Annotated in this window: 222 protein-coding genes, 4 tRNA genes and 1 pseudogene (2 of these 227 running past the window's edge); 126 read left to right on the top strand and 101 right to left on the bottom strand. The window is 62.8% G+C overall.

The window, feature by feature from the left end; all coding sequences use genetic code 11:
- Nucleotides 1-980, top strand: partial view of an ankyrin repeat domain-containing protein gene (locus HNQ39_RS21030; protein ID WP_184201454.1) — the 3' portion only. It extends 358 nt beyond the left edge of the window; the window shows 980 of its 1,338 coding nt (coding positions 359-1,338); the start codon falls outside the window, past its left edge; it ends in the stop codon at nt 978-980.
- A gap of 29 nt (nt 981-1,009) precedes the next feature.
- Here the strand turns inward: HNQ39_RS21030 and infC are convergent, their stop codons facing one another.
- The 6 genes from infC to HNQ39_RS21000 form a co-directional block, all read right to left on the bottom strand.
- Nucleotides 1,010-1,753, bottom strand: coding sequence for a translation initiation factor IF-3 (infC, locus tag HNQ39_RS21025; RefSeq protein WP_184201451.1), 744 nt, complete (start codon nt 1,751-1,753; stop codon nt 1,010-1,012).
- Nucleotides 1,754-1,897: 144 nt separating this feature from the next.
- Nucleotides 1,898-2,842: an ABC transporter ATP-binding protein gene (locus HNQ39_RS21020; RefSeq protein WP_184201448.1), complete on the bottom strand. Its 945-nt coding sequence runs from the start codon at nt 2,840-2,842 to the stop codon at nt 1,898-1,900.
- Nucleotides 2,842-3,810, bottom strand: a complete 969-nt coding sequence (locus HNQ39_RS21015) for an ABC transporter ATP-binding protein (protein WP_425503595.1) — start codon at nt 3,808-3,810, stop codon at nt 2,842-2,844. The genes HNQ39_RS21020 and HNQ39_RS21015 overlap by 1 nt, the downstream gene beginning before the upstream one ends.
- A gap of 4 nt (nt 3,811-3,814) precedes the next feature.
- Nucleotides 3,815-4,213 carry a DUF5658 family protein gene (locus tag HNQ39_RS21010; RefSeq protein WP_184201445.1) on the bottom strand — a complete coding sequence of 133 codons (399 nt, stop codon included), beginning with the start codon at nt 4,211-4,213 and terminating at the stop codon, nt 3,815-3,817.
- Nucleotides 4,214-4,232: 19 nt separating this feature from the next.
- Nucleotides 4,233-5,609, bottom strand: coding sequence for a PIG-L deacetylase family protein (locus tag HNQ39_RS21005; RefSeq protein ID WP_184201442.1), 1,377 nt, complete (start codon nt 5,607-5,609; stop codon nt 4,233-4,235).
- Nucleotides 5,610-5,655: 46 nt separating this feature from the next.
- Nucleotides 5,656-5,743 (bottom strand) — tRNA-Ser (locus HNQ39_RS21000).
- A 60-nt stretch (nt 5,744-5,803) separates the two neighbouring features.
- Here HNQ39_RS21000 and HNQ39_RS20995 point away from each other — a divergent pair.
- Complete coding sequence (locus tag HNQ39_RS20995; RefSeq protein ID WP_184201440.1) at nt 5,804-6,277, top strand: phosphatase PAP2 family protein; 474 nt, start codon at nt 5,804-5,806, stop codon at nt 6,275-6,277.
- On the opposite strand, the gene holA is transcribed toward HNQ39_RS20995, so the two are convergent.
- Genes holA through HNQ39_RS30670 form a run of 3 tightly spaced genes read right to left on the bottom strand, consistent with a single transcriptional unit; the run spans nt 6,274 to nt 10,684 of the window.
- Complete coding sequence (gene holA / locus HNQ39_RS20990; protein WP_184201437.1) at nt 6,274-7,377, bottom strand: DNA polymerase III subunit delta; 1,104 nt, start codon at nt 7,375-7,377, stop codon at nt 6,274-6,276. The genes HNQ39_RS20995 and holA overlap by 4 nt on opposite strands.
- Nucleotides 7,378-7,380: 3 nt before the next feature.
- Entirely contained in the window at nt 7,381-9,480 is a 2,100-nt protein-coding gene (locus HNQ39_RS20985; RefSeq protein WP_184201435.1) for a transglutaminase TgpA family protein, read from the bottom strand.
- A complete protein-coding gene (locus HNQ39_RS30670; protein ID WP_184201432.1) occupies nt 9,452-10,684 on the bottom strand; it encodes a DUF58 domain-containing protein in 1,233 nt (410 codons plus the stop codon). Before HNQ39_RS30670 ends, HNQ39_RS20985 begins: the two co-directional genes overlap by 29 nt.
- Before the next feature lie 88 nt (nt 10,685-10,772).
- Between HNQ39_RS30670 and HNQ39_RS20975 the strand changes: the two genes are divergently transcribed.
- Entirely contained in the window at nt 10,773-11,624 is an 852-nt protein-coding gene (locus HNQ39_RS20975; protein WP_184201429.1) for a cysteine peptidase family C39 domain-containing protein, read from the top strand.
- Here the strand turns inward: HNQ39_RS20975 and HNQ39_RS20970 are convergent.
- Nucleotides 11,621-13,174, bottom strand: a complete 1,554-nt coding sequence (locus HNQ39_RS20970; protein WP_184201426.1) for a HEAT repeat domain-containing protein — start codon at nt 13,172-13,174, stop codon at nt 11,621-11,623. The genes HNQ39_RS20975 and HNQ39_RS20970 overlap by 4 nt on opposite strands.
- A 57-nt stretch (nt 13,175-13,231) precedes the next feature.
- Between HNQ39_RS20970 and HNQ39_RS20965 the strand changes: the two genes are divergently transcribed.
- The 6 genes from HNQ39_RS20965 to HNQ39_RS20940 all read left to right on the top strand — a co-directional run bounded on the left by HNQ39_RS20965 (nt 13,232) and on the right by HNQ39_RS20940 (nt 19,723).
- Entirely contained in the window at nt 13,232-13,552 is a 321-nt protein-coding gene (locus HNQ39_RS20965) for a hypothetical protein (protein WP_184201422.1), read from the top strand.
- A 154-nt stretch (nt 13,553-13,706) separates the two neighbouring features.
- Entirely contained in the window at nt 13,707-14,027 is a 321-nt protein-coding gene (locus HNQ39_RS20960) for a hypothetical protein (protein WP_184201419.1), read from the top strand.
- 331 nt (nt 14,028-14,358) lie between these two features.
- Nucleotides 14,359-16,137: an L-fucose isomerase gene (locus HNQ39_RS20955; RefSeq protein ID WP_184201416.1), complete on the top strand. Its 1,779-nt coding sequence runs from the start codon at nt 14,359-14,361 to the stop codon at nt 16,135-16,137.
- 79 nt (nt 16,138-16,216) lie between these two features.
- Nucleotides 16,217-17,335: an ankyrin repeat domain-containing protein gene (locus tag HNQ39_RS20950; RefSeq protein WP_184201413.1), complete on the top strand. Its 1,119-nt coding sequence runs from the start codon at nt 16,217-16,219 to the stop codon at nt 17,333-17,335.
- A 177-nt stretch (nt 17,336-17,512) separates the two neighbouring features.
- Nucleotides 17,513-18,256, top strand: a complete 744-nt coding sequence (locus HNQ39_RS20945; protein ID WP_184201410.1) for a hypothetical protein — start codon at nt 17,513-17,515, stop codon at nt 18,254-18,256.
- Nucleotides 18,257-18,259: 3 nt separating this feature from the next.
- The gene (locus tag HNQ39_RS20940) at nt 18,260-19,723 is read left to right on the top strand and encodes an alpha-glucosidase/alpha-galactosidase (protein ID WP_221290196.1); all 1,464 of its coding nucleotides are present in this window, start codon (nt 18,260-18,262) and stop codon (nt 19,721-19,723) included.
- Here the strand turns inward: HNQ39_RS20940 and HNQ39_RS20935 are convergent.
- Nucleotides 19,720-21,327 carry a YifB family Mg chelatase-like AAA ATPase gene (locus tag HNQ39_RS20935; RefSeq protein WP_184201407.1) on the bottom strand — a complete coding sequence of 536 codons (1,608 nt, stop codon included), beginning with the start codon at nt 21,325-21,327 and terminating at the stop codon, nt 19,720-19,722. The two genes, HNQ39_RS20940 and HNQ39_RS20935, sit on opposite strands and share 4 nt — an antisense overlap.
- 48 nt (nt 21,328-21,375) lie before the next feature.
- On the opposite strand from HNQ39_RS20935, the gene HNQ39_RS20930 reads away from it, so the two are divergent.
- The 3 genes from HNQ39_RS20930 (at nt 21,376) to HNQ39_RS20920 (ending at nt 24,027) form a co-directional block, all read left to right on the top strand.
- The gene (locus tag HNQ39_RS20930) at nt 21,376-21,987 is read left to right on the top strand and encodes a hypothetical protein (protein ID WP_184201404.1); all 612 of its coding nucleotides are present in this window, start codon (nt 21,376-21,378) and stop codon (nt 21,985-21,987) included.
- Nucleotides 21,988-22,193: 206 nt separating this feature from the next.
- On the top strand, nt 22,194-22,694 hold the full coding sequence (locus HNQ39_RS20925) for an RNA polymerase sigma factor (RefSeq protein WP_184201401.1): 501 nt from the start codon (nt 22,194-22,196) through the stop codon (nt 22,692-22,694).
- Nucleotides 22,687-24,027 (top strand): hypothetical protein, encoded by a 1,341-nt coding sequence (locus HNQ39_RS20920; protein ID WP_184201398.1) that lies wholly within the window; start codon nt 22,687-22,689, stop codon nt 24,025-24,027. The genes HNQ39_RS20925 and HNQ39_RS20920 overlap by 8 nt, the downstream gene beginning before the upstream one ends.
- A 541-nt stretch (nt 24,028-24,568) precedes the next feature.
- Here the strand turns inward: HNQ39_RS20920 and HNQ39_RS20915 are convergent.
- Nucleotides 24,569-24,970 carry a hypothetical protein gene (locus HNQ39_RS20915; RefSeq protein WP_184201395.1) on the bottom strand — a complete coding sequence of 134 codons (402 nt, stop codon included), beginning with the start codon at nt 24,968-24,970 and terminating at the stop codon, nt 24,569-24,571.
- A 132-nt stretch (nt 24,971-25,102) separates the two neighbouring features.
- Here HNQ39_RS20915 and HNQ39_RS20910 point away from each other — a divergent pair, with 132 nt between their 5' ends.
- Complete coding sequence (locus tag HNQ39_RS20910) at nt 25,103-27,169, top strand: S9 family peptidase (RefSeq protein ID WP_184201392.1); 2,067 nt, start codon at nt 25,103-25,105, stop codon at nt 27,167-27,169.
- Here HNQ39_RS20910 and HNQ39_RS20905 read toward each other — a convergent pair.
- From HNQ39_RS20905 to HNQ39_RS20895, 3 genes are all read right to left on the bottom strand, one after another.
- The gene (locus tag HNQ39_RS20905) at nt 27,152-28,444 is read right to left on the bottom strand and encodes a glycosyltransferase family 4 protein (RefSeq protein WP_184201389.1); all 1,293 of its coding nucleotides are present in this window, start codon (nt 28,442-28,444) and stop codon (nt 27,152-27,154) included. The genes HNQ39_RS20910 and HNQ39_RS20905 overlap by 18 nt on opposite strands.
- A gap of 284 nt (nt 28,445-28,728) precedes the next feature.
- Nucleotides 28,729-29,763, bottom strand: coding sequence for an SDR family NAD(P)-dependent oxidoreductase (locus HNQ39_RS20900; protein ID WP_184201386.1), 1,035 nt, complete (start codon nt 29,761-29,763; stop codon nt 28,729-28,731).
- On the bottom strand, nt 29,760-30,845 hold the full coding sequence (locus tag HNQ39_RS20895; RefSeq protein WP_184201382.1) for a glycosyltransferase family 4 protein: 1,086 nt from the start codon (nt 30,843-30,845) through the stop codon (nt 29,760-29,762). Before HNQ39_RS20895 ends, HNQ39_RS20900 begins: the two co-directional genes overlap by 4 nt.
- A 131-nt stretch (nt 30,846-30,976) precedes the next feature.
- Here HNQ39_RS20895 and HNQ39_RS20890 point away from each other — a divergent pair, with 131 nt between their 5' ends.
- The 9 genes from HNQ39_RS20890 to HNQ39_RS20850 all read left to right on the top strand — a co-directional run bounded on the left by HNQ39_RS20890 (nt 30,977) and on the right by HNQ39_RS20850 (nt 38,845).
- Entirely contained in the window at nt 30,977-32,077 is a 1,101-nt protein-coding gene (locus tag HNQ39_RS20890) for a hypothetical protein (RefSeq protein WP_184201379.1), read from the top strand.
- Between the two features lie 95 nt (nt 32,078-32,172).
- Entirely contained in the window at nt 32,173-32,556 is a 384-nt protein-coding gene (locus HNQ39_RS20885; protein ID WP_184201376.1) for a VOC family protein, read from the top strand.
- Nucleotides 32,549-33,028: a DinB family protein gene (locus tag HNQ39_RS20880; protein WP_184201373.1), complete on the top strand. Its 480-nt coding sequence runs from the start codon at nt 32,549-32,551 to the stop codon at nt 33,026-33,028. Before HNQ39_RS20885 ends, HNQ39_RS20880 begins: the two co-directional genes overlap by 8 nt.
- A gap of 39 nt (nt 33,029-33,067) precedes the next feature.
- Nucleotides 33,068-34,072: an NAD-dependent epimerase/dehydratase family protein gene (locus HNQ39_RS20875; RefSeq protein ID WP_184201370.1), complete on the top strand. Its 1,005-nt coding sequence runs from the start codon at nt 33,068-33,070 to the stop codon at nt 34,070-34,072.
- Nucleotides 34,073-34,175: 103 nt separating this feature from the next.
- Nucleotides 34,176-35,165 (top strand): dihydrodipicolinate synthase family protein, encoded by a 990-nt coding sequence (locus tag HNQ39_RS20870; protein WP_221290192.1) that lies wholly within the window; start codon nt 34,176-34,178, stop codon nt 35,163-35,165.
- Between the two features lie 9 nt (nt 35,166-35,174).
- On the top strand, nt 35,175-36,002 hold the full coding sequence (locus HNQ39_RS20865; protein ID WP_184201364.1) for a hypothetical protein: 828 nt from the start codon (nt 35,175-35,177) through the stop codon (nt 36,000-36,002).
- Nucleotides 36,003-36,012: 10 nt separating this feature from the next.
- A complete protein-coding gene (locus HNQ39_RS20860; protein WP_221290189.1) occupies nt 36,013-37,221 on the top strand; it encodes a glycoside hydrolase family 88 protein in 1,209 nt (402 codons plus the stop codon).
- 21 nt (nt 37,222-37,242) lie between these two features.
- Nucleotides 37,243-37,899, top strand: a complete 657-nt coding sequence (locus HNQ39_RS20855) for a HEAT repeat domain-containing protein (RefSeq protein ID WP_246385968.1) — start codon at nt 37,243-37,245, stop codon at nt 37,897-37,899.
- 184 nt (nt 37,900-38,083) lie between these two features.
- A complete protein-coding gene (locus tag HNQ39_RS20850) occupies nt 38,084-38,845 on the top strand; it encodes a 3-ketoacyl-ACP reductase (protein ID WP_184201357.1) in 762 nt (253 codons plus the stop codon).
- Here the strand turns inward: HNQ39_RS20850 and HNQ39_RS20845 are convergent.
- On the bottom strand, nt 38,808-39,401 hold the full coding sequence (locus tag HNQ39_RS20845) for a DUF4291 domain-containing protein (protein ID WP_184201354.1): 594 nt from the start codon (nt 39,399-39,401) through the stop codon (nt 38,808-38,810). The two genes, HNQ39_RS20850 and HNQ39_RS20845, sit on opposite strands and share 38 nt — an antisense overlap.
- A gap of 101 nt (nt 39,402-39,502) precedes the next feature.
- Between HNQ39_RS20845 and HNQ39_RS20840 the strand changes: the two genes are divergently transcribed.
- Genes HNQ39_RS20840 through HNQ39_RS20830 form a run of 3 tightly spaced genes read left to right on the top strand, consistent with a single transcriptional unit; the run spans nt 39,503 to nt 42,918 of the window.
- Nucleotides 39,503-40,612 carry a serine/threonine-protein kinase gene (locus tag HNQ39_RS20840; protein ID WP_184201351.1) on the top strand — a complete coding sequence of 370 codons (1,110 nt, stop codon included), beginning with the start codon at nt 39,503-39,505 and terminating at the stop codon, nt 40,610-40,612.
- A gap of 35 nt (nt 40,613-40,647) precedes the next feature.
- A complete protein-coding gene (locus HNQ39_RS20835; RefSeq protein WP_184201348.1) occupies nt 40,648-41,607 on the top strand; it encodes a hypothetical protein in 960 nt (319 codons plus the stop codon).
- 18 nt (nt 41,608-41,625) lie between these two features.
- Nucleotides 41,626-42,918: an adenylosuccinate synthetase gene (locus HNQ39_RS20830; protein ID WP_343075983.1), complete on the top strand. Its 1,293-nt coding sequence runs from the start codon at nt 41,626-41,628 to the stop codon at nt 42,916-42,918.
- Here the strand turns inward: HNQ39_RS20830 and HNQ39_RS20825 are convergent.
- Nucleotides 42,881-43,519, bottom strand: a complete 639-nt coding sequence (locus tag HNQ39_RS20825) for a hypothetical protein (protein ID WP_184201343.1) — start codon at nt 43,517-43,519, stop codon at nt 42,881-42,883. The genes HNQ39_RS20830 and HNQ39_RS20825 overlap by 38 nt on opposite strands.
- Before the next feature lie 101 nt (nt 43,520-43,620).
- Here HNQ39_RS20825 and HNQ39_RS20820 point away from each other — a divergent pair, with 101 nt between their 5' ends.
- From HNQ39_RS20820 to HNQ39_RS20770, 11 genes are all read left to right on the top strand, one after another.
- A complete protein-coding gene (locus tag HNQ39_RS20820) occupies nt 43,621-44,706 on the top strand; it encodes a multiheme c-type cytochrome (protein WP_184201340.1) in 1,086 nt (361 codons plus the stop codon).
- A complete protein-coding gene (locus tag HNQ39_RS20815) occupies nt 44,703-45,824 on the top strand; it encodes a multiheme c-type cytochrome (protein WP_184201337.1) in 1,122 nt (373 codons plus the stop codon). Before HNQ39_RS20820 ends, HNQ39_RS20815 begins: the two co-directional genes overlap by 4 nt.
- Nucleotides 45,825-45,833: 9 nt before the next feature.
- Nucleotides 45,834-46,928 carry a multiheme c-type cytochrome gene (locus tag HNQ39_RS20810; RefSeq protein WP_184201334.1) on the top strand — a complete coding sequence of 365 codons (1,095 nt, stop codon included), beginning with the start codon at nt 45,834-45,836 and terminating at the stop codon, nt 46,926-46,928.
- Entirely contained in the window at nt 46,925-48,019 is a 1,095-nt protein-coding gene (locus HNQ39_RS20805) for a multiheme c-type cytochrome (RefSeq protein ID WP_184201331.1), read from the top strand. The genes HNQ39_RS20810 and HNQ39_RS20805 overlap by 4 nt, the downstream gene beginning before the upstream one ends.
- Nucleotides 48,020-48,038: 19 nt before the next feature.
- Nucleotides 48,039-49,130, top strand: a complete 1,092-nt coding sequence (locus tag HNQ39_RS20800) for a multiheme c-type cytochrome (RefSeq protein ID WP_184201328.1) — start codon at nt 48,039-48,041, stop codon at nt 49,128-49,130.
- Nucleotides 49,131-49,139: 9 nt separating this feature from the next.
- Nucleotides 49,140-50,159: a tRNA dihydrouridine synthase DusB gene (gene dusB / locus HNQ39_RS20795; RefSeq protein ID WP_184201325.1), complete on the top strand. Its 1,020-nt coding sequence runs from the start codon at nt 49,140-49,142 to the stop codon at nt 50,157-50,159.
- Nucleotides 50,160-50,232: 73 nt separating this feature from the next.
- Nucleotides 50,233-51,138 carry an ankyrin repeat domain-containing protein gene (locus tag HNQ39_RS20790; protein WP_184201322.1) on the top strand — a complete coding sequence of 302 codons (906 nt, stop codon included), beginning with the start codon at nt 50,233-50,235 and terminating at the stop codon, nt 51,136-51,138.
- A 21-nt stretch (nt 51,139-51,159) separates the two neighbouring features.
- Nucleotides 51,160-51,468 carry a hypothetical protein gene (locus tag HNQ39_RS20785; protein WP_184201319.1) on the top strand — a complete coding sequence of 103 codons (309 nt, stop codon included), beginning with the start codon at nt 51,160-51,162 and terminating at the stop codon, nt 51,466-51,468.
- A gap of 15 nt (nt 51,469-51,483) precedes the next feature.
- Nucleotides 51,484-52,317, top strand: coding sequence for a hypothetical protein (locus HNQ39_RS20780; protein WP_184201317.1), 834 nt, complete (start codon nt 51,484-51,486; stop codon nt 52,315-52,317).
- A gap of 11 nt (nt 52,318-52,328) precedes the next feature.
- Nucleotides 52,329-52,739 (top strand): DUF4288 domain-containing protein, encoded by a 411-nt coding sequence (locus HNQ39_RS20775; RefSeq protein WP_184201313.1) that lies wholly within the window; start codon nt 52,329-52,331, stop codon nt 52,737-52,739.
- Between the two features lie 21 nt (nt 52,740-52,760).
- Entirely contained in the window at nt 52,761-53,456 is a 696-nt protein-coding gene (locus HNQ39_RS20770; RefSeq protein WP_184201311.1) for a C1 family peptidase, read from the top strand.
- Here HNQ39_RS20770 and HNQ39_RS20765 read toward each other — a convergent pair.
- The 6 genes from HNQ39_RS20765 to HNQ39_RS20740 all read right to left on the bottom strand — a co-directional run bounded on the left by HNQ39_RS20765 (nt 53,447) and on the right by HNQ39_RS20740 (nt 59,535).
- Nucleotides 53,447-54,478, bottom strand: a complete 1,032-nt coding sequence (locus HNQ39_RS20765) for a glycerate kinase family protein (RefSeq protein WP_184201308.1) — start codon at nt 54,476-54,478, stop codon at nt 53,447-53,449. The two genes, HNQ39_RS20770 and HNQ39_RS20765, sit on opposite strands and share 10 nt — an antisense overlap.
- Nucleotides 54,475-55,878, bottom strand: a complete 1,404-nt coding sequence (locus HNQ39_RS20760) for a gluconokinase (RefSeq protein ID WP_184201305.1) — start codon at nt 55,876-55,878, stop codon at nt 54,475-54,477. The genes HNQ39_RS20765 and HNQ39_RS20760 overlap by 4 nt, the downstream gene beginning before the upstream one ends.
- Entirely contained in the window at nt 55,875-56,825 is a 951-nt protein-coding gene (locus HNQ39_RS20755) for an ornithine cyclodeaminase family protein (protein ID WP_184201302.1), read from the bottom strand. Before HNQ39_RS20755 ends, HNQ39_RS20760 begins: the two co-directional genes overlap by 4 nt.
- A 70-nt stretch (nt 56,826-56,895) precedes the next feature.
- A complete protein-coding gene (locus HNQ39_RS20750) occupies nt 56,896-57,669 on the bottom strand; it encodes an alpha/beta hydrolase (RefSeq protein ID WP_184201299.1) in 774 nt (257 codons plus the stop codon).
- Nucleotides 57,666-58,688 (bottom strand): serine hydrolase domain-containing protein, encoded by a 1,023-nt coding sequence (locus tag HNQ39_RS20745; protein WP_184201296.1) that lies wholly within the window; start codon nt 58,686-58,688, stop codon nt 57,666-57,668. The genes HNQ39_RS20750 and HNQ39_RS20745 overlap by 4 nt, the downstream gene beginning before the upstream one ends.
- A complete protein-coding gene (locus tag HNQ39_RS20740; protein WP_184201293.1) occupies nt 58,666-59,535 on the bottom strand; it encodes an SMP-30/gluconolactonase/LRE family protein in 870 nt (289 codons plus the stop codon). Before HNQ39_RS20740 ends, HNQ39_RS20745 begins: the two co-directional genes overlap by 23 nt.
- A 34-nt stretch (nt 59,536-59,569) precedes the next feature.
- On the opposite strand from HNQ39_RS20740, the pseudogene HNQ39_RS30865 reads away from it, so the two are divergent.
- Together HNQ39_RS30865 and HNQ39_RS20735 are read left to right on the top strand one after the other, a co-directional pair.
- A pseudogene (locus tag HNQ39_RS30865) lies at nt 59,570-59,728 on the top strand (nucleotidyltransferase domain-containing protein); the annotation flags it as partial.
- Entirely contained in the window at nt 59,729-60,187 is a 459-nt protein-coding gene (locus tag HNQ39_RS20735; RefSeq protein ID WP_221290185.1) for a hypothetical protein, read from the top strand.
- Nucleotides 60,188-60,276: 89 nt separating this feature from the next.
- On the opposite strand, the gene HNQ39_RS20730 is transcribed toward HNQ39_RS20735, so the two are convergent.
- Nucleotides 60,277-60,822, bottom strand: a complete 546-nt coding sequence (locus HNQ39_RS20730; RefSeq protein WP_184201286.1) for an ankyrin repeat domain-containing protein — start codon at nt 60,820-60,822, stop codon at nt 60,277-60,279.
- A gap of 738 nt (nt 60,823-61,560) precedes the next feature.
- Between HNQ39_RS20730 and HNQ39_RS20725 the strand changes: the two genes are divergently transcribed.
- The 11 genes from HNQ39_RS20725 (at nt 61,561) to HNQ39_RS20680 (ending at nt 70,400) form a co-directional block, all read left to right on the top strand.
- Nucleotides 61,561-62,880 (top strand): FAD-dependent thymidylate synthase, encoded by a 1,320-nt coding sequence (locus HNQ39_RS20725; protein WP_184201283.1) that lies wholly within the window; start codon nt 61,561-61,563, stop codon nt 62,878-62,880.
- Nucleotides 62,881-62,952: 72 nt separating this feature from the next.
- Nucleotides 62,953-63,546 carry a hypothetical protein gene (locus HNQ39_RS20720; protein WP_184201280.1) on the top strand — a complete coding sequence of 198 codons (594 nt, stop codon included), beginning with the start codon at nt 62,953-62,955 and terminating at the stop codon, nt 63,544-63,546.
- Nucleotides 63,547-63,554: 8 nt separating this feature from the next.
- Complete coding sequence (locus HNQ39_RS20715; RefSeq protein WP_184201277.1) at nt 63,555-64,166, top strand: polysaccharide deacetylase family protein; 612 nt, start codon at nt 63,555-63,557, stop codon at nt 64,164-64,166.
- 107 nt (nt 64,167-64,273) lie between these two features.
- Nucleotides 64,274-64,867, top strand: coding sequence for a PEP-CTERM sorting domain-containing protein (locus tag HNQ39_RS30940; RefSeq protein ID WP_484476952.1), 594 nt, complete (start codon nt 64,274-64,276; stop codon nt 64,865-64,867).
- Between the two features lie 349 nt (nt 64,868-65,216).
- A complete protein-coding gene (gene radA, locus HNQ39_RS20710) occupies nt 65,217-66,650 on the top strand; it encodes a DNA repair protein RadA (RefSeq protein ID WP_184201274.1) in 1,434 nt (477 codons plus the stop codon).
- Complete coding sequence (locus tag HNQ39_RS20705) at nt 66,647-67,159, top strand: hypothetical protein (protein ID WP_184201271.1); 513 nt, start codon at nt 66,647-66,649, stop codon at nt 67,157-67,159. Before radA ends, HNQ39_RS20705 begins: the two co-directional genes overlap by 4 nt.
- A gap of 27 nt (nt 67,160-67,186) precedes the next feature.
- Complete coding sequence (locus HNQ39_RS20700; protein WP_184201268.1) at nt 67,187-67,990, top strand: ABC transporter ATP-binding protein; 804 nt, start codon at nt 67,187-67,189, stop codon at nt 67,988-67,990.
- The gene (locus HNQ39_RS20695; protein WP_184201265.1) at nt 67,983-68,690 is read left to right on the top strand and encodes an ABC transporter ATP-binding protein; all 708 of its coding nucleotides are present in this window, start codon (nt 67,983-67,985) and stop codon (nt 68,688-68,690) included. The genes HNQ39_RS20700 and HNQ39_RS20695 overlap by 8 nt, the downstream gene beginning before the upstream one ends.
- Complete coding sequence (locus tag HNQ39_RS20690; protein ID WP_184201262.1) at nt 68,687-69,094, top strand: hypothetical protein; 408 nt, start codon at nt 68,687-68,689, stop codon at nt 69,092-69,094. Before HNQ39_RS20695 ends, HNQ39_RS20690 begins: the two co-directional genes overlap by 4 nt.
- A gap of 177 nt (nt 69,095-69,271) precedes the next feature.
- Nucleotides 69,272-70,156, top strand: coding sequence for a DUF1559 family PulG-like putative transporter (locus tag HNQ39_RS20685; protein ID WP_184201259.1), 885 nt, complete (start codon nt 69,272-69,274; stop codon nt 70,154-70,156).
- Between the two features lie 40 nt (nt 70,157-70,196).
- Nucleotides 70,197-70,400 carry a hypothetical protein gene (locus tag HNQ39_RS20680; RefSeq protein WP_184201256.1) on the top strand — a complete coding sequence of 68 codons (204 nt, stop codon included), beginning with the start codon at nt 70,197-70,199 and terminating at the stop codon, nt 70,398-70,400.
- A 65-nt stretch (nt 70,401-70,465) separates the two neighbouring features.
- Here the strand turns inward: HNQ39_RS20680 and HNQ39_RS20675 are convergent, their stop codons facing one another.
- Together HNQ39_RS20675 and HNQ39_RS20670 are read right to left on the bottom strand one after the other, a co-directional pair.
- Complete coding sequence (locus HNQ39_RS20675) at nt 70,466-73,045, bottom strand: adenylate/guanylate cyclase domain-containing protein (RefSeq protein ID WP_184201252.1); 2,580 nt, start codon at nt 73,043-73,045, stop codon at nt 70,466-70,468.
- 34 nt (nt 73,046-73,079) lie between these two features.
- Nucleotides 73,080-73,931 (bottom strand): PEP-CTERM sorting domain-containing protein, encoded by an 852-nt coding sequence (locus tag HNQ39_RS20670; RefSeq protein ID WP_184201249.1) that lies wholly within the window; start codon nt 73,929-73,931, stop codon nt 73,080-73,082.
- Between the two features lie 138 nt (nt 73,932-74,069).
- Between HNQ39_RS20670 and HNQ39_RS20665 the strand changes: the two genes are divergently transcribed.
- The gene (locus tag HNQ39_RS20665; RefSeq protein ID WP_184201246.1) at nt 74,070-74,657 is read left to right on the top strand and encodes a hypothetical protein; all 588 of its coding nucleotides are present in this window, start codon (nt 74,070-74,072) and stop codon (nt 74,655-74,657) included.
- On the opposite strand, the gene HNQ39_RS20660 is transcribed toward HNQ39_RS20665, so the two are convergent.
- The 4 genes from HNQ39_RS20660 to HNQ39_RS20645 form a co-directional block, all read right to left on the bottom strand.
- On the bottom strand, nt 74,635-76,032 hold the full coding sequence (locus HNQ39_RS20660; RefSeq protein WP_184201243.1) for a hypothetical protein: 1,398 nt from the start codon (nt 76,030-76,032) through the stop codon (nt 74,635-74,637). The two genes, HNQ39_RS20665 and HNQ39_RS20660, sit on opposite strands and share 23 nt — an antisense overlap.
- Before the next feature lie 89 nt (nt 76,033-76,121).
- Nucleotides 76,122-77,120: a GTP cyclohydrolase FolE2 gene (gene folE2 / locus HNQ39_RS20655; RefSeq protein ID WP_184201239.1), complete on the bottom strand. Its 999-nt coding sequence runs from the start codon at nt 77,118-77,120 to the stop codon at nt 76,122-76,124.
- A gap of 65 nt (nt 77,121-77,185) precedes the next feature.
- On the bottom strand, nt 77,186-78,022 hold the full coding sequence (locus HNQ39_RS30665; RefSeq protein ID WP_184201237.1) for a 6-carboxytetrahydropterin synthase: 837 nt from the start codon (nt 78,020-78,022) through the stop codon (nt 77,186-77,188).
- Between the two features lie 38 nt (nt 78,023-78,060).
- Nucleotides 78,061-78,858 carry a sugar phosphate isomerase/epimerase family protein gene (locus HNQ39_RS20645; RefSeq protein WP_184201234.1) on the bottom strand — a complete coding sequence of 266 codons (798 nt, stop codon included), beginning with the start codon at nt 78,856-78,858 and terminating at the stop codon, nt 78,061-78,063.
- Between the two features lie 27 nt (nt 78,859-78,885).
- Between HNQ39_RS20645 and HNQ39_RS20640 the strand changes: the two genes are divergently transcribed.
- Genes HNQ39_RS20640 through HNQ39_RS20630 form a run of 3 tightly spaced genes read left to right on the top strand, consistent with a single transcriptional unit; the run spans nt 78,886 to nt 81,042 of the window.
- On the top strand, nt 78,886-79,761 hold the full coding sequence (locus tag HNQ39_RS20640; protein WP_184201231.1) for a hypothetical protein: 876 nt from the start codon (nt 78,886-78,888) through the stop codon (nt 79,759-79,761).
- Entirely contained in the window at nt 79,658-80,299 is a 642-nt protein-coding gene (locus HNQ39_RS20635; protein ID WP_343075981.1) for an RNA polymerase sigma factor, read from the top strand. Before HNQ39_RS20640 ends, HNQ39_RS20635 begins: the two co-directional genes overlap by 104 nt.
- Nucleotides 80,296-81,042 (top strand): DsbA family protein, encoded by a 747-nt coding sequence (locus HNQ39_RS20630; RefSeq protein WP_184201225.1) that lies wholly within the window; start codon nt 80,296-80,298, stop codon nt 81,040-81,042. The genes HNQ39_RS20635 and HNQ39_RS20630 overlap by 4 nt, the downstream gene beginning before the upstream one ends.
- On the opposite strand, the gene HNQ39_RS20625 is transcribed toward HNQ39_RS20630, so the two are convergent.
- From HNQ39_RS20625 to HNQ39_RS20600, 6 genes are read right to left on the bottom strand one after another with little or no spacing between them, the layout of a single operon-like run.
- A complete protein-coding gene (locus HNQ39_RS20625; protein WP_184201222.1) occupies nt 81,025-82,146 on the bottom strand; it encodes a vWA domain-containing protein in 1,122 nt (373 codons plus the stop codon). The genes HNQ39_RS20630 and HNQ39_RS20625 overlap by 18 nt on opposite strands.
- 5 nt (nt 82,147-82,151) lie before the next feature.
- On the bottom strand, nt 82,152-83,165 hold the full coding sequence (locus HNQ39_RS20620; RefSeq protein WP_184201219.1) for an ATP-binding protein: 1,014 nt from the start codon (nt 83,163-83,165) through the stop codon (nt 82,152-82,154).
- Complete coding sequence (locus tag HNQ39_RS20615; protein ID WP_184201216.1) at nt 83,162-84,364, bottom strand: hypothetical protein; 1,203 nt, start codon at nt 84,362-84,364, stop codon at nt 83,162-83,164. Before HNQ39_RS20615 ends, HNQ39_RS20620 begins: the two co-directional genes overlap by 4 nt.
- Nucleotides 84,361-85,239 (bottom strand): hypothetical protein, encoded by an 879-nt coding sequence (locus HNQ39_RS20610; protein WP_184201213.1) that lies wholly within the window; start codon nt 85,237-85,239, stop codon nt 84,361-84,363. Before HNQ39_RS20610 ends, HNQ39_RS20615 begins: the two co-directional genes overlap by 4 nt.
- Nucleotides 85,236-86,396 carry a hypothetical protein gene (locus HNQ39_RS20605; protein WP_184201210.1) on the bottom strand — a complete coding sequence of 387 codons (1,161 nt, stop codon included), beginning with the start codon at nt 86,394-86,396 and terminating at the stop codon, nt 85,236-85,238. Before HNQ39_RS20605 ends, HNQ39_RS20610 begins: the two co-directional genes overlap by 4 nt.
- Nucleotides 86,383-86,859, bottom strand: coding sequence for a hypothetical protein (locus HNQ39_RS20600; protein ID WP_184201207.1), 477 nt, complete (start codon nt 86,857-86,859; stop codon nt 86,383-86,385). The genes HNQ39_RS20605 and HNQ39_RS20600 overlap by 14 nt, the downstream gene beginning before the upstream one ends.
- Nucleotides 86,860-86,916: 57 nt before the next feature.
- Between HNQ39_RS20600 and HNQ39_RS20595 the strand changes: the two genes are divergently transcribed.
- Nucleotides 86,917-87,675, top strand: coding sequence for a phytanoyl-CoA dioxygenase family protein (locus HNQ39_RS20595; RefSeq protein ID WP_184201204.1), 759 nt, complete (start codon nt 86,917-86,919; stop codon nt 87,673-87,675).
- Here the strand turns inward: HNQ39_RS20595 and HNQ39_RS20590 are convergent.
- The gene (locus HNQ39_RS20590) at nt 87,659-89,170 is read right to left on the bottom strand and encodes a tetratricopeptide repeat protein (protein ID WP_184201201.1); all 1,512 of its coding nucleotides are present in this window, start codon (nt 89,168-89,170) and stop codon (nt 87,659-87,661) included. The two genes, HNQ39_RS20595 and HNQ39_RS20590, sit on opposite strands and share 17 nt — an antisense overlap.
- Nucleotides 89,171-89,203: 33 nt before the next feature.
- Nucleotides 89,204-90,172: an aldo/keto reductase gene (locus tag HNQ39_RS20585; RefSeq protein WP_184201198.1), complete on the bottom strand. Its 969-nt coding sequence runs from the start codon at nt 90,170-90,172 to the stop codon at nt 89,204-89,206.
- A gap of 41 nt (nt 90,173-90,213) precedes the next feature.
- Between HNQ39_RS20585 and HNQ39_RS20580 the strand changes: the two genes are divergently transcribed.
- On the top strand, nt 90,214-90,780 hold the full coding sequence (locus HNQ39_RS20580; RefSeq protein WP_184201195.1) for a hypothetical protein: 567 nt from the start codon (nt 90,214-90,216) through the stop codon (nt 90,778-90,780).
- Here HNQ39_RS20580 and HNQ39_RS20575 read toward each other — a convergent pair.
- The gene (locus tag HNQ39_RS20575) at nt 90,777-93,053 is read right to left on the bottom strand and encodes a tetratricopeptide repeat protein (protein WP_184201192.1); all 2,277 of its coding nucleotides are present in this window, start codon (nt 93,051-93,053) and stop codon (nt 90,777-90,779) included. The two genes, HNQ39_RS20580 and HNQ39_RS20575, sit on opposite strands and share 4 nt — an antisense overlap.
- 79 nt (nt 93,054-93,132) lie before the next feature.
- On the opposite strand from HNQ39_RS20575, the gene HNQ39_RS20570 reads away from it, so the two are divergent.
- From HNQ39_RS20570 to HNQ39_RS20555, 4 genes are read left to right on the top strand one after another with little or no spacing between them, the layout of a single operon-like run.
- Entirely contained in the window at nt 93,133-94,962 is a 1,830-nt protein-coding gene (locus tag HNQ39_RS20570; RefSeq protein ID WP_184201188.1) for a thiol-activated cytolysin family protein, read from the top strand.
- Between the two features lies 1 nt (nt 94,963).
- The gene (locus HNQ39_RS20565) at nt 94,964-95,713 is read left to right on the top strand and encodes a hypothetical protein (protein WP_184201185.1); all 750 of its coding nucleotides are present in this window, start codon (nt 94,964-94,966) and stop codon (nt 95,711-95,713) included.
- Nucleotides 95,710-96,234, top strand: coding sequence for a fasciclin domain-containing protein (locus HNQ39_RS20560; RefSeq protein ID WP_184201182.1), 525 nt, complete (start codon nt 95,710-95,712; stop codon nt 96,232-96,234). The genes HNQ39_RS20565 and HNQ39_RS20560 overlap by 4 nt, the downstream gene beginning before the upstream one ends.
- 8 nt (nt 96,235-96,242) lie before the next feature.
- Nucleotides 96,243-97,262, top strand: coding sequence for a TolB family protein (locus HNQ39_RS20555; protein ID WP_184202681.1), 1,020 nt, complete (start codon nt 96,243-96,245; stop codon nt 97,260-97,262).
- Here the strand turns inward: HNQ39_RS20555 and HNQ39_RS20550 are convergent.
- Genes HNQ39_RS20550 through HNQ39_RS20535 form a run of 4 tightly spaced genes read right to left on the bottom strand, consistent with a single transcriptional unit; the run spans nt 97,259 to nt 101,304 of the window.
- Complete coding sequence (locus HNQ39_RS20550; RefSeq protein WP_184201178.1) at nt 97,259-98,029, bottom strand: polysaccharide deacetylase family protein; 771 nt, start codon at nt 98,027-98,029, stop codon at nt 97,259-97,261. The genes HNQ39_RS20555 and HNQ39_RS20550 overlap by 4 nt on opposite strands.
- Nucleotides 98,026-99,117, bottom strand: a complete 1,092-nt coding sequence (locus HNQ39_RS20545) for a glycosyltransferase (RefSeq protein ID WP_184201175.1) — start codon at nt 99,115-99,117, stop codon at nt 98,026-98,028. Before HNQ39_RS20545 ends, HNQ39_RS20550 begins: the two co-directional genes overlap by 4 nt.
- Nucleotides 99,117-100,205: an LptF/LptG family permease gene (locus HNQ39_RS20540; protein WP_184201172.1), complete on the bottom strand. Its 1,089-nt coding sequence runs from the start codon at nt 100,203-100,205 to the stop codon at nt 99,117-99,119. The genes HNQ39_RS20545 and HNQ39_RS20540 overlap by 1 nt, the downstream gene beginning before the upstream one ends.
- Nucleotides 100,206-100,215: 10 nt before the next feature.
- On the bottom strand, nt 100,216-101,304 hold the full coding sequence (locus HNQ39_RS20535) for an LptF/LptG family permease (RefSeq protein WP_184201169.1): 1,089 nt from the start codon (nt 101,302-101,304) through the stop codon (nt 100,216-100,218).
- A 128-nt stretch (nt 101,305-101,432) separates the two neighbouring features.
- Here HNQ39_RS20535 and HNQ39_RS20530 point away from each other — a divergent pair, with 128 nt between their 5' ends.
- From HNQ39_RS20530 to HNQ39_RS20515, 4 genes are read left to right on the top strand one after another with little or no spacing between them, the layout of a single operon-like run.
- Complete coding sequence (locus tag HNQ39_RS20530; RefSeq protein ID WP_184201166.1) at nt 101,433-102,260, top strand: zinc ribbon domain-containing protein; 828 nt, start codon at nt 101,433-101,435, stop codon at nt 102,258-102,260.
- Between the two features lie 3 nt (nt 102,261-102,263).
- Nucleotides 102,264-102,878, top strand: coding sequence for a nicotinate-nucleotide adenylyltransferase (nadD, locus tag HNQ39_RS20525; protein WP_184201163.1), 615 nt, complete (start codon nt 102,264-102,266; stop codon nt 102,876-102,878).
- Nucleotides 102,879-102,893: 15 nt separating this feature from the next.
- Nucleotides 102,894-103,406 (top strand): ribosome silencing factor, encoded by a 513-nt coding sequence (rsfS, locus tag HNQ39_RS20520; RefSeq protein WP_184201160.1) that lies wholly within the window; start codon nt 102,894-102,896, stop codon nt 103,404-103,406.
- Between the two features lie 9 nt (nt 103,407-103,415).
- Nucleotides 103,416-104,396, top strand: a complete 981-nt coding sequence (locus HNQ39_RS20515) for a zinc-ribbon domain-containing protein (protein WP_184201157.1) — start codon at nt 103,416-103,418, stop codon at nt 104,394-104,396.
- 6 nt (nt 104,397-104,402) lie between these two features.
- On the opposite strand, the gene HNQ39_RS20510 is transcribed toward HNQ39_RS20515, so the two are convergent.
- Nucleotides 104,403-105,497: a Gfo/Idh/MocA family protein gene (locus tag HNQ39_RS20510; RefSeq protein WP_184201154.1), complete on the bottom strand. Its 1,095-nt coding sequence runs from the start codon at nt 105,495-105,497 to the stop codon at nt 104,403-104,405.
- A gap of 116 nt (nt 105,498-105,613) precedes the next feature.
- Between HNQ39_RS20510 and HNQ39_RS20505 the strand changes: the two genes are divergently transcribed.
- Nucleotides 105,614-106,516 (top strand): hypothetical protein, encoded by a 903-nt coding sequence (locus HNQ39_RS20505; RefSeq protein ID WP_184201151.1) that lies wholly within the window; start codon nt 105,614-105,616, stop codon nt 106,514-106,516.
- A 170-nt stretch (nt 106,517-106,686) separates the two neighbouring features.
- On the opposite strand, the gene HNQ39_RS20500 is transcribed toward HNQ39_RS20505, so the two are convergent.
- Complete coding sequence (locus tag HNQ39_RS20500) at nt 106,687-107,169, bottom strand: hypothetical protein (RefSeq protein WP_184201148.1); 483 nt, start codon at nt 107,167-107,169, stop codon at nt 106,687-106,689.
- A gap of 138 nt (nt 107,170-107,307) precedes the next feature.
- Between HNQ39_RS20500 and HNQ39_RS20495 the strand changes: the two genes are divergently transcribed.
- From HNQ39_RS20495 to mutY, 3 genes are read left to right on the top strand one after another with little or no spacing between them, the layout of a single operon-like run.
- Complete coding sequence (locus HNQ39_RS20495; RefSeq protein WP_184201145.1) at nt 107,308-108,612, top strand: MFS transporter; 1,305 nt, start codon at nt 107,308-107,310, stop codon at nt 108,610-108,612.
- An 18-nt stretch (nt 108,613-108,630) separates the two neighbouring features.
- Nucleotides 108,631-108,891, top strand: coding sequence for a hypothetical protein (locus tag HNQ39_RS20490; RefSeq protein WP_184201143.1), 261 nt, complete (start codon nt 108,631-108,633; stop codon nt 108,889-108,891).
- On the top strand, nt 108,888-109,958 hold the full coding sequence (mutY, locus tag HNQ39_RS20485) for an A/G-specific adenine glycosylase (RefSeq protein ID WP_184202645.1): 1,071 nt from the start codon (nt 108,888-108,890) through the stop codon (nt 109,956-109,958). The genes HNQ39_RS20490 and mutY overlap by 4 nt, the downstream gene beginning before the upstream one ends.
- 3 nt (nt 109,959-109,961) lie before the next feature.
- Here the strand turns inward: mutY and HNQ39_RS20480 are convergent, their stop codons facing one another.
- Both HNQ39_RS20480 and HNQ39_RS20475 read right to left on the bottom strand, forming a co-directional pair.
- Nucleotides 109,962-111,740, bottom strand: coding sequence for an outer membrane protein assembly factor BamB family protein (locus HNQ39_RS20480; RefSeq protein WP_184201139.1), 1,779 nt, complete (start codon nt 111,738-111,740; stop codon nt 109,962-109,964).
- Nucleotides 111,741-111,779: 39 nt separating this feature from the next.
- Entirely contained in the window at nt 111,780-113,138 is a 1,359-nt protein-coding gene (locus HNQ39_RS20475) for a 3' terminal RNA ribose 2'-O-methyltransferase Hen1 (protein ID WP_184201136.1), read from the bottom strand.
- 104 nt (nt 113,139-113,242) lie between these two features.
- Here HNQ39_RS20475 and HNQ39_RS29680 point away from each other — a divergent pair, with 104 nt between their 5' ends.
- The 4 genes from HNQ39_RS29680 to HNQ39_RS20460 are packed head-to-tail and all read left to right on the top strand — an operon-like array spanning nt 113,243 to nt 116,449.
- On the top strand, nt 113,243-113,626 hold the full coding sequence (locus HNQ39_RS29680; protein ID WP_221290164.1) for a sigma-70 family RNA polymerase sigma factor: 384 nt from the start codon (nt 113,243-113,245) through the stop codon (nt 113,624-113,626).
- 42 nt (nt 113,627-113,668) lie between these two features.
- The gene (locus HNQ39_RS29675) at nt 113,669-114,016 is read left to right on the top strand and encodes a sigma-70 family RNA polymerase sigma factor (RefSeq protein ID WP_221290151.1); all 348 of its coding nucleotides are present in this window, start codon (nt 113,669-113,671) and stop codon (nt 114,014-114,016) included.
- The gene (locus HNQ39_RS20465; protein ID WP_184201133.1) at nt 114,013-115,605 is read left to right on the top strand and encodes a tetratricopeptide repeat protein; all 1,593 of its coding nucleotides are present in this window, start codon (nt 114,013-114,015) and stop codon (nt 115,603-115,605) included. The genes HNQ39_RS29675 and HNQ39_RS20465 overlap by 4 nt, the downstream gene beginning before the upstream one ends.
- A gap of 1 nt (nt 115,606) precedes the next feature.
- Nucleotides 115,607-116,449, top strand: coding sequence for an NAD(+)/NADH kinase (locus tag HNQ39_RS20460; protein ID WP_184201130.1), 843 nt, complete (start codon nt 115,607-115,609; stop codon nt 116,447-116,449).
- A gap of 4 nt (nt 116,450-116,453) precedes the next feature.
- Here HNQ39_RS20460 and HNQ39_RS20455 read toward each other — a convergent pair whose 3' ends face one another.
- Complete coding sequence (locus HNQ39_RS20455) at nt 116,454-117,584, bottom strand: conjugal transfer protein TraF (protein ID WP_184201127.1); 1,131 nt, start codon at nt 117,582-117,584, stop codon at nt 116,454-116,456.
- A gap of 98 nt (nt 117,585-117,682) precedes the next feature.
- On the opposite strand from HNQ39_RS20455, the gene HNQ39_RS20450 reads away from it, so the two are divergent.
- Complete coding sequence (locus tag HNQ39_RS20450) at nt 117,683-118,900, top strand: thermonuclease family protein (RefSeq protein ID WP_184201124.1); 1,218 nt, start codon at nt 117,683-117,685, stop codon at nt 118,898-118,900.
- Here HNQ39_RS20450 and HNQ39_RS20445 read toward each other — a convergent pair.
- Nucleotides 118,878-120,977, bottom strand: coding sequence for a NosD domain-containing protein (locus HNQ39_RS20445; protein WP_184201121.1), 2,100 nt, complete (start codon nt 120,975-120,977; stop codon nt 118,878-118,880). The genes HNQ39_RS20450 and HNQ39_RS20445 overlap by 23 nt on opposite strands.
- A gap of 2 nt (nt 120,978-120,979) precedes the next feature.
- Nucleotides 120,980-121,384, bottom strand: a complete 405-nt coding sequence (locus HNQ39_RS20440) for a hypothetical protein (RefSeq protein ID WP_184201118.1) — start codon at nt 121,382-121,384, stop codon at nt 120,980-120,982.
- Between the two features lie 118 nt (nt 121,385-121,502).
- Between HNQ39_RS20440 and HNQ39_RS20435 the strand changes: the two genes are divergently transcribed.
- A tRNA-OTHER gene (locus HNQ39_RS20435) sits at nt 121,503-121,624 on the top strand.
- 23 nt (nt 121,625-121,647) lie between these two features.
- Here HNQ39_RS20435 and HNQ39_RS20430 read toward each other — a convergent pair.
- Genes HNQ39_RS20430 through HNQ39_RS20420 form a run of 3 tightly spaced genes read right to left on the bottom strand, consistent with a single transcriptional unit; the run spans nt 121,648 to nt 123,302 of the window.
- Nucleotides 121,648-121,929: an acylphosphatase gene (locus HNQ39_RS20430; RefSeq protein ID WP_184201115.1), complete on the bottom strand. Its 282-nt coding sequence runs from the start codon at nt 121,927-121,929 to the stop codon at nt 121,648-121,650.
- A 2-nt stretch (nt 121,930-121,931) separates the two neighbouring features.
- Nucleotides 121,932-122,810: a TonB family protein gene (locus HNQ39_RS20425; protein WP_184201112.1), complete on the bottom strand. Its 879-nt coding sequence runs from the start codon at nt 122,808-122,810 to the stop codon at nt 121,932-121,934.
- A 9-nt stretch (nt 122,811-122,819) separates the two neighbouring features.
- Entirely contained in the window at nt 122,820-123,302 is a 483-nt protein-coding gene (locus HNQ39_RS20420; protein ID WP_184201108.1) for a peptidylprolyl isomerase, read from the bottom strand.
- A 75-nt stretch (nt 123,303-123,377) separates the two neighbouring features.
- Between HNQ39_RS20420 and HNQ39_RS20415 the strand changes: the two genes are divergently transcribed.
- Nucleotides 123,378-124,091: a fumarylacetoacetate hydrolase family protein gene (locus HNQ39_RS20415; protein WP_184201105.1), complete on the top strand. Its 714-nt coding sequence runs from the start codon at nt 123,378-123,380 to the stop codon at nt 124,089-124,091.
- 83 nt (nt 124,092-124,174) lie between these two features.
- On the opposite strand, the gene HNQ39_RS20410 is transcribed toward HNQ39_RS20415, so the two are convergent.
- On the bottom strand, nt 124,175-124,366 hold the full coding sequence (locus HNQ39_RS20410) for a hypothetical protein (protein WP_184201102.1): 192 nt from the start codon (nt 124,364-124,366) through the stop codon (nt 124,175-124,177).
- A 38-nt stretch (nt 124,367-124,404) separates the two neighbouring features.
- On the opposite strand from HNQ39_RS20410, the gene HNQ39_RS20405 reads away from it, so the two are divergent.
- The 9 genes from HNQ39_RS20405 to HNQ39_RS20365 all read left to right on the top strand — a co-directional run bounded on the left by HNQ39_RS20405 (nt 124,405) and on the right by HNQ39_RS20365 (nt 130,277).
- On the top strand, nt 124,405-124,896 hold the full coding sequence (locus HNQ39_RS20405) for a hypothetical protein (RefSeq protein WP_184201099.1): 492 nt from the start codon (nt 124,405-124,407) through the stop codon (nt 124,894-124,896).
- Nucleotides 124,897-125,015: 119 nt separating this feature from the next.
- A complete protein-coding gene (locus HNQ39_RS20400) occupies nt 125,016-125,648 on the top strand; it encodes a hypothetical protein (protein ID WP_184201096.1) in 633 nt (210 codons plus the stop codon).
- 49 nt (nt 125,649-125,697) lie between these two features.
- Entirely contained in the window at nt 125,698-126,447 is a 750-nt protein-coding gene (locus HNQ39_RS20395; protein ID WP_184201093.1) for a hypothetical protein, read from the top strand.
- Nucleotides 126,448-126,467: 20 nt separating this feature from the next.
- Nucleotides 126,468-126,920: an SRPBCC family protein gene (locus tag HNQ39_RS20390; protein ID WP_184201090.1), complete on the top strand. Its 453-nt coding sequence runs from the start codon at nt 126,468-126,470 to the stop codon at nt 126,918-126,920.
- Entirely contained in the window at nt 126,917-127,438 is a 522-nt protein-coding gene (locus HNQ39_RS20385; RefSeq protein ID WP_184201087.1) for a hypothetical protein, read from the top strand. The genes HNQ39_RS20390 and HNQ39_RS20385 overlap by 4 nt, the downstream gene beginning before the upstream one ends.
- A gap of 47 nt (nt 127,439-127,485) precedes the next feature.
- Nucleotides 127,486-128,649, top strand: coding sequence for a homogentisate 1,2-dioxygenase (locus HNQ39_RS20380; RefSeq protein ID WP_184201084.1), 1,164 nt, complete (start codon nt 127,486-127,488; stop codon nt 128,647-128,649).
- Between the two features lie 92 nt (nt 128,650-128,741).
- Entirely contained in the window at nt 128,742-128,900 is a 159-nt protein-coding gene (locus tag HNQ39_RS20375) for a hypothetical protein (protein ID WP_184201081.1), read from the top strand.
- A gap of 21 nt (nt 128,901-128,921) precedes the next feature.
- A complete protein-coding gene (locus HNQ39_RS20370) occupies nt 128,922-129,143 on the top strand; it encodes a hypothetical protein (protein WP_184201078.1) in 222 nt (73 codons plus the stop codon).
- A 21-nt stretch (nt 129,144-129,164) separates the two neighbouring features.
- On the top strand, nt 129,165-130,277 hold the full coding sequence (locus HNQ39_RS20365) for an acyltransferase family protein (protein ID WP_184201075.1): 1,113 nt from the start codon (nt 129,165-129,167) through the stop codon (nt 130,275-130,277).
- On the opposite strand, the gene HNQ39_RS20360 is transcribed toward HNQ39_RS20365, so the two are convergent.
- The gene (locus tag HNQ39_RS20360; RefSeq protein ID WP_184201072.1) at nt 130,266-130,988 is read right to left on the bottom strand and encodes a hypothetical protein; all 723 of its coding nucleotides are present in this window, start codon (nt 130,986-130,988) and stop codon (nt 130,266-130,268) included. The genes HNQ39_RS20365 and HNQ39_RS20360 overlap by 12 nt on opposite strands.
- A gap of 53 nt (nt 130,989-131,041) precedes the next feature.
- Here HNQ39_RS20360 and HNQ39_RS20355 point away from each other — a divergent pair, with 53 nt between their 5' ends.
- The 3 genes from HNQ39_RS20355 to HNQ39_RS20345 all read left to right on the top strand — a co-directional run bounded on the left by HNQ39_RS20355 (nt 131,042) and on the right by HNQ39_RS20345 (nt 134,641).
- Nucleotides 131,042-132,235: a M24 family metallopeptidase gene (locus tag HNQ39_RS20355; protein ID WP_184201070.1), complete on the top strand. Its 1,194-nt coding sequence runs from the start codon at nt 131,042-131,044 to the stop codon at nt 132,233-132,235.
- A 156-nt stretch (nt 132,236-132,391) separates the two neighbouring features.
- A complete protein-coding gene (locus tag HNQ39_RS20350; RefSeq protein WP_184201067.1) occupies nt 132,392-133,816 on the top strand; it encodes an asparagine synthase-related protein in 1,425 nt (474 codons plus the stop codon).
- A gap of 6 nt (nt 133,817-133,822) precedes the next feature.
- Nucleotides 133,823-134,641: a tetratricopeptide repeat protein gene (locus HNQ39_RS20345; RefSeq protein WP_184201064.1), complete on the top strand. Its 819-nt coding sequence runs from the start codon at nt 133,823-133,825 to the stop codon at nt 134,639-134,641.
- A gap of 107 nt (nt 134,642-134,748) precedes the next feature.
- On the opposite strand, the gene HNQ39_RS20340 is transcribed toward HNQ39_RS20345, so the two are convergent.
- The 3 genes from HNQ39_RS20340 to HNQ39_RS20330 all read right to left on the bottom strand — a co-directional run bounded on the left by HNQ39_RS20340 (nt 134,749) and on the right by HNQ39_RS20330 (nt 137,829).
- A complete protein-coding gene (locus tag HNQ39_RS20340) occupies nt 134,749-135,675 on the bottom strand; it encodes an ATP-grasp domain-containing protein (protein ID WP_184201061.1) in 927 nt (308 codons plus the stop codon).
- Nucleotides 135,676-135,769: 94 nt separating this feature from the next.
- Nucleotides 135,770-136,630: a DUF1559 family PulG-like putative transporter gene (locus HNQ39_RS20335; RefSeq protein ID WP_184201058.1), complete on the bottom strand. Its 861-nt coding sequence runs from the start codon at nt 136,628-136,630 to the stop codon at nt 135,770-135,772.
- Nucleotides 136,627-137,829 carry an outer membrane protein assembly factor BamB family protein gene (locus HNQ39_RS20330; protein ID WP_184201055.1) on the bottom strand — a complete coding sequence of 401 codons (1,203 nt, stop codon included), beginning with the start codon at nt 137,827-137,829 and terminating at the stop codon, nt 136,627-136,629. The genes HNQ39_RS20335 and HNQ39_RS20330 overlap by 4 nt, the downstream gene beginning before the upstream one ends.
- Before the next feature lie 173 nt (nt 137,830-138,002).
- Here HNQ39_RS20330 and HNQ39_RS20325 point away from each other — a divergent pair, with 173 nt between their 5' ends.
- Nucleotides 138,003-140,783: a hypothetical protein gene (locus tag HNQ39_RS20325; RefSeq protein WP_184201052.1), complete on the top strand. Its 2,781-nt coding sequence runs from the start codon at nt 138,003-138,005 to the stop codon at nt 140,781-140,783.
- On the opposite strand, the gene HNQ39_RS20320 is transcribed toward HNQ39_RS20325, so the two are convergent.
- Nucleotides 140,686-141,786 carry a hypothetical protein gene (locus HNQ39_RS20320; protein WP_184201048.1) on the bottom strand — a complete coding sequence of 367 codons (1,101 nt, stop codon included), beginning with the start codon at nt 141,784-141,786 and terminating at the stop codon, nt 140,686-140,688. The two genes, HNQ39_RS20325 and HNQ39_RS20320, sit on opposite strands and share 98 nt — an antisense overlap.
- Nucleotides 141,787-141,843: 57 nt before the next feature.
- Between HNQ39_RS20320 and HNQ39_RS20315 the strand changes: the two genes are divergently transcribed.
- Entirely contained in the window at nt 141,844-142,230 is a 387-nt protein-coding gene (locus HNQ39_RS20315) for a hypothetical protein (RefSeq protein WP_184201045.1), read from the top strand.
- A 48-nt stretch (nt 142,231-142,278) separates the two neighbouring features.
- Entirely contained in the window at nt 142,279-142,752 is a 474-nt protein-coding gene (locus HNQ39_RS20310) for a Dps family protein (RefSeq protein WP_184201042.1), read from the top strand.
- A gap of 5 nt (nt 142,753-142,757) precedes the next feature.
- Here the strand turns inward: HNQ39_RS20310 and HNQ39_RS20305 are convergent, their stop codons facing one another.
- Genes HNQ39_RS20305 through HNQ39_RS20295 form a run of 3 tightly spaced genes read right to left on the bottom strand, consistent with a single transcriptional unit; the run spans nt 142,758 to nt 145,583 of the window.
- Entirely contained in the window at nt 142,758-144,134 is a 1,377-nt protein-coding gene (locus tag HNQ39_RS20305; RefSeq protein WP_184201039.1) for a Sapep family Mn(2+)-dependent dipeptidase, read from the bottom strand.
- A gap of 56 nt (nt 144,135-144,190) precedes the next feature.
- The gene (locus HNQ39_RS20300) at nt 144,191-144,751 is read right to left on the bottom strand and encodes a hypothetical protein (protein WP_184201036.1); all 561 of its coding nucleotides are present in this window, start codon (nt 144,749-144,751) and stop codon (nt 144,191-144,193) included.
- A gap of 58 nt (nt 144,752-144,809) precedes the next feature.
- Nucleotides 144,810-145,583 carry a class II aldolase/adducin family protein gene (locus HNQ39_RS20295; RefSeq protein WP_184201033.1) on the bottom strand — a complete coding sequence of 258 codons (774 nt, stop codon included), beginning with the start codon at nt 145,581-145,583 and terminating at the stop codon, nt 144,810-144,812.
- A 129-nt stretch (nt 145,584-145,712) separates the two neighbouring features.
- On the opposite strand from HNQ39_RS20295, the gene HNQ39_RS20290 reads away from it, so the two are divergent.
- Genes HNQ39_RS20290 through HNQ39_RS20280 form a run of 3 tightly spaced genes read left to right on the top strand, consistent with a single transcriptional unit; the run spans nt 145,713 to nt 151,430 of the window.
- Nucleotides 145,713-146,669, top strand: a complete 957-nt coding sequence (locus HNQ39_RS20290) for an MBL fold metallo-hydrolase (RefSeq protein WP_184201030.1) — start codon at nt 145,713-145,715, stop codon at nt 146,667-146,669.
- A gap of 35 nt (nt 146,670-146,704) precedes the next feature.
- Entirely contained in the window at nt 146,705-148,504 is a 1,800-nt protein-coding gene (gene pepF / locus HNQ39_RS20285; protein ID WP_184201027.1) for an oligoendopeptidase F, read from the top strand.
- A gap of 25 nt (nt 148,505-148,529) precedes the next feature.
- Nucleotides 148,530-151,430 carry a penicillin-binding transpeptidase domain-containing protein gene (locus tag HNQ39_RS20280; protein ID WP_184201025.1) on the top strand — a complete coding sequence of 967 codons (2,901 nt, stop codon included), beginning with the start codon at nt 148,530-148,532 and terminating at the stop codon, nt 151,428-151,430.
- Nucleotides 151,431-151,439: 9 nt separating this feature from the next.
- Here HNQ39_RS20280 and HNQ39_RS20275 read toward each other — a convergent pair whose 3' ends face one another.
- Nucleotides 151,440-152,081 (bottom strand): hypothetical protein, encoded by a 642-nt coding sequence (locus tag HNQ39_RS20275; protein WP_184201023.1) that lies wholly within the window; start codon nt 152,079-152,081, stop codon nt 151,440-151,442.
- Nucleotides 152,082-152,202: 121 nt separating this feature from the next.
- On the opposite strand from HNQ39_RS20275, the gene HNQ39_RS20270 reads away from it, so the two are divergent.
- Together HNQ39_RS20270 and HNQ39_RS20265 are read left to right on the top strand one after the other, a co-directional pair.
- Nucleotides 152,203-153,198 (top strand): aldo/keto reductase, encoded by a 996-nt coding sequence (locus tag HNQ39_RS20270; RefSeq protein ID WP_184201020.1) that lies wholly within the window; start codon nt 152,203-152,205, stop codon nt 153,196-153,198.
- Nucleotides 153,199-153,243: 45 nt separating this feature from the next.
- Nucleotides 153,244-153,747 carry an endonuclease V gene (locus tag HNQ39_RS20265; protein ID WP_184201017.1) on the top strand — a complete coding sequence of 168 codons (504 nt, stop codon included), beginning with the start codon at nt 153,244-153,246 and terminating at the stop codon, nt 153,745-153,747.
- Here the strand turns inward: HNQ39_RS20265 and HNQ39_RS20260 are convergent.
- Nucleotides 153,744-154,163, bottom strand: coding sequence for a hypothetical protein (locus HNQ39_RS20260; RefSeq protein ID WP_184201014.1), 420 nt, complete (start codon nt 154,161-154,163; stop codon nt 153,744-153,746). The two genes, HNQ39_RS20265 and HNQ39_RS20260, sit on opposite strands and share 4 nt — an antisense overlap.
- 112 nt (nt 154,164-154,275) lie before the next feature.
- On the opposite strand from HNQ39_RS20260, the gene HNQ39_RS20255 reads away from it, so the two are divergent.
- Nucleotides 154,276-155,010, top strand: coding sequence for a coiled-coil domain-containing protein (locus HNQ39_RS20255; RefSeq protein WP_184201011.1), 735 nt, complete (start codon nt 154,276-154,278; stop codon nt 155,008-155,010).
- On the opposite strand, the gene HNQ39_RS20250 is transcribed toward HNQ39_RS20255, so the two are convergent.
- The 6 genes from HNQ39_RS20250 to HNQ39_RS20225 all read right to left on the bottom strand — a co-directional run bounded on the left by HNQ39_RS20250 (nt 154,967) and on the right by HNQ39_RS20225 (nt 159,034).
- The gene (locus tag HNQ39_RS20250; protein WP_184201008.1) at nt 154,967-156,007 is read right to left on the bottom strand and encodes a threonine aldolase family protein; all 1,041 of its coding nucleotides are present in this window, start codon (nt 156,005-156,007) and stop codon (nt 154,967-154,969) included. The two genes, HNQ39_RS20255 and HNQ39_RS20250, sit on opposite strands and share 44 nt — an antisense overlap.
- Nucleotides 156,004-156,438 carry a DnaJ family domain-containing protein gene (locus HNQ39_RS20245; protein ID WP_184201005.1) on the bottom strand — a complete coding sequence of 145 codons (435 nt, stop codon included), beginning with the start codon at nt 156,436-156,438 and terminating at the stop codon, nt 156,004-156,006. Before HNQ39_RS20245 ends, HNQ39_RS20250 begins: the two co-directional genes overlap by 4 nt.
- Before the next feature lie 104 nt (nt 156,439-156,542).
- Nucleotides 156,543-157,088, bottom strand: a complete 546-nt coding sequence (locus HNQ39_RS20240; protein ID WP_184201002.1) for a hypothetical protein — start codon at nt 157,086-157,088, stop codon at nt 156,543-156,545.
- Between the two features lie 11 nt (nt 157,089-157,099).
- A complete protein-coding gene (locus HNQ39_RS20235; RefSeq protein ID WP_184201000.1) occupies nt 157,100-157,702 on the bottom strand; it encodes an RBBP9/YdeN family alpha/beta hydrolase in 603 nt (200 codons plus the stop codon).
- On the bottom strand, nt 157,699-158,235 hold the full coding sequence (locus HNQ39_RS20230; protein ID WP_184200997.1) for a GNAT family N-acetyltransferase: 537 nt from the start codon (nt 158,233-158,235) through the stop codon (nt 157,699-157,701). Before HNQ39_RS20230 ends, HNQ39_RS20235 begins: the two co-directional genes overlap by 4 nt.
- Nucleotides 158,236-158,245: 10 nt before the next feature.
- A complete protein-coding gene (locus HNQ39_RS20225; protein ID WP_184200993.1) occupies nt 158,246-159,034 on the bottom strand; it encodes a helix-turn-helix transcriptional regulator in 789 nt (262 codons plus the stop codon).
- 117 nt (nt 159,035-159,151) lie between these two features.
- On the opposite strand from HNQ39_RS20225, the gene HNQ39_RS20220 reads away from it, so the two are divergent.
- The 6 genes from HNQ39_RS20220 to HNQ39_RS20195 all read left to right on the top strand — a co-directional run bounded on the left by HNQ39_RS20220 (nt 159,152) and on the right by HNQ39_RS20195 (nt 164,073).
- On the top strand, nt 159,152-159,856 hold the full coding sequence (locus HNQ39_RS20220) for a DUF1559 family PulG-like putative transporter (protein ID WP_184200989.1): 705 nt from the start codon (nt 159,152-159,154) through the stop codon (nt 159,854-159,856).
- Between the two features lie 71 nt (nt 159,857-159,927).
- Nucleotides 159,928-160,800, top strand: a complete 873-nt coding sequence (locus HNQ39_RS20215) for a phytanoyl-CoA dioxygenase family protein (protein WP_184200987.1) — start codon at nt 159,928-159,930, stop codon at nt 160,798-160,800.
- A 176-nt stretch (nt 160,801-160,976) separates the two neighbouring features.
- Entirely contained in the window at nt 160,977-162,092 is a 1,116-nt protein-coding gene (locus HNQ39_RS20210; protein WP_184200984.1) for an iron-containing alcohol dehydrogenase family protein, read from the top strand.
- A gap of 22 nt (nt 162,093-162,114) precedes the next feature.
- Entirely contained in the window at nt 162,115-162,846 is a 732-nt protein-coding gene (locus HNQ39_RS20205) for an SGNH/GDSL hydrolase family protein (RefSeq protein WP_343075979.1), read from the top strand.
- Nucleotides 162,847-162,858: 12 nt separating this feature from the next.
- Nucleotides 162,859-163,554, top strand: coding sequence for a Type 1 glutamine amidotransferase-like domain-containing protein (locus tag HNQ39_RS20200; RefSeq protein WP_184200978.1), 696 nt, complete (start codon nt 162,859-162,861; stop codon nt 163,552-163,554).
- A 15-nt stretch (nt 163,555-163,569) separates the two neighbouring features.
- Nucleotides 163,570-164,073, top strand: coding sequence for an NUDIX hydrolase (locus HNQ39_RS20195; protein ID WP_184200975.1), 504 nt, complete (start codon nt 163,570-163,572; stop codon nt 164,071-164,073).
- Here HNQ39_RS20195 and HNQ39_RS20190 read toward each other — a convergent pair.
- The 5 genes from HNQ39_RS20190 to HNQ39_RS20170 form a co-directional block, all read right to left on the bottom strand.
- Nucleotides 164,039-164,845: an alpha/beta fold hydrolase gene (locus HNQ39_RS20190; protein ID WP_184200972.1), complete on the bottom strand. Its 807-nt coding sequence runs from the start codon at nt 164,843-164,845 to the stop codon at nt 164,039-164,041. The two genes, HNQ39_RS20195 and HNQ39_RS20190, sit on opposite strands and share 35 nt — an antisense overlap.
- A 149-nt stretch (nt 164,846-164,994) precedes the next feature.
- Nucleotides 164,995-166,236, bottom strand: coding sequence for a tetratricopeptide repeat protein (locus HNQ39_RS20185; protein ID WP_184200968.1), 1,242 nt, complete (start codon nt 166,234-166,236; stop codon nt 164,995-164,997).
- A gap of 4 nt (nt 166,237-166,240) precedes the next feature.
- Nucleotides 166,241-167,449, bottom strand: coding sequence for a tetratricopeptide repeat protein (locus HNQ39_RS20180; RefSeq protein ID WP_184200965.1), 1,209 nt, complete (start codon nt 167,447-167,449; stop codon nt 166,241-166,243).
- Nucleotides 167,450-167,683 carry a hypothetical protein gene (locus HNQ39_RS20175; RefSeq protein WP_184200962.1) on the bottom strand — a complete coding sequence of 78 codons (234 nt, stop codon included), beginning with the start codon at nt 167,681-167,683 and terminating at the stop codon, nt 167,450-167,452.
- A 56-nt stretch (nt 167,684-167,739) separates the two neighbouring features.
- Nucleotides 167,740-168,600 (bottom strand): DUF1559 family PulG-like putative transporter, encoded by an 861-nt coding sequence (locus HNQ39_RS20170; RefSeq protein ID WP_184200959.1) that lies wholly within the window; start codon nt 168,598-168,600, stop codon nt 167,740-167,742.
- A 188-nt stretch (nt 168,601-168,788) separates the two neighbouring features.
- On the opposite strand from HNQ39_RS20170, the gene HNQ39_RS20165 reads away from it, so the two are divergent.
- Nucleotides 168,789-170,984, top strand: a complete 2,196-nt coding sequence (locus HNQ39_RS20165; RefSeq protein ID WP_184200956.1) for a DNA polymerase domain-containing protein — start codon at nt 168,789-168,791, stop codon at nt 170,982-170,984.
- A 7-nt stretch (nt 170,985-170,991) separates the two neighbouring features.
- Here the strand turns inward: HNQ39_RS20165 and HNQ39_RS20160 are convergent, their stop codons facing one another.
- From HNQ39_RS20160 to HNQ39_RS20150, 3 genes are read right to left on the bottom strand one after another with little or no spacing between them, the layout of a single operon-like run.
- Nucleotides 170,992-171,831, bottom strand: a complete 840-nt coding sequence (locus HNQ39_RS20160) for a hypothetical protein (RefSeq protein ID WP_184200953.1) — start codon at nt 171,829-171,831, stop codon at nt 170,992-170,994.
- Nucleotides 171,831-172,268: an SPOR domain-containing protein gene (locus HNQ39_RS20155; protein WP_184200950.1), complete on the bottom strand. Its 438-nt coding sequence runs from the start codon at nt 172,266-172,268 to the stop codon at nt 171,831-171,833. The genes HNQ39_RS20160 and HNQ39_RS20155 overlap by 1 nt, the downstream gene beginning before the upstream one ends.
- Entirely contained in the window at nt 172,250-172,927 is a 678-nt protein-coding gene (locus HNQ39_RS20150) for a hypothetical protein (RefSeq protein ID WP_184200947.1), read from the bottom strand. The genes HNQ39_RS20155 and HNQ39_RS20150 overlap by 19 nt, the downstream gene beginning before the upstream one ends.
- A 66-nt stretch (nt 172,928-172,993) precedes the next feature.
- Between HNQ39_RS20150 and HNQ39_RS20145 the strand changes: the two genes are divergently transcribed.
- The 3 genes from HNQ39_RS20145 (at nt 172,994) to HNQ39_RS20135 (ending at nt 175,046) form a co-directional block, all read left to right on the top strand.
- Nucleotides 172,994-173,557, top strand: coding sequence for a hypothetical protein (locus HNQ39_RS20145; protein ID WP_184200944.1), 564 nt, complete (start codon nt 172,994-172,996; stop codon nt 173,555-173,557).
- 353 nt (nt 173,558-173,910) lie between these two features.
- Nucleotides 173,911-174,309: a hypothetical protein gene (locus tag HNQ39_RS20140; protein ID WP_184200941.1), complete on the top strand. Its 399-nt coding sequence runs from the start codon at nt 173,911-173,913 to the stop codon at nt 174,307-174,309.
- A gap of 35 nt (nt 174,310-174,344) precedes the next feature.
- Nucleotides 174,345-175,046, top strand: a complete 702-nt coding sequence (locus HNQ39_RS20135; RefSeq protein ID WP_184200938.1) for a M50 family metallopeptidase — start codon at nt 174,345-174,347, stop codon at nt 175,044-175,046.
- Between the two features lie 8 nt (nt 175,047-175,054).
- Here the strand turns inward: HNQ39_RS20135 and HNQ39_RS20130 are convergent, their stop codons facing one another.
- Entirely contained in the window at nt 175,055-177,463 is a 2,409-nt protein-coding gene (locus HNQ39_RS20130) for a tetratricopeptide repeat protein (RefSeq protein ID WP_184200935.1), read from the bottom strand.
- A gap of 22 nt (nt 177,464-177,485) precedes the next feature.
- Nucleotides 177,486-177,875 (bottom strand): cytidine deaminase, encoded by a 390-nt coding sequence (gene cdd / locus HNQ39_RS20125; RefSeq protein WP_184200931.1) that lies wholly within the window; start codon nt 177,873-177,875, stop codon nt 177,486-177,488.
- Nucleotides 177,876-178,090: 215 nt separating this feature from the next.
- Here cdd and HNQ39_RS20120 point away from each other — a divergent pair, with 215 nt between their 5' ends.
- Complete coding sequence (locus HNQ39_RS20120; RefSeq protein WP_184200928.1) at nt 178,091-179,899, top strand: ABC-F family ATP-binding cassette domain-containing protein; 1,809 nt, start codon at nt 178,091-178,093, stop codon at nt 179,897-179,899.
- Here the strand turns inward: HNQ39_RS20120 and HNQ39_RS20115 are convergent.
- Genes HNQ39_RS20115 through HNQ39_RS20095 form a run of 5 tightly spaced genes read right to left on the bottom strand, consistent with a single transcriptional unit; the run spans nt 179,896 to nt 183,292 of the window.
- Nucleotides 179,896-180,297, bottom strand: a complete 402-nt coding sequence (locus tag HNQ39_RS20115) for a DUF6891 domain-containing protein (RefSeq protein WP_425503581.1) — start codon at nt 180,295-180,297, stop codon at nt 179,896-179,898. The two genes, HNQ39_RS20120 and HNQ39_RS20115, sit on opposite strands and share 4 nt — an antisense overlap.
- An 11-nt stretch (nt 180,298-180,308) precedes the next feature.
- Entirely contained in the window at nt 180,309-180,698 is a 390-nt protein-coding gene (locus tag HNQ39_RS20110; protein ID WP_184200922.1) for a VOC family protein, read from the bottom strand.
- A gap of 16 nt (nt 180,699-180,714) precedes the next feature.
- Nucleotides 180,715-180,900 carry a FeoB-associated Cys-rich membrane protein gene (locus tag HNQ39_RS20105; protein WP_184200919.1) on the bottom strand — a complete coding sequence of 62 codons (186 nt, stop codon included), beginning with the start codon at nt 180,898-180,900 and terminating at the stop codon, nt 180,715-180,717.
- A 2-nt stretch (nt 180,901-180,902) separates the two neighbouring features.
- Nucleotides 180,903-183,008, bottom strand: a complete 2,106-nt coding sequence (feoB, locus tag HNQ39_RS20100) for a ferrous iron transport protein B (protein ID WP_184200916.1) — start codon at nt 183,006-183,008, stop codon at nt 180,903-180,905.
- Nucleotides 183,005-183,292 (bottom strand): FeoA family protein, encoded by a 288-nt coding sequence (locus HNQ39_RS20095; RefSeq protein WP_184200913.1) that lies wholly within the window; start codon nt 183,290-183,292, stop codon nt 183,005-183,007. The genes feoB and HNQ39_RS20095 overlap by 4 nt, the downstream gene beginning before the upstream one ends.
- 181 nt (nt 183,293-183,473) lie before the next feature.
- On the opposite strand from HNQ39_RS20095, the gene HNQ39_RS20090 reads away from it, so the two are divergent.
- The 3 genes from HNQ39_RS20090 to HNQ39_RS30660 are packed head-to-tail and all read left to right on the top strand — an operon-like array spanning nt 183,474 to nt 185,251.
- A complete protein-coding gene (locus HNQ39_RS20090) occupies nt 183,474-184,145 on the top strand; it encodes an RNA polymerase sigma factor (RefSeq protein ID WP_184200910.1) in 672 nt (223 codons plus the stop codon).
- Nucleotides 184,146-184,177: 32 nt separating this feature from the next.
- Nucleotides 184,178-184,573: an anti-sigma factor family protein gene (locus HNQ39_RS20085; RefSeq protein ID WP_184200907.1), complete on the top strand. Its 396-nt coding sequence runs from the start codon at nt 184,178-184,180 to the stop codon at nt 184,571-184,573.
- Nucleotides 184,574-185,251: an NfeD family protein gene (locus tag HNQ39_RS30660; RefSeq protein WP_184200904.1), complete on the top strand. Its 678-nt coding sequence runs from the start codon at nt 184,574-184,576 to the stop codon at nt 185,249-185,251. It begins immediately after the preceding gene.
- Here HNQ39_RS30660 and surE read toward each other — a convergent pair.
- Nucleotides 185,248-186,015, bottom strand: coding sequence for a 5'/3'-nucleotidase SurE (surE, locus tag HNQ39_RS20075; RefSeq protein WP_221290148.1), 768 nt, complete (start codon nt 186,013-186,015; stop codon nt 185,248-185,250). The genes HNQ39_RS30660 and surE overlap by 4 nt on opposite strands.
- Before the next feature lie 84 nt (nt 186,016-186,099).
- On the opposite strand from surE, the gene HNQ39_RS20070 reads away from it, so the two are divergent.
- Entirely contained in the window at nt 186,100-186,675 is a 576-nt protein-coding gene (locus tag HNQ39_RS20070; RefSeq protein WP_184200901.1) for a GNAT family N-acetyltransferase, read from the top strand.
- On the opposite strand, the gene HNQ39_RS20065 is transcribed toward HNQ39_RS20070, so the two are convergent.
- On the bottom strand, nt 186,662-187,321 hold the full coding sequence (locus tag HNQ39_RS20065) for a glycoside hydrolase family 16 protein (RefSeq protein WP_184200898.1): 660 nt from the start codon (nt 187,319-187,321) through the stop codon (nt 186,662-186,664). The genes HNQ39_RS20070 and HNQ39_RS20065 overlap by 14 nt on opposite strands.
- A gap of 18 nt (nt 187,322-187,339) precedes the next feature.
- Here HNQ39_RS20065 and HNQ39_RS20060 point away from each other — a divergent pair, with 18 nt between their 5' ends.
- The 8 genes from HNQ39_RS20060 (at nt 187,340) to HNQ39_RS20025 (ending at nt 196,064) form a co-directional block, all read left to right on the top strand.
- Nucleotides 187,340-190,036: a DUF1553 domain-containing protein gene (locus HNQ39_RS20060; RefSeq protein WP_184200895.1), complete on the top strand. Its 2,697-nt coding sequence runs from the start codon at nt 187,340-187,342 to the stop codon at nt 190,034-190,036.
- 14 nt (nt 190,037-190,050) lie between these two features.
- Entirely contained in the window at nt 190,051-190,404 is a 354-nt protein-coding gene (locus HNQ39_RS20055) for a hypothetical protein (protein WP_184200892.1), read from the top strand.
- Complete coding sequence (locus tag HNQ39_RS20050) at nt 190,389-191,045, top strand: YkgJ family cysteine cluster protein (protein ID WP_184200889.1); 657 nt, start codon at nt 190,389-190,391, stop codon at nt 191,043-191,045. The genes HNQ39_RS20055 and HNQ39_RS20050 overlap by 16 nt, the downstream gene beginning before the upstream one ends.
- Before the next feature lie 7 nt (nt 191,046-191,052).
- On the top strand, nt 191,053-192,927 hold the full coding sequence (locus HNQ39_RS20045) for a protein kinase family protein (RefSeq protein WP_184200886.1): 1,875 nt from the start codon (nt 191,053-191,055) through the stop codon (nt 192,925-192,927).
- Between the two features lie 33 nt (nt 192,928-192,960).
- Nucleotides 192,961-195,012 carry a protein O-mannosyl-transferase family gene (locus HNQ39_RS20040; RefSeq protein WP_184200883.1) on the top strand — a complete coding sequence of 684 codons (2,052 nt, stop codon included), beginning with the start codon at nt 192,961-192,963 and terminating at the stop codon, nt 195,010-195,012.
- A 10-nt stretch (nt 195,013-195,022) separates the two neighbouring features.
- Nucleotides 195,023-195,850: a tyrosine-type recombinase/integrase gene (locus HNQ39_RS20035; RefSeq protein WP_221290145.1), complete on the top strand. Its 828-nt coding sequence runs from the start codon at nt 195,023-195,025 to the stop codon at nt 195,848-195,850.
- 40 nt (nt 195,851-195,890) lie between these two features.
- A tRNA-Pro gene (locus tag HNQ39_RS20030) sits at nt 195,891-195,964 on the top strand.
- Nucleotides 195,965-195,993: 29 nt separating this feature from the next.
- Nucleotides 195,994-196,064, top strand: a tRNA-Gly gene (locus HNQ39_RS20025).
- Between the two features lie 430 nt (nt 196,065-196,494).
- On the opposite strand, the gene HNQ39_RS20020 is transcribed toward HNQ39_RS20025, so the two are convergent.
- Both HNQ39_RS20020 and HNQ39_RS20015 read right to left on the bottom strand, forming a co-directional pair.
- Nucleotides 196,495-198,084 carry an amidohydrolase family protein gene (locus HNQ39_RS20020; RefSeq protein WP_184200877.1) on the bottom strand — a complete coding sequence of 530 codons (1,590 nt, stop codon included), beginning with the start codon at nt 198,082-198,084 and terminating at the stop codon, nt 196,495-196,497.
- Between the two features lie 5 nt (nt 198,085-198,089).
- A complete protein-coding gene (locus tag HNQ39_RS20015; RefSeq protein WP_184200874.1) occupies nt 198,090-199,217 on the bottom strand; it encodes an acyltransferase family protein in 1,128 nt (375 codons plus the stop codon).
- Between the two features lie 83 nt (nt 199,218-199,300).
- Here HNQ39_RS20015 and HNQ39_RS20010 point away from each other — a divergent pair, with 83 nt between their 5' ends.
- Nucleotides 199,301-200,290 carry a TlpA family protein disulfide reductase gene (locus tag HNQ39_RS20010; protein WP_184200871.1) on the top strand — a complete coding sequence of 330 codons (990 nt, stop codon included), beginning with the start codon at nt 199,301-199,303 and terminating at the stop codon, nt 200,288-200,290.
- A gap of 59 nt (nt 200,291-200,349) precedes the next feature.
- On the opposite strand, the gene HNQ39_RS20005 is transcribed toward HNQ39_RS20010, so the two are convergent.
- Nucleotides 200,350-200,712 (bottom strand): VOC family protein, encoded by a 363-nt coding sequence (locus tag HNQ39_RS20005; protein WP_184200867.1) that lies wholly within the window; start codon nt 200,710-200,712, stop codon nt 200,350-200,352.
- 137 nt (nt 200,713-200,849) lie between these two features.
- Between HNQ39_RS20005 and HNQ39_RS20000 the strand changes: the two genes are divergently transcribed.
- Nucleotides 200,850-202,427 carry an ankyrin repeat domain-containing protein gene (locus tag HNQ39_RS20000; protein ID WP_184200864.1) on the top strand — a complete coding sequence of 526 codons (1,578 nt, stop codon included), beginning with the start codon at nt 200,850-200,852 and terminating at the stop codon, nt 202,425-202,427.
- Nucleotides 202,428-202,450: 23 nt separating this feature from the next.
- A complete protein-coding gene (moeB, locus tag HNQ39_RS19995; protein ID WP_184200861.1) occupies nt 202,451-203,581 on the top strand; it encodes a molybdopterin-synthase adenylyltransferase MoeB in 1,131 nt (376 codons plus the stop codon).
- A gap of 3 nt (nt 203,582-203,584) precedes the next feature.
- On the opposite strand, the gene HNQ39_RS19990 is transcribed toward moeB, so the two are convergent.
- A complete protein-coding gene (locus HNQ39_RS19990; protein ID WP_184200858.1) occupies nt 203,585-204,313 on the bottom strand; it encodes an alpha/beta hydrolase-fold protein in 729 nt (242 codons plus the stop codon).
- Nucleotides 204,310-204,936: a GDSL-type esterase/lipase family protein gene (locus HNQ39_RS19985; protein WP_184200855.1), complete on the bottom strand. Its 627-nt coding sequence runs from the start codon at nt 204,934-204,936 to the stop codon at nt 204,310-204,312. The genes HNQ39_RS19990 and HNQ39_RS19985 overlap by 4 nt, the downstream gene beginning before the upstream one ends.
- 67 nt (nt 204,937-205,003) lie before the next feature.
- Between HNQ39_RS19985 and HNQ39_RS19980 the strand changes: the two genes are divergently transcribed.
- Nucleotides 205,004-206,221 carry a cytochrome c3 family protein gene (locus HNQ39_RS19980; RefSeq protein ID WP_184200852.1) on the top strand — a complete coding sequence of 406 codons (1,218 nt, stop codon included), beginning with the start codon at nt 205,004-205,006 and terminating at the stop codon, nt 206,219-206,221.
- On the top strand, nt 206,221-206,994 hold the full coding sequence (locus HNQ39_RS19975) for a carbon-nitrogen hydrolase family protein (protein ID WP_184200847.1): 774 nt from the start codon (nt 206,221-206,223) through the stop codon (nt 206,992-206,994). Before HNQ39_RS19980 ends, HNQ39_RS19975 begins: the two co-directional genes overlap by 1 nt.
- Before the next feature lie 48 nt (nt 206,995-207,042).
- Here the strand turns inward: HNQ39_RS19975 and HNQ39_RS19970 are convergent, their stop codons facing one another.
- The 9 genes from HNQ39_RS19970 to kdpF all read right to left on the bottom strand — a co-directional run bounded on the left by HNQ39_RS19970 (nt 207,043) and on the right by kdpF (nt 217,463).
- Nucleotides 207,043-208,962 (bottom strand): APC family permease, encoded by a 1,920-nt coding sequence (locus HNQ39_RS19970; RefSeq protein WP_184200844.1) that lies wholly within the window; start codon nt 208,960-208,962, stop codon nt 207,043-207,045.
- A 190-nt stretch (nt 208,963-209,152) separates the two neighbouring features.
- Nucleotides 209,153-209,527, bottom strand: a complete 375-nt coding sequence (locus HNQ39_RS19965) for a Na-translocating system protein MpsC family protein (protein ID WP_184200840.1) — start codon at nt 209,525-209,527, stop codon at nt 209,153-209,155.
- A 2-nt stretch (nt 209,528-209,529) separates the two neighbouring features.
- Nucleotides 209,530-210,642 carry a universal stress protein gene (locus HNQ39_RS19960; RefSeq protein WP_184200837.1) on the bottom strand — a complete coding sequence of 371 codons (1,113 nt, stop codon included), beginning with the start codon at nt 210,640-210,642 and terminating at the stop codon, nt 209,530-209,532.
- 3 nt (nt 210,643-210,645) lie between these two features.
- Nucleotides 210,646-211,410 carry a sigma-54-dependent transcriptional regulator gene (locus tag HNQ39_RS19955; RefSeq protein WP_184200834.1) on the bottom strand — a complete coding sequence of 255 codons (765 nt, stop codon included), beginning with the start codon at nt 211,408-211,410 and terminating at the stop codon, nt 210,646-210,648.
- 5 nt (nt 211,411-211,415) lie between these two features.
- On the bottom strand, nt 211,416-213,095 hold the full coding sequence (locus HNQ39_RS19950; protein WP_184200831.1) for a sensor histidine kinase: 1,680 nt from the start codon (nt 213,093-213,095) through the stop codon (nt 211,416-211,418).
- Nucleotides 213,096-213,098: 3 nt separating this feature from the next.
- Complete coding sequence (gene kdpC / locus HNQ39_RS19945; protein ID WP_184200828.1) at nt 213,099-213,671, bottom strand: potassium-transporting ATPase subunit KdpC; 573 nt, start codon at nt 213,669-213,671, stop codon at nt 213,099-213,101.
- Between the two features lie 4 nt (nt 213,672-213,675).
- Nucleotides 213,676-215,709 carry a potassium-transporting ATPase subunit KdpB gene (kdpB, locus tag HNQ39_RS19940; protein WP_184200825.1) on the bottom strand — a complete coding sequence of 678 codons (2,034 nt, stop codon included), beginning with the start codon at nt 215,707-215,709 and terminating at the stop codon, nt 213,676-213,678.
- 3 nt (nt 215,710-215,712) lie between these two features.
- The gene (kdpA, locus tag HNQ39_RS19935) at nt 215,713-217,377 is read right to left on the bottom strand and encodes a potassium-transporting ATPase subunit KdpA (RefSeq protein ID WP_184200822.1); all 1,665 of its coding nucleotides are present in this window, start codon (nt 217,375-217,377) and stop codon (nt 215,713-215,715) included.
- A complete protein-coding gene (kdpF, locus tag HNQ39_RS30860) occupies nt 217,377-217,463 on the bottom strand; it encodes a K(+)-transporting ATPase subunit F (protein ID WP_184202641.1) in 87 nt (28 codons plus the stop codon). The genes kdpA and kdpF overlap by 1 nt, the downstream gene beginning before the upstream one ends.
- Nucleotides 217,464-217,773: 310 nt before the next feature.
- On the opposite strand from kdpF, the gene HNQ39_RS19925 reads away from it, so the two are divergent.
- The 3 genes in view from HNQ39_RS19925 to HNQ39_RS19915 are tightly spaced (at most 35 nt apart) and all read left to right on the top strand, a layout consistent with a single transcriptional unit that may run on beyond the window.
- Nucleotides 217,774-220,893, top strand: coding sequence for a carbohydrate-binding protein (locus HNQ39_RS19925; protein ID WP_184200819.1), 3,120 nt, complete (start codon nt 217,774-217,776; stop codon nt 220,891-220,893).
- A gap of 4 nt (nt 220,894-220,897) precedes the next feature.
- Nucleotides 220,898-221,509 carry a Uma2 family endonuclease gene (locus tag HNQ39_RS19920; RefSeq protein ID WP_184200816.1) on the top strand — a complete coding sequence of 204 codons (612 nt, stop codon included), beginning with the start codon at nt 220,898-220,900 and terminating at the stop codon, nt 221,507-221,509.
- 35 nt (nt 221,510-221,544) lie between these two features.
- Nucleotides 221,545-222,292, top strand: the start of a protein-coding gene (locus HNQ39_RS19915) for a DUF1501 domain-containing protein (RefSeq protein ID WP_184200813.1). 1,082 nt of this gene lie beyond the right edge of the window; the window shows 748 of its 1,830 coding nt (coding positions 1-748); its start codon is at nt 221,545-221,547; its stop codon lies off the right edge, out of view.

Below are 222,292 nucleotides of genomic sequence, written 5' to 3'. Positions count from 1 at the left end.
GGCTGACTCCTTTGCACCAAGCCGTTCGCAATGGCCATGTGACCACCTGTCAGTTTCTGATGGAGAAGGGAGCCCGGCTCGATGCGGAGCGTGACAATGGCTACTCTCCGCTCCACACCGCCGCGGAGGCCAACCAAACCGAGACCGTCCTCTGGCTCCTCGCCTGTGGCGCAGATCCCACCCACCGTAGCAAAGACGGTAAGACACCACTCGCCGTGACGGGTAGTGACCGGGTGCGTGAGCTCCTCCAGCGCGCACTTATCACCCGTGCGGAGGTCGAGGCCAAGCTGAGTGCGCGCGAGCTTTCAATGCCCAACGCCGCACTGAGCGTGCGCCAGGAGCAGCTTGCCTACGAGAGTCATTTCGAGCGTGCCGCACTCGGCGGGGAGTGGGGCACGACCGCGCTTGGGGGGACCTGGCGAGATCTAGAGGTGGGAAAGACTCCCAAGGGCAACCGGCCGTTTCTGGGACCCTTTAGCAACCAGGAAGTCCGCCTGGCCGTGGGGGGGCTTCCTCCCCACAACACGCTTCGGCTCTCCTTCGAGCTCTTTGTCCTGGGGAGCTGGGATGGCAATGGGACCCCGCGCTATGGCCCGGATGTCTTCGATCTTTCGGTGCTCAACGGCCCGACTCTGCTCCACACGACCTTCTACAACCCGACGACCGAGCTCAAAGACGCGCCTTTGCAGGCCTACCCCGCCGACTATCCCCTCGGCAACAACAAGGGCTACACAGGGGCGAGCGAGCGTGCCTCCCTGGGGCTCTTTCCCGACGAGGGGGGGGCGTTTCGTGAGGCGGTCTACCGGCTGGCCTTTACCTTCACCCACCGCTCCGACTCGGTGTTGATTCGGTTCTCGGCGTCGGGGCTAGAAGGCCTTGACAACGAGAGCTGGGCGCTCTCCAACGTGCGGGTTACTGCGGTGACCGTGGGCACGGCCACGCCTGCGAAGCCGACCAAGCCCGTCAAGCCGAAAAAATAAAACGCCCCGGAGATTCCGGGGCGCTCTGGCTACTTGGCAGGAGCGTCGGTTGCGTCCTCTGCCTCGTCTTCGTCTTCATCGTCCTCATCGTCGTCGAGGTCATCGTCCTCGTCGTCCAGGAGATCGTCGTCCTCCTCGTCCTCGTCCTCCTCATCGGAGGGTTTGGTCGCGGCGGTCTCGCCGGGCTTGCCTTGGTGTGCCTGTGCCTTGGCGGCGTTGCGGCTCTCGAGGCGCTGGGCAGCGCGCTTCATCGCCTCTTTGGAGGGGGCCAGGATCATGATCATCTGGCGGCCTTCGATCAGCGGGTGGCGCTCCACCTGCCCGACACCGGCATCGGTTGCGGTCTTGGCGATCTTTGCCATGGCTTCCTGAGCAAACTCAGGGTGTGACATCCAGCGTGAGCGAAAGCGGAAGGTAATCTTGACCTTGTCGCCATCGCCGAGGAACTTGACACAGTTCCGAATCTTAATATCCAGATCGTGATCGTCGATGAAGCCCATCTTCGGAGAGATGGTAATGCCCTTCATGTCCGACTGACGCTGTTTCTGGCGGGCCTCACGCTCACGTTTGCCTTGCTCGTACTTGAACTTGCCGTAGTCCATGATGCGGCAAACGGGTGGGACAGCGGTCGGGGCGACCTCAATCAGGTCCATCCCTCGGCTGCGGGCGATATCCAGGGCTTCGCGCGGGGTCATGACCCCAAGCTGCTCGCCGTCCTCCCCCACCACTCGGATCTCTCGAACGCGGATGCGCTCATTGACGCGGGGGCCCATGTCCCGGTTGCGGTCGAAACCGCGGGCATCACGATGATGACTTATGCTAAACCTCCAGGTTGATTGACATTGTCGTGGTTAAGCCACGAAAAAGAGTCCCAAAGAAAAATGATCTGCTCATTGTATCTGCGCCGTTATACCCTGTCAAGAACTCCAGACCGGCAGCTCTCTTGCAAAGTGACAGGCAGCACCGGTTTCTGGGTCGAGGGCGGGGTCTTTTTCGGCGCAGAGGGGCTGGGCAAAGGGGCAGCGGGTGCGGAAACGACAGCCACTGGGGATATTGAGCGGCGAGGGCGGGTCGCCTTCGAGGGGGGCGCTCTCACGGCGCTTGGTCGGATCGGGGAGGGGGGCGGAGGCGAGCAGGGAGCGGGTGTAGGGGTGGCGCGGGTTGGTGTAGATCGCCTCGGCGGTCCCCAGCTCCACAATGCGCCCCAGATACATCACGGCGACTCGGTGAGCGATATGGCGGATCAGCGCAAGGTCGTGGCCGATAAAGATATAGGCGATTCCGCGCTCTTGCTGCAGGTCCATGAGCAGGTTCACCACTTGGGCGCGCACCGAGATATCCAGTGCGGAGACCGGCTCATCGAGGATAATCAGCTCCGGGTTGAGCGCGAGGGCGCGCGCGATCCCAATGCGCTGGCGCTGGCCACCCGAGAAGGCATGGGGGTAACGGCTGGCGATCCCCTCGGGGAGGCCCACGGACTTCAAGAGCGCCTCGACACGGGCTTTTTTATCGCCTTCGATCCCATGAATCTCCAGCGGCTCGCTCACGAGCTGGCCCACACTCAGCCGCGGCGAGAGGCTGGCATAGGGGTCCTGGAAGACCATCTGCACCCGACGGCGAAAGGCAAGCAGCTCCGGCCCACGCAGGCTCTGGACATCTTGACCGTCGAAGGTGACGGTTCCCCCCGTGATCGGCAAGAGCCGGAGCAGTGCGCGGCCCGTGGTGGACTTGCCACAGCCCGACTCCCCGACAATGCCGAGGGTCTCGCCCTTGGCTACGGAGAAGGAGACGCCATCGACCGCGCGGACGAGCTTCCCGCCACCTAGGGCAAACTGCACGGAGAGGTCACGGACGGTAAGCATCAGCGTCCCCCCTCTCCCACACGGTGGCAGCGCACCGCGTGGCCTGGCGAGAGGACAAGGGGTGCTTGCGGCTCCTGGCAACGCTCGACCGCCTGTCTGCAGCGCGGGCGAAAGGGGCAGCCACTGACCTCACTGGGGCGGCTGGGGGGCTGGCCAGGAATGAAGTTCAGGCGGTTTCCCGTCGCAAACTCGGGGAGGGACTCCATCAGAGCGCGGGTATAGGGGTGCTGTGGGCTGGCAAAGAGGGTTTGGACATCCGCCTGCTCCATCACCTGCCCGCCGTAGAGCACCGCTACCTGGTCACACACTTGGGCAACCACACCGAGATCGTGGGTGATAAAGAGAACCGCCATCCCCAGCTCTTTCTGGAGCTGTCGAATGAGGGTGAGGATCTGTGCCTGCACCGTGACATCCAGCGCGGTCGTGGGCTCGTCGGCGAGGAGTACATCGGGCTCCGATGCCAGGGCCATGGCGATCATCGCACGCTGGCGCATGCCGCCGGAGAGCTCGTGGGGGTACTGCGTGGCGCGGCGCTCGGCATCGGGGATCTGGACCCGGCGCAGGGCCTCGACCGCGGCGGCCTTGGCGGCAGCCTTGCTGACATTCTTGTGGAGCTGGACACTCTCGGCGATCTGATCCCCGACCGTGAAGACCGGGTTGAGGCTGGTCATGGGGTCCTGGAAGATCATCGCGATCCGTCCGCCCCGAATCTGGCGTAGCTCGCGCTCCGAGGCCGTGAGGAGATCCTTCCCCTCAAAGAGAATCCGACCGCCTGTGACGCGGCCCGGCTCTGGCACCAGGCGGAGCGCGGAGAGGGCGGTCATGGTCTTGCCAGAGCCCGACTCCCCGACAACTCCAAGGGTCTCGCCACGGCGGACTTCCAGCGATACGCCCCGCACGACAGGACCGGCGGGGAAGGAGACCTCAAGGTTCTCCAGGGCTAGGAGCGGTTCACTCACAGGGGGCAGTATATCAGAACTGAGCGAGGCGGAAGTAGGTCAGGATATAGACCGCGATAATAATTCGTAGCAGCCAGATGGTAAAGTTCTTCTTGCGCTTGGCGAGCGCGGGTGCCATGAGGACTGCCGGGATGCAGGAAGCGGACTTGACAACCACGAAGGTCAGGGGGTGGATATCGAAGGTCCAGGCCAGCAGATGGTTTGCCTCCGTGGCATAGCCCATCGTGACCCAGTAGAGGGTAGTAAACATATCCGCCATACAGATCAGCGCCAGGATGCTGGCCTCTTTCTCTGCGGCACGACGCATGACAAACTTACCCTGAAACCGAAGGCGCAGCGCTGCTCTTCGGTCCTGGAACGAGCCAAACGAGTTCACTTGAGTCACGGCGGGGATATCCTCTTGATTTTCCAATGTTAACGTACTCGATTATTTAAGGGCGGTGTAGCGCAAAGTACCGATACCCTGTTTGATCCACGATATTGCGCGCAGTCATTCCTGTCTCCGCGGAGATCCAGAGCGCTTCCTCAAGAGGCTGCGTCCCCGTCTCTAGCTCAGCCAGCGGGATGGAGCAGACAAGCTGACTGGACCCCGGCTGAGATAGATAGGGAGACCGCAAGGTTCGTGCCAGAAAGGTACCTTTTTCACTACGTAGGTGCAGAGCGTAGCGAACCCCAGGCGCGCTTGCCCCACGAAGGTTGAGCGTGACCTTGAGATTCTTCCCCACGAGCTGGGCATCCAGGCGGGTGAGATCGGTTGAGGGGTTAGCAAAACGGACAACATCATCGCCCTGGCCATCGCGGACACTTGCGGTGTGCATAGGGTCGATCCCTGCCTGGGTGAGCTGCCCAAAGATCTCACTGGTACGCAGAAACGAGTTGAGAAAGCGGTCACAGAGCTTGAGCTGAGAGTCGTACTCTTTTAAGGCGCGCTCCTTGGCCTTGAGGGCATCGTGGCTCAGGGTGACGGTCCGCCAGTGCGTGTCAGCGCTGGTAAAGCCGGCGGGGGGAACCAGGGGCAGGCTTGGGGAGTAGCCTTGGGGGAGGGGCCAGTCGCCCCGGTGGACAATGTAGTAGTGCATCAAAACCCGCTCGACCTTGCTCTTCTGGAGCGCGGCCTCGGTGAAGGTGGCGGCCAGGCTATGGTCCTGGTGGTCGTCGGCGGGATGTGTCACGAAGATATCCGTAGGGCGCGTCTTCTGGATTAGCTGGGTCAGGTCTGAGACCAGCGACTGCCCACAGTAGGCCTCTCCACGCACCGAGTCCTTCTGGGTAAACGGGGACTTGTAGGGCTTCTCGGGGGACCAGTTAGCCTCCCAGAGCGCACGGATACCACGGTCCGGGTAGCCCAGGAAGGTGACATCCTCCGGCCCCACGCCCAGGTGCTTCAGGGCAGCCAGTGCTTCTTTTTGCCGAAGATTACCCAGCTTCACGTAGTCTTTAGCCGCGGGCTGGAGGTTGCGGGTGACCAGAGCACAGGCTGCGGGAAAGGCATCGCCATTGGTGAGAAACACCACATGGACGGGGATGCCGTCGTGCCGTGCTTGGGCGATCACCCCACCAACACCCAGGGTCTCATCGTCGCAGTGGGGGGCGATCACCAGGAGGCGCTGCGCAGGGACAAGCGGCGGAAAGGCAGGCAGGGGCTCGGAGGTCATCGCCGAGGCGCTACGGTGGAGATTGGCGTAGAACAGGAGCGCAAACAGAGCACCCAGGAGGGGGGGGGAGACAAAGGCAACCAGGGTGTAGCGCTTCCAGCGCGGCCAGCGTTTAATGGTCTCTAGGAACTCGTTTCCGCTGATTTTTCGCAACGTTGCTCACGCCCTCCTAAAAGTAACCCTGGGGAAAGGAAAGAAACGGAGTGAGTGGGATTCGAACCCACGAGACCTTTGACAGCCTACACGATTTCCAATCGTGCTCCTTCGACCAACTCGGACACCACTCCAGAACAAGATCGATTCTACCGCCTTTTGTAGATTTTGCCAAGATGCCGGATACTGGAGCCATGCGAATCTTTCTCGCCGCCGGGATTGCGGCCCTGACATTGGCTCTCGCCCCTCGCGTGCAGGCTCAGACCGGGCTCCCGGACCGTCCGACGGCACGGTTTTTCTCGGGGAGTGGCAATGTCGCTTTTCTGGCGGGTGGCCTGCTTGCCAGCGACCGCCGCGAGGGGGTGCGGGCGCTGGTGACCAGCACGGTTGTCGTGACCGGGCTTAAGTACTCGACCCGCGAGCGTCGCCCGGATGGCTCAACCCACGATAGCTTTCCCAGTGGCCACGCCAGTGCCGCCTTCACGATTGCTGGGATGGCCGCCGCACGTGCGCACTCTGGCACGGAGGCCGCGCTCTGGTATCTCGGGGCGGGCCTGATCGCCGACAGCCGGGTGACTTTGAAGCGCCACTACCCCCACGATGTCGTGGTCGGGGGGCTCCTGGGGCTCTTGGTGGCGCGCAGTCCCGCTCTGCGGCTCCGCTTCTAGCAGAGCTCGATCACGAGGCGCTGGAGAACCGCTTGTGGGTTATCGCCGCCGGGGAGGGAGCCCTTTAGCGCAAGGTCCGCATTGAGGAGCTTCTCCAGGCGCTCCTCCAGCTCGGGGAGCGTGAAGTTGCGTGCCTGCCCGATATACTTGTCCGCCATCCACGCTGTCCGTGGGTTAGCCAAGATCGACGCAGCACCATCCGCAGGGAGCAGGGCGGCGACCTGTGGGCTCACGGGCTGGGCGTTGCGGCCCGCCATCTTTTTCTCGCCGAGGAACCGGAACTGCATCACGAGCCGGATCTGGCGCGCCAGGAGCACCAGCGTGCGGGGAGCGACCGAGTCTGGGCGGCTACTGCCCCGAAAGAGCGTGTTGACGTGCTGGAGCGCTTCTTTGGGCTTGCGCATCCCCACCGCATCGCAGAGCTTGAAGATCACATCGTCGGGGCCGCGCGAGAGAGTCGCCTCCACATCCGCAGCGGTGATCTTAGCGTTGGTGCCCGCATGGAGCGCCGCCTTCTCCAGCTCCGTCCCAATATGGCGTACATCGTCGGCGGGGAGCTGGGAGAGAAGCGCGAGCGCCTCGCTATCCAGGGTCTTGCCAAGGCGCCGCGCTTCCTGAATCAGGTGCCCCCGTAGGTCCTCCACCTTGGGCAGGGCGAAGTCGCGCACCTCGCCCAGCTTTTTCACCGCGTTGGCAAGCTCCGTGCTCACCGCCGAGCCGCGCTTGGTCTTGCCGTCCTCAATAATGGGGGAGCCGGTATGGAGCACTAGCAGGCCCTGAGGGGGGATGCGGTCCAGCCCTGCGGCGAGCCGTTTCTGCTCCTCGGTATCGAGCTGCTGGGTATCGCGGAGCAGCACGACCTTCTTGCCATTGCCAAACGGGACGGTTCCCACGGCTCCGAGGACTTGCTCCGCGCTGGCATGGGAGCCGTCTAGGGTCTCGGCATCGAAGTCTGCAAAGTCCGGGTCGGCCTGCTTGAGGTACTCGAGCGCCTCCGCTTGCTTGCGTTCAGCCTCCAGACCGGTGAGCAGGATGACGCGCGAGGGGCCATCGGGGCGCTCGCTCTCTCGGGCTTTGGGCTTGGCGGGTGTCCGTGCCATGGGCTAGTGTTTTCTCTCTTTCAAGGCGGCCTGGAGGGCCTGGAGCGCCTTCTCGGCAGCGGTGAGCTCGCTCTCACTGGGGAACTGCTTGGCAAAGAGCACCCGCTCACTCAGGCGTGCGAGGGGCTCGTAGTGCTCGTGGATGGCGGCTCCCAGGGTGGTGTGGACCAGCTCCAGGTGCTCAGCGACTGTCATCGTGCTCTTGCGGGGGGCACCGCTTCGGGTGAGCTCCCGCAGGGCCTTGCGGTAGACCGCCAGGAGCTGCTGCGTGGCGCGTGTCTCGGGCGAGATGGTCTTGCGCTCCGGGAGGACACCGCGGCGGCGCAGGAGCTCGGCGGCACCCACTCCCACCAGCCCCACCAGCGCGATCCCCGCGAGCGCGATGGGGCCGATGGGGAGCTTGCGTATCTGGCTCTTGGGCAGGGGCGGGGTCGCCACGGGTGTCGAGGTCGCCTCTGTCGTGAGGGCGGTGGCATCGAAGGGGACCCAGCCGTAGCCCACGAAGAACACCTCACACCAGGCGTGGCGGTTGCGCTCGCGCAGGTTGAAGGCATTGGGGTGGTCGGGGTCGATCTCGCCGGCATTGAAGCCCGTGACGATCCGAGCCGGAATCCCTGCGGCGCGGCAGAGCAAGGTCACGGCCGTGGCGTAGAGATCGCAGTAGCCGACCTTCGACTCATTGAGGAACCACTCCGCGGGGTTGCGGCCGGGGGGACAGGGCCGCGCCTCCAGCGAGTAGGTACAGCGGTCCGAGACAAAGCGCCGGATCGCCTCGGCACGGTCGTAGGGTTTCTTGGCCTTGCCGAGTGCCTCGCTCGCTAGCTCATCGAGCTTACCAGGGTCGGGCTCGGCGAGGTAGCGCTCTCGGATCGCGGTGGGGTAGTCCGTGGACGCGCTATTCAGGTCCTCAGGGGTGGCGGTGGAGACATCGGCCTCCAGCTCATAGGGAGTGGGCGGTGGTGCAAAGTCCAGCCGGTTGCCCGAGAGACCCACGGTGCCGTCCACGCGCCGCGCGAGCTGGGGCTGGTTCGTTTGCACGACGCGTGGCTCCGCGAGATGGATCATCGGGCGCAGGCCCGCCACGGGCTCGACCGTGGCCTTGACACGCTCCGTCTTCTTGCGCTCGCCTTCCAAGACCGCGCTGAGGTTAAAGGTGTTGCGCTCCGCGCTCTTGCGTGTGGGGGAGAGGATGCGCGGCACCTCCATGTCGTTGCCAAACGGGGTCCACTCATTGCCCACACAGACCGCAAAGGTGCGGGTGCGCCAGTACGACGGCTTAGGTGCCGTAACATGGTAGAGCAAGGTGTCGTCGTCGCTGACCGGTCCCAAGCCCACCACAAACTGCCGTGGATTGTCGAAGGCGAGGCGGAACTTTCCCGCCTGGGTGCGCCGGGGATCGGGCTTGACCTTGAGCCGCTCTAAGATATTGGAGAGCGACATATTGCGCCCAAGCATCTGAAGCGGGACAGCCACGACAATGCCCAGCCCGAAGGTCGCGAGCCAGAGCACGAGGGCGGTCCGTGCCTGGAACCATAGGAGCCGTCCCTGCATCGCCAGCTCTCGTCCCTTGGGGCCGGCCTGCGCCAAGGTGTGCTGGTGGATCATCAAAAAGAGCGCACAGAGCAAGTAGATCGCAAAGCTGATGATGGTCTGGATATTGATATTGAGGGTCGCCGAGAGCCCGATCATGGCGATCGACCAGACACAGGCAAAGAGGATCGCGGTATCTGTGAGCCAGAAAAAGGTTGCCACTGTCGCGGTGAAGGTGAGGGCCAGGATCATGCTCATGTCGCCGGACGCTAGCAGAAACTCCAGCGGGAGGGAGCGGCCAAAGCGGGCGACAATAAACTGGACCACGAAAAACAAGACGATCAGCCCGATGGCACCGGGAAGCAAGGCCTTGTCGGCTCCGTCCCGCTGGCGTGCACGGTGGGCGAGTGTCGCGCCGATCACGCTGAGGGCCATGAGGAAAAAGCTATAGCCGGAGCTGATGAGCGGGAGGGCAAGGGCGACAATCGCGGCGTTTTGCGCAACCAGAGCGACCAGCACCAGGGCAAGCGAAGCCTTGGCGGGATTAGTGTGTGTCGCGGAGGAGCTGCTCAAGGTGTTTACCTCCTTCTTCCCAGGGGGAGTGGTGTTTCTCGACAATCTTGAGGAGCCGGGAGGGAAAGCCCGGAGGAGGGGCGCTGGTGGCTCCAAAGCTGCTGGGGCTGAGATAGTAGACCTCGATCGTGTCGCCTAGCGCGAGACGGCTGGAGATCCAGGCGGAGAGCGCGGGGTCGAACTGGGCGGTGAGGATCGCGATTCGGCTCCCCGGCGCGAGGGTCTTGCTGCTTAGAAGCGCCGCCAGCGTCGTCTCCGAGGTCGCTTGGAGCCGGGCGAGGAGGTCGAAGAGCTGGAAGCGCGCCGCCTCAGGGGCGTTGCTGCGCGCCGCTAGGACCGTGCTTCCTTGCTGGGTGTGGAGTGCGACCCCACCGCCCCGTGCGACCGTCCTATCCGCCAGGGTCGCGGCGATCTTGACAGCATACTCCAGGGTAGACTCCCGGCCCGTCCCGACATGGGTGTCTCTCTGAAGGTCAATCGCAAGGACTAGGTCTTGCTCAAAGGCGCGCTCAAACTCCACCACCGCGAGGCGGCCCGTGCGCGCCGAGGTCCGCCAGTGCACCCGTCGGAGCGAGTCACCTGGGTGGTACTCCCGCACCCCGTGGAACTCCAGGCCCTCTCCCCGCTGCGCCTTGCCATCGCGCTCACGGATCCCAAAGCGTCCCTCGCCGCCGGACTGACCACGGCGCATCGGGATCGGGGTGGGGTGGACCACGATCTCCGTGGGTTGGGCGAGGTCTGCCGAGAAGGTGAACAGCCCCAGAGGGTCGGTGGTCTCGACACGGGCAGGGCCCAGAGAGTGGATTCCCCGTAGGAGCGGCTCGACCCGGTAGGTGAGTGTGCCTTGTGTCCCATCCCACTGCTCGGGCTTGCGGGAGGCGCTGGCTTCGAGGTGCCGTAGGGTTGCGGGGAGAACCTCGTCGATCTCCATCGCGGTTGCTGGGAAGTGCCCGCCCGCCTGAATCTCCAGGGTCACCGTGAACGACTTGCCTTCGACTGCGGTGGGGACATGGCGGCGCTGGGCGGTGTAGTGGACGGGGGAGAGCGCGACTAGCCCGTAGGCAATGGGCTGGATCAGGGCCGCCATGACCGCCATAAAGTAGAGGTACTGAACATCGAGCAGGAGCGCGACCGTGAACAAGAAGATAAAGGCAACCGTGATTACAAAGGCTTTGATACTACTCGTACTGGTCTTACGTCCCACAGTTCTCATTGTACCTGTATCGTGCTCCAATCCTCAAAGAGTTGGTAAAGACCGTAACGAAATCTTAGCCAAGCGCGTTTTAGGAAGAATGGAGAGTGCTCTGGCGGTGGGACTGGTGGCTGGCCTGTGCCTTGCGGCGCTACGACTCGGGCGCACCCCGTGGCTTCGTCGGCGTGCCACGCTCCTGGCCCCCCTCGCTCTGCTAGTTGCCGTGGGCCACAGTGTCTTTCTGAGCGACCGGCTCGTCTGGGCGGCATGGGTGCCTTGGAGCGGCGTGGTCTTTCTCGTGCTGGCCACGCCGCTCCCGCTGGTGCTTCTCTTTCTGACCCTGCTGTGGCCGCGGCTCACGGGGAGCGTGCCACAGCGCCTGCGCCTTGCCGCCCCCCTGCTGGCGCTCACGCTCTGGCTCTCCCTCGGGAGCTTCTGGGGGACACCGCCCGAGACCAGCGCTGCGCCCCCTCTGGCAGATGGGGTGGTGCGCCAGACCTCGGAGGTCTCGTGCTCGGCGGCGAGTGCAGCGACTCTGCTCCAGGTTGCCCAGCTCCCAGCCACCGAGACCGAGCTCGCCGCGCTCTGCCTGACCCGCCGTGCGGGGACACCGCTGCTGGGGGTGTACCGCGGCCTGCGCCACAAGGCCGCAGGGACACCATGGCGGGTTGGTGTCCTCTCTCACGCCCCTCTCGCCCAGCTCCGGGCTGCGACCCAGACAGGCCCCGTGCTGATCTCGGTCGGGCTGGACCGCTGGCAGCGCGGCTACGATCCCCGCTATGTCACGGAGTGGGGCTGGACTCCGGGCAAGCGCCACGCGGTTGTCGTCTTTGGCTTTCTTCCCGGCGGCAAACTCGATATCGGCGATCCGTCGGTGGGGCGGGAGACGTGGAGCGTAGAGTCGCTTGCGGTCCTCTGGAACGGCGAGGGGATTCAGCTCCTCCCCCGCTAGAGATCTGTGAGTTCCTCGTGGGGCAGCTCCCGTAGTATCTCCGCGATCTCCGCATCGATTTCCTCGGTTACCTCCTCCTCAACGGGCTCCCGTGGAGCAGGGAGGGTCAGGAGTGCACGCCAGAGCTCTCTCTGTAGTACCTCGTCAACCTCATCGAGCCAGCGCTCACAGAGGAGCTCGAGTACTGTATCGGGACTCTTGAAAAAGAGTCTCCGGGCATACTCGCGGATCAGATAGGGGGTTTTTTCTCGCCGTAGCGCCGCAAAACACGCCGCGACGGCCTCGGGGGTACGGAGCTGGTGGAGAGTGTCAAAGAGCGTGTCGCGGATTGCGGCGTGGGGCTCCGTGGTGAGCTGGGCATTGAGCCGCTCGAAAGACCACTTCTGATAGAACGTGCCCAGAGCCCGGACGAGATAAAACCAATAATCGATAGAAATGTTGTAGGCGTCGTCGAGCACGGGCGGGGTGCGAGGCCGGTCCGCACGTGCCTCGCGATCAAAGAGAGTGTAGAGCAGCTCCCTGACCTCTTCGTCTTGCCATGTCATCACGGCGGGGATGAGGTAGCGAAAGAGCTCGCGCCGTGTCTGCGTCGTAAGCTGGTCAAGGAGCACCTGGCGGCCCTCGGTGCCGCGCCCCGACAGCGTCTTGATGAACAGCTCGCAGAGCCCCACCCAAGGTTCGTCGTCGAGCCATGCCACGAGCTCCGCGGTCGGGATTGTCCGGAGAGAGTTGTCGAGCATCTGCCGGATCTGGGGGTAGGTGCCGGGAAAACGAGAGGCATTGATACTCTCGTAGAGCACGCGTAGTACGCGACGGTCTTTCCAGTGGTTGAGGGCATGGATAAGCTGGAAGCGAACCGCCTCCGTGGGCTCCTGGGGGAGGGCCTGGAGAAAAACCTCTTGGGTCGCTGCGGTACGCCGGGTGAGGAGCGCCTTGACGAGGCTGATGCGGACGTGCATGGAGGGTTCTTGGCGGAGTGCAGGGACAAAGAGGGCCAGCTCTGCATCTCCCCCCAAGCGGGCCAGGAGCCCGATGAGCTCCTGACGTACCAAGGGCTCCGTCTCGGTCTGCCAGAGCGCGTGCAGAGTGGGGAGCAGCTGTGCGCCCGCTCGTTGCCCCGCCTGGTAGAGCGCCAGGGCTCGCTTATGGCCGATGGTCTCGTGACGAAGCGTCTCAAGGAGGGTCTCGATGGCGGCGCTCTGCTCGGATGAGCCGGCGGTCTGGTTCTGCGCTGCAGCCTGCCTGACGAGAAGATCGTCGGCCCACTCCAAGAGCTTCTGGAGCTCCTGCTGGGCCTCGGGTGTTCCGAGCTGTGCAAGGGCCTGAGCCGCAGCAACCTGCACCAACCCCGACGCATCATCGGTGGAGAGCCGAGCGAGTGCGCTGTGTGAGACGCTCCCTCCCAGCTGGCCGAGCCGCGTTGCCAGCGCCGCCCGCACCCAGCCCTCTTTCTCATGGGGAAGCCAGGCCAAGAGCGCCCCTGCATCGTCCGTTTGGCGAACCAGCTCCCGCCGGTCTTGCCAGCGTGGTGTCGCTTTGAGTTGTTCCAAGAGTCCCACCGCAACCACCCCTTTCGTCGGTGCGTTTAGGATACCAGGAGAAGGTTAATGCGACGATCTGGTGCGATTGGGATTCCCAATGGGGATTTGTTTGTTTCTGCTTGTCTCATTGCGGTGAGCATGGCGTTTTGCACGCCGATTCTCTTTCACAAGGCGCTGTACAGCTTGCCACCGCTCCGGGGTGCGTTGACCTATGGCTGGCTCACCCTGCCTGCCGTTCTTGCCTACCTCCTAGAACGCCGGACCTGGCTCCCGCAGTGGCTACGCGATTGTGCGGGCTCCTTCCTGCTCCTTGCGGCGCTTCCCGCTACCGTTGCGTTCGTGATCGCTCTACGGAAACTATTTGCCCTTATCACCCCTCCAATGTAGCTCTTTTGCCTTAGAGAAAAAATTTCTTCGTGTGGATTGAATGTAAAGTCTCGTTGAGAGGATCAAAAGTGCCGTGGGGAGAACCTCTCCACACGCAGAGAGCAGGTTTCCAGACGATGAGAGCTTCTCTCAACCACTTGAGAGGATCAAAATAATGCCTGAAGAGCTTCAAACAAAACAACTACGCGACGATGCCGCGCGCATCATCACTGTCTGGCGCGGTAACCCCGACCTCAAGGTCAAGAACCTAACACTCGCCGAGCTAGAAGCCGACGATACCGCGCTTGCCGCCGACGAGGCCGAGCTAAGCGCCCTCCGCGACCAGCTCACCACCGTTCTCAACCGGCGCAACGACAGGCGCAAGACGCTTCGTAAGAAAGTGGTCGCTGGTCGGGCGGGGATCAAGGGCTACTTCGGCTCCGACTCCAGCGAGTACGAGCGCGCCGGAGGCACCCGAGACTCCGAGCGCAAGTAGCGCTCACGGACTGAACCCACCCGCCTCGAACCCACCCGTCTCTCCGTTCGTTCCTCACTCCGAGGCACCCTCCCTTGCCGCAAGGGAGGGTGGATGCGAGCAGTGCGAGTAGCCGGGTGGGTTCTAAGATATGACATTGAGCATCTGTGTTTTTATGTCTTCACGGACACCAGCTGGGATGAGATTCGAGCCGATGCGGATGCCTTCGTTTCGATTCTGGGAGGCGAGGAGAATCCCAAGACGGTGACACTCATTCCCTGGCCCAAATACGCCTGGTTTCCCAGTGACGAAGCGGATGCGCTCAGAGGAATCGAATAGGTACAATACTCCCATGAAGAAGAATGCACCGGTGAACCGCCTGAACGGTTCCCTTCCCAAAGTTGGGATTCGTCCCACCATCGACGGCCGCTACGGCGGGGTTCGTGAGAGCCTGGAAGACCAGACCATGGGCATGGCGCAGCGCACGGCGGAGCTAATTGTCGCCAATATCAAGCACGCGTGTGGCCTGCCCGTTGAGGTGGTGATCGCCGACACGTGTATCGGGGGGGCGGCGGAGGCGGCGGCGTGTGGTGAGAAGTTTGCGCGCGAGGGGGTTGGCGTCGTGCTGACCGTGACCCCGTGCTGGTGCTACGGCGCCGAGACCATGAGCCTGGATGCGAGCATTCCGACAGCGGTCTGGGGCTTCAATGGCACCGAGCGGCCCGGCGCGGTCTATCTTGCGGCGGTGCTGGCAGGGCACACGCAGAAGGGGATTCCGGCGTTTGGCATCTACGGCCACGAAGTCCAAGACAGCGACGACACGAGCATCCCCGCCGATGTCTCCGAGAAGATCCTGCGCTTTGTCAAGGCGGGCCTCGCGGTGGCGTCGATGAAGAACACCAGCTATCTCGCAATGGGCGGTGTCTCCATGGGGATCGCGGGCTCGATCGTGGACTGCGACTTCTTCGAGAGCTTCCTGGGAATGCGCCCTGAGTTTGTGGACATGACCGAGTTCGTGCGCCGCATCGACAAGGGGATCTTTGACCACGACGAGTTCGAGCGGGCGCTTGCCTGGGTGAAGACCCACTGCCCTGAGGGCGCGGACACCAACCCGCCCCACAAGCAGCGCACCCGCGAGCAGAAGGACGCGGACTGGGCGACCAGTATCAAGCTGGCGCTCATCACCCGCGACCTCATGGTGGGCAACCCGAAGCTGGCAGAGCTGGGCTATATCGAGGAGTCGCGGGGGCACAATGCCAGTGTCGGCGGGTTCCAGGGCCAGCGCCAGTGGACCGACCACTTCCCCAATGGGGACTTCCATGAAGCGATCCTTAACACGAGCTTCGACTGGAACGGCATCCGCCAGCCCTACATCGTCGCCACCGAGAACGATGCCATGAACGGCGCGTCGATGCTCTGGGGCCATCTCTTAACCCAGGGTGAGGCGCAGCTCTTCGCCGATGTGCGCACCTACTGGTCCCCCGACGCCGTCCAGCGCGTCTCCGGGCACACGCTCACGGGCAAGGCGGCAGGCGGGCTGCTGCACCTCATCAACTCCGGCCCGGCGGCGCTGGACTGGACCGGCCACGGCCTCAAGCCCTGGTACGAGATCGAGGACGACGAGGCCAAGCAGGCGCTGGCCGCAACTAAGTGGTGCGCATCGGTGGTGGAGTACTTCCCCGGCGGGGGCTGGAGCACGGACTTCACGACCCTGGGCGATATCCCCTGCACGATGTTCCGCCTGAACCTGGTGCGCGGCCTCGGCCCGGTGCTCCAGATCGCCGAAGGCTGGACGGTCTCCCTCCCCGACACGGTCCACGACATCCTCGATGCCCGCACGAACCCGACCTGGCCGACCACCTGGTTTGCCCCGAACCTGACCGGAGTCGGGCCGTTTGTGGATGTCTACTCCGTGATGAACGCCTGGGGGGCCAACCACGGCGCGATCTCCCGTGGGCATATCGGGGCCGATCTCATCACCCTGGCGTCGATGCTCCGTATCCCCGTGGACATGCACAATGTGTCGGATGCCAGCGTCTTCCGTCCCTCGTCGTGGACCCGCTTCGGTGCCCTAGAGCCCCAATCCGCCGACTACCGCGCCTGCGCCACCTACGGCCCGCTCTATCGGTAGGAGTAGGAACCGTAAAAAACGCCCCGTGCCCCGCACGGGGCGTTTCCGTTTTTGAGACAGCACGTGGAGTGCGTGGCGCATGGGGAGTACATTTCATAATTTCCACGTTCGCACCACCGAGGTCGCGTGGGTTCGCGGGGCGATAGAGGCGACCGCCAGTATCGCGTGGGTCTCGGCGGAACCCCAGAACGGCTGGGTCTCGGTCTATCCCTATCGCTGCGAGGCAAGAGTCATCGCCGAGCAGACACGGCTCCCCGTGCTGTATCTCAGCGAGTACGACGGTGACATTGCCCAGTACGAGCTCTTTGAGAACGGCCTGCTGGTCGATACGTTCGATTCCGCACCCGATTATTGGGTGGGCTCCGACAGCGGCTCTGATGATCCTATTCGCTACAAAACACTCGAAGAGCTGGCTGCCCTGGCGGGGAATCCCGATGCGCTTCTGCCGTACTGCCTCCCCGGAACCCGGCGCGAGGATATCGTCACCGCGCTGGGGAAGACAAAACGAGACTGCTGGATTGCCACAGGCGAGGCGACAGGCAAGCCCTTTGACGAGGAAGCATTTCTCGCCGGACAAAAGAAACGTGAGCCGCGCTTGGCGTATCTGTTTCAAAGGGTTGCAGAGCTAGAAGCGGAGTTTGCCACTCCCATTCCTCCAAGTCCCGTCCCACCGAAACCGTACCTCGATCAACTTGACTCCACCCTCATCCTCGGAGAACTGGAGGGACTTTTGGGGCTAAATGGGCGTTTGCTCTACAGTGGGACGGAGCGCCAGGTCTGGGAGGAGGGGTTTTCACTTGAGTTTATCGGGGAGAACTTGTTGACCCAAGCGGAGAAAAATAACTTCTTGCACCAGTCGATCCCCAATATGTGCGTGGTGCCTCACTTAGGGCGACCACTGGAGCGCCACCTCGATGCGAAGCTAGCGGCGATGCGACTGTGGCTGTCTCTGGGGGCAAGTCCCAATGAGGACGATGCGCGGGGTGACCCCTTTTCCATACCGCTCTTGATGGAGGCAGTACGCGGGAACTGTCCCGAGGCCGTCGAAATCCTCCTGGATGCGGGAGCCAGCCCCCATGTCTCCTACACCACTAAGGTTTACCAAAAGGGCTACGTGACTCTTACGCCCGTAGCCCTCGCCGAGCAAGTCGAACGCAAGGACGAGATTCTGGCGTTGCTTGCTCGGTTTGGTGCTTGAGGTAAAATTGCTTCAGATATTGCCTGTTGAGTTTGTCTTGGAAGGACCACCTGTTTCTTACCAGAGCCACAATCGGGAGAGACTTCGAGAGTGGCAAGAACGGGTTCAGGCAGCCGCTCGGGAAGTTTGGCAGGGGGAGCCGGTTTCCATTCCCGTACAGGTAACAATTGTGTGTTTTTGGGAGACGATCCTGTACGGCTTGATGGTGACAATCTGATGAAATCGGTGTTACTAATCAGCTACGACGACACTCTCGCCGAGCTGGCGCGGGAGCTTGCCGCTGAGGGGTTTTCCGTGCAGTGTCGCCCTTCCATCGCAGAGCTTCCTGCATTTATCGCCACTTCAACACGTATTGATTTGATTGCCCGACGTCCTGACAAATGCGTTGTTGTTGCACTGCGCACCCATGCCGAATTTTCGCGAGATCGTGAGCTTATTGAGCTTGCAAAAAGAATCGATGCCGAACAAGGATGGCAGCTTCAGCTTGTGGTCTACGATGCGGTAATGTCAGAAAAGTTCGAGAATCCTGAGCCGCCTCATTGGACAATCGAGGAGATTCAGAAGCGCTGGATGCAATTGAAACATCGACAGGGCCAGCCGTGCAGTGAGCAGGAAGTTGCCGACGTACTCCAGCTTGCGGAAGCTATTCTCTGCACCCTCGATCCGACACTGCGTGAAGGGAGTGCCTCGTGGCGATTGCGACAGTCATTTACAGACGGCTGGCTCTCCCAAGAACAGCTGGGGGTCATTTTGCGTGCCCTTGAGGAGCGACGTGGAATTCTCGATCTCACGAAGCTGCTCGGTTGGAGAGAGCTTCTCTCTGCACTGGAGCCGCTCGTACAAAGCGTTATCGCTGCCAATGCATCTACATCGCCAGTAGCTGCACTTGCAGGGAAACCTCTCGTTGCTGCCGAACCCTAGTTCATGGCTGAAGAGAAGAAGGCGGGCCACGCTGCCCACACGCAAGACGCGCAGGAGCGGGGCCTCCCCGGGACGATGCTGCGTCCGATTAAAGTGACAATGATGGGGGCGGGCTCCGGCTTCACCCCACGACTGACAAGCGATATCCTCAACATTCCCGGCAACCAGGGTGGGACGATTGCGCTGGTGGATACCGACGAGAGCCGGCTCAAGACCATGGTCGCCCTGCTGACCCGCTTGGTGCACGAGAAGGGGCTCGCGCAGAAGTGGATGATTATTGGCTCCACCAACCGCCGTGAGATGCTCCCTGGCTCGGACTACCTGACCAACTGTATCGAGGTGAGCGGCCTGGGCTGTGTCCGCCACGACAACGATATCCCCGCCAAGTACGGGGTCAACCAGTGCATCGGGGATACGATTGGACCGGGTGGGCTCTTCAAGTCCCTCCGGACGATCCCTGTCTGGCTGGACGTGCTGCGGGATGCCGAGGAGCTGTGCCCCGACGTGATCGTGCTCAACTACACCAACCCCATGAGCATGATGTGCCTTGCGGCCGCACGGGTCTCGACTCTGCCCATTGTCGGGCTGTGCCACTCGGTGCAGGGGACGAGCCACCTGCTGGCGGGCTACGCGGGAGTGCCCTACGCGGAGATGGACTGGGAGTGCGCGGGCATCAACCACCTGGCCTGGTTCACCCGGCTCAACCACCACGGCAAGAGCCTCTACGACACCGTGCTCTATGAGAAGTTCCGTCAGGAGCTGGAGCTGACGGTCGCGGAGGGCCTGCCCGACAACCCGGAGAACCTGGTCTATGGCCCCAAGGACCTGCCCAGCCACCATAAAGATGTCGTCCGAAAAGACATGTGTGTCCACTTTGGTGCCTTTATCACCGAGTCGTCGGGGCACCTCTCGGAGTACCTGCCCTACTACCGTAAGCGCAAGGACCTGCTCCATAAGTACTCGCGGTTCGGCTACGACGGTGGCACGAGCTTCTACGCCGACAACTGGCCGACCTGGCGCGCCAACGCCGACTCCGAGCGGGAGGCGATGGTCCGCGGCGAGAAACCCGTGGGCTGGGAGCGCTCCTGGGAGTACGCGAGCTGGATTATCGAGGCCCGTGAGAAAGACACCCCGTTTCGCATCCATGGCAATGTCCCCAACACCGGCGGGCTGATCGAGAACCTCCCACACGATGGCATTGTCGAGGTCTCGTGCATGGTCGACCGCAACGGGATCAACCCGACCCGCTACGGCAAGCTCCCCAGCCAGATGGCCGGCGTCTGCCAGATGAACATGGCCATGTACGAGCTCGGGGCGCAAGCGGCGATCGAGAAGAGCATTGAGAAAGCGATCCATGCGCTCTATCTCGACCCGCTCACCATGGCTTGCTGCTCACCCGCCGAGATTAAGGCCATGGCGCTGGAGATGTTCGAGGCCGAGAAGGACTTCCTCCCCGGCTTTCACTAGCGCCAGAACTTACGGTCCAGTGTCCGGTACTGCACCGCCTCGGCGATATGGGCAACCCCAATGGTCTCCGAGGCGGCAAGGTCGGCGATGGTGCGGGCAACTTTCAGGATGCGGTCGTAGGCGCGCGCCGACAGCTGCATCGCGGTAATCGCCGAGCTTAAAAGAGATTTTGCCTCAGGCTCCATCGTGCAGTGGCGCTGGAGCTGGCGCGAGGACATGTGGGCGTTGCAGAACGTGCTGGGGGAAGGTGACGCAGTGGCCAGCGGGACTTTTTCTCCCGGGAGCTCATGGCCGTCCAAGACCGTGTGAAGCTCACGCAGAAATCGTCGCCGCTGTAGCTCTCGTGCCCGCTCCACACGCCCCCGAATTGCAGTGGAGCTCTCGCCCGCGGGTGGGGCGGTGAGCTCGTCGTGGTGGAGGCGTGGGACTTCCAGGTGGATATCGATTCTGTCGAGCAGTGGTCCCGAGACCCGCGCGAGGTACTTGGCGACCGCCTGTTGAGAGCAGGAGCACGCCCGAACCGGATCGCCGTAGAAGCCACAAGGGCAGGGGTTCATGGCCGCCACCAGGGTGAAGCGCGCGGGGTAGGTCAGCGATGCGGCGGCCCGGGCGATGGTCACGTGGCCGTCTTCGAGTGGCTGGCGCATCACCTCAAGCACATCGCGGTTGAACTCGGGGAGCTCATCGAGAAAGAGAACCCCGAAGTGTGCCAGGGAGACCTCACCGGGACGAGGGATCGAGCCGCCCCCCGTGAGTCCCGCGTTGGAGATCGTGTGGTGCGGCGAGCGAAACGGGCGCTCCGTGACCAGGGCCGCGCCGCTGGCAAGGTGCCCCGAGACCGAGTAGAGCTTCGTGACCTCCAGCGCCTCCTCGACCGAGAGCGTCGGCAGGATGGTCGGGAGCCGTCGCGCCAGCATGGTCTTTCCCGCGCCCGGAGAGCCGATCAGCAGGAGATTGTGCCCGCCCGCCGCCGCGACCTCCAGCGCCCGCTTGACCTGCGCTTGGCCCTTGACATCGGAGAAGTCCACATCGCTGCTGCCCCGGTGCGCCAGGATCTTCTGCGGGTCCTCCCGCACGGGAACAAAGAACTCGGGCTCGTTGAGGATCTCCAGCACCTGGGCCAGCGATGTCACCCCATACACATCGACCTCGCCCACAATCGCAGCCTCACGGGTGTTGGCCTCGGGGACAATCAGCCGCCGCCGTCCGCTCTGCCGTGCCCAGAGCGCCAGGGGGAGAATCCCCGAGACCGGGCGCACCGCACCATCGAGGCCCAGCTCCCCGATAAAGACGGTCTCGGCAAGCTGCTCCGGGGCGAGCTGCTCGGTGGCGACTAGCAGGCCGACAGCGATAGGAAGGTCGAAGGCGGGCCCGGCTTTTCGGATATCGGCGGGGGCGAGGTTAACGATGATGCGTTTCTCGTAGGGGAAGCGCAGGCCGCTGTTGCGAATCGCCGCCCGGACGCGCTCTCGGCTCTCCTGCACCGCCGCATCGGGGAGCCCCACGATCGTAAAGCTCGGAACGGTCCCTGAGACATTGACCTCTGCCCGGACGCCGTAGGCGTCCACCCCAAAAATCGCTGCGGATTCTACCACTGCTAACATTTTCTCTGTCACCTTTTTGTCGGATTTGCGTCTGTAGAACGGGTGAACATGGCTGAATCTGACAAAACCGAGAAACTTTTTTTTGACGCTCCTACAAAGGGGCTGATTCTTCTAGCAGGCGGCTTCGCGGTGCTGGTAGTGGGGCTGAGTGTCCGGGCGTGGCTCTCGCTCCCCAAGTCTCCCCGGCGGGTCGCGGTAACAACTCGACCTCGCCCCACGCCAACCCCCATCCCCGAGGACGCCTTACTCCTCTTTGAGGACCGTGACCTTCGGCGGGTCAGCTGGCAGCTTAGCCACGCAAGTCCCGACTCCACCGAGCTCTTAGCGCCATCGGGGGCGATCTTTGAGCAGAAGCTCCTGAACCTGAGCGAGGGCCTCAGCCCCCGTACGATCTTGGAGCGCCTCGACGAGCGCCTCTCTGGCTGGGGGCAGGAGTACCAGCGGGTTCGGCTGGAGAGTGTCGAGCGCGGCGGGCTGAAGATGACCCGGCTGGAGTACGCGCTCAACCTGCCCGGAAAGCCCACCCAGCGCACGGTGGTGGTCGCGGGGCGGGTTCGTCTTAACGGAGAGAAACGGGTGGTGTCCTGGACCCTGGCGGCCCCGGAGCTCACCTTTGAGCGCGACCGGGATGTCCTCGACAGGGCAGGGATCAAGCTGTAGGGCAGGCCGGGGATTGAAATCCCCGGCAGCAAATTAGGAGCGTCCCGAGGACGCGCTGGGTGCCTAGCGCTTCCCGCGCCCACGGGGCGCTCCTTGCCTTCTGCCGGGGATTTCAATCCCCGGCCTGCGTGGTTTGATAGGGCGCGGAAATTATTTGGGTGTGTCTCCCAACAAAACCCGCCCCGTCTGCGACTCTAACAGTGAGAATGCGCACCAATAGCTCCCACCGTCGCCTCACCCACCTCTATGATACGCACAGCGAGCGGGTCTATCGCTTCTGCCTGCGCCTCTGCGGAGGCTGCCAGGAAGATGCGGAAGACCTCACGCAGGAGGTATTTCTCGCTGCACTGGAGAGCCTTCCCCGGTTTGCGGGGCGCTCGACCCACCAGACCTGGCTCTTCCGTATCGCCGTGTTTCGCTCCCGTGCCCTTCGCCAGCGCCGCGAGCGTCTTCCCCTTGCGCCACTCACCGACCTTCCGCTTGTCGGGAGTGAGTCTCAGATACTCGTTCGTCTGACACTTGCGAGCGCTCTCGTGTGTCTGAGTGAGGCGCAGCGTGAGGCGTTCTTGCTGGTCAAGGCGGAGGGGCTTACCCATAAAGAGGCGGCCAAGGTTCTACAGTTGCCTATCGGGACTGTCCAGAGCCAAGTCTATGAGGCGGTCGGAAAACTACGGACCATTCTCTCTGAGGAGGCTTTTCATGGATAATTCTGAGCTGGAGCAGCAGGCCCAGCAGCTCTACGCCGATGCAAAACCCGCCCCGGCACTCCGTGACCGCACGCTAAAGGCTCTGCCACCACCGAGTGGCCGACCACCCTATCGGCTCCTCTTGGCACTCGCTGGGACGGCGGCAGTTGTCGGGATCGTGGCGGGCATTGTCTTGGTGCCGCATCCTGCCTCGGCGCTGGCTCCTGTGGAAAAGGCTCTGCGAAGAGTCAATACCGCGTCATGGGACAGCACGCTACGGGCCTGGGACGAGAAAAAAGACACACAGAGGATGGTCTCGCACCATACCCTTCGGATCAATCCTCCCGCAATCCGCATCGAGACAACGGTAGATAGTGCAGGGGTGAACGAGGGAGTCTTTGTCTGGACCCCGGAGGGCTCTTGGTGCTACGACTCCAAGCAGGATGCCTATCTGATCTTCGAGGGCTCGACGAGTGCAGCCCCCGCCGAGGTCTTGCGTATGCGGAAGGCAAACCAAAAGAGAATCCTCGACCCGGTCACGAACACCCAAGGACTCACCTGGACCCGGCAACCGCGTGTCCGACAGGGCAGGCCGACCTTGCAGTTCTCCGCTCAGAGTCATCGAAGCATCTCGCTCTATACGGGCAAGGGGGGCACGGTTCGTCGTAACGACACGGTCTTTCTCTGGGCCGACCCGAAAACCCACTTGCTGATCCGTGAAGAGCGAGAGTACCACTGGTGGAAGACAGGGATGCTGCAGGTCTCCGCCAACTTTCGCTACGACCAGCCCATTCCGCCGGGGACCTTCGCGCCGCGTCCGCCCGCAGGAGCCCGCTGTTTTGTGAGCGCCGATCTTAGTAAGGCTCCCACTTCCCTTCCTGAGTCCGAGCTGCCCGCCCTGCGGGCAGCAATTGCCCGCATTGAGAGAGCCTGGGCACAGCGAGATTCCGCGGCGCTGGCGGCGGAGTTTGACTTTGCCTACCTGCCCACCCTCTACGCCAATCCTGGTAGCTCCTACTCCCTGCACCCGTTTGCGGAGCAGCAAAAGAGCTACTGGCAGAAGCGCCTGCAAGCGCTCTCCAAGAGGTTCCCCACGACCGATATCCAGCACTGGGAGCTTACCTCCGCCAAGCGAGTCGGGGCGCTCTCGACCTCTGCCGCGCCGCTACTCTACCGTCCCGTTGGGGAGCCGGAGTGGATCAAGGCCGAGGTCGAGGCACGTACCGCAGGCGGAATGCACGTCCATCGGCTCTTTTTCCGCACCCTCCCCGACGGGACGCCACGCCTCTTTTTTGTACAGCTCGCCGAGGTTCAGGAAGGTTTCCCCGACCCACCAGGGGTGTTTGGAAAATGACGCGTGCCGGGGGCTAAAGTCCCCGGCAGCAGGTTGGGAGCGTCCCGTGGGCGCGGAGAACTCAGCGTTTCGCGCGTCCTCGGGACGCTCCCTTAACCGTAGGCGGGTAATTTACTGCCCGACGCTTATTCCCATCCGCGAATGATCTTCTGACACATCATCCACGACAAGCTCAAAAGGTATGGGAGTTCGAAGCGCACCCGTCCAACCTTGCTCTCGTGCCTGACGCACATAGCCAGCGAGCTCACGAGGAGTGATGGAGTGGAGACGGTACTCAGGCGGAGGATCACAGTAGCCACAAGGGCAAAAATGGTATTCCTTTAAACCGGGCCAGAGGATCTTGAGGGGCTGGGAGCGCTTACGTTCGCCACGCCAGAGGGTATACGCCTGCTGGCACCAGTAGTGTTGCATCGGTGGATAAATCTCAGGCGTTACCAAGCCAACATAAAGCTCTCCGTCAAAGACAAACCGACGGAGGGGGAGTCGTGCTTTTGTCTTCTTGACAACCGGGCGACGGGGAATCTGGTGGCGTTTTGGGGTCTTATCGGGCATGATCGTCTACGACCCAGTCAAACGGGGCATGAGTGCGAAGCTCACCTGTCCAACCTGCCTGACGCGCTTGACGAACACAGACTACGAGCTCACGAGGAAGGATGTCACGGTGTGGGAGCGCAATTTCGGGCGGAATCTTATCCATATCGCAGAGCCAATAATCATAGCGTGGCATCGTCCAGATAATCCGTAGTGGCTGGTTGGCCTTATTGTCGCCTCGCCAGAGTAGAAAGGCTTGGTGGTAGCGATAGTTGCCCAGAGCAATTGCGGACACAACGCCAACATAGGGCTCGCCATCGAAGACAAAACGACGAAGAAACCGAGGGGTTCTTCGCACCTTCAACACGGGGCGGCGGGCGGACTTAAAGCGCTTCGGCGATCTATCAGGCATGGCTGATAACAGTATCGGCTGTGCGGCCCCAAGCGCTCAAGGGACGATACGCTGTGTTTTCCCGCGCCCCCGGGGCGCTCCCTAATCTGTGCCGGGGATTTCAATCCCCGAGCACCCCCGGTATAATATCCCATGCGAGCTTCTCTTCTCTTCGCCGCAGCCCTCGTGTGCGCGGCACCCGCCTTTGCTCAGACAAAGGTCTTCACCTTCGACGAGGCCCTCGGGGGGGCGGGGGTGAGCCTCTCGGCGACTCCGCAGGGGGCGGTGACCTGGGCGAGCGGGAGTGTCTACAAGCTCTCCAAAGACGGAGTGGACCGCTATATCGACGCCCGAACCGGCAAGGAAGTGCCAAAACCCAAGGACAGTACCGTGGAGGACACCTCTCGGGTAACAGTAGCAGGCCGGCGCGGGCGACGGGCCGTGGGGACAGGGCTGACCAGCCCCGATGGGCGCTACACGGCTTTTGTCAAGAACAACAACCTCTATGTCAAGGATAGCCAGGGCGGCGACGACAAGCAGCTCACCAAGGACGGCTCCGCGACCATCTTAAACGGCATCTTGGACTGGGTCTACGACGAAGAGGTCTACGGGCGGGGGAGTCGCTACGCCATTCGCTGGAGCCCCGATAGCAAGCATGTCGCCTTCCTGCGCCTCGATGAGTCCGGGGTGAAGAAGTACCGGATTCAGGACCACACCAAGCGCCAGCAAGACGCCACCGAGGACTGGGACTACCCGCTCCCCGGCGATCCCAACCCGACCGCAAAGCTAGGAATCGTCTCGGTGGACGGCGGCGAGCCGGTCTTTGTGGACACGCGCCCCTTTGTCGCTGAGGACCTGCTGATCGTCCGCTTTGCCTTCACCCCCGATGGCAAGCGCCTCTACTACCAGCTCCAGAACCGAATCCAGAGCCAGCTCGAGCTCCGTAGCGCCGATGCCCTCACCGGCAACGACTCCCGCACGCTGATCTCCGAGAAAAGCGCCCAGTGGATCGATGTCACCGACGATCCCACGTGGCTCGCCGATGGCACCTTCCTCTGGACCAGCGACCGCGATGGCTTCCGGCACCTCTACCGCTACAAGCAAGACGGGACGCTGGTCGCGCAGGTCACCAAGGGCGCGTATGACATGAAGGGAGTCACGCGACTCGATGAGGCCAAGGGGCTGGTGTACTTCCAAGGCAATGGGGTCGATGTCTCCGGGAGCCACCTCTACCGAGCGCCGCTCGATGGAAAGACCCCGCCGCAGTGCCTGACTCAGGGTATGGGGACCCACGCGGTCAGCTTCTCCCCAACCGAGGAGTTCTACTTCGATACCTACTCGACCGCCGAGAATCCCGGTATGGTGCGCCTCTGCGACGGCAAGACAGGGGCGGTTCTCAAGACGGTGATCAAGTACGACCCCCCGACCGCGGGTGCGCAGTACCGGCTCGGGACGGGCAAGTTTGTGACGATCAAGGCGCGCGATGGCTATGTCCTGGAGGGCACCCTGCTCCTGCCGCCCGGCTACGATCCCAAGAAGCGCTACCCGGTCTACATGCCGGTCTACGCCGGACCGAGTGCCCCAACGGCGCGCAATAGCTACGGAAGTGTCAATGGGAGTGTTCGCGACCAGTTCCTCGCCCAAAACGGGATCATTGTCTTCAAGTGCGACAACCGGACCGCCAACCCGCGCGGCACCGCGGCGCAGAAGTGCAGCTACAAGCAGTTTGGTGTACGCGAGCTGCAAGATATCGAGGACGCGCTGACCTACCTGGTGGACCAGGGCTATGCCGACAAGGACAGGCTCTCCATCGAGGGCTGGAGCTTTGGGGGCTTTATGACCGCCTACGCCCTAACCCACTCGAAGATGTTCAAGTGCGGGATCGCGGGCGCACCGCCCACCGACTGGGCTCTCTACGACACGATCTACACCGAGCGCTACATGTCCACCCCACAGCTCAACCCCGATGGCTACCGCGCCGCCTCGTGTCTGGAGGGCGCGGCCAACTGCCACGGAAAACTGCTGCTGGTGCACGGGATGATGGACGACAATGTCCACCTACAGAACTCGGTGCAGCTGATCTACCAGCTCCAGAAGGCCGGGAAGGACTTTGAGATGATGTACTATCCGTCGCCCACCAGCCGCCATGGGATTGGAGACTTTGCCCAGAGCCGCCACTCCCGCCGCCTGATGCTGAGCTTCCTACTGAAAAATCTGTAGCTCCCCCAGCGCAAACAGCACCACCACAACCGCTGCCCAGCCCGCATAGATAAGCTGTCGGGGTGGGGTAGCGGTTTTTTGTGCCGCCGCCTGCCAATGGTCAAGGACGCGCCGGTAGAGCTGCTCACTGGCACGGGCCGAGTGCGCGATGGTAAAGGTTTGTTGCGCATGGGCACGTCCCTTAGCGGCAAGCTCTGCGGCCTCAGCGGGGCTATCAAGAAGCCGCTGGAGGCTCTGGGCGAGTGCATCGACATCGCCGCAGGGAACCAGGAGCCCCGTCTGGCCGTGGGTGATAATCTCCCGAACCCCGCCGCCGTCGGTTGCGATCACCGGAAGCCCGGCCAGCATTCCCTCAACAACGACCTGTCCAAAGGGCTCCGGTGTCGTACTGGCATGGACCAGGATATCGAGCTGGAGTAGCTGCTGTGGGATATCGGGCTGGAAGCCCAAGAACGAGACATGGCTCTCAATCCCGAGCTCACCGACAAGGTGCTTCAGCCGCTCGAGCTCTTCGTCCTCCCCGAAAAGCGGGGCACCAATGATCCGAAAGTGTGCTTGTGTGCCGCGGCTCAGGAGCTGTGCTGCGGCGCGAATCAGAATCTCTTGCCCCTTCCACGACGCGATCCTCCCGACTAGTCCCACCTGTGGGCGCTCGTTTTGAGCACGTGGCTCTTGACAGCACGCGCAAAACTCGGGCGTGAAGCCACTATAGACGACCTCCGAGGGCTTCGTCGAGGGCAGCTGAAGGGTCTCCAGTGTCGCGTGGGAGTTGGCCACGACGCAGACGGGAAGCCACTGGGCAAACAGGCGAACTAGGGCCGTCGCCGGCTTCGGGAGATAGCTCGACTCGATCCGATCGCGGACATGCCAGATCACAGGGAGGCGTGCCTGCAGCCCTGCCAGTGCGCCGTAGAAGTCGGACTTCAGGGAGTTGGTATAGATTAGTTCGATCGAGTTTTGCCGGGCAAACGTGGCAACCGTCTGCGCATAGTGCCAGAACAGAGGGACATTGCCGAGTGCTTTTACCCAGCCTTTATAGGTTAGCTCGTCTTTCCGGACCTGATGAATCTTCTCCGTGAGTAAGACAACATGAGTCTCAATCCGCTGGGCACGAAGACGGGCGACCAGCGGTCCTTCTTCTGCCAAAACGACGACGGGCTCGACGAGTGATCGATCTAAGTTACTGATAAGCCGGAGTAGTGCGATCTCTCCGCCACTTAGTTGTGCTGTATGATCCAGATACAGGACACGTACGGGCTTTTTCTTGGTTTTCATAGCCTGTCCCATGATAACTTTTTATTTAGTTAGTTTAATTTAGTATGTATGATGCATTTTGATAGTGACATGGAACTGGATCTGATGGACGAGTATCTATACAGAATGTTTACTGGTGTGTAAAAATACACACTCTCAAAACTGTTTTTGAGGTCAAGATAGAGTGTTGTTCTATTTGCTGAGGCCTACTTTGGGGGCTTATATGAAGAGGGGAGACAAAAAAATAACAGTAGCTGAGACGACTCAGCTACTGTTACGGCGCGATAATTAAAGAGTGGGAGGCGCTATCCGAGCACTTTTTCCAGGAGGGCGCGGTTGGGGTGGGTCCAGCTCCAGAGCCGCCCGACACCTTCTTTCGGGCCGACCTTGGGGCTCCAGCCGAGCTCTTCACGGACTCGGGTGCAGTCGGCGATAAACACTTTTTGGTCGCCGGGGCGCCACTGTGCCTCGGCGGGGCGGATGGGATGGCCCGCGAGCTCTTCGAGGTAGCTCAGGAGCTCACGCAGGGACATCGTGTTGGCGAGGCCACCGCCCGCGTTGTAGACCTTCCCCGCGGCGACATCGATCTTGGCGATCGCGGCCTGGTAGAGGTCGATGAGATCGTCCACCCAGAGCACATCACGCACCTGCTTGCCATCGCCGTAGAGCGTGATGGGCTTGCCCAGGATAGTTGCGATCGTGAACCAGGCGACCCAGCCTTGGTCCTCGATCCCGAACTGGTGGGTGCCGTAGATACAGCTCTGGCGGAAGACCACGGTCTTGAGGCCGTAGATGCGGGCGTAGTCCCGGACATACTGGTCGCCGGTGCCCTTGGAGCAGCCGTAGGGGGAGTGGAAGTCTAGCGGGGTCTCCTCGACCATCCCCTCGGGGATATCGCGGTAGGCATAGCGGCCGTCTTTTTCGATAATGACGATCTGCTCCATCCCGCCGTAGACCTTGTTGGTCGACGAGTAGAGAAAGGCGGCGGTGGGGCAGTGCTGGCGGGTGGCCTCCAGGAGGTTGAAGGTCCCGAGCGCGTTGGCCTCAAAGTCCATGCGGGGGTTGGTCACCGAGGTTGTCACCGCGACTTGGCCGGCAAGGTGGAGCACCACGTCTGCGTCCGTGTGCGCGGCGAAGACCCGCATCATGTCGTTTTCATTGCGGATATCGCCAAAGACAAACGTGAACTTGCCCGGAAGCTGGCGAAGCTCATCGAGGTTCTCCGCGTTGCCGCGCCGGGAGAGGTTGTCGATTCCCACCACCTCGGCACCCTGTGCGAGAAACCGTCGCGCCGCATGGCCACCGATAAATCCGGCGACTCCTGTAATAATTACCTTCATCGTGTCACTTTCTCATACACCGCCTGTGTCTGGCTCCCGCAGCGCTCCCAGGTGAAGCGTGCGGCCTGCGCGACCGCTTGAACCCGCAGGGCTTCCAGGCGGGAAGTGTCCTTCAGGAGCGAGTCGACCGCAGCGGCCAGGGCAGCATGATCATGGGGGCCGACTGTCACCCCCGCACTCCCGACCACTTCCGGGAGCGAGGCGACATTACTGGTGACCGCGGGGGTCCCGCAGGCCATGGCTTCCAGAGGCGGCCAGCCAAATCCTTCCCAAATTGAAGGAAAAACAAACAAGTCCGCCGCGCGGTAGTGTGCCGCCAGCCGGGCATCGTCGTAGATCTTCCCCGCTTGGATCAGCCGCGAGCGCACTCCCAGGCTATCCACCAGCGCCTCTTCGTCGTCGTAGAACGGCGCTCCCACCCGGAGCAAGTAGGTATTGGGATCGAGGGCGTGCAGTAGCTTCACCAGCGCGGGATTGTTTTTATAGCGCCCCGTGGTTCCGACATGCATCAGCACCCGGGCATCGGCAGGAATCTTGTACTCCGCGAGCACCCCAGTGCGCTCCTGCTCCCGGGTCTGACCATTCGGCGGGGTGGCGGTGAAGCGCGGGTTGACCCCGTAGTAGACCACGTGGATCTTCTCGGCGGGGATCTTGGTGTACTCCAGCAGGTTCGCCTTGGTAGACTCCGAGATCGCCAGCACGGCGCGGGCGCGCTCGAGATTCGCGATTATCTTGGGGAAGTTACGGCGGGCGTTGGGGGTGACCGGGATATCGATCTTGCCCCGGCTGGCCAGAAGGGGGATGATGTCGTGGCAGGTGATCAGGGTGCGCTCGGGCGTGAGCGAGTCGATCAAGTGCGCGTGGCTATGGTCTAAGATGTGGAACAGATCGCCCTTTGCCTGCTTGGCGACAAGCGGATAGCGCACCAGCCGCCCCAGCCGCTCCGCAGTCTGCACCCCCAGGTTGCCCGGTAGTAGCTTGGCGATGGGCTCGACATGGTGACAGGTGAGGGACTCATACTGCCAGCCAGGGGTGTTGAGGTTGAGGAGGGCTTGTGTCAGCTCTTGCGCATAGCGCTTCATGCTGACCGAGTGGTATTCCACCAGATTGGGGACCAGAACGGCTTTCAAAGCAGGGGTAGGATACCAGATATTAACTTTTCCGGCAAGCAAGCCGGAATCGGAGTGCGGGGGAAATACGGTAAAGTAGCACCATGACTACACCGAGTACCCCCCGGCTCAATGCCCATGTCCACCTTCCCCCCAACTTCTCCGCCTTTGCCAGTGTCGCGCAGGCGGTGGCTCTTGCCGAGGCGGAGGGCCTCTCCGTGCTGGGTGCAAGCAACTACTACGACTGGAGTGTCTACGCCGAGTTTGCACGCCTGGCGGGCGAGAAGGGGATCACGCCCCTCTTTGGCCTGGAGGTGATCTGCCTCGTCCCGCAGCTGCAGGCGGCGGGCGTGAAGATCAACGACCCTGGCAACCCGGGCAAGTTCTATCTCTGTGGGAAGGGAATCACGCAGCTTGCGCCGCTCTCTTCCAAGGCAGAGGCGCTACTCTCGGTGATTCGCACCAGCGACTCGGAGCGCATGGCGGCGATGGTGGACCGACTGGCCGAGCTCTTGGAGGTCCCGCTAGACGCGACTCAGATTCGCGAGGCGATCGCGGCGCGGCACGGCTGCCCCGTGGAGACAGTCTTTCTCCAGGAGCGCCATGTCGCCCAGGCGTTTGAGGCGGCGCTCCAGGGCCGCGACGGTGCCTTGGACCAGAATGCGATCCGCTCGCAGCTCATGAAGGCAGGCAAGCCGGGCTATGTCCCCGAGACCTTTGTGGGCTTTGACCATGCCTACCAGCTCATCCTCGCGCTAGGGGGAATCCCGACCTACCCGACCCTCGCCGATGGAGCCAGCCCGATCTGTCCGTTTGAGGAGCTGGACTGCCTGATCCCGGAGCTTGTCGCCCGGGGGATCTATGCGGCGGAGCTCATTCCCACCCGCAACTCGCCCGAGGTGCTGCGCCGCTATGTCACAGCGCTCCGCGGCGCGGGGATTGTGGTCACGGCGGGGACCGAGCACAACACCCCCGAGCTCTCCCCGCTGGTTCCCACCTGCTTGAACGGGGTTCCCATCCCCGACGACCTAGAGGCGATCTTCCTCGAGGGAGTTGCGGTGATTGTCGCCCACCAGCACCGGAGCACGCAGGGCAAGCCCGGCTACGTCCTCGCCGATGGCATGCTGTGCCCTGGCTACGCCACCCCCGCCGAGCGGATCGCGGCGTTTGCGAGCGAGGGCCGGGCACTGCTGGGCCTCGGCTAAAACGAATCCTAAAAAATTCCATTGACAAATTTCGCGTCTTGTGTAAACTTGTGTTTGCTAGAGGCGATACACTACTGTCAAAGGAGGAAGAGACCATGTCTCGTGTGATTCATTTTGAGCTCCCGGCGGAGAACCCGGAGCGGGCGATGGCGTTTTACAGCCAGGTATTTGGCTGGCAGTTTCAGAAATGGGAAGGTCCGATGGACTACTGGCTGGTAACCACCGGCCCAGCGGAGGCATTTGGAATCAACGGAGGGCTAGCCGCCCAGCAGCCGGAGATGCCAAAGGCCCCGATTAATGTGATCGACGTGGTGGCAATCGACGATGCCATTGCGGCGGTCAAGGCGGCCGGGGGCACCATTACGATGGAGAAGCACGAGATCCCCGGTGTGGGCTGGCTGGCCTACTTCACCGACACGGAGGGGATTGTCTCGGGGCTGATGCAGCCGCTCCAAGGCCAGGAGGCCACCGGTGCTTGAGCACTATTCGACGGGGCTGGAGCTGGCCTATTTTGAGCTCGGGGAGGCGTTCAAGGGGCTCGCCGATGCCCATGTCTGGAAGCGGCCTGCAGAGGGGATTCTCTCGGTGGGGGAGCTGGCGGGGCATATCGCCAACGGGGAGGCCAGTCGGTTTGCCGGCGAGGGCGTGCTGACCAGCCCGCTGATCGACCCGCGCTTCTGGTACTACCCGCGCACCCTGGCGACACCGCCCTCGGAGGAGCAGCGCGCGCTGACCGCCGCGGAGGTCTACGCGGAGCTGGTTCGGGTTCATACGGAGGCAGTGGAGCACCTCAAGGCACGCAACCTGGACCTGGCGAGTGCGGCTCCCGAAAACTCGCCGGGACGAACCTACGCCGAGGTCCTTGGGTACATGGTCTTCCATGTGGCCTATCACACAGGGCAGATCTACACGGTCCGGCACCTCCTGGGCGAGGAGACCCCCGACAACTGAGCCAAGGAAAATGCCGCTGCGGTGGTGAATCGTGGCGGCATGACTATAGACGAACTTGAGGAGCGCCTGTCAGAGCCGACGCCGGCGGTGGTGGCGGCGCTGGATGCCCTCGACGGTGACTTTCTGATTCTTGGGGCGGCGGGGAAGATGGGGCCGACCCTGGCACGAATGGCCAAGCGTGCGGTGGGCAAGAAGCGCCGCGTGATCGCCGTGAGCCGCTTCTCCGACCCCGCCACACGCGCCGCGCTTGAGCTAGCTGAGGTGGAGACTATCGGCGCGGACCTGCTGGATGTCGATGCCCTGCTCGCGCTCCCCGATGTGGAGAACATTGTCTTCATGGCGGGGATGAAGTTCGGCGCAACCGGCAACGAGCCCCTGACCTGGGCGATGAATAGCTTCCTGCCCGGTCTGGTCTGCCAGCGCTTCACCACGAGCCGGATCGCCGCGTTCTCGACCGGCAATGTCTATCCCCTGACCCCGCTCCACCAGGGTGGCAGTGTCGAGGCCGACGCGCCGGGGCCGGTGGGGGAGTACGCCCAGAGTTGCCTGGGCCGCGAGCGGATTTTTGAGTACTTTGCCAATACCTACGAGACCCCGGTCTCCCTCCTACGCCTCAACTACGCGGTCGAGCTGCGCTACGGTGTCCTGTGCGATCTCGCCCGCAAGGTCTGGGAGGGGACTCCGATCTCCGTGGCGATGGCCGCCGTCAATGTGGTCTGGCAGGGCGATGCTAATGCGTGGGCGCTCCAGAGCCTCGCCCACGCATCATCGCCTGCGGCCATCTTCAACCTCGCTGGCCCGGAGCAGCTCTCCGTGCGCCGGCTTGCCACCCAGCTCGGGAAGCTCCTCGGGAAAGAGCCGCACTTCGAGGGAGAGGAAGCGCCGCTGGCCCTGCTCTCCAACGGCCAGAAAGCCCACCGCGTCTTTGGCTACCCGACCGTCCCTATCGAGCAGGTTCTCGAGTGGACCGCGGCGTGGATCAAGAACGGCGGCCCCACTCTAGGCAAGCCCACGAAATTCGAGGTGCGCGATGGAAAGTTTTGAGAACCCCCTAGCCCCCGCCGAGCGGGGGGACAAAGCAGAATCTAATTCCTTTTCTCCCCCCCGCCCGGCGGGGGCAGGGGGGGGAAGAAAGGCCGGGGAGCTCTTGCGTGGCCTCGCCATTCCCGCACAGCCGCTGGCGCTGACCGCAAACCGCAAGCTCGACGAGCGTCGGCAGCGGGCGCTGACACGCTACTACCTGGCGGCGGGAGCCGGGGGGCTTGCGGTCGGGGTGCATACGACGCAGTTCGCGATCCGAGACCCAAAGGTGGGGCTATTTGAGCCCGTCCTTGCCCTCGCCAAAGAAGAAATGGACCGGGCGGGGCGTGAAGTCACTCGGATCGGTGGGGTCTGTGGCGAGACCAAGCAAGCTGTCGCTGAGGCGAGCCTGCTCAAGTCGCTGGGCTACGATGCGGGGCTGCTCTCGCTGGCGGCGCTCAAAAACGCCGATGACGAGACGCTTCTCTCGCATTGCCGCGCGGTGGGGGAGGTCATCCCACTTGTCGGCTTCTATCTCCAGCCCGCGGTCGGCGGGCGCGTCTTGCCCTACGCCTTCTGGCGGCGCTTCTTTGAGATCGAGAGCGTGGTCGCCGTGAAGATCGCGCCCTTCAACCGCTACCAGACCCTCGATGTGGTGCGCGCCCTGGTGGCGACCGGCCGCGACGATGTCGCGCTTTACACGGGCAACGACGATGCGATTGTGGCGGACTTGGTGACGCCCTACTTCGGTCGCCGGATTGTCGGGGGGCTCCTCGGGCACTGGGCCTGCTGGACAAAAAATGCGGTCGCGCTTCTGAAAACCTGCCAAGCGGTCACGGATACTGTCCCCGCCGCCCTTCTCGAGACCGGGATCGCCGAGACCGATCGGAACGCCGCGATCTTCGATGCCGCCCACGGCTTCCACGGTTGCATCGCGGGGATTCACTATGTCTTGCAGCAGCAGGGCTTGCTGGAGGGCACCTGGTGCCTTGATGAAAACGAGGGGCTCTCGCCCGGTCAGCGCGAGGAAATAGACCGGGTCCGCGCCGCCTACCCGCACCTCGCCCAGCCCGACGATGACTTTATCGCGGAACACCTCGACACCTGGTTGCGGTAGAGTGTTGGTATGACGCTGGAAGAAGCACGTACGCTCCGCGAGGCCGCAGGGCAGCCGACCGAGTGGCCGCAAGGGATCACTCCACCGCTCTCGCGGCTGGCTCTGACCCGGATCGTGGTAACGGAGTGCCAGGAGCAGAGGCTGCGGGTAAGCGACTGGAATATCATCCTCTTTGATCCCAAAGTCGCCGAAGAAGACACGGACTACAGCTACGGTGACGGGATCGAGGCGGCGGTTAGTGGGATCTGGGAGCTACTCCAGCTCCATGAGCCGAGCCAGTTTCCCACGACGCTACGCCTGGGGCAGCTGATCGCACAGGTAGAGGAGACGTTTCTGGAGCACTGGCGCCTCATGGCGGCGGTCAGCATCACCGACGAGCAGGTGTTCGACATGCTCGGGCGGGCGGTGGGCCAGACGCTCACCGGCGATGAAGCTATCGCGGAGCTGATTCCCGAGGCCCAGCTGGCGGGGTTCTGGGAGAAGCTCCCGGAGCCGTGGGGCACGCTCTGGCCGGCGGTCGCGATGAAGACGGTCTGGTGGCCCCTCTCGGAGCGGACGTGGGCGGGGCTGGGAATCTGGGCCGTACTGACCTACGTACTCTGGAAGAATATCGATGTGACGATTGGCTCGCGGGTGATCCTCAGTGCCATCGTGGTCTGGCTGTGCTGGACATTTGTTGTCGAGCAGCCGGTCAAGCCGGTCTGGCCCGAAGAGCTGGCCACGGTACGCGATGTCGCCCACGCCATGCTCGCCGAGCACCGGGAGCTCCTCGCCCACTGGGAAATGCTGGAGCGTGACTGGGGAGTAAACCGGTTTTTGGAGGCGCAAATCGGGTAAACTGGGGAGCGTGAACGCAACCCTTGAGAGCGCCTTTGCCTTTGCACAGGCCCAGGTGAGAGCCCTGATCGCGGCGTATCCCGCCGACTACTACCCGATGTACACCGTCCATGGCAAGTTTGGCCAGGACACGAAGCGCTGGACGCACTGGTGCGACGGCTTCTACCCGGGCATGATGTTCCTCTTTGCCGAGGCCACGGGCGAGAGCTTCTGGCTCGACGAAGCCGTGAAGCGCAGCACGCCGCTAGAGCCGCGCCAGTACGACCGCGCGGTCCACGACCTGGGCTTTCTCTTCTTCTCCACGCACCTGCGCTGGCTGGAGCTCGGTGGCCCCGAGGCGCATATCAACGCGCTCCTCGACCAAGCCGGCAAGACCATGGCGATGCGCTTCATGGAGAAGGGCCAGTACCTGCGCAGCTTTGTCGAGCCCGCGAGCCTGTTTATCGACATCATGATGAATGTCGGGACGATCTTCCAGGCCGGCCTTCGCCTCTCCGACGAGCACCTCCTGGCTGTGGCGCACCGCCACTGCGAGACCACGCGCCGGACGATTGTCCGCGGCGATGGCTCGACTAGCCACGAGGCGCTCTTTGACCTGACCTCCGGCGAGTGCCTGCGCCAGAGCACCCACCAAGGCTGGCGCGGCGACTCCTGCTGGGCGCGTGGCCTGGCGTGGTCGCTCTACGGCTTCACCCGCACCTACCAGCAGACAGGCCGCGCGCTCTACCTGCAGACCGCCATGGCCAACGCGGACTACCTCCTGACTCAGCTCCCCGGCGGCGGTGTCACGACCTGGGACTTCGACGCCCCCAACCAGGACATAGACTCGTCGGGGAGCGCCATCGCCGCCTCGGGCCTTCTCGACCTCGCTGCCGTCTGCCCCGATCCCGTGAAGGGGGCCGCCTACCGCGCCTGGGCGATTCGTAGCCTGGAGCTCTGCTGCGAGCAGTATCTCGGGGATAAGACACCGGGCTTTGAGGGAATTCTCAACGGCTCGATCTACCACATCCACAAGAACATTGGTGTCCACGAAGCGTGTCTCTTCAGCGAGTACTTCTTTGTCGAGGCCCTCTGGAAAGCCATCCGGCCCAGCGCGAAACCCATACCCGCTGTCGTCACCCCGTACCCTGAGGACTCGCTCCCGGCGCAGTTCAAGACCTGGGTGGATGGCCCCACCGAGGAAGATGTCGCCTCGCCGGTGGATGGAGCTACGAAATAGTAAATGGGAACGTCAGTGGCGATGGTCAAGAATTGGATCGAGCGCTGTCGTCACTGGAACCCGTTTATTTCTGTGCGTGCACTTGAGGCTGCACGAAGTGCGGTTCGTCGTGCCCGTCAACGGGCAAGCGATGACGACTTAAGTCCATTGGTTGCACTTTTGGATTTCCCCGATGAGTGGATTGTCGGAGAGGCGGCACGCGGGATCTCCAAATTAGGTGGAGAAGAAGCGGTTGGTGCTCTCATAACCCACCTCGAAAATCCCGAACCACTCAATGTGGCAAAGGTGGCATGGGCGTTGGGACGCCTTCGAGCACCAGAGGCGGTCGAAGTGCTGCGTAAACATGCACGGCGTGGTGTGCCCGATGCTGTCCGATCTCTTGGGCTAATTGGGGACAACGCAGCCGTTCCCACGCTTGTTGCTCTTTTAGAGAGTGGACTTGTTGTCGGCAAAGACTCGCCACTCTTGAAGGAGATTTTTCAGGCACTTCGCCGACTACCAGATATTCGGGCACTTCCTGTGCTTACGCGGTATTGGACGATCTACGGCGAGATTGCCAAGCAACGATATGATGTCTGGGGGCAAAAGGATGCCGAGGAATTGGTGCTGGTTCTAGGCGAAGTTGGTGACGAGTGTGTTCTGGCAGAACTGGAACGGATTCATAGTGAATTTGTATAGGCACGTCCTGCCATGAATCAAAAGCACCGGGATGACAACGTAGGACGACGCTATTGGTCGAGCCAGTTGCCTCTAGGAAATTACCGCAATCCCGAGTATCTTGCAGCGATGGAAGTTGCAATTTGTCGTCTCCGTAAGCGACTGAGTTTGGATCGATGGAAGCAAGGAATGGAAAAGAAACGAAGTGAATAATCGACAAGTGGCGCTGGTGACCGGCGCGGGGCGTGGGATTGGGCGCGGGATCGCCATTGAGCTGGGTAAGCTCGGGTGGTTCGTGGTGGTGAACTACGCCGGCAACGCCGCAGCCGCCGACGAGTGCGTCGCGCTGGTGCGGGAGGCTGGAGGCGAGGCGATTGCGGTGCGCGCCGATGTTTCGGTAGCGGAAGATCGCGACCGGCTTGTGAACGCGACTCTGGGCGTGGCGGATCGGATCGACTTGCTGGTCAACAACGCGGGGGTCGCGCCGAGCGTCCGTGCCGATGTACTGGAGGCGAGCGAGGAGAGCTTCGACAGGCTGATGAGCATCAACCTCAAGGGGCCGTACTTTCTGACGCAGCGTGTCGCCAAGGAGATGATCGGACGTGGTACGGGTGGCCAGATCATCACGGTCTCGTCGATCTCTGCGTTTACGGCATCGGTGAACCGGGGGGACTACTGCATCTCCAAGGCGGGGCTGGGAATGACCACCGCGCTCTGGGCGGCGCGGCTGGCGGAGTACGGGATTCGGGTCTATGAGCTGCGGCCCGGCGTGATCGCCACCGACATGACGGCGGGCGTGAAAGAAAAGTACGACAGCGCGATTGCGGGCGGCGCGTGGCCGATTCGCCGCTGGGGCCTCCCCGAGGACATCGGGCGCGCGGTCGCCGCCATCGCCCGCGGGGACTTTCCCTTCTCAACGGGAGAAGTTATCAATATCGATGGCGGCTTCCATCTTCGGACACTCTAGGTTCGTAGACCCGTTCGCGAGGCAGGAGCTTGAGGGCAGCAGCGGCGCTGCCCGCTTGGATTAGCTTGTGGAGCTTGCGCACGAGCGGGGTTTTGTCGTCAATTCCCACGATCCAGTCGTCGGTGTAGCGCTGGATTAGGTTTCGGCTGAGGCCGACTTGGATGGAGAAGTAGGGCAGGGCAGCGCCGCGCAGGCTGCGCTCCGGGTCCCACTGGACATGAACCTTCGCGGCTGCAAAGGCGGTGCGCCAGCTGTCCGGGTTGGGCCAGAGCGCGGGCTCGGGGTGGGTGAGGACGCCCAGCGCGAGGGCTTCTTCCCAGCCGGCGCGCTTGATGCGGATCGCGAGGATGCGCTCCTGCCCCGACTTCTGGCCCCAGTTGCTCCGCTCCATGAGCCACAAGAACGACGGCTTGATCCAGGTCATGCGCTGGAACGAGAACGGCGCGACAAAGGTCTGGGCCGCTAGAGCCGCATCGGCGATGGTGTCGTTGTAGGCCTGGTAGACCGTGATGGTCTCTTTGTCGTAGGTGGCGCGGATCGCATAGAGCTCGGGCATGGCAGTGCTCTATCGAGACACCTACACCAAGCGCTAAAATATACCAAAAATACTATGGCGGAATCCTAAAAATGCGATAAATTGTGATTGTGACAATAACTATGCGAGAAAACCTGGAGACACTTAAGTTCCACCTGGAGCAGGTCACGTGCCCGGAGCAAGTCTTTGGCCGGCTTGAGGGCTACAGCGCCACGACCCTACGCCAGGCGCTCTCGGAGGTCTTTCGATCCCTGGCCAAGAACTGCCACCCGGATCGCGTCCCTGAGAGCGACCAGGCCCTGGCAGCGGAGGTCTTTCGCTTGCTCAACTCCTGGCGCGGGCAGGCGGAGCGCAAGCTGGAGCTGGAGACCTACGGCGACCAGAAGCCGCTGTTCGAGCCGCAGGAGCTCTTCCTGGGCGATGAGCTCCTCACGCTCACGGGAATCCACGCGGCAGGGCTGGTGAGCACGGTCTACGAGGCGCACTTCACCGCCGCCGTGCCGGGGCAGCGCGTCTTTGCCAAGGTCTGTCGTGAGCCAGCGGACAACGACCTGCTGGAGCGTGAGTTCCAGGCGCTACGGGTGCTCCACACGCCCCACCGGGACCCTGTTGTCGAGCGGGAGTTCTACGCCAAGCAGCGCGCCTATGTCCCCGTCTCCTACGCCCACTTCACGGTTGCCGGGCTTGCGGGGGGGCGTCAAGCGGTGAATCTCCTCTCGGTTCCTGAGGGACGCTGCTTCACCGCGCAGCAGCTTCGCGATGAGAAATTCCAGGTGGGGGTCGAGCCAAGGCAGGTCTGGTGGATCCTGCGGCGGCTGTTTCTGACCCTCTGGCTCGCGCATCTCAAGGGCTACGCCCACGGCGCGGTCACTCCCGATCACCTCCTGATCTACCCCGAGGCACACGGGATTGTACTCCTCGACTGGACCTGCGCGAGCCGCCTCGGGCACGAGCCGGTTCCCGTCTACGATGCATCCTGGAAAGGGTTCGCACCGCCGGAGCTCCTCAGTCGCGCCCCTGCCAGCACCAGCAGTGATCTCTTTCAAGCGGCCAAGACCGCACTCTATCTCCTGGGAGATTATGCAACGACCCTCGATGCGCCCCTGCAGCGCTTCCTGGAGCAGTGCACCCTCCCCGACCCAACGCGGCGCCTCTCCGACGCCGAACGAGCCCACGAGAGCCTCGGTACTCTCCTGGGGAATCGTCGTTTTGCCGAGTTTATCGTTCCTTAGCTTTCCCTGATATCTAGGGAAAGGGGGCAATTACTATGGGATCTGGATACTTTGATACCGTCAGCTACAGCGCCCGCGCCGCGGCTCGGGCAGCAACGGGAACCTCGCTCTTTACGCACAGTGGCTTGCACAAGAAGATGGACGTTCGTGACAAGCTCTACCGGGAGTCGCGCGACAACGCCGACAGCCCGCTCTCCTTTCCGATCGCCGTGATGTTCGATGTCACGGGCTCGATGCGCGATATCCCGAACTACCTCCAAAAAGAGCTGGGCAAGCTCATGGGCTTTGTCCTCAAGGAGAGCATTGTCGCCAACCCACAGCTCTGCTTTGGCGCGGTCGGGGATGCCTTCTGCGACTCCGCTCCGCTCCAGATGGGGGAGTTTGAGGCCGACGATGCCTTGGTGGAGACGTGCCTCTCGCAGATCTACCTGGAGGGCGGTGGTGGCGGAACCCACGAGGAGTCATACGACCTGGCGCTGTACTTCTTCGCCCGCCATGTCCAGACCGATGCCTGGGAGAAGCGCGGCACAAAAGGCGCTCTCTTTCTGATCGGCGACGAGAACTACTATAAAAACGTCAGCCGCGATGCCGTGAAGAACTGGCTGGGCGAGGAGATCGGGCAGGACATCCCGACCGCCCAGCTCGCCGAGGAGCTGCAGCGGCGCTGGAATGTCTTTCTGATCCGTCCCGGTGGCACGTACCACTTCGACGACAAGGGGATCGAGCAGTCCTGGAAAGAGCTACTGCCCGCACAGCACGTCATCCGAGCCGCCGAGCGTGAGCAGATCGTCCCCCAGCTCGCCATGACGATCGGGGCGCTGGCGGGGCGGACGGTCACAGACTCGGCGATAGCGCTCAAGAAGCATGGCTTCGATGCCGGACGCGTGGCGGCGGCGGCGAGCTCGCTTGGGACCATCGCCCCCGGAAGCCTCGTGCCGGTGGCGAGCAACGCGCTGGTGGGGCTGGAGGGCGGCGGTCGCGCCGTTCGTCTCTAGACCACACACCAGGCCCTCATTGTCACGGACCTCCTCTTTGGTGACAGTGGGAAAGGGACCATGGTCGACTGGGCGACCCGGGAGCTTGCCGCTTCCGGGCGCCTCCCCCTGATTGTCCGCCACAGCGGCGGCGCACAGGCGGCCCATGCCGTCCTGACCCCTGATGGCAGAGCGCACACCTTCCAGCAGCTTGGCTCGGGGAGCTTTGTCCCAGGCGTGCGAACCTACCTCTCGGAGCACATGCTGGTCAATCCGCTCACGCTGTTTTGGGAGAGCGAGCTGCTGAGAGCCGTGGGGGTTACGGACGCTCTAAGCCGCCTGATCCTGCACCCAGATGCGTTGGTGACGACACCCTGGCACATGGCCGCCAACCGCTACAGAGAGCAGCGGCGCGGGGCTGGTCGGCATGGCTCCTGCGGGCTGGGGATTGGGGAGACCCAGGCAGAAGCGCTCGCTGTCCCCGACGATGCCCTGCGGGTGCGGGACCTACTCAACCCCAGGACTCTCCCGGAGCGCCTGAACCGGCACCGTGCCCGCAAGCATGCCGAGTGTCCCGGCTTAGTCATGGAGGCGGAGGACGAAGAGGCGGAGGCGTGGATCGCGCTCTGCCAGGGGCTCCTGGGCAGTGCGACCGTGGCCGATCCTGGCTTTCTCCTGCGGCACCTGCGCAACCCGGCGGCGGCGACGGTCTTTGAAGGGGCGCAGGGGGTCCTGCTCGACGAGTGGCGCGGGTTTCATCCCTACACCACCTGGTCGACTGTCACGACAGAGAATGCCTACCGCTTGCTCGAAGGAAGTGGGGCGCAGGTCGTATCGCTGGGGGTGATCCGCGGCTACGCGACACGCCACGGTGCCGGGCCGTTTCCTACCGAAGATGCGGCGCTGACCACTACCCTCCCCGACGATACCAACCCGGAGAATCCGTGGCAGGGGGCACTGCGGGTCGGGTGGCCCGATCTGGAGCTCCTGCGCTATAGCCTCAGGGTCGCGGGGCGCGTGGAATGCCTGGCGGTGACCTGTCTCGATCGCATGGAGGCAGCGGGTGCGGAATGGAAGGTGGGGGATGGCTACGAGAATCTGACGCTGAGTCCTGGCCCGTGGCAGGATCTTGGCTACCAGGAATCGCTGACGGAGTCGCTTCGGAGCGCCCGCCCACTCTATAAAACCTGGGCCGGCTCGGCGGAGGCACATGCAGTGGCGCTCGCGGCGGCGCTGGAGAGGCCACTCGCCGTCACCTCGTGGGGGAAGACGGCGAGCGACAAGCGTGGCGTGGCTAGAGCTCTACCTTGGCCTTGCCATTGGCAAACGTGAACTTGAGGACCGTCCCATTGGGGAGCTGGGTATCGTCGGCATCGAAGCTCAGTCGGCCACTGGCGGAGTTGGACGAGGGCGCGGTCGTGATAATATCGCGGGCCGAGCTAAACCCGGAGCCCGAGAACGTGATATTGGAGACCTCGACCGTGGCTGTCGTGCGGTAGATATTGGTGGTGCCGTCGCGGGTAAAGGTCACCGGGCCGGCATAGGTCGCCGAGGACTCCGTGAAGCGGCTGCCGTCGCCGTCGGAGAGCCGGATCTGGAGGGTGATATTGCTCAGCGTGAACGCGGCGGGGTAGCTCGCGCCGCTGGGCATGTCCACCTGGATCGCTTGGTCGAGGCTCTGGCGCAGGCGCAGGGTCTTGAGCTGGCTGACCTGGGGCAGGTCGCGGTCGGGGAAGGTGACACTGCGGCTGACGTTGCCCGAGATCACCGCGCGGCCCGAGCCCACAGTTGCATTGACATTAGAGCCATTGAGCTGTGCCAGATTGTCGATCTCGGGGATGGCGGAGTTAATTGCATTGTTGACCGCACCACAGCCACTCAGGGCCACGCACGCCACACCAAGCATCGAGAAACCAAATTTTTTCATGTCCATAGACTCCATTATCGGGTAGATAGGTTAGGAGAAATATACCAAATGCGCTCTGAGCCAACCAGTGGGATAGCTCACTCTCCATTTTTCGGTAGAATACGGGCATGACCTGGCGTGTGCTCTGTGGGATCGCCCCGATTTTGGTGTTGCTACTCGCCGCCTGTACACCCAAGGCTCCCGAGCCCCCCGCTCCCAGCGCTCCCGTGGCGACTCCAGACCCGGCCTCCCTGGAACCCACACTCTTCATGGGCAACGCCGCTTGCAAGCCGTGCCACGCCGCAGAGTTCACGAGCCACGCGCACACCAAGCACATGCAGACCCTCCACGAGGCCACGCAGGAAGACCTGGGGGAGCTCGCACCCACACCTGGTGCCGTCCCCGGGGGCGGCACCTTCACCCTTGAGCAGGGCCGCTTCCACGCCGACTCACCCATCGCACTGAAGCCAGGGGAGCGGGTTCCCTTGAGCGTCGTGCTGGGCTCGGGTAAGACCGGGATGACCTTTATGGCGCTCTTTACGGAGACCGGCGCGGAGATTCGCCAGAGCTACTTCCCCCACGAGAAAAAGTGGTTTCTGACGCCGGGGCAGGAGCGGGCGCAGGAGGGCCACAACGGGCGCATCTACACCAAGGATGCCACGATGCAGTGCCTCACCTGCCACTGTGTGACCCTTCCCCAGAGCCGCCTCCTGCCGGAGCGCCGTTTCTTCGGGGTGGGGTGTGAGTCTTGCCACGGTCCGGGAAGCGAGCATGTGGTGGCGATGCAAAAGGGCGACAAGTCCAAGGGCGTCCTGCTCACCGCTCTCCGTGGTGTCGGGGGCAAGCGCCTCAACGAGGCCTGTGGGACCTGCCACCGCACCCCCAGCGATGTCGCGGCGATGGATGCGGGGGCACGCGAGATGACCCAGCGTTTCCAGCCGTACGGTCTTTCGTTGAGTAAGTGCTTCCAGAAGTCTGCGGACAAGCTAAGCTGCGTGACATGCCACAACCCGCACGAGGACGCGTCTACGGATACGAAGCAGTACGAGGCGGTCTGTGTCTCGTGCCACGCCGCGCCCAAGAAAGCCTGCCCAGTGAATCCCAAGGAGAAGTGTGTCTCCTGCCACATGCCCACGCGCCGTATCTTTAACACGGCCAAGAGCGAGATTCCCATCGCCATGGCCGATCACTTTATCCGAGTTTTCAAAAAATGACGTTTCGATCCCTCCGTGTGTTTCTTGCCTTGCTTCTCCCCATGGCTGTACTCGTGGTCGCCGCTTGTACTCCCACGGCCTCGGATACCCCAAGCGCGTCGAGCGGCAAGGGCTGGGGGGAGGGGGCCACGGCGAGTAGTGCCGTGGCGACCAATCCCTATGTCGGCAACGACTCCTGTAAAGCGTGCCACTCTGCGGAGTTTTCGATGCACGCCCCCACCAAGCACATGCAGACCCTGCGTCCCGCGACACAAGCGGCTCTGGGCGAGCTGGCCCCTCCGGCGGGGCCGCTTCCTGGGGCGGGGGAGCTTGCGTGGGACCAGGGGCAGCTCACCCTGATCGCGCCAAGCAAGGACAACGGCGAGCCTGTGCCCGTCCCTCTGGATCTCGTGCTGGGCTCGGGGAAGACGGGGCTGACCTTCCTGGCGGTGCACGACCAGGGCAGTGTGGAGATTCGCCAGAGCTACTTTCCTCACACCAAGAACTTTATTGTTACCCCCAGCCAGGAGACCTTTGAGAGCACGGTTGTGGGCCAGTCTCACAGTGTCGCCGAGACCCGCCGCTGTGTGGGGTGTCATACCGTCCCTGGCTCCACCGAGCTCCTGCCCGAGCGGAAGTTCTTTGGCGTGGGGTGCGAGTCGTGCCACGGGCCGGGCCGCGAGCATGTCACGGCGATGGAGACGGGCGACAAGTCCAAGGGGCTGCGTCTTCCCACTCTCTCGGGGATCGGCGGCGCACGCCTCAACGAGGTCTGCGGAAAGTGCCACCAGACCGCCAAGACCGTCGCGGAGAACAACCTGCCCAAGGACTCCACCCAGCGTTTCCAGCCGTACGGTCTTTCGCTGAGCAAGTGCTTTCAGAAATCTGCGGACAAGCTAAGCTGCGTGACATGCCACAACCCGCACGAGGATGCGTCGACCGACACGAAGCAGTACGAGGCGGTCTGTGTCTCGTGCCACTCCGCGCCCAAGAAAGCCTGCCCCGTGAATCCCAAGGAGAAGTGCGTCTCCTGCCACATGCCCACGCGGCGGCTGTTCCCCAAGGACAAGAGTGCCATTCCCATCGCCATGGCGGATCACTTCATCCGGGTCTTCCGCGAGAGCCAAAAAACACGGTAAAATCCCCCCATGATCTGGCGTCTGCTTGGCCCCTTGGCCCTCCTGGTGTGCCTGCTTCTGGCTCCGGGTTGCCAACAAGAAGCGCCGCCCGTGGCCTCTCCGACACCGCTCCCCACCGCCGCGCCCCCAGTGGCGGAGACGGCGGCGAGCCTGAGTGCTCTCGACGAGGCAGAGTTTGTTGGGACTCCCGCGTGTAGCCCCTGCCATGCCGAGCTCGCCAAGACCCATGGAGAAAGCCGGCACATGCGGACCCTGCGCCGCGCCGTGGAGGGCGAGCTGGGAGAGCTCACTCCGCCCGTGGGGAAGATCCCTGGAACCCCGTTTTCCCTCAAGCGTGCCGAGGGACGGTTTGTGCTGGCAGGAGGCAAGGTTGCCCTGCCACTTCATTTGGCCTTTGGCTCGGGGAAGACCGGAGTTACCTACGCGACCGCCTTTGCGGATGGCACCCTGACCGAGCTCCACAAGAGCTACTTTGTCTCCACCAAGACCTGGTACACCACGCCCGGCCAGGAAAAAGTCCCCAGCACCGCGCCGGGGGACCATGTCCCTGGGGCGATTGCTCGCAAGTGTGTCCTCTGCCACGCCGTCACCCTGCCGCCGGATCGGCTGGGACTGGAGAAGCGCTTTATCGGGGTCGGCTGTGAGGCGTGCCACGGCCCCGGAAGCGCCCATGTCGCCGCTGCAGAAGCGGGGAAGCCGAGCAAGGCACTGATCGAAGGACTCAAGGCCGCCCCTGGCTCGGTCGTGCTGGAGACCTGTGGGAAGTGCCACCGAACCGCCGCCACTATCGACCGCAACGATCCGGTGAGCTCTCAGCAAACCCAGCGTTTCCAGCCGTATGGTCTCTCGTTGAGTAAGTGCTTTCAGAAATCTGCGGACAAGCTAAGCTGCGTGACATGCCACAACCCGCACGAGGACGCGTCTACGGATACGAAGCGCTACGAGGCGGTCTGTGTCTCGTGCCATGCCGCGCCCAAGACCGTCTGCCCCGTGAATCCCAAGGAGAAGTGCGTCTCCTGCCACATGCCCACGCGCCAGGTGTTTGCGGGAACCACCATCCCCACCAAAATGGCCGATCACTTTATTCGGGTCTTTAAGAAATGAGAGCCGGGGCTCGCCTCGGGGCGCTGGCTCTACCCCTGCTCCTGCTCGCCTTTGCCGCCTGCACCCCGAGCGCCCCCGAGCCGGGAGGTGAAGCGGGCGGAAAGGGCTGGGGCACCGAGCCCTCCGTGGCGGCAACCGCATCGGGCTTCGTCGGCAATGATGCTTGCAAGCCGTGCCACGAAACCGAGTTTGCCAGCCACGCACACACCCGTCACATGCAGACCCTCCGCGAGGGGACGCAGGCGGCACTGGGACCGCTCGCGCCTCCCGCCGGACCGATTCCGGGCGCGGGGGGCGAGGTGACCTGGGACCAAGGCCAGCTAACCGTGATCGTCCCAAACAAAGACACGGGGGCGCCCGTTCCGGTCCCCATTGATCTCGTGCTGGGCTCGGGGAAGACCGGAATGACCTGCCTCGCGGTTCATGATCAAGGCAGTGTCGAGTTGCGCAAGAGCTACTTTCCCCCGGAGAAAAAGTGGTTCTTCACGCCGGGGATGGAGCGCTACGAAAAAAACGTGGTCGCCGCGAGCCTGAGTGCGCCGGAGACGGTCAAGTGCATTGCGTGCCACGCGGTCTCCCCGCCCGATGCCCCGCTTCTACCGGAGCGCCGTTTCTTCGGGGTGGGCTGCGAGTCCTGCCACGGGCCGGGCGGTGCACACGCCACCGCCATGCAAAAGGGCGATAAGTCCAAGGGGCTCCTGCTCACGGCTCTTCGTGGTGTTGGCGGGAAGAAAGTGAGCGCGGTCTGCGGCAAGTGCCACCAGACCCTGGAGTCGATCACCCAAGATAACCTCTCCAAGACCGCAACCAATCGCTTCCAGCCGTACGGTCTCTCGCTGAGCAAGTGCTTCCAGAAGTCCGACGACAAGCTGAGCTGCGTGACATGCCACAACCCGCACGAGGACGCGTCTACGGATACGAAGCAGTACGAGGCGGTCTGTGTCTCGTGCCATGCCGCGCCTAAGAAAGCCTGCCCGGTGAATCCCAAGGAGAAGTGCGTGTCTTGCCACATGCCCACGCGCTCGGCGTTTGCCAATGCGGAGTTTTCCGTGAGCATGGCCGACCACTTTATCCGGGTTTTTCGGAAGTAGAGTATACTAAGCGACGTCAATGATGCCTCCTCGTACCCTTGTCCCCGCAGCCCTTCTTCCGCTCATTGTCCTTTGGGTGGCGGCCTGTACTCCCACCACGCCGAAGTCGGAGACCGCACCGAGTCCCGCTCCCACACCCAATACGGCGCAGTTTCTCGGCAACGATGCTTGCAAGCCGTGTCACGCGGCGGAGTTTAAGAGCCATACGAATACCCGGCACATGCAGACCCTGCGAAAAGCCACCCAGTCCGAGCTGGGGGCGCTTGCGCCGCCCGCTGGTCCGCTCCCCGGTGAGAGTGCGCTGGCCTGGGAAAAAGGCCAGCTCAATGTGGTCGCGCCCGCCCAGCAGACCAATATGACGCTTGCTGCGCCCCTAGATCTTGCTTTGGGCTCGGGGAAGACGGGGATCACCTTTCTGGCTGTCGATTCTGAGGGGAGCTTGGAGCTGCGCCATAGCTACTTCCCGCACACCAAACAGTGGATCGTCACGCCGGGTCAGGAGAAGTTTGAGGCCACCTCCGTGGGCTGGATCCATCCCAAGGACGACTCCCAGCGCTGCGTCGGTTGCCATGCCGTGGTCTTGCCCCCGGACTCCTTGATGCCGGAGCGGAAGTTCTTCGGGGTGGGGTGCGAGTCTTGCCACGGTCCAGGGAGCGAGCACGTCGCGGCGATGCAAAAGGGCGATAAGTCCAAGGGCGTCCTGCTCACCGCCCTCCGCGGCACGGGGGGCAAGCGCCTCAACGAGGTCTGTGGCCGCTGTCACCGCGCCCCCGCCGATGTGGAGCACATGGACGAGCTCTCCAAGCAGGCGACTAGCCGGTTCATGCCCTACGGCCTCTCGCTGAGCCAGTGCTTCAAACAGAGCAACGACAAGCTAAGCTGCGTGACGTGCCACAACCCGCACGAGGACGCGTCTACGGACACGAAGCGCTACGAGGCGGTCTGTGTTTCGTGCCACGCCGCGCCCAAGAAAGCCTGCCCGGTGAATCCCAAGGAGAAGTGTGTCTCCTGCCACATGCCGACTGCCAAGGTCTTTCCCGGGACGAGCTTTCCGATCAAGATGGCCGATCACTTCATTCGCATTTACAAAGACGGCAAGCCCACACGATAGAATAGTGTCGTGCGAATAGATACTATTGATATCGTCCCCAATGTCATTCTGGCCCCCATGGCCGGAATCACCGCCCACCCATTCCGTGTGATCTGCAAGCAGCTCGGCGGGGTCGGGCTGGTGGTCACCGAGCTGATTAGCTCCATGGCGATCCACTACAAGAACGAGAAGACCTTCGGGATGTTCGACTGGAGCGCCGACGAGTACCCGAGCTTTTGCCAGCTCTTTGGTGCCGATCCGCAAGTAATGGCCGAGGCCGCGCGGATTGTCTGCGATGCCGGTGCCGATGGCGTGGACATCAACATGGGCTGCTGGGTGCCCAAAGTCGCCAAGACCGGCGCGGGCGCGGCGCTGCTCAAGGACATCTGCCAGGCCGAGGCCGTGGTCGATGCGGTGGTGAAGGCAGTCCCACACAAGCCGGTGACCGTCAAAGTGCGCGCGGGCTTCGACCAGCCCCATATCACGGCGATCAAGTTTGCCAAGTCCGCCGCCCAACTCGGGGCCAAGTCCATCGCGGTGCACGCACGCTTTGCCAGCCAGGGCTTCTCGGGGACAGCGGACTGGAGCATTATCGCGCGGGTCAAGGACGAAGTCGGGGACCTGATTCCCGTGGTCGGAAACGGCGATATCGAGACCCCCGAGGACGCCGCACGCATGGTGCGCGAGACCGGCTGCGATGGCGTGATGGTGGGCCGCGCGGCGCTGGGAAATCCCTGGCTCCTGAAGCAAATCGCCGACTATCTTGCCACCGGCACCTACGGCCCCGGCCCGTCTATCGAGGAGCGCTTCGCGATTGCCCGACAGCACGCGCGGCTCCAGTGCGCCCAGCAAGGCGAGAATATCGGAGTCCGCGAGCTACGCGGCCTGCTCCCGCACTACTTCAAGGGAATCCCCGGCGCCACCCGCCTGCGCGGCGTCATCACCAGCGGCGAGACCCGCACGCTCGCCCAAGTGGAGGCGACCCTCGATCAAGCGATGGAGTGGCACGAGACCCTCGGCGATAAAGAGAGCGAGATCGTTGCCCCCTAACCCCCGCCCAGCGGGGGGAAGGATTCCTCTTTGTCCCCCCGTCGGACGGGGGTTAGGGGGGGAGGATATGTAGATGAAACGGCGCTGGCTCAAACCTACTATCTGGATACTAAGTGGGATCGCGTTGCTGGTCGGCTTCGGCTGGTGGCGCTTTGTTGGTGGGCCCAAGCTTCTCTACAATGCGATTGGACAGCAGAAGTCGCTGACGGTGGGGGGGACTTCGTTGATGCTTCAGAAAGAACCCGGCGAGAGTGCGGCGAGGGTTCAGCTCCTCCTGTTACTTGGCGTGAGTCCGAACCAGCTTGATGCTTACGATGAGCAAACGCCGCTTCACAAGGCGGTTATGGCGGAGGACTTTGCCACCTGTTGGGCTCTCTTGGATGCAGGGGTGTCTCCCAATAGTCGCGATGGGTTTGAGAACACGCCCCTTCACTTGGTCATGCACCACCAAGGGGAAGAGATTCTCGAGCTTTTGCTGGCGCGTGGTGCCGATCCCAATCTCAAAAATAAGGAAGGCGCGACACCCCTGCACGGACCCTTTCAAGAGGTGGAGGAGTACCAGGGCTGGGAAGATACGGCTCTGGCACCCAAGTTTGCCCTTCTGATCAAGGCGGAAGCAAAGCTCGACCTTCGTGACAAGGACGGGCGCACGCCGCTCTACCTGGCAACCGAGTGCGGGCTTCCGCTTGTCTGTGAGCGGATGCTAGCTGCAGGAGCGGACCCCAAGGAGAAGACTCCCGATGGTGCGACACTGCTCCATGCCGCCGCAAGTGGACGCTGGGTATTCGAGGACAAGGGCAAGGTCACGCTCCTGAAGAAACTGGGGCCGCTTCTGGGGACGATCAACACGCCCGACAACGAGGGCTACACGCCGCTAGACTATGCCATCCCGGGACGGAAGTACAAAGATGGTATGGGAGTCCAAGACAATACGCTTGCGGCGCTCAAGGAACTCGGGGCTAAACCGGGAGAACCATAAAAGGCACAGGGAGAAGGACCGATGAGCTGGGCGAAGTTTGCGATTGAGGGCCTACAGCGCGGCGAGACCGTGCAGATTCGCCCCCGTGGGCACTCCATGAAAGGCCGCGTCAACGACGGGCAGTTAGTCACTGTCGCTCCCGTTGCGCTCTCGGAGCTCTCGGTGGGCGATGTGGTCCAAGTGCGCTGCAACGGCAAGGACTACCTGCATCTCATCAAGGCCATCGACGGTGAGCGGTTCCAGATCGGCAACAACCGTGGCGGGATCAACGGCTGGGTCGGCAAGCACACCATCTACGGGAAAGCGATCAAGATCGGGGAGGACGAATAGCCGTATAATCACCCCATGAAGCTCTCACGTCGTACTCTTTTGGGGGGAGTTCCCTTGCTGGCGGGCTGTGGAGGCGTAACACTGCCCGTGACAACCAGTGTCCAGGCACGCGCCCTCCTGGCGGACACGCCGCCCAGCACCCCAAACGACGGCTCGCTCCTAAGGATTATCCTCACCTGGGAGCCACCCACCACGGCCAAGGAAGACGCGGTGATTGAGTACCATGTCTGGCGCGACGACGACCTCGTTGGGGTGGCAGCGCCATCTCAGCGGGTGTTTGTGGATGGGGCGGCACCACGACCCGTTACCTACCAGCAGCCTAGTGCCGCGGGCGCGCTGGAATCACGGACACTGACCCCGACTCCGATGCCACTCTACACGCCCATGCGCTACCGGGTATCTTTCCTGGCACGCTTCGGGAGCACGGTGGAGGAGCGCCCGCTCTTACCCACGGACACCATTGCCACCGCGATCTGGTATCCCTCTGTGGACGATGCACCGCTGTTTTGGCGGTACGCACACGAAAAGGTTGGGTTTAACTTTCTCCCCGTGGTCGGGGCCAACCGCTATGTCGCCGAGCTCTCCACGACCGCGGATTTTGAATCGGTGAAGACCCTGGGGCCCGTGAGCTTCACTAGCTCCCCCGAGACGCGGGTGAGCTACGTCTTCCGAGGCACCATCGACCTCGTAGCGCTGTTCCCGCGCCTCCAGGCCCCGACCTCGCTCTACCTGCGTGTCGGCGCACGCAACGCCCAAGACAGCCCCGATGCCAGCGGGAAGCTAAGCTATCTCTACTCGCCGCCGGTAAAAGTGACGGTGGAGCAGGCACCCTCACTACCCTTTCCCTAGAGAGAAGAACGATGGCCGAAAGACGCTGGTTCGCTGTCCATGTTCTCCTCACCACCGAGTTGCTGGAGGGGGACTTGGGCTACCTCCCTGTCTGGGAGAACATCTATCTTGTCCACGCCGCCAGCCACGACGAGGCCTGGGAGCGTGCCGAACAGCTCGGGCTAGAGGAAGCGCGGGTCGGGAGTGAGGGGCTTACCTTTGACGAGAGACCGGCTCGCTGGCGGTTTGTCGGAGTTAGAAACGTCGTGGGGCTCCTGGAGGGGGCACCCCGTGATGGCGATGAGGTAACCTGGGTACAGTACTCGGTGAAAGATATGGCCGACCTGGAGAGCCTGCTCCAGGGAAGACCTGTGCGCGTTGTCTGTGAGCCGGGTGGGCTGGAGGAGAACGGGGACGCGTACCACCCGGAGCTTCTGGGGTAGGCGTTTGCAAAGGAGACAGTGATGAAGTTCGATGTGGATCTGCGACCAGAGGTCGCGAGGCTGAGGATGACGGCGCGCTCGCAGGGGAGCCGGGGGACGTGCAGTGTCTTTGCGATGACCTTCTGCATTGAGTTCATGCTCCGCAAGAAGCGCAAGCTCGCCGAGCCACTCTCGGTGGAGTTTCTGAACTGGGCGAAGAATACCGCGACCGGCCAGAAAAAAGACGGCGACTTCTTCGACCGGATCGCGGCGGGCTACGAGCGCTTTGGAATGGCGGGGGAGAGCGCCTTACCCTACGCCTCCCGCTACGATGCCGAGCTCAGCCCCGAGCCTGCGCTCCTGGAGAAGGCCAAGCAGACCCCGCGGCTCAAGGGACGCTTTCTCAAGCCCTGGAGCACTAAGGAAGTCATCACGGAGGCGCAAGTGGCGGAGCTCAAGGCGATGCTGAAGCGCGGGATACCGGTGGCGATTGGGCTACGCTGGCCCAAGGGGGGCAAGGGCAAGAATGTGGTCGTGGAGGGGCTGAGCGCGATGGACTTTATCCCCGCGCAGGATGTCTTCGACGGCCACTCGATTGTCCTGGTGGGCTACTCCGACGATGCCAAGCTCTGGGTCTTTGCCAACTGGGCGGGGCCGGACTGGAGCGACAAGGGCTTTGGCTACATGAGCGATTCCTACCTGCGCCCCTACATCAACGATGCCTATGTCTACGAGTAGAGCCGCGTAAGCCGCGCCGCTCGCTCCGCAGCATCCGCGAGCCAGGGAGCGGTATTCGCCAGGGACTCCGCAAGTGTGCAGGGGCCGGGGGCAAGAGGAAGCGCCGCTGTAATCCCCGCATCGGCGAGCTGGGTGCCGCGGATGTCGTTGCCGAGGCTCCCGACCAGCGCGAGCACGGGGACATTGGCCGCTCGTGCTCTGCGCGCCACGCCCGCGATGGCTTTCCCGCCGAGGGTCTGGCTGTCGAGTCGGCCCTCGCCGGTGAGCACGAGGTCGGCACCTGCGAGGTGCTGGTCAAAGCCAATCGCATCCAGCACTAGCTCGATCCCCGGAACGAGCTGCGCTCCCGGAAAGAGCCACCGCAGACCGTAGGCCGCCCCACCCGCCGCCCCATCGCCGGGTTGTTCTGGGAGAGCGAGCCTGTCGCGCAGTGCCGCAAGTCGCGCATCGAGCAGGGGGATATCGTCGGGCGTCGCGCCCTTCTGTGGTCCGAAGACCGCACTCGCCCCACGAGGTCCGGTGAGCGGGTTGTCTACGTCGCAGGCGATTCGTACCGAGTGGCCCGGCTGTTGGCGGTGGCCAAACGCCTCTAAAACCCCTGCGCCGCCGTCGTTAGTGGCCGAGCCGCCGAGGGTGATGAGGAGTTTTTGGGAGCGCCGCGTCGCTCGTAAAAGCAGCTCCCCGACCCCGTAGGTTGTCGTGTGCTTGGGGTCGCGCCTCTCCAGGGGGACGAGGCTCAGGCTCGCAGCCTGCGCAAGCTCGACCACAGCGGTGCCGTCGGGGAGGAGGCCCCACGCGGCGGAGACAGGCTCACCGAGCGGGCCGGTGACGGTCTCGGTGAGGCGCTGGCCACCCGTGGCACTCAGGAGGACATCGAGCGTGCCCTCACCTCCATCCGCCACGGGAAGGAGGACGAGCTCGGCATCGGGGAAGACGCGTTGCCAGCCTGTCGCCATCGCGCTCGCCACCTCGGGAGCTGAGAGTGCGCCTTTGAAGGAGTCGGGGCAGACCAGGACCTTCATTGGCAGAGCAAAGAGAGCAGGCTCTCGTGGCGCACACGGGCGGCGGTGTAGGCCTCGGCGTGGGCAGGATTGGGCGTGACCTGGTGCAGAATCTCCGGGAGAGGAGCCTCGTAGATCGTCCCCAAGCCCAGCTGCTCCCGTGCCCAGAGCGCGGCCCCACGCGACGATGCCTCTTCCTCGCTACTGACGAGAATGGTCTCCCCTAGGACATCGGCGAGGATCTGCTGCCAGAGCGGGGAGGCGAGCAGGCCCGCGCCCGTGCCGATTAGCTCGGCTTGCGGGGCGACCGGGCGCAGGAAGTCGCGCAGGGCGGCAAAGCGGTACGCGACCGCTTCTAGGTGGGCACGCGCCAGGCTCGCCGGAGTCGTGCTCGTACCCAGCCCGATCACCGCCGCCGTGAGATCGTCGCGCCAGAGCGGGGCGCGCTCGCCCGCCAGAAACGGCAGGACCGTGAGGCCGTGGCTATCGGGGGCGGCGTCGGGGAGCGTCTCCGGGAGCTTGAGCAGGCTCTCCAGCCAGGCCCAGACCGAGCCGCCGTTGGTGAGGGCACCCCCAAGGGCGTAGCGCTCGGAGTCCAACTGGTAGCGCCAGAGGCCTGGGGGGAGAGCGGGGCGCGATGGCGGCAAGACGACACGCATCGCGCCGCTCGTGCCGATCATCAGGGCGAGCCGCTCCGGGGTGACCGCGCCACAGCCCAGGTTCGACGCCATCCCATCCCCGACTGGTGCGCACCACGGGAGCTGCGCAAGATGCCGAGGCAAGAACGGGGAGCTGGGCGCGGAGACCGGTGTGTCTTGGACTGGGGGGAGGAGATCGGCCCACTCCGGGAGCCAGGCCTGCGTGGTCTGGTCCCAGAGCCCCGACGCCGACGCCATCGACGTAGACTCGCCGGTCGCTCCAACGAGCTTGCGTAGGACATAGGCCGCGGGGGTGAGGAACTGCTTGCAGCGCCCAAAGAGCTCGGGCTGGGTCTCGCGCAGCCAGGTCAGGCGACCGTAGACATAGCTCGTGTGCCAGGGACAGCCCGTGCAGGTCGGGAGCTCGGGCTGCTCGGCCTTGAGCTGTGCGACATGCGCGGCGCTCCGCCGGTCGTTCCAGAGGAGAACGGGCGTGAGGGCGTCCTCGTTTGCATCAACTCCGACAATCGAGTGCCAGAAGCAGCTCAGCCCGACACCCACCAGCCAGCAGCCCGCCGGGGCCTTCTCGCGTGCTTCGTCGGCGCAGGCGGCCACCTCTCGGACAAGGGCATCGGCATCGAGGGTCGAGCCACCGTCGGGCGTGGTCTGGGGTGTGTGACTGAGCTGCGAGAACGCACCCGGGATGGGCCTGCCCGACTCCACGTCGTAGAGCCGGGCGCGGGTGGACGAGGTGCCAAGGTCGATGGCAAGAAGAGCTCTCAAAGCTGCCGACCGAGCCCCATTGCCTTTGCTTTCTCGTAGACTACGCTTGCCACCGCAATGTCTTCGAGCGCGACACCGAGCGACTTAAACAGCGTGATGGCGTCTTTGTCCGGGCGGCCCTTGGCGCGGCCGATCACGATCGCGGAGAGCGGGATGGCACGCTTCCAGAGGAACTTACGGCGCTCGTAGGCAAAGAGGAGCTCCGCCGCCTCAGTCTGGGCCTGGCTGACATCGTCCACCGCCACCACGCTCGCCCGGGCCACGGTATCCTCATCGAGCTCGCGCGCCGAGAGGCGGTTGGCACCCACGGCCGCGATAAAGTCTCCTGGGGTGAGCCAGCTACCCCGCAGGATCGGCTCGCGGGCGCTGGTCGCCGTGACAATCACCTTGGCGTTGCGGACAGTCGCTTCGGGGCTCTCCTTGGGCGTGCAGCGAACATTGAGAAGCGCGGTCATGCGGCGGCAAAACTCCAGGCGCCGCGCAACATCGCGCCCATAGACCTGGATCTCGCGGAGGTTGGGCAGGGTCGCGGCGAGGGCCTCGGCCTGGGTCTCCGCCTGAAATCCCGTGCCAAAGAGCGCTGCCGTGGGGGTCTCGGTGAGGGCCATGTGTTTGATGGCAACCCCCGTTGCAGCCCCGGTACGCACCTGACCTAGGCGGTTTCCTTCGAGAAATGCAAGTAATTCACCCGATTCTGCCGAGTAGAGCTCCACATAGAAGCGGGTTCCGTCGGCAAACGATGTATACGTCTTCGTTCCGAGCACACCTAGGGCCGGAAGCGCAGCAGCCATGCTGTGTAGGTCGCCGTTAGGTAGGTAAAATCGCTGGCGTGGGAGGTTTAAAGCATCTGCCTGGGCCTGAGCAGCGAAGGCCGTCTCCAGTGCAGCAATGGCATCCGGCATCGTCAGCACGGACGCCACATCGTCTTCCGTTAAAAAGAGTGGCATGGTCGAAGTATACAGGATTATTCTGTCATCCTGCCCTAAGTTCTACATTTTCCGGGATTCGTACGGGCTTTTAGACAAACCCGCGTTGCTTAAACCAGCGGGCGCACTGCTCCGGCCATGCCAGGGTCTCCGGGAACTCCGCGCGTCCCAGGCCGACTCCGTGGGGAGCGTGCTCGTAGACCTGGAGCGCGAAGGGGACGCCATTGGCCGCGAGCGCCGATGCGAACAAGAGCGCGTTCTCGACCGGCACGACGGCATCATCGGCGGTGTGCATGATAAAGCAGGGTGGGGTGTTCTTGGTGACCTTCAGGTGGTTGGAGAGATCGCGGACCAGCTCGGGGGAGGGGGAGTCGCCTAGGAGGTTGCGGCGTGAGCCTGCGTGCGCGGCCTTGCCCTCCAGGGTGATCACGGGATAGACCAAGACCGCGAGATCGGGGCGGTCTTCGGGGCCGGTGAAGTGGGTCGCGGCGGTGCTGGTGAGGTGCCCTCCGGCGGAGAAGCCCAGAATCCCGACCCGCTTGGGATCGACTCCCCACTCGCGGCCCTTGCTACGGACCAGCTTGATCGCGGAGAGCGCATCGGTCATCTCCGCAGGGTGGTGGTACTTGGGGCCAAGCCGGTACTTGAGCACGGCGGCAAAGACTCCCAGGGTGTTGAGCCACTTGGCGATAGGCTCGCCCTCATGGCCGGCGAGGCCGCCGTAGCCGCCGCCGGGACAGACCACGACCGCGGCACCGTTGGGCTTGTCGGGGGGGTAGAGCGTGAGTGTGGGAGTGTCTTCGGGGCCGGTGCCAAGAGCAAAGGGGACCTGGCCTTCGGGGTAGAGGGGGACGACAGTGTTCATGGGATGTATTTTACCGCGCTCTTGACCGATTCCAGGACTTTCTCACACGCGGTATCGTCGCTGGAGGGAATAAAACAGACAAGGCTGAGGCCATTGTCACGGGTCAGGGCGTAGTGGGTCTCCCCCGACCCAATCCCCGTGTGGGCGAGGCCACCATCGCGAAGCATCCAGCCAAGGCCGTAGCCCTCGACCGCGCTCTTGCGGATGAGCTGGCGCTGGCGGGGGGGGAGCGATAGCAAAAACGTCAGGTAGTCCGGGGCGCTCATGCAGCCCGCGCCGCTGGTGTCGGCGCTCCCCGGTGCCTCCTGGGCGAGGCGGGCGATCCGGTCGCGGACGGCGACATACTGCCCGGTTGCCTTGTCCCAGCGCTGCGGTGTTAGGTAGGGAAGGACTCCACTGTCGTAGCGGCGCTGCTGGTCCGGGGGGAGATAGGTGGCGACAAAGTAGCTCTTGATGCCAAGGGGGTCGAGGATGCGGCGCTGGAGAAACCGATCGGGGCGCTCACCGGTGAGTGCTTCGAGGATACGCCCCAGCGCTTGGTAGCCTACATTGGAGTAGAGAAACGCCGTGCCGGGGGCAAACGCAAGCGGCTCACGTAAGGCGAGCTTGACATGCTCCGCCTCGCTGGGGGCACGGCTGCCTTCGGGGAACTTGGCCGCCAGTCCGCTGCGGTGGGTGAGCAGGTGGCGGAGGGTGATCGCCGGGTCGATGGGGAGCCAGCGGGCCGCGGGATCGTCGAGGGTGAGCTTGCCCTCGTCGGCGAGCAACAAAAACGCTTGGGCGGTCAGGGGCTTACAGAGGCTACAGAGCATCGCGGGGAGTGTCGGCTCAAGGGGACGCCCGTCTTGCGTGCCGTAGCCGCGCACCAGCACGGTGCGCTTCCCTTGTGCGACGGCGAGGATAAACCCCGGAACGCCGGTCTCGTCGCGGACCCGGTTGAGCTGTCGGTCTAGCCGGCTGAGAACCTCCGAGGGCAACTGCCCCACCTGGCGCACGTCACAGCCCCACGCGGGAGACAAACTCGGGGCGCCCGGTGACTCCGGGGATGGTCAGACGGAACAGCGCTCCGGCGAGTGGGCCATCGAGCTCTTTCTGGTTGCCTCCGGCCGTTGTCACAAACAGCTGGTCGTACTCGGGGCCGCCAAACGTCACACTGGAGACCTTCTTGACCGGGAAGGGGATTCGGGCGAACTCCCTACCTTGGGCGGTGTAGCCCACCAGGCAGCTCCCGTCCCAGCGCGCACTCCAGACATTTCCCGCGGCATCGACCGTCATGCCATCCGGCACTCCGCCGCCCTCCTCGGTGATAATCTGGGTCTTCTGGCGCCGAATCCCCCCGTTTTCTTCGTCGTAGAGGAACCGGAAGATCTTACGTGCCGCCGAGTCCGTGTAGTAGAGGAAACGGTGGTCGGGGGAGAGTCCCAGCCCGTTGGAGCACCCGATTCCATCCAGGAGCTTTGTGAGGTTGCCATCGAGATTGAGCCGGTAGAGCCGTCCTTGGCGCGCCTTGGTGGGCATGGTCCCGCAGTAGACACGCCCCTCGGTATCGGCTATGACATCGTTGAAGCGTGTCTCGACCTCGTCTTGAATCTGCTCGATCAGAAACTCCAGCTCGCCGCCCGGTGTCCAGAGCGCGACTGCGCCCCGGTCCAGAAAGAGAAGGAATTTTCCGTCTTCTTGGAGCGTAAAGCCTCCCACCTGGTGCCCGATCCCAAAGGCCTCGTGCTTCCCGGTCTCCAGGAAGTAGCGAAAGATAAGCCCATTGGGAATATCGGTCCAGTAGACCGCATTCTCTTCGGCATGGTAGAGTGGCCCCTCACCTGTTTGGCAAGCGTAGTCTGCCAGCACCTCAAGAGTGAACTCCATGTTATTGTGATTCTACCCACTTAACAGAGGGTTCATGCATGGCGATAGGGAATCTATGAAATTTCATGAGCTGACTCTCAGAAATCAGTGGCCCCCCGAGACCTTTTACATCCCCTTTGGCTCCCAGGTCTACGGGACCAGACGTCCTGACTCTGATTCTGATTATTTCGTTGTTTTTCCTGCAAATAATGGTGTGAGTTTTAGTGAACTAGTGTTTGATGGATGTGATTTCCAGACCTACAACCTGGTTGATCTGCAGGCACACCTTGATGCTCACCAGATCAACGCGCTCGAAGCCTACTTTGTTCCCGAAAGCCCCTTGCGGTCGTACTGCACGTTCACCCTTAGTCTCCCGACCCTGCGCCACTCGCTTGCACAAAAGGCATCCCACAGCTTTGTGAAGGCGAAGAAAAAGATCACGGTGGAGGGGGAGTCTCTCACGGGCTGGAAGAGCCTCTTCCATAGCCTGCGGATTCTCACCTTTGGGATCGAGCTCGCCCAGACCAGTGCCCTGACTAACTTCTCTGCCGCCAACGCCTACTGGGACGAGCTCTGGGCGGCGCAGGAGACCGACTGGGCAACACTCCAAGCACGCTGGCAGCCCGTCTACAACGGCCTGTCATCGGAGTTTCGGCAGGTTGCGCCCAAATAGCGGGTGGCGGAATTCGGTGCGGCCTCGGGCCGCTTCGCGAAGTGAGGAACGAACGGAGCGGCCAAGACGGGGCCTTTCAGGCCCTGTCTCTAGCGAAGCAGGGGGAGAATTCGGGTGCGGTTGTACTCCTTGGCTTCGTCGAGCGCTGTCCAGCCGCGCCGCGAGACAAGGGATCTATCGGCACCATAGCGAAGCAAGAGGCGCACCAAGGGGACACGATCTCCCCCGGCAGCCCCCATGAGCGCCGTACGCTGGAGGTTATCACAGGAGTTCACGTCGGCCCCGGCATCGAGGAGAGCTTTGAGGATAGCCTCGTCGTTCTTGCCCCCGTTCTCGGCCACCTCGCCGATCAGGGGGGCGTCGTGCCAGAAGAGTTCCTCATCGTGTCGGAGCCACTTCCAGACATCTGGCAGTGAGGTCACTTGGTTTTGGTACGTTGCGCGGGTATTGGGGCTTGCGCCCCGCTGTAGGGCAGCGCGGACCCCGCGGAGGTCGTCGCGCCGCGCCGCCTCGACCAGAGTCCGGTTCAGAGCCCGCTGTGCCAGCTCGCGCCGAACCGCCCACCCTGCCCCCAGACAGACCAGACACACGATTAGGCTAAGTAGTATCGCAAACTTTCCTCTTGTATGTTGCATCGGTGGCTCCTTGGTGGCTGGGTAGTCACGATTGTAACATACATTTTTTGTCCCCAGGGACGGTAAACGTCCTGCTGTAGGGCGCGTTGCGCCGCCTCGCTTCGTTCGGAACAAGAGTGTACCGATGAGGCACGAGGAGGTGGCCGAAGGCCCCATAGCCGGATGATTTCCATCCCGGCTCGCGGGACATTTTTCGATCATGCTGAATGATAGCCGCACGATTTCTGTGCCGATATAATAGGCCCGTTATGCGTGTTACCCAGGTCGCTCTGCGGCCCACCGAAGCCTCCAATGGTGCCGGTAGTCTTGCCCTCTCGTCGGAGCAGTTCGCCCCGACAGGCACGCGATACTCTCGCACGAATGAAGGGTTGGAGGCGATACAATCTCCCGTTGTGCGTGTCACCCAGGTTGCACCATTATCTGGTGGTTACCTGTGGGGAGGTTGAGGGATGCGTATGGCAATTAAAAACTAAATCGGTGACATCACCGAAGAGGAAGAAAAATGAATAAACGGAAAGGGTATCTGATCCATGCCGGCAAGCTCAATCAGATACCCGCTCTTTCAACAGTAAACTGAAGCGTTGGCTTCAATCGTCTGCTACTGTCTTGGGAGTGCTCGCGTCAATCGTAAAGATCGTTGAGTCGGTCCTGCGATTTATCAAGCACTAGCAACAAGTAGCAATTGCCTCTCTGGTTTGGCGACCAGAGGGGCATTCTGATATTATAGCACGATTTTTCATGCGTGTTACCAATGTTTCGCTTCGGCCCACCGAAGCCTCCAATGCCGCCGGTCGTCCGGCTCTCACTCCCGAGCTGCTCGCTGCCACGGGCGCGCGCTACTCCCGCTCCAATGAAGGGCTGGAGGCGATCCTAGCGCGGATCGACCCGAACAACTTGGATAAGTCCGTCGATGGCATCTTCAAGATGGTTGATTACGGTCACGCCAGTATTGCGGACATGACCCCAGTGGCGCTCTTTATCGACGGCATCTCCATGTGGCTTGCCTACGAGCTCTTCCGCATCAGCCCGACCGCCGGGGGGCAGGAGAGCAGCACGCGCTACATCAAGCTTGATGAGGAGGGGCTTCTCTCGGCGGAGGAGCTGGGAATCCCCGACGGCGACGCGTGGCAGGAGCGCATGGGCGCGGCGTTTGCGGCCTACCGGGAGGCGCTTGCCTACTGGGAGCAGGTGGCACTCGATGAGCCCGAGCGCGTGCGGATTCCGGCGGGGGTGAACGAGAAGGCGGCGGCGCGGATGCGGCGCAACTTCGCCTTTGACCGAGCGCGCTACTTTCTGCCGGTTGCTGTGCGTACCAACGCCATGCTGGTCCAGTCGGCGCGGGCCTGGGTGAGTGTGTGCCAGCACCTTCTCTCGCACCCGCTCCCCGAGGCCGTCCGCTGCGGCGAGCGCATCCGTGAGGAGCTGGGCCTCTCCGCGCCGCGGCTGATCAAGCACGCCCGAAAGCTGGAGAATACCGTGGTCGGGCTGGCTGCGGAGCAAGTGAGTGCGCAGTGGCACAGCGGGAAGAAAGCCCAGGCCCAAGCGTTTCTGGACGTAATGCTGCCCTCGGGGGCGCTCGACTTTGCCGCCGATCTTGCCTTTCACAACAACCGCTACGCCTATATCGGGGAGGGACTACGACGGACGGCGGTGCGTTTTGGCTGGGATGGAATTGCCTTTGCGGAGATTCGCGACCTGAACCGACACCGCACGGGAACGAAGTACTGCCCCCTGCGTCCGGTTGGGTTTTACGCCGCTCAGGACGAGCATCCGCATGCGGACCACTGGGCCGAGGTGGGCGAGAAGGCAAGCGAGCTGGCAGAGCTACGCCTGCTCCAAAATGACCCTGCCTATATCTACGAGACGCTTCTGGGGACGCAGTTTCCCTTTGAGCACACCACGACCGCCGATAAGTTTCTCTACGAGGCGGAGCTACGTACGGGGACGGGGGCGCACTACCGCTACGCCAAGCACCTGCGCGATGTGCTCGCGCTCTGGTACGAGAAGTTCCCCCAGACCAAGGGGCTCGTGCTGGAAGGCAGCGCCGAGCCGGAGTAAACTTTTACAAAAAGCGCTAAAACGGGAGATCTCGACCACGTTACGGCCACGGCACGAACCCAGAATTGGGGCATGGGTACTTCTTTCATCACTCGTTTTGCCATCGTGCTCTCGGCGCTCTCCTTCGGGGCGCTTGCACACGCGCAGGTTGTCGCGACTCCGTACACGTATCTCTCGGTGCTCGATCTATCGAGCCCGCGTTTCGCTCGGCCCGATGATGGTGCGCCTCCCACCGTTGCCTCGGGGCTTAGTGAGTTTCTGTTCCGCTCTCTGACCTTTACGCCTGATACAACGGGACTCTACACGCTGGAGACGATCAATACTACCAGTCAAAGAGGGGGCTTCATACCGACCGCACTGGTGCTCTACCAAGGGAGCTTCGACCCGACCCAGTCGCTCGTCAACGCGCTCTACGCGATCTCCTCTCCGGGAGGCGGGGGCCTGGCGGACAACTTGGTTTCCTTCGACTACAACCTTAGTGCGGGATCGAGCTACACCCTCGTGACCACGACATCCGACCCGCGGCTGGGGGGCCAGATCACCAACCGGATTAGTGGTCCCGGTGGTGCCAAGCTACAGACCACCGTTACTCCTGAGGCCCCTGGCTCTGTCCTGATTCTCGCCGGGCTGGCCGCCGTTCCGCTCTTTCGTTGGCGCAAGTGTTAAGATAGGGCATGCTCCTCCGCCGCCTCCCCACCACAGAGAACGTCGTCGCGCTCACCTTCGATGCCTGCCAGACCCTCAAACCGGCAGGCTATGCGCCTGAGATCATCGCGATCCTGCGGCGGGAGCGGGTTCCGGCGACTCTGTTTCTCGGGGGGCGCTGGATGGAGTGGCACGCGGATGTCACAAGAAGCCTTGCGCGTGACCCGCTCTTTGAGCTTGCCACCCACAGCTACCTCCACCCGCACTTTCCCAAGCTCACCGAGAAGCAGATGCGTGCGGACCTGGAGCAGGCGCTAGCGGTGCACCAGAAGCTCACCGGGCGCAAGCCCAAGGCGTTCCGCCCTCCCTACGGCGAGCAGAACCCCCTCACGGTCAAGGTCGCTGAGAGCTACGGGCTCGCCACGGTTCTCTGGGATGTCGAGACCGGCGACCCGGACCCCAAGAGCTCCGCCAAAGAGATTCTGCGGGAGGTCAGTCGTCAGACCAAGCCCGGCTCGATCGTCATCCAGCACATGAACGGCCGTGGCTGGCACTCCCCCGAAGCCCTCCCCGAGATAGTTGCGTTGCTGCGGCGACGGGGTTTCCGCTTCGTGCAAATCTCCGAGAGCCTACACCGGTAGTAGTGCTTTATTAAATAGTGTTTGCGTTTATAGGTTTCTTCTGTCATACTCACCGCAATCGGAATAGACCGATCTCTGAACTAACCCTTCCTTAAGGAGTTTGTCTCATGTTTTCTCGCTCTCTCACTCTCCTTGTAAGTATTGCGGCATTTGCATCCCTCACACCCAATGCACGCGCCCAAACCGTTGCGACCCCCTATAGCTACGTCACCACACTCTCGGCAGCATCTCCGACCTTCAACCGACCACTGACAGGTACACCGCCCACGGGGCTCAGTGGTGTAGGAACGGCGGTTAGCTACGGAGCTCTCACGTTCATCCCGAACTCCACGCAGACCTACACGTTCGAGACTATAGCGGCAACGCTATCTCCTGGAACGGCAGATGATACGTTTCTGGTTCTGTATCAGGGCTCTTTCAATCCAGCGAGTCCGCTTACCAATGCACTCGTTGCCGATGATGACACCGGGGTCGGGGCACTCTCTCAGATGTCCCGCGCTCTTACTGGGGGCACTACCTACATTCTTGTTACGACAACTTTTAGTAATGGTGCTTTTGGACCCATCACCACTCGCATCTCCAGTACCACGGCTACAACTCTCTCTCTGGTGGGAGCGTCTGCTCCTGAGCCAGGAACGCTGGCACTTCTGGGAACCACTATTTTGGTAGTCCCGATTGTTCGTCGCCGTAAGTCCCACTAAGCGCAGCTTTTGACGACTGGGAGACAGTGTTGTCTCTCCTTTAAGACCACCTCACCTCACCTGCGGACGGGGACTTTTCGTTTGTTTTCCCGTATACTTACAGCGTGCCCAAGCGCTTTTAGTTCCTCGACAAAAACATCGAGTCTTTGGCGTCAACACCTTTCCGCCTTACGGAGTGCTTAGGGAGTTACCAGCCGCCCCAGCCCCAAAACTTTAGGTGAGGACTTGGGAGGACTTTTGATGGGACAGAAACATCCCAAGCACTTACTGGAGAAACTCATGAGTCGAAACGTACTGGAGCGCGTCCTTGATGTCGCGACCTGGTCTGAGCTTAGGGTGGAGTAGGATATTGGCCAAAGCAACCACCCGATTTGTCTGTCAGCAGTGCGCTCATGTCGAGCCCAAGTGGGCCGGGCGCTGTCCGAGCTGTGGGGAGTGGAACAGCCTTGTCGAAGAGGCGATCCGCGAGACCAAGACGCTCACAGCGCAGATTCGTGCCGGTGGAGGGAGCTTCTCTCATATGGGCGCGGCGCAGTCTCGTCCCCGGCCCATCACCGAGATCGAGATCAGCGAGCGCCAGCGCCAGTCCACCCACATTGCCGAGTTTGACCGCGTCCTCGGCGGAGGGATTGTCCCTGGTTCCCTTACCCTGATTGGGGGGGAACCAGGGGTGGGAAAAAGCACGTTAATGAGTCAGCTGTGCGGCAATCTTGCGGCGCAGTACGGGACGACGCTCTATATCTCGGGCGAGGAGTCGGTGGAGCAGATCAAGCTACGGGCGGTGCGGCTCTCGGCGCTGCATTCGGACTTATTGCTGGCATCGGAGACCGATATCGGGGTGATCGCCAGTTTTGTGGAGCAGCTAAAGCCCAAGTACCTGGTCATCGACTCGATCCAGACCATGATCTCGCCCGATGTGGACAGCGCGCCGGGGACGGTCTCCCAGGTGCGGGCGGCAACCAGTGCTCTCGCGGCGCTGGCAAAGGGCAAGCGCATCCCGATCTTTCTGGTGGGGCATGTCACCAAGGAGGGGGCGATCGCCGGGCCACGTGTCCTGGAGCACATGGTGGACACCGTGCTCTACTTTGAGGGCGACGCCCACCTGACCTACCGCATCCTGCGCGCCGTGAAGAACCGCTTTGGCTCCACCGACGAGCTAGGGATCTTTGAGATGCGCAGCGAGGGGCTGGTCGGGGTGGAGAATCCGTCGGCGGCGTTTCTTGCGGAGCGCCCCATCGGCAGCCCCGGCTCGACTGTCACGGCCACCATGGAGGGCTCTCGGGCGCTGTTAGTCGAGGTGCAGGCGCTCGTGGCCCAGAGCTACCTCAACAGCCCGCGGCGGGTCACCAACGGCGTGAACCGGGACCGGGTGGCGCTGGTGCTAGCCGTTCTGGAGAAGCGCTTGGGGCTGACCCTAGCCAACATGGATGTCTTTGTCTCGGTCGCGGGTGGCGTTCGGGTCGAGGAGCCATCGGCGGACCTGGCGATCGCGCTCGCGGTGGCGGGGAGCTTTCTGGACCGGCCGGTGGGGGGCAACCATGTCTTCCTGGGGGAGATCGGCCTCTCCGGCGAGGTGCGCAGCTGCACGCAGATCGAGAAGCGCCTCCGAGAGGCCGCTGGGCTCGGCTTCGGGGGGGCGATCTTGCCACAAAAAAACATCGGGCGGGAGTCGCAGGGGATTGGTCTAGAGCTCTTTGGTGTCGAGACCGTACGCCAGGCGGTTGAGAGGGCTCTGCTGGCACCGCAGGCCAACCCGGCGGTGAAGCCCGCAGCCGACGTGTGAAAAAAACCTTTGCAACCGTCGGGGAGTTCCAAGTGTCGGTAGGTACGGAGCACGCGATGGATATCCCGGACGAAGTTTTTGAGGACCGACAGGCATTCACGGCGTTTATCACGCGGATGGGGGGGGACCCGCGCCGTGATGGTGAGTCTCTGATCGCCTACCTGCGAGGCTGGCTTGAGCGTCACGAGGCCGAGTCTGGGGAGTCTGCGGAGAAAAAAGAGGCGGCAAAGCGGCTGATCTCCGAGCTCACGGAGGGGCTGGAGGGGCTCTACGCCCAAGATGTCGCGGTGGCACGGCTGGAAGATGAGCTGGATATCCTGCGGGAGCAACAGACTGCTCAGATCGCAAACCTGAGGCGTGGCTACCGGAAGATGGTGTTCTGGCGGGGACGGCACGATGCCGAGGTGATCGCCGCCGAGGACTGGGTGCGCCAGGAGTTCCCCACCGAGGTCGCGGCCCATATTCTGGATACCGACGGGCTGTTCGACGACGATGTCCCTCAAGAATAGTGTCGCTGTGGTATACTCTTGCCTCGTATGCCGCTTCTGGAATGCAAAAATGTTATCAAGCGCTTCGGGGGACTGACCGCGGTCAACGGGGTCAACCTGACGATCGAGCAGGGAGCCCTTGCCGGGCTGATCGGCCCCAATGGCGCAGGGAAGACCACGGTCTTTAACCTCCTCACCGGGGTCTACGCCCCAACCGAGGGCGATATTCTCTTTGAGGGGGCCTCGATTGCGGGCAAGAAACCCCATGAGATCGCCCAGCGCGGGGTCTGCCGGACCTTTCAGAATATCCGACTATTTAGCGAGCTCTCGGTTCTGGACAATGTCCGCACCGCCGCCGCTGTCCGGGAGAAGATCGGCCTCGCCGCAACTGTGTTCCGCACACCTGGCTTTGAGAAAGTCGAGAAGAGCGCTACCGCCGATGCGGGACACCTGCTGGAGCTGCTCGGGCTCTACAACTTTAAGGACGAGCAGGCCAAGAATCTCCCCTACGGTGCCCAGCGCCGCCTCGAGATCGCGCGGGCGCTGGCAACCAAGCCCCGTCTGTTGCTTCTCGACGAGCCCGCGGCGGGCATGAACCCACAAGAGTCCGACGATCTCATGCACTTGATCCGGCGGCTCCGTGATGAGTTCTCAGTGACGATCCTGCTGATCGAGCACGACATGAATGTGGTGATGGGAGTCTGTGAGAACATCACGGTGCTGGTCTATGGGCAACCAATCGCCCATGGGACGCCCGAGGAGATCCAGAGCAATCCGAAGGTCATTCAGGCCTACCTCGGCGATGAAGACGGCGATGGGCTCGGGGATGTGGGGGGCAAGGCCGATGCTTAAGCTTGAGAACCTGGATGTCTTCTATGGCGCGATCCATGCCCTGCGCGGCGTGAGTGTCACGGTGGATGAGGGCGAGATTGTCACCCTGATCGGGGCCAACGGAGCGGGAAAGAGCACGCTCCTGCGCAGTGCCTCGGGGATGGTGCGCCCCAAGACCGGCTCGGTCACCTTTCTGGGGGAGAACATCACCCGGACGCCAATCGCCTCCATCGTCTCGCGTGGCCTCGTACACTGCCCGGAGGGGCGGCGGATCTTTGCCAACATGACGGTGAAAGAGAACCTGGAGCTGGGGGCCTACCTGCGCAAAGACAAGGCTGGGATCGCCTCGGACTACGAGTACGCGCTCAACCTCTTCCCCCGCCTGCGTGAGCGCCTCACCCAGAGTGCGGGGACACTCTCCGGCGGCGAGCAGCAGATGCTGGCGATTGGCCGTGCGCTGATGAGCAAGCCCAAGCTCCTCATGATGGACGAGCCGTCGCTGGGGCTTGCCCCAGTGATTGTCCAGGATATCTTCCGCATCATCACCACCATCAACCAGGAGCAAAAAGTCGCCGTTCTTCTCGTCGAGCAGAACGCAAACAAGGCGCTTGCGGTCGCACACCGGGGCTACGTCCTTGAGACCGGGCGCATCACGCTCCAGGGACCTGCGGCCGAGCTGCGGACCAACCCTGAGGTCAAGAAGGCCTATCTCGGGGAATGAGGCTCGATCACGAGACCGTGGGGCTCTACGCCGAGACTCTGGTGCGCCAGGCCGCGGCAAGCAATCTCCTTCTGGACTACTCTCAGGCATCCCTCGGGACGCTGGACGGCCTGCTGGCCGGCTCCGACGAGCACTACGCGCTGCTCCCAGACGCCCAGCGGGAGCTGGTTATCTTCTACGCCGGGTGCTATGTCGGTGAGGTGATCGTGCGAACCTTGGACGGGCTCTGGCAGTTCGCCCCCGCGTGGCACGAGTCTACCGTGGTGGTTCCAAGAGCAAGTGGCGGTGTCGAAGTTCGTCCCTTTGAGAAGCTGAGCCGACGCTTGGCGGAGGGAGAGTCCAGCAACCGGTTGACGGAGTATCTGCAAGGAATCCTGGAACTTCTGCAGGAGTTGCCCGTCTAACCGTAATTGAGTAGGCTACCGAATTATTTGACAGAAACCAGAATTTATGGCACTATACAGGCTGGTACTGTCCTGAATCATTTGGAAAGTTCTATTTAGCTACCTGAGTGGCACAGAGGTGACAGGTGGCTTGGTAATCTCTTAGATTGACTGAAAAATCGAAAGGTATCGGAAGTTATGTCTCAAAAACGTACACGGGGAGCATTCACACTCATCGAGCTCCTTGTTGTGATCGCGATTATCGCTATCCTCGCTGCTATCCTCTTCCCTGTTTTTGCACAGGCTCGTGAGAAGGCCCGCGCGACAGCTTGTTTGTCCAACATGAAGCAGATTGGTCTTGGCATGATGATGTATGCCCAGGACTACGATGAAACCTACCCGCTGCACTTCACCAACCAGAGCCCCCGCCCGGTCAACCCCATCAATGCTGCTGCTGCTGCACCCCGTATGATGTGGACCGTCGCCATCTATCCTTATCTTAAGAACTGGGGCATCTACAGCTGCCCGTCGGACAAGCCGCAGTCCACCGACGCCTTCACGGCTTGCTACCTGGTTAGCTACGGCTACAACTACGGCTACCTCAGCACCCTGAACCCCTCCGGCGACCCGGGTAACGCCGCGCTGCAGTACTTCAGTGGCGTCTCCGTCGCTTCGATCGGCCGCCCCGCGGACATCGTCGCCGTCACCGACTCCGGTGCACGCGATGCCTTCGGTGCCGCTACCGTCCTGGGTGGTACCGTCAACCCGCCCGATGCCTATCCTTCCCAGAAGTACTTCTACGGTCCTTCCGGTGTAGGCTGGGGAATCGGCTGTGTCAGCTACTACTCCACCGCGGGTGGTGCTGTCAACGGCAAGTGGGGCAATACTGATGGCTTCGCGTTCCGTCACAACGAGGGTGGTAACGTGACCTTCGCCGATGGCCATGCTAAGTTCCAGAAGGTGGGCTACATGGCCTCCGGTACCAACAACGTCAACCTGGCGCTGAACTGTACCGCAACCCGCGTGACCGACTACTCGAAGTACCTGTGGGATCCCCGCTTCGAGTCTGGTCCTCAGCAGTAATCGTCCTCAGAAAGGAAGTCCCGGGGGCCTGGCCCCCGGGATGAGCTCAATCAATATGATCAAGCGAATCTCCCTTTTCCTTCTTGCCCTCACGGTGGCGGCACCTCTCCTGGTGCTCGCAGGCTGTGGCGAGAAGCAGTCCAAGGAGGAGTCGGAGGCGGCCAAGAACGCTGCCAATGTCTCCACCCAGGTAAAGCCCCCGGCCGGCACCGCGCCGAAGGGGATGCAGCCCCCGCCTCCGTAGGTTTTAACCGAGAACGGATATCGAGAGCCACAGAGCAATTGCTCTGTGGCTCTTCGTCGTTTCTGTCATTTCTCCGGGACTCGCATTCGGTAGATCGGCACGGGCTCGGCCACGCCCTTGACTGTCACGGACTCGCCCAGCTCGCCGGCGATACTGCCAGGGGGGAGGGCACGGTAGACCGCCTCACTGAGGATGATCTCTCCGCCCGCAGCAAGGGTCTGGAGACGTGCGGCCACCACGACGGTGTGACCCAGGGCGGTGTAGTTGATCTGGCGCGTAGGGTGGCCCACCATTCCCACAACGGCCTCGCCGTAGTGTAGGCCCATTCCCACCGCAAGTGCGTCTCCTCCCTCCGCTTTCATGGTCTGAGCGAGTGCCTGGACCTCTCGTGCCATGTCTTGGGCCGCCTCGACGGCGCGCAGCACGTCAATCGACTGGGTCACCTCCTCCACGAGAAACAGAGCCATGAGGCCATCTCCTGTGTACTTATCCAGGATGCCCTCGTGGAAATTGAGCACATCGGTCATGATCGCCAGGTAGCGGTTCATCGTCGTCACCACCTCTTCCGGCGTTCGCTTCTCCGCAAAGCCAGAGAAGCCGCGCACATCCACAAACAGCACGACAATCCGGCGGCGCGTTCCACCCAGCCCCAGCTTGCCCTCCGGGTCTTTGAGGATCTCGTCGATTGCTTGCGGTGCGACAAAGCGCCCAAGAAGCTCCCGGTTGCGCGTGCGCTCGTCGCGCTCCATCGCAAACGTAAACTGCGTGACCGTCACAAAGGAGAGAATCCCGCCAAGGATGGGCAGCACGGGATTAACCCGTTGGGGAGTAAACGCGGTGAAGACGACTCCCACCCCGATCACTAAAAGAAGCGGAAGAGCGATCTTCCAGAGTGACTCCAGGGGCGCACGCCCGACACAGAGCTGCCCCACGAGCGCGGCTACCACAAGGGTAAGGAGGACGGTCGAGAGCGGGGGAGAGTCTGTAAAGTGCGTTTTCTGTAACAATGTCGCGGTTGCTTGAGCATGCACCTCCATCTCGTTACGAAGCCCGAGCGGGGTGGCGCGGAGCCGCGGTGAGAGCGGCTCGATAAAGACATACTTGTCGGTGAAGAACTCCTTCGCTGGCTTCCACGTACGGCTCACCGGGTCGTAGAGGCTCTGCTCCTGGAGAATCTGTGAGGCCGCGATGGGGAGGCGGACTTGCGGCAGCTCGTGGCGGTAGTCGATCAGCACTTGCTCGCCTTGGGGCATGCTGGAGCGTTCCCCTTGCGCCAGTGCGAGGGCAAGGGGGGGAGGCGACTGCTTGAGATTGAGGGCGGGGATATCCGGTGAGCCGCTGATGTCCAGGCGGTGCGACGCAACTTTGTAGGCACTCTGGAAGAGGGCCGCACGGGGTGAGCTCTCTGTCTTGGCATCGTTGTCTAGGCTTGAGAGAGGAAGCAGATAGACGCACCCTGCGGCCTTGATCGCCTTTGCGAGCTCGGGGTAGTCGCTACTCTCACGGGGGCGGCCGGGCTCCGCGCGTGGGAGAGCAGACTTTATCAGTGTCCCCAGCGGGGCATCGGGATCATCGTGGCTAAAGGGAAGCGTGATCGCCCTAGGGTGGCCGACGGCGATATGCTTCAATAGCTGCGCTTGGACATGGGCCTCCGATGTCTTGAGGGCCATGTGCCGTGCGCTATCGTCGTAGGAGATCAGCACCATCTTCTGCAGTGCCTGGAGCCGCTCGGGGTTCTTTGGGAGTACGGCTGCCAGAGCAGGGATCGAGAGGCGCTCGTTTGTCTCTAGAGCACCGCTCAGGATGCTGGACTGGTTACCAAGCTGGGTGGCAGCGGAGTAGGCAATCCCTTCGTAGGGGGCAATAAAGGCGTAGAGAAGCGGCGACGATAGAAGAGTGAGGGTGAGGACTCCCGTGATACCGCCTAGGACGAGACCACGAAAGTCTCGGGGGCCCCAGCCCCGCTGTCGGGTACACCGACGCTGGAGAAACACGCGGAGGCGCTGGGTTACGTGCGAGAAGTCCTTCCCATGCCCTTGTAGCTCAAGGGTGAGAAAGAGTGCTGTCAAGGGAGAGAAGACACTCGCACCCATCGTTGGCCAGAGGTGCTCCGCGCGGTTGACGCCTCCTGGGCCACTCGTCTTACCCGCAGCAAGAATCAGGATGTCCAAGATGACAGAGACAAACAGAACCGGCCAAAAGAGAGGGAGGATCGAGCGCTCTGCAGCGGGGGCACTCTTGCTGGCCATTCCTGCGAGCGCAACGAGGGTCAGGTTGAACCAGAGCAACACGGGAAATAGCAATATGCTGAGAACCCCAGAGGCTAGGAGCGGGAAGTAAGGGCCCATCGCGGGGATGTCGGTGGAGAGGCGGTCGTTGTTGACGGAGGCGATGGCAAGGATCCCGCGGGTGAGGAAAAAGACAACGACCGAGGCGAGCAGGGCATCTCGGACGGCGACACTGCCATGGGGAAAGATTCGCTTGGGGTGGAAGATGCCCCAGGTAGCGGCCATGACGAAGACGACACTAAGGCACGCTAGCTCGATCAAAACAGCGGGGGTCGCTCCCGAGCCACGGCAGACCACCAGGAGACCGAGAAAGAACAGCAGGCCCCAGACCCAGGGCCGACGCCAGAGTGATCGCATGCTACCAGTGTACCTAACCCTGGCAGCTCCGTCGTTACCGCTGTCGGCGCAGGGTGAGCAGGCCGAGTGCACCTAGCCCAAGGAGAGCGATTGTTGTGGGCTCAGGGACACTCGTGGGGGCAGTCTGGCTTCGCACAACGAGCCCAAAGACCCCGGCAACCGGCAACAGGGGAACCCCAGACCGGGTGATCATGCTAGACGAGCGCGGAGATGTCGGGTTGCCGGGTGTCGGGGTCGGTGTAAACGGGGGCGGTGGAAGGAGAGGGTCGCCTGGCTTCTCCAGCGCAAGCGTGATCCCCATAGGAGCCCCGAGCTCCGTGGGAGGCAGGAGGGTCGCCTCGGGCGGAGCGATTCCCTTTTCCTTCCAGAGACCAACCGGGGTGGGTTTCGGAACGCGCCGCTTGACCGGTAGCTCAAGGAGCAAGGGATTGGAGCAGTCCCACTTGAGGATCGGAGTGCCATCGCGCAGGCCCCAGACACGAGTTCCCTTCTTGAGTGTCGTGTTCTTGTGGTAGATTAGCCCACTCTTGGTCACGCCGTAGTTTTGAACCCGGGAGTCGGCGGAGAGGACCTGAGGGACGAGCGCATCGGCCACAAAACCCAGGAGGCGGTCCTCGGGAATGGCGAAGTGCTTGGAGAGGTTCTTGCGAAAGGTCGCGTTGGTCTTGAGTGTCTCCACGAGGCCATCGAGGGTGAGGGCAGGAGAGTTGCTAAAGCGGTCGCGACCCGGGCGAACACTCTGGGGGGTAAAGACCGGAAGTACAGGTGCAGGCGCAACCAGTGTCGGTGTCCCTTCTTGCCCCTCTTGGGCATAGACTCCCGACAACAAGCCAAAGCCACTCACCACAACGAATGTAAACTTCTTCACACTGTCTCCCTTAATCATCGGCCTTATTATACAATGTCAGACACGAATTGCGAGGAGCTTTGTTCGCTTTGGGCGAAAACCTAGTAATTCTGCGGATGATAAACTGAATGAAATACCTATATAGATTATCTAAAAGAGGGAATGGGAGAGTACGATATGAAACCTACGCACCGGAAGCGATTTGAGGTTCTTGGGGCTGTCTGTGGGCTCGTGTTGGTGGCGGGGTGCCGGGGAGGGCGGGGGCCAAGCCGACCAGAGCTCGACTCCATGATCCCCCTGGTCACGGCGCAGATCGGGGAGACACTCCTGGGACCGATGACCCGATCCCTCTCGGCCACGCCCGATCCGCCGTTGCTGGGCGGGCCACGAACCCGTGTTGTCTTGGCCGCCGACGAAGCGGCGTTCGTTCAGGTGATTGGGCAGGGCATCCGTCCGCAAGATGTCCGCTCCGTCGTGGACAGGATTGGGCGCGAGCTCAACAATGAGCTGCGACGCAGGCGGCTCTCCTGTACCGTGAGTGGCTTTCCCGCTACCTGCGACGAGTCCGAGAGAGCGCGGACCGTGCTGGCAACTCTCACGCCGACAACACTGGAGACGGGCGGGCCACAGGAGCGGGCCGAGGGGAAGAACCAGACGCTGCTGATGGCACGCCTTGTCCTAACCGCCGCCAGTGATGGCCACGAGCTGGCGCGGCGCGAGTTCTTCTCCGGCTACACGCTCCCTAAGCCGCGCGCTGGGCGATAAGCTGCTCGAGTACAGCGGCTACCTGCTGGTGCCGAGACTCTTGCTTGTCGTAGGTCGCCTCCATGGCGGGGAGGTGCTCCTTGAGGAACTGATCGCACTGGGTGAGCTTCTGCTTGAACGACTCGTAGGCAAACCGGACGTCTTCTGCCTTCTGGTTGCGCCGTCGGAAGAAGGGGTTGTTGAAGGTATACGGGTGCAGCGAGAACCCCGACTCGCGGGCATGCTCCTCGATGTTTTTCAGGCTACCTTCGTAGTAGGTCTTCTCTGAGAGGGCTTGGTCGATCTGGATCTTCAGGCGCCGCGCATTGCCCTGCGCGACCTCCTTCTCTTTTTCAACCCGAGCAATCGCGGTGTCGAGAATCTGAGTCGCCTCGCGGTGGGCGCGGCGTGCGAGGCTGTGTGCCTGAAAGATGCCGCTCTGGGCGAAGTTCTCAGGGACAACCAGGGGAGTGGGGAGCTCTAGGGTGATCCCAAGCTGCTGCTCTAGGTACGCATTGAGTTTCCTGGCCTCCTGAAGGCGCTCCAGCTCCTGGTGGGCGGTCTCACGGGCCGACGCGGCAAAAGAATCGAGGATCGTGCTACAGGTTCCGTAGAGCGGGGCGAGGTCGGGCTCCGAGTAGAGGGCAAAGGCACTGGTGGGATCGTGGTCGAGCGCACGCTTCAAGAGGGTCGTGGCCTCGTCGGGGTGGCCGGCCAGAAGCGCGTAGCGTGCCTGCTCAATCCAGAAGTGGGGATCGCTCACGGTAGATAGCTCGGTCGCGGTTTGACCCACGGTCCATGCCTCGTCCCACTTACCCTGCTCGCCGAGCAAGAAGGCTTGGTGGCGGAGCGCACGGAGTCGGTAGCCAGGATTGGTGTTGTTCGAGAGGCGAGCTGTGTGGTAGAAGCTGTCCGTGGCCTCTGTCAGGGGAAGACCCAGAGACCACTGCAGCCAGGCAACCTCAAACCAGACCGCGTAGTTACGGCTCCCGATAGGATTGGCCAGAACCCCTTGCAAGAGCTTGAGGGCATCGCGGAGCTCCTCAACCTGCTCTCGCCCCGTGAGGCAGATCCCATTCTTCAGCGCCTGCCGCCCTTGAATCGCCATCTCACGGAGCATCGGATCGTAGTTGACCGTCAGGGCCTCAAAGGTCGCCTGCTGCTCTTGGGCATCGGCAAAGAGGCTCTCCCCGGCGACGGGATCCGGCGCGGGGGGATGCTCGGTCTGCAGAGTTGAGAGCTGCGTGGCCGCCTGCGCTGCCTGTCGCTGTGCAAGCTGTGCGAGTGCGGTGCTCGCCTCGGACGCACTTCCACAACGTAGCTCAAGGGCATGCTGGTGCTCCAGAAAACGAAACGAGTACTGGGTATGGGACGGGTCCGCTGGGGACACGGGCATGCTGAGGGGATCCTTTCGATGTGCGCTAGGGCGCAATGCTATCCCATCTTACCCCGAAATTGAGCCAAATTCTCACCTTCCCCGCGAGGCTAGCAGATCAGTGTTTCAAAATCCACAAAGTCCGCCTGGTACCCGCCCTCGATTCCCTTGCAGATCACACTGACCGCATCGTGGCTATGAAGGCTCTCCAGGTGCGCACAGGCGATCTCAAAGTCCTTCACCCGTGGGTCGCTATCGAAGCGCTCAAAGAGTAGCCGTGCCGCATCTTCCACAAACTTGATGTAGGTGCCGTTGAGCTCCGCAAAGGCCTGCTCGTCCTCTCGCTTGACCATGACCTGGGTCTCGGTCTGGAGGGCGGCGAGGCAGTGACGCTGGATCTCCTCCACCGTCAGCGTCGCCCCCTCGGTGAGCTCAAGCTGGATGCGGGCCTTGGAGCGCTGGCTGTGCGGGATGGCGTAGACATTGCGGGTCAGGCGGGCGTGCTCGGCCAGCTCGGCGGAGCAGGGGCACGCCGACGAGTACACAAAATCAAAGTTAATGAAGCGGCGCAGGGTGCCACGGGCATCGAGGCTGGCTTGGTAGCTGACCGTGTAGTACTGGTAGCCGGCGAGCCCACTGCGAAGGCTCTGCTGGAGCATGGGGTAGGAGAAGCCGACCTTCAGCCGCGCATGGAGCCCACCGACCTGCGCCTGGTAGTCGCGCAAGATCGCCGTGAGCGTGTCCGGCGTAAAGGCAGCGTCTTTGTGCTCGTAGAAGGTGCGCATGATGCGGCTCATGTTGATGCCCTTGAGGTTGGCCTCTAGGGAGACGGAGCCGGTGACGCGTGCCTCGAGCGTGGTGTGCTCGCCGCTCTCGGTGACAAAGCGCAGGGGCAGGCGGAAGCCCGAGATGCCGACCTGCTGGATAGGGACATTGGCGCCTTGGATCGCATTGCGGGTCAGGGTCATGTCCGGGAGCGAGGCGCGGTACTCTTCGGACGGGACAAAATCGCTATCATAACGCCGCTCCACGAGGGGCTGCGCGGGGGAGTCGGTGTCGTGAAAGAACATACGGGGCGACGGCGTCAAGGAAGGGGTCGGTTTTGACATGGTAGTGGTTCCTCTCTGGAGCCTGCCGGTTGTTGCCGACGAACCGTGCGGGCTCTCCAAAAAATTTAGTTTCCGGTGTACTCGAAGTAGTTACGGTCGGTCTCGCGCACGACCACTTTATGGAGCCGCGCGGGAGCCGGGATCTTGTTCTCTAGGTGACGCCAGATGGCGAGGGTCAGGTTCTCACTGGTTGGGTTAGACTCCCGAAAATCGTCGGTGTCGTCGTTGAGGTGCTTGTGGTCGTAGCGTGCCATGATCTCGGTCTCAAGAACTCTGTCTAGGGCGATCAGATCGACAATCATCCCGGTCTTTGGGTCGGGCTCCCCGATCACCGTCACCTCGACACCGTAGTTGTGCCCATGCCCATGGGGGTTGTTGCACTTTCCAAAGACCGCAAGATTCTCGCTGTCGCTCAAGCCTGGCGCATGGAGCCGATGGGCGGCGGCAAAGTCGAGGGTGCGGGTCAAGGCGATCATCGTGTCACTCTCCTGAAAGTCCATAAAAGCGGAAAGGGTGGGGGTCTCCCAGACCAAAAGTTTTGTCAGAGTCGCCGCGGGGTCGGTGAACTCGGTGCGAAAGGCCGTGGCGATATACCGGACAATATTCTCTGTGGTGGGGGGATTCTGCGCGAAGTAGGGCACCTCGTAGGTCAGGTGCTTATCCCGCAGGGGCCGGAGGGCTCGCTTGAGCGCCTTATCGACATCTGTGATATTGACCACCATCCCCGAGCGCTCGTCGAGCGTCCCCGCTACCGTCAGCTCCACCTCATAGTTGTGGCCGTGCCCCCACTTCGATGCCCACTTCCCAAAGAGTGCCCGGTTTTCCTCGTCGGAGAGCGCCGGGAGCCAGTAGGCATGTGCAGCGGAGAACATCGCCTTTCGGCGTAGAGCAAGTTGGGCCACGCTTATTAAGAACGCAGGAAGGAGGGGCTGGTTCCCACTTAGCTTGATCCAAAGAGTTTTTTCGCGTAGGCAATATCGTCCTTCAGGTACTTCTCGACGCCGCCCGCCTCGCTGTACTCCGCAGTCAGGCACACCGTCCCCATAAAGCCCCGCTTCTTGAGATCCCCCGCAACGGCCTTCCAGTCCGCCAAGCCCTCGTCGCCCTTGCACCAAACCGTCCGCCACTTGCCATCGTCGCCGCGCTTCTTGTACCCGTTCTTTAGGTTGAGCATCTTAAAGTAGGGCCCGTAGATCAGCTCCAGCGCAAACCCGGTCCCCTCGCCCTCGAGCGTGTTGTGCGCCGCGTCCCAGACCGCCCCGATAGACTTGGCGGGCAGGGGAGCCAGCAGCGAGCGCAGACCAAAGGCGTGGACAGGAACATTGCGCCCGGAGTGGTTCTGGATGCCGATGGCGACATTGTTGCTCTCCAGCGCGGGGACCATTCCGGCAAAGAGCTTCTGCCAGCGCCTCTCGGCATCGGGGTAGCTCTCACCGGCACGCGGCATTGGGCAGACACGGATGATGGGCACTCCTGCCTTGCCACAGGCCTCAAAGAGCCGCGGTGTCAGCTCGGCACCATCGCTGGTAAAGCTGGGCGCGATACTCTCAATCGTGATCCCCGCCTCGTCTTTTAGGAGCTTGGCCGCCTTGGGAAGCTCGGTCGCCGCGTTGTCCATCGTCACCGGGTAGCCCGGGCGCACGGGTAGCTCGACGCCATCGACACCCAGCGCGGCGACGCGCTTACCGAGGGCAGGGATCTCGTCTTTGTAGGGTTTGGTGAAGACAATAAATTTCATGTCTGTATTATCCGTATAATGCCAGAAATGCGCCAGCACCAACGGATTGCCCAAGAACCACGCACCGTCAGCTCCCAGGATCGAGAGCAGGCCCAAGCGGCGTACCACCGCGCGGCTGCTAAAGTTGCCTTTCCTATCTTGCTGATCCTAGGGAGCATCACGGCCTATCGTCTCGCCCATCATCTCCCTCCCTATGAGAAATTCTTCTTACTCGATGACTACTTTAAGGTGATCTACCCGATTCCGGTTGCGCTCCTGGCGGGGCACTACTACGGGCGCTGGGCCTGTCGGAGGCAAGGGATCTCGCTGGAGCGGCAGGAGCACACGGTCTGGCGGCGGAAACCGCAGGCGTCGACGGAGGCGATCCGCCCGTTTGGGATTGGGGAGACATTCCCTATCACGCGGGTTGCGGGTGCACTGGGGACACTGCTCTTTGTGGGGCTTCTCGTAGGGCTGGTCTGGACAAGTCTCCGTTTTGGAGTCCTCCCCCAGCCTGACCAACCTCTCGGACGACAGCTGCTCTCGGTGCTGGTTACCCTCGTGATCCTGGCGGGGGTGGCGGGTATGGGACTGGCTGGCCTCTTGATGTCCCTTGCCGCGCTACGCTCGGGTGGTGCGCTTGTTCGTGTGGATGCACGGGGCATTGTCTGGTTTCGAGGCGGGGTGCGGCACGAGGTCCCCTGGACGAAGCTCGCTCGCGCTGAGGTGACACGCGGCTTCGATGTCAAAGGCGAGCTCGTCAAGCTGGAGATTCGCCTCTACGACAACGAGGACGAGTCTCAGGGAGCACTGAGTTTTGGTGCGGAGCGACCCGCGTCTCTGCCGCGAACCTTTGTCTCGTGGTCGAGCGAGCTTGCTGACTTCGCCACGGAGCTCGAACAGGTCTTTGACACGCCGCGTTGAAAAATTTGCTCCGGGCACCCAACAAACGGGTGGGAAAACGGAACTAACAGGCGTGGATAAGAACTGGGAGCACTGGCTTGACAATCACGGGGACCGGGTTTTTCGGTTGAGCTTGCGACTTTGTGCGGGCTGCTACGCCGATGCGGAGGACCTGGCGCAAGAGGCGCTGATCGCGGCGTTTCAGAGCCGGCCACGGTTTGCAGGACGGGCGAAGGTGTCGACATTTCTCCATGCGGTGACGGTCAACTGCTGGCGCAAGCGGCTCCGTGCTGCCCCACCGCAGGCACTCCCGCTTCTTGAGACCGACTCTGCTCCCGGCAATGCGATCGCGGCGCACCTCACGCGTCTCAGCCTGGACGCCGCAGTCGCGCAGCTTACCGAGCTACAGCGGGCGGCGTTTGTGCTGGTAAAGGCCGAGGGGCTCACCCATAAAGAGGCCGCCGCGCTCTTGGGCGTGCCGCAAGGAACCGTCCAGAGCCGCGTCCACGATGCCACCCTGCGCCTGCGCGAGCTTCTGTCTGAGGAGGACTTCCGATGAACCTTGATGAGAAAACCCAAGCCTGGCACGCCGATGCCCGGCTCAGCCCTGCCGTGCGCACTCGCCTGAGCCAGCGTCCCCCAGAGGCACCCCGACGTCCGGTTCCCTTGGTGGTGCGCTACAGCCTCGCCGCCGTCGTTGGCATTGGGCTGGGCGTGGGCTTTGTCAACAGACATCGCCTTGGCACTACCACCACGAGCCGCATCACGGAGCAACAGAGCGCGGACTTGCCGCGTGACTTCAAGGCGATCCAAGCGCTCCTGACGCCCGTCACTGCCCCAAAGGACGCCCGCTACGACGTGATTCTGTTCACCGATTTTGAGTGTCCGTCGTGCAAGGTGGCCCATTCCCAGGTGCGTAAGCTCCCGCAGATTCGGCTGAGCATTTGCCCTTTTCCCCTCGTGACTATACACCCTGATGCGTTTCGGTTTGCTTGGATTATGGAGCTGGCGATCGCTCAAGGACGCTTTTCTTCGACTGCTGATGCCTTCGAGCGGGATTTCGACACACTCAAGACTCTCAGCGATGCGGATATCTGCAAGCGCCTCAAGCTCAACATGACGAACTACAACGAGGAGCACATGGCTGCCTTTCGACGTGTTCAGACCCAGTGGGATGGCGCAAAAGCCCATGGCATCAAGCAGACCCCGACCTTCTGGGTGCGCGATCTCCAGACCGGCGACGTGCGCGAGGCCACGGGCATTAAAAACTTCCAAGCGCTCGTCTCAGGTGTCCAGAAGTAGGCGCGCGACCTCACCAAAGGGAAATTCCTCCGCTCCCAGACCGCCTGCATTGACCACCCAGAGAGTCGGGCCCTCCGACGGGCGTTCGGGGAACGCGCCGAAGCCATCGGTGAGGTAGACACAGACGGCGGCGCTGTCCCCGTTCTGTTCTGCCTCGGCGACTGCGGCGAAGAAGGGGCGAAAGTCCGTGCCGCCGCCGCCTTTGGGGGCGGGAAGCTCAGAGATGGGAGTGTCGCCGGTGAGTGGGTAGGGGCCGTAGAGAGCCGCATCGGCGTAGGAGAGATTGCAGACGAGGTGGGGGTAGGAGCGCAGGATGCCCACGACCTCCCCGAGAAACTGTGAGAGCTGCTTGGGGCCGATGGAGCCCGACGTGTCGATGCAGACACAGACCCGCACGGACTCGCCCTCTAGCGTTTCGAGATACAGTCCCTGGTGGATCAGGCGTCGGTCGAAGCCAGAGAAGTCGGTGGGGGTGCGCACGAGATGCCGCCAGAGGTAGCTGCGCCAGTCCAGCTGCGCGGGCTCCAGTGCGCCCAGCTCCCGGTCCCAGCCGGCGGGCATGGTCCCCTGTCCGGTCGACATCATCAGGGCTCGTGCTTGTGCGTTTGCCGCGCGCCAGTGCGCCGCGAGCGCTTCCGCCTCCCCCACACCGGGCGGGAGAAGATCGCGCCACCCCTCCCCGAGCAGGAGTGTCGTTGCACTCTTTTCAAGGAGCTCGTAGACCTCCTCCACCGCGAGCTTCTCCCACTTCTTCTCCCGAACCGCACCCGCCGGGAGCTTGAGCTTGGCCGCCTCTACCATGCCATTGACCACGATATCGGCGGCGATATTCCAGAGGAGCGGGTCGCGCGTGCCACGACGTGTGACATGCAGGAGCGCGGCGTGGAGTACCTCGTGCAACAAGACACCATCGACCTCATCGCTCTTCAGTCCCGCCAGAAACTCCCGGTTCCAGAAGATCCGCCGCCCATCGGTGGCCGCCGTGGGAACCGCATCGGAGAGGGCGGAGCCGGCAAAGAGCGCCAGCGCCGCAAAGAACGGCTGCCGAGCACGCAGGCGCAAGAGCGCCCCCGAGAGCCGGTCCTGTAGCGCTTTATCGTCCATGGCCCCTATTTCCCCATGAGCTGCAGGTACTCTGCGGCGAGGTTCTTGAGACGAGGCTCGGTGGCGAAGAGCTCGGCGAGCTCGCCCATGCGGCCTTGGGCACGCCAGAGCCGTAGTAGGTCGCTGATAAAGAGCTGGACCCACTCGGCGGGCGCGCGCTCCACGAGCCAGAGAAAGCCGTGGAGGGCCTGCTCCGGAGTCTTTGCCCGCGCCGTGAGGCCAATGGCGACCGCATAGCGCACACTGGGCTCGTCGGGGTAGGGCAGCTTGCTCCCCTTGCCACTCAGGATTGCCTCCAGACTCGGGAGTTCCTGGTAGACCTTCTTGTAGGCATCGAGCTCCGCCGCCGCGCCCTCGCCCACTGCGGGTGCGATATCGAGCCGCGCCGCAAGCAGCTTTCCCGCCAGCTCCCAGGAGCGCGGCGATGGCCACGCGGGCTGCTGGGGATCGGGCTTGTGGAGCAGGCTGGGGCGAAAGGCGAGAAAGGCGATCACCTCCTCGGTCAGGCCGCGCTCGAGTGCCCATGCCTTAAAGCTGTCCATGTCCGGCCCGACCGAGAGGTGCAGAAAGCGGTTGGCGAGCGGCGCGGGCATCTCAAAGACCGCCGCACGGTCTTCCTTGCGGTTGCCCGCCGCCCAGATAAACCAGCCGTCGGGGACCGTGTAGCTACCCACCTTGCGGTCCAGAATCAGCTGCTGCGCGATCCCCTGCATGGTCGGGGGAGACATGTTGAGCTCGTCCAAAAAGAGAATCCCGCCCCGCCCGGTGGTCTGGGGCAGAAACTCGGGCGCAAACCACCGCGAGACGCGGCTCTCGTGGTCAGGGACGGGCAAGCCGCGCAGGTCCGTCGGCGCGAGCTGGGAGAGGCGAACATCCACAAAGTCCAGCCCGTGGCTCGCGGCCACCTGGGCCACGATCGACGATTTCCCGACTCCGGGCGGCCCCCAGAGCATCACGGAGAGAAAGAGCCGCTCGGCAACTAAGCGGTCCAGATAGGTACGAAGCTCGCGTGGTGTCATGGATTCCTACTCTCCAAAATCGCGGCAAAACGGAAGCGCCAATCCGGATCCTGCAACCGGTTTTTTGCTGCCGCCTGCACCAAGCGATTGGCATCGCCAGCGAGCCGCTCCAGTGTCTTTTCGGGAAGTGAATCGAGGCACGCGCTGGCGAACCGTACCTGCCAGGTCACGGAGCTCGCCTCTCGCTGCCGCGAAGCACCGCCGAAGAAGCGTGAGAGAAACACGGGGGCGGAGTCAATATTGAAGCGCACGCTGAGCAAGACGGAGTAGAGAGGGTGGTCATCTCGGGGGAGAGGTGGCAGCTCCAGCTTTCGCACGACCGCATAGCCATGGCTTGTCGGCTCGGCGAGGGCGGTGCGAATGGAGTCTGGTGTGGCAGGGTTCTTGAGCACTTTTTTCCGTACCTCCTCGTTGTCGCCGGCCAGAATCGCCAGGAGCTCTGGTGAGGCGGCGGGGTGACGAGCCGCGAGCTGGCGTGCCCAAACGCCACCACGCGCGAGCCGGATCAGCTCGGCTTCGGTGAGATCGTGTGCAAACTTGGGCTGGATGCGTTCGAGCGTTGGGCTACCGGTGGCGCGTTGCAGGAGCTCGTAAAACGAGGTAAGTCGCCCCCTAGTCTCGTTGCCGAAGATGCTCTCGCGCAGAGGGCGCAGGTGCGACGAGGCAAGGCGCTCCCCGACACTCTGGGGAGCATAACCCTCGCTCCAAGCCGTGCACACGTGCGGCCAGTCGCCTCCTGGGTACCCACTTAGGTCAGCTAGTGGCAGGGTCCCGATCAGGCGCGCTGCCTCGACCTCCCAGCCCATTTTCACCTCGGGTCGAACCACACGGTGTAGGCGTGCCGCCAGCGCGACCGTCGCATCGTTATGGCCCGCCAAGTGCTCGACTAGCCAGCGGGGCAGGTCGGGGAGGTTCAGCGTCCGCCGCAGAACGGGAGAAGGCACTTTCTCAAAGAACAAGGGATCGTCGAGTAGAAAGAGCGCAGTGGCGGGGTTCTGTGCCAGTCCGTGGCTCCCACTCGGGCGGTCGGTGAGCAGGGCAATCAGGGTCTCGGGGTGGGTGTTCGGGTTGGCTGCGATTGCCAGGGCGAGCGCGGTTCCGTCCTTCAAGCCAGGACGCAACACCTGCGCCACCCGCTCCAAGGTCGCCGCATCCGTCGAGGAGTCCTGCGCCAACGAGAGCGCTTGGTCAACTGTCATCGTGTAAATCTCCAGCTTGCATCGTCTAGTCGATTTTGGGCTACCACTCGGACATAGCGATTGGCATCGTTTGTCAGAAGGGTTAGTGTTGTCATATCCGTATGAACATTTAAGGCGATGGCTAACCGCAGGTACCAGGTTGGGTAGCGTGCGATTGTCGTGAGCTTCTCCAGCGAATCTAGGTGGAGGGCGCAGACGAACCAGACAAGCACGCCGCTGTTTTGCAGGCACGTTTGGATGGTCTCCTCAAGCCAAGTTTGAAGGGGAGTCTCCATGCTCAGGAGCTGCGGCGTGTCGTAGACTCCCCGATGCTTGATAGGGATGGCACTGAGGAGCTGCGCGTTCGTGAGGCTCTCTCCCGGTTTCGGGACGGTGAGGGGCTGTTTCGAGGGGGGAAGGGCGCTCTCAAGCCAGGAAGGAAGGAGCCGACGTGCGACAAGGAGCTGGCGCTCGGCGTGGTCTAGTTTTAGTCGTGAGAGCCGCCGCACGAGATCGTCCTCCCAGCCGGGTTGAGCCGCTCCCAGCCGGATATGGAGCTCCGCAGTCTCCGCAACCTTGGGATCGCGGTGGACGGTGAGCGCTCGCAGAAAAAACTCAGGGACGTCCAGGCGCTGAAGCAGCTGCACCAGCTCTTTACGGTCCACCGCCTCTAAGAACGATGCTCCGGTGAGCACGATCAAGGGCAGGGCGGGATTGGCGAAAACCCGCTCCGGGTAGCGTGCCAGTAGCTTGGCGAGTGTCTCGGGGGGCGTGTTGGGATTGGTGGCCAGAGCCTGTGCAATCGCGGGACGGCTGAGGAATACTTGTGTCGCCACCAGCTGCTCCAGGGTCGAGTGCGGGTCCTCGGCGAGCTGAAGGGCAAGAGCGGGAGTCATGGCGCAAATCTCCAGCTGGGGTCGGCGAGCCGGCTTTGGGCTGCGGCACGGACGTAGCGGTTCCCATCGTTGGCAAGGCGCTCCAGAGATTTTTGCTTGGTCAGCGGGTGGATCGCGGCGGCAAAGCGGGTAAACCAAGCCTCGGAGCGGGCGGCATCGGTGAGGCGCTTGGGAGTCTCTGTGGCAAGGAGGCCACAAAACCAGACCAGGTAGGCACCGCGGTTGGTTGCGCTCGCCATCATCGCCTCCCCCCGAAGCCAGAGCGGGGTATCGTCGCGGCCCAGAGCCACCGTCTTGGGGAGCTTGCCCGCCTCTATTTGCTCGAGGAGGATCGGCACCGGAAGGAGCCGGGGCACCGCGACTTGGTAGTTTTCCCAGAGCCGATGCGCCAGTGCCGCATCGACCTGGGGATGCCACGCGAGGCAAGAAAGCCGGCCTGAGACGTGGGTGGTGAGGTTGAGTGCGACGACTGCCTCCAGCGCCTTGGTGAGCACCTCGACCGTCGCGCTAGGATTCCGCAGGACCGTCATGCATGTCTCGGGAAGCTCCGCGAGCCGCGCTAAGGTTTCGATAGGCGTGTTGGGGTTGTCCGCGACGGCTTGCAGGACAGCACGGTCTGGCTCAGTCCCGAGAAGGGCCAGGACCTCCGGGCGACGAGCACGACGGGCGAGGTTTTCTTTCTCCGTACTGGAAAGACCCGTGAGCTGTTCTTGTTCGGCACGAGGGAGAGCCCGGGATGTCGCCCGAGGAGCCTTTTTTAGAGGCAAGACGCGCAGGTGAGGCGTGAGCCAGGCAGGAATCAGACCATTCGCTGCGAGGCACCGCTGGTCATCGACGGTGCAACTCAGCGAGGCAATTCGTTGGGCAATCTCACGCTCCCAACCGAGCTGCGCTGTCCCAATAGCGATGTGCATCTCTGCTGCTACCTGGAGATGAAGGGAAGGACTCCGCGTAAAACCCTCAACCACCGAGCGTGGGAGCTGCGGGAGATTGAGGACTTGCTGCTGATGGCGCTGAGGGAGCGTGGTCTCCAGCCACCCAGGATTCTCAAGGAACAGGAGGGGAAAGACGGGATTTGCGAGCACCGGATCTGGGTGCGAGCGCAGGAGGTCTGCCAGTATCTCAGGTGGGGTGTTAGGGTCTTCAGCAGGATGCATCGGCGAGGAGTCTTTGTTGGGCAGAATACCGCACGTAGCGGTTGCCGTCACGCTTGAGCTGGTGGAGCTGCTGGCGAGTGGTGCTGGGGCTCTGGGCGGCGAGCAGCCGATCTTGCCAGCGGTTTGCACGCCAGGGCCTGCGGAGAGTCGACGCGCTCGCGCTGGCGCGGCACTTTCCTGTCCACGGCTCGGTGGCTTCTCCGGCAAGCGCGATATGGAGCTGGGCCGCTTCTCGGACGCAGGTCGCCCGGTGGAGCGCAAGGTGTGCAACCAGCCAGCCAGGCAGGCTCTCATTACGCAGGATTTGCAGGAGGCGAACCGGGTGAAAGTGGAAAAATAGAGGGTTTTCTAGCAGGAGCAGAGGCGCGGCAGGATTCTGACAGAAGGCAACGGGATCGCGACGGGCGAGGCGGCGGAGAGTTTCTGGTGAGGTGTTGGGATCGAATATTTCGGGCGGCTTCATACGCTAAGACTCCCGCAAGGAGCAGGAATGCGGAAGACTTTTCCAGAACTTCGGCTCATGAAATTGAACTCCAAGCAACTTCGGCAGATGCACGACGACGGCTATCTGGTGCTCAAGGGGATGGTTCCCCTGGTGATGGTGCACGCGGCGCGGCAGGCGATCAACCACCACCTGGGGGAGTACGGAATGCCCCCCGACGAGCTCAACTCCTACCGGGCCCAGACCTACTGCCGCAGTATCACGCGGGATGCCGCGCTCACTGATCTCTTCAACAAAACCCCGGTCTTTGCGGCCTGTGAGCAACTCGTGGGCGTGGGGAACCTGCTTGCGGCGACCAGCGCCCAGATCGCGCTGCGCTTCCCGCGTGCCGATACCGAGCCCCAGCCGCCGCACGGGCATATCGACGGTCAAGGGACGGGCACCAACGGCATTCCGCGTGGGGAGTTTGCGCGTAGCTTCACAATGCTTGCTGTGGTGCTCCTCTCCGACCTTCCGAAGCCGTACTCGGGGAACTTCACGGTCTGGCCGGGGACGCACCGGCAGTTTGAGACGATCTTCAAGGAGAAGGGGCCGGCCTATCTCGCCGATGGGATTGGGGCGGTGGAGCTGTGCTCCGAGCCGGTGCAGATCACGGGAGAGCCGGGCGATGTGGTCCTTACCCACCACCAGCTGGTGCACACGGCGGTCGCCAACTCCTGCCCGGACATTCGCTATGCCGCGATCTTCCGAGGGCGCCACAAAGACGCCGAACAAATCGGTGTTGCGGCGATGACCGATATCTGGCGCGAGTGGGAAGGGCTCAGGCAGGGTTCTTAAGGGCGGACTGCTCTAGCTCGGTCAGGCGCTTTTTCGCAAGGCCCGTCCAGAAGCTCTCGATCCCGGGCGCACTTGCTTCTTGCCAGGCGGCACGGGCCTCTGTCGGGTTTTCGAGTGCCGCCTCGGCGACTCCGATGCTGTACCAGACACGCCGCAGATCGAGCGGACAGGGCGTGAGGGCCAGGTAGCGCTCCCAGTGCTCCCGTGCTCTCCGAAACTCGCCCCGGGTCTGAGCTGCGACGGCACGCGCGCTGTGGCCCGATTTCTGGGTCGTGGTGTCGTCGGGTAGCGCCGCGAGGCGGGCTTCGAGCTCGGTGAGGGCCTCGTTATAGCCTTCACGGGCTCCCAGGAGCGCAAGCGCACACAGGCGCTCCGCCTGCGCCCATGCCTCCAGCTTCGCGTCGCCCGCAAAGGCCTCGGTGGTTTTCTCCAGCCACTCCAGCGCGGTTTTTCCATCGCCTTTTAAAACGAAGATCCGCGCCCGGCCCAGCGCCAGAGTCGCCTGCGTACGTGCCGCGAGCTGGGGAATCGCGAGCCCCGGCGCACGCCCCGCGCTCTCCAGTGCGGCCAAGGCATCGTCGTAGCGCCCCCACGCCTGGAGTACCTCGGCTTGGAGGAGACAGCTCGTACGACGCCCCGCAAGGCTGAGGGGGAGTGCCTCGCTCGCCAGAGCCATTGCCTCATTGAGCTCACCGAGCTGAAGCTTGACATTGCCGAGCCCCGAGAGAGCCTCCGCGACTCGATCCGGGTTGCCGTCCTCACGGGCTAGTGCGAGGGCGGCCTCTTTGTGGGGGAGTGCCTCCTCCCAGCGATTGAGGTTGGTGAGGGAAAGCCCCGCCATGTTGTGGGCGATACGGGCCATGGTGGAACTCAGCGCATTGCGCCCAAGCGCCGTCTCCGCAGCCTCCAGCGCGACCGGATAGCGCCCGGCATGCCACGCACTGAGGGCTAGCTTGACCTCAATCTCGGCGCGTACCGTGTCGGAGAAGTGCCCTGCTCTTGCTAGGACCTGCTGGTAGAGCTCTGTGGCTTGGGCATACTGGTGCTGTTTGGACAGGAGCGCGGCACGTTCCAGGACCAGGTCCGCGTTGCTCGCGCTCTGTGTGTCGGCCTCGACGGTCGCCCGCTCTTGTTGCGCTTCGGTGGTTCTGTCTTGGCCGTCAAGGCAGTCCGCGAGGCGCAGGCGTGCCTTGGTACGCAGGCTGGCTACATGGGGCCCCGAGACGAGTGCCCGGCACTGCGCCTCGGCGTCGGCGTAGCGTCGTGTCTCCATCAAGAGATAGGCGTAGTAAAAGCGCAGGTCGAAGCGGCCCCGCTCGCCCAAGGGCGTCCAGAGCTTTAGTCCCCGCTCCAAGAGGTGGATCGCGGCGGCGGTATTTCCCTTGGCAGAGAGCTGGCGGGCAGCGGCGGGAATCACGTACTGCACGCGAAGCGCCCGAAGCCCCAGCCACACTAGGGCGATTGCAACCACGATTAGCAACAGGAGCAGGAACATAGCTTTACCTCGCTTTACCTCAAGGCGAAACGATTACCAGGCGTAGGCCTCGGGGGCGGGGCCGCCCTTGCCGACCGGTGGGAAGATCTCGTCGAGCTTCTTGAGGGTCTCGGCCGAGAGCTGGATCTCCAGCGCGCGCAGGCTCCCGTCGAGCTGGGCGGTATCACGCGGTCCGATAATCGGGGCGGTGACGATCTTATTGCTCAGGAGCCAGGCGAGGGCGACATCTGCGGGCTTCTCACCCATGCCCGCGCAGAGCGCCTCCCAGGCGGTAATCTTGGCGGTCAGGGCCTCGTCGAGCTTGATCCCTGCGCGCCGTCCCTCGGTCGGTTTCTGGAGAATCCCGCCGAGCAGACCGCCGCCTAGGGGGCTCCAAGGGATCAGGCCGAGGCCGTAGTGCTCGCAGGCGGGGATCACTTCGAGCTCCACCGTGCGGGCATTGAGGTTGTAGAGGCTCTGCTCGCTGACGAGGCCCAGGAAGTTGCGCCGCTTGGCGTTCTCCTGCGCCGCCGCGAGGTGCCAGCCGCCGAAGTTCGATGAGCCGATGTAGAGCACTTTCCCCTCGCGCACAAGCTGCTCCATCGCCTCCCAGCACTCGTCCCAGGGGCAGTCCCGGTCGATATGGTGCATCTGAAACAGATCGACGTAGTCGGTCTTCATGGCCTTGAGGCTATCCTCGCAGCCCTTCTTGATGCGCAGCTTGGAGAGGCGGCCTTCGTTGGGCCACTCGCCCACTTTATTGTAGGCCTTGGTCGCCAAGACCACCTTCTCGCGGCGGCCACCGCCTTGGGCGAAGTAGTCGCCCATGATCTTCTCGGTGATGCGCTCGCCCAGCTTCCAGCCGTAGACATCGGCGGTGTCCCAGAAGTTGATGCCCAGCTCCAGCGCGCGGTCCATGATGGCAAACGAGTCCTCCGGGCTGGTCTGTGGCCCAAAGTTCATCGTCCCTAAACAGAGCCGCGAGACACGCAGCCCGGTTCGTCCTAAACGGGTATATTGCATAGTGTTTTCCTCCGTCGCGGATGGTACCATAAACGCACTCGATGATGATAAAAAAGCTCTTCACCTTGGCGGCTGTGGTGCTTCTGCTACCAATACTGGGGGCCGCGCAAAAGCCGACACCCAAGCCAAAAACAAAGCCCACCCCGACACCCCAACAGGTGCAAAAGGCGCAGCTCGCTGCGCTGATTCGTCTGGAGAAAGCGCAGCGGAGTGCCTTGCTCGCACAGCAGCGGGCGCGGGTAGCGCAACAAGCACGGCTCGTCAAGGCGCGTCAGGCCCAGGGAAGAGTTAACCCACCCTTGCGCATCGTGGCGCGTCCCCCCGCTCCGACGCCGCGGCCGACGGTATCCAAACCAACTCCGACCCCTGCACCCGCACGCTCGACAAAATTTACCGGTGTGATTACCGCAGTGGACCTGGACAGGCTCACCGTGACCCTGGGCCTTGCGGGGGGTGAGCGCACCTTTTCCTTCACGCCAACGGTCTCTCTTAACTTCTACAGCGGTGAGGGAAACGGCCTCAAGAGCCTCACCAAGGGCACGACCATCGACATCACCAGCGCCGACGGTAAAAACGCCGATGTGCTCGTCGTCCACGACCTGCCCTAGGTCCCGTTGAGGCGCGTCAAACCTTCCTGGTCCTGGATAGCGGTGAAGGCGTCGTGGGCCTCGGTGCGGAGGGTGGCGATTTCTTGGGGATCGTCGAGCAGGCGGCTGAGGGCGAGGGCGATATTGCCTTGCTCTTGCCGATAGCCAACCGCCCTATGGAGGGAGAGAGCCTCGCGCCAGAGGGTGATGGCGCTGGCGTGCTCGCCAAGATCACGCTCCACGTAGCCCAGCTTGCTGAGGGCAACTCCCAGACCAATCTCGTTACTGTGGTGGCGGTTGAGGCCCACGGCTTGCTGGAGATAGTCGCGGGCGGCGGCGAGGTTGCCGAGATCGTGCTCGATGATACCCAGGCGAATTAGGGTCGCCGAGGGGGTGCCTTGCTGCGAGGTTTGAAGGAGCGCCAGGGTCTTGCGGAAGAGCTCGCGGGCGCGGAGAAAGTCCTGCTGGAGGCGGGCGTTCACTCCGAGGTTGCCCAAGATGCGGATCAGCAGGCGCGTGTCTCCTGCTCGCTCACAGAGCTCTCGTGCTTGGTCGAGGAGGGCACCGGCACGGGTGGGATTGTCACGGGCTTGTTCCAGCAAGGCTAAGAAGTAGAGCAGGCTCGCCTGCTGGGGGTGCTGTGGAGCAAGTCGAGCTAGGAGGTCTTCGTAGAGAGCGATTCCCTCCTCCGTGCGTCCTTGGATCACAAAGGCATCGCCCAGCTCCACGGCAAGCTCCGCCGCGGTTTCGTCATTGGCGACGGTGAGCGCCACTCGCAGGTTGTCTCGGTGGAGCGCGAGGCGCTGGAGCCAGGTGCTCTGGATTTCGTTGTCGTATCGGTAGGGGATGCAGGTTTGGGCAAACTGCACAAGACGCTGGCGGTCGCTGGGGAGCTGGTGGGGGGCGAGGAACTCACGAAGGGTCTCTAGTAGGCTATAGCTCCCCGAGGTAACCCGGAGCCAGGACTTATCCACCAAGCGTGTCAGGGTCTCAAGAACCTCAAGCTCATCGGTGCCCGGCGCAAAGGCCACGGCTTGGGCGAGGCTCCGCGGCCAGCTCCCCACGAGCACCGAGAGCGCAGCCAGAGTGCGCTTCTCGTCGGCGCTGAGCTGCTCCCAGGAACCATCGACCGTGGCCTGGAGGGTCTGGTGGCGGTCCACACGTCGCTGATCGGAGCGCAGCAGGCGAAAGCGGTCTATCAGGCGCGCCTCCAGCTCCTCGATCTGCATCACCCGGAGCCGCGCCGCCGCCAGCTCCAGCGCGAGAGGTAGCCCCTCCAGCTTCTGGCAGAGGCTCCGTAGCGCGGCTTCGGGGAGCTCGACTCCCGGCTGGGAGAGCCCCGCCCGCTGCGTGAAGAGCGCCAGCGCGTCATCGTCGCTGAGCGGCTGGAGGCGGAAGAGCACCTCCCCCGGAAGCTGGAGCGGCTCGCGGCTCGTGACCAGAGCACGGGCCTGGTGGCAGCGGCTCAGGAGAGCCTGGAGCACCCGTGCGGTGGTCTCGGAGAGATGCTCCGCATTGTCCAAGAGCAGGAGCGTCGAGCGTCCCTGAAGAGACTCACAGACCGCTTTCTCCGTCAGTGTCTCGAGCTCCAGGGCCTCGGCGAGCGCCTGCCAGAGCCGAGCGGTGCCCGTAGCGGCAGGTAGTAGGGAGAGATCCACAAAGGTCGCCTCGGGAAACTTGGTGGCGACCGCTAGCGCGAGCCGTGTCTTGCCGAGGCCGCCCATTCCCAGCACGCTCACGAGTCGGATTCCCTCGCGCTGGAGGAGCTCCGTAAGCCGCGAGCGCTCTTGGGTGCGGCCCAAGAACGGTGTCAGAAAGGCGGGGAGCCGGGCTGAGCTTGTGGGGGTGAGAAGCGCCCGAACCGCCGCCTCACGTTTTTCCCGCTCGACAAGCACCCAGTCGTCGGTGAAGCCCTCCAGAAATGGACCGGTGTAGAGAGCCTTGGTCGCGTCGGTGTCGCGGCGCTGAAGAGCATTGTCTAGCGCGGCGACATCGCAGAAGAGGGGGCCAAGCTCCAGACGAAGCGCCTGCTTCCCCTCCGCGATCACCGCCTCGGCGTCCTCTCCCAAGCTCCGGCGCAGGATCGCAAGCGCCTGCCGAAGGTTGGTTGCGCCCGTGGCAGGGTCGCTCTCCGGCCAGAGCACCTCCGCGAGGTACTTTCTGTCCACGCTTCGTCCGGCATGGAGCGCCAGCAAGGCCAGGAGCGCCAGCGCCTTGCGCGTGCGAGGAAGGGGGAGGGGCTGGACAGCGCGCTGGAGCTGCGGTGGGCCAAGGAAACGAAGCGTCAGCGACACAGGGAGCAGTTCGCGATATTCACGGAAAATCCCTGCCTCGTTCACGAATCGTTCACGGTGGACGCACGAGACTGTCAACATGAAAAATTATTTGCTTGCAAGTAGTCTGGCAGTGGGATTGATTTTGGGGGCTAGTAGTGCCGTGACCGCACAGAAGCCGCCCAAGGCCCAAGGCATCCCCCGTGGCACAACGGTGGTTCCTGCGACGGTCAAAGAGCCTCCCAAGTCGGACCGCCTCCTCAAAGACCGGGTCATGCTCCTGGCGAACTTGGAGACCACGACCTCGTTGGATGCGTTCTTCGAGGCGCTCCCTGCCTGGGCACCGCGTGAGGGCGATGCCATTCTGCCGCCCACCGTGCGCCGCATCGCTCCCAACCTCGACACGCCGACACCCCAAGGCGGGGATCCGGCAACCAGCACCGAGAAAGAGGGGAACCGGGCCTACAATGTCACCCGGAGCCGCTACTCGCTCACGACCAATCCCGCCGCTATTGTCAGCTTCGATCCCGCTGCGGAGTTCTTCTGGCCGGGGAGCCTGCTGCAGGAAAACGGGCTACGCGCCGGGCTGGGCTCGCTCAATAAGATTCCGAATCTGGAGACCAAGCGTGCTCCCCTGCGGGTCTTTGTGGTCAATCCCAGTGTCTCCAATGGCAGCCGGACGGTCGCCGAGCCCAGTGGTGCTACCGTGGGAAGCGCAGTCGGCGAGCTCCGGGAGCTACTCAATGGGCGCGATATCCCGACCTCCTCGGACTTTAAGTACACCCGCGCCGACTCCGTGGAGCAGAGTGCGCTGAGCCTGGGAATCGATGCACGGTACATGACGGGCTATGTCAAGAGTGTCTTCTCGACCAAGTCAACGGCGCGGGAGGAGTCGATCAACGGGACCCTGATCCTGCGAGGCTACACGATTGCGATGGAGCCGCAGGCACCGGGCTGGCGCGGGTTCTTCAACGAGAGCTTCACGCTCGACGATGCCCATGCCCTGGCTCGCATGAAGGTGATCGACCATAAAAACCTGCCCTGCTATATCGCGACTGTCACCTACGGAACCATTGTGGCCTTCAACATGAAGCGGACGCTCACCGAAGACGAGCTGAAGGCCAAGGTGCAAGCCGGGGGGAGCATTGGCTTTGCCAGCGCCGATGTGAGTGTCGCCGCGGAGCAGCTCCGCCGCGACGAGAAGACCACGATTACGTTCACGACTATCGGAGGGCCAGCGGATAACGTGGTCCGGGCGGCGTCTTCGACAAACTTCAACCAGATCATCCAGGCGCTACTGGCCCGAGCCCCGAAGCCCTCCGAGATGGCCCCGATCTCCTACACCGTGCGCTCTCTCAAGGACCAGGCGCTGGCGAGCATGATGCGCACCACGGAGTATGTCCACACCGAGTACGCTCCCAATCCCGCGGGCGAGACCTACGAGCTGCGGCTCTATGTCAAGATCAACGACTCCGATGACGGCGTCCTGGACAATACCGTGGAGTGCTACGGCGAGGCGCGGCTTGCCGGGCAGAAGTTCTGGGAGATTCCCCGGACGAAGGCCGACGAGACCAAGCGCGAAAAAAACGGCACGATCGATATCGGCGATGGCGGCGACTTCGGGGGGGCGGTCACCCCGCACACGCTGGACTACTACTACGACACCAAGGAGAAGCTCAAGCTCGATATCCGCATCATGGACCGGGATGGTGGGAGCAAGGACGATCTTCTAGGGGAGTGGAAGCTGGAGATCGATCCCCGCGAGTGGGCAAAGCGGGGCGAGGTAGTCCTGGTGGGGCCGACCCACCTCGACGGTAGCCCCGTACTCCTCAAGGTTCCCGGCCTGCCTGTTCCTGGGTTTCCCAATGGCGTGCCGACAACATCGCCGGCAGAGCTACACATCACACTCGTTCGGAAAGGATTTCTCTAAGATGAAGGCAGTTTTGTACTCCGCACTCACCGTCTGCGTGCTCGCACCCGCCCACGCCCAGCTCAAGCCGAGCAACGAGCGCACGCTCCTGATCAACGACACCCTGGCCTCGGAGCGGCTCCAGCGGGTCGGGGACTCCGTGATGGTGCCGATCGCTGATGTGGCCAAGGCACTCGGCCTGACCGTGGTGAAGACCTCCAAGGGCTATGCGCTGGTCAAAGACGGTGGCGCGAACCAGGTGGAGGGCGTGCGTGGCAAGCTGGGGGAGACGGTATTCGATGGCAAGTGGCGGCTGACAGTTACTAATCCCCGAGAGGTGCCGTCGTACACTCTGGAGACCAAGACCGCCACGGACTACGGCCTCATCAATCCGATCGCCAAGATCAATGGCACGACCTACGAGCCCAAGCCCGGCTACCGGCTCCTGGTCTACCGCTGCGAGGTCAAGAACGGGCAGAAGTCGGCGCAGCAGCTCTGGTGGTACCAGAGCGACACGCACACCGCGCTCGCCGATGCCAGTGGGGAGTCGTTTCCTCCGATCCTCACCGATATCGCCTCCGAGGCGTTTCAGAGTAAGCCGCTGCTCCCGGGGGCCAAGCTGGAGTTTAATCTGGTTTTCTGTGTCCCGACCAGCGCCAATCCCCGGGAGCTGGTCTTCACGCTTCGCACGGTCGCCGACAAGGGCAGCGATGTGCGCATCAGCCTCACCGATCCGAACCTGAACGCGAACCGAGGCGGTAAGAAGCGATGAGACAGAGTGCCCCGATTCGTTTTGGTGAGCGTCCCAAGCTGGAGTTTAAGGACAGTGGGCTCCTCGCCAGCCTGCGCCGTGTGGAGCGGCCTGTCCAAGGCAAGAACGAGCGCATCCTGACAGCCTTTGCGGAGCTGGTCGAGGCGAGCGGGCTGGAGCGGGCACTCTCCGCACGGCCCTTCACGCTTCTTGTCCCGCACAATGTGGCGCTGGCTCGGTTCCAGCGCCCCGCCAAGCTGGAGCAGCTCAAGAGCTTTGTCTGGGACCATGTCCTGGAGGGGCGGCTGACCCTGGGCGGGGCGGGCTCCAAGGAGCGCTACACGTTTCCTCGGGATGGCCAGGTGCGAACGATGGCCGGGCACCTGCTACGCGTGGAGCGCGGCGGCGACGGCAGGTGGCTTGTTACCGGCGGCGCTCCCGGCACGGTGCGATTCTTAGAGACCGACCTGCCCTTTGAGCCCGGGGTGTTCCACATCCTGGAGCGCCTTGCTCCGGTCTCGACACCGACACGAGTTGACTGAGAACGAAGATGAAAAAACAAATGCTCTGGACTCCGACACGCCGCGAGTTGCTTCTGACAGGAAGTATCGGTTTATTCGCGGGATGTGGCGGCGGTGGATCTGTCACACCAGGTGCGACACCAACCCCGATTCCGACACCGACGCCAGGCTCCACACCAACCCCCACGCCTTCACCTGTTCCGTCAGGGCGTCGAGAGCGCTTTGGGTATGTGGAGCGGACTGCGGGAGGCTACCGGCTTGCCAGTGTGCGCACCGATGGCACCGACTATCAGCCTGTGAACATGCCCGAGCAGCCCAATGTCTTCTACCCCAGCTGGTCGCGCAATGGCCATAAGATCGCCTACGTGGTGCAGGACTTTGTGACCAATCGCTACAGTCTCTACACACTCAACGCCGATGGCTCGGATCATGCGCTCTACAGTGAGGGGCTGGAGCCGAGCTGGAACGCCACGGGGACGCAGCTAACGTTTCTGACCGTGCATAGCCAGACAACGCCGACCCCACGGAACTGGATGGCGATCCATGCCTACGATGTTGTGAAAAAAGAGCAGGTCTTCCCCTTACCTGGCAACTCTCCACCGGTGATTTTTGAAGGAGGCATCTCCGCAAACACAACCCTCCGTCGCCCCCTCTGGCGCGGCGACAGGAAGCTGAGCGTCTCCTACAGCGCACAAAACTTAGTCGATCTCAGCTCAAGCTATGGACTCCTGGACTACACCACCGCAACACCGAGTCCGATCCTTCAGAGCAGCTCTCTCGGCTGCTTACTCTATGACACTGCTCCCGACGATGGCATGGGAATTGTCCGGCAAGGTACTAAAGTCTACTGGCTCTCGGGAGAGAGCCTGAGCTTGCTGAAAACGACCTCAAACACAGGGGGCGGGCGCTTCTCCCCCGATGGCGAGCGGCTCTGGATTGATCTTGAAAACGGCAAGGGGGCACGCTTCTACGACCGGAGCCTAAAGGATGCTGGGGCACCAAGCAACCTCCCCAACAGTGTTATCGAGTCCTGGTTTTTCGAGGCTTAAGATGACTCTCGACGGCGCTTGTCCTTGCGGCTCTCGACTCGCCAGCGGAAGTTGAGGGCACCGGGGCCGTAGGTGAGGGAGAACGGGGGGACGTGGTAGATGGAGACACGAGGGAGGCGCAGCAGGTCCTCGCCCGTGGCGTTTACCCGGCCGTGCTGGGTCGTGGTCGCTGTCTGGTAGCCCGCCTCCCGCACCAGCTCGACAACTGCTTCGTTGAAGTGGCCGTAGGGGTAGCAGAAGTGCGGCACCGGGCGCTGGAGCCGGTCTTCGAGCTGCGCCTTGGAGCGGATAAGCTCGTCGTGGGCGGCCTCGGGCGAGAGCTGGTCGAGCTTGGGGTGGGTGGCCGTGTGGGCACCGAGGGTGACGAGCGGGCTGGCGGCGAGGGTTGCAATCTCGCTGGCCGTTAGCAGGGGAGTCGCCTCGTAGCCCTCGGGCTCTACCCACTCGTTGCGCCCCCCGATCCGCTCGCTGACCAGATAGATCGTGTAGGGCCAGCCAGCCGCCTCAAAGATCGGGTGGGCATTGGTTAGTACGTTTTGATAGCCATCGTCGAAGGTGAGCACCACCGGCTTCTCCGGGAGAGGGCCACCGGCCAGCCCCGCGACAAGCTGATCGAGGGAGATGGCGGTGTAGCCGCGGCTCTTGAGCTCCTTGACCTGGCGGGCGAGCTCCTTGGTGGTGACATAGAAGTGCTTGTACTTATCCGGGCGCTCGGTGCTCTCGACCGCGTGGTACATCAAGATCGGAATGGGTTGTTTCTGGCTCATCGGGTGACTTCCTCGTAGAGGGCACAGAGGTCGGCGAGCTGGCGCTGCGACGAAAACTCGGTCTGGACACGGCACTGCCCCGCGGCTCCAAGGGCCTGACGCAAGGCGGGGTTGTCGAGGAGGCTGGCGAGTGCCTGCTCGGTCTCTTGCGGTGCATTGGGCGGGACGAGAATCCCGGTCTGCTGATCCACCACCACCTCCCGGCACCCCCCGATACTGCTCGCGACCACGGGCACGCCCGCAGCCGCCGCCTCGATCAGTGCCAGCCCAAAGGCTTCGTCGGTGGGAAGGTGCACCAGAATATCCAGGGAGCGCATCACACGCGGAATCTGGTCGCACACCCCGGCGACGAGGCTACGGCCTTGAAGGCCAGCGGCGGCGAGCTTTGCCTGGAGCTCAGAGAAGCGCAGCTCCGGGCCATCGGGTCCGACAAAGACAAAGTGCAGGTTGGAGTAGCGCTGTGCGAGGCGGGCGGCGACCGGCACGAAGCTCTCTTGTCCCTTGGTCGTCAGCCGCCCCACCATCCCGATAACCAGGTCGCCTTCAGGGATCTGCCACTCTCTGCGAAGGCTTGTCGCTTCCACAAAGGTGTGGGGATCGATCCCGTTGTAGATGCGCCGGACGAGCCCAGGGCGCAGCCCATGCCAGTGCTCGAGCTCCTGGCGGGTAAACTCCGAGACCGCGATAATCCCGCTGACCTGGTTGAAGAAGTGCCCTGCCAGGCGCAGCGGCTCGCCCAGCGGGCGGACCACATGGACATGCAAGAGCACCGGGCAGCGTGTCAGCTTTCCTGCCAGAGTCGCGGCCACAAAGTCCCGGCGTGCATGGCTATGGAGTACCTCGGCTTCGTGGTCCCGGACGAGCTGTGCTAGGGCGCGTACCGCCGAGAGATCGGCGCTGTTGCGGAGCTGGAAGGGGACGGTCTTCACCCCAAGACGCTGGCTGGTCGCCTCAATAAAGCTCCCTGGGGGGCAGGCGATCACGACACTTCCCCCGTGTGCCTGGTAGTCCACCGCCAGGGTGACGGAGTGCCGCTGGGAGCCGCCATTGTCGGTGGAGCTGGAGATGGCCAAGACGCGCGGGAGCACTAGTCGGCCCTCATCAGGAGAACCAGCCCGATAATGAGAAAGAGCACGTGGGTCGCGAAGGCGCAGAGCACTGGTGGAATCCACCCCGAGAGCGCGACCGACTTCATAAACAAGACCGTGTTCCAGCCCACAAACACAATCACAATCGAGAGCAAGACCCCGGCAAACGAGCCCGCCTTGGAGAACTTGAAGGCCAGCGGGGGGGCGCAGAGGGCAAAGACAAAGCACATGGTCGAGAGCGCGAGCTTGAACCAGCCGGCGGTCTCGGAGATGAGTGCTTGTTTCTTGTTTCCTAGCTTGGCGTAGGAGCGTGCGGCTGCCTGGAGGCTCTGGAAGCGCTCGGCGGTCTGAAAGCCACCCTGGAGCCCCCAGAATGGGAGGGTGCTGGAGAAGTCCGTCCGCGCGATCAGTGGGGTCGGATAGGTCGGATAGGTGGACTGACCCGTCCGGACCCCCTGTGAGTCGTAGCGGTGCTCGGTGACATTTTGGAGGCTCCAGCGCCCGCTATTGGCATCGTAGCGCGCCTGGGCGGCCAGCAGGACGCGGGTTTTTTGGATCATCGTGAGATTTTGGAGCTCCCAGGTTGTCGTGCTGGTGCGCTGGCCGCTCTGGAACTGGATGAGCCACTCGCCAGAGTCGCCGCCCCGGGTGGTCTGCTCGCTCTCCATGGTGCCGGGAAGGTTTTGGCTCATCCCCAGGAGCTGCTTGCGGCGCTCACTGGCACGGGGCTGGAGCTCGTTGACCGTCACCAAGCCGAGGGCGGCGAGGAGCAGGCCCAGGACAGCAAACGGGAGAAAGATGCGGGTGAGCGGTGTCCCCGTCCCACGCAGAACCGTGAGCTCGTTGTCGCGGGCCAGGCGGTTGGTCGCCAGCGCCGCGCCGAGGGCGGTCGCCACAGGAAGCGCCATCTCCAGGACATTGGGCAGGTCCCAGTAGATCTGCTCGAGGAGCTGGCCGACCGTGGCGTGGTCCCGCGCGAGCTGGGTGGTCGCCTGCTGGAACTTCAGGGCGATCACCAGGAGCATTGCCGTGAGCAGGCCGACCATAAAGGCCTGGGTAAACTCCTTAAAAAGATAGCGATCACACAAGCGCAACAGCCTACTCCAGCTTTCTGAGAAACCACAGTGCCGCGACGGTGAAGAGCACGGCGGGGGCGATCGCAGCGACGAAGGGAGGGAGCCAGCGGTTGAGTGCAACCACCTCCGCCCCGGTCAGCGCGAGCACCGCCAAGAAAACTATCACCAGTGCGAGCATGAGGGCCGCGAAAGTTCCCGCGCGTGCAAAACGGATGGCGAGGGGGACCGCAAAGAGCGCAAGGGGCAGGCACATCAGCGGTAGTCCCAGCTTTCGCCACCGAGCGACCGCATAGACCACAGCGCGGCGCGGATCGCGCTCTGTGCGGGCGCGCTCCATGAGCTTGGCGCTAGAGAGGTTCTCCAGCTGCTCATCGGAGGGCATGCCGTAGCCATTGATTTTTTCCAGGCTGACGGAGATCTCCTCGGAGCGTGCGGTGAGCTCGTAGTCGACACTACGATCCGGCTTGTAGGCATGGACCGCGACATTGTCAAAGTTAAACTGCTGCTGCCGGTACGAGCCACGGGCCGCGGTGGTGATCCGCGGGGGGGCGCCCGACCCACGCTCTAGGATGGTGGCATCGTAGACCACGAAGGTCTTTCGCCCGGAATTATCCCGCTTGCCCTCGGCGCGAGCGAAGCTAAAGACATAGCTCTCGATGGGGATCATGGTCGCGGTCTCGATGGCGTTCTCGGGGAGGTTGGTGAGGACGCTCTGGACATCGCGCTGCTGCTCCCAGACCCAGGGTACGACATTTTCGAAGAGATAGATTCCCGCCCCCGAGAGCGCTAGCCCAATAAACACGAGCGGAGCAAAGGCGCGGCGCAGCGAGACACCCGCGGCGCGGAGGGCGGTGAGCTCGCTATCCCGGGCGAGGCGGCTGGTGGCGAGGCTGGCCCCCACTGCAGCGGCGATGGGGAGGGTGCGGACGAGAACCGTGGGAATATTGAAGAGCAGGATCCGCGCGACATAGGCAACCGGCCACTTCTCGGACATCATCCGGTCCAGGAGCTGGTAGAGCGTGTTTCCCACGAGCATGAGCAAGAAGGCGAGCAGGCCGATCAGCACAGGGACCACGAGCTCCGAGAGGAGGGATCTATCACTCAGGCGCATTTCTTGTACTCTGCCGCATCCAATCGCATCTCAGTATCGTCTAAGGAATTAGTGTAGCACATGTGACGGTTTCTGCCTGAGGTATTACGGGCGACCGTGCTATAATTATAGGAGAGGTACTCAGACACGTGGTGGATGAAAACACGGGCAGCTCGCGGTTGATCTTGACGGAAGAGGAGCCCGAGACCAAGGTGGTGCGAATTCCGCTCCCGCCGCAGCTCAAGGCGGATGAGGAGCAGCAACGCGAAGCGGAGCGCGCTGCGGATGCGGTCGCGCAGGCGGCCCTGCTTCAGCATGCCCGACGCGGTGCACAGCTTCCCCCTCCTGCGGTCAGCGCCCCGCCGGTGGTAAAGACGGTCGAGGCCAAGCCGAAGCAAGCGGCCGCTCCCGAGAAGTGTCCCTCGTGTGGCCAGACCATCTCGGCACAGGATGCAGGCTTCTCGTTTTGTACCCACTGCGGTGCCGATCTTCCCAAGGCGAGCCTGAGCCTGGAGAGCGCCCCCCGTGTCGAGCTGCGGCCTCCGGTACGCATGCAGACGCCCCAAGAGGAGGTCTTGCCCAACGGGGTTCGGGATACCCGGGCAACCGTCCGCAAGATCGTCCAGGTCCATAACGGTGTTGGGCAGCTTCAGGCCCAGCAGGTCGCCAGTGGCACTACGTCCAGCACAACCAGCTCGGCCCAGGTCGAGATCGAGTTTCGCCGCGAGGTCAATCCCACCGTCCATGCGATCCTCTCGTTTTTGTTTCCGGGCGTGGGGCAGCTGCTCAACGGGCAGGTGGGCAAGGGAATCTTGCTGATCCTGGCCGCTTTTGTGGCAGTGACCCTGTTGCGCCTGGAACCCTTTGGAATCCTGATGCTGATCCTGCGGGCGGGGATTGGAATGGATGCCTACAAGATCGGTGAGAAGCGTCGCAACGGCCAGAAGGTCGGTGAGGGCGACTGGGAAATCGCCTAGGCCGTGCGAAAAATCGGCATCTTTGGCGGCACCTTCGACCCAGTGCACTACGGGCACCTGCGGATCGCGGAAGAGGCGCGGGAGCGGTTCGGGCTGGCTCATGTCTTATTTGTCCCCAATCAGGTCTCGCCCTTCAAAATTGGGGATACCACAACTCCCGCCTCCCTCCGTGTCGCGCTAGTGCGGTGTGCGATCGAGAGCAACCCGCACTTCTCCCTCTGGGCCGGTGAGCTGGAGCGGGAGGGGCCAAGCTTCACGGTCGAGACCCTGCGCCGCCTCGCGCAAGAGTTTCCCGCTGATTCGCTCTACTTCCTTACCGGAACCGATGCCGTGCGCGATATTGGCAAGTGGCGCGAGCCCGAGGCCTGTGTCGCGCTGGCGCAGTTCGTTGCGTTCTACCGCCCTGGGGTCACCGAGTCCGAGGCGCGGGTGGGGGTTCCCGACCTCATAGAGCCCAAGATTCTCTTCGCGGAGATGAACGGCCTGGATATCTCGTCCACGGAGATTCGTGAGCGGGTAGCCGCAGGCCGCTCGATTCGCTACCTCGTCCCCGATCCTGTTGTGGCACTGATTGAGCAGCAGGGGCTGTACCGGCCCGCCGGACATCCCCCGGTATGATAGAGTGAGTTCAAAATGTCGAATACAAAAACACTAGATTCCCAGGCTAAGGCCGATATCCTCCTGGAAGCGATCGACGATCGCAAGGGCCACGAGCCCGTTCTGATCGACCTGCGTGACAAGGTCAATGTGGCGGACTTCTTCCTCATTGTCACGGCAACCTCCACGCCCCACCTGCGGGCACTGGCGGAGAATATCCTGGAGCGCTCCAAGGACGAGCCAGGGATGTCCAAGCCCAATGTACAGGGTGAGGCCAGTGTTGAGTGGGTGCTGATGGACTTTGGCGATATCGTGGTCCACTTGATGAGCGAGGAGGCCCGGGAGCGCTACAAGCTGGAGCAGTTCTGGACAACACCTCAGCCCAAGGGTGCCCTTCCTCCGATGCCTGGCACGGTCTTGGCCGAGACGCCCCAGAATGCCTGGGATGTCGAGGACGACGACGATGAGGACGACGACGAAGACGATGCATTATTTTTTGCCTCGCTAGACACGGAAGTGGAACCAATCGACGAAGACGACGTCGAATAGGCAACGTCTATGAGCGACACGGCGGAAAAACCTCTTTTTTGTGCCAACTGCGGCGAGCGCAATCCCAGGACCAATAAGTTCTGTGGCTCGTGCGGCACTGTGCTGGTGGTTCCGCCGTCGGGGCCGGCCTCTGAGGTCGTAGCCCCGGCTCCCGCTCCTATCCCTTCCCAGCCGGTGGCACCCACGGTGGCACCGCAGCAACAAGCCGTTCGGCCGGAGCCTGCACCGGTGCCGCAGATCGAGATTCCCCGTGATCCCCTGGCGCGGGAGCGAGAGCTGGAGCGCTTGCTCACCCGTGCCAATGTCGAGCGTGCCCGCGCACTTATCCGCGACTCCCGCAAGACTCTTGGACAGGCTCTAGTCCTGGCGGAGCATATCTCCCCAAGTGCCGCCGCGCCGGTCTACGAGCAGCTAGGCGATCTCTTGGCGGCGGAGGAGCGGCTGGTCGAGGCACGGGAGCACTTTGAGAAAGCGCTTGCGGTCAGCAAGGGGGAGCGTGCCTCGGCGGAGAAAAAGCTCGCGGAGGTCTCCCTACGCCTCTCGGACCAAGAAGCCATGGCACGCCTCGGAGGGGCACTGGCTCCCAGCGAGGACCTTGCCGCCGTGCTCCAGGCACCGCGTGCAGGGCGACGGCATGCGGGAATGGCGATGCTCCTCTCGCTGGTTCCGGGCTTTGGCCAGTTCTACTGTGGTCAGATCCTCAAGGCCGCCGCGATTCTGGGGGTCTTTGTGGTCGCCATTACCGTGGTCATGCTGCAGCCAGACCGCGATGCCCTCTTTGAGCACCTGGCCGGGGCGTTTGCCTTTGCCAGTGGCAAGATCAAGTCGCCCGCCCCCAACACGCTCACCGTTGTCTTTGCCGTGATTGCCTTCTCCGCCTGGGTCTACTCCGTGGCGGATGCTCCGTTTACGGCGGGAAAGACCGAAGAAGCGGACTCTCCCCACCTCACCCCAACCCCGATGGGCTCCCGCTCCGATTGGGAGCCCTAGAGGTTCTCACTCCCCCAGAAGCGTGACCGTGCGCCGCTCTCGGGCGGAGAGCACGGCGCTATCGACAATCTGCTGACCAATCCGACAGAGCGCGGGATCGAGCGGCCCATGGAGCGCGCAGCCCGTCTCCAGGTGGTGGATGAGGTGCTCGATGGGGTTGCGCCAGCCGGGTGCCAGCGTGTCCACGGGAACCTCGTGGGTCTCCGGGCGCTCTCGGGTCTGGAGGCGGATCACGGGCTCGTAGTCGTAGCTGGAGATCGTCCCGTGTGTCCCCAGCACCACAAAGCCACACTTGGGCTGTGGCTGCAGGGTCCAGGGATCGGTGAAGGTGCCCCAGCGGGTCTCGAACTTGGAGAGGCCGTAGGGGCTGGCGTAGCGGCAGACCATGATCGAGTGCTCATCGACCTCTAAGCCGGGCTTGTTATCGGTGACACAGGTGACCTCGAGCGGCTTGCGGCCATCGAGAAACCACGTTCCGAGTGTCACGCCGTAGCCTAGGTAGTCCTGGAGCGAGCCGCCGGCGGCCTCGCGCTGGTACCACCATGCCTGCGACTTCTGGCGATTGGCCTCCTCCTCGGTGATCTCGACTTTGTCGGCGATATGGCGCAGCGGCCCGCGGTTGCCATCGTAGTAGTGCACCTCAAGGACCTCACCAATCGTCCCCTCGGCAATCAGACGCTTGGTGGTCACGTGGGGCGGGTACCATGCCAGCGGCCAGTTGATAATCATGGTCTTGCTCGTGGCAGCCATCGCCGCGATCATCCGGTCGGCGTCGGCGAGGGTGGCGGCAAAGGGTTTCTCGACTAAGACATGGGTCTGGTAGGGGGCAACCTCCACGACTGCCTGCCCATGCTCGGCGGTCTTGGGGCAGAGGATGGCAATATCGGGCTTGGTGGTCTCCAAGCAGAGCTGCCAATCGGTGAATACCTGATCTTCTGTCAGGCCAAAGGCAGCAACGGTGCTCGCCATCCGCTCCCGGCTCTGGTCGGCGATTCCCACCAGCCGAGCCCCAGGATGCTCGTGTACCTGGCGGAGCAGGTCGCCCATGTGCATGTGGTCGAAGTTGATCCCAACGACGTTGTAAAGGCGCGATGTAGACATGGGGGATAGTACGGCGACCGCACCGCGATGTCCTCCCCGCACATCTCATCAAGAGTTTTCAATAAAATGGGACAGATGGCTTCAAAAAGGTCTGTTATCTACCGATCTAATATGTCATGAGACACTTTCTCGTTGGTCGTGTGGTGGGTATTGCAACCACTCTCTTTTTTCTTGGGGTCGGACCCGCACAGGCGCAGCTAATCTCGGGCTCGACATCACGGTGGAATCCGATCCTCTATGGGACCAATGGCGTCGCCGATCCCGCCAACGACCAGCAGACGGGCCAGCGTGAGTCCGATATTGTTGGGACGACGGCGATTCCTAGTGCCTACATGGCCTTTGACCCTGCCACGGCGGGCAGCCTGACAGATGGGACTCTTTATTTTCGCCTTCGTCTTGCGGAAGACAGCCAGTCCGCGGGCTACAGTGGTTTTATCTGGGTGGGGATCGATGCCAATAGTGATGGCGCGATCGACCTCTTTGCCGGGGTGGATCGCCAAGGCAATAACTCCCAAACCGTGCTGCGAAATCCAGGAACCGGCGCCAATACCTCCCCCAATACCACCAGTATAGACACGGCCAACTTGGCGACATCGCCCTACCAGCACACGGCCAGCAACTACGACTGGGCGGCGGTGGGTGCGGCAAACTACACAGGCTCGAACTTGGATGTGGATGCCGGTGGGCAGACCGACTTTTTCATGAGCTTTAGTGTCCCTTTCCAGGACATTGTCACGAACCTCAATACCACAGGGACGGGGCGACCCACGCCCCTCTCCATCAACCAGAACACGAACCTGCGTTTTGTGATTGCTACCTCGCAACAGGGAAACTCCATCAACCAGGACATCAACGGCGGCAATGTCCCGATCAACTCGGCATCCACCTACACCTCTCTGGGAGTGATCTCGGATACCACGACCCTCACCGCACAGATCACGGTCCCCGAGGCGGGATCCCTGGCGTTTGTATTGTGGGGTGGGGGGCTTGGGTTGCTAGCGTATCGACGGCGCACGTGAGCCCTGTCTTCAGGTGGCGTGGCGTAAGCGTACGCTGCGTTTATGCGATACCCTGAGTATAGACAATTCTTATTCCTTTCTGTCGGTTCGAATTCATCTAAACTTGGGGGAGGTCCTTCTCCAAGCTCGTGACGAGAGCTAGCGGGGAGGATTTTTTTTGTCGCGTGTTGCTACGGGGTGAGCAAGAGAGTCTCCGCCCGGCTTGTCATACGGTCTAGAGCGGTGGCGACCTGGCGATGTAGTTCGCTCTCGCTGTCTGTGACCCGGATTCGGTGACTCAAGGTCTTACACTGCCGCAAGATCGTCTTTGCCTGGTCTGGCTGTCCCTTTGCCTTTGCCTGCTCCGCTTCTTTGATGAGGTCTTGACAGAGCAGAATTACCTGTGTGGCGGGGGAGACCTCGGAGCTCAGGGGCGTCTCTTTGGTGATGTGTAGCGGCAGGTGGGACTGCCTCTCCAAGAGCCTGAGTGCTGCCTCGCTGCGGCCCTGTTCGAGGAGCATGAGCACCGTGCTACACTGAATAAACTGCTGGTCCACGGGAGTTCGGGGAGCGTGGCTGGTCGATGGTGAAAAGCCCGCGCGTGCACCGCGTAGCGCGATCAAAAGCAGCAGCGTACTTCCCACGGCGGGAAGCCACACAGTAAACCTTGGCATGATCTCTCCTAAGTAAATCCTCGGTGTCGCACGAGGCTACTTGTATATAGGTAGATTGCCTCTCGATTTTCAGATGCTCCTACGAGGGAATTTCTGTTACAATGCGTCCTATCTGTTACGTGGATTGAGGACAACGCAATGTCGGACAAACTCCGTCTGCGCCTGCTACTGGGCGCGATGATGTTTTTTCAGTATGCCGCCTGGGGGGCGTGGGCTCCCGTGCTGGGCGCGACCTTGGGGAGTGCGGAGGGGCCGTTTAAGGCCAGTGGCTCGCTGATTGGGGCGATCTTTGGGGTACTCTGGCTCGCTTGTATCTTTGTGCCCTTTGTCGGAGGCCAGCTGGTCGACCGAACAATAGCGAGCCAGAAGTACATGGGGATCTCGGCGCTGTTCTGTGCGCTGGCTGCCTGGATGATGTCGCAACAGACCAGCACCGGGAACCTGCTCCCGGAGATCTTCCCGATCATCCCCACCGGAGGGTTCGCGCTCTGGCTCGTGCTCTGGTCGGTGGCATTTGCGCCGTCGATTGGGATTGGTAACGCCATCGTACTCCACCACCTCGCCAAAGAGACCGACACCACCGAGGCGGAGCGTGAGCGAGCTTTCTCTATGATCCGCACGGCAGGAACCGTGGGTTGGATCGTCGTCGCCTTTATCGAGGGCTGGGCCAAGTCCGCCTTCCCCAATATCCCCGTGGTGGAGATGGCAGTCAGTGCGATCGCCGCGGTGCTCTGGGCAGTGGCATCGTTCTTGGTGCCCAATGTTCCCCCGGCCCTCAAGGGAGTCGATCCCTTTGCCTTCAAGCGCGCCTTTACGCTCTTTGGGAAGGTTCCTGGCTTTACGGCCTTTATGATCATCTCCCTGATCGCGTCGGCGGAGTTCCAGTTCTTCTACACCCTCTCGGGCCAGTTCCTGGGGAGCCTTGGGGTTCCTGAGGCCCAGATCGCTCCCTACAAGTCCACCAGCCAGATGGCCGAGGTAATCTCCTTGGCGTTTCTGTTGCCGATCTGTTTGAAGAAGTTTGGGATGCGCTGGACCCTGGTGATCGGGACTCTCGCGTGGTCGGTACGCTACTTTATCTTTGCGACCAAGCTCTTCTTGCCGGTCGTGTTCTCGCTCTCGCTACACGGGGTTGGGTTTGCCTTTGTCTTTGTGACAAGCTACTTCTATATCGACCGTGTCGCCCCCAAGGACATCCGCGGGAGCGCACAGAGCCTCTTTACCCTGGTTACGCTGGGCGTCGGCAACTGGCTAGGCTCGATTCTCTCGGGTAAATTACAGGATGCGTTCACGACCAAGTCCGGGGAGGTCTCGACCGTAAACTGGCCGATGGTCTTTATCGTCCCGGCTGCTCTCACCCTTTTCTCTGCGATTGCCTTTGCGGTGACATTCAAGGAGCCGAAGGTATCGGAGGACGAGCTGCCGGCGACATTCTCTCACTAAGAAGAATCAAAGGAAAACATGCAAAACTATCTTGCCTACTACTGGATGAAGCAGGGCGAGCGAGGCCACAACCTCTGTGAGACCCTGACAGCCGCTTCGTACCAGGACGCTCTCCACCAAGTCGAGGGCCGCCTGAAGCGTCAGTTCTTCACCTTTGTCTCCGAGAACAAGGGGCGGGTGCTGGTGGTCAGTGCCCATGTGCAGTTTGTGGAGCTGGAGGGGATCAACAATGATCTCCCCTTCGATAATCCCGAGTTCGTCGGAGACAGCGCACTCTGAGCGGGTTTGTCTCGCTCCTCTTAGACTGGTACGCCACCGCGCAGCGCCCGCTCCCGTGGCGGCGTACCCGCAACCCCTACGCGATCTGGGTCTCGGAGATGATGCTCCAGCAGACCCAGGTCGCCACCGCGATTCCCTACTACGAGCGCTGGCTGGCGCGCTTTCCCACGGTCCAAGACCTTGCCGATGCCCCCCTCGAGGATGTTCTCAAGCACTGGCAAGGCCTTGGGTACTACGCCCGAGCCCGCAACCTCCATAAAGCCGCCAAGCTCATCTGCGAGCAGCACGCCGGGATCTTTCCGACCACCTATGAGAGCGTCTTGGCGCTGCCGGGAGTGGGGCGCTACACTGCCGGCGCGATCTGCTCGATCGCCCTGGGCCTGGATACCCCGATTGTCGATGCCAATGTGATCCGGGTGCTCTGCCGTGTCTATCAGATTCCGGGCGATCCCAAGCTCCCCAAGACACAGGACGTGCTCTGGGAGAGGGCTGCGGCGCTGATCCCTTCTGGGCACGCCGGCGCGTTCAACCAGGCGATGATGGAGCTCGGCGCACTCCACTGCCTCACGCCTCCGCGCTGCACCCACTGCCCTGTGCAGAGTGTCTGTGGCGCGTTTCAAGACCAACAGACGGACCGCTTCCCCGAGTTTGCGGCAAAGAAAGCGTTCACGTCCCAGCGCGATGTCTGTCTCTGGATCGAGTGGGACGGGCACTTTCTCCTGGTCAAGCGCCCCGACGACGGCCTCTGGGGGGGGCTCTACGAGCTTCCGCGGGTGACTGCGTTGGAGACGGAGTCTCTGGAAGAGGCGGCGGCGCGTGCCCTAGCGAGCATTGTCGGGGGCACCGGGCGGGTCGGGCGGCCCTTGGCGAGCCTGAAGCATGGCGTGACCACGCGCAAGATCACGCTGACGGTGCTGGAAGTCGAGAGCGCGGTCGTTCCGAAGGCCCTGCCCGCAAACCTCGTCTGGGCGAGCTGGACCGATCTGGCGCGCTTTCCGGTTTCGTCGCCCCAGGCAAAGCTCCTTGCCACCCTGCAAGAGAGCCGCTCGCAGCCGTCGCTGTTTTAAGTCCTAGTGGAGCACCAGGAGCTCACTGCTCCCGGTGGCGCTCTGGAGAGCGAGCGCACCCGCAGAACCAACCGGGGCGGCCAGTCCGGGGGAGCCTCCGCCAAAGACCGTCGTGCCCCAGAGATACTGCCCTGTAGTCGTGTCCAAGAGATAGAGCGGTGCTGTGGTGTAGGTCGCGGCCTTGGAGAGCGTGACCGCAACCTGGCTTCCCACGCGCACCGCGAGAAAGCGCTCATTGGGAAGAGGAGTGTAGGGGAGATAGTTGCTCCAGAGTACGGTGCCGTCGGAGGCGCGCAGGGCCTGAATCGGCTGGCACGTGGGATCGTCGACGGTGGGCAGGACCAGCAGGTCGCCGCTGGGGAGCGTGCCACAGACCTGGCGCAGGCCCGTCTTGCTCCAGAGCGGTGTCCCCGTCGCGGCGTCGTAGCTGGCGCAGTAGGTCTCGCCAAAGGCCAAAACCTTGCCTTGGTCCGGGGTGAGAACGACTTGCTCGCCGGAGGCCGCGACACTCCAGAGCTTTGCCCCGTTGGCCAGCAGGATCGCCCGCAGCTCGCCGGGGGAGTAGGAGAGCATCAGGGGCGGCGTGCCACTGGTGCGGAGCCCCACAAACTGGCTCTGTGCGGGGACACTCGTGGACCAGGTGAGGCTACCGAGCGTACTCTGGAAGACCGCGTAGAGGCCGGCGGCTCTATCGAGATTGATTAGGCGGGTGGAGTCGGCCCAGACCAGTGTCTGTGTCGCCAGCGACTTGCTCCAGAGCAGGTCCCCCGATGTCATGGCGCGCGCCTCCAGATAGGGTTCGTTGGTGACCGCGACTGTCTTCTGCTGGAAGATCGCCGTCGCCGTGGCGTTGCCCGGAGCTCCAGAGCCCGTGCTCTCCCAGTAGAACGAGCCGGTCTCACTGCTATGGATGCGCAGGCCGGCGGAGGTGACAACCGCAAGAAAGCCACCCGGGAGCGCGGTGAGCTGGGCACCGCTGCTGGGGAGCGAGCGCTGCCAGACGAGAGTCCCGTTGCTGTCGATACAGGCGAGAACCGTGCCGTGCACGAAGGCGAAACGGCCGTCCCCGAGCCCAAGGATGCTGGAGAGCGGGCCGCCGAGCGTGTAGCGTCCTTGGGTGGGCGCGGTCTTCGAGGGCTCCCCGACACAGACCGGGCGGGTGAGGGTGCCCGTCTTCCCGGACTCCTTCTCGGTCGCGGTGAGCTGTGCGATCCCGAAGCCCCGCTCCACAAAGCTCGCGGTCGAGCCAGTGGGGGTGAGCGTTCCCAGGGTCGGGTCGCTGAGCTGCCACTGCCACTGGGTGGGATCGGTTAAGACCGCGCTTCCCGCACTGTCTCGTGCGATGGCGCTGAGGGTGAGCCCTGTCTCGCCCTTGGTAAGCTGGGTCTCGATCCGCGTAATCACCGATGCCAGGGTCAGCGTGACAGGCTCCAGCTTGCCCTTGAGGGTGCTAAAGGGAATACTCGCGCTGGCCACCACCGTGCCGGTGCCATCGGTCGTGGTGTAGGCGCTGGCCACCAGGGTAAGCGCGGTGGCAAAGGGCAGGTCGGTGAGCTGCTCCTCGCTATCGGGGCCGGCGAGGTAGAGGCGCTCGACCAGGAGCTTGGTCCCTTGCTTGATCTGCACACGGACACTCTTAGCGACAAGCGGCAGGGCTCGTGTTGTGTCGGGCCAGTCCAGGGTAAAGCGCACCCCGGTGGGTGTCGTCACCCCCCCGCTAGAGCCACAGCCTGCGGTCAGAGTCAAGGTCAAGAGGAGCGCCGTCCGTCGTGAGAGCTTCATGGCAGGATTATATCGTCTGCGAACCGAGGGCAGGCTGTCCTAGCGATCAAAGGTAGCGGACTGTGTGGGCGAGCCCAGTTTCTCGTGCTGGTCGCCGATTGCGCCAAACGCGACACGGTAGCCGAAGTCCTGCGCGACCCGCTCGGCCCAGGTAACAAACTCCGTGCGGGTCCACTCAAACCGGTGGTCTCCGTGGCGGAACTTCCCTGCCGGGAGGCTCTCCCAGACCGCGTTGTACTCGGCGTTGGGTGTCGTGACAAAGACCCGACGTGGGGCCGCATCGCCGAAGACCGTGCTCTCCAAGGCACTAAGGCGCTCCGGGTCCAGGTGCTCGATCACCTCCATGAGAAGGGCCACATCAAAGCCCTGGAGCCGGGAGTCGGAGTAGACCAGCGAGCCCTGGAGCAGGGGAACCGCGCCGTGCAAGCGCCGCTCCGCCACCGCGAGGACCCCGCTGGAGACATCCATCCCCGTGAGCGCGACTGTCGGAAATGCCGCCTTGACCGCCTTGAGCGTGCGGCCCTCGCCACAGCCCAGGTCGATCACCGATTGTGCCGCCGGCTCCAGGGTGCGAATCGCCGCGAGCGCGGCCTCCACACGCTGGTCGTTGAGCCGAACCGGGGCCTCCAAAACCTCCTCGACGGGCTCGTCACCGGCCACGGCCTCGCCCTCGGTGAGCTTTTCGAGAGCGGCGCTCGTGAGGCTCCGTTTGTAGCGGAGGTAGCGCCGCGTGATGAGCTCGCGCTCGGGGTGGGTGGCCAGCCAGCCCTCGCCGTGCCGCAGGAGCTTCTCCACCTCTTCGTCGCCCACAAAGTAGTGCTTGGCGTTGTCGAGCGCGGGGATCAGGACATAGAGATGGGACAGTAAATCATGGAGTGTCTGGGTGCCAGTAAGCACGACGGTATACAAGTTGCTAGTGCCCCACTCAGGGAATCGTGGGTCCAGCGGGTGGCAGGCAATCTCGACCGTGTAGCCCAGTGGCTCTAGGAGGCGGCGGACAAGCGGCTCGCCGGCGTCACAGGCGAGCGCGGGGAGGCTCGCGGTGAGCACGAGGGGAGTGGCAGCCAGCTCGGGGCGCTCTTTACTGCGACCGGAGAGCGCGGTGGAGAAGCACTCAGAGAGCGCGACACTCAGAAACGACGATGCGACATACGGGCGGTCACAGACATACTGAAACAGCGAGTCTGCACGGCCCCGTACAAGGCGAATGGGGTCGAGCTCGACCAGGAGGGCCGCGGTGGTTCGCTCCGGTGTTGCCTCGGGGTAGAACACGTGCGCAGTGCCGAAGTTGAGCTCTTTTTGGAAGCGTGTTGCTGGGTTTTTATGTAGTAAAAAACCTAGGTCTCGGGCATCGGAAAGCACAGGTTCTTGGGCAACAACAGTAAGCGTGAGTAACATTTGTATAGGAAGTTTACCACTCGCTTGTGGTAAAGAGACTCTGAGGTTATAATAGGCACTTGGTGGGCAAGGACACTAGAAAATTAGGGGACTGGCAAGACTAGATGGCGGCGAGACAAATGGAGGATGTATGGCGGCGCTTCAAAGGGAGTGGAGATTCCCGCGCACGTGACGCTATCATCAACAACTACGCTTATTTGGTCAAGATCACCGCAGGGCGTGTGGTCAGTAACTTGCCGCCCAACCTGGAGCGGGAGGACCTCTACACCGCGGGCTCGATGGGGCTCATCAAGGCGGTTGACCAGTTCGATCCCGGCCGCCAGGTAAAGTTTGAGACCTACGCCATCGCCCTCATCCGAGGCGCAATCTTAGAGTCTCTGCGAGAAGAAGACTGGGTTCCGCGCTCGATCCGAGAGCGGGCAAAGACCCTGGAGCGGGCCTTTTTTGAGCTAGAGCTCTCGCTGGGACGCCCGCCCAAAGAGGACTAAGTCGCCTCCCACATGGGGGTTAGTAACGAGGATCTCTCCAAGATGATGGCCGATACCGGGCGAGGATCCGTGCTCTCGCTCGACGACATCATCATGGGGAGTGAGGGGTCGGAGCGCTTGCATCTCGCGGATGTCGTGCCCGACGATGGAGCAACACCTGTTGCAGACGTAGAGCTACGGGAGCGGATCCGTCAGCTGGGGGGAGCGATCGATCGCCTGCCCGAGCGGGAGAAGCTTGTGATAGCATTGTACTATTATGAAGGCTTGACCTTCAAAGAGATCGGCAAGGTGCTCTCGGTATCGGAGTCGCGTGTCTATCAGCTGCACACTCAGGCAGTACTCAGGATGCGCGGGTATCTCAATCGTGACCAGGAGTTATTTCGCGCATGAAGCGGATTCTAGTTTCTTCAGCGGCTCTGACCGCTTTTAGCCTGCTCGGCACCCCAACATGGGCACAGAGCCCACAGCAGCCCGTGGTGTCGGCTGCCGCCGACAACGGAGCCTTCGACCGGGCACGTAAGGCCTACAAAGAGGGCGATATCGCCACCGCTCGCACCGAGATGGAGAAGGCAATCGCCGCCCTACCCGACGATGCTGATGCCAACGACTGGATGGGGTTTGTGCTTGTCAAGAGCAACGACTACTCCCGGGCGATCCCGTACCTTGAGAAGGCTCTCGCTAAGAAGCCCAAGTCCTACGAGACCATGACCAACCTGGGGAACGCCTGTCTGCTCAAGACCGACCGTACCCCCGCCGACACGGACCGGGCTATCGAGCTCTTTACCACGGTCGCCGAGAGCCGGCCCAACTCCGCCGAGGCACAGTTCAACCTGGGCTACGCCGCCGCCCGTAAGAAAGACTACGCTCGGGCTGCCACCGCCTACCGCAAGGCCGGAGAGCTGCGTCCGAACGATGGGCAGACCTTCATCAACCTGGGGATCGCCCTCCAGAGCCTCGGCAAGCTCGACGAGGCCGCACAGGCGATGCGCACCGGAATCTCCAACAACACCGGGGACAAGGCCGCCCACGCCGCCCTGGGCTCGATCGAGATCCAGCGCCGCAACTTCACCGGTGCGGTCGGGGTGCTCGAGACGGCGCGAAAGCTCGATCCCAACAACTACGGTGTCCTGGTCAACCTTGCCTACGCCTACAGCCAGACACGGCGCTCTGCTGAGGGCGCGACGGTCTACGGCCTCGCGGCTGATCTGGCCGCCAGTGGTGCCGAGGGTGCCCCGGCGGGCGATGTGACCGCTCGCTACAACCAGGGAGTCCTGCTCGCTCTCACCGGAAACACCGATGGCGCACTCGCCGCCTACGAGAAGGCGCTGGGTGTCAACCCGCGCTACTTGGACGCTCTGCTCAATGCGGGCTACCTGCACTTCCAGAAGGGCACCTACGCCGAGGCCGCAAAGCGCTTCAAGGCCGCAACCGAGCTCGATGACAAGAGCTATGTCGCTTGGCTCAACCTGGGGACCGCCTGCCAGAAGCAACAAGACCTCAATGGGGCCATCAGCGCGTGGGAGAAGGCAGCGGCACTCAACACGTCGGACTACGACTCCCGAAGCTACCTGGCGAGCGCACTCTTGACCCAAGGGCGTGAGGACGATGCCGGGAAGATCTTTGTCGAGATGGCGAAGCTCAAGCCCGATGAGGCAGGTCCACAGCTCGCGATGGGGCTCTCGTACATGCGGGCGAACAAGCTCGACGATGCCATGAAGTCGTTTCAGGCTGCCATCAAGGCCGATCCGAGTTCCGCTCAGGCGCACAACAACCTTGGCGTGGTCTACGAGCGCCGTGGGCTACTTAACCAGGCAATGGCGGAGTACAAGAAGGCTGTCCAGCTCGATCCGGCCCTGACCGATGCCAAGAACAACCTGGCCCGGTTTGGCAAGCAGGCGGAGACGGGCGATACCAAGCCCGCTAGCAAGCCTACCCCCAAGAGCACCGCGAAGCCGACCAAAAAGGCAAGCGGAGGCTAGAGTGAGTGGCAAGGTCGTCGGACTGCTTGCCAATGACACCAAACCTGCCGCAGTAGAGACTGCGGCAGGGCTTGCTCAGCAGCTCAAACAACGCGGGCTCCAGGTCCGCATGGCCCCGGAATTCAGCGACGACGAGATCGCCCAGTGCGATTTTGTCGTCGTTTTTGGTGGTGATGGCACGGTTCTCGCCGCGGCGCGCTTGGTCGCGGAGCACGGAACCCCCTTGCTGGCGATCCACCTGGGGCGCTTTGGCTTTGTGACCGAGGCCTCTCCCGACAACCTGATCGATGCCGTGGACGCCGCGCTCGAAGGGCGCTGTGAGGTACACGAGCGCATGCTCCTGGCCGGCGCGATCTACCGCGGAGGAAGCGAGACGGCCGAGACGCAGCTCCTGGCCGTGAACGATATTGTCGTGGCCAGCGGGGCCGTGCGCATGGTGCATGTCCACACCCAAGTGGGCAAGGATGCGATCGCCACCTACGCCGCCGATGGCGTGATTGTCTCGTCGCCAACGGGCTCGACGGGCTACTCGCTCTCCGCGGGAGGGCCGCTGGTCCACCCTGATGTCCGCGCCCTCATGATCACCCCCATCGCGCCACACACGCTCTCTGCACGCACCCTGCTCGTCCCCGACACGGAGACGGTCTACCTCACAGTGGAGACCCAGACCCGCGATGCGGTTGCTGTCACCGCGGACGGCCAGACCGGGCTCTCTCTTACCCCCGGCGATACGGTCGCGATCTCACGGGCACCCTACAATGTCCGCATGCTCGCCGCCGGGGGGCCAAACTTCTACCAGAAGATTCGGAGCCGCTGGCACTACGGCGAGCGGCTCACCGGCTAGGGCGCTAGAACTTCAGCGTCCGCACGATCTCCAGCGGCTGGCGGTTTCCCAGCGCGATGTCGAAACCACCGATCCCAAGGCCGTAGGTGTAGCCATTGGCGCTGTTGTAGCCCGCCCGAATCGCCACAGGCCCCAGGCGCTGCTCGACTCCCGCGCGTAGCTCCGCCTTACCGACCGACCCCGTGATGTCCACCCAGTCTGCGACTGCGGTCATGCCACCCTTTTGAAAACCAACCCCCGCAGTCGCCGTGGTGGCCAGCAGGTTGTAGGTGCGTGTCCCACCGCCGCCGCTCGCATTGGCACCAAACTGGCCCGTGAAGGTAAAGTCGGGCTTGACGGCATTGGCTACCACGAGCCCCCCAGAGAGCCCAAGGAGCTTCTTGGACTCCAGCATGATCCCGAGGTCGGCACCCACGCCTTGCTTATTGAGTGTGTTCTTGCCGTTCATCTCCGGTGCGAGGAAGGCATCGGAGCCAGAATCAAGGGTCGCTTTCTCACCGTAGTAGTGGGCATAGACCGCGGTCATGTACTTCACCCGCGCTCCCACCGCGACCGTGAAGTTCTCGCCACCGCTGGCGGGCTTGAGCTGGGTCGCAAATCCGATTTGAGGGAGGGAGTAGACCGCAGTCGCCAGGATATCGGCGCGGGCATCGCTGGGAACGCCGCCCGTACCGCCGTTCTTGCCCCAGGTCTGGAGAGAGGCGTTGGGCAAGACATAGCCCTGGCCGACTCCCGAAGCGAGGATCTCAACCGGCCCGATCCGCAGCCCCAGGCTCCCATTGAGGCCAAACGACGAGTCCTCGGAGGCGAAGCGGCGGGCGAGGTCGCTGGCATCGGCGCCGGAGCCATTGGTCAAGAGGTAGTTGGCCGCCTTGTCCAGCGAGATCGCGCCATCGGCACGCGCGCCAAGGCTCGGAAAATGAAAGCGCATCAGGCCCTTGGCAAAGGCCAGCGACGCGGGATTGTTGCGGCTGCCCATCCCTGAGACACTGTTGCCAGCCAGCGACGCAATCCCGGCACCGCCCATGGCAAAGGCGCGGGCATCGCCGCCAAAGGTGAGGTCATTGGCTGCCGCGGGCAGGGATCCGAGGGTGAGCGCTCCAGCCACCAGGCTGAGCGGTACGAAAAGACGCATCTTGACAAACCTCCTAAAGTTGGTCTAGAGGTATATTCGGCGCAATAGGTAAACTTCCTTCCGCAGGAAACTACGAGGCACATGGTGAACGTCCCTTTGTGAGTCGGCTGGTTTTTTGTCTCCTGATTTTTCTTCTGGCGCTGCCTAGCACGGCGCAGAATGCCTTTAAGGGCAAGGTCGTTGACATCGAGAAGGGAGACCAGCTTACCGTACAGCTCGACTCATGGAAGCTTAAGGTTCGCCTCCATGGAATCGAGGCTGCCAAGACGGGGGAGCTTGCTCGTGTGGCCCAGGAGTGGACACGGGCGCGTGTGGCCAACCAGCAGGTTCAGGTGGGCGTGCGTGGAACCGCCGCGAAGGGCATCGTCTACGGTGACGTGAGCTACCTTCCGGGGGAGCACAATATCGCGATCGAGCTGGCCGAGCAGGGGCTGGCTACCTGGACCGAGCGCTACGCACCCAGCCGGAAGGACCTGATGGCCGCCCAAGCCCGCGCGCAAGCCGCCCACGCCGGTATCTGGGGCAACGAGTCGGTTGAGGTAATTCGTCTGCGCCGCACTCTCCAAGCCGCTCCCAAGGCAACTCCCACGCCGCAGCCTCAAAGAACCGCGAAGCTCGTCGCTGCCCCGAAGTCCACGCCTACTCCTCAGCCCACGGGAACCGTCCCCAGTAAGCCGAACACCCGCCTCTCGCCTTGGCCGCTTCTGCTGGGAATTCTGTGTGCGGTTGCCTTGCTTGGTACGGCGGAGCGCGTGAGTCGCGATGCACGGCGCCTCCGCCAGCGCCCCACGCTCCTGACCGACCAGCACGACAACACGGCAGGGTTTATGAAGCTACGGGGGATCGCCCACACCGACCAGCCTCTTTTGGTGAGTATCGCGGGGCGCATTCCGGGGCTCTATATCCACGAGATCACCCAAGTCTACCACAATGGCTCCTGGCGAACGACCTACGACGAGACCGACAAGCTGCCCTTCACCCTCGACGATGGCAGTGGGCAGGTGACGATCTCCGAGGGGCTCTTGCGCTTCATGCCTATCCGAGTGGCCCGCTTCTACAATGACTTTCCCGTTGAGAAGTGGCACCCCAACTCCTACGGCGGGGACATTCGCACCGAGGTCTTCTTTATCCCCGCCGATGTGACCGTTGTCGTGTTTGGCGACCTCGCGCCCAGCCGCACGCAGCCGCTCATGGTGATTGAGGGCGACGAGCGGCGGCTGACCCACCAGCCCGTGCGGCTGGCGATGGCGCTGATTGTCGGTGCCGCGGGGGCACTCTTGCTGGGGGGCTACTTTATGCTCTCGGGCGTAGGTTGACCTTCAGGGTCGCGTAGCCGTCGATCTGAAAGTGCTCCACGCGCAGGGTATGTGGCCCTGCACTGAGCGAGAGGGGAACGGGGTAGAGGGTCGGCCCCTGGTACTTCCAAGCGTCTTTAAGGATCAGGTTGTCGTCCAGCCAGACCCGGCAGCCGTCATCCGTGGTGACATCCAGGATATACTCCCCCGCGGGAACCTGTAGCTTACCGATCGCGAGGGTCAGGAAGTGGTTGTTGGGAATTCCCGGCCCAAAGGAGCTCCCCGCGTAGTCCAGGCGGGCTGGTTTTTCAATCTTGAGGGGTGTCCCCGATGCAAGGCGCTCGTCTTGCTCGCGTGAGTCCGGCTCGCTGTGGACATCGTTTGGATTGTTTGCCCGGCTCCAGGGAAAGAACTTAACCTCCCAGTCGATAGGGGCAAAGAAGCGCGAGAATCCAAAGCGCACCGGCTTGCCCTTGGGCGTGAGAACCCCACGGTAGTCCCGGCATGTCTCCCCAAGATACTCAAGCTCAACCTTGATATTCCCCACCTGGCCCATAGGCACGGAGAGGCTCAGCTCACCCGGCACCGATCCGGTCTGTGCCGACACGCTCGCCCCTTCGGCCTTGACCAGCCGCCAGCGGCCCTTGGGGCCGAGAATCTCGTACTTGCCCTCGCCGCGGGGCCAGAGAATCGGGCGCTCGAAGTCGTACGGCCCCCACTCGTCCACCAAGATGTAGCGCCGTCCGCGTAGGACATTCTTCGGCAGAAACGGAAGCGGCACTCCGGGAAGCGGGGCAGGGGCGGCAAAGCCGGGCTGCCCCGCGCGTGGGTTCCAGGGGAGGGAGAAGCGCTTCTGGTAGGCACTTCCATCGGCCTCGGTGGTGACAATATTGTTTCCACTGCCTTGCATGACCACCGGTGCGCGGAGCGGCTCGGTGTGGTTGCCCTGCTCCTGTACCCGCTCCGTGAGCCGAACACTGACCGCTTTTTGGCAGCCGACAAAGCGATTCTCTTGGATCGCATAGTCGCGGCTAGTAGTCTCGTGCTTGCGGACATAGGCCCAGCTTGGGTCTTGGGTGGCGTTTTTCCAGAGGTTGACCGCCGTTACGTCCCGGTGAAAGAGGTTGTGCGCGATGGCGATATCCCGCCCGTGCTCGATCGCAATCGCCTCGGCGTTGAAGCCAAAGACGTTGCCAACAATCTTCGTGTCGTAGCTATAGCCGCCCCAGACACCGTGCCAGCACTCCAGAACCAGGTTGTTGACAAAGGCATTGCGCGAGAAGGTCGCCTCGATCCCATTGGTGGGGGCGTGCGAAAAATCGTTCCCAAAGACCAGGTTATCGTCGCAGCCCCCGCGCCCGGTGTCCATCGTGGTCTGCCCGGCCCAGAGAAAGAACCCATCGCCGCCGTGGGTGACCGAGTTATAAGCAAAGACATTCTCGCTGCTCTGCTCGTAGATCAGGATGCCCGCGGAGTCCTGGCCGCGGTTGTAGACCCCGTGGCTGTAGCCGCGGACACACCAGTCGAGCTTGTTGTGCAGGATCTTGTTGCTGCTACTGCGGTACATCCCCAGCCCAATGGCGGAGAGAAAGGAGAAATCGTTCTGGGCAACCAGACCCTCGTTGCACCGGGTGAGCATCAGGCCGCACTGCCCGCGCCGCGCGGTGCACTGGCGCACCGTGAAGCGGTCGCAGCCCACTAAGTAGATCGCGGCGCCGTACTCCAGCCACTCGTCTTTTTCGTTGTGGTGGAAGCTCATCCAGTCCGAGAGGTCCTCTTTCTCGGTCGTGCTAGCGAGGCGCTGCTTCCAGTTGTCCGACGCGTCGATCTTCTCGAGTGTAAGCCATTCGCAGTCTCGCCCCAGCACCCCGACCTTGTAGCCGTGGACCGCGAGGTTCTTTACCGTGACATTCTTGCCGGTGACCGTGACCCCAACTCCTGCACGCTTGTCGGGCTCGGTGGTCTCCGCGGAGCCGCGCAGGGTCGTGCCGCCAAAGTCGACCGTGATATTGCTTCCCGAGATCGTGATGCCCTCGGGCAAAAGAAACGCACCTCGCTTGAGCGTAAGCGAGGTGGTGATGGTTTTAGGTAGCTGCATGATTATTCTGCAAACGGATCGTCGAGGTCATCGTCGGCGGGCGGTGGGCTGGGCCGGCGCTGTGCGGCGGGGCGTGTGGGGGCTGGCGCGGCGGCACGGGCAGGTGCAGGAGCCGGTGCGGGGGTGCGGGGTGCGGGCGCGGCGGAGCGCGGTGCCATCGGGCGGGGCGTGGGCTCGGTGTCGCCGAAGAACTCGTCCTCTTCCTCGGGCTGCTTGTTCTCATCGGAGGGCTGCTGCTCGACCTGCGAGAGATACATGATATGGGTCGGGTGGTTCTCCGCCTCGCGGTATTTATTTTTAAAGATCAGTATCCGAACGCCCGGGTTGAGCTTCCCCGTGAGAAAGGTATTGCCATCTTTGTCCTTGTTGGTCCAGAGACCACCGAGCTTGATCATATCCGATGCCATAGTTCTTTTGATTCCTCATTTAGGTCGCGGAGCGACAGGGTGGCGCTTGCGCCAGAAGCGAAGCGGAGCCGGGGACGTTCCTGTCCCCGGTGTATATGGTATAATCCCAGCGTCTTTCGGGCTTGTAGCTCAACGGTTAGAGCAGGGGACTCACGGAGAAGCAGGTTGGCTTGTGATGGTTCAACTCCATCTTCTCCGCAAGTAATCCCTTGGTTGGGGGTTCGAATCCCTCCAGGCCCATACTGTATCCCACTCCGACGCTTCTAAACAACCCGGAAAGCGAGGTGTCGGCCTTCTACTTCCTCTTCCCAGTGTGCTTCGACCGCGGTGACTTGTGCTTGAGCAGGGCCACGGTGTAGCTCGGCGAGGAAGGCTTGCAAGGGGGCGCGCTCCAGTGCCTCCGCCTCGACCTCCACGCTTCCATCCGCGAGGTTCTTTACGTAGCCGCCCCCCATACCGGTGAGCCGCTGTGCGGTGTGGTGTGCCCAGTAACGGAAACCGACCCCTTGAACATGGCCCTGAACCTTGGCAGACAATCGGATCATCTCTACTCTTTTCCTCCCATTCGTCGCGAGTGCGTGGCTAGATCATACACAAACTCCAGAGTCTGCGCCACTGGCTGGCCTTGCTTAAGAGCGGGCTGCCAGCGCCAGAGTCGCATCGCCGCCACGATCGCATCGTCGATCTCTTCGTCGCCACTACCGCGGGTCAGCGTGATATCCGCCGAGCCCGTGGTGCCTACCGCGACCTTCACCTTCACCGTCCGGCTGTAGGTCCGGCTGGCGAGATCGTCGGGGAGGACGGGGTAGAACAGCGTCTGGGGCTCCGCGGCATGGGTCTCGCCAAAGGCACGCGGCTTGTAGCCGGGCGGGACGGTGACCGCGACACTCGTAATCTTGTCCCCCACGGCGATCTTGTCCAGGACATCCTGCCCGCTGGTGACCCGCCCAAAGAGCGTGTAGCCACTGAGATCGAAGCCGGGGACATCTTTTTTCAGGAGGTAGAACTGGCTCCCTGCAGAGTCACGCTCCGCGCCACGGGCCATCCCCATCACGCCCTTGACATTCTTGAGCCCACGGTTTTGCTCAAAGGGAATGGTGTAGCCCGGGCCGCCCGTCCCGTTGCCCAGTGGATCGCCGCCCTGCACGAGGCTATCCTCAACACGGTGAAAGGTCAGGCCGTTGTAGAAGCCGCGCTGCGCCAGGCTGATAAAGTTCGAGACCGCCACCGGTGCCTCGGTGGGCTCAAGCTCGACCACGACGGTCCCCTTGGCAGTCTCCAGGGTCGCGATCGGACGCTCTTGCTTCTTGGGTGCCTCTTTCTTGGGCTTGGGGGCGGGTTTTGCCTTCTCGGGCTTCTTCTCCGGCGGCTTCTGCGCGGGGGGCGGAGTCTGGGTGAGGACCATAAAGGCCAGTAGGGCGAGCATTGTGTTGTGTTACTCCACGATCTTGATGCTGAGGATCTTGTCCCCAACCTGAATCTTCTCGGCGATATTCTGCCCGGTAGCGACCTGGCCAAAGATGGTGTACTTACTCATCCCATCGGGCTCTTTCGCATCGAGGTTGGGGGCGGGCTTGCTGATGACAACGTAGAACTGGCTCCCGGCGGTGTCTCGTCCCGCATTGGCCATGGCGACCGCACCACGGTTGTGCCGAAGCGGGCCATTGTGCTCGTTGGGGATCGACCAGCCCGGGCCGCCGGTGCCATCGCCGTTGGGATCGCCGCCTTGGATGACAAAGCCGGGCTCGACCCGGTGGAACTTGAGGCCATTGTAGAAGCCCTTCTTTGCCAGCTTAACAAAGTTCTCAACGGTCTTGGGGCAGATCTCCGGGTAGAGGACGATCTTGAAGATTCCCTTGGTTGTCTCGACAATCGCCAGAGGATGTCGGCGGGTCTTGGGGGTTTGACGCGGATCCATGGTGTTATTGTACCTTCCCTTTAAGAGCATATTTTTGTGTGGGTGTTGCGCCTTTTTCGGGTACTCTCTAAGTATATGAAACTTGCTCTGCCAACATCGTTTCCCTCCTTCCGGGACTTCTATGCCTTTGAGGCGCATGTCAAGAACGCGCGCAAGAAGCGTGGCCTGGAGATGATCCCGGAGTGGTACGATGCGCCGGTGTTCTACTTCTCCAACCCGGCTAGTATCGTCGGCAATAGCGCCCCGATCAAGAAGCCCGCCGAGACCCAGGAGCTGGACTACGAGCTGGAGTGGGCCGTGGTGATTGGCAAAGAGGGCAGAGACATCCCGGTGGAGGAGGCCGATAACCACATCCAAGGCTTCACGATCCTCAACGACTGGTCGATGCGCGACATCCAGCGCCACGAGATGAAAGTCGGGCTGGGGCCGGCCAAGGGGAAGGACTTCGCCACCAGTGTTGGGCCAGAGCTAGTCACCCCCGATGAACTCGTGGATAGGATTATCGACACCAGTCGGGGCAACCGCTACGATCTCTGGATGGAGGTCAGTGTCAATGGCGAGCGCCGGGGGCGCGGCTCGACCAAGGACATGAACTGGACCTTCGCGGAGCTGATCGCCGCCGCCAGCCGCAACACGGTTCTCAAGCCCGGCGACCTGATCGGCTCAGGGACGGTCGGGACGGGCTGCTTGGTCGAGTTCCCTGAGGGCTCGTGGCCGTGGCTACAAGTGGGCGATGTGGTGCGCCTGGAGATCGAGAACCTCGGTGTCTTGGAAAACACCATCGTCTGATCCCATCCTGTGACATCCCCCCGCCGCTTAGACGGCGACCCCCTTCGCCTGAAACCCGCGTTCCGCGGGGCGAAGGGGGTGGGTTAGAGCCCAAGCTTGGTGAGGAGGTCGGGGCGATCTTTGCAGGCGACACGAGCGCCGCGGTTGAGAGGGCCGACAAAGGCTTGTAGCGCCGCGAGGACAGCGCTCTGGGCTTGGTTGGCACCTTGGGCATCGCCCTTGGCTTTTTCTTGTGCACTCTCCGCGGCCTTCAGAGCTGCCAGCACTCCCTGCAAGCCCGGTTACACCTATGGTGATATAGGAATAGGTTGTTATGCGTAAGATTTACATTGGGGAATATTATCCAATAACACTTGTTGAAAAAGCAATGAATATAAGGAATGACTTGCATTTTGACCAAGTTGTTAATTCTGAAAACAAAATTATTGAAACCAGAGTTATAAATATTTCAGATGCAAAAATAATGTCCCTTTATATAGATAACTCTATTGAATCTGGTGCTGAATTTTGGGTTACGAACAGAGATGATAATGGGAGAATCCACAATGTTATTTCGTTGGATATGGGAAGTGTAAGTTTGGGCGGTAGATTTACGCGTGCACAAAATTGTGTTGAGATTGAAATGGAACCTAAGGAATGCATTTCTTTCTTAACCGAGTATATATTTGATGGTGAATATTTTTGTATTGGTCTTGATAAATATCGTGTTTATGACAGAGCAGGTTTTGGTTTGTCTTTTAAACATTTGAATATATTTGAAAATACATTCACTTTGGTCGAGCTAGGTTGTCATTTGCTTGATTGAATGTCTGAAACTGCGTCGTCAGGGGCGCGTAGTGTCTCGGTTGTGACCTTGTGATACCCTTCCCTTGTGCGGCTCGCTCTAGATGTAACCAGCATGGGTGGAGTGGTCCAGGAGAGGCTATGCAACAGCAACGACAAGAGATTTATTTGGGGAAACAGCCCTTGCCACGCCCGATTGGTGGGCTGGTCTTGATACTAAGTACTGCTCTGCTTGTGACCTGCGGCCTCCTGCTCTCTGGTAAGCTCTCAGAGACGGACTTCCTTCAGCCCGGCCACGACGGGAAGAGCGGCTTTGCCCAGGTCTTCGCCTGGCTGATCGGGCTTGCCATCGTCTGTCCGGTCTTCTTGCTGACGCGCCGCCAGCATGGCTTTACGCTCACGGGCCAGAGTATCGCGGTACGGGAAAATGGGCAGCTTGTCTGGGAACAGAAGTGCATAGCGTGGCGCTGGCGTAGCTCGGACAAGAAGAATATCCTAGGCGTGGAACTGCTCGACGACCAAGGCGCGGCGTATCTGGTAAGACTAGGGGGGCTCCCGCTGGGGACGCGGGAGCCCTTTGCGCCCTTGATCGAAGCGCTTGACTGTGCAAAGATTCCCGAGACGGAGACCAATACCAAGCCGCTACCCTTTGCAAAAGATGTGGGGGCGTGGCTAGCCGCGGCGCTCGCACTGGTTGCCTTGGTGGGATTCTCCTGGCTAGTGTGGGCGGGGCTCCATGCCTTCGACGGTATCCACATGCCGGGTAGCTACTGAGGGGAGCTAGTGGCGCAACCAAAGGTTGTGTTATTGTGTCGGAGAGCCTATGCAACAACTACGACAAGAAATTTTATTGGGGAAACAGCCCGTTCCCCGTATTGTCCTTGGGATTGTCTTGGCCCTCTCCCTTGCTGTTTTGATGACCTGTGGGCTCTACTTCACCGGTAGGCTCTCCGAGGTGGAGCTCTTTCGTCCTAACTACCAGGGCAAGAGTGGCTTTGCTCAGAGCGCTGTCTGGCTGATCGGGTTTGCCATTGTCTGCCCGGTCTTCTTGCTCACGCAGTGGCAGCATGGCTTTACGTTCACGGGCCAGAAAATCGCGGTGCAAAAAAACGGCGAGCTTGTCTGGGAGAAGAAGTGCGCGGCGTGGCGCTGGCGCATCTCGGGCAAGAAAGACATTGTCGGGCTGGAACTGCTCGACGATGCAGGCGAGGCGTTTTTGGTGCAGCGGGGCGGAATCCCACTGGGGAGGAAAGAGCCGTTTGACGCGCTTGTCCAAGCACTGACACGGGCGGGGATCACGGAGACAGATGCGCACCGCAAGCGGCTCCCGTTCACCCAAGACACTGCGGCGTGGCTGTGGATCACCCTTGCCGTGCTCGGAATCGCGCTCTTTGGCGGGATGGCGTGGTCGCTGATTCGCATGACTCCGACCCTCGATCGGCACCGTAGCGAGGAGGCGATACAGCGGTACTACGAGCAGCCCCCTGTGCTCCCCCGCCGCACGTTTCAAGTGCGCCACTACCCAAGAGAAAAGCAAGCAACCCGTACAGAACAGGGGACGAGCAAGCTATAATTGCACCGTTCACAAATCCCATGCGCTTCCACTTTGAACAGCACTTCCCCGCCTCGCAAGAAGAAGCGTTTGCCTTCCACGCCGACCCTGCCAACCTGGCCCTACTGCACGCCGACCGGCCAGGCTTTCGTCTCTTGAACCATGACGGGCATGTCCGCCCGGGCGCAACAACCTACTTCGAGGTGACCGTTTGTCGTATCCTCCCGGTTGTCTTCGGGTTTCGGCAGCATCTGTACGAGCCGCCCTATCGTTTTGGAGAAGAGCGACTCCACGGTCCCTTTCGTGTCTTCACGCATGTCCACACCTTCGACCCGACACCTACCGGCCTGCTCGCCAAGGACGATCTGGATCTACAGCTGCCGTGGTACTACGGGGGAGAGGTCGCCATGCGCTTCCTGATCGCCCCCATGATCACCCAAGTCTTCACCCGGCGGCAGCAGGCCCTGCTCCGTGTGCTGGGGCAACGCCCGTGATTATCCCTACCTATCTTCTCTTCATGATCGGGGTTCTGGGAGCGGTAGATATCTTGCTCTACCATGCGATCTCCCACGGGATACGCTCCCACCAAGACTCACGTGCCGAGCTCATTGTCCACAGCCTCCGTGGGCCGACCTACGCGATCCTGTTTCTTGTCGTGCCGAATGTCGCTCTGTACGGTGGCTTCTTCTGGGCGCTGGTGGGCCTGCTCGCCGTGGATGCGCTGATCTCCATGGTGGACTTTGCTCTGGAGGGGCAGAGCCGCCAGAAGCTCGGGGGATTGCCGGCCGGCGAGTACGTTCTGCACATGGTGATCGCCATGGTCTTTGGCGCAATGGTCGCGTCGGTTTTCTGGGAGGCAGGCAGCCACGCTGGGATGCCCACGGCCTTCCATCTCATCAAGGCAGGAGCACCTGAGCTCATCCGAGTCGTGCTGGCGGTGATGGCCCCGATCGTCCTGTACTCCGCTTTTATTGATGCACGCGCCGCTGTGCGACTGGGAAAGACAAAATAAAAAATTGCCCTGTCGCGGGGTAAAATTGCGCCGAGGTTAATGACGCAATGGCGCACTATGTAAAGCTTGGGGAGATACCCCGCAAACGACACACGCAGTTCCGCAAGCCCGATGGCTCGCTCTACGCCGAGGAAGTCTTCGGCACGAAGGGCTTCTCGGGGATCGCCTCGATTCTCTACCACGCGAACCTGCCCACGCAGGTGGCGGAGTACCAGTACCTGGGGGATTTGACGCCAGAGACGTTGGAGTTCGAGCCGCTGCGCCACCGGCACCTGAAGACCCACTTGCTGCGGCCAGGCGGCGATCCAGTCGCGGGGCGCGTGCCGTTTCTGGTCAATAGCGATGTCGCGCTGGCCCTCGTGCGCCCGACCGAGCCGATGGAGTACTTCTACAAAAACGCGGATGGCGACGACCTGCTCTTTGTCCACGAGGGTACGGGCAGGCTGGAGACGCTCTTTGGGACGCTCCCGTACCGTCCGGGCGACTACTTGGTGATTCCTCGCGGGACGATCTACCGCGTGGTCTGCGATCCCGGCCCCACCACGATGCTCCTTACCGAGTCCGCCGCCAGCACGATCGAGCCGCCAGAGCGCTACCGCAACGAGTACGGGCAGTTCCTGGAGCACGCGCCGTTCTGTGAGCGCGATATCCGTGTCCCTGAGGCGCCGCTCTTCCATGACGAAAAAGGGCGCTTTGAGGTCCGTATCAAGGCACGTGGCCACCTCACGGCCTACTTCTACGACTTCCACCCGCTCGATGTGATCGGCTGGGACGGCTTTCTCTACCCCTACGCCCTTTCCATCCACGACTTCGAGCCGCTCACGGGCAGTATCCACCAGCCGCCGCCCTCGCACCAGACCTTCGAGGCGCACAACTTTGTGGTCTGTAGCTTTGTGCCGCGCATGCTCGACTACCACCCCGATGCCATCCCGATTCCCTACAACCACTCGAACCTAGACAGCGACGAGGTCCTCTACTATGTCAACGGCAACTTCGCCAGTCGCCGGGGAATCGAAGTGGGCTCGGTCACCCTGCATCCGTCGGGGCTGCCGCACGGTCCCCAGCCCGGCGCGGTCGAGGCCAGCCTCGGCAAGACCCGCACCGAAGAGCTCGCCGTGATGGTAGACACCTTCCGCCCGCTCAAGCTCACCAAAGCCGCCCTCGCGCTGGAGGACGACAACTACCCGTACAGCTGGAGGCCAAGACCATAAAACCTGATCTGAACCCGGAGCGTCTTGCCGCATTCAACCTGAAAGACACTGCGCTTCTCAAAGGATTCGTGCTCGCCCACCCACAAGGGCGAGTGGATCCGCTCTCCGACAAGCCCGAGGGAGCAGCTGCCGCACGGACCCTACGCTTTTTTCGCGGCGAGAGTGAGCTCCGCTACACCGTCATTGCCTTCTCGACAGCAGATGCCCTCGCACGCTGGGACGCAGCCATGAGCCGCTCGAATCCTACGTAGCGCTCCCCGAGCCGTCAGCCCGTGACACAGGGCGCACGGGTCAGTGTCTTGGGAGGAGTCCTCCTGCCCGGACTCGCTCGTCCCCGCGCGGCATTTGTGGGGAACTCTGTTGTGGTGGTCTCTGCCTTCTCCCATCAACCGCCTGGCAAGCAGGTTGCGGAGACGAACAAAGAGCTGAGTCGCGTGATGGAGGGGGTCTTTGCGGAGCTACTTCGTCGCGCAAAAGACGCCTCTGTGCAGTGAGGCTTGTGGTACAGTTTGGCCATGAGTTCCGAGCCACGTCCGCAACGGCTGCTGTCGCTGGATGCCCTTCGTGGGTTTGACATGTTCTGGATTATTGGGGGCGACTGGCTCTTGGAGACGGTTGTCAAGCGCTGGCCCAATCCAGGCTTTGAGGTTCTCGCTCTCCAGTTCACGTCGCACTGTGAGTGGGAGGGGTTTCGCTTCTACGACGCCATCTTCCCGCTCTTTTTGTTTATCATCGGGGCGACCCTGCCGTACTCGATTGGGCGGCGGCTAGAGCAGGGGGCATCGAGGAAAGAGATTCTCAAGAAGGTCTGCGCACGGTTTTGCTGGCTGACCTTCTTTGGGCTACTCATCAACGGCCTCCCGCGCCTGGAGGGCTGGGAGCACCTGCGGCTCTTTGGCGTGCTCCAGCGTCAGGCATTTGGCTATGTCGCCGCCGCGCTGATCTATCTCTACACCAAGCCCAAGACCCAGCTCGCGCTGATTCCGACCATCCTGCTGGCCTACTGGGCGCTCCTTGCCTGGGTTCCCGTTCCCGGCTTTCCCCGTGGCACCTACACCCCCGATGGAAATGTCGCCAACTATGTGGACCGGCTGGTGCTCCTTCCCGGTCAGCTCTACAAGCCCTACGGCGACCCCGAAGGCCCGCTCTCGAATCTGCCGTCGATTGCCACCGCGCTGATCGGGCTGCTCGCCGGAACCTACCTGAAGCACTCCACCGATCCCGAGGCAAAGAAGGTGCGGCGCTTGGCGGGTGTCGGGGCCGCGCTCCTGACACTCGGCTGGCTCTGGCACCCGCTCTTGCCGGTGGTTAAGAAGATCTGGACCAGCTCCTTTGTGTGTGTCGCAGGAGGGCTGAGCCTCGTGCTCCTGGCGCTGTTCTACTACATCCTCGATGTCAAGAAATGGCGCTGGGGCTCGATTGTTTGGGTGATTATCGGGATGAACGCCATCACGGCCTACATGGGCGCGGCGATCATTCCCTTCGATGAGATCGCGATGAAGTTTCTGGAGGGAGTCGCGCGTCTCCACCCGGAGAACAAAGAGCTCTGCCGCAGCTTTGGCTCGATGTTCTTCACCCTCCTGGCGCTCTGGGGGCTCTACAAAAAAGACGTCTTCCTACGGGTTTAGTGTCGCCTGGTACTCCCGTGCCGCCTCCTGTAACCGCTCCTCGGTGTGGGCAAGCGCAAGAGTTGTCTGTGTGTGCAAGCCGGGCTCCCGAAGCTCTGTCAGCACGACAAAGAGCCGAAGAGGGAGCTCGATATCCAGGTCCGCTTGGCCCGTTGGTCTGCGGAGCAAGCGCTTGAGCTCACGACCCAAGAGACGCCGGTTCTCTGCGGTGAGCTGGGCAAGCTCCCCGTGCGGTGTCTGGATAAGGTTCTTACTTAGGAGCCGAAGCGCCGCAAAACGCACACGTCGCTCTAGGTTATTTGAGTCGGGGCGTCCCCGCTCCAGGGCATGGAGCAGTGCGAAGAGTCCCGGTAGGTCGGTGCGCGTGAGGCCGTCGAGAAGCGCGATGGTTGCCCGCAGAAGCACCTCCCGAGTCGGGTTGAGCTGATCACGAACCGGCCCCCAAAAGATCGCGCCAAGGACGATGCTTCCAACGAGGAACACAAACGGGCTGATCTGAACTAGGAGCAAGCCTGCTAAAAACAGACCCAGGACGACAGCAAAACCGAGCTCCTTGAGCCGAGAGCGCCGTGTGTAGGCGGTCAAACACGCGGCAAGGGCCTCCAGCGACTCCGTTGCTCCCTGGTCGCGCAGCTCCCGCAGGGTGGCATCGAAGTTTCGCAGGAGGCGCACCTGAAGGCTTGCTCGTGGCGGACGCTTTTGCTGGAACACAACCCCCGTTTCACCAGAGAGGGATTTGTCTCCTGCATCGCGAACTTTCGGCCATGAGTGACCTGACCCGTGAGAAACTAAACCAAGCCGCCGCGATTGTGGCGCAGTCCGAGGCCGATGTCTGGCTGACCTTTGTGCGCGAGACCAGTGGAATCGCCGACCCGTGCCTGCCGTTTCTGATGGAGGGCGGTCTCACCTGGCAGAGCGCGCTGCTTGTCAGCAAGACGGGCAAGAAGGTGGTGGTCGCGGGGAACTACGACCTCGATGGCCTGGAAAAATCCGGCGACTGGGACGAGACGATTGGCTACGTGCAGGGCATCCGTGAGCCGCTGGTCGATGCGCTGGAGGAGCTGATTCCCGTGAGCGTGGCGAGCCCCAAGATCGCGGTGAACTTCTCCGAGAACGACGATAAGTGCGATGGGCTGACCTACGGGATGTTCCGGCTCCTGGAGAGCTACTTGGCCCGCACACGCTTTGCCGGTGCTCTCATCAGTGCGGAGCCGATCATTCGGGCGCTGCGGGGCCGCAAGACCGCGACCGAGCTGGCGGCGATGCGTGGCGCGATTGTCGAGACAGATCGTCTGTTTGCGGAGATCGCCGAGCGCGCCAAACCCGGTATCACCGAGCGCCAGCTCGCCGACTTTGTGCACGCACAGATGGAGGTGCGCGGACTGGGCTTTGCGTGGGAGCAGGAAGGCAATCCCATTGTCAACTGCGGCCCAGACTCCGCGGTCGGACATAGTGCGCCCAGCTCCCTTGCGCTGGCTCCTGGGCATATCTTGCACATCGACCTTGGCGTCGTGCAGAACGGCTACGCGTCGGACCTGCAGCGCTGCTGGTTTGTGGGGAGCGAGATTCCCGAGGCAGTCTCGCGTGCCCACGCCGCCGTCTTGGGCGCGATCGAGGCGGGTTTTGCCGCGCTGAGGCCTGGCGTGAGCGGCTGGGAGGTGGATGCGGCCGCGCGGAGCTTCTTGGTCGCGGCGGGCTACCCGGAGTACCTGCATGCACTGGGGCACCAAGTGGGGCGTGTCGCCCACGATGGCGGAGGGTTGCTCGGGCCTTGTTGGGCACGCTACGGCGAGACCCCGTACTGGCCTATCGAGGCTGGGCAGGTCTACACGCTGGAGCTGGGGGTTGCGGTCGAGGGGCATGGGTACTGGAGCCTGGAGGACATGGTAGTGGTGACCGAGACGGGCGCAGAGTGGCTCTCGACACCGCAGCGCGAGGCCTGGACGCTCCCCGTTTAGATCGGGGCGTCTTGCTGTCGTCGCAGGCTCCGACACGAAGGGCGCTTCCCGCCCATGGCCGGAACGGCCTTTCCAGCCGTAGGCTCTCCAGCCCCCCGTTCTGATCGGGGGGGACCAAGGGAGGAAATCTGGCCTCTGTCGCCGAATGACTGAGCCATGTTACACGGAATTGAGAGACTCGTAGACCTGGTGGGAGTTCGCAGTAGCGCACTCACCGGAGCGGACAACGACGGGATCGCGGTGGCACTTTCCACCCGCAATGTGGCGGCACTGGCTTCGACCGACGGCCACTTCGCCGGGACGATGCGCGATGGGCAGACCATACGCATGGCCCGCACGATCGGGGTCCCGCTGCGCTACTTTGTTGCCAAGATGTTCCATGGCCCGTTTCTGGTGACTGCGGACCGGATGGACACGATCTACGACTGGTGTGTCAGCCAGAAGATCGGCTGGCAGTTCGACCCGACCTACACCCGCATGGTGCCTGCCCACTACCTCACCGAGATCGAGCAGATCGGCTGCCCGGACCCTGCGCCGGTCTACACCCGCTTCTGGGAGCCGACCGTCGCGCAGGGCGGCGACGATATCGAGGCCCTAGGGGTGGCGTATCTCACGGCGGCCTACGAGGCGACCAAGGGCTGGCTCGCAACACTCCCCGCCGAGGCGCTTGTGGGGATTGCCTTCTCCGGCGGTATCGACAGCACGAGTGTCTTGCTACTGGCCCGTCAGGCGATGGCGGAGCTAGGCCGCAACCCCGACCAGATTCGCGCCTTCACGCTGGACCTCCACGACGGCAAGGGGGCCGATGCGGAGCAGGCGGCAAAGATCGTGAGCGATCTTGGGATCGCCCACACCTGGGAGCGGGTCACCGTGCCGGCATCGGAGTACAACCTGCGGGAGGCGATCACGTGTATCGAGGACTACCATCCGCTCGATGTCGAGTGCGCCGCCGCGGGAATCGCGCTGCTCAAGGCGGTCCGCGAGCGCTACCCCAGCCTAACCTACTTCATGGACGGCGACGGCGGCGATGAGAACGCAAAGAGCTACCCACTGGAGGACTCCGACCTGACCCTGAGCTCGATTCTGCGCAACCCCTTGCTCTACCAGGAAGGCTGGGGGATCGACGCGATCAAGCACAGCCCGACCTACTCCGGCGGCCTCTCCCGCGCCTATGTCCGCACCTTCGCCCCCGCCCAGCGCTACGGCTTCACGGCCTTCTCGCCCTTCACCGTGCGCTCGGTGATGGACAAGGCGGTGGCAGTGCCCTTCGACCAGATTCTCAATGGCTCGCTCCAGCGGCTCTACTCCCTCAAGGGTGAGCTGGTGGCCTCGGGGGTCAAGCACGTGACCGGGATCGAGATGCCGGTCTCGACCAAGCGGCGCTTCCAAGACGGTGCCCGTGCGGCGGTGGCGGGCGATACGGAGAACAATACCTACTACAAGGCGTGGCGTGTCAGCAAGGCCTGGTGCCGCCAGGTGTTCCTGCGCCAGTGGGAAGACAAGCTCCGCGCCGCCTGGGAGGAGCAGGAGCAGCTCTCCGGTAACTTCGTCCCTGGTGTCCTTGAGCCGCTGTTGCAGTAAAAAGCCATGATCGACGAGCGCGTGCCCCTCCGACAACGCACCGAGAAGTCTCGGATGCCTAACTTCACGGACCGAGCAATCGATACCTTTCTGGAGTGGGCACCGCTCGGGCAGCGCATTGCGGAGATTCTGCCGGATAAGAAGAAGAACCAAGGGGTGAAAGACCTCTTCCAGCGATTGGACAACATCCGCCGCGTCCACGACGAGACACAGCGCAAGATCGACGAGTCGCCCGAGGCAAGTCCCAAGCACCTGGATGCGATGCGACGACAGCTACTCCCTGCCGACGACTACGCGCAATCCGAGGAGCGGCTGCGAGCGTCACGGGAGCGGCTTGAGCGGGTGCAAGCGGCAAGGGCGCTCTTGCAAGCCCACAAAGACGATCCCCAAGAGGCGGTTCGGGTGATAACGGAGTACGCTGCGGAGCACCCCAACGATGCAGAGGCGCTCTCGTTTCTGGCCATTGCGCACCGCAACACGGGCAACCTGCCGGAGGCTATTCGCCTAAAACGTCAGGCAATCGTGCTCTGTGGTTCGGATGATCATGCGGGATCGGATCGTCATTTTCTCGCGGTGCTGCTTCAGGAAAACGGGGAGCACGAAGCGGCCCTCGGCGAGCTTCAGAGCCTCATCCGCGATACTCCGGAGAGCACTCTATTTGGAGCCATGCTTCCGCTGCACTACTTTTTGTTGGGGAAGATCCTCTGGGCGCTCGGGGAGACGGCAAACGCCCGTATCGCCTGGAAAGAGGCCGAGAGCTGGGATGATTCCGGGCACGTTCGGCCCCAGATCGAGGCATTTCTGCGCGGTGCGGCGGGGGATTGAAGGCGGGGATTGAAAGCCCCGCCTCCGAAAAGGGAGCGTCCCGGGGACGCAGAGACAATCCTCTGCGCGTCCTCGGGACGCTCCTTGTGGGGGCCAGGGGGCCCCGCCTACAGAAACTTCGCCCAGCGGTAGTCTTTGGGCTTGGTGACTTTCTTGTTGGCCTCTTCAATCGCAAGCTCCGCCATGGCATTGACGATCCAGGCGAAGTTCTCCGGCCCCACCGAGTGGTAGTCGGCGTCGGGGGCGGGGTTGAGGAAGTCGATCGCGTAGGGGATGCCGTCTTGGACCGCAAACTCCACCGTGTTCATGTCGTAGCCTAGCGCGTTGCAGATCTTGAGGCAGTCGCCGACAAGGCGGTCGTGCATGGCGGGGTCGATGGGAGGGCCATCCAAGACATAGCGTCGCTCGTGGGGCTGGCGGGGATCGTAGCGCATGATGTGGACATTCTTCTTGCCGATCACGTAGCAGCGGAAGTAGTCCGTGAACTCCACACTGGCCTGCAGGGTCATGCAGAGATCGCCGGTCTGGTCGTAGGCGGCGAAGAACTCCTCGGGGGAGTGCACCTTGTAGACATGCTTCCAGCCGCCGCCGGAGTAGGGCTTCAGAAACGCGGGGAAGCCAATGTACTCAAAAATTTCCTCCCAGTTGAGCGGGTACATCAGGTTGCGCAGCGACTGACTGGAGATATCCGGTGGGTGCTGCTTGTGGGGAAGGAGCGCCGTCTTGGGGATCGCGACCCCGATCTTGTGGGCAAGCGCGTAGTTGAAGAACTTATCATCGGCGGTCCACCAGAACGGGTTGTTGATCACGGTGACTCCCTGCATCACGGCGTGCTTGAGAACGGCACGGTAGAAGGGGACATCCTGCGAGATGCGGTCGACGATCACCCGGTAGTCGTAGAGCTGCTCCATGGTAATCGCCCCAAGGGACAGGCTCTCCGCCGTGATCGCTCCCGCGCCCAGCTCGTTGATCTTGGCGACCAGCGCACCCGGAAACGTGTTCTCACGTCCGTACAAAACACCTATTTTCTTCATTTACACTCTCCTGCGCCTATTCTACCCGTGACACGTCAAAACAAAAATGCCCCGTGAGGCAGATTCTCACGGGGCGGGTGCGCTTTGACGGGAGCTAGTCCTCGCGGAACCAGACACTGGCATTGGGCGCGAGCGACTTGCGCCAGGCAGCGCCACGGGTGGCGGGGGCGCGCCAGGAGGTGGTCGGAGCCTTGAACCACTTGGCGTGTCCATCGGCGAGGGCGTAGTTGGCACCACCGCTGTGGCGGTAGCGCGCCCCGCAGTAGTTGTCCGCGCGGCCCAGCAGGCGCCCTGCGAGGTTAGGGAAGCCGGTCTCGACCCCATTGGTGCAGTTGGTGGTCCAGTCATCGCCGCCGGTATTGCCCACATAGCCCATGCCTTCGCACGCCAGGATCCGCTCGGCGGGGGCCTCGACACCCGCCATGCCCTGAATGCCCAGTGGGAACCAGCCATTGACCCCCGTCGTGGGAGCAGCGCGGTGGCTCGTGGGCATGAGGTTGCTGTTGTTCATGTACGAGAAGGCTTTGGAGTAGAAGTTGGTGATGGGGGAGACGCCCGAGGTCGCAAAAGGCGCGGTGTCGCCCGTGGCCATCGGCAGGTTCTGTGCGCTGGGGCCGATACTGGGGCAGATCCAGAAGGGGGCGTCCACACGGCCCACGATATTGACATTGGTCGCCCCCGCCCCGGACTTGACATAGGGCTCGACCAGGTCCTGCCAGGTCACGGCGGCGGTCATCGTCCCCAGGATGTAGGAGCCCAAGGGGAAGGTCTCGTCGTAGTCCTGCGTGTACATCATCACGCCCAGCGCGATCTGCTTCATGTTGGAGAGGCAGGAGGTCTGGCGGGCTTTCTCACGGGCTTGTGCGAAGACGGGGAAAAGAATGGCGGCGAGAATCGCGATAATGGCGATCACGACAAGAAGCTCGATTAAGGTAAATCCAAGACGTTTTTTCATGAAGGGAGTTCCCAGAGCGCCAGGGTGGCGGCGCCCTTGACCAGGAGTCGGTTCCCCGAGATGGCGGGGCTGGCCCACATCGCGGAGTCGGCGACTTCGTACTTTGCGGTTTCCTTTAGTGTATCGCCGTTTTTCTGGTAGACAAACAGCTCGCCGCCCTGCGCAGACACCAAGAGTGCGGGGCCGATATCAAAGAGGGTCACCTGCTCACCCTTATTGCCGGGACACTCCCACGTGATCTTGCCGGTGGCGAAGTCCATCACCGCGACCTGACCACGGCGCTTCTCATTGACCACATAGACCCGCTTGCCGTCGAGCACCGGCGACGATGTCGACATGGTGACATCGCGGCTCTCCCAGACCTTGGTGGGGCTCCACTTCCCACCGCTCTGGGCCAGCTTGAGGGCGAAAGTGGCGCGCTGGTTGGCTCCGCAGAGCACGGTATCGCCCGCGATCACGGGAGTGATGGAGTTGTGGTTGAACATGTTCTGGCGGTTGGCGAGGCTCCAGAGCAGGCTACCGTCCTCAGGGCTCAGGCCGATCCACAGATTGTGCGACGCCGTGATGAGCTGCTGCACACCGCCGATTGTCGCGAGCTGCGGCGATGTGTACCCCGGCCCCTCGCCCTTCCAGGCCCAGAGCTCCTTGCCGGTATCTTTGTCGAGCGCCAGAAACGCCCCGGTGGCCTCATGGCCGGCGTGGACATAGAGCTTCTTGCCGTCGATCAGCGGCGAGAGCGACGCGCCACAGATGGGCATGGGGATGGGGAACTGCTTGGCAAAGTCCTTGCGCCAGAGAATGCTCCCCTTGGCGGCATCGAAGCAGGTCATGAGCCCATTGACCCCGATGGTGTAGAGCTTCCCCTGGTGCCACAGCGGCGTCGAACGGGGCGCCTTCCCCAGACGCGTGGCCGGAAAAATAACGCTATCAAACGGGGCCGCGACCACGTCCTGCCAGACGGTCTTGCCGCTCGCCATGTCGAGACAGAGCACGTGCTCGTCGTTGCCCTGTCGGACAATGGCAAAAGCGCGGTTCCCGACAATAATCGGCGAAGAGTGCCCTTCCCCTGCGGTGATCGACCACTTCTTAGTGAGCTGTGCGGGCCACTTTGCCGGCACCTTAAATCCAGAAACATGGGCATCACGCCGCGGACCGCGCCACTGAGGCCAGTCAAGGGAGGGGGAGGAGGTCTTTTGCATTGCGCCGCTTCCAACAACGCCAGCGGCGCACGAGTTCCCGGAGTTTTAGCCCCCCCCCGGCCCGGGTGCCCTCTGGGCGTTGCGGCAAGGGAGGGTGGCCGAGGTACGAGGCCGGGTGGGTTTCTCTTTGCCATTCGCCCTCGATGCTGCGATACAGTAAACGGACGACAGGGATGAGTTTTAAGCGGCGAGAACAAAAACGAGCGCACCTTGGGGCAGGGGTGCTCCGGGCGCAGGTGGCGTGGCTGGAGGCACCTCTGTGCTGGGAAGAGGGGCGGCTGACCTGGGGCGGCACGCGCCCCGATGCGGCCCTGCTCTGGAAGACCCAGAAGCGCCTCTACGAGCTCCAGGGGCTCCGGCAGCCGACCGACACGCTTCAGTACCGACTGGAGCAGGCCAAGTGGTTTCTGACCTTCTCCGAGGCGAGTGGCCCTGAGCTTCTGATCGCCGAGGCGTGCTGTGAGAATGCGCTGCCGTTTTCGCCGAGCCAGCAGCTCGCACGATGGGGAAGTATGGCGCTTCCCGCGCTCCAGCGCCTCGTGGAGAACCCGCTCACCCCCGACGATGTCCGGCCGCTGATCGCGATGTTGCGCATGGTCTGTGCGGGAGAGTGGTGCCTGCCGCCCCATCCCGAGCTGGCGGCGCGGCTCTTGGCGCAGAACCCGGCGTTTCCGCTCTCGCTGCTGGACGAGCTGGCGACTCTGCCGATCGCTGCTGAGGAGCTTCGGTGTGCCGTGCGCGCCGGGGAGGCCGTGGCGAAGGTCGAGGAGGCTCTCACGCAGACCGTTCTTCGACGTGCGTGGCTGAAGCGGCCCGGGGTACGTGATGCGCTTCGGGACGTTCCCTGGCAGAGTGTGCCCCTTGCGCTGGAGCTGGTCGAGGTGCTCTGCCAGCGCGAGCACCTCCCTGATGGGGAGAACACCGATGGGGCACTCGTGCGGCAGGCGAAGAACATGCACGAGGCGCTCTTTGGCGTGCTGGCGTGTGGCACATCCCCTGAGTGGCTTGGGCTCGTGCTCCGCGGTGCGGGTCAGCTCTGGCCGCACCCCGAGCTAACCCTCAAGAATCGGCTCAAGGGACAGCAGCGCGCCGATGCCCTTGTCCTGAAATCGGTGCGCTGGCGGGAGGAGCGACAGCGTGAGGTGGCGCAGCTGGGGAGATTCTACGAGCGCTGCCAGGATGCCGCGCTTACCGAGGAGGTTTATTTCAAGCGGAAGCTGTGGGCGATGGATTGGCCTGCGGCCGATTCAGAGCTCTACCGACTAGGCTGGAATCTTGAGCAGGAGTTCCCCGGGACGCTCGACTCGGTGACGCTCCTTCTGTGTTACTACACGAGTGTCGCGGAGTTTCGCACCGATCTTGCCGAGCTCCTACGAGTCGTCCGCACCCAGCCACCCGAGCTCAAGCAGGGGCTGTTTGAGGCGCTCATCAACCACGCCACGCACCTGCCACGCGACCAGCGGCGCAGGCTCCCTCAGCTTGCTGCGCGCCTGCCCCTGCTAAACAATCTGGTCCGAGGAGCGGGCGATGACCTCTACTGGCTTCTGGACGGCTTCCTTGCTCGGATGCACGAACTGACCGATGATCAATTATGCTACGCGTCGACCAAGGCCCTCCAGAGTGCGACGATGAATCCGTGGGTTCTGACGGTCACCGCGCGGCTGGCACAGGAGAGTCAGGCAGACTTTGAGGCGGTGCTGGACGCCCTCGCTCCGATTGAACCTAACTGGGGTCTGATCGACTCCGTGTGTGCCTTTACGGAGCACCTCAAGCGCTTTCCCGAGCTGCGTTTGATCTTAGTCGAGCTTGCTCAGCGCCAGCCCAAGCGGGCCCTGGAGAACCTTGCACAGCTGGGAAACGCCCTGCTCCTTGGGCACGATGCGCTTGCGCCGGTCGCCCAGCTTGACCCCTGCCCCACTGCAATCGCCGACGAGTGGGCTCCCATCGCCGCGCTCCTCCCGGACTCCCCCGCACTCGCGTGGGCCGCGACCCAGCCGTTGCCACCTGGGATGGCACGTCTCCTCGCGCTTCCAGAGCGGCTTGCCCGTGAGGCCGCGTTTCTCGCCACACGCCCCGAGCTTGTGGGGCGCTACGAGTCGGTGTGCGCCCGACTGGCGAACCCTGAAGCGCTCACCAAGACGATCCAAGAGGAGCTCGCTGAGGCGGTGGAGAACCGCGGTAGGGAGCTACGTTTTGACGCTCTCACGCATGCGGTCGAGCAGATCTACCGCAACCGGCTCCGTGCAATCTTAGGTAGCCAAGCCCTCACGCTCACGCTCACCCCCGATATCATGAACGCCGCGCTCCTGACCATGGACCCGTCGGAGAACCGGCGCTTGCTTATCCGTCTACTGCGTGCCTATGTCGCAGGGGACCACGACTGGGCTCGTCGTCAGCCCGCGAACAAAGCCTTTCTCGAAGCGCTAGCGCAGCGTGGGGTGGAGACGGAGCGCTGGAGAGGAGCCTACCGTGAGAGCATTGCTGGCTACGACCTAGCGTTTGAAACCGACCCGCTCTCTGTCTTGCAGATGGGAAACTACTTCGAGACCTGCCTGAGCTTTGGCTCCAACAACGCCTTCTCGACAATCGCCAATGCCTGCGATGCCAACAAGCGCGTGGTCTATGTCCGGGATGACAAAGGCCGGGTGGTGGCGCGCCAGCTCGTGGCGCTCAACGACTCCGGCAAGCTGATCGGGTTCCGTCTCTACAGCACGCTCGCCCCGGAAGCCTACCGCGCCCTTGTCCCGCTCGCGCTGGATTTTGTGGAGCGCTTTGCCGCGCACTGTGGGCTAGAGCTCGGTGAGGGCGGCGAGGTGGCGAGCCTGCTTGCGCCGCTCTGGTACGACGATGGCGCGATCACGTGGGCGGAGCTCCGACAATCCGCGGTGTCAGCAGAACCGAGTACTCGTTCCCATCGAAGCGCCCCGTTGCCAGAATCTGCCCCAGGCGGTTGATCGCCTGCGCACTTGTGAAAGTCCAGCCCGAATCGTCGGGGAAGAGGCTGTCGAGAAACACAGGGGAGCTTCCCTCCCAGAGCAAGGCACGCGTCGTGCCGGGGAGTGAGCTAGGGTAGGCCGTGCCCACGGTTGTGTCTGCGTTGCAACCGTTTGCCCACCCACGGTCGAACTCGGGCGGGAGGGGCAGGAGGACGGGCTGCGTGCCATGGTAACGAAGGGGAAGTCCGCCTGCAACGCCTACCGAATCGCCGTTTTCTTGAATCGCGCTGAGACGGCCATCGTAGGTCCCCGGAGGGAGGGGGAGAAACTCTTCCTTGCCCTGGTACAGACGCCATGGGCGTTGGTACTCGCCAAGGGGGCCACCAAATCCCGCAAACGTCTCGTTATTGGCGAGAGCAACCACCGTACGCTCGACCATGGAGCCTAGCGTTGTCGGGATGTACTCGGGAGTCCCGCCCACTGTTAGGCGATAGAGGAGACTATAGTTGGTTGAGACATAGTAAATCGTGCCCTCATCGGTGCGGAGGGGCGGTAACGAGTCTAGGTTGCTACTGGGCACATTAAGCAGCTGCGCGATGCCCTTGGAATCCCACAAAACAAGCTGCTGTGTGTTCCAGCCAAGGACAGATCCATCACGCGAAATCGCACTGGCCCCGATGGTCGAGCGAATCATTCCAAATAAGGGGAGAGGCTCGCGGGGGGCAAGCAAGACCGTATGCTCCCCACTGGGCGCGATCCGCACGAGGAGCTGTTGGGCCAAGGGCCAGGCAGGGGAGAGGCGTCCCCGTGACACAGGCGCACGCTCAACCCCGACTACCCAGCCGGTGTCGCTGAGTGCGGATGCCGAATATGCATTGCCGGGGATGCTGGGAAGGAGGGGAGTCAAGTGGAAACGGGTAGAAGAGAGCGGCTCAGGCAAGCGGGCGACATAGGTAGAGCCACCACCACACCCCGCAAGAACTCCCGCAACGGAGAGCTTTAGAAATCGACGACGTTGCATAGCACTTTGTACGACTCGTAAAACGTAGAAACCTTCAAGGCACGGTAAAATACGCCTATGGAGAGCCGCAACCCCCTCAATACGATCTTCACCCTGGTCTTAACTGCCTGCCTGGTGCTGGAGATGGTCGCGCGGGTGGTGTTTTTGGGCAGCTCTCTCCTGGCGGCGACCCTCTCGTTTTTGTTGGTAGGGGGGACGGCAGCGCTCTGCCTCTGGTACACGGGGCTCTCCCGGACCATCCCACTGACCCGGATGGCACTGCTCTGCCGCATTGTTGTCACCACCCAGGTCGTGCTTACGGCCAAGGACCTCGTGCGCCTGGAGTCGCTTCCACTGCTCTACCGCCTGCTCTATGCGGTCGCCTGCCTCTCGCTCTCGGTCGTGACGGCCTTTATCTTGGAGCGGGATCTGCGCCTTGTCTTGGAACAAAACCACGAGAAGTAGCCCCAGAATAGCCGGAACCCTGCGGTAGCGCGTGGCATAGGGAGCGGTATGAAGATCAATACCAGACTCTCCTTGGAGCAGCGCGACACGGTCGCGGAGCGCCTCCATCTCCTTCTCGCCGATGAGTACGTGCTCTCGACCAAGACCCGCAAGGCGCACTGGAATGTCACGGGGCCACACTTTATGAGCTACCACAAGCTCTTTGAGGAGCAGTACGAGCAGCTCGCCGAGACCGTGGACGCCGTGGCGGAGCGGTCGCTGATGCTGGGGATCAAGGTTCCCGCGACCCTGGCGGAGCTCTCCCAGCTCACCCGCCTGAACGAGGAGCCAGGGGAGAACCCCGATGCCGATGGCCTGATCTCTGTACTCCTCACCGACCACGAGGCAATCGTCCGGCAGCTCCGCGAGGATATTGAGTCCACGGCGGAGCTCGGCGACGATGGCACGACCGACTTCTTCACGGGGCTCTTGGAGCAGCACGAGAAGACGGCCTGGATGCTACGCTCGCACCTGACGGAGTAAGAACACTAGCAGTTGGCGAGCTGGTAGAGCGCGTCGGCGTAGAGCTTGGCACAGAAGAGTAGCCGCGTGATCGAGAACTTCTCATCGGGGCGGTGGGCTACCTCGGGATCGCCCTTCATGCCCGCGCCAAATGCCACTCCATTGGGCGCGACTGTCGTGGCGTAGGTGCGGCCGCCCATGGTCAGCGGCTTGCTCCTATCGCCCGTGTGGTCCCGATAGACCTTGAGCAGCGTGCGTACTGGCTCGGCGTCCTGGGGAACATAGAGCGGCGCGGTGTGGTGCAGCTCGGTGATGGTCCAGCCGTCGCTGGTGAGCGATGCCTGCGCCCGCTCCAGCACGGACTCATCCCAGGTGGCGGGGTAGCGCACATTGAAGGTCATCGAGAGGGTGCCGTCTAGAACCGTCACGATCCCGACATTGCAGGTCAGCGGCCCCGTGATCTCGTCCTTGCCCGCGATCCCGATCCCCGATCCATCGCAGGCGCAGCGCTCCACCAGCTCGGAGAGCCACGGCTCGGGGAAGAGGTCGAAGAGTGCCTCGGCGAGCTTCTGCGCGGCGTTGATTCCCTTTTGTGGCGACGCTCCGTGGCTGGCCTTGCCCTTGGCCCAGATACGGAGCGCCTTGTCGCCTTCATCGGTCACCTTGAACGTCCGCTTGCGCTTGAGGGTCTTGGCGATATAGGCCAGGCGGTCGGGAGCGCCGATCAGCACGACCTCGGCCTCATCGGGGACCATGTTGGGGCGCAGGCCGGAGCTGAAGGTGGCGACCAGAGACTCCCCAATCGGCTTGGTGGCGGTGAGGGTGAAGCTGCCCTTCTCGGCGTAGTAGAGGGGGAAGCCCGCATCGGGGGTGAAGGCAAGATCGGGCTTTGGCTGCTGGGCGACCTCGAAGTAGTGGCGCATGCACTCCCAGCCGGACTCTTCGTCGCAGCCGAAGATCAAGCGGACACGGCGGGTGAGGGGCAGGCCGGAGTCCAGCACCGCTTTTGCGCCAAAGAGCGCGGCGTAGGTGGGCCCCTTGTCGTCGGAGGCACCCCGAGCAAAGAGCCAGTCACCCTCGATCTCCGCGCCAAACGGTTCCTTTGTCCACTCCGAGCCCACGGGGACGACATCTAAGTGACCGAGCATCGCGACCATCTCGGGGGCATCCTCGGGGCCGAACTCGGCGTGGCCGGCGTAGCCGCCGAAGTTCTCTGTGCGCATCCCCAGCGCTGCACACAGCGCGAGGGTGTGCTCCAGGGCATCGGCGCAGGGCTTGCCAAACGGGGCGCCCTCCCCGACACTCTCGGGCTCGTTGACCGAGGGAATCCGCAGGATTTTCTGGGTCTCGGCGATGATCTGGTCTTGGTGGGAGTCAACCCACGCTTCAAAAGTGGCTCTCATGGCCACAGTGTACCTAATCTCCCCCCCGGAGGAGGGAGTTTCGGAGAGCAGACAGGCTACTTGCTGTTTTTCAGGTCCGTCTTGAACTTGGCGACCCGGTTGACAAAGCTCCCCAGGTTCTCGATAAAGTCGGGGGAGTTGATATCACCAATGACGATGATCTCGCGGGGAGCGCCCTTGCCCTTGACAGTCGGGCGCATGTAGGCTGGGATCGAGTCCAGGAAGCTCTCACGGTTGGCACCGCGCTGGCCGGAGATCTTGCCGGTGTGGGAGAGGAGAATCGTCTTGGTCTTTTGGTCGGTGACGAAGACCCCGCCGAGGTTCCAGGAGGTCCCTTTCTTGTCGATATTGATCTCGACCGTGATCGCCTGCTCCTTGCCCTCGGTGGGCTCGCCTGCGCCGCAGGTGCAGACTATGGTCTCGGGGGCGGTGCTGTTCTCTGGCTCCAGGCGGCTCCAGAAGTTGTGCTCTTTGTTCCAGTAGGCGGTGACTGTCTCACTGCCCGCGGTGTAGCCGATGGTGATGGTACGCGGGGTACCACTCTCGGTTAGCTTCTTGGAGACGGCGTCAAACGAGGTCAATACGGTCTCAGGGTTCGTCACTCTATCAAGTCTCATAAATGCCTTTCAGCGGATCGTGTCGGCTCTCTTTTTTGCCGACGGAGGAGTTTAGGGGCTAGCGGGTCTCTAGCATCTTTTGTCGGAAGTGCTCATCGGGGCGCGTGTGGATGCGTGCCACGTTCTCGGGGGTCAGGAAGCGCGGGCCACCTAGAGCATAGGTTCCCAGCAAGGCACGTGCCACCTTGACACTCATCGCCGTGATGCGCTCGACCTCGTCGGCGTCTTTCCCGAGGGCAAAGAGCCCATGGTTGCGCAGGAGCAGCACCTTCGGAGGGGCACCCCACTCGGCCTTGTAGGCGGCGATCGCCTCGCGGCAGGCCTTGGCAAGCGGGGGACCGGGATCGACATAGGGGACAAAGCAGACCGCCGGCCCGCAGACCACGATCTCGTCGGGGAAGATACGCCCGGCGATGGCTTCCTCGGCCCGCTCCGACGACAGAATCGAGAGCCAGGGGGTGGGGTGCGTGTGCCCCACGACATTTGCGCCGCCGTCGGTGAGGCAGACGGCGTGGAGAGCGGCCTCGACACTCGGGTGCAGGGGATCGTCGGAGTTTACCCGTGCGCCTCGGAGCAGATCCTTGATCTCCGTGTCCGTGAGGGTCTCGTGGTCGAGGATCGCCAGGGAGCGCGCCGTGTCCATCAAGACAAACTGATCCTGGCGCATGGTGCCCATCATGCACCCCGATGCCTTCAGCCAAAAGGTCGTCCGGTCCCCAATCGCTGCGGAGACATTGCCCTCGGCGAGGATCGAAAAATCATGCTGTGGAGAGCCCAGCCAGTGAGCGAGCGCATGCAGTCGCTCGAGAACTGTGGTTGTGTCGTTCTTCATACTTGGCTTATTGTACGCTATGAATGCTGTACAATGACCCCCAAGAGGGTTTCCGCGCAAAAGCCCCATATGAAACTGAAGGCCGTACGACAAGGACAGCTCCTAAAATCTTAGGAGGAGGACAGCTAAATGGAAGTAATTGCCTGGGGGACACGGGGGTCGCTGCCCGTGGCAAATCCCGGCATGGTACAGACCGGTGGTAATACAACCTGCTTTGAGGTTCGTTCAATCTGCCTACCTCCGGGAGTACATGTGGTGATCGACGGTGGCACGGGGTTCTTGCCCTTCGCCAACGAGGCGCTACGCCTTGGCATGACCGAGCTCCATCTGTTTCACACCCACTACCACCACGACCACACCCAAGGGGTCCTGATCGCGCCGCCGATCTTTATGCAGCAGATGGCCATGCATATCTACGGCACCAAAGACCGCAGCTACGGCCCCAAGCAAGTCTATGAGCGCATCATGGAGCCGCCCTTTCACCCCGTCTCCTTTGGGGCGATCTCGCAGCACATTAGCTTCCACCAGATCGAGATCCCTCCCACCCGTGTGATCCTCATCCACCCTGAGGGCGGTCAGGTGATCCTGGAAAAAGAGCGCTTTGTTCACAGCGACGAGCACAAGCGCCCGGTCTCGTTTGGGCAAGGGCGGACCTTTCCCATCGACGAGTGCCTTGTCGTGCAGATGCACTGGACCGAGCACCCGGAGCGGACCATCACCTATCGCTTTGAGGAGCGGCCTACGGGACGGGTCTTTGTGCTCCTCACCGACGAAGAAGTGCGTGCGGGGATTCCGGTGAGCCTGATCGAGTTTATCTCGGGGACCCACCTGCTGATCCAGGATGTGCAGTACTCGCAGGAGGAGTACGAAAAGGGCGGCAAGGCGGGCTTTGGCCACGGGACGCCGGAGTACGCCGTGCGCCTCGCGCGGGCAACGGGGGTGAACCGGATCGGCTTTACCCACCACGATCCTCTCTCCGCCGATGGGCGGGTTGGGGCGCTGGTCACCGAGGGGCAGGCACTGCTCCAGCCCGACGAGACTCTCGCGCTCTTTTCCTGCCGCGACTACGACCGCTACGAGGTCTAGGCCGTCCCGGATTTGATTTCCGGGTACACTGGGGCATGAGCCATTCACTACCTACCCGGGCCGAGGTTGCACCAGAGAGCACCTGGGACCTAGAGTCGATCTTCGCGACCCCCGCCGACTGGGAAGCCGCCTTCAGCGCCGCCGATGCCGAAGTACCAAGCCTGGCCGCCTTTGTCGGAAAGCTGGGCGATCCCGAGACCCTGGTCCAGTACTTCCAGGTGGCGGAGGCGCTGCAGCGCCAGGTAAGCCATGTCGGGGTCTATGCCCACCTGGGGTTTGCCACCGATACGAGTAACACTGAGGCCGCCGCACGCACCGACCGCGCGATGGGGCTGGGAACCCGGCTGGGGGCCGCCCTCGCCTTTGCGGAGCCCGAGCTTCTTGCGCTGGGCGCTGAGACCCTGACCCAGTGGGGGGCGAGCCACCCGGTCCTCTCGGGCTACGCCCACTACTTCGAGCGCCTGCTCCAGCGTGCGCCCCACATCCGCTCCGCCGAGGTCGAGGGAGTGCTGACCCTGGCCGGAGATGCGCTCCGCAGCGCCACCCGCATCCACGGCATCCTCTGTGATGCGGACCTGACCTTTGCTCCCGCCGAGGGGGGGCATGAGATCGGGCAGAGCACGATTGGTAGCCTCCTCACCGATTCCGACCGCGCGGTGCGCGAGTCGGCGTGGAAGGGCTATGCCGATGCCCACCTGGCCCACAAGAACAGCCTCGCGCAGTGCCTGGCCACGGGGGTGAAGCAGAATGTCTTTCTGGCGCGGGTGCGCGGCTACGACTCCGCGCTCCATGCGGCCCTGACCCCCAACTTTATCCCGGTGAGTGTCTTCGAGAGCCTGATCGAGGCGTTTCAGAAGAACCTCCCGACCTGGCACCGCTACTGGGCCTTGCGCAAACGCGTGCTGGGTCTGGAGAAGCTGGCACCCTGGGACATCAAAGCCCCGCTCACGCCCGGAAAGTCCGAGGTGTCCTACGCCCAGTCGGTTCAGTGGATCGCGGAGGGGATGGCCCCACTGGGCGAGGAGTATGTCGCGGCGATGGTGCGGGGGGCAACCGACGAGCGCTGGGTGGACTGGGCGGTCAATAAGGGCAAGCGCATGGGCGCGTTTTCGTCGGGGACGGTCGGGACGCACCCGTTTATCATGATGAGCTACAACGACGATGTCTTCTCGCTCTCGACGCTCGCCCACGAGCTGGGGCACTCGCTCCATAGCTACTACTCGCGGCGCTCTCAGCCCCAGCACTACGCCAGCTACGGGCTCTTTGTGGCCGAGGTTGCCAGCAACTTCAACCAGGCCCTGACCCGTGCGTACCTGCTGGAGAAGTTCGCCGACAACAAAGAGCTCCTGATCGGTGTCCTAGAAGAGGCAATGAGCAACTTCCACCGCTACTTTCTGGTCATGCCCACCCTCGCGCGCTTCGAACGGGAGATCCACGAGCGTGTCTGGAACGGGCAAGCCCTGACGGCGCAGTTCCTCACCCAGCGCATGGCCGAGCTCTTTGCCGAGGCGTTTGGCCCCGATGTCGCGCTGGAGGGCGAGGACTGGAACCGTGTGGGGAGTACCTGGATGCAGTTCTCAACCCATCTTTACTCCAACTTCTATGTCTACCAGTACGCCACGGGAATCTCCGGAGCCCATGCCCTCGCTGAGGGGGTGCTGCGCGACGGCCAGCCTGCCGCGGACGCCTACCTGGGCTTCCTCAAGGCTGGGGGCTCGCAGTACCCCCTGGAGGTCCTGAAGAGCGCCGGTGTTGATCTCTCGTCACCGGCACCCGTCGAGGCCGCCTTCGCCACCCTCGCGTCGTATGTCGAGCGCCTAGAGACCCTTGTTTGAGCCGTAAGGAGAGAGTCTAAGCCACATGAACCCACGCCGTCGCCGCCTCACCGAGGCACTCCTCCTGTTCTGCACGGCACTCGTCCTGCTCCTGGGGACGCTGCTGGTCTCGGTGGCGAAGATGCCGTCTAATGTTCCCGTGCTTGTTAATAGCGCCCCCGCCTCAGAGCTCACCAAGGCCCTAGGCGGGGATGCGGCGCTTGCCCAGCGGGTCGTGGCGGATCGCACCAAAAACGGCGCCTTCACCGATGTCGATGCCTTGGTCCGGCACAAGCTCCTGACGCCAAGCCAGCTCAAGGCGGTGGAGTTGGAGCTCGCAGTTCGGACGTGGGGGACGGCGAGTGCAACCCTCTGGCTCTGCACCGTGGGGCTCCTGGTGATGTTTTTAGGGCTCCATCTCCATATCCGGCGCATCTGGCCCCTCGCGGACCCGTACTTGCTCCCGTGCGCGGCCTTGCTCTCCGTGCTCGGGGTGCTGCTCCTCTTTGGGCTCAAAGACCCGGTCCGCGACCGAATGGCCTTCTTTGCGCAAGCGCAGGGGGTCTGGCTGGGGGGGATCGGGGTCTTTCTCCTCACGATCCGGCGCTTCTGGAGCCTGCCACTCCACCGCTACGGCTACCTCTACGTGCTCTCGTCGCTCCTTCTGATCGTGCTACTCGCAATCTTTGGTCGGGGCCTGGGAGGGGTCAAGCTCAATCTCTTTGGCTTTCAGCCCGTGGAGCTCATCAAGGTCCTCCTTGCCTTCTTTCTGGCCAGCTACCTCGCCGACCGGGGGCGTGCACTCGCGGACACGTCGGCGCAGGCACGCCGCGCGGACCTCTATCCGTTGCTCGCCATGTACGCCCTGCCGCTCGCTCTCTTTGCCCTTCTCAAGGACCTCGGGCCGGTGCTGGTGCTCTTTGGGACATTTGTGGCCTTGCTCTATGTCGTTACCAGCCGGGGGGCGTTTGTCTGGTTGGGCCTTGTCGCGCTGGGGCTGGGCGGCTGGATCGGCTATGTCCTAGAATTTGGGGTCTTTCGGACCCGCGTGGAGATGTGGCTCCATCCCTGGGAAAACGCGGCCCCCGGCGGCGATCAGCTCGCGCTGGGGCTCTGGGGGATGGCCACGGGCGGTGCGACCGGGGCGGGGCTGGGGCGCGGGGGGACGGGCTTTATCCCCCGTGGCGGCTCGGACCTCGCCTTCTCCGCCCTCGCCGAGGATGTCGGTGTCTTGGGGCCGCTCGTGGTCTTGCTCTGCCTGGGGGTGATCTTCTGGCGCGGGCTTGCCCTCGTGCCCCGGACCCGCTCCGAGTTCGAGCGCTACCTCGCCGCCGGCCTGACCACCCTGATCGGGCTGCAGGGGCTGGTGATTATCTGTGGTTGCCTGGGCCTCCTGCCGCTCACGGGAATCTCCCTACCGCTTGTTGCCTACGGAAAGTCCGCCGTGGTGATGACCTGGGTGAGTATCGGGCTTCTCTTGGGAATCTCCCAGCGCGCCCAGCACGACCCGGAGCTCGTGCCGCCCTATGTCCACAAGGGCCTCTCCCGGCTGACCCTCGCACTGACCGTTCCCTTGCTGGTCTGTGTGGTTACTGCCTTTGCGGCCCAGACCGTGCTCGCCAACACACGTGCCCTCCAGCTCATCAAGACCCCCGATGCCGACAAGGCGATTCGTGCCCACCGCAACCCGCGTCTCCTCGCGATTGCAAACCAAATCCCCCGGGGGAGCCTCCTTGACCGCAAGGGCAAGCCGCTCGCCAAGACGGTCGAGGGGAAGCGGGTCTACCCTCTGGGGCCAGCAGGTGCGCACCTGATCGGGGTGCTCTCACCGGCGCTGGGCGGCCCCACGGGCTTTGAGGAGTCGCTGGCGGCACCGCTGCAGGGCATGTCGGACTGGGGGCAGGCGCTGGCGCTCTGGCGGGCAAAAGACGCTCCGGGCTTCACGCTTCCGCAGGGGAAAGATGTCAAGCTGACCCTGGATGCCGACTTGCAAGAGGCTACTCTTAAGGCGATCGTGCGGGCGGCGGGGCGCGTTAAGGACAAGAAAACGGGCAAGCCCAAGCGAGCCGGTGCCGCGGTCGTGATCGATATCGCCACGGGGGGAGTGCTCGCCGCGGTAACGGCTCCGACCTACGATCCCTCGCAGCCGGTCACCGAGACCGACGGCTCCCCGCAGGTAAACCGCGCGACCAGTGGGCTCTATCCGCCCGGCTCCGCCTTCAAGCCCGTGACGGCAGCCGCGCTCCTGAAAGCGGGGAAGGGGAACCTCAAGCTCTCGGGCGGGACAGGTGGCCGCGAGACCGTGCGCTGGAAGGCGGGAGGGAAGAGCTACTCCCGGAGCATCACCAACGACGATGGCGAGGCGCTGGGGGGGAGCCTAAGCCTCACCGAGGCGCTGGTGCACTCGTCGAATATCTACTTTGCCCACGCGGGCCTAGAAGTAGGAGCGGAGGCGCTACAGGAGATGTCGGGACAGTTTGGCCTGACCCACCTGCCCGTCGCCGACCGCTGGACAAGCGAGCTCCCCGACCTCGCCTATGGTCAAGGGAGCCTGCTCGTCACCCCCTTGGAGCTCGCCGGGACCATGCAGACAATCGCCGCAGGGGGGACACGCCGCAAGCTCCACTTTGTCGAGAGCGACAAGCCCGAGACCCTCGCCACCCCGATCACGCCCGAGCAGGCCGCCGTGATCGCCCGCGCCCTTGCGGGAGTGACAGAGCGGGGCACGGCCCGTGGGGTCTTTAGCTCCGTCCCATTCTCTGTCGCCGGCAAGACCGGAACCGCGCAGACCGGCAATGGCGACAAGCAGAGCCACTCCTGGTTTGTTGGCTTTGCCCCGGCACGCGCTCCCAAGATCGCCTTCGCGGTGATTATCGAGAACGGGGGCTACGGCGCGAAGTCCGCCGCCCCCGCCGCCCGCGAGATCCTGAAGGCCTGGGGAAAGTAGCGACGCCTCCTAGCGCGTGGTGTGGGGGATATTGGGCACGAGGTTCGGGTCGTACTTGGCTCCGGCGGCGACCTGAACCATCGTGAAGCGCACCTTGGTGGGGACAAACTTCTCTTGGTCGGAACGCGTGTGGATCTTGTTGCCGTCCTTGTCCTTGATCACCAGGTCCATCTGCTTGATCCCCTCACTCCAGACAATCCCGTTGTTCTCCCAGAACGCGGTCATCGAGACATCTTTCTCGTAGACTCCCTTGGTGGTATAGCGGTCCGTGCCGGTGCAGCCGTACCCATTCCCTTGCCCACGGTTGGGGATGTAACAGAGACTCCACTGGGTCGGTTCGCCGCTCTCGGGGCGCTCCAAAACCTCCATGCGGATGTGCACGGTGCCATTGCGGAAGTCCACCGGGCTGGTCCAGTTGCGCGGCCGCTTTTGGTTGAGCCGGTAGCCGTAGATGTAGTAGTGGGACTTGCTCGGAAGCGAGTTCTCCGCGTCGCTCTGGGTGTAGCGGAAGGTCGCATCAAAGAGCACAAACTGAGTCGCCGGGGCCGCTTGGTGCACCGTGACTGTCTTGGCTCGGGCCAAGGACAGCCCCGCCCCCACCAGCGGGAGAGCAAGCAGGGCAACGCTGCCGAATCGGAGATTGGTTCTCATGCTGGAAGTATAACATAGGGAATGCGGGCAACGAGGTGAGCCCGGACAACGAGTGTCCGGACACTCGTTCCTCGGGCCTAAAAGGGCGTCACTTCTGGCAGGGTTCCGGTACAATCTGCCTATGAACTACCGTGCTTTTGGACGAACGGGTGTGCAGGTCTCGGACCTCTGCCTGGGCTGTATGAACTTTGGCGATGACTGCTCCGAGGCAGACTCCATCGCACTGATGCACCGTGCGATCGACGATGGCATTAACTTCTTCGATACCGCCGATGTCTACTCCCGCGGGATTAGTGAGACGATTGTCGGTAAGGCGCTCGCCGGGGAAAAGCGCGACAAGGTCTTCCTGGCGACCAAGGTCTACAACCGCATGGGCGATGGTCCCAACGACCTGGGCTCGCACCGCTACCACATTATCAAGGGCTGTGAGGACTCGCTGCGCCGACTGAACACGGATCATATCGACCTCTACCAGATCCACCGCCCGCAGTCGAGCATTCCCATCGACGAGACCCTGCGCGCGCTCGACGATCTCGTTCGCTCGGGGAAGGTGCGCTATATTGGGACGAGTACCTTTGCCGCCTACCAGGTGGTGGAGAGCCTCTGGGCGAGTAAAGAGCTGCACCTGAACCGCTTTGTCTGTGAGCAGCCGCCCTACAACCTGCTGGACCGCCGGATCGAGCGCGAGCTCCTGCCGATGTGCCGCACCTACGGGATCGCGACCATTCCCTGGGCACCGCTGGCCGGGGGACTACTCTCCGGAAAGTACCGCGCGGGCGCACCCCGCCCCGACGGTGCACGCTACGCCAGCAAGGCCGCCCCCTTTGCCCGCGACAACGAGGCCGCCCTCCAGACGGTCGAGAAGTATGTTGCGTGGTGCGATAGCCGCGGCTATGAGCCGTCGCAGGTCGCGCTGGCCTGGGTGCTCCTCCAGCCCGGTGTCACCAGCCCGATCATTGGCCCAAAAAACGCCGCGCAGTACGAAGCCTACCTGGCCGCCCGCGATCTCACGCTCACCGCCGACGACCACGCGGCCCTCGATGCGCTCTTTCCCCCCGGAACCCACGTCTCCGAGTACTATCGCGCCGACTTCGGCCCCACCGCCCGGTGGATGTAGTGCATAGCCTTTGCCACATGGGGCCCGCAGGGCGATAGAGAGAGCATGATTGCAGCTACCGATGTGCAGTACCACGACGATCACGCGATCGCGGCGTGCGTGCTCTTTGACGACTGGGAGGATGCCACGCCGAGTCACGCGTGGACGGTGCGGGTGGACGAGGTCGCGGAGTACGTTCCGGGGCAGTTCTACAAGCGCGAGCTGCCCTGTCTGCTCCAGCTTCTGCCCCCTGTTCTGCCCGAGCTCACTCTGGTAATTGTCGATGGCTATGTCTGGCTGGGGGACGAGAGCCATCCGGGGCTGGGTGGGCATCTCTGGAAGGCTCTGGAGCAGGAAATTCCCGTTGTGGGTGTGGCAAAGACGCGGTTTGTGGGGGCGGCTCCGGTGGCGGAGGTGGTTCGGGGAGAGAGTAGCAACCCCCTCTTTGTGAGCGCGGCGGGGCTTTCCCTCAGTGTGGCGGCAGAGGCGGTGCGTGGGATGCACGGGGCGTTTCGGCTGCCCACGCTCCTAAAGCGCGTGGACAGCCTCTGTCGGGGACGAGCGAGCTAGTTGTCGTTGCGCTCGTGCGGGACGGCCGCGCTGTCGTCGTAGGTCTGGTAGAGCCCCTCGCCCGTGGACGAGCTCATGCCAAAGTAGACACGGCGGAGCTCTTGGTCGTCGTTGAGGATCAGGCTGGGGACACCCTGGAAGGTATCGAGCTGGAGCCGCTCAGTACCCTTGTTGTCGAACATCAGCATTCCAGGGTCGTTGTTGCCATTGACCTTCAGCTCGATCTTAACATTGCCGTCGCCGTCCACAACGCGGAGCTGGCGCACGGTGAGCACATCGGCGCTCTGGCTCACGGCAGAGGCCGGGCTTGCCTCCCGAATCACCACGGTTCGGGCGGGGAGAAAGGCGCGAACGGCAATATCCACTACTGCCAGCACCGCAGCCGTCGCAACAATAATCTTTGTCTGTGTTGTCATCCGTTCCATCGTAAAGGTTTCCTCTCCAGGCGCTGAGATGCCTGTAGGGCATTATAGCACCTTCTGTCACAGAGCTTCCAACCACGACGTTCCCACCTCTGAGGATACGAACATGCGGCTTTGGGGTGCTCTTTTACTGATCGTGACACTGGCTCTCACCACGCCCGTTTTTGCCCAAGCGCGGGAGCGCGAGGAGCAACAGCAGCTGGAGGGGCTCAAGCGGCGCATCGACGAAGAGCGGCAGAAGCTCGACCAGGATCGGCAGCGCTTTGAGAGCGAGAAGCGGGACTTTGAGCCCCAGCTTCGCCGCCTGCGCACCGAGCAGAGCGAGCTCCAGCAAGCCATCCACGACTTTGAGAACGAGCGCCAGCGGGTCAAGAGCCTGCAGGAAACCCTAGAGCACGAGAGTCGCGAGGCCCGCGCTGCCAAAGAACGCTACGACTCCGAGTACAGCCAGCTCGACTCGTTCCGGCGCAAGCTGGCGACATGGCAAGCCGAGCTGCAGGTCACGGAGCGTCAGGCTGTCCGCACGCGCCAGCGGCTCGATTCCGAGCAGAGCACCCTTACCCACGACCAGCAAGTGCTCGCGGCACAGCGTCGGCAGTGGGAGTCGGACACGGCGCAGCTAGATAAGACGCGGCAGCAGCTGGAAGCGGCGATTCGTCAGCACGAGCTCGACCAGAAAGCGCTGGAGTCCGTGCGACTTGACCTCCTCACCGACCTCCAGCGCCACGAGCTGGAGGTTCAGAACCTCGCCCAGGAGCGTGCTCGCTGGGAGGAGAGCGTACGGAAAGCCGCTGCCCCTAAGCCCGCCACGCCTCCCGCGCCGCCGCGACGGCCTCGCTGATCTGGTCTGGGCCAATATCGAGGTGCGTGACAAAGCGCACGCGTTTTCCCGTCCCGGAGCTCAGGACACCCACCGCCCGTAAGCGCTGTCTCGCCTCGTCGCCGCTCAGCCCCGTGCCGGTGACATTGGCAAAGACGAGGTTGGTGGTCGGCCAGGGATCTAGGGCGACCCCAGGAATCTCCGCAAGCCCCTGCGCGAGACGCTGAGCATTGTCATGATCCGCCGCAAGTAGCGGGAGGTGGTGCTGGAGCGCGTGGAGCCCGCCCGCCGCGACAATCCCACTCTGGCGCATCGCGCCGCCCAGCGAGTGTTTCCACCGCCGCGCTGCTTCAACCTGCTCGTGTGCCCCAAGGAGCAGGGCCCCGATGGGCGCTCCAAGCCCCTTGGTCAGGCAGATCGTCACCGTGTCAAAGTCGCGAGAGAGGCGCGCGGCCATCGGCCAGGCACCCTCGACACCGCCCAGCTTGACCGCCGCATTGAAGAGCCGGGAGCCGTCGAGGTGGAGCCCCAAGTCCGCGTCGCGCGCTGCCGTCACGACATCGTCGAGCTCCTCGGCGGACCAGACGGTACCGCCACAGAAGTTGTGCGTGTTCTCCACACAGACCAGGCGGGTGGGGGGGAAGTAGCGGCCCTTGGGGCGGAGCGCCTCGCGCACCTGAGCGCCGGTGAAGACGCCGCGCTCGCCCGTGACCGAGTCGAGAGAGACCCCGGAGAGGACGGCCGGCAAGCCGCCCTCGAAGAGCCGGATGTGGCACAGGTCGTGGCAGATCACCGCATCGCCGAGCTGGGTGTGGAGCTTCACCGCCAGCTGGTTGGCCATGGTCGCCGACGGCAGAAACAGTGCGGCCTCTTTCCCGAGCTTATCCGCCAGAAAGTCCTGAAGCGCCTGCACCGATGGGTCCTCGCCAAAGTGGTCATCGCCCACCTCCGCCGCCGCCATGGCCGCACGCATCGCCGCCGTGGGCTTGGTCTTGGTGTCTGAGTAGAGGTCGATCATCGTGCGCTGAGCTCTTCCAGCTCTTTTTGGAGGCTAAAGGGGGCAAAAGGGCGTGCGTAGCCGGCGGGGCAGATCATGTTGTACTGGAGGATCATCGTGTTGACCGCATCCATGGACTCTTTCAGCTCGGCCCGCAGGCGCACCTTGATCCGCTCACGGCTCTCCAGGGGGGCTTTGTCCAGGAGCTTGTAGGCCCGCTCTTTCTGCTTGACAGTCGCCTCGCGCTCGCGGCGGATATCGACCTCCAGCTGCATCCACTCGGGGAGGGCACCAGCGTTTTTGAGGATCTTCTTCGTGATCCGCTGGTCCGGCGGCAGCCCCGCGTCTTCGTCGTAGTTAAGTGGCTGGCCCTTGAGCGGGTTGTCGTCAAACACCCCCTCGTCCATCGCCTCCTTGATCTTCCGCTCCCCGACAATGCGCATCCAGTCCATGCGCCTATTTTACCGTGGCGTCATAAACGACGCAGGCCCCGCTTCGCTTCTGGCGCAAGCGCCACAAAGTCGCTCCGCGACATCGCTAACGGGAGGATGGCGCGTCAGTCTGTAGATGAGGCGAGGATTCCGACATACCAGTTGTGAGTGGGGCTGTAGACTGTCCAGAAAAACGCGCCCCACCATTCCTTACCGAAATCAAAGAAGTTGGAGCAATCTGTCGGCCAGGCGTAGATTTCAAGCGAGGCGATTTCTCCAAAGAGCACGTCGCACACCCGCTCAACGAGGGCGATGCTGGCACCAGATCCGTGCACGGGGTCTCGAAGGACATAGAGGTAGTTGTCTGTACTTTCGCGATGCTTTATCGGGATGAACTGTTTCGATTTCCAGTCAAACTCGGGACCCAGAAATCGTCGTGGGGAGAGATACGTCCCCTGACTTCGGTCAAACTCGGCTTGGTCAATCGTCATTTTCCAGAGAAGTTGTGTCTGGGTGGCGAATTTGCTCTTGAGGGCATAGAGGCTTGCGAGTGCTACCGCTCGGTGAGGATTGTACGCGGGGGGATCTTGAAACACAAAATGCTCCACGGCACAAACTGTATAGAGCTCCGCAAAAAGAGCCTCGAGTTTGCTATCGTGGAGCACTTCCATAACAGGACTTTCTACTTCTTGGCGACGGGGGGAAGCTCGGCGCTTCCGAGGCACCAGTTTTCGACCCACTCCCACTTGCCATAGCCCCAGTACGGGCTGATATGGCCCGCACCGGGGAGCATGGTGCACTCGATCCCGAGGCGCTTGGCATAGGTCTCCATCTGCTCCCAGGTCGCGTAGTCATCGTCGTTGCCGCCGACCAGATGCGTCACGGTGGCGGCCTTGGCGATGGCATCGGCGTTTAGGGGCGGGGGAAAGAACGTGTCCACGGTGGCGGGGGCGCTCCACGGGGGGATTCCGGGGACGACATAGGGCGGTGCGACCAGCAAGACCCGCTCGGCGAGCTTTGCGGTGGCGCGGCTGGCGACATGCAGGTAGGTGATCGCCCCAAGGCTATGGCAGACCACGGTCAGATTGTCGGGATCGCCCGCAGCGGCAAATGCGGCCTCCTGCCCCGCGATCCAGAGCTCCAGGTTGGGTGCCGTGGGCTCGGGGAGCTTGGGGTAGTGGACGGTCTGGCCGGCAGCGGTGAGGGTGGCAGCGAGGTGCTCCTGCCAGTGCTCGGGCTTATTGCCGCCCCAGCCGTGCAGGATCAGAGTGGATTTGTTGCTCATGGGCTAGAGTTTACCCACTCTGCGCGTAGGATCGAGTACATCGGGGTATCGTGGTAGACACCGTCTTTTTGGATACAGTCGCGCAGGACTCCTTCAAAAGTCATCCCGGCCTTCTGCATCACACGCCCCGATGCGGGGTTGCAGGCAAAGTGCTGGGCAAAGATGCGGTTGAGCTTGTGCTCGGTGAAGCCCCACGCGATCATGCGGCGCACCGCCTCGGTAGCGTAGCCCTGGTTCCAGTAGGGGAGCCCGAGCCAGTATCCCAGCTCGGCACGGTGGTGGCGGTGGGTGATGCCTAGGGAGATGCCGCCGAGGAGCAGGCTGTCGGTCTTGCGTGTGATGGCAAGGACATGCATTCCCTTCTTCGCCTCAGCGGGGTGCTTGCCGATCCAGTCCGCGGCGAGGGACTCGGGGTAGGGATGCGGGATATTGAGCGACGTTGCGGCGACCTCGGGGACGCTCGCGAGCTCGAAGACACGGGGGGCATCGTCGAGGGTAAAGGGGCGCAGGAGCAGGCGGTCGGTCTCTAGCATGGCGTTTTGTTTATCCCGGCGGGGGGATGAAGAGCCCGCTGCGCCGGTACTCGCCGGGGGTTACCAGCGCGACTTGCTTGAACTGGCGGGCAAAGAAAAACTCCGAGTCGTAGCCGAGGCGGGCGGCGATCTCGCGCAGGGGATAGTCTGTCTCCAGGAGCAAGGTGCGTGCCCGGGCGACTCGCTGGACAATGACGTACTCATGGAGCGCTTGGCCGGTCTCGCGCTTGAAGCGGCGGCGCAGGGTAGCAAGCGAGCACTCCAGAGTGCGGGCGAGCTGCTCGTAGTCGGGGGTGAAGTCCTCCCCCAGAAGCGCCAGCACGCGTGCCAGCCAGGGGCTCTCTGTCGCGGGCGTGGTGCGTGCCTCGGCGAGGTCGAGGAGCAGCGCCTCTAGCTGGTTGATGGCTCTCTCATGGCTCCAGCGGCTGGTGGCGCGGCTGAGCGCGATAATCGTGTCGAGGCGTGCGCCACCGTCGATGCTCTCCGGACAGAGCTGGGGCTCGGTGAGCCAGAGGCCCTGCGCGCGCCACTGCTCGACCCGGTCGCCCTGGAAGGCAAGGTGCCGGTGCCACCACGTTCCGCCAAGCGTGCGGGGATGAAAGCGCAGGCGCGGGCCGGGGTAGGCCGGAAAGAACCAGCCGGAGGGCTGGTCGGTAAGGGAGTAGAACTGGTCGTCGTAGGCGACCTCAAGCTCGCCTTGGCAGACATACTGGATTGTGTAATAACCTAGGAGATGCTTATCTAAGTTCAGGGTATAGAGAGGGTGACTGGAGCTCGCAAGAAACGTAAGGTTGCTCATATTGTGCAAATTCCTAATCGTTTTGTGTATTGTCTAAGGAGGCAATATGCTCTATAGTCTACGACATCCGCTGGTGGATAACCACGGTGTTTTCTTACTCTCTGAGGAGCGGAACTTATGAAGCGCAACGCTGCATTTACTCTCATTGAACTCTTGGTGGTGATCGCGATTATCGCGATTCTTGCCGCCATTCTCTTCCCTGTCTTTGCCCAGGCCCGCGAGAAGGCCCGCCAGATTAGCTGCCTGTCGAACTGCAAGCAGATGGGCACCGCGCTCATGATGTATGTCCAGGACTACGACGAGACCCTCTGTACGGTCTGGTCGGGTGGTCCGCCGGCACGTGACTGGACCGTGGACCTGATTCCCTACATCAAGATGGGCGATACCAACCTTGCGGCTCAGGTCAATGCCGCGCTGGCATCGACCCGCCCCGATCTGTTCACGGCAAAGCTGCCGTTCTACCAGTGCCCCAGCAAGGCACCGTCGCGCGATACCCGTGGCTTCCGCCGTGGCTACGGCTACAACTACTGGCTTGCTCGCACGACCCCGATCACGCTCGCGGCGATGGCCGCTCCTGCGGAGGTGGTGACCTTTGCGGAGGTCTGGGGCGAGGTGGACCGTGTCTGGCCCTTTGGAACGCCTCAGAGCGACACGCGCTTCTTTGTTGAGGCACGTCATAGCAATGGCCTGAACATGACCTACAGCGATGGCCATGCAAAGTGGATCAACGGCAAGGATCGCAAGGTAAACTGGCCGACCGGCACCGCCTGGAACGGCAACGATGCGCCGCTCTCGACCGCATTCAATGTCTTCGGAGTCTAGGGGACGCGGAAAAGCACACGCAGAGGCCGGGCTCCGGCCTCTGTTTTTTTATGGATGGGTAACATAGCACAATGGGACGACTGACCGAGGCGCAGATCGCGCAGTTTAAGACCGACGGGGTTCTAGTGGCGGAGGGCGTGCTCGACGAGGCCGACCTAGCACCGGTGATCGAGGGCTACACGCGCTGGATCGACACGAAGGCACGGGAGCTCGGGCTCACGGACCTGCACGAGGGCCTGCCCTTCGACAAGCGCTTTGCCTGGCTCTATGTCCAGAACCGGGCGATTGAGCAGGGGATGGACGTGATGAACACGCGCCTCCCGGAGTTCTTTGATTTCCTGCGCTGCCAGAACCTCCTCGACGCCGTGCAGCAGCTCCTCGGAACCCCTGAGCTGATCGCCAGCCCGATCCAGCACATCCGCGGCAAGGTCACCGACCAGAGCGGGGGGAGCTACTTCAATGTCCCGTGGCACCAAGACGCCGCCGTGACGTGGGAGGAGGCTGACCACAGCGAGATTGTCACCTGCTGGATTCCCTTGGTGGACGCGACCGTCAGGAACGGCTGTATGGAGATCCTCCCGGGTGTCTGGAAGCAGGGCCTTCTTCCCCACACGAGCGGTCCCGGCGGCGCGACCATCCGCCCCGATGCCCTCCCCGACACGCCACCGATTATCGGTGCGGTCAAGAAAGGGGGAGTCATCTTCATGCACCGCTGCACCCCGCACCACTCCACCCCCAACCTCACCGACACCGTCCGCTGGAGCCTCGACCTGCGCTTCCAGCCCACCGGCACCCCCACCGGGCGCCCCTGGTTGCCGTCGTTCGTGGTGCGAAGCCAGGCCGACCCTGCCAGCGTCGAGACCGACTACGCCGCCTGGGACACCGCCTGGGCCGAAGCGCTCGCCAAGCCCGCCCCGCAGAAGTCCGCGCACCGGACAATGTGATCCCGCCCGTTGGAGGGGCGGGACTGGAGAGCGCTCCGCGCTGCGAAGGCCGTTCCGGCCATAACCGCGCCAACGCGGTTTCGGTATGCCCGGCACGGGCTTTGCAGCGGAGCCTGCGACGCTCTCCAGCCCCCCCGCTCCAACCGGGGGGGAAAAGATCGGGTACCCTAATGCCCATGCACACGTTCACGTTTGTCACCCCCGGTAAGGTCGTCTGCGGCGCGGGTGCCGCCACCGATGGTCGGCTCGCGCAGGAGGCCGCGCTACTAGGGGCAAAGCCGCTGCTGGTCTGTGGCAAGAGCCTGCAAGCGTCGGGGATGCTGGAGAAGATTCTGGCGACCCTTCCCGGCGCGAAGGTTCACCTTGGTGTCCCTCCCGAGCCGAGCCTCACCGACTGCGCCGACGCCCAGCAAGCCGCGCTCGGGTGCGACTCGATAGTTGCCATTGGTGGGGGAAGCGTCCTCGATGTCGCCAAGGCCGCCGCCCTCCCGGGGAGCATCTACGACTACTTCGACGGCAAGCTCACGGTTCCCGACGAAAGGGGCCAGGCCCTCCCGATCCTCGCGGCCCCGACCACAGCAGGCACTGGCTCTGAGGCGACCTGGGTGGGGGTCTTCACCGACAAGCGCGGTGCGAGCCCCAAAAAGGCAAGTATTCGCGGCGGGGCGATGCTCCCTAAGACGGTCGTCCTAGATGCCGCACTGAGTGTCTCCTGCCCACCGCACGTCACCGCGTACTCTGGCATGGACGCGTTTGTGCAAGCCGTGGAGGCCTATGTCAGCCGCGGTGCCAACCCCTTCACCGATCCGCTCGCCCTGCAAGCCGCCTTTGATATCGCCGAGTGGTTGCCGTCGGCGTTTCGCGACGGCGAGAGCCTGGAGGCCCGTGAGCGGATGCTGATCGCAAGCTATCAGGCGGGGATGGCGCTCAACACCGCACGTCTCGGGCTGGTACACGGCATCGCCCATCCGGTCGGGGCGCGCACCGGTGCCGCCCACGGCCTCCTCTGCGCCCTGCTCCTACCCGCCGTGATCCGCTTCAACACCGGCGCCGACCTCGACCGCTACAGCGATCTCGCCATCGGAATCGGAGCGCCCCGCGAAGACCTCGCCGCCCTCGCAGAAACCTGGCTCGATGACTTCAGCATCCCGCGCAAGCTCTCCGACCTTGGCCTCCAGCGCGCCGACCTAGATGCCGTAATCGCCGAGACACTGGTCAGCGGCTCCACAAAAGCCAATCCTCGCACCGTCCACGAGAGCGACGTACGAGAAGTTCTAGAGGCGTGTTGGTAGAGATGTCGTCACAGGAGCGTAAATGAAGCGTACGGCTCGGCTCGCGATTTCCGCCGTAAGCGTTGGCTTTCTCGTAGCACTTGCGACCGCTTTGGCTCTGTCTACCCAGCTTCGCCTTCAGCGGACGGAGAACTTTTTGGTTCGCCTTGATCCCCTTGGCCAAGAAGTCTATGAGAGTGAACCTACTCCCAGTCAAGGTGCGATTGTATTCTTTGGAGACTCCCGCGCGCAGATGTGGGTACTGCCACGTATCCAAGGGCGAGCATGTGTGACGCGGGGTGTGGGACGACAGACAACGGCACAGGCGCTCGGACGGCTGGAGGGAGATGTGCTTAGATGGAAGCCCTCGTGTGTCGTGCTGGAGTGTGGTATCAACGATTTGCGCGCCTTGCCACTCCTACCCGAGCGCCGAGTGCGCCTCAAAGAGGACTGCGTGGCAAACCTTGCCAAGATGGTGGAGACACTACGAAAACACAATATTCCTGTGGTTCTCTGCACGATTTTCCCCGTACAAACCCCTAAGCCCTGGCAGGAGCCGTTCTGGTCGGACGGTATTGCGGGGCTGGTTCGGGAAACGAATACGGAGCTTAGGAAGCTTGGCCGCGAGGGAGTCCAGATACTTGAGACGGAGCCTGTTCTTGCAGCAGCCGACGGAAAAATCCGGGCGGAGCTCGCTACGGACCATCTTCACCTGAGTCCTGCGGGGTACGAAAGGCTCAATGAGAGACTGGTGCTGCTACTCAAGTCACCGTAAACTGCCCGTGTAATGAAACTACTTCTCACTTCCGCGGGCATCAAAAATGCGAGTATCCGGAACGCGCTGGTGGACCTGCTGGGCAAACCCATTTCAGAATCGAACGCCCTCTGCATCCCCACCGCGATGTACGGCCATCCTTGGGTCGGTCCCGGCGACAAGGTGTGGTCCTTCATCAGCGGACGCGAACCCCGCACCCCGATGTGCGAGCTCGGTTGGAAGTCCCTGGGGGTTCTGGAGCTCACGGCACTGCCGAGTATCGACGAAGCGCTCTGGGTGCCCAAGGTTCGTGAGACCGATGTCCTGCTCGTGGCGGGGGGCGATGCCCTGTACTTGTGCCACTGGATGCGACAGTCGGGTCTGCTCCATCTCTTACCCTCGTTAAACAACACCGTCTGGGTGGGACTGAGCGCGGGGAGCATGGCCATGACCCCACGTATCGGGGAGGACTTTGTTGGTTGGAAGCCACCCGTTTCGAGCGACAGTACAGGCGGCACGATCGATGCGGCACTGGGTCTGGTAGACTTTTCGATCTTTCCCCACTTGGACCACGCGGAGCTCCCCACCAATACAATGGCGAATGCCGAGCGCTGGGCCGCCGGAATATCGGTGCCGTGCTACACCATCGACGACGAGACCGCGATAAAAGTGAGCAATGGTACCGTTGAAGTTGTCTCCGAGGGACACTGGCGGCACTTTCCCACCTAGAGGAAGATCAAGAACATGATTCCCGATAACTACGACGCATTCGATGCCACAGAAGCGGTACATGTGGCCAATCTACGTGCCTTTGTGGCGCGCGTCACCGCACCCGCGTCGCGTTCAACGCAGGAAGGGCACCTGACGGGCTCAGCGTTCTTGGTGAACCCCGACGGCACCGAGGCGTGGCTGATCTGGCACGAGAAGCTCCAGCGCTGGTTGCAACCGGGAGGGCATTTGGAGCCGGAGGACGCGTCGCCGTGGCATGGGGCGTTGCGGGAGCTCTGTGAGGAGACGGGGCTGACCGAGGGGGAGGTCCTCAGCGATGGTGCGCTCTTCGATGTGGATGTCCATCTCATTCCCGCGCGCGGCGCGGAGCCCGATCACTTTCACTACGACCTGCGCTACCGCTTCATCTTGCGCGAGGGCGCGGCCCCGACCACGGGGCGCTGGATTCCTCTCACGGAGCTGGCGGCCTTCGACGAAGAATCGCTCAGCCGGCTAGCACGGAAAGCGCTTGCTGGATAACCCCGCGTGCCAGCAGAATACGGGTGTGGCCGACGCGCGGAACCTCAACGAGCTGTGCGCCGGGCCAGTGCGCGGCGATGGTCTCTGCCTCGGCAAACGGGACACTCTCATCGGCGCGGTCGTGGAAGAGGGTGAGGGGCGGTGGTGACGAGACCCGCGCCAGCGCCGTGAGCAGCGAGAGGTCCGTGGAGAACTCAGCCTGAAAGTAGGCGACAAGCCCGTCCGCCTCCGAGTCGGTTAGCCCGTGCCGTAGCCCGTGGTTCTTGAGACCATCGCTCACATAGCAGATCGGGGCGAGGAAGATCGCCTGCGTGACCGGAACGCCGGCGGCGAGTGCGAGGGTGGTCGCAATCGCCCCCAGGGAGTGCCCGATTATTCCGTGTACTGGCTTGCCCTGCCACTCGATCAGGGCCTTCAGAGTGGCGGCATTGGCGGGGGCGCTGGCCAGAGTTCCCTCCGAGGCACCGTGCGCTGGGGCATCGTAGCTCAGAACATGGTAGCCCGCCTGGGTCAGCGGCTTGATCCAGCCCGCAAACTGCGCCGCACACCCACCCCAGCCATGCGCCAGAACGAGAGTAGGGCCATCGCCGGGCCACTCGTAGCAAGCGACGGTTTTATGGGCACCAAGGACCTCGGGGTAGCGCTCCGCCGGAAAACCCTCAAGAGGAACCGCCCCGAGCGTCAGAGTGAACTCCCGAGGAGCGATGGGGAAGCTAGGCGCGGGGAACGTCGGGGGAACCAGCCAGAGGCGAACGAGCTCAGAAAAGGTCACAGGCAATTGTACCCTGTCGGCTGGGACAAGATGCCCGGACAACGAGTGTCCGGGCTTGAAAGGGCTACGGCTACCTTCGTAGCCAAGAGAATCTACTGCGTCCGAAGGGACGCGTCGCCCTTTTAAGCCGGAACCCTTGTGGTTACGGCCTACTCCATCCCGTTGTTCTTCAGCCGGGCGAGCTCCTGTGTTGCCTCCGGGTCATTGGGGTGCGCACTGAGGAGACGCTCCCACTCCAAGATCGCGCGGGCGGGCTTCTGGTGCGTCGCGCACCAGTGGGCAAACTGCCGGCGTGCTTGCTCGTCGCCACGGGCCTGCATCACCTTACCCACCGCGACATTGTAGTCCGTCCGCTCCCGTTCGGCTTGCTCCTCCTCGGCGATCAGGCGGCGGCCGCGCTCGATCTCTCCCGTGCGGAGAAGGAGCGCCCCGAGCTGTCCGCGAAGCTTTGCGTAGGTGGGCTTGAGCCGGTAGCTCTCCTCCCAGGCCTGCCGCGCCTTTGCGGTCTCCCCAAGGTCGCGCCAGGCACGGCCCCGCTCAAAGGGAAGCGATGCATCACCGGGCGCGAGCTTTTGGGCGGTCTCCAGTACCTCGGTTGCCTTCTTGCGATATTCTGAGGCTTTCGACGATTGAGCGTTTGCGGCATCGAGCAGGGTGCGTGCTTGCTGCGCCAGGATCTGAGTCTCCCCGGGGTGCTCGGCGACCAAGCGGTCCAGCGACTCCAGTGCTTGGTCGTAGCGGCCTTGGCGTGCCTGGTTGTCTGCCAGGAGAGCGGCGGTGTTCCAGCGCTCAGGCGCGGCGGCGAGTGCTTTCTTCAGCAGGGGCTCGGCGAGGGCGAACTTGCTCTCCTGGTCCTGGTAGAACGCCTCGGCAAGGTAGGGCTCGGGATCGTTGGGGGCGGCGGCCTGTGCTTTGTGGATATGCTCCATCGCCGCCTCCCGCTCCCCGAGGCTGAGCTCAAGGTAGGCCATACGGACCAGAGTCGCGGGGTCATTGGGAGTGAGGAGGAGCGCACTACTCAGCAAGGCATAGGCACGGTCGACCTGCCCGACCTGTCGGTAGAGGTCGCCGAGTGGGCTGGTTATTCCCGGAATGCGGTGCGAGTCCTCTTCAAGGGCGTGCAGGAGCGGGAGGGCATGCGTGCTATCACCTGTCTTGACCAAGGCGAGGGCAGCCTCCATGCGGCTCGCGGGATCGGTTGGCAGGTGCGTGCGTGCCTCGCTAGTCTTCTGGCTCGCCTGGCTCAGCTCCCGCAAGCGCTTCTCCTGAAAGGCTGTCTTCTGGCGCTCTGCTTCCAGAGATTTCCACTGGCGGAGCTGCCAGGGAAGGCTGGCGAGCCCACCCACCAGCAGGACTCCCAACAAGACAAAGAGGTTCTTTTGGCGCTTCATAGCCTTATTGTGTCATATCCTTGAGGCGCTGTGCCGTGAGGGTCTTTACTTGCTGGGTCGCCTCTGGGTCAGTGGGCTTGCGCTGGAGGAGCTGCTCCCACTCAAAGAGCGCTCGGTTGATCAGGCGGTGCTCCTGGCAGTACCGAGCAAAGGCGCGGCGCTTCTCGCTATCGTCGGGGGCTTGCCCCACCCCGAGCGCAAGCTGCTGATAGCGATCCGACTGTCTTTTCTGCGCGGCATCGTCGGTGAGGAGCTTCTGGGCACGCTCCCGCTGGCCCTGGCGGAGCAAGGCTTGGGCAAAGACATAGCGTGTGTTGAGGTAGCCGGGGGCGAGCGCATGGGCCTTCTCCAGCGCCTCAAGCGCTCCGGTTTGGTCCCCCATCGCTTGGCGAAGCTTGCTCAGGTGAAACCAGCTCGGCCCGGACTGGGCGAGCTTGAGAATGGCCTGCTCCGCGGCGGGGCGTGCCTCTTGCCGCAGTGCTGCTGCCTGCGCGCCCTGACCGGATTTTTCGAGGGCGGTTGCCTGCTCGGCGAGGGTGATCGCGCGCTGAAAGACAAGCATCTGCTTGTCGGGCGCGACCTTGCGGGCGGTGTCGATCGCCTGAAGCGCGAGGTCGAACTTTCCTTCCTGCACCAGGATCTGGCTGTAGACAATGGCGAGCTGCCACGTGGCGGGGTCGGCGTCGCAGGCGGCCTTCAGGCAGCGCTCTGCGTCGGGCCACTTGGCCTCGTGCTGAAAGTAGAGGCCATAGGCGAGCTGGGCATCCGAGGAGTGGGGGGCAAGGCGCACGGCTTCGCGCAGGTGCTTTTCTGCTTGGTCGAAGTAACCCAGGTACTGCTCCACGCGGCCAAGCCGCACAAAGCCGGGGGAGTACTGCGGGTCAAGACGGGTTGCTTGGAGGGCCAGGGTGTAGAGCTTGTCGGTGAAGTCAAGCTCCTCGTAGAGCCCGGCAAGCTGCTCACTCAAGACGGCAGAGTTCTTGGCATCACTCTCAAGGGCCAAAAGGGCAGTCAGCGCCGACGCGTCTTGGGCGCGCAGGCGGCTGGCGGCATCGCTCAGCTTCTCCGTGAGGGCTGGGCTCAGCGGTAGAGGTGTTGGGGTTGGGAGCGGTGTGGTGGAAGGGAGGGGGGAGCTCCCAAGAGAGGCAGAGGGTGCTGGCGTCAGCCGGCACCCAAGACAGAGGAGACCTAGGACAAGAGCCGCACAGCGCATCTAACGCGGTGCGCCCCCTTGCGAGCCGTACGGTGCCCCCATTCCCATCCCTGGTTGCATGGGACGGCCCATCGCTCCACCGCCGCCTGGGCGGGCGCGGTTGGCGTAGGTATTCTGCATCTCGTTTTGCGAAGGCCCCTTAATCTGAGCATTGGGGTTCTCCGTCGCGGCTTTGTTACATCCCGCAAGGAGGAGAACACCGAGCCCAACAAGGACAGCAACAGACTTAGACATGGCGTGACCTGAGCCAGCAGGGGAGGGCTCCCCTGCTGGCCTTTCCTCTCGTTGGTTTAGTTGTTGACGATACCGTAGAGCTGGATGGTACAGCGTGCGGTCTGGGTGTACTTCACGTGGCCATCGGCAAAGCCAATGTTGTTGCCCTGTGCGGAGTGCTGTGCACACTTGTCCCAGGCCGGGTCAAACGGTCCCTGCCAGACCGCGTTGTTTCCCCAGTAGGTGGAGATACAGGCATCGGCCTTGGGGTAGGCAGTACGCATCAGGCGCCATCGGCTCCAGTTGGCCGGCTGGCCCGCGGCGGTCCAGCCAGGGTGCGTCGGGTTGTTGGCGATCTGAACCCACTGGTCCCAGCCCTCCCAGCCCGAGAGTGTCGTCACCATATCCCCAAGAATATAGGTATCGGCGGGCCGGCCAATGCTGGCCAGTGACGGATAGCTATACGTGAGGGGCTCACTTGCACCGTAGGAGATGGGGGCACCCTTCTGGGTGATGGGATCCCAGAGCTCCCTGGGGAAGCCCTTGACCGTGGCCATGTTGAACCAGCCAGAGTAGTTGGTCTTCACGCCCGCCTGACGTGCATCGCTGGGACAGGAATAGACACCGGCACTCTTCACGTAGGGGAAGATCGCGTTGTGCCAAAGACCACCACCGTTGTTGACACAGGTCGGGTCTGAACCGGCAGAGTAGCAGCGATCCCACTGCCAGCCCGGAAAGTTCTCATCGTAGTCCTGTGCATACATGACCATGCCCAGTGTCAGCTGCTTCATATTCGAGAGACAGGCCGTCTGTCGAGCTTTCTCCCGGGCCTGGGCAAAGACAGGGAAAAGGATTGCGGCAAGGATGGCAATGATCGCGATGACAACAAGCAACTCGATCAGTGTAAAACCACGCAGTACTTTCTGCATAACTTTCATAAACCTAAGTACCTCCTCAGGATCGCCTCCCGAAAAGGGAAGACACCGCGATCTTACATACTTATAGACATAATGTCAAGAGGTAATTTTTCTCTCGGAAACATTGTTTTTCAAGCGGGAAAATTAAACGTATTTAAGTAAATAACCTTGTGTCTCACGCCTTCAGAGACCGTGGGGTATAATTCCCCGTGCCCGTACCCGCTCTGGATAAAATTCACCTCGATGCTGCCTTAAATGGGCTCGATACCACCCCGCGGCTGGTGGCGGTGGAGACGACTCAAGATAGCGCGACCTTACTCTCGCGAGATCGCGACGGAGTGGTGCACCAAGAGACGGTTCCGTTTATCCCGTGGCTGATCCAGCGCGACGAGCGCTTTTTGCCACAGGGGGAAGAGGTGCTTCTCGAGGGCGAGGGCTACAGCCGGCTCGTGCGCTTCCCGAGCTGGCGTGCCTACCTGGATGCGCGGCAGATCCTGCGCGACGAGCGCCGGGACTTTCTCCAGTATGGCTCGCCGCAGAAACAGTTCTTGCTCGGGACGGGGCGGACGCTCTTCAAGGGCATGGCCTTCACCGAGGTGCGCCGGATGCAGGTGGATATCGAGACCACCACGTTTACCCCAAACGAGCCCGACGCCCGCATCTTCCTGATCGCCTGCTCGGATAATGTGGGCAACGAGGAGCTGCTCTTTGGCGAGGAGCGAGATATGCTCTGGGCGCTCAATCACTTAGTCGCGGAGTGGGACCCAGATATTATCGAGGGCCACAATATCTACGGCTTCGATCTCCCCTGGATTCGGGCGCGGGCAAAGGCGCTGCATATCGCGCTCCCGTGGGGCCGCGACCAGTCCGAGATCGGGGTGGGCAACGAGCGCAACTGTGCGATGGGAGCCAACACGCGCCCCTTTATTCCGCACTTTATCTGGGGACGCCACGTGCTGGACACGCTCTTCCAGACCCAGCGCTTCGATGTGGCCCGCGGGGAGATCAGCTCCTACAACCTCAAGGAGTGCGCCCGCACCTACCATATCGCCGAGCCCGACCGGGTCTACATCCCCCACGATGAGATCGCGTCGCTCTGGCGCACGGACCCGGAGCGGGTGAAGGCCTACACGCTCGGAGATGTGCGCGAGACCCGGCGCCTCGCGGAGATCGTCACGCCCACAGAGTTCTACTCCACCCAGATGGTGCCCGATGTCTTTCAGTCCGTGGCGGTGACCGGGAGCGGAGAGAAGATCAACTCGGTCTTTGTGCGGGCGTACCTGCAAGCGGGCCACGCGATCCCACGCCAGCAGCCCAGCCAGCCCTACGGCGGCGGCTACACCGAGATGCGCCTCGCGGGCCTGCTCCGCGGGATCGTCAAGGCGGATGTCGAGAGCCTCTACCCGAGCATCATGCTCAACTACAATGTCAGTAGTAGCTCGGACACCCTCGGGCTCTTTCTGCCACTTCTGAAGGAGCTGACGCGCCGCCGCCTGATGGCAAAGCGCAAGGCCAAGGACTACGAGGCCGCCCAAAACCAGATTGCATCGGCGTACTGGGATGGCCTCCAGGGCTCCTACAAGCTGCTCATCAACTCGTTCTACGGCTACCTGGGTGCCCCGTTCTACTTCAACGACTACACCGCCGCCGCAAGAGTGACCGAGATCGGGCAGGTGATTGTCAAGCAGATCGCCGAGGAGCTGGAAAACCGCGGCGCGACCGTGATCGAGATCGACACGGATGGGGTCTACTTCCAGGCACCCGACGGCATCACGGGCCTGGCGGCGGAAGAGGCGTTTATCGGCGAGATCGGCGCGACCCTGCCGGAGGGAATCCGCCTCGCCTTCGATGGCCGCTACCAGGTGATGCTCTCGCTCAAGGCCAAGAACTACGTGCTGGTGAGCTATGAGGGCAAGAAGACCTTCAAGGGCTCCAGCCTTCGCTCGCGCGCCGATGAGAAGTTCGGGAAAAAGTTCCTCTACGAAGCCGTGGACTACCTCCTCAACGACGACCGTGCGGGGCTCTCGGCGCGCTACAAAGAGCTCTTGGATGCCATCGAGAACCGGACTCTTGGGATCGAGGAGATCTCCCGCCGCGAGCGGGTGACCGACAAGACCTTCACCAGCGATGCCAAGAAGCGCAACGCCGAGGCGATGGCCGGCCTGACGGTCGGGGACTACGCGATTATCTACCAGCGCGAGGGCGATAAGGCGCTGGTCTCGGCAGAGAACTACAACCACGACGAAGACATCGAATACTACCAGACCAAGCTCTACAAGTTCGCCCTCCGCCTGGAAGCCGCGATTGGGGAGGACTTCGAGAAGCTCTGCCCCAAGCCCCTCACCGGCGCAAAACGCAAGGCCGCCGAAGATGCCAAGCACCAGATGAGCCTCTTCGAGCTCTAGGACACCCTCAGCGCCGCGGGCGCACGTGAACCGTGGCCGCGGTTGCGTTGAGCGGGACGTGGTGTGGGGAGGCAGCGACTAAGAGCGCAAGGGCTTCATCCTTCCGAATCGGCTCCGCCCGGGTGTGCCAGCCGTGGTTGGCGCGCCTGCAGAGAAAACCTCCTACGGGGCCATGCGTGACAGTGACAAAGGCGCCGGGGTCGGTGGGGGAGGGATAGGTAGGGTCGTAGAACGTGAGGCTGTGGTCGGGAGGGAGCTCGTCGACGAGGCGCCGTAGCGACAGCTCCGAGATTCCCGCCGCGAGCCAGAACGCATTTTCTGTCCGAGGAAGCAGGCCGGGGATAGGGTGCGGGTAGGTGGTCGGCGTGGGAACATCATACTCGGGCAAGTCAATGTCGGGCATCGAGCGGATTTTGTCGAGCCCTAGCGTCTCGAAGGCATCGTGGCCCGGAACGCTGATCACGCCGAGGCGCACTAGTGCGGCATTGATGCTGTCCTCCCCCTCGGGCGTGACCCTCCTCTCGCCCTGAAAGACAAAGGCGGCCTGGCTACCGATTCCGCCGAAGTAGTCTGTGGCAAGAATGGCAAATAGCGGCTCGGGTTGCTGCGTGATGGTCTGCATCAGGGTGATGAGAACCTGGTCGCGGGGATAGGGCGGCGCGATCGAGTCTGGGATCGGGAGCTCGCCTGAAATCCCTAAGATCCGGCTCCAGTACTCCGCGAGGCGCCACTCGCAGAAGAAGAGGGTGAGGTCAAAGGGGAGGGAGCGCGACGGCATCCCGAGCTGCGCGGCTCGAACCGGCTCGTAGGGCCCCTTGAGAAGGAGGCCGCTGATGCTGTGTCCCACTATGTGCCAGCCTTCCAGCGCCGGATAGGGAGATTTGGAAAGAACTTTCGCACCGCAAAGACCGCCGTGCCGTGAACAAAGATACGGTGCATCGTCGGGGTGACGACGGGCTCCGGTATGGGATTGTAGGAGTGGGCGAGCCCCTGGCGCTCCAGCCATGCGACAAACTCCCGTGCTTCATCGGGGTCGGAGAAGGTTCCTACTAAGTGATCGTGGCGGATGTGCTGCATCTTCTCCCAGAGATACGCGCAGGCGGCGTCTTCACTCTCCGAGCGAAACTCAGGATCGCTCACGCTACCGCGCTCGGTGTAGAAAACCCACCACTCGTCGCCGAACTTCTCCAGCGCAAAGGTATCGTCGTTGCGGCACCCAATACTGTAGTTCGACTCGGAGCACCCCGCCTCATCTAATCGTTTTTTTAGTGACTCGCAGTCCACTTTTCCACCTCCTGAGGGAGCCGTGCGACAAGGGAACTGTAGAGCGCCTCCGGGACTTCGTGCGAATGTCCTCTCGGTAGGTGCAGGCGAAGCTGCCCTCCCGAAAGATACTCCAGCCGGCTCCCATCTGCCACGGTGTACCCCTCACGGCTCTCGGCACGCTGTTGGGCCAGCGCAAAGTCCCGCTGGTCGAGGATCAGCCGGACAGCGTGGCGCACGTCGTAGGTGAATTGGTGGTTGAAGCTGTAGTTCGAGAGCTCGTAGGGATCGGGGACGGGGAGGAGAGTCACATCGGGCAGGGGGGCCAGTGCAAGCCCTCGAACCCGCTCTGCATCCTCGATGCGACCGTCGAGCAGGAGGCGTGCGCTTAGGGTGGCCAGGTAGTCCTCCTCTGGAAAATGGAACTGGCGAACCTTGCCGCGTGGCCCCGTTTTATCGGTCCACTGCATCCGCCAGAACTGCATCTTTCCCCGGTGGGCGTCGTCGCGGCAGTGTGCAATCCCCGCGTACTCCTGGCTATAGCCCCCACGTGCCAGGGCCACCTGTACTACATCGTCCAGGTTCCGCCAGCCGTCGATGTGCGCCAGCGAGAGCCGGTAGGTCCACTTGTGCGGGTGAATCGTGACATTGCTACGCGGTGTAAACCAAAGCTCGACCATTGTGGCGTCATTGTAGGCAGGGGGACGCCGGCCGCCAAGTATGATTTTTCACGCTAGAATACAGCCATGGACGAGCCGCTGGAAACCGCGTGGGCAGAGTGGGAGAGCTTTTGTGTTGCAATGATTGAGCAAATCAAGTCGTCGAGTGCCTCGGGCTTGCCGCCAGCTCCTCCCGAAAACGCTGGCCTTCGCGCCGCGCTAGCCAGTTTAGACCACACTCAGCTTGTGGCCTTTCTCGACGATCCTCGCCTCGCGGAGACACACCCCGAACCGGGAGCCGACAGCCTTGCGGCGACCCGCATGGCGTTTTTGCTCTGTTTCTTACCCCCGCATGCCGCATCGGTTCTTGCTCCACGCTACGACGACCCCTGGCTCGCGAAGACCAACCTGCCGCCGCGCGCGTCGATGGGGCTGTTTTTCACGCTACGCTGGAAGGCGTTCTTGGTCGCGAATCTCCGCCGCGAGGGCGCTCTAATCGTCCTGCAAGCCCACCGATTCCAGGTGGCACACTTCGTCCACCGCTTCGGCGACGAGGCTACGAAGGCTCTCTTGATGACGCACGACTCACCGGCCCTGACCCGTGAGCTAGCGCGTATCCAGCGGCGCTTCCCCGCCCGGCCCACGCCATGAACCAGATGGAAAGGCAACCTCAGGAACCGCAAGTTGCACTTGTGCGGGAGCTTCGTGAGCGTCTCGCGGACTCAAATCTTCCCCCGGTGCGCCTCACCGACGGCATGGAGCTTGAGCCTGCTCTGGCGGCCTGCGCAGTGCTATTGGAAAATCCCAAGCGCGTTCGCTGGTGGACCAAAGAACGTGTGACGGTCGTGTTAGTCGTGTTAGTGGTAGCTATTTTGATCGGTGTCCCGTGGATTATTCTCTCAGGACCATTGCAAACGTCGGATTTCTTTCTGGTACTGTTTGCGGGCATTTGGCTGGTAAGTATTGGGAAACACCAGGAGCAGATACGGGAGCGGGAGGAGCGCATGCAGAGAAATCTGGTGTTGGGACTGACCACCCTGGTGTCGCAGGTCAAGGAGACGCGCCTCGTTCCCTTGGTGCTCGATGTCGCGCGGCAGGTTCCACGGGGGACGCTTACGGAGGTGCACGCTGCGTGGGACAGGGCGGAGGAGACGTTTCTTGCGCGGCTCCTTCCCCGCCTGACCACGACTGAGGCACAGGCACTGAGCGTCGAGAACCGGGCCTACCTCAACCAGCGGCTCCTGCGCGATATCTCCGAGGAGGCGACCGTTGCGATCTTGCTCACCCTCGCTAGTGCCGGGGAGTCTGGAAGCGGCGCTGTGGCTCGGATTCACTTAGAGTCGCCCTCGCCCCAGGTCCGAGAGGCGGCGCGAGAGTACCTCCAGCGCGGGGGAACGATTTAGTCTTGTTTAGCCGTATAATAGAGTAGGAAAAAACCATGAAAGCCAATACAACCCGTAGTATCCTCTTGGGGGCCGTTCTGACAATCGCGCTCTCGTTTGTCCCGTATGCCGGTTTCCTGACCTACCCTGCGCGTCTCTTTGTGACCTTTATCCATGAAGGCGGTCATGCGCTGGCGGCGCTCCTCACTGGGGGGCTGCCCACGGCGCTGGGAGTCTCACCGGATGGCTCTGGGGTTACCCTGACCCGTGGCGGCGTCGGGGCGGTGATCAATGCGGCGGGCTATCTTGGGGCGACCCTCTTTGGTGCCCTGATCCTCGCTGGTCTCCGCCGTGGCATCGCGCCCAAGCGGCTCTTGACGGTTATGGGAGCCTGTGTCGCGCTGACCCTTCCCTTGGCGGTTTTTGGGCTGGCGAGCGCTCCTGGTGCCTGGTTTGCCCTGGTGACCGGTGTGCCGATCGCTGGAGCGCTCCTGCTAGCGGCGAAGAAGCTCGCTCGGCCTAACCAGGAGCTGCTGGTCGGGTTTCTGGGGGTGCAGTGCGTCCTCAACGCCTTCTACGACCTCAAGACGCTCTTCCTGCTCTCCGCCCAGACCAATGTCCACACCGATGCCATGAACATGCAGCAGGCGACCTGGATTCCTGCGATTGTCTGGGCGAGCCTCTGGATGGTCAGTGCGGTCGTGATCCTGATCGGGCTGGTGATTCGCCCCATGCTCCGCGATCTTAAGACCGTCTGAGCCGGGTGCTACTTCGGCACTGGCGCTCCAAGCCGCTTCAGCGCATCGACCGCAGGGTCGGTGCGCTGTCGTTTTATTGAGGCGGTGTAGGCAGCGATGGCCTCTGCCTTCTTGCCCTGCGCCTCCTGAAGCCGCCCGAGCAGAAACGGGGCCTCCGGGTCACGCGTATCGAGCTCACCGGCCTTCTCAAACGCGGCCACAGACTCCGAATAGCGCTTGGCTGCGTCTAGGGACTGACCCCGACGCTTCCAGGCGAGGTTGCTCTTGGGATAGACCTCAAGGGACTTCTGGGTAAAGGCAAGGTAGCGCTCGGGCAGCTTCAGCTCTTGGCACAGCTCATCCAGAGCGCGGCAGAGCAGGATATTGGGCTGTCCTGCCTCGCTCAAGGCGACCTTCTCAAAGAAATCGACTGCGAGCTCGGGGCGTTTTTGCTCCTTGCGCATCCGGATCAGCTGGGTGCGCGCCTCGACAGAGCTCGTGCGTATCGCGATGAGCTCCTCAAGCTCCTGGATTGCCTGGTCGACCTTCCCGGTCCGCTCGTGCAGGCCAATGAGCGCCAGGTTGTAGCGCAGGTCGTTGGTGGGCGCACGGGCGATCAGGGTCTTGTAGGTCTCCTCGGCTTCACTTGGCTTCCCCGCACGCTCCAGGGCCTCCGCGAGCCGCAAACGAAAGGCGTCGTTGGTGGGCTCCTCGGTCGTGAGATGCCGCAGCTCACTGGCCTCCTCGGCGAAGCGGTTCTTCCGGCGGTAGAACTCGGGGAGCGCTTGGCGGTAGAGATCGCGGTTGGGGTCGCCCTGGCGTAGGGTGAGAGAGCGCAGCATCCGCAACGCGTCGTCGTCGCGGCCCTGGTTGGAGTAGAGCAGCCCCAGCTCATAGCGTGCCTGGTTGTTCTTGGGATCGGCCTTGACCCAGCGCTCCCGAGCCGCCAGCGCCTCCGTCTTATTCTCCTGCGCATCGTAGACACCGATGAGACCGGCGTGCGCGTCTGCGTTGGCGGGCTGCTTTGCGAGCACGGCGTTGTAGGCAAGGAGCGCTTTCTCGTACTGCTTCCGCCGCGTGGCCAGGCCCGCCTGTGCAAGCTGGGTCTCCAGGTCCTGTGGGTCGCGCTGCCGGGCCTCCTCCAGCGTCTTCTCGGCTTCGTCGGGCTGGCCATCCTGCTCAAAGAGGCGTGCAAGGTCCTTGAGAGTCTTGGTGTCCTTAGGATTGCGCTTGGCGATCGTCCTGAGCTCGACCGCCGCCTCAGAGCGCCTGCCGGCGGCCTGGAGCGTCGCCGCCAGCCGGTGTCGCAGCGTGTCGTCGTCGGGCTGTGCAGCTAGCTGTTCCTTGAGCAGGGGCAGGGCTTTCTCCCACTCGGACTGCACCAGATACGACTCTGCCAGCCCCTGCTTGGCACGGATATTCTTGGGATCGAGCTTGAGGGCACCCTCAAAGACCTTTGCAGCCCGCTGCCCCAGCTCCTTGGAGCTGCCCTGTGAGAGCACCATGTAGCCCAGGGTCGCGGCATAGTCCGGGTTCTTGGGCTCTCGGCCGACAGCGGCCTCGGCCTCTTTCAGCCCCAGTGCCACCCGGTCGCCGGGGGTGCGCCGCGTGTCGCGGAGATAGGCTAGCGCGAGGCTATGGCGCACCATCGCGGCGTTGGGGAAGCGCTCCCGGAGCTTCTCCAGAAGCATGAGCGCCTCGGAGTGCTCCCCGGCTTGGTCGGCGGAGACCGCCGCATTGTAGCCCGCCTGGAGGTTCTTGGGATTGAGCGTGAAGGCGCGGGAGTAGCTATCGCGCGCCTCTAGAAACAGCTTCTTGTCTTTCCGCTCGGTCGCCAGCCGCCCCGCCAGATCCGCGCGCATCAGAAACGCATTGGCTTCCTTGGGAAAGCGCTTGGTCATGGTCCGAAGGGTGACTAGGGCATCCGTGGGCAGCTTTGCCTGGACCTGAATCGTGGCGAGCGCCCCCAGCGGCGCGGGGTCTTTAGGCTGGAGCTCGGCCCAGGTCTTGAGGTAGGGGACGGCGTCGGCGAAGCGTTTCTGGGAGACCAGAGCCCCACCGAGTGTCCGCAGGGCATCCAGGCTCTTGGGCGCGACCGCTAGCGCCTCTTTGGCCGAGACAATGGCCTCGTCGGTGCGGCCCGCGTTCCACTCCAAGCTCGCTAAGGTCGCTTTGTAGAGGCCCTCCTTGGGCTCCAGTCGAACTGCCTTCTGCGCGGTCGCAATGGCTTCGTCGTGGCGTTTTTGTTGTCCCAAGAGAAGTGCCAGGTTCATCCAGCCCACGGTGGCCTTGGGGTCCTGCTCCAGCATCTGGCGGTAGAGCTTCTCTGCCTGCGCGAGCTTTCCCTGACGCGTGGCTTGAATGGCCTGGTTGAAGAGCACACTGGCTTTTTGCTGGGCTGTGGGCGGGGGCGGCGACGAAGACGTAGGTTTCTGCATAGCTAAAAAATCGGACGGTAGGTTAGTGCGCGAGGTTCCGTGGCGTAAAGGCATGGGGCAGAAGCGCACCCACAGTTGTCTCTAGCACGAGCGTCCCGGTCTCGTCCACGCAGGCGACCGGGCAGCTAGGGTCGGCGAACTCGGCGAGGACCTGACGGCACGCGCCGCAGGGCGAGCCCCCGTTCCGGGTGGCGACCACGACCGCCATGACGGTTCTCGCTCCCGCGGCAATGGCGGAAAACACGGCGGTGCGCTCGGCGCAGTTGCACAGGCCGTAGCTCGCATTCTCCACATTGCACCCGGAGAACACGCCCGCATCGGTGGCAATCGCGGCCCCAACGAAGTAGTTGGAGTAGGGCGCATAGGCACGCAGGCGGGCGGCGAGCGCAAGCGGGATAAGTGAGTCGGTCATCGCCGATATTCTACCGTGTGTACCCGAGGGAGCCCAAGGAACGAGTCCTTGGGCTTGAGAGGGCGACGGGCACCTTCGTGCCCAACAGATTCCGTTGGCTGCGAAGGCCGGGTACCCGCTTGCGGGTGGATCGCCCTCTCAAGCCCGGACACTCGTTGTCCGGAACTTCTACGTTATCCGGGAACCCCACAAGTACGGTACACTGCTGACTTGGTATGGCGACTTTGTTATCGGCGCAGGGAATCGAGGCTCGGAGTGGGGGGCGGACGCTCTTTACGGGGCTCACGTTTGGCATTGAGGACGGCGAGCGGCTTGGGCTGATTGGCCCGAATGGCGCGGGGAAGTCCACGCTCCTCAAGGCACTGGCGGGGAGTGGGCAGCTGAGCGGGGGGACGATCTCCACGCGGCGGGGGCTCCAGATCGGCTACGTGGCGCAAGACGAGCTGTTCGAGGGAGAGCAGACAGTCGAGCAGGCACTCTTGGCTGGGCTGGCGGGCATGAACCAGGACGAGACCGAGAAGATGATCTCAGTCGAGATCGCGCTGGCGCAAGGCGGCTTCCCGGATCGCAACCAGAAGGCGGCACTACTCTCCGGGGGCTGGAAAAAGCGCCTCGCAATCGTCCAGCAGCTCCTGCGCGAGCCCGATGTCTTGTTTCTCGATGAGCCGACTAACCACCTGGACCTCAAGGGGGTCGAGTGGCTCGAAGGGATTCTGGAGAGTCCGGCGTTTGCCTTTGTGGTCATCACCCACGACCGGTACTTCCTTGAAAACACCACCACCAAGCTCATGGACCTGAACTCTGCCTACGCCGAGGGGTTTCTGGCGGTCAAGGGCGGCTACTCGGACTTTCTGGAGGCAAAGTCGGCCTACATGATCGCACTGGGGCGAAAGCAGGACGCGCTGGAGTCCACGGCAAAGGTGGAGCTGGCGTGGCTGCGGCGTGGCGCACGGGCGCGCTCGACCAAGGCCAAGGGACGCATCGAGGACGCCGGCGAGGTCTTTGCGGAGCTGGACTCGGTCAAGCGGCGCAATGCGGAGAAGCTGGCGATGGAGAGCGGGTTCTCCGCATCGGGGCGCCAGACCAAGGAGCTCCTGGTCGGCAAGAACCTCTCCAAGACCCTAGGCGGCCGCGAGCTCTTTGCGGGGCTGGACTTGGTCCTGACCCCCGGCCTCAAGCTGGGGCTGGTGGGAGAGAACGGGAGCGGTAAGACAACCCTCTTGCGGCTCCTGATGGGGACGCTGGAGCCGGACACGGGGACCATCAAGCGGGCAGCTAGCCTCCGGACGATTTTCTTCTCCCAGAACCGTGCCGAGCTCGACCCCAACCTCACGCTGCGGGAGTCGCTCTCGCCGGCGTCGGACGTGATCAACTACCGCGAGAGCACGATCCATGTGACGGGCTGGGCGAAAAAGTTCGGCTTCCGCGAGGACCAGCTTGGCTCCAAGGTCGCGCTGCTCTCCGGCGGCGAGCAGGCACGCCTCGCGATCGCCAAGCTCATGCTCCAGCCCGCCGATCTCCTGATTCTCGACGAGCCCACCAACGACCTGGACCTCGCCTCGCTCGGCTCCCTGGAAGAGGGGATGGAGAGTTTCCCCGGTGCCCTGATCCTGGTCAGCCACGACCGGTTCGTGCTGGATAAGGTCTGCAACCAGGTCCTGGTCTTGGGTGAGGGTGCCCCCAACTTCTACGCCGACTACACCCAGTACACCGAGAGCCGCGCCGCTGCCCTGGCACCGCCTCCCAAAGAGAAAGCCCCGAAAGCGGTCGCCGCGCCTGTCGCTCCCACGGCTCCTAAGGCTGCTCTCACCGCCAGCGAGCGCCGGGAGCTCTCCAAGATCGAGGAGACCATCTTCGCCGCGGAGGAGAAAGTCGCCGAGATCGAGGCCAAGATGCTCCTCCCCGAGATCGCCACCAACGCCGCCGAGCTCCAGCGTCTCTGGGGCGAAGAGCTGCCCAAAGCCAAGGCCAATGTCGAGCGCCTCTACGCCCGCTGGGAAGAGCTAGAAGCAAAACAAGCCTAGGCTTCGTCTTTCCAGCATCTCTTCCCGTCAAAGGGGATGACCTGGATACGATCCTGAAAGTCGCCGCTCCACACAACGGTCAGGCCCGCCCGCTCTAGCTCGTCACAAATACTCCGACCAAGGGCGATACCCTCCGCATCGCCATCGCTCTGAATCGGGCCGATGGGACAGTAGGTCAGTCCAAGGCCTGCTCCCTCAATTGCTCGGGTGGTGTCTTGCCCGTGATAGAAACAGTAGCCGCTTATTTCCGCTTGCTCGGGTTCTGTAAGGCGACCAAAAGCGGCATCACAGAGCTCGAATCCATCTTCTTGGCAGTCTCCTGCATCGTGAAGTGCAATCATGTGCCTTGCTCTCAAGGCAGCAAATGCTCGGTCTAGGCGATCACAGTCGGTGTCCACGTGCCGAGTCCTTACGGGGTCAGAGCGGCAAATAAGTCCACCACCGTGCCATCGGGGTCGCAGAGCTGGGCATAGCGCTGGCCCCAGAAGGCGTCCCAGGGGTCTTTGTGGCTCCAGTAGCCGCTGGCGACCGCGTGGGCGTGGAGGGCATTGACCTCCGCCGGAGACGCGCACTCAAACGCCAGCCCGATGCGGCTTCCGGTGGGGCGGGTCCACTCGGGATCAAAAGAGAGGACTAGTGCCTCGGTGTCCCACATAAGACGCACGCCGCTGGAGAGGGTTGTCTCCACGTGGTCCTCGCCCGCCTCAGGCTCCGGGATCTCGATGCCAAGGAGGCGATAGAAGGCGAGCGCCTTGCTCATGTCCGAAACGACGATACCAATTGCGTTGAGTGTTGCCATAATGAACACTTGTTCGCTACGTAATTGGTGGTTTCCTTCTCGGGACTGTGCTGAGCTGGATTAATTTTTGGGGCTCGGGTTTTCCACAGCCCTTGCAGCCGGGGCAGTTGCCGCCCTCGCCAAACTTCAGGCGCTGGTAGGCGCGGCGCAGGAGATAGGCGGTTGCTCCCGCGACCAAGACATAGACCGTGAGCTCTTGCATGGCTAGTACCCGAGGGCCTTTCCAATCGAGTGAACCAGAAACGTCACAAACCACGCCAAAAAAGTCATGTAGGCGAGCTGAAAGAGCGGCCACTTCCAGGAGTTGGTCTCGCGCTTCACGACCGCCAGCGTGCTGATGCACTGCATCGCCAGCACATAGAACACCATCAGGCAGACCGCCACGAGCGGCGTGTAGGCCGGCGAGCCATCGGGGAGCTTCTCGGCACCCAGGCGGTCTTTAAGTGCCGTTGTCTGCTGCTCTTCATCGTCGCTCTCGGCCTGGTAGAGGATCGCCATGGTCGAGACAAAGACCTCACGGGCCGCAAACGACGCCACCACCCCGATTCCCATCTTCCAGTCGAAGCCCAGCGGCGCGATCACCGGCTCGATCGCATGGCCCAGCTGCCCGGCGTAGGAGCGCTCCATCGCGGTGCCCTTGGGGGTCTCGGCGGGAGCCTTGGGGTAGCTCGCCAAGAACCACAGCAGGGTCGAGAGGGCCAGAATCACGGTCCCGGCGCGCTGCAAGAACTGCCACGCGGTCTCCCAGAGCCGGAAGCCCAGGGTCCGCCAGATCGGCTTGCGGTAGGGGGGCAGCTCCAGCAAGAACGACGGTGGCTCGCTCTTGAGGAGAGTTCGGTTGAAGAGCGCGGCCATCAAGAACGTGGCGAGCGTGCCAAGGGCGTACATCGAGAAGAGTGTCGCACCTTGGACCGTCAGCAGGGCAAACTCATGCCCGCCGACATGGAAGCCCACCAGTGTCGTTCGGGGGATAAAGGCCGCGATCAGCAGCGAGTAGACCGGCAGGCGCGCCGAGCAGCTCATCAGGGGCGCGACAAGGATGGTCAGCAAGCGCGCCTTGTGGGACTCGATAGTGCGCGTGGCCAGAATCCCGGGAATCGCGCAGGCATAGCTGGAGAGCAGCGGGATAAACGACTTCCCGTGCAGCCCGACCCGGCTCATCAGGCGGTCCATCAGAAAGGCGGCGCGCGCCAGGTAGCCCGTGTCCTCCAGGAGCGCGATAAAGAGAAAGAGTAGGAGAATCTGCGGCAGGAACGTGATGGTCGTCCCAACTCCGCTCAGGACCCCCTCGGTGAGCAGGTCGCGGAGCGCGCCCGCCGGCATCACCTTTTGAATCCCACCGGAGAGCGCCGCGATCCCCGACTCCAGCCAGCCCTTGGGAACCTCCGCCCAGGTGAACATGGCTTGGAAGAGAATGCTCAGGATGCCCAGAAAGATCACATAGCCCCAGAACTTATGCAGAAAGAGACGGTCAAGACGCTCGGTCTTGGTGGTCGGGGGGGTCTCGGCGCGGCGTATGACGATCTGTGCGATCCGGTTGATCTCGCCGTAGCGTGCCTCCGCGATCGCGGTGGTGGTGTCGTGGCCCTCGCGGGTGAGGCGCTCGTGGTCGCCGTGCAGGTGCGCCAGGATCTCCGGGCTCCAGCGGGTGGTCTTGGGCGCGACCGGGGTTCCCAGCAGGAGCACGGCCTCAGAGAAGGCGGTCTCGGGGGAGAGCTGGTGCTGGCTGGTGAGGAGCGCGGCAAGCTCCTCTGCCTCCTCCTCCACCGTGACCGGGAGCTGCCAGCGGCGGCGCGGCGGAACCGGAGGCGGGGAGACGAGGGCGTTTTTGAGCTCACTGAGCCCGGCGCGGCTGGCGGCGTGGAGGGGAATGACCGGTAGCCCTAGCTCGCGGGAGAGCGCCTCGGCATCGACCTCGACTCCGCGCCGCGCCGCCGTGTCGCCCATGGTCAGCACGACAATCAGGGGCAGGCCAAGGTCCGCCAGCTGGCTGGTGAGGTAGAGGTTGCGCTCCAGGTTCGACGCATCCACCACATTGACAATCGCCTCAGGCTGCGGGGTATCGTCGCGGTAGCCCAGCAGGATATCCCGTGCGATCTGCTCGTCGGGCGACTGGGGAGTCAGGGAGTAGAGGCCGGGCAGGTCGATCAGGGTGACGGAGCTGCCATCGGGGAGGGGAACGGTGCCCTCTTTGCGCTCGACCGTGATCCCCGGGTAGTTGCCCACCTTCTGCCGAAGACCGGTCAGGGCATTAAAGAGAGTTGTCTTGCCGCTGTTGGGGTTGCCCACCAGCGCGATCCGTCTGTTCACGAGGGGGTATCAGTGGTATCCACCCCGACCCGGATGCCTTCGGCTTCTTCACGGCGCAGGGAGAGACGATACGAGCGGAGCTCGATCTCGATGGGGCCACCAAACGCGGCCTTGCGTGCGACCTTGACCTCGGCACCGCTGGTGAAGCCCAGCTCCATCAGGCGGCACCGGTTGGGGCCACTGACACTCAGGACGCGACCGCTGCGCCCCTGTTGGAGGCAGCAGAGGCTGCACACTTCTTCGGTTGCCGGACAGGCTGTTTCAATAATTTTCTCTTCTTGCATGCGTCAAACGCCTCAGAGACCGATACAATGTATCAGATACAATCGTGCGGAGCAATACCGCCGACCAAAAAAGTCGCCGATATTTTCTATCGGAGACGGACGACTTTTTTTCGTTGTTGTGTGCAACCTATGTGCCGCTCGCGTGTCGGAGGAAGTACGTCACCTCGATACGGAGGGGAAGATGGATGCGATTCAGGTGTTAAGAAGTGGGAAAGCACAGACTCTGGCTCCGGCGGTAGCTGCGGGAGTGGGCGGGACGACGCTGCGTGCGCCGGACCCCGATGCGGCCCTGGTGCGGCGGGTTGTTGCCGGAGAGGTTGCGGCGTTTGAGGTGCTCTTTCGGAAGTACCAGACACCGATCTTTAACATGATCACGCGCATGGTCCGTGGGGAAGAGGCCTACGATATCACCCAGGAGGTCTTCTTGCGGGCGTTCAAGTCCCTCAAGAGCTTCCGGGGAGACTCGAAGTTCTCGACCTGGCTCTACACCATTGCGCGGCACACGTGTCTGAACCACTTGCGGCATAAAAACGTCCTGCATGAGGGCTCTCTCGAAGAGGCTCAGGACGACCACCCGGGCAATGAACCAATCGACGAGACCATGAATGTCAGCCGTATCTCCGAGGTGCGCGAGCTCCAGCGAGTGGTTGATGAAGTACTGGCGACCTTGCCTGCCGAGGCTCGGATGCTCCTGATCCTGAGAGATTTTGAACAGCTTAGCTACGATGAAATCTCGCAGGTGACGCAACTTTCGATCGTGAATGTGAAGTCTAAGATACATCGAGCGCGACAGGCTTTTAAGAAGCGCTTTCAGCCGCATCTCGCACTACTTGACGGGGGGATCGGACGATGAATCAAAGAGATCTAAACAAGAGCAGGGATATGATGAACAGCAAGCAACGTGAAATCGAAACGCTGCCCGACTACCTAGACGGGACTCTCTCACCGGAGAAGCTGGGAGAGTTTGAGCGACTTTTACAGAGCGACACCGCCCTGGCCAAGGAGACACAGGAGCTCGGTGCGCTCCTGCAGATTCTCCACCAGCTTCCCGCTCGGGAGCCCGTGATCGATGTCTGGCCGGAGCTGGAGCCCAAGCTGGTGCAGTTCCAGCTTGAGGAGAGAATGGGTGTGTTTGCGAGGTGGCGCTTTCGTGGTGCCCGGTTTCTCTCGAACTTCGCGTCAGGGGCGATCCTCTTCACGCAGGCCGTGGCGCTAAACACGGAGAACCAAATGCGCAAGTATGTCATGCCGGACTCCCTGGCCTCAGGAGGGGAGGGCTAGGTGGGCAATGTCGCGTGGTGGTCCCAGGCCGAGGCATTTATCGCCCAGCCTTGGGTCACGATCTTGCTCCTCGTGGCAGCGTGTCTGCTCCTCTTCCACGACCTGCTCACGCCTCTGACCTGGGGGGTGACCGGGACACTGGGCGTGATCTTCTTTGCGCTCGTCCTTCTTGCCCACGCAGTCAGCGGGGTGGGGGTCGCGGTCTTGATTGGTGGGGTGGCCCTGCTCTTGATCGAGACGCACCTGCTGCCAGGTCGTGGAATCGCGGCTCTGTTGGGCTTTGGGCTGGTCTTTGGCGGTATGTATCTCTCCCTGACCGGCGGTGCGCAGCACTACAGCTCGGGTTTTGCTCTTGCTGCGGCAGCGGCTGTGACCATTTTTTCGGTCGTGACCTTCTTTGCCTATCTTCCCAAGTCGCCGGTCTGGAAGCAGCTCGGCCGTGAGCTTGTCGCACAGGCGGCTGGCACCGAGACCTTCAGCGAGCTACCGTCGCACTGGATCGGCAAGCGCGGCCAAGTGGTCACCGCGCTCCGCCCCGTGGGGGTTGTGGTGATCGAAGGCCGCCAGCTCACCGTGGTCACCGAGGGCGAGTTCTTAGAGCCGGGGATCGAAGTCGAGATCACCGAGATCGCAGGCGATAGGATCGTCGTCGATCCCATTGTCGCCTTGGTCGCCTAGAACCAGCCCTTCATCTCCTCCAACAACGGGTAGGAGGTCATGTCCAAGTGAAGCGGCGTCACGGCGATATAGCCCTCCGCCGTCACCGCGCTATCCGTGCCCGCGGGCGCGGGCTCTTCGCTGGGAAGGCCCCCAAGCCAGTAGTAGGCCCCGCCCCGGGGATCAAGTCGCTTCTCCATCCGGTCTTTGTAGCGTCGCTCGCTCTTGCTGGCGATCTTGACGCCCTTGATCTGGTCTTCGGGCAGGTCGGGGACATTGACATTGAGCAGCGAGTTCCGCGGCAGCCCGTGCGCGACCACCTTGGGAACGAGCTCACGTGCGATAAACCGGGCAGCGGTGTCGTAGTGCAGGTCCGGGCCAAAGCTGGTTGTCGAGACCGCGATGGCCGGAAATCCCAAGATCACCGCCTCCATCGCCGCCGCCACCGTCCCTGAGTAGATCACATCCCAGCCAAGATTCGGCCCGTGGTTGATCCCCGAGATCACCAGATCCACTCCGGTCTCCGCACAGATCGCATCGAGGCCAAGGAGCGCACAGTCCGCGGGCGTCCCCGAGACCGCCCAGCCCAGCGAGCCATCGGGGAGGCGGGTCTCGACGGCGCGGAGGGGCTTGTGGAGCGTGATCGCATGGCTGGCTGCGGAGCGGGGGCGGTCTGGCGCACAGACTGTCACGTGATACCCTTCGGCATCGAGCGCTTTCTTCAGCGCGAGAATACCAGGGGCAAGGATGCCATCGTCGTTGGAGAGAAGAATACGCAAAGACATAACGGGCAAGTGTACCCTATTCTCCCCACCAGGAAGGGATTCAGGTATGATGTCCCAATCTTTGGGAAAGTTGGTGCTTTTGGGATGACAACCGACGATGAACGTGTCCTTGTGGGAGTGCTGGACCGCGCCTTTGATGCCGACTCGCTCTTTGCCACGCTCCTCAACGATACCCAGCGCCGGGCACGGGCAGCCACAACCCTCCATCAGTCGGCGATTCGCTACGCCAATCGCTACGGAGTCGCCGATAGTGCCGAGGCGAACCGGGGGCTCGCACTCTGGCTCCCGCCAGGGGGCGAGCACCTCACCTTTCCACGAATGCTGCGAACCGGTTTTGGCGGGCTCGCACTGGAGCTCGGAGGAGCGCTTCCGGGCCTGCTGAGAATCGACAGTGCCCTCACCGCGATGCACAAAGTACACGCACCGGAGAAACACTGGTACCTTTTTTTCCTCGCTGTCGATCCCGCCTTTCACGGCCAAGGGATCGGGGGAGAGCTCCTCAAGCAGGGGATCGCCCGCGCCGAGGCGCAAGGCGTCCCCATCTACCTAGAGACCCAGGCCGAGGAGAATGTCCGCTTCTATACCCGCCGCGGCTTCGTGGTCAAAGAGGAGCGTGAGATCCTGCCAGGCTTTACCAACTGGTCGCTCAAGCACGGATAAACTGGATGTTTTTGAGTGTCAGCGACGCAGCCTGACCGTCCTGCGGTGCCTTACCACGAAAGAGCCAGAAATTGACATGAAGTGGCATTGCCGCCTGGGAGAGCTCGCCCGCAAACTCCCACTCATGAAGCTTGCCTGCCTGGTCACCCAGCCGGCGGTGGCCCGTATAGCTTGAGAAGATCAGCCGATCCGCGCGGCGGACGATGCGGTGGGTGGACAGCTCGCTGGTCACGTTGAGAGGGAAGGGGTGGGTCGTGGCGGGCTTGCCTAGGGTAGTGGGGCAGACCGTGTAGTTGCCACAGGGCTTGGTGCGCTCCCCCCAGCGCGCAAACTCAATGTCGAGCTCATGGGTGCCGTCGGGGCCGATCTCAGGCGTGGGGTAGGGGAAGAACCCAAAGACAAGCTGGGGATCGAGCAGCTCGGGGTGCCCGACGAGCTGAAACTGGTAGGTCCCAAGCCCAAGGCGCTCGATCGTAGTCAGCTCCGCACAGGTCCAGGCTCCGTCGCGCAGGGCCACCTCCAGCTGGAGAGCGCCGCTCGGAAGGAGAGACACGTTGCGCCTGTCAAAGCGATTCGGCCCCGGTCCGGCCAGCCCCGCCGACTGCCGCACTTCCCAGAGAAAATTTGCGAACTTTAAGCGCTCCATTGGGGCTATAATAGCATCATGAAGTTGTCCTTGCTTGCTGCTATGGTTCCGATGGTTGGTTTGGTGGGGCTGGCGCTCGCTCAGTCCAGTCCCGAGATAAAGGCGCTCACCCCGGCGCAGTCCCAGCACTTTGAGGCGCGTGTTCGCCCCGTGCTGGTGGCCAAGTGTGGGCTCTGCCATAGCGGTCAGTCGCCCCAGGCGGGGCTGGACCTGACCAAACCGCTCTCCCTGGCCAAGGCACAAGAAGCGCTGCGCCGGATGCAAGGCGTAGGGGGCAAGCCCATCATGCCGCCGAGCGGCAAGCTGGCTGACTCAGAGATCGTGGGGATCGCGCAGTGGGTTCAGGAAGGGGCGAGTTGGCCCCAAACCACGGCGAAGACCCCGACGGTCTCTGTGGGGAAGCACTGGTCGTTTATCTCCCCCAAGCGCCCGCTGGAGCCGCCCGTGGAGAAGAGCGGGATCGATGCGTTTGTCCTTGGGGCGCTGGCGAAGAACGGGATTACCCCTGCCCCCCGTGCCGATAAGCGGACACTCCTGCGGCGCGTGAGCTTCGATCTAATCGGCCTGCCCCCGACCCAAGAGCAGATGTCGGCGTTTCTGGCGGATAGCTCGCCGGCGGCCTTCGCGAAACAGGTAGATCGCTTGCTCGCCTCCAAGCAGTTCGGGGAGCGCTGGGGGCGGCACTGGCTGGATGTGGCGCGCTATGCCGACTCCAACGGACTGGATGAGAACACGGCCCACGCGCAGGCATGGCGCTACCGGGACTGGGTGATCGAGGCACTGAACCGGGACCTACCCTACGATGAGTTTATCCGTCAGCAGCTCGCCGGCGACCTGATGCTCACCGGCAACGACAGCGAGGACGCGGGGCGGCTCACGGCGACGGGCTATCTTGTGCTGGGGCCGAAGGTGCTGGCCGAGCCGGACAAAGAGAAGATGGTGATGGACATTGTCGATGAGCAGATCGACGTGGTCACCAAGTCCGTGATCGGGCTGACCGTGGCGTGTGCGCGCTGCCACGACCATAAGTTCGACCCGATTGCGACGAAAGACTACTACGCCCTCGCGGGGATCTTTAAGTCGACCCGCACGATGGAGACCCTCAACACGGTCGCGCGCTGGTACGAGCGGCCGCTCTCCAGCCCAACCCTGAAGGCGGAGCTGGCAACCTACCAGCAGTCGCTCGGTCCCGCCCTCCAAGCCGTCGACGAGGCCAAGAAGCAGCTCGACGGTGCACTCAACGGTAATGGTAAGGCCCTGCTGGCCGATGCATCGGCGTTTAACCGTGGCGAGCGCTTGGGCAAGGAGCAGTACGGCCCTAAGTCGATCAATAGCAACGGCTCCCCGACCTTTGCGGAGTGGGACTTCTCGGTTCCGACAGCGGGGCGCTACAAGGTCTACCTGCGCTACGCCGCCGAGGAGTCGCGGCCCGTGGTGCTTACGGTCGCGGGAAAGAACCTTGGGAAGAAGATCGCGGCGAGCACGACAGGCGGCTGGCAAGAAGAGGACCAGCGCTGGGAGTCTGCGGGCGTGCAGCAGCTTGAGGCCGGTCTCTGCACCGTGCGGATCGAGCGAAACGGGGCTATCCCGCACTTTAGCCGGATCGCCCTCGTGCCCATGGGCAAGACCGATCTGGATCTTGCCGGAGCCGAGAAGGCCCTCAAGACCGCGCAAGATACGCTCAAGGCGCTGGAGGCCAAGAAGCCCAGCCCGCCCATGGTGATGTGTGTCACCGAGAACACCAAGATCGAGGATGTCAAGGTGCACATCCGCGGCGACACCCAGACTCTGGGCGACCTGGTCCCGCGCGGGTTTCCATCGGTGCTCTGTGGTGGCACGCGCCAGCCGCTGGAGCAGCCCAAGTCGAGCGGGCGCAAGGAGCTTGCGTACTGGCTCACCCGCCCGGATCACCCGCTGACGTCCCGTGTGGCGGTGAACCGTGTCTGGCAGAAGCTCTTTGGCGAGGGCCTTGTCGGGACCGCCGATAACTGGGGACTGCGCGGCGATAAGCCGTCGAATCCCCAGCTCCTCGACTACCTCGCGACCTCGTTTGTCACCGACGATGGCTGGAGCATGAAGAAGCTGATCCGCCGGATTGTCCTCTCGGACACCTACCAGCAGGCCAGCCGCTACACCGACCCCGTGGGGCAGAAGAAGGATATCGAGAACAAGCTGGTCTGGCGTCAGAACCGCCGCCGCCTGGATGCCGAGCCGCTCCGCGATAGCCTGCTCTACGTGGCGGGGACCCTGGACACGACCATGGGCGGCTCTCTGCTGGGAAGCAAGGACTACGACTATGTCACCAACGACCAGTCGGCCAACAAAGCCCAGTACGATGCGCCGCGCCGTGCGATCTACCTGCCCGTGATCCGAAACGCGGTCTACGACTTCTTTGGGACCTTCGACTTCGGCGATCCCAGCATGGTCAATGCCAAGCGAACCCCGACCACGGTCTCGCCCCAGGCACTCTATCTGCTCAATAGTCCTCTGGTGATGGCCCAGGCCCAGGCCTTTGCCAAGTCCCTCACCGGCGACGACGATGCAAAGATTCGTCAGGCCTACGAGCGCGCCTTCCAGCGCCTCCCGTTGCCGGGGGAGCTTGCGACCGCGCGACGCTTCCTCAATCGGGCGGCACAAGTTGTCCCCACCGAGCGTGCTTGGGCCGCCTGGTGCCAGACTCTGCTGGCTGCCAATGAGTTTCTCTATGTCGATTAGCAAAAGGAACGAAAGTGCAAGATAAATCTATCTCCCGACGCGATGCCCTCAAGCTCGCCCAGCTCGGAACCCTCCTCGGTGCGGGTCTCTGTATCTCGGAGAGTGCCGAAGCCGCTCCACAGGACGGTGCGACAAAATTGGGCAGGCAGAGCCTGGTTCAGATGAAGGAGAACCGCCTCACGGTCAAGCTCAATGTGGGCAACCAGCTGGCGCTCCTCGAGAGCCCAGAGATTCCTCGTAGCGTCCTCGAAAAGATCGCGGGGGACAATACCGTGATGTTCACTTGGAAATGTATGCGGACCGCTCCCGGCGGGAAACCTGAGACGCTCTACTCCGATACGATCCAGATCAAGTGGCAGCGAGTCTAGACGCCGCGTTTACCCTGACCCGGCAGAGCCCGTTTTCCTACACCTGCCGCCAGTGTAACCGCTGCTGCTACGAGAAACGCATCCCGCTCAACCCCTACGAGATCATCCGGCTTGCTCAGGTAGTGGGGGTCTCGACCGGCGTGTTTCTGGAGCGCTTCACGGAGGAGGGGACAGCTCTCGCGGTTCGGGAGAGGCCGGGGCAGCCCTGTGTCTTTCTGGGGGAGAAGGGCTGCACGGTCCATGCCGGACGACCCGCCGCCTGTCGGCTCTATCCCCTTGGGCGCATGGTGCGGAGCACGGGGGAGGAGCGCTTCTGCGAGGTCCAGCCCCATCCCGAGTCGGAGGGGGACTACGGCTTGTCGGGGACGGTTGGAGAGTACTTGGAGGCGCAAGAGGTCGAGTCGTTTTTTCGCGCGGCGGAGCTCTACTACCAGGTCTTCCAGCGGGTCCAGAGCCTGCTGGCAACCGCTCACGCCGACGACGAGCCGGGGGAGGTTGCCTGGGACGTGCTAACCCTGCTAGACGCCGACCAGTGTATCGCCGACAGGGGGTGGGTGGTTCCCAACGACCCGGAGGAGAAGATGTTGCTCCACATTGCCTCGCTCAATCGCTGGTTGGACACGCTGGTTGAGGTAAAATAGCGGGTACATGAGGCTCAATCCGGCGGAGACCAGCGCCAGTAGTTTAAGTAGCACCCGGCAAGGGCGAAGTGAGTGGCCCGATGCCGTGGCCTATCGCGAGGCGATCCAAAGCCCAGGACTCAGCCTGGGGGACCCCCTCCTCACAGGTGCAAAGGTCGCCGAGAACCGGCAGGGGCTCCCGATTGCCTACACGGGGCGCTTTGCCGTGGTCTTTCGGCTGCGCGGCCACGATGGTGCCGACTGGGCGCTGCGCTGCTTCACCACCCCCCAAGACGGCTACGGGATCACGCGGGGGACGCGCTACCGCCTGCTTGCGACAAAGATCGCCGCACTCGATGATGTCTTTGTTCCGTTCCGGTTTGTAGAGAGTGGGATTCGGATCGCGGGCAAGTGGTACCCGACTATCGCGATGCAGTGGGCGCAGGGGACACCCCTGGGACGCTGGGTCGAGGAGAACCGAGAGAAGCCAGAGCGCCTGCGTCGCCTTGCCGAGGAGCTTGGGGCACTCCTCCAGCGCCTTGAGGCGGCGGGCATGGCACACGGCGACTGGCAGCACGACAACCTCCTGATCTCACCCGACGGCACACAAGTCACCCTGGTGGACTATGACGGGATGTTTGTGCCCGGTCTGGAGGGCTATCCCTCGCCCGAGCTGGGACACCCCAACTACCAGCACCCGGAGCGCCAGGTCCAGCACTTTGGAGTCGGCCTAGATCGCTTCGCCTGCCTAGTGATGCAGACTGCACTACTCGCTCTTGCCCGAAATCCCGCGCTCTGGGTACAGTTTGGCGACGGCGAGAGCCTGCTCTTCAAGGCCTCCGATCTGCGTGATCCGGCGGGCTCTCCGGTCTTTGCCGCGCTCCGTGCCCAAGCGGAGCTCGACCGCGATGAAGCCTTGGCCGACTCCCTCGCCCGCCTGCAAGATGCCCTCGCGCATGGGCCGGACTCAACCCTGCTCCCGGTGATCTCGACGCAAGAGCCCCAGCCACTGCCCGCCGAGCTTGTCGGCCCGCCCGAGCCTAGTGCCCAAGAGCGGCTGGAAAAGGCCGACAACCTAGACTGGATTCGGACCTACAGTGAGGTGGTGACCCATGACAAGTGGTGGCAGGCCGGTACCAGCTTCCGGCCGGGAGGCCAGCGTCAAGCGCAAAAAGATGTCTTCCGCTACCTGATCCTCCTCAACGAGCAGTCCCACCAGACAAAAGAAGCAACAAACTTGATGTGGACGCGGGTGGCGATTGCCTCGGTGCTTCTCCTGGTGCTGGCCCTTGCCCAGACGGCACTGGGGCCGTGGTTCCCCCTGGTCTTTCTGATGTGGGTGGCGTCTGCGGGGTACCTGGGCTACAGCAACTGGCCCCAGCGTAAGATCCTCGATGAGCTTGAGGCAGAGATCGCCAAGATGAACCAGCTGGCCGCCGAGCGCAGGGACCGAGTCGCCACGCGCAACCGCGGAGCCTCTCCCCAAGCCCTCCAGGCGGCACAGGGCGCCCAAGCCGACTATGTCGCCGAGAAGCTGCGCCAGGTGCCGATCAACCGGGTCATCACGATCCATGGCATGCCGGTCAACACCAAGCGTGAGCTGGCGTCTGCCGGGATTACCAACGCCCTAGAGCTCTCTCGTCGCACGACCCTCCCCGGCATTCCCCAGCACCAGATCACCACGCTCCAGACCTGGTGCCGCGAGATGGAGAAAGAGTTCGAGGACGAGTGGCGCAAGTACAATGCGTCGGCCAAGAATGTCTCCGCCGATGTCCAGCGCCTGGAGATGGAGGTCGCCGAGTTCACCCGTGAGGCCAATCGGCTGGAGCGTGAGCGAGAGCAGTTTCCAGAGACGAATCTTCGCGCGTACCTGAAGAAGCTACTTCCGTTCCTCAAGCTATAACCAATTTTGTCTACAGTACCGATACTGTTACAAATGCGAGTGCTTCTTGACCGGTTTGGGCTCCTCGTTGCCTTTTTGATCAGCATCCTTCTCCTATGGTGGGGGGCAGCTCCTTGGTTGACCTACCACGATAGCGGAGAGTTTGCCCTCGCGGCGGAGTCGGGGGGGATTCCACACGCACCGGGCGCTCCCACCTACTGTTTCCTTGCTTGGGGATTTGTTGCTCTCGGTCAGCGACTGTTTCCCTTGTGGGAGGCGGCGTACTTGACAAATCTCTTCAGCGGTCTCTGGGGAGCCTTGACAATCACCACCACGATCGCCCTAGCCCGCCTCGGGAGCCGGCAGCTGTTTGGAGACCGCCGTGGTGACCACCTTCCTCTGCTGCTGGTGCCCGCACAACTCTTAGGCTCTTCCACCTTTGTCGAGCAGTCCTGTATCACCGAGCAGTACACGCTTCAGACCGCTCTCTGGATGGGGGTGCTCCTTGTCCTGACCAAGATCGCGCTCCAAGGCAAGCACCGGCTAGGCCTGGTACTTGGGGGGCTGATCGGGCTTGCGATCGGCAACCACCCTAGCCAGATAATCTTGATCCCCTTGCTCGGACTAGCGGTCTATCTTGTTCCCCGAACGCGACGAGTCAAGAGCGCGGGGGAGGGGATTCTGGGGCTCCTGCTCGGGCTCTTGATCTTCTTGTACATTCCCCTGCGCTCACGGGTGGATCCGACGATCGACTTTGGGAATGCGGATACCTTTGAGCGCTTTCTTCGGGTGGTTCTACGCGAGCAGTGGCAGCAGCGTCCCCTGAGCGCCGCACCGTCTGGCTTTGTTCAGGAGTGGTTGCAGAGCTACGACTTCTGGGGACAGCTTGGTCCTCTCGGGTTCCTGCTTGCTGTGCTAGGCGGGGTTGTCTTGTGGCAAAGGTATCGTCCTCTCTTGGGGCTGCTCCTGGGACTAGGGGGCATCTACACAGGCGGTCTTCTCTGGGCACACCTCCACCAGGCCGGAATCGATCTGATGTATCTCCGCGACTATGGGGTCAAAGACTGGCACCTGCCCCTCTACACATTTGCGGTACTCCTGGCCTGCTTTGGTGCGGAAGGGTGTGCCCGCCGGTTCGCTGAAAAGGGACGGCTTGTGGTGACTCTCTTGTCTGTGGGTCTCGTCGTTTGGGGAGCACTTCAGGCCGTGACAAGCCACTCACTCCGACACTTCACCGCGCCCCAGCAGTTTCTCACCGATACCCTTGCTCCCTTGCCAAAGGATGCTCTGATAATCGCATCAAGCGACAACCTGACTCTGATGCTTGGCTATGCGGCCTACACGAAGACGGGGCCGTCGGCGCTCTCTCCTGCGCACTCCCGTTTCCGGGTGTTGAGCAACCCTTCCTTAGTGACAATGGAGCGCGTGCTCTCCGAAGGCGGCGAGGGCGCTTGGAACACGCAGGCACAGTCGGACTACCTGGTTCGCTTGACCACGGAAGCCCCACCCTTTCATGCTCCGATCTTCACGCCGGGCCAGCCGCTCCCGAGGATATTTATCGAGTACTACGCCGGATACCCTCGTGCTTCCCAGTACCTACGTCCTGCCGGTTGGCTCTTTGAGGTAAGTGAGGCACCGGTCTCCGACGAGGAGATTCGTCTGGCGGAGAAGAACCTCCAGCTCGAGCATCCTGAGCTCCTCAAGGAAGCAACGGGCAAGGAACACCGGCTGGAGCGTGAGATGCGTGGGCTTGTCCACCAGAGCCGTGGTGCCTTTTTCTACGAACGTCGGCTCTGGCCCGAGGCGGCGGAGGCACTGCGCCTCTCCTGCACCTACCTGAGCCGCTCGGGGCGGACGTGGTACTGCTTAGGGACGAGCTATGAGAACCTCGGGAGGCTCCCCGAGGCTCGTAGCGCCTATCTGGAAGCCATTGAAGTCGAGCCTACGCTTGAGGGGCCGCGCCTGGCGTTGGGGGTTTTGCTCGCTCAGAGTGGGCAGCTGGAGGCCGCAAAGGAGCTCTTTGCCCAGGAGCTTGCCCTCAGTCCCAAGAACGAAGCGGCGCGTGCCAACTTGCAGCTGGTGACGCGTCAGCTTGGTTCACGGTAGACTGCATCGCGTGAGTGTCGAGTCCTTCCTTGCCTACCTGCGTGCCGAGCGTGGCCTTGCGGAGAACACCCTGCTTGCCTACCAGCGGGATCTGGCGCAGTGGGAGAGCACCGGTCTGCCCTTAACCTCTAGTGGGATCGAGCAGTACCTGGCACAGCTCCAGAGACAGGGGCGGGCTGGGGCCAGTGTCGCCCGCAAACGCGCCGCGCTCTCGTCGTACTGCCGCTTTCTTGCACGAGAGGGGGTCCTGGAGAGCAACCCCGTTCTGGGAATCGACACCCCGACACGCCCTGAGCGCAAGCTCCCCCATACACTGACTACCGAGCAGCTCCTCGCCCTGCTTCGCGTCCCGGACCGGACGACCCCGCAGGGGCAGCGTGATGCAGCACTGTTGGAGCTGCTCTACGCGGGGGGACTGCGTCTCTCTGAGGCAGTCGGGCTGTGCTGGGGGGATGTGAGCGAGGAGCGGGGCACGCTCTTGGTGCGGGGCAAGGGAGATAAAGAGCGCCAGGTGCCCCTGGCTGCCGTCGTCTTTGAGAGCCTGGCACGCCTTCGGCCCGAGCGAGCCAAGCCCACGGACCGGGTCTTTGGGGGAGCGGGCCGCACGACCCTCTGGCGGGCCGTGAAGGACAATGTCATGGCCGCGGGGCTCGGCGACCGCCCGTCGCCACACTGGCTTCGGCATAGCTTTGCTACCCATCTCCTAAACCACGGTGCCGACCTGCGGGTGATCCAGGAGCTCCTGGGGCATGCCCGGATTGCGACGACCCAGATCTACACGCATGTCGCCACAGAAAATCTTCGGCGTGCCTACCGCGCAAGCCATCCCCGCGCTTGATAAATCTCGAAAAGGCGGTATACTACTCTTCGCACCTCGTCGGGGCGTGGCTCAGCTTGGTAGAGCGCGACATTTGGGATGTTGAGGTCGCAGGTTCGAATCCTGTCGCCCCGATACCAACAAGACGAGGACGCACCCAGTTTGCGGGCGTAGCTTAATGGTAAAGCTCCTGCCTTCCAAGCAGATAACGGGGGTTCGATTCCCCCCGCCCGCTCTTCCCCTCCGCAAACCTATCTCCTCCGCGACGAGCTAGATCTTCGTTTTGCTTTTGCAGCGGCTGCCTTCTTGGCTCTTTCTTGTTCCGCCTTGATCTTAATCTGTTGTAGCGTATGCTGGCGCACTTTATCGTGCTTGAAGGCCGCGTTGATCCCGATCACGGTCATCGTGAACAAGACGATCAGGGAGCAGATGACGATGGGAACGGTACTTTTTGCGGTGGTGTACCACGGAGCTGCGCTCGCCCCGCCAGGCATAACATCAACCGACCCTGCTGTCAGGGCAAGGCTACACTGCCGACAGGTGAGCCGATGGGACTCATTGATATGGCCGCAACGAGAGCAGGATTTTGTACCATACGTACCGTTCACTTACTTTCTCTATATCGGTAATCTTACGAAAAACCGACAGGAATATAGTGTGTTTCTCTATCTTCGGATCACCTTACCGGCCCGTGCGCCCGTCGGGACACCATCTCGCCAGGTGATCTCCCCAGAAACCAGGACGACACGAACGCCCGTGGCGAGCGCATGGGGGGCGACAAAGGTCGCGTTTTCCTGGATCGCCGTGGGGGAGAACACGGTAATATCGGCGATTGCCCCCGGTACGAGTCGCCCCCGGTTGGTCCATCCCAGGCGCTGGGCCGGGAGGCTGGTCATGCGCCGGAGCGCCTCAGGCAGAGAGAGCAGGCCCTTCTCCTTGACATAGCGCTCCAGGATTCGGGCAAAGGTGCCGTAGGAGCGCGGGTGCGGCCGATGGGCCTCGGCAGAGGGCGCATGGGGGTTCATCGCCACGGAGTCCGAGCCGATCATGACCCGGGGATCGGAGAGGACATGGGCGACATCTTGCTCACTCATGGCGAAGTGGGCGGCGCTTACCCAGCCTGTGCCCTCCGAGAGGAGCGAGAGGATAAAGTCACGCGGGTCGCAGGCGGCTTCGGCGGCGAGGTGCGTGATGCTCTTTCCCACGAACGCTGCGGTCGGGCAGGAGGCGATCTCAACGGAGTCCCAGGAGATTCCCCCCGAGCGCTCTAGCTCGCCCATCCACTCGCGGGCGCGAGCGCGGAGGTCGGGGTCCCGGAGCTTGACCGCAAGGTCCTCCGGGTTGCCCGCATTCGCCCAGGTCGGGAGGGCGATCACCGCGAGGCTGGTCTGGTAGGCGGTGTAGGGATACTGGTCGAGGAGGATATCCACCCCCCGCGCCTGGGCAGCGTCCACCTGGGCAAGTGTGGAGAGCACTTTACCCCAGTTGCGCCGGCGCTCGGCCTTGTGGTGCGAGAGCTGGAGCGGTAGCCCTGCTCCCTCCGCGACCGCGATCGCCTCTGCGACCGACTCCTCCAGGAGATCGCCTTCATCGCGGAGATGGGTGGCGTAGAACCCCTCGGCCGCAGCCACGACCTTCGCGAGTGCGGTGAGCTCCGCCACGTCGGCGTAGCTGCCCGGGACATACTCCAGCCCCGACGATAGCCCGATCGCGCCGGCATCGAGGGCACGCTCTAGCTCGTGCTGCATCGCCCGGAGCTCGGTCTCCGAGGGCGCGCGCTGGTCCATACCCATGACACGCTTCCGTAGGCTCCCGTGCCCCGCGAGGGTGGTGACATTGATCGCCATCCCGCTCTCCTCGACGCGCTGGAGAAAGCCGCCCAGATCACTCCAGCTAAGGGCACCTCCGGCCTGCTCCAGCCAGCGGCGCTCCAAAGAGAACTCGGGGGCGGAGGTCGCGAGCCCAAGGGAGATTCCACAGTTCCCGACCACCTCGCTGGTCACGCCTTGGGCTAGTGACGACTCCATCCCAGGGGTAAAGAGCACCGAGACATCGGAGTGGGTGTGGATATCGATAAAGCCGGGGGAGACAACCTGCCCCGTGACATCGAGTGTCTGGCGGGTCTCGCGCGCGCCGAGCTCGCCGATTGCCGTAATTCTGTCACCAACAATGCCGATATCGGCACGGACAAGCGGAGAGCCTAGGCCATCCGCGACTAAACCACCAGAGAGAATCAGATCGAAGGGGAGGGTCACAGGCGCTATTGTACCTGCTTGGGCACTCCCGGCGTGCGCCGTAGAAAAGGCCGCTCAAACGCGAGATGGAAGAGCCAGCAGAGCCCCAGGGTCACGGGAAGGACCGTACAGAGCACAAAGGGAAAGGCCTGCATCGGGGCCGCGACAATCAGGGGGATCGCCGCCGTAAGGCCTAAGGCAAGGAGGGGATCGTGGAGCAGATAGATACTGTAGGAAAAGCTCCCCAAAAGGACGAGGTAGCGGCTACCCAGGAGCGTGAAGAGCCCACGAAAGGGGACCGACTGCACCCTACGCGCACCGAGAAGCAGTACGGCGACGGTCGCGCTTCCCAGGAGCAGGTCGAGCGAGATCAGGAGCACGTGCCCCTGCCAAGCAAGCCGCGGCCAGGGGAAGCTATCGCGCCAGATCGTGATCTCAGCGCCGCCCGAGAGGAGCACCAGCACGCTGGCAATCACGGACAGTGCAGTGGTCGAGAGCAGCGGTGGGCGGGCGAGCCACTCCGCCGCGAGCATGCCCTGCACAAACAGAAGCAAGAACCACGGGCTTGTCCCACCGAGGCGCAAGAGCATGGCCACTGCCACGACTAGACCGGCTACGGCCACCACCGCGAGCCTACCCCACGACCGGCGCACCGGGAGCAAGAGGAGCGCAAAGACAAAGTAGATCTGCCACTCCAGCGCGATACTCCAGAACGGCCCATTGATGGCGATCGACCAGCGTGGGGTCCAGTTCTGGACAAGGAGCACATGCCCGACCAGGCTCTCCCACTCCCGGGAGTGGGGAGGTAGGATCACAGGCCACACAATCCCTAGCAGAAGGCTGAGGGCCATCGCGGCATAGTAGGCAGGGAGGATCCGGCGGGCACGGCGTAGAAGGAAGCCCCCCTCGCCCCCCACGAGCGCCAAGCCGTCGCGCTGGGCAATGGGGAGCATCAGGCAGAAACCGGAGAGAACAATAAAGATCGCCACGGCGGCGTGGCCAAACTTGAGTAGGTGGAACCACGGGGGAAGGCTGCTCGCCTCGGCGGTCGCGACAAACCGGGTCCAGATATGGTTCAAAACCACATAAAATGCCGTCAAGCCACGAATGCCATCGACAAAAGGATAGTGTTTCTGCGGCTCCGTGGTGGTCATACTGGCTTCATTATCGGACAGTGGCTTGGGAACAGCGAGGGCAAGCGTGCCGTACAATAAGCGAAGGAAAGGAAACTTCAACTATGCGTTTCTCGTTTGTCGCGCCGGCTCTGACCATGGCGCTGGCGTTTTCACTGGTCTCTTCGGCCCATGCGGAGCTAAAGCTGGGGGATGCTGCTCCCGCGCTCAAGCTCAGCAAGTGGGTCAAGGGCACCCCGGTCACGTCGCTGGCTAAGGGGAAGGTCCATGTGGTGGAGTTCTGGGCGACCTGGTGTGGCCCGTGTAAAGTGAGCATCCCGCACCTGACCGAGCTGGCAAAGAAGTTCCAGAGCAAGGCGGACTTTCTGGGGGTGAGCATCAACGAGGGAAGCCCGGACTACCAGGCCAAGGTCGCCAAGTTCGTCAAGGACATGGGGGCGAAGATGAACTACAATGTCGCCATTGACACGGCGTCCCAGCGTGGCTTTATGAGTACCAACTGGATGGATGCCGCCGGCCAGAACGGAATCCCGACCGCCTTTATTATCGACAAGGCGGGCAAGGTAGCCTGGATCGGGCACCCGATGGAGATGGAGGAGCCGCTCACCAAGATTACGGCGGGTAAATGGGACCTCGCGGCCGAGAAGAAGCGCATGGACGCGGAGCAGGCGGCGGAGAAGAAGATGCAGTCGTTTGCGCAGAAGTTCAACCCGCTCATGCTGGAGGGCAACCTCGACGAGGCGTTTAAGCTTCTCGATCAGGCAGTCGCGGATACCCCGGCGCTGGGACCGCAGGTGGCACAGTCGCTCAATCAGATCGCCTGGATGATCGCGGAGGGCAAGCAGCCTGTCCCTGAGCAGCTCGCCAAGCTGAAGGACAAGACTCTGCCCCTGGCCCAGAAAGCGGTCGATCTGACCAAGGGCAACGATGGCATGATCCTCGATACCCTGGCCTTCGTGCACTACAAGGCCGGCAATGTCAAGGAAGCGCTCGCGCTCCAGATCAAGGCGCTGAGCAAACTCCCCGCCGGAGTCGATGCCGCCACCAAGAAAGAGATGCAAGAGCGCCTCGACCTCTACAAGAGCAAGGGCTAGTCTCTGTTTGGGTTGGCTTCCCGAGCCGGAGCGCACCTGCGCTCCGGCTCGCTGACTTTTTAGGTGTTCTGGGCGATTGTCCAGTGGACGCCGCTTGGGTCCCGGAAAACGAAGTCCCGCATCGCCCAGGGCTGATCGACCAGCGCACCGAGCTGAGTGCCAAAGCGCTCCGCAAGCTTTTGTTCGCTCAGGTGCGCATGCCAGTCGTCGACACTCTCCACGAGCAAGTGCATCGCCAGGTTCTCTGCGAGCTCCTTGACGTAGCCGTTTTGGAGCAGAAAACTGGTGTTTCCACAGACCATGTACGCAAGGTCGTCATCGCTGTAGCCAACCGTAAAGCCGACTGCCTCATAGAATGCCTTGGAGAGGGCAAAGTCCTGCGCGGGGATAAAGGCTTTTATCTCGACGGGAGTCAGGTTCATTTAAATGACTTCTCCTTTAGTGCGCCAATAGGACGGCAGATACAAACGCTTTTTTGCTTCATGGTCGCACTATACCAGAGGCCGGAAACAAAAAGCAAACAGGAACCCTGCGGGGAAGAAAGGCGTATACTAGGCAAATGGCCTTCTCCTGGAAGCGAGCCCGGCGGGTGGGGAAACTTCGCCAGCACCGCGATGTGCGGGAGGACATGCTTCGGATGGGGCGCTACGCTCCCGCTCCGATCCAGAACAGCGCCGCCCCCGCCCGCTTCTGCCCCCACGACTGGACAACCCTCTGGGGCGCGTCGGCGCTGGGCTACGCCCGAATCGTCAAGCGTTTTCTGGAGAGCCATGCCCCCATCAATGCCCGAGACCCGTGGGGCCGAACCGCGCTCTGGTGGGCTGTGGACGAGCACCGAGGGGAGATCGCGGAGCGCCTGCTCGCACACGGAGCCGACCCTGACTGTCGGGATGAGCGGGGGATCGGGCCGCTCCACCTGGCGATTCGACGGGGAGACCTCGCTCTCGTGGCACTGCTCCTGAGCCATGGTGCCCGACCCGACGGTGAGGGGGAGAGTGATCGGCCCACCCCGCTGATGTGGGCGGTTCGCCAGGGAGACGCTGACCTGACCGAGCGGCTCTTGCGAGCGGGGGCATCGGTGCACGCGCGGGACAGGTGGGGGCACACGCCGATCTTCTATGTCCAGGGCCGAAGCGCTTCCCATACGCTTCCACTCCTCCTGGAGGCGGGAGCCCGGCCTGACGAGCGCGCTGGCGACCATGATACGGTCCTCCACCGCGCCCTGCGCGCCGGTGACGAGCGACTCTGGAAGGCACTTGTCCCGGCCGATGACCGCTCCGATTATCTCGGACTCCGGGGCCGCACCGACGACACCCTCCTCCATGCGGCTGCTGAGGGAGGCAACCCCAAGCTGGTCGCGGAGCTCCTCGACGAGGGAAGCCTGCTCAATGGGCGCAATGCCTTTGGGCACACGCCGCTGCTGATCGCACTGACTGCGGAGAACCTGCGGATCACGACGCTGCTGACCCAGGCCGGGGCGACAGTCGGCTTTCTGGAAGCGATTGCGATGGGGGATGCCGCGCGCACCGCCGAGCTGTGGCCGCGTCCCGGCACACTCCTCGATGCACCAATCTCCGGTCAGGAGACTCCCCTGATGGGTGCGATTGCAAGGGGCCGCGCCGAGCTGGTCGAGCGCTTGCTCACCGTGGGGGCCTCGCCCAATGCCGGGACTGCTGTCTTGGGAACCCCACTGGATGTCGCCGTACTCACCGACCAGCCGGAGCTGGCACGGCTGCTCCTGGCCCGGGGTGCCGATCCGAGCCTCCTGCGGCATGTTTCGTCGGAGGAGCTGCGCGCTCTGCTTGGCGAGGTGCCCGATGCGCTTCCCCTCCAGCAAGCGCGGCTTGAGCACACACGCGCCGATACGGTGGCGCTCTACGAAGCGGCGGTGCATGGCGACGAAGCCCTGCGCTTCCTTCTCCTCTGCGGCGCAGAGCTTGACCTGACGGATGCCCAGGGAGACACTGCGCTCGTCCTTGCGGCCCGCGATGGAGATGTCCCGGCGGTGCAACGCCTCCTCACCTTTGGAGCCGACCCACGCGGTGCGCTTGCCGCCGCGCAGGAGGCGCGGCGGGTCGCGGTTGTCTCGCTCCTGGCCTTTGCGGAGCCGCAGGGGAGCCCCGACGACGACCGCTGAGAGATTCGATACACTGTAGGTCGATGCAACGATCTCTCACTCCTGCCGAGGGCGAGCGCTACGCCCGCCATGTCCTCCTCCCTGAGCTCGGGGTAAGCGGCCAGCTACGGCTCGCCGAGGCGACTGTCGCGGTGGTTGGGGCGGGCGGACTGGGCTGCCCCGTGCTCCAGTACCTTGTCGCGGCCGGTGTGGGGACCGTGCGGGTGATCGACAACGATGTGGTGGATCGGTCCAACTTGCAGCGGCAGGTCCTCTACACCGACGCCGATGTGGGCAGGCTCAAGGCAGAGGTGGCAGCAGACCGGCTCCGCGCCCAGAACCCGCTGGTTAGAGTCGAGGCCCACGCCGTGCGCTTGACCGCGGCCAATGCGCCCGAGCTCCTCACCGGCAGTGACGTGATTGTCAATGGGGCCGATAACTTCCCCACGCGCTATCTTGTCAGCGATGCGAGCGTCCTGCTTGGGATTCCCCATGTTCATGGCGCGATCCATCGGTTCGAGGGCGAGGTGAGTGTCTTTCTGCCGGGGGGGGCGTGCTACCGCTGCCTCCACCCCCAGCCGCCCGCGCCGGGAACCGTGCCCTCGTGCAGTGAGGCGGGGGTCCTAGGGGTTCTCCCTGGCCTTGTCGGAGTGCTCCAGGCCACCGAGACACTCAAGCTCCTGGTTGGGCTGGGGCTTCCGCTTGTGGGGCGCTTGCTCCTGATCGATGCCCTGACCCTGCGCTTTCGGGAGCTCCGGCTCGCTCGAAACCCCGCTTGTGCCGCTTGTGGCGATGTTCCTCGTATCCACGCGCTTGTGGATCTGGCTGGGGTACAATGCGACCTAGGAGTAACTTCAATGCGTGAGATAACGCCCACGGAGCTAAAAGCCAAGCTCGACCGTGGGGATGACTTTCTTTTGATCGATGTTCGCGAGCCCAATGAGTTCGAGCTTTGCCGGATTCCGACGGCACAGCTGATTCCCTTGGGAACCATCCCACAGCGGATGGGCGAGCTGGACCCGGATGCGGAGATCGTGGTGCAGTGCCGCAGTGGTAAGCGCAGTGCCGATGCCCTGATGTTTCTCCAGGCAAATGGCTTCACCAACCTGACTAACCTCAAGGGGGGCATCCTTGCCTGGGCCGATGAGGTCGATCCGACCATCACCAAGTACTAGGCACTACAGATAGAGCCGGGCCATCGGGCGCCAGTAGCGGGGACGGTGCGCTTCACCGTCCCAGATCGCGAACTGGTGCGCGATGGCCTTCTCATTGAGGAGCGAGGCGAGGCGCTCGTTGTTAGGAAAGAAGGCATCGTCGCGGCCAATGGTGAAGACAATCTCTAGCCGCCGTAGCTGCGCCAGGAGCACCTCATCGGTGAGGTTGGCCAGAAAGTGCGTGGGCGTGTTGAAGTAGATGGTCTCGTCGTAGTGCCCATCAAAGAGCCCCCGAAATGAGCCGACAGACTCCGTCAGGTCGTAGCGCCCGGAGAAGGCGACCACACGATTGACCGTTTGCGGATGGCGTAGCGCCAGGTTCATGGCATGGAACGCCCCGAGGCTACAGCCGTGTGCCACCAAGGTTGGGTGCTCGTTTCGCTCCTGAGTGAAGGGGATCACTTCGTCCAAGACATAGCGCTCGTAGTCGAGGTGGCGGCGCATCCGATCCTCGGGGCGTGCCCAGTTGGCGTAGAGGGACTGTCGGTCGATGCTATCGAGGCAGTAGAGCTGGAGCTCGCCCGCCTCGATCTTTTGCCCCAGTGCGGCGACCATGCGCCAGTCCTCGTAGTCGAAGAAGCGGCCATCGCGGGTGGGAAAGACCAGCACCCGAGCCCCCGCGTGCCCAAAGACCAGTAGCTCCAGCTCCTGGCTGAGCGCGGGACTGTGCCAGGTATGGTACTCACGATTCACCGAAAGAGCCGCACCTGATGAACCGCGAGAAGCTGTGTCCAGAGCGCGTAGCCCGCCGCGCTAAGATGGATGCCATCGTCGCACCAGAGCTCCGCCCGCGGCTTGCCGTCGCTGTCCACCATCGAGGCGTAGACATCGACGAACTGGCTCTGGGGGCGCGATGGAATCAGCGTGGCGATCCGGGCGTTGGCTTGGCGAATCTTCTCCAAGATCGGGGCACGGGCAGGCGAGGGCTTGATCGAGAGAAACACAAAGGGGGTCTCACCCAGCCGGTCGCGGACCATGGCATGGAGCCAGAAGAACGAGTCCACCACCTGATCGACCGAGGCACCGTCCCCTAGGTCGTTCTCTCCGGCATAGACAACCAGCGAGCGGAGCGGGCCGTGCTCTTTGATCACGCGCCCCGGCAGCCGGTCGAAGTAGTGCACGCAGGCTGCCAGAGTCGAGCCCCCAAAGCCCAGGTTGAGGATCGGGGGATGGGGGGCTTCGGTAAGGGGAGCGATATCGCTCTGGAGCGTGGTCCAGAGCCGCACCGATGAGCTCCCGTAAAAGACGATACTATTGGAGCCAGCCAGGCGGGTGCGCGGCTCTAGGAGACGAACTTCGGGTTCAAAATATTCCACCACTGCCTATTGTAGCCGCTAGAGCCCCCTTAACGTTTAAGAGTTTGAATTGGCGGTAGAATGCCCCATGCGACGTTTTCTCTTCCTTGCGGTGACCTCGGCGTTTCTTGTCACCGCGTTTGGGTACTCCAAAGACACCACGCAGGCTCCACAGGTGCCCCTGCCGCAGATCGACCAAGCCGCCTACGTGGGCTCCGAGAAGTGCGCTCCGTGTCACCAGAGCTACTTCGACAGCTGGAAGGGCTCGCCGCACAACAAGATGATCCGCCCCGCAGTCGCCGAGGGGCCGGGGAAGACCATTCTCGCCGACTTTAGCAAGCCCGACCCGACCCGGCCGTTTGAGCTGAAGGACGTGAAGTGGGTGATTGGGCACCGCTGGAAGCAACGTTTTATCGGCGTGGTCAACGGCGAGGAAGTGGTCTTTCCGGCGCAGTGGAGCATCCAGGAGAAGAAGTGGCAGGCCTACACGGGAAAATCAGACTGGTGGTATCCCCAGCACCCGGACTGGAAGACACGCTCCAACTTCAAGCTCTGCGCGGGCTGCCATAGCACCGGAGTCGATCCCAAGACCCAGACCTGGACCGAGCTCAATATCACCTGCGAGAGCTGCCACGGCCCGGGTAAAGCCCACGCTGCGCAGCCGACCAAGGAGAATGTGGTCAATCCCGCGCGCCTCAGCACCGAGCGCTCACTGGATGTCTGCCTCGCCTGCCACCAGGCGGGAAAGCCCAAGGGCACCAACGACTACGCCTGGGCAGTCGGCTACGAGCCCGGCAAGACTCTTACCAACTACTGGCAGGGCTTCGAGCCGGAGCCGGGCAAGCAGACCGCGGAGTTCTGGGCCAATGGGACGGCACACAAGAACCGGGTGCAGGGCAACACCTACACGCACAGCGTCATGCACGCCCGCGGCCTCCAGTGCTCCAACTGCCACGATGCCCATGGCTCCCGAAATACGTCGATGACCATCAAGTCCGCCAGTACGAATGCGCTCTGCAGCTCGTGCCACGGGCCGGGCAAGAGTGTCGGGCCGGAGGTCAAGAGTATCACGGAGCACACACACCACGCGCCGCTGAGTACGGGGAGCCAGTGTATCGGCTGCCACATGGCCAACCTGGGCGAGAACTCGGTCGGGGCGGAGGCGCGGGACCACACCTTTCGCTTTATCTCCCCAAGTGTCTCGCTCGATGGCAAGACTCCCAATAGCTGCAACACCTGCCACAAAGACAAGTCCGTGGAGTGGGCGCTGGACTCCGTGAAGAAGTGGTACCCGAAGGTAAAGTGATGGCAAAGACACTCATCGTGGCTACTGTCTGCCTGCGCGCCGAGTGCGATGTGGCGGCGAACCGTGCGACTTTCCTGCGCTACCTCCACGCGGCAAAAGCCCAGGGCGCGGAGCTCGTGCTCTTTCCCGAGGTGGCGCTCCAGCAGAACCCTGGCTGGGGCTATATCTCACACGTCCCCACCGACAGGGAGAAAGACTACGTCCGGCGCACCGCCGAGCCCATCCCCGGCCCGAGCTGCGACTGGCTGACGGAGCAAGCAGAGGCGCTAAATCTTCATGTGATCTTTGGCATGACCGAGCTTGGCCCCGACAGTAAGCTCTATAACACCAGTGTCTTTCTCGGCCCCGGCGGGATTCTTGCTCGCTACCGCAAGCACCGGCTCTGGGACGAAGAGACGGGCGGCAATGAGCACTGTTTCTGGAGCTACGGTGACCAGGCGGGGCTTGTGGTCGAGAGCCCGTGGGGGAAGCTGGGGATGATGATCTGTGTCGAGATGTCCCACGGCTACGGCAAGCACCTTGCCGAAGCCGGGGCACAAATCATCGCGACGGTCTCCGCTTGGACCGGCGACCACGGCTGGCTCTTCGAGGAGTACGCCGCACAGAACGCGATTGAGTCCGGCTGCTGGCATCTTGTTGCCAACCAAGGCGGCACGGTCGGCCAGACCTGGGACTACGGCCACAGCCGCATCGTCGCCCCCGACGGTACCCTGGTCGCGAGCACGGGCAAGGACGAAGGCATGGTCGTGGCGACGATTACGTTGACAGACTAAGGCAAACATTCGCTACGGGATCGCCGCGATGGTCGGTCGCCAGAGGGCCTAGTCTCCGCGCTGGAGCGGATAACGGACGTTGGTGACCACCAGATCGGGGCGCGAGAGCAGCGCGAGCTTGAGCCGAAACCCGGTCTGGTTGTGCAGGAGGTGGTGCCACCAGCGGGTCGGGACCGCCTCCGGGAGGATCACCATGACCATATCGTCGGTGCGCTCGTCCTGGACAGTCTGCAGGTACTCCAACAAGGGCGGAACCAGCATGCGGTAGGGCGAGGGCAGGACGATCAGGGGAATCTCTCCCGCCACCTGAGCCCACTCCTGGCGGAGCGCATCGAGCTTCTCGGGGTTCAGACCGACATGGACCGCACGCACCTCCGGCGAGAGCGAGCGGGCGTAGGCGAGCGCGGGGAGCACGCCACGGTGCACCGAGGGTACGAGCAATACGACCGTATTGACGGTCGGGGCCGCGATGGGGGAGAGCTTGGTGAGGCGGAGCTGGCTGGCGATATCGCAGTAGTGGCGGTGGATCTTGCGAAAGAGCATGACCAGCGCCGCCATGAGCAGGATGACGATCCACGCACCCTCGGTGAACTTCTCGAAGGCGATATCCAGCAGGACTAGGAAAGTTGCCACCGCGCCAATCCCATTGATCGCCGCCTTGCGCCCCCAGCCCGGGCTCTTCTCGCTCTTCCAGTGGAGCACCATCCCAGTCTGCGAGAGGGTAAAGGCCAGAAACACCCCGATGGCGTAGAGCGGGATCAGCGCATCGACACTGCCTTTCTTCACGACAATCAGCAACGCGGCAAAGACCCCCAGCATCACAATCCCATTGTTAAAGACCAGCCGGTCCCCAACATTGCTGAGCTGGCGCGGCAGGAACTTATCTTTGGAGAGAATGGATGCCAGGCGCGGGAAGTCGGCGTAGGCGGTGTTGGCCGCCAGCACGAGGATCAGGGCGGTGGCGAGCTGGGTGGCGACATAGAGAAAGGCAAACTTGCCGGTCTTGCCAAAGATCGCCCCCGAGAGCTGGTCGATCACGGCATTGGCGGTCTTGCCGTTCTCCTCCCAGTAGACCACGTGGAACTTCACCGCCAGAAACGAGATGCCCAGAAAGAGGCTCCCCAGGATCAGCCCCATCGCCAGCAGCGTGAGTGCCGCGTTCTTGGACTTATTGCCCTGAAAGGCGGGAATGCCATTGCTCACCGCCTCGGTGCCGGTCATCGCGGAGCAACCGTTGGCAAAGGCCTTCATCAGCACGACCAGCCCCAGGGTCTCCGCCGCCTTGCCCGCGCCCCACTCCTGGTTCACGTACTCTGGGTGGAACTGCCAGCCGAGAAACGGGCCCGCGATTCCCAGAAAGATCATGAGATAGCAGAGGCCAACAAAGGCGTAGGTCGGCGGCGCAAACACCGTCCCCGACTCCTTCAGCCCGCGCAGGTTGGCGTAGGTCAGCACCCCAATGGCCAGCAGGCAGTAGAGAACCAAGTGCTCGCTGATATGGGCGTGGGCGAAGAGAGGGACGTCCTTGAGGTTCTGAATCCCCGCCGCGATCGAGACCGAGACCGTAAGAACATAGTCGATCAGCAGCGCGGCGGCGGCGATCAGGCCCGGCATCGTGCCAAGGTTCTCCTTGCTCACGATGTAGCTCCCGCCGCCGCTCGGGTAGGCAAAGACTGTCTGCCAGTAGCTCATCACCACAATTCCGAGGAGCAAGACAATCAGCCCGGTGATCAGGAGCGTGTAGTGGCCGTAGGTCGCGCTCTGGCCTGCCATCCAGAGGCCAGCGCCACCCAGGGCGAGGATAATCTGCTGCGATGCATACGCCACCGACGAGATCGCATCGGAGGCGAAGACAGGGAGGGCGACCAGCTTACGAAGCAGTGTGTGCTCCGCGTGGTCTGAGGAGAGGGGAGCGCCCAGGAGGAGTCGGCGAGCGAAGCCCACGGGCGGTTGCGAGTTTCCAGTCATGTATTTGTTCCAGAGCAAAAAAAACGGAGGCCAAAAAAGGTGGGAGTCGGAAAGACAAACGCTTTCCGGCTCAACCACGCTTCTTTGGCCTCCGTCGCGACAAGACACGGTGTCCGTGCCCCTTCGTTTCGGCAACCTGAGGTTGCGCGAGCATTATTTAGTTGCTATGAAACGCACTTTACCTCCGCTTTCAGTGGGGTGCAAGCAGTCTTTTTTCTATGTTCTCCGCGAAGATATAGACCTCGACCTGCTCGGCGGCCTCGACATTGAGGTCGTAGTAGCTGCGCACCACGACGCTCCGCGCGAGGTCGGAGAGGATCGCCTCGATCTCACCGTGGTTGATGCTCCGCAGCTCGATCCGGGCGGACTTGATCAGCTTGCGGCCCTCGTCGGAGACTGCCAGATGCGCCTCGGTGGGGGTGAAGATCCCGCTGGAGCGCACCAGGAGCAGCTCCCCGACCAGGGTCGCGCGCACATCGGTGGGGCCACGGCCCTGCTGCTCACGCTGAAACTTGACAGTCGCGCTGGCCGCTTCTGACTCCAGCTCGCCTTTGGTCTTGGGCATGGTTAGAGCGCCTCCTGAGTTGCTTGTGTACTGTTTGCCATGATGAGAAGGTCGATGGAGCGTAGCTCACGGGTCAGGCGATTGACGATACTGCCGCGCAGGAGCTCCTGCCAGTGCGAGCGGTCCGAGTGCCCCAGGACCACCTGAGTCACACTCTTCTCCCGAGCATACCGCACCAGCTCCGCCGCCACATCCGAGCCCTGGAGGGTCACGACCGGAATCTGGAGCTGGTCGGCGACCGCAAAGTCCGCCTTGAGGATCGCTTGCTCCTGCGGCCGTGGGGGCCGCGCCTCGACATAGACCGCCACCAGCTCGCCTTTCAGCCGCCGGGCGATCCGCCAGCCCCGCCGCAGGATCCGCAGCGACGACTGGGTCGGGGAGAGGCAGACCATGATCCGGTCGTGGGTGGCCCAGGGCTGGGCGATCCGACGCTCGCGCCGGTAGGTCTCTAGCTCGTCATCAACCTCTTGCGCGATCTCCCGGAGCGCGATCTCCCGCAGGGCATTGAGGTTCCCCTCCCGAAACCAGTTCTGTCGGGCCTGCGCCACTTTCTCGGGCTTGTAGATATCGCCGCGCTCCAGGCGGTTGACCAGCGCACGGGGCGTGATATCGATCATCTGGACCTCGTCGGCATCGCGTAGGACGTGGTCGGGGACGGTCTCCCGGACGCGCACTCCCGTGATCTCCAAGACCGTGTCGTTGAGGCTCTCCAGGTGCTGGACATTGAGGGTCGAGAGGACATTGATTCCTGCCGCGAGGAGCACCTCCACATCTTGCCAGCGCTTGGCGCGGGGGCTTCCGGGGACATTGGTATGGGCCAGCTCATCGACGAGAACGCACTGCGGTGGGCGGGCCAGGATCGCCTCCGTGTCCATCTCCTCAAAGGTGCTCCCCTTGTAGGCCTGCTGGCGGCGCGGGACACAGGGAAGCTCCCCGATCAGCGCCTCGGTGCCAGCGCGGCCGTGGGTCTCCAGGTAGCCAATCACCACCTCCTGGCCGCGCTCCCGCCGCCGGTTGGCCTCCGAGAGCATCTCGCAGGTCTTGCCGACACCTGCCGCGAAGCCCAGAAAGATCTTGTGCCGCCCGCGCGGCGTGCTTCCCACACCCAGGTCCATCGCTTAGGCCACCGCTCCCGCTGTCTGAACCACTGCATCGACCCAGCGGCGCAGCCCCGATGTCAGCTCCTCCACCAGTAGCTGGCCGCCCGTGGGGAGGGTGACATTCTGCCAGAGGTAGTTGGCGAGCGCCTCGCCACAGAGCGCCTCCCAAAACGTATCACCGCCAGGGAGGGGGCTTCCAAGCGCGTGCTGGCGAACCTGCTCCACCGCCGCCGCCGTGAGAGTCACCCGGCACGCACGACCCGCCCCCTCGGTTTTCTGGACACTGAAGACCTTGGTGACGCTCTGATCGGGGTGGTGCTCCAGGCCGGGGAGGCTGGCGAGGCGGTAGCCGTTGATCCCGAGGCGCTCAAACGAGAGGCTGGGCTGGGGGGCGGCATTGGCGATATGGGGCAGGTGGGGGCGCTCGCTCAGGGCCGCCTCGACCGCCTCGCGCAGCACCTCGATCGTGAAGGGCTTTCGCAGGAAGTCGGTCGCGCCTGCCCGGATCGCCTCCGATGCCAGATCGACCGTCCCAAAGGCCGTGATCATCACCACCCGCGCGTGGGGATTTCGTCGGCGCAGCTCGCGCAAGACATCGATTCCCTCCATTCCCGGCATGCGGTGATCGAGCAGGACCAGGTCCCAGCCCGCGCCCTGCCCGAACTTTTCTAGGCCCTCGATGCCGTCGCCCGCCTGCTCAACCGTGTGCCCCACATGCTCGAGGGCGAGCCGAAGCATCAGCCGGATATTGCTCTCATCGTCGATAATTAGTAGCTTTGCCATGATGTTTACTCTCGTGTTTTCTCTGTTCGGGGCAAGGTGAAGATAAAGGCACTTCCCTTGCCGACACCAGCGCTCTGGGCGGCGATCGTGCCGCCGTGCGCCTCGACAATGGCTTTGGCGAGGGAGAGGCCAAGTCCTGCCCCGCCGCGGGTGGCTCCGGGCACCTGGGTAAAGCGCCCGAAGATCTCGCTCAGATACTCCTGGGGAATCCCGCTCCCCGTGTCCGAGACCGTAACAATCACTTCCGATGGCAGCTCACGTGCCTCGAGGGTCACGGTGCCGCCGCGGGGCGTGTGCCGGATGGCGTTGCCCAGGAGGTTGGTGAGAACCCGCGTGAGCTGCCCTGTGTCTGCCCAAACCAAGGTCTCGGTTAGTGTCCCAACCGCCAGGGAGACTCCTTGTGCGCCCGCCTCCGCACGAATCCCGTCAAGCGCCGCCGTGCAGAGGGAGCGTGCGGCAACTGCCTCCAGCTGGGGTGGGCTCGCACCGCTCTCTAGCTTGGTCAGGTCCAGCAGTTCTCGCAGGAGCCGCTCCAGGCGCTCAAGATCGTCGCGCTGGGCTTGGATCAGCTGGCTCTGGGGTGCCGTGAGGGTCCCAACCGCTCCCTCCTGGAGGAGCTGGACCGAGAGGAGCAGGCTGGTCACGGGGGTTCGGAGCTCGTGCGAGGCCACACTGATGAACTCGGTCTTGAGGCGGTCTACTTCCTGAAGCGAGGTGATATCCTCCAGGACGATCACTGCGCCGAGGGGCTCGCTCTCCGTGCGCATCGGGCTGACACGGAGGCGGAAGGTCTTGTCCTTGAGCCCCACCAGCGCCGAGCTATCGTCGGGGGCGACCGTCTTGCCCTCCTGGAGCGCGGTGTCCACGGCCTGTGCCAGCCGCGCCTCGCCGAGCCGCGTGCCGAGGGGTTGCCCCAGTAGGCTCTCGGCCGCACGATTGAGGTGGACCAGCCGCCCGGCCGCATCGGTGACAATCACGGGATCGTAGAGGCTCTCCAGGGCGGCATCGTTCATGCGCTCGGCGCGGATCAGTCGTGCCTCCAGCGCCGCCCGTGCCTCGGCGAGCTTCTCGGACATGCCGTTGAAGGCCCGGGCCAGGGTGCCGATCTCATCGCTGCGGGTGAGCTCGATCCGCTGGTTGAGCCGTCCCTCGCCAACCTCCTCGGCCTGGCGAGCGAGCGAGACCAGCGGCAGGAGCGCCCCTTGAACAGCCCGACGGGCCAAGAGCACGGCGAGCACCGCCGCGCCAACAGTCGCCGCGGCCCCGAGGAGCGCGGACTGTCGCGCCTCGTGCTTGGCCTCGGCATCGGCGCGGCGCATCGCGGCGAGGTTGAGCTCCAGGATCTCCTGCGCCTTGGCACTAACCTGCTTTCGATCGCCGGTGCCCGTTCGGAGCGCGTCAAAACCGTCCCTCAGTGCCTCTGCCAGCTCCCCCTCACCGGGCTCGGTGATGTTCCCGAGCTCTTGCTGGATCGCAAACGCCGCCTCGGGGAGGCGCACGGGCTGGGCACTGAGCGCGTCTTTGGTCTGCTGCATGAGCAGGACACTCTTGACATTGGCATCCAAGACCCGGTCGATGGAGCGCCCGAGATGGAAGAAGCGCAGGACGCCGCCCGCGAGTAGCAGAAGCATCAGCCCAATCAGGAGCAAGTGGCTAAGCAAGAGCTGGCGTCGGAGGTTTTGCATGGCCTATTGTAGTCCGTCGAGGGCGAGATTGAGCGCCAGGACATTCACGCGCGGCTCCCCAAGCACTCCAAACGTCCGGCCCTCCGTGTGCTGAGCCACCAGCGCCTTGACAGACTCGAGGCTCTTGCCCCGTGCTTTTGCCACCCGCGCGGCTTGGAGGAGCGCGTTCTCGGGGGAGATGTGCGGATCGAGCCCGGAGGCGGAGCGTGTGACCGCATCCACGGGGACAGTGCCGCTGGCATCAAGCGTATTTTCGGTACGGTAGGCGCTGGTAAGGTCCGTCTGTTGGGTCCGCAGCTTGGCGCTGGTGGGGCCAAGGTTGGTGCTGCCCGAGCTCGTGCCATCGAAGCCGTTACCCGCCGCCGATGGCCTGGGGTGGAAGTACTCGGGCTTCGTGAAGTTTTGCCCGATGAGTGTTGAGCCGATGACCTTGCCGGCTTTGACAACGAGACTCCCATGTGCCTGTTTCGGAAAGGCGAGGGCCGCGACGGCTGTAACGGCGCCAGGGAAGAGAAATCCCGTCACGAGGGTGAAGAGAGCGACGCTGACAAGCGCCGGTCGGAGTTGGTTTTTCATGGGTTTATGCCAGGTGCAGCAGCACCACGAGTCGGTCGATGAGCCAGATGGCAGGGAAGGGGACAAGGAGCCCTCCGAGGCCATAGATCAGGAGGTTGCGCTGGAGTGTCTTTGCGGCGCTCATGGGCTTGTAGGCGACCCCACGGAGCGCGAGCGGGATCAGGGCGATAATGATGAGCGCGTTGAAGATGACGCTCGCCAGGATCGCAGACTGCGGGTTGGTGAGGTGGAGGATATTGAGTCTTTCTAGCTCCGGGTAGGTTGCCACGAACATCGCAGGCAGGATGGCGAAGTACTTGGCGACATCGTTGGCGATAGAGAACGTGGTCAGGGCACCGCGGGTCATGAGAAGCTGCTTGCCGATCTCCACCACCTCGATGAGCTTGGTCGGGTTGGAGTCGAGGTCCACCATATTGGCGGCTTCTTTTGCCGCTTGGGTCCCCGAGTTCATCGCGACCCCCACATCGGCCTGGGCAAGGGCAGGCGCGTCGTTGGTACCGTCGCCGGTCATCGCCACTAGCTTGCCCCCTTCTTGCTCGGACTTGATCAGGGCCATCTTATCCTCGGGGGTGGCCTGGGCGAGGAAGTCATCGACTCCCGCCTCTTCGGCGATTGCCTTGGCGGTGAGCGGGTTGTCGCCGGTGATCATGATGGTCTTGATCCCCATCGCACGGAGGGCATCGAAGCGCTCCTTCATGCCGGCCTTGACCACGTCTTTTAAGTAGATCACGCCAAGTGGCTCGCCGTTCTCCGCGACCGCGAGGGGAGTCCCACCCGCCGTGGCGATCCCGCGCGAGATCACGTCGAGCTCCTCGGGGACCGTGCCGACAAGCTTCTTGATGCTGTCGGTCGCGCCTTTTCGGACGGTGTAGCTCGCCGAATCGACTCCGCTCATACGGGTCTGGGCGGTAAAGGGGACAAACTCCGCGTCGGGGAGAGCCTGGTCGGGGACACCGTACTTTTCCCGTGCGAGCTGAACAATCGAGCGCCCCTCCGGGGTCTCGTCGGCGAGGCTTGACAGATACGCGGCGCGGGCGAGCCGCTCGATTGTCACGCCAGGAATAGGGAGAAACTCAGCGGCCTGGCGGTTCCCGTAGGTGATCGTCCCGGTCTTGTCGAGGAGAAGCGTGTTCACATCGCCCGCGGCCTCGACCGCCTTGCCGCTCATCGCCAGCACATTGTGCTGCATCACACGGTCCATGCCTGCAATCCCGATAGCGGAGAGCAGCCCCCCGATTGTCGTGGGGATCAGGCAGACCAGAAGCGCGATCAGGACCGTGATGGTCGGCACCTGGCCCTGGCCTGCCGAGCGCACCGAGTAGTGGGCGAGCGGCTGCAAGGTCACCACGGCGAGCAGAAAGACAATTGTCAGGCCCGCCAAGAGGATCGAGAGCGCGATCTCATTGGGGGTCTTTTGGCGCTGTGCCCCCTCGACCAGAGCGATCATCCGGTCGATAAAGCCCTCGCCAGGATTGACACTGATCTGGACCACAATCCGGTCGGACAGGACCCGCGTCCCCCCGGTCACGGCATCTCTATCGCCGCCGGACTCCCGAATAACCGGCGCGGACTCCCCCGTGATCGCCGACTCATCGACACTGGCGATTCCTTCCATGACAATACCATCGCCGGGGATCAGATCGCCCGCCTCACAGACCACAAGATCGCCCTTGCGTAGCTCTGTGGCGTTGACCTTGGACTCCTTGCCCCCGGTGAGCTTGCGTGCGCTGGTCTGTGTCTTGGTCTTTCGGAGCGAGTCGGCCTGGGCCTTGCCGCGCCCTTCGGCCATCGCCTCGGCGAAGTTGGCAAAGAGGACGGTAAACCAGAGCCAGAGCGAGACCTGGCCGGTGAAGGCGGGGTTCCCGGAATGCGTGACCAGCTCCTTGATAAAGTAGAGAGTGGAGAGAGCACTGCCAAGCTCCACGACGAACATCACGGGATTCTTTGCCACGAGGCGCGGGTTGAGCTTGATAAGAGCCTCGCGGAGCGCAGCTCGCACGATGGTCGGATCGAGCAGCGAGGATTTCTTTGTAGACATGAGCTAAAACGCCTTTCCTGCCTGCCACTGGAAGTGCTCCACGATTGGCCCCAGGGCAAGTGCCGGGAGATAGGTGAGAGCACCGACAATCACCACCACTCCGATCAAGAGCGCCGTGAATGTCCCACCATCGGTAGGAAATGTCCCCGAGGTTGCGGGCGTGAGCTTCTTTTTCGCAAGGCTTCCCGCCATCGCAAGCAGGGGGACAATCATCAAAAAGCGCCCGGCGAGCATCGCGACTCCCAAGGTCACGTTCCACGCGGGGGAGTTTGCCGTCAGCCCCGCAAACGCCGAGCCATTGTTGCCGGTCGCCGATGTGTAGGCATAGAGAACTTCACTGAGGCCGTGTGCCCCGGCGTTGTTGGTCGTGCTAGAGAGCGCCGAGACACTCACGCCCACTGCGGTAAAGAGCAATGTGGACGCGGCGAGCACCAAGGTCGCCAGCATCGCCATCTTGACCTCATACTGCTCGATCTTCTTGCCCAGGTACTCGGGGGTGCGTCCCACCATCAGTCCCGCGATAAACACCGCAAGCACCGCGAACATCAGCATCCCATAGAGCCCCGCCCCGACTCCACCAAAGACCACCTCGCCGAGCTGGATATTGACCAAGGGCACGAGGCCTCCCAGCGGCGTAAAGGAGTCGTGCATCGCATTGACCGCCCCACACGATGCATCGGTGGTGACCACGGCAAAGAGCGCCGAGCCGACAATCCCAAAGCGCGTCTCTTTCCCCTCTAGGTTGTTTCCCGCCGCCTCTGCTCCGTAGCAGGCCACGACGCCCACAAGAAAGAGTGCCGCCATCGCCCCAAAGAGCGCCCAGCCCTGCCGGGTGTTGCCGACAAGCCTGCCAAAGGTGTAGGTGAGGCCTGCCGGGATCAGAAAGATCGAGAGCATCTGGACAAAGTTGGTGAGCGGAGTCGGGTTCTCGTAGGGATGCGCCGAGTTGGCGTTGAAGAAGCCGCCCCCGTTGGTCCCCAGCATCTTGATGCACTCCTGCGATGCCACCGGGCCCTGTGCTAGTGTCTGCGCCGTGCCCTCCAGCGTGGTCACTTTTGTGTAGGCATCGAAGTTTTGTGGCACGCCCTGGCTGACCAGAAACAGCGCGTAGACAAAGCACCCAGGCAAGAGCACACAGAGAGTCGCTCGGGTCACGTCCACCCAGAACGAGCCCAGCCCTACCGTCTGGCGGCGTGCAAAACCTCGCACCAGCGCTAGCGCAACCGCGATCCCTGCCGCAGCGCTCATCCAGTTGTGGATCGCCAGCGCGACCATATTGGAGAAGTAGGAGACCGTCGCCTCCGGCACGTAGCTCTGCCAGTTGGTGTTGGTCGTAAAGCTCGCGGCGGTGTTGAAGGCGAGATCGGGTGTCATCTCCTTCCCCGAGAATCCCTGCGGGTTCAGGGGCAGTTGGCCTTGCAGGCGTAGCAGGGCGTAGGTGAAAAGCATGCCTATCGCGCTGAACACAAGCAACGCTTGGCTATAGGTCTGCCACGGCATCTCCTCATCGTCGCGCACGCCCAGTAGCTGGTACCAGCGCCTCTCCACCGGCTTGAGCCAAGTCACCTCGCCCGAGAATACCCGCGCCATGTAGGCACCGACGGGCTTTGTGAGAGCGAGCAGGACCAGGCAGTACAGCGCTATCTGAAGCGCTCCATGGGGTGTCATTAGAACTTCTCCGGTCGTAGCAGTGCATAGAGCAGATAGCCCAGCAGGAGCACTGCGATCCCGCCGGTGATCAGATAATCAAGCATCTCAGAGCCTCTCGCAGCCCCGGATGTAGAGGCCACAGAGCGCGAACGCGCCAAGGGTCAGCAGCACATAGACAAGATCCATCGGTCTTTCTTTCATGGACGGTAAACGTCCGGGATAAAAACAAAAAAGAGGCCAGAGTGATCGCTGATTGATTCAGCGAAAACTCTGGCCTCCCTCACGACTTGGCTTCTGAATTCTCAGTAGCCCCTTCGATTCGGCAACCTTCGTTGTCCGTAGCGTTATGTAGTTGGATTTTATGCTATCGCTAATTTTTGCGTTGTCAAGGCTATCCAGCGGTATAATTTTCCTATGGCAAGGAAGCAAGTGTTTTTGGGAGCGGCGCTCGCCGGTGGCCTCGCGCTGGCGGCAAGCGTGCCGGCGCGACCACAGAACTCCCCGGCGGAGCGGGGGCCGGGGGGGCTAGAGCAGACATTTACCAAAGAGCTCTGGCCGGTGCTGACGGGCCAGTGCGCCCCGTGCCACGGGAAGAAGAACCCGTCGCAGCTGCTCCTGCCCGCCGACTCCCACACCGCCTTTCTCAAGCTTGTCGCCGAGGGGCAGTTCGACCCGGACAACCACTCCAGCATTGTCTACCGTGTGACCACCACTGATAAGAACATCATCATGCCGCCGCAGGGGATGCACAAGCTCACGGTGGCGCAGATCACGGCCTTCGACCACTTCGCCGAGGGGGTGCGTGCCCAGCAGGCGCTCTCGGGGAAGAAGCCCGATGAGCAGTTCCCACCGTACCTGACCCTGCCGTTTACTGGGGCGAAGAAGCCGACTTTTGACAACACCTTTCTGACCTTTCGCCAGCTCCGCGGCAAGACAAAGGCGATCTTTGCCGACGATGGCGAGCGGGAGGACCGGAACCTCTTCTTGGACAATGCCGCGCTCTTTGGCGGGGCGGACTTTGTGAAGCGCTTCGACGAGAGCGCGAAGGCTTCTCCTACTTTTCTCAGTGGTGTCGAGCTGGTGGCGCGGGAGCTGGCGAGTAAGGCCTATCTCAACCGAACTGGGCCGTTTGTGGGCTTCACGGAGCAGACAAGCGAGCGTGAGGGAATCACGCGGCTCTGGAAAAAGCTCCTCTTCCGGGACCCGACCGCGCCGGAGCTGGCCGAGGCGCAGGCGTTTTTGAAGAGTGTTCGGGACTCCGAGGCGAGCCTGCGCCAGACCGCCCCGAGTGATCTCCGCTTCTCCCTGACCGTCTCCGATGAGCGCGGGCAGCACGTCACCCGGGAGGTCGGGGTGGCGGTGCGGGGCGATGACCATGCGCTCACGACGCTCTATGTCGATCAGGAAGCGGAGGAGCAGCCGGAGAAGTACCTTGGGAGCTTTACACTGGCCCCAGGCGATATGGGCCAAAAGGTGATTATCAGCAACGCGGAGAGCTACGGCAATGTGAGCGTGGTCGGGGTGCGGATCAAGGGCGCAGAGCTTGATAAGACCCTCAAGGTGGGGGAGCCGGGCGTGCTGATCGAGGGTGCGTGGAAGCTGAGTGGCGCGAGCGCGGAAGACAATAGCGAGAATAAAGGCGCTTCGCAGATCACCTTCCCTCTGGAGGTTCTAAAGCCTGGCAAGTACGAGGTTACGTTTCTCTGGAAGCGCGCCGCGGCGCCGAAGGCAGGCAAGCGGCCCGCCGGGAAGAATCTCGCCCCAAGCACCCTCTGCCGCGATCTCTGTGTGCAGGTGGTGAGCCGTGACTCCGTCAGCGCGATTGCCACACCGCCCGCGCCGCCGGTGCCGCCCAAGGGCGAGGCGCACTTTTGGATCGACCAGAGTATCGACAACCGCGCCCATGCCGACCTGAAGTCGTCGTTTGTGTTTGGCACGGAGGGCGGCATTGAGATTCGCAACGACGGCACCGCCAAGCGCGTGGTCGCCGATGCGGTGCGGCTCTTTGTTCCAGGGAGCGAGACACCGATCTTGCTACGGGCGGGGAAGGCGAAGAACAAGGAGCAGTGGGGCAAGTTCCCTGCGGAGAGCTTCAACCCCTACAACACGGTCGGGCCGGACCTCCTGCAAGACCTGGCCAGCGACGGCTCCAAGAAGCCGCTGAGCCTCTTTTTTACGCCACCGTCGGGCGAGGGCTACGACCCGCAGCGCGCCTACCGTCCGGCGATTGTCTACCCCGGAAAGGCCGACAACGAGACCCGGGTTCCCATCGTGGTGAAGGCCCAGGCCTCCTCGCCGATCGTTCAGGTCAGTACACCCCTCGTGGCCCAGGCAGGGGCGGCGATCACGTTGGATGCATCGTCGTCGTACAACATCCAGGGGAGTAAGCTGACATTCCGCTGGACCCAGATCGGCGGGCCACGGGTGGCACTCGCTGACCCGACACAGCCCAAGCTGACGATGAAGACCACCCGCCTGTCGGCACAACAGGCAGCGTGGGAAGGGCTCTGCCGCGCGCTCATGGCCCACCCGGACTTTCTCTTTACACGCCCCCGCTCCCTCGCCACCATGACCGATCCCAAGACCCGCAAGCGCCTCCAGCTCGTCAAGCTCGCTCAGGATTTAGTGGGGCGCACACCCAGCGAGACCGAGCTGGCCCAGTGCGAGGCGGGTATCCCCTTGGAGAAGCTGGTCGATGGGTATCTTGCGTCCAAGGAGTTTACCGATTTCTACTTCCACCGGACGCGCCTCTATATCGAGAGCCACGGAACCCCCGAGCAGGACGAGCCCGCGCGCCTCTGGACCTACCTCGCCCTGCAAAACCGCCCGTTTCAGGAGCTCCTGACCGCGGACTACACCGTGGATACGGCGTTTCAGAAGCAAAAGCGCCCGGCCTACTTCGGCAAGACCGGGGTCTTGACCATGCGTGGGTTTATCCAGGGAAAGCCGAGCCTGCCGCACTTCAACTACTCCGCGCAGGTCTGTGAGAAGTTCTTGGGCTATGTCTTTGAGGTGCCCGATGAGATTGTCACAGCGCGCCAGGGGATCACGGCATCGGCGACCACGGACCCGAAGTCGGTCTGCTATACGTGTCACAAAGTCCTGACGCCGCTGGCCTACCAGAGAGCGCACTGGGACGACGAGGGCAACTACCGGGCGCACGATGAGTATGGGCTCCCGATCGATAGCTCGGACCGCGACGAAGTAGCGGCCTACCCGTTCAAGGGCGAGGGGATAGAGGCGTTTGCCACCCAGGCGGCCCAGAAAGAGCGCTTCCTGAGGACAATTCTCCAGACCCACTTTGTCTGGTACTTTGGTCGCGAGCTCCGCGCCGAGACCGACGAGCGCGGTCTGTACCAGCGTCTCTGGGGCGCGATGGCAAAGAGCAACTACGCCCTCAAGCCCCTGGTCAAGGCGCTGGTTCTCACCCCAGAGTACCTCAATGGTACGGTGAGCGCCCCGCTCGCTCCAGACCCAAAGAAAAAACGCCTCGCACAGCTTTCCGCCCTTCATCAGCGCATGGGAGTAAAATAAAATCATGCCCTCCACGACCTCTGAGCCTGAGCTAGACACCACCCGTCCCTTCCGCATCCGCTGGACCCGCACCGACTGCGAGCGCTTCGAGCGCGATGGCCTGCTCACGCCCGGTAAGTACGAGCTGATCGAAGGAGACATTCTCAGAAAAATGCCCCAGAAACGTCCCCATGCCATTGCCCTGAGCCTGACGTGTATCTGCCTCCGCCAAGTCTTTGGTGATCTCTATGTTGAGGGCCCCGTTGCGATTAATGTTGCACCTGAAGACAACCCGACCAGCGAACCTGAACCTGATTTGATTGTTCTCTCCCGTCCACTCACTGCGTTCTCTGAGACGAATCCACGCCCCGAAGACATTCGCCTCCTCATCGAAGTCTCGGATGCGACGCGCTACTTTGACCGCGGCATCAAGGCGAATCTCTACGCTCGGGCCGGGATTGTGGAATACTGGTCCTTAGATCTGGTGCAGCGCACGCTGCATGTGCACCGTGAACCCAGCGAGGGCAAGTACCAGAGGGTGAGCGTGTATCAGGAAAACGAGACTATCGCGCCTCTCGCCGCAGTGGGCCAGACAATCTTGGTGAGTGCGCTTTTGCCACCTCGCACAACGGAGTGAACCACTTTGGGCAAGATTCGTCCAGGAAAGCAATCATGAGCGACTATCACGACATCGAAGAGGGGGCCGTGGAGTTTTCGGAGTGCCCGGAGCTGGGCCCTTCGGTTCTAGACACGGAGCTGCCCAAGCCGACGGTGAACCCGTGGGCCGTGACCCGGCGGGATTTTCTCCGGCGAGGCGCGACTGCCGGGCTCACCCTCGGAGCGGCAGACTTTCTAGGGTACTTGCTCAAGCACGGCGATCCCAACCAAGGCGCGGCGCTGGCGGCGAGCCTGGAGGCCAAGGCGGCGGAGGGGGCCGATCCCCACTACCTGATCTACTGGTTTGTCGAGGGCGGCTGGGAGAGCTACGACATGTTCTCGCCGCTCGATACCGACAACAACATCTTCCCCAAGACCCGCCTCCCCTTTGAGAAGACCAGCCAGGAGCGCTACCGGGTCCTCGACTTCAACAAACCGGGCTACCGCGTGGACAACCAGTGGAACGGGAAGATCAACTACGGCTACCTCGCCGAGGCAGGCAAGAGCCTCTTCCCCGAGATGGCGGTGTTGTCGTCGATGCACACCGGCCAGTTCCACTCGGGCGAGCGCCTAAAGGCCCACATGGGCAGCTACGACCTGCGGCTCCAGGCCGACCGGGAGCCCGATGAGCGCAGCGTGATGCAGGCCTTTGCGGAGGTCTACGGCCAATCCTACGCGCTCCCGAATCTCTCCTGGCACTGGTGGCTCAGCGACGGGGAGCTCAATGAGGTGCAGTACACGGGGCGCAAGGGCTACTACCACG

This window comes from Armatimonas rosea (genome assembly GCF_014202505.1).
Lineage (GTDB): Bacteria > Armatimonadota > Armatimonadia > Armatimonadales > Armatimonadaceae > Armatimonas > Armatimonas rosea.
The sequence above is the reverse complement of the archived record's forward strand: the minus strand, read 5'-3'. Positions and strand labels throughout refer to the sequence as shown.

Excerpts from the sequence above, each read along its gene's own strand:
- infC (WP_184201451.1), bottom strand. The coding sequence starts at position 1,753 with ATGGGCCCCCGCGTCAATGAGCGCATCCGCGTTCGAGAGATCCGAGTG.
- HNQ39_RS21020 (WP_184201448.1), bottom strand. The coding sequence starts at position 2,842 with ATGCTTACCGTCCGTGACCTCTCCGTGCAGTTTGCCCTAGGTGGCGGG.
- HNQ39_RS20995 (WP_184201440.1), top strand. The coding sequence starts at position 5,804 with ATGCGAATCTTTCTCGCCGCCGGGATTGCGGCCCTGACATTGGCTCTC.
- holA (WP_184201437.1), bottom strand. The coding sequence starts at position 7,377 with ATGGCACGGACACCCGCCAAGCCCAAAGCCCGAGAGAGCGAGCGCCCC.
- HNQ39_RS20975 (WP_184201429.1), top strand. The coding sequence starts at position 10,773 with ATGGAGAGTGCTCTGGCGGTGGGACTGGTGGCTGGCCTGTGCCTTGCG.
- HNQ39_RS20965 (WP_184201422.1), top strand. The coding sequence starts at position 13,232 with ATGCGACGATCTGGTGCGATTGGGATTCCCAATGGGGATTTGTTTGTT.
- HNQ39_RS20960 (WP_184201419.1), top strand. The coding sequence starts at position 13,707 with ATGCCTGAAGAGCTTCAAACAAAACAACTACGCGACGATGCCGCGCGC.
- HNQ39_RS20955 (WP_184201416.1), top strand. The coding sequence starts at position 14,359 with ATGAAGAAGAATGCACCGGTGAACCGCCTGAACGGTTCCCTTCCCAAA.
- HNQ39_RS20950 (WP_184201413.1), top strand. The coding sequence starts at position 16,217 with ATGGGGAGTACATTTCATAATTTCCACGTTCGCACCACCGAGGTCGCG.
- HNQ39_RS20940 (WP_221290196.1), top strand. The coding sequence starts at position 18,260 with ATGGCTGAAGAGAAGAAGGCGGGCCACGCTGCCCACACGCAAGACGCG.
- HNQ39_RS20935 (WP_184201407.1), bottom strand. The coding sequence starts at position 21,327 with ATGTTAGCAGTGGTAGAATCCGCAGCGATTTTTGGGGTGGACGCCTAC.
- HNQ39_RS20930 (WP_184201404.1), top strand. The coding sequence starts at position 21,376 with ATGGCTGAATCTGACAAAACCGAGAAACTTTTTTTTGACGCTCCTACA.
- HNQ39_RS20925 (WP_184201401.1), top strand. The coding sequence starts at position 22,194 with ATGCGCACCAATAGCTCCCACCGTCGCCTCACCCACCTCTATGATACG.
- HNQ39_RS20920 (WP_184201398.1), top strand. The coding sequence starts at position 22,687 with ATGGATAATTCTGAGCTGGAGCAGCAGGCCCAGCAGCTCTACGCCGAT.
- HNQ39_RS20915 (WP_184201395.1), bottom strand. The coding sequence starts at position 24,970 with ATGCCTGATAGATCGCCGAAGCGCTTTAAGTCCGCCCGCCGCCCCGTG.
- HNQ39_RS20910 (WP_184201392.1), top strand. The coding sequence starts at position 25,103 with ATGCGAGCTTCTCTTCTCTTCGCCGCAGCCCTCGTGTGCGCGGCACCC.
- HNQ39_RS20905 (WP_184201389.1), bottom strand. The coding sequence starts at position 28,444 with ATGAAAACCAAGAAAAAGCCCGTACGTGTCCTGTATCTGGATCATACA.
- HNQ39_RS20900 (WP_184201386.1), bottom strand. The coding sequence starts at position 29,763 with ATGAAGGTAATTATTACAGGAGTCGCCGGATTTATCGGTGGCCATGCG.
- HNQ39_RS20895 (WP_184201382.1), bottom strand. The coding sequence starts at position 30,845 with ATGAAGCGCTATGCGCAAGAGCTGACACAAGCCCTCCTCAACCTCAAC.
- HNQ39_RS20890 (WP_184201379.1), top strand. The coding sequence starts at position 30,977 with ATGACTACACCGAGTACCCCCCGGCTCAATGCCCATGTCCACCTTCCC.
- HNQ39_RS20885 (WP_184201376.1), top strand. The coding sequence starts at position 32,173 with ATGTCTCGTGTGATTCATTTTGAGCTCCCGGCGGAGAACCCGGAGCGG.
- HNQ39_RS20875 (WP_184201370.1), top strand. The coding sequence starts at position 33,068 with ATGACTATAGACGAACTTGAGGAGCGCCTGTCAGAGCCGACGCCGGCG.
- HNQ39_RS20865 (WP_184201364.1), top strand. The coding sequence starts at position 35,175 with ATGACGCTGGAAGAAGCACGTACGCTCCGCGAGGCCGCAGGGCAGCCG.
- HNQ39_RS20855 (WP_246385968.1), top strand. The coding sequence starts at position 37,243 with ATGGTCAAGAATTGGATCGAGCGCTGTCGTCACTGGAACCCGTTTATT.
- HNQ39_RS20845 (WP_184201354.1), bottom strand. The coding sequence starts at position 39,401 with ATGCCCGAGCTCTATGCGATCCGCGCCACCTACGACAAAGAGACCATC.
- HNQ39_RS20840 (WP_184201351.1), top strand. The coding sequence starts at position 39,503 with ATGCGAGAAAACCTGGAGACACTTAAGTTCCACCTGGAGCAGGTCACG.
- HNQ39_RS20835 (WP_184201348.1), top strand. The coding sequence starts at position 40,648 with ATGGGATCTGGATACTTTGATACCGTCAGCTACAGCGCCCGCGCCGCG.
- HNQ39_RS20825 (WP_184201343.1), bottom strand. The coding sequence starts at position 43,519 with ATGGACATGAAAAAATTTGGTTTCTCGATGCTTGGTGTGGCGTGCGTG.
- HNQ39_RS20820 (WP_184201340.1), top strand. The coding sequence starts at position 43,621 with ATGACCTGGCGTGTGCTCTGTGGGATCGCCCCGATTTTGGTGTTGCTA.
- HNQ39_RS20815 (WP_184201337.1), top strand. The coding sequence starts at position 44,703 with ATGACGTTTCGATCCCTCCGTGTGTTTCTTGCCTTGCTTCTCCCCATG.
- HNQ39_RS20810 (WP_184201334.1), top strand. The coding sequence starts at position 45,834 with ATGATCTGGCGTCTGCTTGGCCCCTTGGCCCTCCTGGTGTGCCTGCTT.
- HNQ39_RS20805 (WP_184201331.1), top strand. The coding sequence starts at position 46,925 with ATGAGAGCCGGGGCTCGCCTCGGGGCGCTGGCTCTACCCCTGCTCCTG.
- HNQ39_RS20800 (WP_184201328.1), top strand. The coding sequence starts at position 48,039 with ATGATGCCTCCTCGTACCCTTGTCCCCGCAGCCCTTCTTCCGCTCATT.
- HNQ39_RS20790 (WP_184201322.1), top strand. The coding sequence starts at position 50,233 with ATGAAACGGCGCTGGCTCAAACCTACTATCTGGATACTAAGTGGGATC.
- HNQ39_RS20785 (WP_184201319.1), top strand. The coding sequence starts at position 51,160 with ATGAGCTGGGCGAAGTTTGCGATTGAGGGCCTACAGCGCGGCGAGACC.
- HNQ39_RS20780 (WP_184201317.1), top strand. The coding sequence starts at position 51,484 with ATGAAGCTCTCACGTCGTACTCTTTTGGGGGGAGTTCCCTTGCTGGCG.
- HNQ39_RS20775 (WP_184201313.1), top strand. The coding sequence starts at position 52,329 with ATGGCCGAAAGACGCTGGTTCGCTGTCCATGTTCTCCTCACCACCGAG.
- HNQ39_RS20770 (WP_184201311.1), top strand. The coding sequence starts at position 52,761 with ATGAAGTTCGATGTGGATCTGCGACCAGAGGTCGCGAGGCTGAGGATG.
- HNQ39_RS20765 (WP_184201308.1), bottom strand. The coding sequence starts at position 54,478 with ATGAAGGTCCTGGTCTGCCCCGACTCCTTCAAAGGCGCACTCTCAGCT.
- HNQ39_RS20755 (WP_184201302.1), bottom strand. The coding sequence starts at position 56,825 with ATGCCACTCTTTTTAACGGAAGACGATGTGGCGTCCGTGCTGACGATG.
- HNQ39_RS20750 (WP_184201299.1), bottom strand. The coding sequence starts at position 57,669 with ATGAACACTGTCGTCCCCCTCTACCCCGAAGGCCAGGTCCCCTTTGCT.
- HNQ39_RS20740 (WP_184201293.1), bottom strand. The coding sequence starts at position 59,535 with ATGGAGTTCACTCTTGAGGTGCTGGCAGACTACGCTTGCCAAACAGGT.
- HNQ39_RS20730 (WP_184201286.1), bottom strand. The coding sequence starts at position 60,822 with ATGCAACATACAAGAGGAAAGTTTGCGATACTACTTAGCCTAATCGTG.
- HNQ39_RS20725 (WP_184201283.1), top strand. The coding sequence starts at position 61,561 with ATGCGTGTTACCAATGTTTCGCTTCGGCCCACCGAAGCCTCCAATGCC.
- HNQ39_RS20720 (WP_184201280.1), top strand. The coding sequence starts at position 62,953 with ATGGGTACTTCTTTCATCACTCGTTTTGCCATCGTGCTCTCGGCGCTC.
- HNQ39_RS20715 (WP_184201277.1), top strand. The coding sequence starts at position 63,555 with ATGCTCCTCCGCCGCCTCCCCACCACAGAGAACGTCGTCGCGCTCACC.
- HNQ39_RS30940 (WP_484476952.1), top strand. The coding sequence starts at position 64,274 with ATGTTTTCTCGCTCTCTCACTCTCCTTGTAAGTATTGCGGCATTTGCA.
- HNQ39_RS20700 (WP_184201268.1), top strand. The coding sequence starts at position 67,187 with ATGCCGCTTCTGGAATGCAAAAATGTTATCAAGCGCTTCGGGGGACTG.
- HNQ39_RS20695 (WP_184201265.1), top strand. The coding sequence starts at position 67,983 with ATGCTTAAGCTTGAGAACCTGGATGTCTTCTATGGCGCGATCCATGCC.
- HNQ39_RS20690 (WP_184201262.1), top strand. The coding sequence starts at position 68,687 with ATGAGGCTCGATCACGAGACCGTGGGGCTCTACGCCGAGACTCTGGTG.
- HNQ39_RS20685 (WP_184201259.1), top strand. The coding sequence starts at position 69,272 with ATGTCTCAAAAACGTACACGGGGAGCATTCACACTCATCGAGCTCCTT.
- HNQ39_RS20680 (WP_184201256.1), top strand. The coding sequence starts at position 70,197 with ATGAGCTCAATCAATATGATCAAGCGAATCTCCCTTTTCCTTCTTGCC.
- HNQ39_RS20675 (WP_184201252.1), bottom strand. The coding sequence starts at position 73,045 with ATGCGATCACTCTGGCGTCGGCCCTGGGTCTGGGGCCTGCTGTTCTTT.
- HNQ39_RS20670 (WP_184201249.1), bottom strand. The coding sequence starts at position 73,931 with ATGATTAAGGGAGACAGTGTGAAGAAGTTTACATTCGTTGTGGTGAGT.
- HNQ39_RS20665 (WP_184201246.1), top strand. The coding sequence starts at position 74,070 with ATGAAACCTACGCACCGGAAGCGATTTGAGGTTCTTGGGGCTGTCTGT.
- HNQ39_RS20660 (WP_184201243.1), bottom strand. The coding sequence starts at position 76,032 with ATGCCCGTGTCCCCAGCGGACCCGTCCCATACCCAGTACTCGTTTCGT.
- folE2 (WP_184201239.1), bottom strand. The coding sequence starts at position 77,120 with ATGTCAAAACCGACCCCTTCCTTGACGCCGTCGCCCCGTATGTTCTTT.
- HNQ39_RS20645 (WP_184201234.1), bottom strand. The coding sequence starts at position 78,858 with ATGAAATTTATTGTCTTCACCAAACCCTACAAAGACGAGATCCCTGCC.
- HNQ39_RS20640 (WP_184201231.1), top strand. The coding sequence starts at position 78,886 with ATGCGCCAGCACCAACGGATTGCCCAAGAACCACGCACCGTCAGCTCC.
- HNQ39_RS20630 (WP_184201225.1), top strand. The coding sequence starts at position 80,296 with ATGAACCTTGATGAGAAAACCCAAGCCTGGCACGCCGATGCCCGGCTC.
- HNQ39_RS20625 (WP_184201222.1), bottom strand. The coding sequence starts at position 82,146 with ATGGACGATAAAGCGCTACAGGACCGGCTCTCGGGGGCGCTCTTGCGC.
- HNQ39_RS20620 (WP_184201219.1), bottom strand. The coding sequence starts at position 83,165 with ATGACACCACGCGAGCTTCGTACCTATCTGGACCGCTTAGTTGCCGAG.
- HNQ39_RS20615 (WP_184201216.1), bottom strand. The coding sequence starts at position 84,364 with ATGACAGTTGACCAAGCGCTCTCGTTGGCGCAGGACTCCTCGACGGAT.
- HNQ39_RS20610 (WP_184201213.1), bottom strand. The coding sequence starts at position 85,239 with ATGACTCCCGCTCTTGCCCTTCAGCTCGCCGAGGACCCGCACTCGACC.
- HNQ39_RS20605 (WP_184201210.1), bottom strand. The coding sequence starts at position 86,396 with ATGCATCCTGCTGAAGACCCTAACACCCCACCTGAGATACTGGCAGAC.
- HNQ39_RS20600 (WP_184201207.1), bottom strand. The coding sequence starts at position 86,859 with ATGAAGCCGCCCGAAATATTCGATCCCAACACCTCACCAGAAACTCTC.
- HNQ39_RS20595 (WP_184201204.1), top strand. The coding sequence starts at position 86,917 with ATGAAATTGAACTCCAAGCAACTTCGGCAGATGCACGACGACGGCTAT.
- HNQ39_RS20590 (WP_184201201.1), bottom strand. The coding sequence starts at position 89,170 with ATGTTCCTGCTCCTGTTGCTAATCGTGGTTGCAATCGCCCTAGTGTGG.
- HNQ39_RS20585 (WP_184201198.1), bottom strand. The coding sequence starts at position 90,172 with ATGCAATATACCCGTTTAGGACGAACCGGGCTGCGTGTCTCGCGGCTC.
- HNQ39_RS20580 (WP_184201195.1), top strand. The coding sequence starts at position 90,214 with ATGATGATAAAAAAGCTCTTCACCTTGGCGGCTGTGGTGCTTCTGCTA.
- HNQ39_RS20570 (WP_184201188.1), top strand. The coding sequence starts at position 93,133 with ATGAAAAATTATTTGCTTGCAAGTAGTCTGGCAGTGGGATTGATTTTG.
- HNQ39_RS20565 (WP_184201185.1), top strand. The coding sequence starts at position 94,964 with ATGAAGGCAGTTTTGTACTCCGCACTCACCGTCTGCGTGCTCGCACCC.
- HNQ39_RS20560 (WP_184201182.1), top strand. The coding sequence starts at position 95,710 with ATGAGACAGAGTGCCCCGATTCGTTTTGGTGAGCGTCCCAAGCTGGAG.
- HNQ39_RS20555 (WP_184202681.1), top strand. The coding sequence starts at position 96,243 with ATGAAAAAACAAATGCTCTGGACTCCGACACGCCGCGAGTTGCTTCTG.
- HNQ39_RS20550 (WP_184201178.1), bottom strand. The coding sequence starts at position 98,029 with ATGAGCCAGAAACAACCCATTCCGATCTTGATGTACCACGCGGTCGAG.
- HNQ39_RS20535 (WP_184201169.1), bottom strand. The coding sequence starts at position 101,304 with ATGCGCCTGAGTGATAGATCCCTCCTCTCGGAGCTCGTGGTCCCTGTG.
- rsfS (WP_184201160.1), top strand. The coding sequence starts at position 102,894 with ATGTCGAATACAAAAACACTAGATTCCCAGGCTAAGGCCGATATCCTC.
- HNQ39_RS20515 (WP_184201157.1), top strand. The coding sequence starts at position 103,416 with ATGAGCGACACGGCGGAAAAACCTCTTTTTTGTGCCAACTGCGGCGAG.
- HNQ39_RS20510 (WP_184201154.1), bottom strand. The coding sequence starts at position 105,497 with ATGTCTACATCGCGCCTTTACAACGTCGTTGGGATCAACTTCGACCAC.
- HNQ39_RS20505 (WP_184201151.1), top strand. The coding sequence starts at position 105,614 with ATGAGACACTTTCTCGTTGGTCGTGTGGTGGGTATTGCAACCACTCTC.
- HNQ39_RS20500 (WP_184201148.1), bottom strand. The coding sequence starts at position 107,169 with ATGCCAAGGTTTACTGTGTGGCTTCCCGCCGTGGGAAGTACGCTGCTG.
- HNQ39_RS20495 (WP_184201145.1), top strand. The coding sequence starts at position 107,308 with ATGTCGGACAAACTCCGTCTGCGCCTGCTACTGGGCGCGATGATGTTT.
- HNQ39_RS20490 (WP_184201143.1), top strand. The coding sequence starts at position 108,631 with ATGCAAAACTATCTTGCCTACTACTGGATGAAGCAGGGCGAGCGAGGC.
- HNQ39_RS20480 (WP_184201139.1), bottom strand. The coding sequence starts at position 111,740 with ATGAAGCTCTCACGACGGACGGCGCTCCTCTTGACCTTGACTCTGACC.
- HNQ39_RS20475 (WP_184201136.1), bottom strand. The coding sequence starts at position 113,138 with ATGTTACTCACGCTTACTGTTGTTGCCCAAGAACCTGTGCTTTCCGAT.
- HNQ39_RS29680 (WP_221290164.1), top strand. The coding sequence starts at position 113,243 with ATGGCGGCGAGACAAATGGAGGATGTATGGCGGCGCTTCAAAGGGAGT.
- HNQ39_RS29675 (WP_221290151.1), top strand. The coding sequence starts at position 113,669 with ATGATGGCCGATACCGGGCGAGGATCCGTGCTCTCGCTCGACGACATC.
- HNQ39_RS20465 (WP_184201133.1), top strand. The coding sequence starts at position 114,013 with ATGAAGCGGATTCTAGTTTCTTCAGCGGCTCTGACCGCTTTTAGCCTG.
- HNQ39_RS20455 (WP_184201127.1), bottom strand. The coding sequence starts at position 117,584 with ATGCGTCTTTTCGTACCGCTCAGCCTGGTGGCTGGAGCGCTCACCCTC.
- HNQ39_RS20445 (WP_184201121.1), bottom strand. The coding sequence starts at position 120,977 with ATGCAGCTACCTAAAACCATCACCACCTCGCTTACGCTCAAGCGAGGT.
- HNQ39_RS20440 (WP_184201118.1), bottom strand. The coding sequence starts at position 121,384 with ATGGCATCGGATATGATCAAGCTCGGTGGTCTCTGGACCAACAAGGAC.
- HNQ39_RS20430 (WP_184201115.1), bottom strand. The coding sequence starts at position 121,929 with ATGATCCGATTGTCTGCCAAGGTTCAGGGCCATGTTCAAGGGGTCGGT.
- HNQ39_RS20425 (WP_184201112.1), bottom strand. The coding sequence starts at position 122,810 with ATGCTCGCCCTACTGGCCTTTATGGTCCTCACCCAGACTCCGCCCCCC.
- HNQ39_RS20420 (WP_184201108.1), bottom strand. The coding sequence starts at position 123,302 with ATGGATCCGCGTCAAACCCCCAAGACCCGCCGACATCCTCTGGCGATT.
- HNQ39_RS20415 (WP_184201105.1), top strand. The coding sequence starts at position 123,378 with ATGAAACTTGCTCTGCCAACATCGTTTCCCTCCTTCCGGGACTTCTAT.
- HNQ39_RS20405 (WP_184201099.1), top strand. The coding sequence starts at position 124,405 with ATGCGTAAGATTTACATTGGGGAATATTATCCAATAACACTTGTTGAA.
- HNQ39_RS20400 (WP_184201096.1), top strand. The coding sequence starts at position 125,016 with ATGCAACAGCAACGACAAGAGATTTATTTGGGGAAACAGCCCTTGCCA.
- HNQ39_RS20395 (WP_184201093.1), top strand. The coding sequence starts at position 125,698 with ATGCAACAACTACGACAAGAAATTTTATTGGGGAAACAGCCCGTTCCC.
- HNQ39_RS20390 (WP_184201090.1), top strand. The coding sequence starts at position 126,468 with ATGCGCTTCCACTTTGAACAGCACTTCCCCGCCTCGCAAGAAGAAGCG.
- HNQ39_RS20380 (WP_184201084.1), top strand. The coding sequence starts at position 127,486 with ATGGCGCACTATGTAAAGCTTGGGGAGATACCCCGCAAACGACACACG.
- HNQ39_RS20365 (WP_184201075.1), top strand. The coding sequence starts at position 129,165 with ATGAGTTCCGAGCCACGTCCGCAACGGCTGCTGTCGCTGGATGCCCTT.
- HNQ39_RS20355 (WP_184201070.1), top strand. The coding sequence starts at position 131,042 with ATGAGTGACCTGACCCGTGAGAAACTAAACCAAGCCGCCGCGATTGTG.
- HNQ39_RS20350 (WP_184201067.1), top strand. The coding sequence starts at position 132,392 with ATGTTACACGGAATTGAGAGACTCGTAGACCTGGTGGGAGTTCGCAGT.
- HNQ39_RS20345 (WP_184201064.1), top strand. The coding sequence starts at position 133,823 with ATGATCGACGAGCGCGTGCCCCTCCGACAACGCACCGAGAAGTCTCGG.
- HNQ39_RS20340 (WP_184201061.1), bottom strand. The coding sequence starts at position 135,675 with ATGAAGAAAATAGGTGTTTTGTACGGACGTGAGAACACGTTTCCGGGT.
- HNQ39_RS20335 (WP_184201058.1), bottom strand. The coding sequence starts at position 136,630 with ATGAAAAAACGTCTTGGATTTACCTTAATCGAGCTTCTTGTCGTGATC.
- HNQ39_RS20330 (WP_184201055.1), bottom strand. The coding sequence starts at position 137,829 with ATGCAAAAGACCTCCTCCCCCTCCCTTGACTGGCCTCAGTGGCGCGGT.
- HNQ39_RS20325 (WP_184201052.1), top strand. The coding sequence starts at position 138,003 with ATGAGTTTTAAGCGGCGAGAACAAAAACGAGCGCACCTTGGGGCAGGG.
- HNQ39_RS20320 (WP_184201048.1), bottom strand. The coding sequence starts at position 141,786 with ATGCAACGTCGTCGATTTCTAAAGCTCTCCGTTGCGGGAGTTCTTGCG.
- HNQ39_RS20315 (WP_184201045.1), top strand. The coding sequence starts at position 141,844 with ATGGAGAGCCGCAACCCCCTCAATACGATCTTCACCCTGGTCTTAACT.
- HNQ39_RS20310 (WP_184201042.1), top strand. The coding sequence starts at position 142,279 with ATGAAGATCAATACCAGACTCTCCTTGGAGCAGCGCGACACGGTCGCG.
- HNQ39_RS20305 (WP_184201039.1), bottom strand. The coding sequence starts at position 144,134 with ATGAGAGCCACTTTTGAAGCGTGGGTTGACTCCCACCAAGACCAGATC.
- HNQ39_RS20300 (WP_184201036.1), bottom strand. The coding sequence starts at position 144,751 with ATGAGACTTGATAGAGTGACGAACCCTGAGACCGTATTGACCTCGTTT.
- HNQ39_RS20295 (WP_184201033.1), bottom strand. The coding sequence starts at position 145,583 with ATGAAGAACGACACAACCACAGTTCTCGAGCGACTGCATGCGCTCGCT.
- HNQ39_RS20290 (WP_184201030.1), top strand. The coding sequence starts at position 145,713 with ATGGAAGTAATTGCCTGGGGGACACGGGGGTCGCTGCCCGTGGCAAAT.
- pepF (WP_184201027.1), top strand. The coding sequence starts at position 146,705 with ATGAGCCATTCACTACCTACCCGGGCCGAGGTTGCACCAGAGAGCACC.
- HNQ39_RS20280 (WP_184201025.1), top strand. The coding sequence starts at position 148,530 with ATGAACCCACGCCGTCGCCGCCTCACCGAGGCACTCCTCCTGTTCTGC.
- HNQ39_RS20275 (WP_184201023.1), bottom strand. The coding sequence starts at position 152,081 with ATGAGAACCAATCTCCGATTCGGCAGCGTTGCCCTGCTTGCTCTCCCG.
- HNQ39_RS20270 (WP_184201020.1), top strand. The coding sequence starts at position 152,203 with ATGAACTACCGTGCTTTTGGACGAACGGGTGTGCAGGTCTCGGACCTC.
- HNQ39_RS20265 (WP_184201017.1), top strand. The coding sequence starts at position 153,244 with ATGATTGCAGCTACCGATGTGCAGTACCACGACGATCACGCGATCGCG.
- HNQ39_RS20260 (WP_184201014.1), bottom strand. The coding sequence starts at position 154,163 with ATGACAACACAGACAAAGATTATTGTTGCGACGGCTGCGGTGCTGGCA.
- HNQ39_RS20255 (WP_184201011.1), top strand. The coding sequence starts at position 154,276 with ATGCGGCTTTGGGGTGCTCTTTTACTGATCGTGACACTGGCTCTCACC.
- HNQ39_RS20250 (WP_184201008.1), bottom strand. The coding sequence starts at position 156,007 with ATGATCGACCTCTACTCAGACACCAAGACCAAGCCCACGGCGGCGATG.
- HNQ39_RS20245 (WP_184201005.1), bottom strand. The coding sequence starts at position 156,438 with ATGGACTGGATGCGCATTGTCGGGGAGCGGAAGATCAAGGAGGCGATG.
- HNQ39_RS20240 (WP_184201002.1), bottom strand. The coding sequence starts at position 157,088 with ATGGAAGTGCTCCACGATAGCAAACTCGAGGCTCTTTTTGCGGAGCTC.
- HNQ39_RS20235 (WP_184201000.1), bottom strand. The coding sequence starts at position 157,702 with ATGAGCAACAAATCCACTCTGATCCTGCACGGCTGGGGCGGCAATAAG.
- HNQ39_RS20230 (WP_184200997.1), bottom strand. The coding sequence starts at position 158,235 with ATGCTAGAGACCGACCGCCTGCTCCTGCGCCCCTTTACCCTCGACGAT.
- HNQ39_RS20225 (WP_184200993.1), bottom strand. The coding sequence starts at position 159,034 with ATGAGCAACCTTACGTTTCTTGCGAGCTCCAGTCACCCTCTCTATACC.
- HNQ39_RS20220 (WP_184200989.1), top strand. The coding sequence starts at position 159,152 with ATGAAGCGCAACGCTGCATTTACTCTCATTGAACTCTTGGTGGTGATC.
- HNQ39_RS20215 (WP_184200987.1), top strand. The coding sequence starts at position 159,928 with ATGGGACGACTGACCGAGGCGCAGATCGCGCAGTTTAAGACCGACGGG.
- HNQ39_RS20210 (WP_184200984.1), top strand. The coding sequence starts at position 160,977 with ATGCACACGTTCACGTTTGTCACCCCCGGTAAGGTCGTCTGCGGCGCG.
- HNQ39_RS20205 (WP_343075979.1), top strand. The coding sequence starts at position 162,115 with ATGAAGCGTACGGCTCGGCTCGCGATTTCCGCCGTAAGCGTTGGCTTT.
- HNQ39_RS20200 (WP_184200978.1), top strand. The coding sequence starts at position 162,859 with ATGAAACTACTTCTCACTTCCGCGGGCATCAAAAATGCGAGTATCCGG.
- HNQ39_RS20195 (WP_184200975.1), top strand. The coding sequence starts at position 163,570 with ATGATTCCCGATAACTACGACGCATTCGATGCCACAGAAGCGGTACAT.
- HNQ39_RS20185 (WP_184200968.1), bottom strand. The coding sequence starts at position 166,236 with ATGAAGCGCCAAAAGAACCTCTTTGTCTTGTTGGGAGTCCTGCTGGTG.
- HNQ39_RS20180 (WP_184200965.1), bottom strand. The coding sequence starts at position 167,449 with ATGCGCTGTGCGGCTCTTGTCCTAGGTCTCCTCTGTCTTGGGTGCCGG.
- HNQ39_RS20175 (WP_184200962.1), bottom strand. The coding sequence starts at position 167,683 with ATGTCTAAGTCTGTTGCTGTCCTTGTTGGGCTCGGTGTTCTCCTCCTT.
- HNQ39_RS20170 (WP_184200959.1), bottom strand. The coding sequence starts at position 168,600 with ATGAAAGTTATGCAGAAAGTACTGCGTGGTTTTACACTGATCGAGTTG.
- HNQ39_RS20150 (WP_184200947.1), bottom strand. The coding sequence starts at position 172,927 with ATGGTCGAGCTTTGGTTTACACCGCGTAGCAATGTCACGATTCACCCG.
- HNQ39_RS20145 (WP_184200944.1), top strand. The coding sequence starts at position 172,994 with ATGGACGAGCCGCTGGAAACCGCGTGGGCAGAGTGGGAGAGCTTTTGT.
- HNQ39_RS20140 (WP_184200941.1), top strand. The coding sequence starts at position 173,911 with ATGCAGAGAAATCTGGTGTTGGGACTGACCACCCTGGTGTCGCAGGTC.
- HNQ39_RS20135 (WP_184200938.1), top strand. The coding sequence starts at position 174,345 with ATGAAAGCCAATACAACCCGTAGTATCCTCTTGGGGGCCGTTCTGACA.
- HNQ39_RS20130 (WP_184200935.1), bottom strand. The coding sequence starts at position 177,463 with ATGCAGAAACCTACGTCTTCGTCGCCGCCCCCGCCCACAGCCCAGCAA.
- cdd (WP_184200931.1), bottom strand. The coding sequence starts at position 177,875 with ATGACCGACTCACTTATCCCGCTTGCGCTCGCCGCCCGCCTGCGTGCC.
- HNQ39_RS20120 (WP_184200928.1), top strand. The coding sequence starts at position 178,091 with ATGGCGACTTTGTTATCGGCGCAGGGAATCGAGGCTCGGAGTGGGGGG.
- HNQ39_RS20110 (WP_184200922.1), bottom strand. The coding sequence starts at position 180,698 with ATGGCAACACTCAACGCAATTGGTATCGTCGTTTCGGACATGAGCAAG.
- HNQ39_RS20105 (WP_184200919.1), bottom strand. The coding sequence starts at position 180,900 with ATGCAAGAGCTCACGGTCTATGTCTTGGTCGCGGGAGCAACCGCCTAT.
- HNQ39_RS20095 (WP_184200913.1), bottom strand. The coding sequence starts at position 183,292 with ATGCAAGAAGAGAAAATTATTGAAACAGCCTGTCCGGCAACCGAAGAA.
- HNQ39_RS20090 (WP_184200910.1), top strand. The coding sequence starts at position 183,474 with ATGGATGCGATTCAGGTGTTAAGAAGTGGGAAAGCACAGACTCTGGCT.
- HNQ39_RS20085 (WP_184200907.1), top strand. The coding sequence starts at position 184,178 with ATGAACAGCAAGCAACGTGAAATCGAAACGCTGCCCGACTACCTAGAC.
- surE (WP_221290148.1), bottom strand. The coding sequence starts at position 186,015 with ATGTCTTTGCGTATTCTTCTCTCCAACGACGATGGCATCCTTGCCCCT.
- HNQ39_RS20070 (WP_184200901.1), top strand. The coding sequence starts at position 186,100 with ATGACAACCGACGATGAACGTGTCCTTGTGGGAGTGCTGGACCGCGCC.
- HNQ39_RS20065 (WP_184200898.1), bottom strand. The coding sequence starts at position 187,321 with ATGGAGCGCTTAAAGTTCGCAAATTTTCTCTGGGAAGTGCGGCAGTCG.
- HNQ39_RS20060 (WP_184200895.1), top strand. The coding sequence starts at position 187,340 with ATGAAGTTGTCCTTGCTTGCTGCTATGGTTCCGATGGTTGGTTTGGTG.
- HNQ39_RS20045 (WP_184200886.1), top strand. The coding sequence starts at position 191,053 with ATGAGGCTCAATCCGGCGGAGACCAGCGCCAGTAGTTTAAGTAGCACC.
- HNQ39_RS20040 (WP_184200883.1), top strand. The coding sequence starts at position 192,961 with ATGCGAGTGCTTCTTGACCGGTTTGGGCTCCTCGTTGCCTTTTTGATC.
- HNQ39_RS20015 (WP_184200874.1), bottom strand. The coding sequence starts at position 199,217 with ATGACCACCACGGAGCCGCAGAAACACTATCCTTTTGTCGATGGCATT.
- HNQ39_RS20010 (WP_184200871.1), top strand. The coding sequence starts at position 199,301 with ATGCGTTTCTCGTTTGTCGCGCCGGCTCTGACCATGGCGCTGGCGTTT.
- HNQ39_RS20005 (WP_184200867.1), bottom strand. The coding sequence starts at position 200,712 with ATGAACCTGACTCCCGTCGAGATAAAAGCCTTTATCCCCGCGCAGGAC.
- HNQ39_RS20000 (WP_184200864.1), top strand. The coding sequence starts at position 200,850 with ATGGCCTTCTCCTGGAAGCGAGCCCGGCGGGTGGGGAAACTTCGCCAG.
- moeB (WP_184200861.1), top strand. The coding sequence starts at position 202,451 with ATGCAACGATCTCTCACTCCTGCCGAGGGCGAGCGCTACGCCCGCCAT.
- HNQ39_RS19980 (WP_184200852.1), top strand. The coding sequence starts at position 205,004 with ATGCGACGTTTTCTCTTCCTTGCGGTGACCTCGGCGTTTCTTGTCACC.
- HNQ39_RS19975 (WP_184200847.1), top strand. The coding sequence starts at position 206,221 with ATGGCAAAGACACTCATCGTGGCTACTGTCTGCCTGCGCGCCGAGTGC.
- HNQ39_RS19970 (WP_184200844.1), bottom strand. The coding sequence starts at position 208,962 with ATGACTGGAAACTCGCAACCGCCCGTGGGCTTCGCTCGCCGACTCCTC.
- HNQ39_RS19965 (WP_184200840.1), bottom strand. The coding sequence starts at position 209,527 with ATGCCCAAGACCAAAGGCGAGCTGGAGTCAGAAGCGGCCAGCGCGACT.
- HNQ39_RS19960 (WP_184200837.1), bottom strand. The coding sequence starts at position 210,642 with ATGGACCTGGGTGTGGGAAGCACGCCGCGCGGGCGGCACAAGATCTTT.
- HNQ39_RS19955 (WP_184200834.1), bottom strand. The coding sequence starts at position 211,410 with ATGGCAAAGCTACTAATTATCGACGATGAGAGCAATATCCGGCTGATG.
- HNQ39_RS19950 (WP_184200831.1), bottom strand. The coding sequence starts at position 213,095 with ATGCAAAACCTCCGACGCCAGCTCTTGCTTAGCCACTTGCTCCTGATT.
- kdpC (WP_184200828.1), bottom strand. The coding sequence starts at position 213,671 with ATGAAAAACCAACTCCGACCGGCGCTTGTCAGCGTCGCTCTCTTCACC.
- kdpB (WP_184200825.1), bottom strand. The coding sequence starts at position 215,709 with ATGTCTACAAAGAAATCCTCGCTGCTCGATCCGACCATCGTGCGAGCT.
- kdpA (WP_184200822.1), bottom strand. The coding sequence starts at position 217,377 with ATGACACCCCATGGAGCGCTTCAGATAGCGCTGTACTGCCTGGTCCTG.
- kdpF (WP_184202641.1), bottom strand. The coding sequence starts at position 217,463 with ATGCTTGATTATCTGATCACCGGCGGGATCGCAGTGCTCCTGCTGGGC.
- HNQ39_RS19925 (WP_184200819.1), top strand. The coding sequence starts at position 217,774 with ATGGCAAGGAAGCAAGTGTTTTTGGGAGCGGCGCTCGCCGGTGGCCTC.
- HNQ39_RS19920 (WP_184200816.1), top strand. The coding sequence starts at position 220,898 with ATGCCCTCCACGACCTCTGAGCCTGAGCTAGACACCACCCGTCCCTTC.